The sequence below is a fragment of the Lentzea sp. NEAU-D7 genome (assembly GCF_026242055.1).
GTDB lineage: Bacteria > Actinomycetota > Actinomycetes > Mycobacteriales > Pseudonocardiaceae > Lentzea.
The window spans coordinates 301,116-530,399 of sequence record NZ_JAPJDL010000003.1 but is presented as its reverse complement, the minus strand read 5'-3'; the positions used below and the strand labels follow the sequence as shown (position 1 = coordinate 530,399).

The 229,284-nt window shown below is 68.7% G+C and carries 220 protein-coding genes, 3 tRNA genes and 2 pseudogenes (2 of these 225 running past the window's edge); 103 read left to right on the top strand and 122 right to left on the bottom strand.

Annotated elements, in window-relative coordinates:
• Window positions 1-1,380, bottom strand: partial view of a gamma-glutamyltransferase family protein gene (locus ORI60_RS09490; RefSeq protein WP_266036427.1) — the 5' portion only. 402 nt of this gene lie to the left of the window's left edge; the window shows 1,380 of its 1,782 coding nt (coding positions 1-1,380); it begins with the start codon at window positions 1,378-1,380; its stop codon lies beyond the left edge, outside the window.
• A gap of 335 nt (window positions 1,381-1,715) precedes the next feature.
• Between ORI60_RS09490 and ORI60_RS09485 the strand changes: the two genes are divergently transcribed.
• Window positions 1,716-2,474, top strand: coding sequence for an SDR family NAD(P)-dependent oxidoreductase (locus tag ORI60_RS09485; RefSeq protein ID WP_266036425.1), 759 nt, complete (start codon window positions 1,716-1,718; stop codon window positions 2,472-2,474).
• On the opposite strand, the gene ORI60_RS09480 is transcribed toward ORI60_RS09485, so the two are convergent.
• Entirely contained in the window at window positions 2,471-4,114 is a 1,644-nt protein-coding gene (locus tag ORI60_RS09480; RefSeq protein WP_266036423.1) for a TM0106 family RecB-like putative nuclease, read from the bottom strand. The genes ORI60_RS09485 and ORI60_RS09480 overlap by 4 nt on opposite strands.
• 83 nt (window positions 4,115-4,197) lie before the next feature.
• On the opposite strand from ORI60_RS09480, the gene ORI60_RS09475 reads away from it, so the two are divergent.
• Complete coding sequence (locus ORI60_RS09475; RefSeq protein ID WP_266036421.1) at window positions 4,198-4,632, top strand: DUF6474 family protein; 435 nt, start codon at window positions 4,198-4,200, stop codon at window positions 4,630-4,632.
• Here the strand turns inward: ORI60_RS09475 and ORI60_RS09470 are convergent.
• The gene (locus ORI60_RS09470) at window positions 4,610-6,259 is read right to left on the bottom strand and encodes a BCCT family transporter (protein WP_266036419.1); all 1,650 of its coding nucleotides are present in this window, start codon (window positions 6,257-6,259) and stop codon (window positions 4,610-4,612) included. The two genes, ORI60_RS09475 and ORI60_RS09470, sit on opposite strands and share 23 nt — an antisense overlap.
• A gap of 59 nt (window positions 6,260-6,318) precedes the next feature.
• Between ORI60_RS09470 and ORI60_RS09465 the strand changes: the two genes are divergently transcribed.
• From ORI60_RS09465 to ORI60_RS09450, 4 genes are all read left to right on the top strand, one after another.
• On the top strand, window positions 6,319-6,834 hold the full coding sequence (locus ORI60_RS09465) for a hypothetical protein (RefSeq protein WP_266036417.1): 516 nt from the start codon (window positions 6,319-6,321) through the stop codon (window positions 6,832-6,834).
• A 70-nt stretch (window positions 6,835-6,904) separates the two neighbouring features.
• A complete protein-coding gene (locus ORI60_RS09460; RefSeq protein ID WP_323055891.1) occupies window positions 6,905-7,627 on the top strand; it encodes a YcnI family protein in 723 nt (240 codons plus the stop codon).
• On the top strand, window positions 7,624-8,151 hold the full coding sequence (locus tag ORI60_RS09455) for a copper resistance CopC family protein (protein WP_266036413.1): 528 nt from the start codon (window positions 7,624-7,626) through the stop codon (window positions 8,149-8,151). The genes ORI60_RS09460 and ORI60_RS09455 overlap by 4 nt, the downstream gene beginning before the upstream one ends.
• Entirely contained in the window at window positions 8,148-9,167 is a 1,020-nt protein-coding gene (locus ORI60_RS09450; protein ID WP_266036411.1) for a copper resistance D family protein, read from the top strand. The genes ORI60_RS09455 and ORI60_RS09450 overlap by 4 nt, the downstream gene beginning before the upstream one ends.
• Here ORI60_RS09450 and ORI60_RS09445 read toward each other — a convergent pair.
• The gene (locus tag ORI60_RS09445; protein ID WP_266036410.1) at window positions 9,160-9,993 is read right to left on the bottom strand and encodes a LysR family transcriptional regulator; all 834 of its coding nucleotides are present in this window, start codon (window positions 9,991-9,993) and stop codon (window positions 9,160-9,162) included. The genes ORI60_RS09450 and ORI60_RS09445 overlap by 8 nt on opposite strands.
• Window positions 9,994-10,080: 87 nt before the next feature.
• Between ORI60_RS09445 and ORI60_RS09440 the strand changes: the two genes are divergently transcribed.
• Window positions 10,081-10,800 carry an SDR family oxidoreductase gene (locus ORI60_RS09440; RefSeq protein WP_266036408.1) on the top strand — a complete coding sequence of 240 codons (720 nt, stop codon included), beginning with the start codon at window positions 10,081-10,083 and terminating at the stop codon, window positions 10,798-10,800.
• 91 nt (window positions 10,801-10,891) lie between these two features.
• Here ORI60_RS09440 and ORI60_RS09435 read toward each other — a convergent pair whose 3' ends face one another.
• Window positions 10,892-11,173, bottom strand: coding sequence for a hypothetical protein (locus tag ORI60_RS09435; protein WP_086664898.1), 282 nt, complete (start codon window positions 11,171-11,173; stop codon window positions 10,892-10,894).
• Between the two features lie 153 nt (window positions 11,174-11,326).
• Window positions 11,327-12,709 (bottom strand): helix-turn-helix domain-containing protein, encoded by a 1,383-nt coding sequence (locus ORI60_RS09430; RefSeq protein ID WP_266036404.1) that lies wholly within the window; start codon window positions 12,707-12,709, stop codon window positions 11,327-11,329.
• A gap of 191 nt (window positions 12,710-12,900) precedes the next feature.
• Here ORI60_RS09430 and ORI60_RS09425 point away from each other — a divergent pair, with 191 nt between their 5' ends.
• Both ORI60_RS09425 and ORI60_RS09420 read left to right on the top strand, forming a co-directional pair.
• Entirely contained in the window at window positions 12,901-13,191 is a 291-nt protein-coding gene (locus ORI60_RS09425; protein WP_093595003.1) for a hypothetical protein, read from the top strand.
• 13 nt (window positions 13,192-13,204) lie between these two features.
• Window positions 13,205-13,564 (top strand): hypothetical protein, encoded by a 360-nt coding sequence (locus ORI60_RS09420; RefSeq protein ID WP_030480258.1) that lies wholly within the window; start codon window positions 13,205-13,207, stop codon window positions 13,562-13,564.
• 246 nt (window positions 13,565-13,810) lie between these two features.
• Here the strand turns inward: ORI60_RS09420 and ORI60_RS09415 are convergent, their stop codons facing one another.
• The 3 genes from ORI60_RS09415 to ORI60_RS09405 are packed head-to-tail and all read right to left on the bottom strand — an operon-like array spanning window position 13,811 to window position 17,038.
• Window positions 13,811-14,590, bottom strand: coding sequence for an SDR family NAD(P)-dependent oxidoreductase (locus ORI60_RS09415; protein WP_266036400.1), 780 nt, complete (start codon window positions 14,588-14,590; stop codon window positions 13,811-13,813).
• The gene (locus ORI60_RS09410) at window positions 14,590-15,750 is read right to left on the bottom strand and encodes an MFS transporter (protein WP_266036598.1); all 1,161 of its coding nucleotides are present in this window, start codon (window positions 15,748-15,750) and stop codon (window positions 14,590-14,592) included. The genes ORI60_RS09415 and ORI60_RS09410 overlap by 1 nt, the downstream gene beginning before the upstream one ends.
• A 40-nt stretch (window positions 15,751-15,790) precedes the next feature.
• Window positions 15,791-17,038 (bottom strand): GH1 family beta-glucosidase, encoded by a 1,248-nt coding sequence (locus ORI60_RS09405; RefSeq protein WP_266036398.1) that lies wholly within the window; start codon window positions 17,036-17,038, stop codon window positions 15,791-15,793.
• Between the two features lie 113 nt (window positions 17,039-17,151).
• On the opposite strand from ORI60_RS09405, the gene ORI60_RS09400 reads away from it, so the two are divergent.
• Window positions 17,152-17,766 carry a TetR/AcrR family transcriptional regulator gene (locus ORI60_RS09400; RefSeq protein WP_266036396.1) on the top strand — a complete coding sequence of 205 codons (615 nt, stop codon included), beginning with the start codon at window positions 17,152-17,154 and terminating at the stop codon, window positions 17,764-17,766.
• On the opposite strand, the gene ORI60_RS09395 is transcribed toward ORI60_RS09400, so the two are convergent.
• Window positions 17,763-18,944: an amino acid deaminase/aldolase gene (locus ORI60_RS09395; protein ID WP_266036395.1), complete on the bottom strand. Its 1,182-nt coding sequence runs from the start codon at window positions 18,942-18,944 to the stop codon at window positions 17,763-17,765. The two genes, ORI60_RS09400 and ORI60_RS09395, sit on opposite strands and share 4 nt — an antisense overlap.
• 86 nt (window positions 18,945-19,030) lie before the next feature.
• Between ORI60_RS09395 and ORI60_RS09390 the strand changes: the two genes are divergently transcribed.
• Window positions 19,031-20,311, top strand: coding sequence for a D-arabinono-1,4-lactone oxidase (locus tag ORI60_RS09390; RefSeq protein ID WP_266036393.1), 1,281 nt, complete (start codon window positions 19,031-19,033; stop codon window positions 20,309-20,311).
• Window positions 20,312-20,470: 159 nt separating this feature from the next.
• Here ORI60_RS09390 and ORI60_RS09385 read toward each other — a convergent pair whose 3' ends face one another.
• The 4 genes from ORI60_RS09385 to ORI60_RS09370 all read right to left on the bottom strand — a co-directional run bounded on the left by ORI60_RS09385 (window position 20,471) and on the right by ORI60_RS09370 (window position 23,058).
• Window positions 20,471-21,127, bottom strand: a complete 657-nt coding sequence (locus ORI60_RS09385; RefSeq protein ID WP_266036391.1) for an NAD(P)H-binding protein — start codon at window positions 21,125-21,127, stop codon at window positions 20,471-20,473.
• Window positions 21,128-21,141: 14 nt separating this feature from the next.
• Window positions 21,142-21,759, bottom strand: coding sequence for a hypothetical protein (locus tag ORI60_RS09380; RefSeq protein WP_266036389.1), 618 nt, complete (start codon window positions 21,757-21,759; stop codon window positions 21,142-21,144).
• Window positions 21,760-22,074: 315 nt separating this feature from the next.
• On the bottom strand, window positions 22,075-22,860 hold the full coding sequence (locus ORI60_RS09375; RefSeq protein WP_266036387.1) for an NADP-dependent oxidoreductase: 786 nt from the start codon (window positions 22,858-22,860) through the stop codon (window positions 22,075-22,077).
• A 115-nt stretch (window positions 22,861-22,975) separates the two neighbouring features.
• A tRNA-Leu gene (locus ORI60_RS09370) sits at window positions 22,976-23,058 on the bottom strand.
• A 127-nt stretch (window positions 23,059-23,185) separates the two neighbouring features.
• On the opposite strand from ORI60_RS09370, the gene ORI60_RS09365 reads away from it, so the two are divergent.
• The 7 genes from ORI60_RS09365 to pknB are packed head-to-tail and all read left to right on the top strand — an operon-like array spanning window position 23,186 to window position 32,861.
• Window positions 23,186-24,439 (top strand): DUF3662 and FHA domain-containing protein, encoded by a 1,254-nt coding sequence (locus ORI60_RS09365; RefSeq protein WP_266036385.1) that lies wholly within the window; start codon window positions 23,186-23,188, stop codon window positions 24,437-24,439.
• Between the two features lie 51 nt (window positions 24,440-24,490).
• A complete protein-coding gene (locus ORI60_RS09360) occupies window positions 24,491-24,952 on the top strand; it encodes an FHA domain-containing protein FhaB (protein ID WP_030480247.1) in 462 nt (153 codons plus the stop codon).
• Window positions 24,949-26,370 carry a PP2C family protein-serine/threonine phosphatase gene (locus ORI60_RS09355; protein ID WP_266036382.1) on the top strand — a complete coding sequence of 474 codons (1,422 nt, stop codon included), beginning with the start codon at window positions 24,949-24,951 and terminating at the stop codon, window positions 26,368-26,370. Before ORI60_RS09360 ends, ORI60_RS09355 begins: the two co-directional genes overlap by 4 nt.
• A gap of 3 nt (window positions 26,371-26,373) precedes the next feature.
• Window positions 26,374-27,846, top strand: a complete 1,473-nt coding sequence (locus ORI60_RS09350; RefSeq protein ID WP_266036380.1) for an FtsW/RodA/SpoVE family cell cycle protein — start codon at window positions 26,374-26,376, stop codon at window positions 27,844-27,846.
• Window positions 27,843-29,315, top strand: coding sequence for a peptidoglycan D,D-transpeptidase FtsI family protein (locus tag ORI60_RS09345; protein ID WP_266036378.1), 1,473 nt, complete (start codon window positions 27,843-27,845; stop codon window positions 29,313-29,315). The genes ORI60_RS09350 and ORI60_RS09345 overlap by 4 nt, the downstream gene beginning before the upstream one ends.
• Complete coding sequence (locus tag ORI60_RS09340) at window positions 29,315-30,805, top strand: serine/threonine-protein kinase (protein WP_266036377.1); 1,491 nt, start codon at window positions 29,315-29,317, stop codon at window positions 30,803-30,805. The genes ORI60_RS09345 and ORI60_RS09340 overlap by 1 nt, the downstream gene beginning before the upstream one ends.
• A gap of 55 nt (window positions 30,806-30,860) precedes the next feature.
• On the top strand, window positions 30,861-32,861 hold the full coding sequence (gene pknB, locus ORI60_RS09335; RefSeq protein ID WP_266036375.1) for a Stk1 family PASTA domain-containing Ser/Thr kinase: 2,001 nt from the start codon (window positions 30,861-30,863) through the stop codon (window positions 32,859-32,861).
• Between the two features lie 60 nt (window positions 32,862-32,921).
• Here pknB and ORI60_RS09330 read toward each other — a convergent pair whose 3' ends face one another.
• On the bottom strand, window positions 32,922-33,563 hold the full coding sequence (locus tag ORI60_RS09330; protein ID WP_266036373.1) for an aminodeoxychorismate/anthranilate synthase component II: 642 nt from the start codon (window positions 33,561-33,563) through the stop codon (window positions 32,922-32,924).
• Window positions 33,564-33,640: 77 nt separating this feature from the next.
• Between ORI60_RS09330 and ORI60_RS09325 the strand changes: the two genes are divergently transcribed.
• A complete protein-coding gene (locus ORI60_RS09325) occupies window positions 33,641-34,984 on the top strand; it encodes an FAD-dependent oxidoreductase (RefSeq protein WP_266036371.1) in 1,344 nt (447 codons plus the stop codon).
• 502 nt (window positions 34,985-35,486) lie between these two features.
• Here the strand turns inward: ORI60_RS09325 and ORI60_RS09320 are convergent.
• Together ORI60_RS09320 and ORI60_RS09315 are read right to left on the bottom strand one after the other, a co-directional pair.
• The gene (locus tag ORI60_RS09320) at window positions 35,487-35,642 is read right to left on the bottom strand and encodes a hypothetical protein (protein ID WP_167978244.1); all 156 of its coding nucleotides are present in this window, start codon (window positions 35,640-35,642) and stop codon (window positions 35,487-35,489) included.
• Window positions 35,642-36,811 (bottom strand): class E sortase, encoded by a 1,170-nt coding sequence (locus tag ORI60_RS09315; protein ID WP_266036368.1) that lies wholly within the window; start codon window positions 36,809-36,811, stop codon window positions 35,642-35,644. Before ORI60_RS09315 ends, ORI60_RS09320 begins: the two co-directional genes overlap by 1 nt.
• A 212-nt stretch (window positions 36,812-37,023) precedes the next feature.
• On the opposite strand from ORI60_RS09315, the gene crgA reads away from it, so the two are divergent.
• A complete protein-coding gene (gene crgA / locus ORI60_RS09310) occupies window positions 37,024-37,290 on the top strand; it encodes a cell division protein CrgA (RefSeq protein WP_030465604.1) in 267 nt (88 codons plus the stop codon).
• A gap of 234 nt (window positions 37,291-37,524) precedes the next feature.
• A complete protein-coding gene (locus ORI60_RS09305; RefSeq protein ID WP_266036362.1) occupies window positions 37,525-37,920 on the top strand; it encodes a PH domain-containing protein in 396 nt (131 codons plus the stop codon).
• 7 nt (window positions 37,921-37,927) lie between these two features.
• Here the strand turns inward: ORI60_RS09305 and ORI60_RS09300 are convergent, their stop codons facing one another.
• Together ORI60_RS09300 and ORI60_RS09295 are read right to left on the bottom strand one after the other, a co-directional pair.
• Window positions 37,928-38,845 (bottom strand): rhomboid family intramembrane serine protease, encoded by a 918-nt coding sequence (locus ORI60_RS09300; RefSeq protein WP_266036360.1) that lies wholly within the window; start codon window positions 38,843-38,845, stop codon window positions 37,928-37,930.
• The gene (locus tag ORI60_RS09295; protein ID WP_266036358.1) at window positions 38,842-39,390 is read right to left on the bottom strand and encodes a peptidylprolyl isomerase; all 549 of its coding nucleotides are present in this window, start codon (window positions 39,388-39,390) and stop codon (window positions 38,842-38,844) included. Before ORI60_RS09295 ends, ORI60_RS09300 begins: the two co-directional genes overlap by 4 nt.
• A 93-nt stretch (window positions 39,391-39,483) precedes the next feature.
• On the opposite strand from ORI60_RS09295, the gene ORI60_RS09290 reads away from it, so the two are divergent.
• Window positions 39,484-40,050 carry a hypothetical protein gene (locus ORI60_RS09290; protein WP_266036356.1) on the top strand — a complete coding sequence of 189 codons (567 nt, stop codon included), beginning with the start codon at window positions 39,484-39,486 and terminating at the stop codon, window positions 40,048-40,050.
• 95 nt (window positions 40,051-40,145) lie between these two features.
• Here ORI60_RS09290 and ORI60_RS09285 read toward each other — a convergent pair whose 3' ends face one another.
• The gene (locus ORI60_RS09285) at window positions 40,146-40,679 is read right to left on the bottom strand and encodes a DUF2020 domain-containing protein (RefSeq protein ID WP_266036354.1); all 534 of its coding nucleotides are present in this window, start codon (window positions 40,677-40,679) and stop codon (window positions 40,146-40,148) included.
• A 108-nt stretch (window positions 40,680-40,787) separates the two neighbouring features.
• Between ORI60_RS09285 and ORI60_RS09280 the strand changes: the two genes are divergently transcribed.
• Window positions 40,788-41,180, top strand: coding sequence for a DoxX family protein (locus tag ORI60_RS09280; RefSeq protein ID WP_266036353.1), 393 nt, complete (start codon window positions 40,788-40,790; stop codon window positions 41,178-41,180).
• 66 nt (window positions 41,181-41,246) lie between these two features.
• Here ORI60_RS09280 and ORI60_RS09275 read toward each other — a convergent pair.
• The 11 genes and pseudogenes from ORI60_RS09275 to dnaA all read right to left on the bottom strand — a co-directional run bounded on the left by ORI60_RS09275 (window position 41,247) and on the right by dnaA (window position 53,841).
• Window positions 41,247-41,319 (bottom strand) — tRNA-Ala (locus ORI60_RS09275).
• A gap of 40 nt (window positions 41,320-41,359) precedes the next feature.
• Window positions 41,360-41,479, bottom strand: a pseudogene (locus ORI60_RS09270) (DLW-39 family protein); the annotation flags it as partial.
• Between the two features lie 199 nt (window positions 41,480-41,678).
• A tRNA-Ile gene (locus ORI60_RS09265) sits at window positions 41,679-41,752 on the bottom strand.
• Window positions 41,753-41,821: 69 nt separating this feature from the next.
• Window positions 41,822-42,790 (bottom strand): DUF3566 domain-containing protein, encoded by a 969-nt coding sequence (locus tag ORI60_RS44730; protein ID WP_416234376.1) that lies wholly within the window; start codon window positions 42,788-42,790, stop codon window positions 41,822-41,824.
• A gap of 34 nt (window positions 42,791-42,824) precedes the next feature.
• Window positions 42,825-45,368 (bottom strand): DNA gyrase subunit A, encoded by a 2,544-nt coding sequence (gene gyrA / locus ORI60_RS09255; protein ID WP_266036351.1) that lies wholly within the window; start codon window positions 45,366-45,368, stop codon window positions 42,825-42,827.
• Window positions 45,369-45,423: 55 nt separating this feature from the next.
• Window positions 45,424-47,394 (bottom strand): DNA topoisomerase (ATP-hydrolyzing) subunit B, encoded by a 1,971-nt coding sequence (gene gyrB / locus ORI60_RS09250; RefSeq protein ID WP_266036349.1) that lies wholly within the window; start codon window positions 47,392-47,394, stop codon window positions 45,424-45,426.
• Between the two features lie 247 nt (window positions 47,395-47,641).
• Window positions 47,642-48,175 carry a DciA family protein gene (locus ORI60_RS09245; RefSeq protein WP_266036347.1) on the bottom strand — a complete coding sequence of 178 codons (534 nt, stop codon included), beginning with the start codon at window positions 48,173-48,175 and terminating at the stop codon, window positions 47,642-47,644.
• 118 nt (window positions 48,176-48,293) lie between these two features.
• Entirely contained in the window at window positions 48,294-49,400 is a 1,107-nt protein-coding gene (gene recF, locus ORI60_RS09240) for a DNA replication/repair protein RecF (protein ID WP_266036345.1), read from the bottom strand.
• A gap of 5 nt (window positions 49,401-49,405) precedes the next feature.
• Window positions 49,406-50,320: a phosphogluconate dehydrogenase (NAD(+)-dependent, decarboxylating) gene (gnd, locus tag ORI60_RS09235; protein WP_266036343.1), complete on the bottom strand. Its 915-nt coding sequence runs from the start codon at window positions 50,318-50,320 to the stop codon at window positions 49,406-49,408.
• Window positions 50,321-50,363: 43 nt separating this feature from the next.
• On the bottom strand, window positions 50,364-51,488 hold the full coding sequence (gene dnaN, locus ORI60_RS09230; protein ID WP_090006636.1) for a DNA polymerase III subunit beta: 1,125 nt from the start codon (window positions 51,486-51,488) through the stop codon (window positions 50,364-50,366).
• Between the two features lie 754 nt (window positions 51,489-52,242).
• Complete coding sequence (gene dnaA / locus ORI60_RS09225; RefSeq protein ID WP_266036340.1) at window positions 52,243-53,841, bottom strand: chromosomal replication initiator protein DnaA; 1,599 nt, start codon at window positions 53,839-53,841, stop codon at window positions 52,243-52,245.
• Between the two features lie 346 nt (window positions 53,842-54,187).
• Here dnaA and rpmH point away from each other — a divergent pair, with 346 nt between their 5' ends.
• Genes rpmH through ORI60_RS09200 form a run of 5 tightly spaced genes read left to right on the top strand, consistent with a single transcriptional unit; the run spans window position 54,188 to window position 56,581 of the window.
• Window positions 54,188-54,331, top strand: a complete 144-nt coding sequence (rpmH, locus tag ORI60_RS09220) for a 50S ribosomal protein L34 (protein WP_030465619.1) — start codon at window positions 54,188-54,190, stop codon at window positions 54,329-54,331.
• A gap of 26 nt (window positions 54,332-54,357) precedes the next feature.
• On the top strand, window positions 54,358-54,699 hold the full coding sequence (rnpA, locus tag ORI60_RS09215) for a ribonuclease P protein component (protein ID WP_090006634.1): 342 nt from the start codon (window positions 54,358-54,360) through the stop codon (window positions 54,697-54,699).
• Window positions 54,696-54,953 (top strand): membrane protein insertion efficiency factor YidD, encoded by a 258-nt coding sequence (gene yidD, locus ORI60_RS09210; RefSeq protein ID WP_030480223.1) that lies wholly within the window; start codon window positions 54,696-54,698, stop codon window positions 54,951-54,953. Before rnpA ends, yidD begins: the two co-directional genes overlap by 4 nt.
• 5 nt (window positions 54,954-54,958) lie before the next feature.
• A complete protein-coding gene (gene yidC, locus ORI60_RS09205; protein WP_266036332.1) occupies window positions 54,959-55,987 on the top strand; it encodes a membrane protein insertase YidC in 1,029 nt (342 codons plus the stop codon).
• Between the two features lie 30 nt (window positions 55,988-56,017).
• On the top strand, window positions 56,018-56,581 hold the full coding sequence (locus ORI60_RS09200) for a protein jag (RefSeq protein WP_266036330.1): 564 nt from the start codon (window positions 56,018-56,020) through the stop codon (window positions 56,579-56,581).
• Window positions 56,582-57,902: 1,321 nt separating this feature from the next.
• Here ORI60_RS09200 and ORI60_RS09195 read toward each other — a convergent pair.
• Complete coding sequence (locus ORI60_RS09195; RefSeq protein ID WP_266036329.1) at window positions 57,903-58,340, bottom strand: protein-tyrosine phosphatase family protein; 438 nt, start codon at window positions 58,338-58,340, stop codon at window positions 57,903-57,905.
• Between the two features lie 204 nt (window positions 58,341-58,544).
• Between ORI60_RS09195 and rsmG the strand changes: the two genes are divergently transcribed.
• The 3 genes from rsmG to ORI60_RS09180 all read left to right on the top strand — a co-directional run bounded on the left by rsmG (window position 58,545) and on the right by ORI60_RS09180 (window position 61,128).
• Window positions 58,545-59,192 (top strand): 16S rRNA (guanine(527)-N(7))-methyltransferase RsmG, encoded by a 648-nt coding sequence (gene rsmG / locus ORI60_RS09190; RefSeq protein ID WP_266036327.1) that lies wholly within the window; start codon window positions 58,545-58,547, stop codon window positions 59,190-59,192.
• A 95-nt stretch (window positions 59,193-59,287) separates the two neighbouring features.
• Window positions 59,288-60,163, top strand: coding sequence for a ParA family protein (locus ORI60_RS09185; RefSeq protein ID WP_245983842.1), 876 nt, complete (start codon window positions 59,288-59,290; stop codon window positions 60,161-60,163).
• Window positions 60,160-61,128: a ParB/RepB/Spo0J family partition protein gene (locus ORI60_RS09180; RefSeq protein ID WP_266036323.1), complete on the top strand. Its 969-nt coding sequence runs from the start codon at window positions 60,160-60,162 to the stop codon at window positions 61,126-61,128. The genes ORI60_RS09185 and ORI60_RS09180 overlap by 4 nt, the downstream gene beginning before the upstream one ends.
• 88 nt (window positions 61,129-61,216) lie before the next feature.
• Here ORI60_RS09180 and ORI60_RS09175 read toward each other — a convergent pair whose 3' ends face one another.
• Window positions 61,217-62,161 (bottom strand): D-alanine--D-alanine ligase family protein, encoded by a 945-nt coding sequence (locus tag ORI60_RS09175; RefSeq protein ID WP_266036321.1) that lies wholly within the window; start codon window positions 62,159-62,161, stop codon window positions 61,217-61,219.
• 16 nt (window positions 62,162-62,177) lie between these two features.
• Complete coding sequence (locus ORI60_RS09170; RefSeq protein WP_266036320.1) at window positions 62,178-63,494, bottom strand: PLP-dependent aminotransferase family protein; 1,317 nt, start codon at window positions 63,492-63,494, stop codon at window positions 62,178-62,180.
• A gap of 134 nt (window positions 63,495-63,628) precedes the next feature.
• On the opposite strand from ORI60_RS09170, the gene ORI60_RS09165 reads away from it, so the two are divergent.
• The gene (locus tag ORI60_RS09165; RefSeq protein WP_266036318.1) at window positions 63,629-64,261 is read left to right on the top strand and encodes a GNAT family N-acetyltransferase; all 633 of its coding nucleotides are present in this window, start codon (window positions 63,629-63,631) and stop codon (window positions 64,259-64,261) included.
• Window positions 64,262-64,314: 53 nt separating this feature from the next.
• On the opposite strand, the gene ORI60_RS09160 is transcribed toward ORI60_RS09165, so the two are convergent.
• From ORI60_RS09160 to ORI60_RS09120, 9 genes are all read right to left on the bottom strand, one after another.
• On the bottom strand, window positions 64,315-65,454 hold the full coding sequence (locus ORI60_RS09160) for an N-acetylmuramoyl-L-alanine amidase (RefSeq protein ID WP_266036316.1): 1,140 nt from the start codon (window positions 65,452-65,454) through the stop codon (window positions 64,315-64,317).
• Window positions 65,455-65,674: 220 nt separating this feature from the next.
• Window positions 65,675-66,004, bottom strand: a complete 330-nt coding sequence (gene trxA, locus ORI60_RS09155) for a thioredoxin (protein ID WP_266036315.1) — start codon at window positions 66,002-66,004, stop codon at window positions 65,675-65,677.
• 33 nt (window positions 66,005-66,037) lie between these two features.
• The gene (gene trxB / locus ORI60_RS09150; protein WP_266036314.1) at window positions 66,038-67,018 is read right to left on the bottom strand and encodes a thioredoxin-disulfide reductase; all 981 of its coding nucleotides are present in this window, start codon (window positions 67,016-67,018) and stop codon (window positions 66,038-66,040) included.
• 77 nt (window positions 67,019-67,095) lie between these two features.
• The gene (locus ORI60_RS09145; protein ID WP_266036312.1) at window positions 67,096-67,836 is read right to left on the bottom strand and encodes a hypothetical protein; all 741 of its coding nucleotides are present in this window, start codon (window positions 67,834-67,836) and stop codon (window positions 67,096-67,098) included.
• Window positions 67,833-68,450: an RNA polymerase sigma factor SigM gene (gene sigM, locus ORI60_RS09140; RefSeq protein WP_266036310.1), complete on the bottom strand. Its 618-nt coding sequence runs from the start codon at window positions 68,448-68,450 to the stop codon at window positions 67,833-67,835. The genes ORI60_RS09145 and sigM overlap by 4 nt, the downstream gene beginning before the upstream one ends.
• Before the next feature lie 79 nt (window positions 68,451-68,529).
• Window positions 68,530-70,047, bottom strand: coding sequence for a protein kinase family protein (locus ORI60_RS09135; protein WP_266036308.1), 1,518 nt, complete (start codon window positions 70,045-70,047; stop codon window positions 68,530-68,532).
• Between the two features lie 37 nt (window positions 70,048-70,084).
• The gene (gene murJ / locus ORI60_RS09130; protein WP_266036306.1) at window positions 70,085-71,734 is read right to left on the bottom strand and encodes a murein biosynthesis integral membrane protein MurJ; all 1,650 of its coding nucleotides are present in this window, start codon (window positions 71,732-71,734) and stop codon (window positions 70,085-70,087) included.
• Window positions 71,731-74,028, bottom strand: coding sequence for a DUF6049 family protein (locus ORI60_RS09125; RefSeq protein ID WP_266036304.1), 2,298 nt, complete (start codon window positions 74,026-74,028; stop codon window positions 71,731-71,733). Before ORI60_RS09125 ends, murJ begins: the two co-directional genes overlap by 4 nt.
• On the bottom strand, window positions 74,025-74,540 hold the full coding sequence (locus tag ORI60_RS09120; RefSeq protein ID WP_266036302.1) for an NUDIX hydrolase: 516 nt from the start codon (window positions 74,538-74,540) through the stop codon (window positions 74,025-74,027). Before ORI60_RS09120 ends, ORI60_RS09125 begins: the two co-directional genes overlap by 4 nt.
• A gap of 42 nt (window positions 74,541-74,582) precedes the next feature.
• Here ORI60_RS09120 and ORI60_RS09115 point away from each other — a divergent pair, with 42 nt between their 5' ends.
• Window positions 74,583-76,019 carry a CCA tRNA nucleotidyltransferase gene (locus tag ORI60_RS09115; RefSeq protein ID WP_266036300.1) on the top strand — a complete coding sequence of 479 codons (1,437 nt, stop codon included), beginning with the start codon at window positions 74,583-74,585 and terminating at the stop codon, window positions 76,017-76,019.
• Window positions 76,020-76,114: 95 nt separating this feature from the next.
• Window positions 76,115-76,369: a LuxR C-terminal-related transcriptional regulator gene (locus ORI60_RS09110; protein ID WP_266036298.1), complete on the top strand. Its 255-nt coding sequence runs from the start codon at window positions 76,115-76,117 to the stop codon at window positions 76,367-76,369.
• On the opposite strand, the gene ORI60_RS09105 is transcribed toward ORI60_RS09110, so the two are convergent.
• The gene (locus ORI60_RS09105) at window positions 76,298-77,638 is read right to left on the bottom strand and encodes an MFS transporter (protein WP_416234375.1); all 1,341 of its coding nucleotides are present in this window, start codon (window positions 77,636-77,638) and stop codon (window positions 76,298-76,300) included. The two genes, ORI60_RS09110 and ORI60_RS09105, sit on opposite strands and share 72 nt — an antisense overlap.
• 238 nt (window positions 77,639-77,876) lie before the next feature.
• Between ORI60_RS09105 and ORI60_RS09100 the strand changes: the two genes are divergently transcribed.
• On the top strand, window positions 77,877-78,455 hold the full coding sequence (locus ORI60_RS09100) for a YqgE/AlgH family protein (RefSeq protein WP_266036296.1): 579 nt from the start codon (window positions 77,877-77,879) through the stop codon (window positions 78,453-78,455).
• A gap of 18 nt (window positions 78,456-78,473) precedes the next feature.
• On the opposite strand, the gene ORI60_RS09095 is transcribed toward ORI60_RS09100, so the two are convergent.
• Complete coding sequence (locus tag ORI60_RS09095) at window positions 78,474-78,878, bottom strand: SdpI family protein (RefSeq protein WP_258946650.1); 405 nt, start codon at window positions 78,876-78,878, stop codon at window positions 78,474-78,476.
• A 65-nt stretch (window positions 78,879-78,943) separates the two neighbouring features.
• Between ORI60_RS09095 and ORI60_RS09090 the strand changes: the two genes are divergently transcribed.
• A complete protein-coding gene (locus tag ORI60_RS09090; RefSeq protein ID WP_266036290.1) occupies window positions 78,944-79,903 on the top strand; it encodes an esterase-like activity of phytase family protein in 960 nt (319 codons plus the stop codon).
• A gap of 152 nt (window positions 79,904-80,055) precedes the next feature.
• Complete coding sequence (gene leuS, locus ORI60_RS09085; protein WP_266036288.1) at window positions 80,056-82,833, top strand: leucine--tRNA ligase; 2,778 nt, start codon at window positions 80,056-80,058, stop codon at window positions 82,831-82,833.
• Window positions 82,834-82,854: 21 nt separating this feature from the next.
• Here the strand turns inward: leuS and ORI60_RS09080 are convergent, their stop codons facing one another.
• Together ORI60_RS09080 and ORI60_RS09075 are read right to left on the bottom strand one after the other, a co-directional pair.
• Window positions 82,855-83,595: a hypothetical protein gene (locus tag ORI60_RS09080; protein WP_266036286.1), complete on the bottom strand. Its 741-nt coding sequence runs from the start codon at window positions 83,593-83,595 to the stop codon at window positions 82,855-82,857.
• Between the two features lie 36 nt (window positions 83,596-83,631).
• Window positions 83,632-84,348 (bottom strand): TetR/AcrR family transcriptional regulator, encoded by a 717-nt coding sequence (locus ORI60_RS09075; protein WP_266036285.1) that lies wholly within the window; start codon window positions 84,346-84,348, stop codon window positions 83,632-83,634.
• A gap of 157 nt (window positions 84,349-84,505) precedes the next feature.
• Here ORI60_RS09075 and ORI60_RS09070 point away from each other — a divergent pair, with 157 nt between their 5' ends.
• Window positions 84,506-86,584 carry an MMPL family transporter gene (locus tag ORI60_RS09070; RefSeq protein ID WP_266036595.1) on the top strand — a complete coding sequence of 693 codons (2,079 nt, stop codon included), beginning with the start codon at window positions 84,506-84,508 and terminating at the stop codon, window positions 86,582-86,584.
• Here ORI60_RS09070 and ORI60_RS09065 read toward each other — a convergent pair.
• A complete protein-coding gene (locus ORI60_RS09065) occupies window positions 86,515-87,594 on the bottom strand; it encodes a hypothetical protein (protein ID WP_266036283.1) in 1,080 nt (359 codons plus the stop codon). The two genes, ORI60_RS09070 and ORI60_RS09065, sit on opposite strands and share 70 nt — an antisense overlap.
• Before the next feature lie 122 nt (window positions 87,595-87,716).
• A complete protein-coding gene (locus ORI60_RS09060) occupies window positions 87,717-89,753 on the bottom strand; it encodes a DUF2339 domain-containing protein (RefSeq protein WP_266036281.1) in 2,037 nt (678 codons plus the stop codon).
• Window positions 89,754-89,855: 102 nt separating this feature from the next.
• Here ORI60_RS09060 and ORI60_RS09055 point away from each other — a divergent pair, with 102 nt between their 5' ends.
• From ORI60_RS09055 to ORI60_RS09035, 5 genes are read left to right on the top strand one after another with little or no spacing between them, the layout of a single operon-like run.
• A complete protein-coding gene (locus ORI60_RS09055; RefSeq protein WP_266036594.1) occupies window positions 89,856-90,821 on the top strand; it encodes a LacI family DNA-binding transcriptional regulator in 966 nt (321 codons plus the stop codon).
• A complete protein-coding gene (locus tag ORI60_RS09050; protein ID WP_266036278.1) occupies window positions 90,818-92,227 on the top strand; it encodes a sugar ABC transporter ATP-binding protein in 1,410 nt (469 codons plus the stop codon). Before ORI60_RS09055 ends, ORI60_RS09050 begins: the two co-directional genes overlap by 4 nt.
• Entirely contained in the window at window positions 92,224-93,144 is a 921-nt protein-coding gene (locus ORI60_RS09045) for an ABC transporter permease (protein ID WP_266036276.1), read from the top strand. The genes ORI60_RS09050 and ORI60_RS09045 overlap by 4 nt, the downstream gene beginning before the upstream one ends.
• Before the next feature lie 30 nt (window positions 93,145-93,174).
• On the top strand, window positions 93,175-94,089 hold the full coding sequence (locus ORI60_RS09040; protein WP_266036274.1) for a substrate-binding domain-containing protein: 915 nt from the start codon (window positions 93,175-93,177) through the stop codon (window positions 94,087-94,089).
• Window positions 94,086-94,949 (top strand): ribokinase, encoded by an 864-nt coding sequence (locus tag ORI60_RS09035; RefSeq protein ID WP_266036272.1) that lies wholly within the window; start codon window positions 94,086-94,088, stop codon window positions 94,947-94,949. Before ORI60_RS09040 ends, ORI60_RS09035 begins: the two co-directional genes overlap by 4 nt.
• A gap of 1 nt (window position 94,950) precedes the next feature.
• Here the strand turns inward: ORI60_RS09035 and ORI60_RS09030 are convergent, their stop codons facing one another.
• Window positions 94,951-96,003: a right-handed parallel beta-helix repeat-containing protein gene (locus ORI60_RS09030; protein WP_266036270.1), complete on the bottom strand. Its 1,053-nt coding sequence runs from the start codon at window positions 96,001-96,003 to the stop codon at window positions 94,951-94,953.
• 157 nt (window positions 96,004-96,160) lie between these two features.
• On the opposite strand from ORI60_RS09030, the gene ptsP reads away from it, so the two are divergent.
• Window positions 96,161-97,792: a phosphoenolpyruvate--protein phosphotransferase gene (gene ptsP / locus ORI60_RS09025; RefSeq protein WP_266036268.1), complete on the top strand. Its 1,632-nt coding sequence runs from the start codon at window positions 96,161-96,163 to the stop codon at window positions 97,790-97,792.
• Here the strand turns inward: ptsP and ORI60_RS09020 are convergent.
• Window positions 97,789-98,193, bottom strand: coding sequence for a Rid family hydrolase (locus ORI60_RS09020; RefSeq protein ID WP_266036593.1), 405 nt, complete (start codon window positions 98,191-98,193; stop codon window positions 97,789-97,791). The genes ptsP and ORI60_RS09020 overlap by 4 nt on opposite strands.
• 121 nt (window positions 98,194-98,314) lie before the next feature.
• On the opposite strand from ORI60_RS09020, the gene ORI60_RS09015 reads away from it, so the two are divergent.
• Window positions 98,315-98,713 (top strand): MarR family winged helix-turn-helix transcriptional regulator, encoded by a 399-nt coding sequence (locus tag ORI60_RS09015; protein WP_266036592.1) that lies wholly within the window; start codon window positions 98,315-98,317, stop codon window positions 98,711-98,713.
• Here the strand turns inward: ORI60_RS09015 and ORI60_RS09010 are convergent.
• From ORI60_RS09010 to macS, 11 genes and pseudogenes are all read right to left on the bottom strand, one after another.
• Window positions 98,710-99,552: a LysR family transcriptional regulator gene (locus tag ORI60_RS09010; RefSeq protein ID WP_266036266.1), complete on the bottom strand. Its 843-nt coding sequence runs from the start codon at window positions 99,550-99,552 to the stop codon at window positions 98,710-98,712. The genes ORI60_RS09015 and ORI60_RS09010 overlap by 4 nt on opposite strands.
• Window positions 99,549-100,565, bottom strand: coding sequence for a hypothetical protein (locus tag ORI60_RS09005; RefSeq protein ID WP_266036264.1), 1,017 nt, complete (start codon window positions 100,563-100,565; stop codon window positions 99,549-99,551). The genes ORI60_RS09010 and ORI60_RS09005 overlap by 4 nt, the downstream gene beginning before the upstream one ends.
• A complete protein-coding gene (locus tag ORI60_RS09000) occupies window positions 100,550-101,023 on the bottom strand; it encodes an RNA polymerase sigma factor (RefSeq protein WP_266036262.1) in 474 nt (157 codons plus the stop codon). The genes ORI60_RS09005 and ORI60_RS09000 overlap by 16 nt, the downstream gene beginning before the upstream one ends.
• Before the next feature lie 29 nt (window positions 101,024-101,052).
• Window positions 101,053-101,220 carry a DUF397 domain-containing protein gene (locus tag ORI60_RS08995; protein WP_266036260.1) on the bottom strand — a complete coding sequence of 56 codons (168 nt, stop codon included), beginning with the start codon at window positions 101,218-101,220 and terminating at the stop codon, window positions 101,053-101,055.
• A gap of 86 nt (window positions 101,221-101,306) precedes the next feature.
• A pseudogene (locus ORI60_RS08990) lies at window positions 101,307-102,002 on the bottom strand (helix-turn-helix domain-containing protein); the annotation flags it as partial.
• Between the two features lie 84 nt (window positions 102,003-102,086).
• Window positions 102,087-103,265, bottom strand: a complete 1,179-nt coding sequence (locus ORI60_RS08985) for a glycine C-acetyltransferase (protein WP_266036258.1) — start codon at window positions 103,263-103,265, stop codon at window positions 102,087-102,089.
• Window positions 103,265-104,296 (bottom strand): L-threonine 3-dehydrogenase, encoded by a 1,032-nt coding sequence (tdh, locus tag ORI60_RS08980; RefSeq protein WP_266036256.1) that lies wholly within the window; start codon window positions 104,294-104,296, stop codon window positions 103,265-103,267. The genes ORI60_RS08985 and tdh overlap by 1 nt, the downstream gene beginning before the upstream one ends.
• Window positions 104,297-104,332: 36 nt before the next feature.
• The gene (locus tag ORI60_RS08975; RefSeq protein ID WP_266036254.1) at window positions 104,333-105,787 is read right to left on the bottom strand and encodes an SDR family oxidoreductase; all 1,455 of its coding nucleotides are present in this window, start codon (window positions 105,785-105,787) and stop codon (window positions 104,333-104,335) included.
• Window positions 105,788-105,900: 113 nt separating this feature from the next.
• Window positions 105,901-106,413, bottom strand: a complete 513-nt coding sequence (locus ORI60_RS08970; protein ID WP_266036252.1) for a DUF1707 SHOCT-like domain-containing protein — start codon at window positions 106,411-106,413, stop codon at window positions 105,901-105,903.
• Between the two features lie 20 nt (window positions 106,414-106,433).
• Window positions 106,434-107,096 (bottom strand): response regulator, encoded by a 663-nt coding sequence (locus ORI60_RS08965; protein ID WP_266036249.1) that lies wholly within the window; start codon window positions 107,094-107,096, stop codon window positions 106,434-106,436.
• The gene (macS, locus tag ORI60_RS08960) at window positions 107,093-108,253 is read right to left on the bottom strand and encodes a MacS family sensor histidine kinase (RefSeq protein ID WP_266036247.1); all 1,161 of its coding nucleotides are present in this window, start codon (window positions 108,251-108,253) and stop codon (window positions 107,093-107,095) included. Before macS ends, ORI60_RS08965 begins: the two co-directional genes overlap by 4 nt.
• A 116-nt stretch (window positions 108,254-108,369) precedes the next feature.
• Between macS and ORI60_RS08955 the strand changes: the two genes are divergently transcribed.
• A complete protein-coding gene (locus tag ORI60_RS08955; RefSeq protein WP_323055889.1) occupies window positions 108,370-109,572 on the top strand; it encodes a diguanylate cyclase in 1,203 nt (400 codons plus the stop codon).
• Here the strand turns inward: ORI60_RS08955 and ORI60_RS08950 are convergent.
• Window positions 109,569-110,720, bottom strand: a complete 1,152-nt coding sequence (locus ORI60_RS08950; RefSeq protein WP_266036245.1) for an AI-2E family transporter — start codon at window positions 110,718-110,720, stop codon at window positions 109,569-109,571. The two genes, ORI60_RS08955 and ORI60_RS08950, sit on opposite strands and share 4 nt — an antisense overlap.
• Window positions 110,721-110,801: 81 nt before the next feature.
• On the opposite strand from ORI60_RS08950, the gene ORI60_RS08945 reads away from it, so the two are divergent.
• From ORI60_RS08945 to ORI60_RS08935, 3 genes are all read left to right on the top strand, one after another.
• Complete coding sequence (locus ORI60_RS08945) at window positions 110,802-112,979, top strand: hypothetical protein (RefSeq protein WP_266036243.1); 2,178 nt, start codon at window positions 110,802-110,804, stop codon at window positions 112,977-112,979.
• A gap of 149 nt (window positions 112,980-113,128) precedes the next feature.
• The gene (locus ORI60_RS08940) at window positions 113,129-113,908 is read left to right on the top strand and encodes a hypothetical protein (RefSeq protein WP_266036240.1); all 780 of its coding nucleotides are present in this window, start codon (window positions 113,129-113,131) and stop codon (window positions 113,906-113,908) included.
• A gap of 192 nt (window positions 113,909-114,100) precedes the next feature.
• On the top strand, window positions 114,101-117,415 hold the full coding sequence (locus ORI60_RS08935; protein WP_266036238.1) for a beta strand repeat-containing protein: 3,315 nt from the start codon (window positions 114,101-114,103) through the stop codon (window positions 117,413-117,415).
• Window positions 117,416-117,487: 72 nt separating this feature from the next.
• Here the strand turns inward: ORI60_RS08935 and ORI60_RS08930 are convergent, their stop codons facing one another.
• Together ORI60_RS08930 and ORI60_RS08925 are read right to left on the bottom strand one after the other, a co-directional pair.
• On the bottom strand, window positions 117,488-117,856 hold the full coding sequence (locus tag ORI60_RS08930) for a hypothetical protein (RefSeq protein WP_266036237.1): 369 nt from the start codon (window positions 117,854-117,856) through the stop codon (window positions 117,488-117,490).
• 88 nt (window positions 117,857-117,944) lie between these two features.
• On the bottom strand, window positions 117,945-118,790 hold the full coding sequence (locus tag ORI60_RS08925; protein ID WP_266036236.1) for an SDR family oxidoreductase: 846 nt from the start codon (window positions 118,788-118,790) through the stop codon (window positions 117,945-117,947).
• A gap of 125 nt (window positions 118,791-118,915) precedes the next feature.
• Here ORI60_RS08925 and ORI60_RS08920 point away from each other — a divergent pair, with 125 nt between their 5' ends.
• Window positions 118,916-119,509: a TetR/AcrR family transcriptional regulator gene (locus tag ORI60_RS08920; protein ID WP_266036234.1), complete on the top strand. Its 594-nt coding sequence runs from the start codon at window positions 118,916-118,918 to the stop codon at window positions 119,507-119,509.
• Window positions 119,510-119,573: 64 nt separating this feature from the next.
• On the opposite strand, the gene dnaB is transcribed toward ORI60_RS08920, so the two are convergent.
• The 6 genes from dnaB to ORI60_RS08890 all read right to left on the bottom strand — a co-directional run bounded on the left by dnaB (window position 119,574) and on the right by ORI60_RS08890 (window position 124,855).
• Complete coding sequence (gene dnaB / locus ORI60_RS08915) at window positions 119,574-121,532, bottom strand: replicative DNA helicase (protein WP_416234384.1); 1,959 nt, start codon at window positions 121,530-121,532, stop codon at window positions 119,574-119,576.
• Between the two features lie 610 nt (window positions 121,533-122,142).
• Window positions 122,143-122,595: a 50S ribosomal protein L9 gene (rplI, locus tag ORI60_RS08910; protein WP_266036230.1), complete on the bottom strand. Its 453-nt coding sequence runs from the start codon at window positions 122,593-122,595 to the stop codon at window positions 122,143-122,145.
• A 17-nt stretch (window positions 122,596-122,612) separates the two neighbouring features.
• The gene (rpsR, locus tag ORI60_RS08905) at window positions 122,613-122,852 is read right to left on the bottom strand and encodes a 30S ribosomal protein S18 (RefSeq protein WP_030480165.1); all 240 of its coding nucleotides are present in this window, start codon (window positions 122,850-122,852) and stop codon (window positions 122,613-122,615) included.
• A 58-nt stretch (window positions 122,853-122,910) separates the two neighbouring features.
• Window positions 122,911-123,423, bottom strand: a complete 513-nt coding sequence (locus ORI60_RS08900; protein WP_266036224.1) for a single-stranded DNA-binding protein — start codon at window positions 123,421-123,423, stop codon at window positions 122,911-122,913.
• 29 nt (window positions 123,424-123,452) lie between these two features.
• Window positions 123,453-123,827, bottom strand: coding sequence for a 30S ribosomal protein S6 (gene rpsF / locus ORI60_RS08895; RefSeq protein ID WP_266036222.1), 375 nt, complete (start codon window positions 123,825-123,827; stop codon window positions 123,453-123,455).
• Between the two features lie 101 nt (window positions 123,828-123,928).
• Window positions 123,929-124,855, bottom strand: coding sequence for a hypothetical protein (locus ORI60_RS08890; RefSeq protein ID WP_266036220.1), 927 nt, complete (start codon window positions 124,853-124,855; stop codon window positions 123,929-123,931).
• Window positions 124,856-124,986: 131 nt separating this feature from the next.
• On the opposite strand from ORI60_RS08890, the gene ORI60_RS08885 reads away from it, so the two are divergent.
• The 3 genes from ORI60_RS08885 to ORI60_RS08875 are packed head-to-tail and all read left to right on the top strand — an operon-like array spanning window position 124,987 to window position 128,183.
• Window positions 124,987-125,757, top strand: coding sequence for a deoxyribonuclease IV (locus ORI60_RS08885; RefSeq protein WP_266036218.1), 771 nt, complete (start codon window positions 124,987-124,989; stop codon window positions 125,755-125,757).
• A gap of 23 nt (window positions 125,758-125,780) precedes the next feature.
• A complete protein-coding gene (locus ORI60_RS08880; RefSeq protein ID WP_266036216.1) occupies window positions 125,781-127,157 on the top strand; it encodes a glycosyltransferase family 87 protein in 1,377 nt (458 codons plus the stop codon).
• Window positions 127,158-127,175: 18 nt separating this feature from the next.
• On the top strand, window positions 127,176-128,183 hold the full coding sequence (locus tag ORI60_RS08875; protein ID WP_266036214.1) for a GDSL-type esterase/lipase family protein: 1,008 nt from the start codon (window positions 127,176-127,178) through the stop codon (window positions 128,181-128,183).
• Here ORI60_RS08875 and ORI60_RS08870 read toward each other — a convergent pair.
• The 5 genes from ORI60_RS08870 to ORI60_RS08850 form a co-directional block, all read right to left on the bottom strand.
• The gene (locus ORI60_RS08870) at window positions 128,095-129,708 is read right to left on the bottom strand and encodes a glycosyltransferase family 87 protein (protein WP_266036212.1); all 1,614 of its coding nucleotides are present in this window, start codon (window positions 129,706-129,708) and stop codon (window positions 128,095-128,097) included. The genes ORI60_RS08875 and ORI60_RS08870 overlap by 89 nt on opposite strands.
• Before the next feature lie 108 nt (window positions 129,709-129,816).
• A complete protein-coding gene (locus ORI60_RS08865; protein WP_266036210.1) occupies window positions 129,817-130,095 on the bottom strand; it encodes a hypothetical protein in 279 nt (92 codons plus the stop codon).
• A gap of 21 nt (window positions 130,096-130,116) precedes the next feature.
• Window positions 130,117-134,124: a hypothetical protein gene (locus ORI60_RS08860; protein ID WP_266036209.1), complete on the bottom strand. Its 4,008-nt coding sequence runs from the start codon at window positions 134,122-134,124 to the stop codon at window positions 130,117-130,119.
• 173 nt (window positions 134,125-134,297) lie between these two features.
• Window positions 134,298-134,492 carry a hypothetical protein gene (locus ORI60_RS08855; protein ID WP_266036207.1) on the bottom strand — a complete coding sequence of 65 codons (195 nt, stop codon included), beginning with the start codon at window positions 134,490-134,492 and terminating at the stop codon, window positions 134,298-134,300.
• Entirely contained in the window at window positions 134,489-134,881 is a 393-nt protein-coding gene (locus tag ORI60_RS08850) for a hypothetical protein (protein ID WP_266036205.1), read from the bottom strand. The genes ORI60_RS08855 and ORI60_RS08850 overlap by 4 nt, the downstream gene beginning before the upstream one ends.
• A 395-nt stretch (window positions 134,882-135,276) precedes the next feature.
• Between ORI60_RS08850 and ORI60_RS08845 the strand changes: the two genes are divergently transcribed.
• From ORI60_RS08845 to ORI60_RS08835, 3 genes are all read left to right on the top strand, one after another.
• Complete coding sequence (locus ORI60_RS08845; protein WP_266036203.1) at window positions 135,277-135,702, top strand: peptidase inhibitor family I36 protein; 426 nt, start codon at window positions 135,277-135,279, stop codon at window positions 135,700-135,702.
• A gap of 80 nt (window positions 135,703-135,782) precedes the next feature.
• Window positions 135,783-136,673, top strand: a complete 891-nt coding sequence (locus tag ORI60_RS08840; RefSeq protein ID WP_266036201.1) for a hypothetical protein — start codon at window positions 135,783-135,785, stop codon at window positions 136,671-136,673.
• 57 nt (window positions 136,674-136,730) lie between these two features.
• Window positions 136,731-137,153, top strand: coding sequence for a hypothetical protein (locus ORI60_RS08835; protein ID WP_266036199.1), 423 nt, complete (start codon window positions 136,731-136,733; stop codon window positions 137,151-137,153).
• A 102-nt stretch (window positions 137,154-137,255) separates the two neighbouring features.
• Here ORI60_RS08835 and ORI60_RS08830 read toward each other — a convergent pair whose 3' ends face one another.
• Entirely contained in the window at window positions 137,256-139,769 is a 2,514-nt protein-coding gene (locus ORI60_RS08830; protein WP_266036197.1) for a transglycosylase domain-containing protein, read from the bottom strand.
• A gap of 347 nt (window positions 139,770-140,116) precedes the next feature.
• Window positions 140,117-140,515, bottom strand: a complete 399-nt coding sequence (locus ORI60_RS08825) for a DUF5318 domain-containing protein (protein WP_030480154.1) — start codon at window positions 140,513-140,515, stop codon at window positions 140,117-140,119.
• Window positions 140,516-140,679: 164 nt separating this feature from the next.
• On the opposite strand from ORI60_RS08825, the gene ORI60_RS08820 reads away from it, so the two are divergent.
• A complete protein-coding gene (locus tag ORI60_RS08820) occupies window positions 140,680-141,216 on the top strand; it encodes a PadR family transcriptional regulator (RefSeq protein WP_030480153.1) in 537 nt (178 codons plus the stop codon).
• Window positions 141,217-141,247: 31 nt separating this feature from the next.
• Window positions 141,248-142,333, top strand: a complete 1,086-nt coding sequence (locus ORI60_RS08815; RefSeq protein WP_266036192.1) for an inositol-3-phosphate synthase — start codon at window positions 141,248-141,250, stop codon at window positions 142,331-142,333.
• Window positions 142,334-142,372: 39 nt separating this feature from the next.
• Here ORI60_RS08815 and ORI60_RS08810 read toward each other — a convergent pair whose 3' ends face one another.
• Genes ORI60_RS08810 through ORI60_RS08800 form a run of 3 tightly spaced genes read right to left on the bottom strand, consistent with a single transcriptional unit; the run spans window position 142,373 to window position 144,709 of the window.
• On the bottom strand, window positions 142,373-143,107 hold the full coding sequence (locus ORI60_RS08810; protein ID WP_266036190.1) for an SDR family NAD(P)-dependent oxidoreductase: 735 nt from the start codon (window positions 143,105-143,107) through the stop codon (window positions 142,373-142,375).
• Window positions 143,108-143,124: 17 nt separating this feature from the next.
• The gene (locus tag ORI60_RS08805) at window positions 143,125-143,814 is read right to left on the bottom strand and encodes a ComF family protein (protein ID WP_266036189.1); all 690 of its coding nucleotides are present in this window, start codon (window positions 143,812-143,814) and stop codon (window positions 143,125-143,127) included.
• A 1-nt stretch (window position 143,815) separates the two neighbouring features.
• Window positions 143,816-144,709, bottom strand: a complete 894-nt coding sequence (locus ORI60_RS08800) for a DNA-processing protein DprA (protein WP_266036188.1) — start codon at window positions 144,707-144,709, stop codon at window positions 143,816-143,818.
• A gap of 101 nt (window positions 144,710-144,810) precedes the next feature.
• On the opposite strand from ORI60_RS08800, the gene ORI60_RS08795 reads away from it, so the two are divergent.
• Window positions 144,811-145,392, top strand: a complete 582-nt coding sequence (locus tag ORI60_RS08795) for a hypothetical protein (protein WP_266036186.1) — start codon at window positions 144,811-144,813, stop codon at window positions 145,390-145,392.
• Here the strand turns inward: ORI60_RS08795 and ORI60_RS08790 are convergent.
• Window positions 145,341-145,970, bottom strand: coding sequence for an HAD family hydrolase (locus tag ORI60_RS08790; protein WP_266036184.1), 630 nt, complete (start codon window positions 145,968-145,970; stop codon window positions 145,341-145,343). The genes ORI60_RS08795 and ORI60_RS08790 overlap by 52 nt on opposite strands.
• 67 nt (window positions 145,971-146,037) lie before the next feature.
• Between ORI60_RS08790 and ORI60_RS08785 the strand changes: the two genes are divergently transcribed.
• The 5 genes from ORI60_RS08785 (at window position 146,038) to ORI60_RS08765 (ending at window position 152,763) form a co-directional block, all read left to right on the top strand.
• Entirely contained in the window at window positions 146,038-147,204 is a 1,167-nt protein-coding gene (locus tag ORI60_RS08785) for an MFS transporter (protein WP_266036183.1), read from the top strand.
• Between the two features lie 64 nt (window positions 147,205-147,268).
• Window positions 147,269-149,287, top strand: a complete 2,019-nt coding sequence (locus tag ORI60_RS08780) for a PhoX family protein (RefSeq protein ID WP_266036181.1) — start codon at window positions 147,269-147,271, stop codon at window positions 149,285-149,287.
• Between the two features lie 129 nt (window positions 149,288-149,416).
• The gene (locus tag ORI60_RS08775) at window positions 149,417-151,516 is read left to right on the top strand and encodes a PhoX family protein (protein ID WP_266036179.1); all 2,100 of its coding nucleotides are present in this window, start codon (window positions 149,417-149,419) and stop codon (window positions 151,514-151,516) included.
• A 121-nt stretch (window positions 151,517-151,637) separates the two neighbouring features.
• On the top strand, window positions 151,638-152,177 hold the full coding sequence (locus ORI60_RS08770) for a DUF3455 domain-containing protein (protein WP_266036177.1): 540 nt from the start codon (window positions 151,638-151,640) through the stop codon (window positions 152,175-152,177).
• Between the two features lie 139 nt (window positions 152,178-152,316).
• Complete coding sequence (locus ORI60_RS08765) at window positions 152,317-152,763, top strand: DUF3455 domain-containing protein (RefSeq protein ID WP_266036175.1); 447 nt, start codon at window positions 152,317-152,319, stop codon at window positions 152,761-152,763.
• On the opposite strand, the gene ORI60_RS08760 is transcribed toward ORI60_RS08765, so the two are convergent.
• A complete protein-coding gene (locus ORI60_RS08760; protein WP_266036173.1) occupies window positions 152,736-153,911 on the bottom strand; it encodes an MFS transporter in 1,176 nt (391 codons plus the stop codon). The genes ORI60_RS08765 and ORI60_RS08760 overlap by 28 nt on opposite strands.
• 12 nt (window positions 153,912-153,923) lie before the next feature.
• Here ORI60_RS08760 and ORI60_RS08755 point away from each other — a divergent pair, with 12 nt between their 5' ends.
• A complete protein-coding gene (locus ORI60_RS08755) occupies window positions 153,924-154,601 on the top strand; it encodes an SDR family oxidoreductase (protein WP_266036171.1) in 678 nt (225 codons plus the stop codon).
• Window positions 154,602-154,642: 41 nt separating this feature from the next.
• Here the strand turns inward: ORI60_RS08755 and ORI60_RS08750 are convergent, their stop codons facing one another.
• On the bottom strand, window positions 154,643-155,956 hold the full coding sequence (locus tag ORI60_RS08750; RefSeq protein ID WP_266036169.1) for an amidohydrolase: 1,314 nt from the start codon (window positions 155,954-155,956) through the stop codon (window positions 154,643-154,645).
• Window positions 155,957-156,178: 222 nt separating this feature from the next.
• On the opposite strand from ORI60_RS08750, the gene ORI60_RS08745 reads away from it, so the two are divergent.
• The gene (locus ORI60_RS08745; RefSeq protein WP_266036167.1) at window positions 156,179-156,385 is read left to right on the top strand and encodes a hypothetical protein; all 207 of its coding nucleotides are present in this window, start codon (window positions 156,179-156,181) and stop codon (window positions 156,383-156,385) included.
• A 1-nt stretch (window position 156,386) separates the two neighbouring features.
• On the opposite strand, the gene ORI60_RS08740 is transcribed toward ORI60_RS08745, so the two are convergent.
• The 4 genes from ORI60_RS08740 to ORI60_RS08725 form a co-directional block, all read right to left on the bottom strand.
• A complete protein-coding gene (locus ORI60_RS08740; RefSeq protein WP_266036165.1) occupies window positions 156,387-157,550 on the bottom strand; it encodes a sensor histidine kinase in 1,164 nt (387 codons plus the stop codon).
• 294 nt (window positions 157,551-157,844) lie between these two features.
• The gene (locus ORI60_RS08735) at window positions 157,845-158,951 is read right to left on the bottom strand and encodes a nitric oxide synthase oxygenase (RefSeq protein WP_266036163.1); all 1,107 of its coding nucleotides are present in this window, start codon (window positions 158,949-158,951) and stop codon (window positions 157,845-157,847) included.
• Between the two features lie 132 nt (window positions 158,952-159,083).
• Window positions 159,084-159,728, bottom strand: a complete 645-nt coding sequence (gene trmB / locus ORI60_RS08730) for a tRNA (guanosine(46)-N7)-methyltransferase TrmB (RefSeq protein WP_266036590.1) — start codon at window positions 159,726-159,728, stop codon at window positions 159,084-159,086.
• A gap of 68 nt (window positions 159,729-159,796) precedes the next feature.
• The gene (locus tag ORI60_RS08725; protein WP_266036161.1) at window positions 159,797-160,168 is read right to left on the bottom strand and encodes a hypothetical protein; all 372 of its coding nucleotides are present in this window, start codon (window positions 160,166-160,168) and stop codon (window positions 159,797-159,799) included.
• Between the two features lie 293 nt (window positions 160,169-160,461).
• On the opposite strand from ORI60_RS08725, the gene mycP reads away from it, so the two are divergent.
• Window positions 160,462-161,604 carry a type VII secretion-associated serine protease mycosin gene (gene mycP, locus ORI60_RS08720; RefSeq protein WP_266036159.1) on the top strand — a complete coding sequence of 381 codons (1,143 nt, stop codon included), beginning with the start codon at window positions 160,462-160,464 and terminating at the stop codon, window positions 161,602-161,604.
• Here the strand turns inward: mycP and ORI60_RS08715 are convergent.
• The 3 genes from ORI60_RS08715 to ORI60_RS08705 all read right to left on the bottom strand — a co-directional run bounded on the left by ORI60_RS08715 (window position 161,570) and on the right by ORI60_RS08705 (window position 164,237).
• Window positions 161,570-162,472: an ABC transporter ATP-binding protein gene (locus tag ORI60_RS08715; RefSeq protein ID WP_266036158.1), complete on the bottom strand. Its 903-nt coding sequence runs from the start codon at window positions 162,470-162,472 to the stop codon at window positions 161,570-161,572. The genes mycP and ORI60_RS08715 overlap by 35 nt on opposite strands.
• 92 nt (window positions 162,473-162,564) lie before the next feature.
• Window positions 162,565-163,320 carry a hypothetical protein gene (locus ORI60_RS08710; protein ID WP_266036154.1) on the bottom strand — a complete coding sequence of 252 codons (756 nt, stop codon included), beginning with the start codon at window positions 163,318-163,320 and terminating at the stop codon, window positions 162,565-162,567.
• Between the two features lie 5 nt (window positions 163,321-163,325).
• Window positions 163,326-164,237 carry an ABC transporter ATP-binding protein gene (locus ORI60_RS08705; RefSeq protein WP_266036150.1) on the bottom strand — a complete coding sequence of 304 codons (912 nt, stop codon included), beginning with the start codon at window positions 164,235-164,237 and terminating at the stop codon, window positions 163,326-163,328.
• Between the two features lie 130 nt (window positions 164,238-164,367).
• Between ORI60_RS08705 and ORI60_RS08700 the strand changes: the two genes are divergently transcribed.
• Complete coding sequence (locus ORI60_RS08700) at window positions 164,368-164,802, top strand: PPOX class F420-dependent oxidoreductase (protein ID WP_266036148.1); 435 nt, start codon at window positions 164,368-164,370, stop codon at window positions 164,800-164,802.
• Window positions 164,803-164,964: 162 nt separating this feature from the next.
• A complete protein-coding gene (locus tag ORI60_RS08695; RefSeq protein WP_266036145.1) occupies window positions 164,965-166,233 on the top strand; it encodes a hypothetical protein in 1,269 nt (422 codons plus the stop codon).
• 25 nt (window positions 166,234-166,258) lie between these two features.
• On the opposite strand, the gene ORI60_RS08690 is transcribed toward ORI60_RS08695, so the two are convergent.
• Entirely contained in the window at window positions 166,259-167,044 is a 786-nt protein-coding gene (locus ORI60_RS08690; RefSeq protein WP_266036143.1) for an HAD family hydrolase, read from the bottom strand.
• A 64-nt stretch (window positions 167,045-167,108) separates the two neighbouring features.
• Between ORI60_RS08690 and ORI60_RS08685 the strand changes: the two genes are divergently transcribed.
• From ORI60_RS08685 to ORI60_RS08670, 4 genes are all read left to right on the top strand, one after another.
• On the top strand, window positions 167,109-167,489 hold the full coding sequence (locus ORI60_RS08685; protein WP_266036141.1) for a hypothetical protein: 381 nt from the start codon (window positions 167,109-167,111) through the stop codon (window positions 167,487-167,489).
• 102 nt (window positions 167,490-167,591) lie between these two features.
• The gene (locus ORI60_RS08680) at window positions 167,592-168,119 is read left to right on the top strand and encodes a TetR/AcrR family transcriptional regulator (protein WP_266036139.1); all 528 of its coding nucleotides are present in this window, start codon (window positions 167,592-167,594) and stop codon (window positions 168,117-168,119) included.
• Window positions 168,119-168,598, top strand: coding sequence for a pyridoxamine 5'-phosphate oxidase family protein (locus ORI60_RS08675; protein ID WP_266036137.1), 480 nt, complete (start codon window positions 168,119-168,121; stop codon window positions 168,596-168,598). Before ORI60_RS08680 ends, ORI60_RS08675 begins: the two co-directional genes overlap by 1 nt.
• On the top strand, window positions 168,582-169,502 hold the full coding sequence (locus tag ORI60_RS08670) for an SDR family oxidoreductase (protein ID WP_266036135.1): 921 nt from the start codon (window positions 168,582-168,584) through the stop codon (window positions 169,500-169,502). The genes ORI60_RS08675 and ORI60_RS08670 overlap by 17 nt, the downstream gene beginning before the upstream one ends.
• Here ORI60_RS08670 and ORI60_RS08665 read toward each other — a convergent pair.
• Window positions 169,499-170,155, bottom strand: coding sequence for a response regulator (locus tag ORI60_RS08665; protein ID WP_266036133.1), 657 nt, complete (start codon window positions 170,153-170,155; stop codon window positions 169,499-169,501). The genes ORI60_RS08670 and ORI60_RS08665 overlap by 4 nt on opposite strands.
• Before the next feature lie 9 nt (window positions 170,156-170,164).
• Window positions 170,165-171,319, bottom strand: coding sequence for a sensor histidine kinase (locus tag ORI60_RS08660; RefSeq protein WP_266036131.1), 1,155 nt, complete (start codon window positions 171,317-171,319; stop codon window positions 170,165-170,167).
• A gap of 137 nt (window positions 171,320-171,456) precedes the next feature.
• On the opposite strand from ORI60_RS08660, the gene ORI60_RS08655 reads away from it, so the two are divergent.
• Window positions 171,457-172,125 carry a hypothetical protein gene (locus ORI60_RS08655; protein ID WP_266036129.1) on the top strand — a complete coding sequence of 223 codons (669 nt, stop codon included), beginning with the start codon at window positions 171,457-171,459 and terminating at the stop codon, window positions 172,123-172,125.
• Window positions 172,122-172,490, top strand: a complete 369-nt coding sequence (locus ORI60_RS08650; protein WP_266036127.1) for a GntR family transcriptional regulator — start codon at window positions 172,122-172,124, stop codon at window positions 172,488-172,490. Before ORI60_RS08655 ends, ORI60_RS08650 begins: the two co-directional genes overlap by 4 nt.
• On the opposite strand, the gene ORI60_RS08645 is transcribed toward ORI60_RS08650, so the two are convergent.
• Window positions 172,475-172,924 carry a hypothetical protein gene (locus ORI60_RS08645; protein WP_266036126.1) on the bottom strand — a complete coding sequence of 150 codons (450 nt, stop codon included), beginning with the start codon at window positions 172,922-172,924 and terminating at the stop codon, window positions 172,475-172,477. The two genes, ORI60_RS08650 and ORI60_RS08645, sit on opposite strands and share 16 nt — an antisense overlap.
• Before the next feature lie 54 nt (window positions 172,925-172,978).
• On the opposite strand from ORI60_RS08645, the gene ORI60_RS08640 reads away from it, so the two are divergent.
• The 3 genes from ORI60_RS08640 to ORI60_RS08630 are packed head-to-tail and all read left to right on the top strand — an operon-like array spanning window position 172,979 to window position 176,660.
• Complete coding sequence (locus ORI60_RS08640) at window positions 172,979-174,481, top strand: dynamin family protein (protein ID WP_266036124.1); 1,503 nt, start codon at window positions 172,979-172,981, stop codon at window positions 174,479-174,481.
• A complete protein-coding gene (gene grpE / locus ORI60_RS08635) occupies window positions 174,478-174,843 on the top strand; it encodes a nucleotide exchange factor GrpE (RefSeq protein WP_266036122.1) in 366 nt (121 codons plus the stop codon). The genes ORI60_RS08640 and grpE overlap by 4 nt, the downstream gene beginning before the upstream one ends.
• A complete protein-coding gene (locus ORI60_RS08630; protein WP_266036120.1) occupies window positions 174,840-176,660 on the top strand; it encodes a dynamin family protein in 1,821 nt (606 codons plus the stop codon). Before grpE ends, ORI60_RS08630 begins: the two co-directional genes overlap by 4 nt.
• Here the strand turns inward: ORI60_RS08630 and ORI60_RS08625 are convergent.
• Window positions 176,622-176,753 (bottom strand): DUF397 domain-containing protein, encoded by a 132-nt coding sequence (locus ORI60_RS08625; protein WP_323055894.1) that lies wholly within the window; start codon window positions 176,751-176,753, stop codon window positions 176,622-176,624. The genes ORI60_RS08630 and ORI60_RS08625 overlap by 39 nt on opposite strands.
• 57 nt (window positions 176,754-176,810) lie before the next feature.
• Window positions 176,811-177,647 (bottom strand): helix-turn-helix domain-containing protein, encoded by an 837-nt coding sequence (locus ORI60_RS08620; protein ID WP_266036117.1) that lies wholly within the window; start codon window positions 177,645-177,647, stop codon window positions 176,811-176,813.
• Between the two features lie 111 nt (window positions 177,648-177,758).
• Here ORI60_RS08620 and ORI60_RS08615 point away from each other — a divergent pair, with 111 nt between their 5' ends.
• The 4 genes from ORI60_RS08615 (at window position 177,759) to ORI60_RS08600 (ending at window position 181,136) form a co-directional block, all read left to right on the top strand.
• Complete coding sequence (locus ORI60_RS08615) at window positions 177,759-177,998, top strand: hypothetical protein (RefSeq protein WP_266036115.1); 240 nt, start codon at window positions 177,759-177,761, stop codon at window positions 177,996-177,998.
• Between the two features lie 43 nt (window positions 177,999-178,041).
• Entirely contained in the window at window positions 178,042-178,728 is a 687-nt protein-coding gene (locus tag ORI60_RS08610; RefSeq protein ID WP_266036113.1) for a DUF6802 family protein, read from the top strand.
• Window positions 178,729-179,039: 311 nt separating this feature from the next.
• Window positions 179,040-180,851, top strand: coding sequence for a phosphoenolpyruvate carboxykinase (GTP) (locus tag ORI60_RS08605; RefSeq protein WP_266036112.1), 1,812 nt, complete (start codon window positions 179,040-179,042; stop codon window positions 180,849-180,851).
• Window positions 180,852-180,926: 75 nt separating this feature from the next.
• Window positions 180,927-181,136 carry a hypothetical protein gene (locus tag ORI60_RS08600; protein WP_266036110.1) on the top strand — a complete coding sequence of 70 codons (210 nt, stop codon included), beginning with the start codon at window positions 180,927-180,929 and terminating at the stop codon, window positions 181,134-181,136.
• Window positions 181,137-181,421: 285 nt separating this feature from the next.
• Here the strand turns inward: ORI60_RS08600 and ORI60_RS08595 are convergent, their stop codons facing one another.
• From ORI60_RS08595 to ORI60_RS08575, 5 genes are all read right to left on the bottom strand, one after another.
• Window positions 181,422-182,264 (bottom strand): septum formation family protein, encoded by an 843-nt coding sequence (locus ORI60_RS08595; RefSeq protein WP_266036107.1) that lies wholly within the window; start codon window positions 182,262-182,264, stop codon window positions 181,422-181,424.
• Window positions 182,261-183,508, bottom strand: coding sequence for a hypothetical protein (locus ORI60_RS08590; protein WP_266036105.1), 1,248 nt, complete (start codon window positions 183,506-183,508; stop codon window positions 182,261-182,263). Before ORI60_RS08590 ends, ORI60_RS08595 begins: the two co-directional genes overlap by 4 nt.
• 71 nt (window positions 183,509-183,579) lie before the next feature.
• The gene (gene mctP / locus ORI60_RS08585) at window positions 183,580-185,214 is read right to left on the bottom strand and encodes a monocarboxylate uptake permease MctP (RefSeq protein ID WP_266036103.1); all 1,635 of its coding nucleotides are present in this window, start codon (window positions 185,212-185,214) and stop codon (window positions 183,580-183,582) included.
• Complete coding sequence (locus ORI60_RS08580) at window positions 185,214-185,480, bottom strand: DUF3311 domain-containing protein (RefSeq protein ID WP_266036101.1); 267 nt, start codon at window positions 185,478-185,480, stop codon at window positions 185,214-185,216. The genes mctP and ORI60_RS08580 overlap by 1 nt, the downstream gene beginning before the upstream one ends.
• A 106-nt stretch (window positions 185,481-185,586) precedes the next feature.
• Window positions 185,587-186,273, bottom strand: coding sequence for a GntR family transcriptional regulator (locus ORI60_RS08575; protein ID WP_266036099.1), 687 nt, complete (start codon window positions 186,271-186,273; stop codon window positions 185,587-185,589).
• A 98-nt stretch (window positions 186,274-186,371) separates the two neighbouring features.
• On the opposite strand from ORI60_RS08575, the gene ORI60_RS08570 reads away from it, so the two are divergent.
• A complete protein-coding gene (locus ORI60_RS08570) occupies window positions 186,372-187,151 on the top strand; it encodes a LamB/YcsF family protein (RefSeq protein ID WP_266036097.1) in 780 nt (259 codons plus the stop codon).
• Window positions 187,152-187,906: 755 nt separating this feature from the next.
• On the opposite strand, the gene ORI60_RS08565 is transcribed toward ORI60_RS08570, so the two are convergent.
• From ORI60_RS08565 to ORI60_RS08530, 8 genes are all read right to left on the bottom strand, one after another.
• Window positions 187,907-188,806 carry an ROK family protein gene (locus ORI60_RS08565; RefSeq protein WP_266036095.1) on the bottom strand — a complete coding sequence of 300 codons (900 nt, stop codon included), beginning with the start codon at window positions 188,804-188,806 and terminating at the stop codon, window positions 187,907-187,909.
• Between the two features lie 11 nt (window positions 188,807-188,817).
• Complete coding sequence (locus ORI60_RS08560; RefSeq protein ID WP_266036093.1) at window positions 188,818-190,986, bottom strand: NEW3 domain-containing protein; 2,169 nt, start codon at window positions 190,984-190,986, stop codon at window positions 188,818-188,820.
• A gap of 53 nt (window positions 190,987-191,039) precedes the next feature.
• Window positions 191,040-193,148, bottom strand: a complete 2,109-nt coding sequence (locus tag ORI60_RS08555) for a hypothetical protein (protein ID WP_266036091.1) — start codon at window positions 193,146-193,148, stop codon at window positions 191,040-191,042.
• Window positions 193,149-193,152: 4 nt separating this feature from the next.
• Window positions 193,153-193,920: an amino acid ABC transporter ATP-binding protein gene (locus ORI60_RS08550; RefSeq protein ID WP_266036089.1), complete on the bottom strand. Its 768-nt coding sequence runs from the start codon at window positions 193,918-193,920 to the stop codon at window positions 193,153-193,155.
• Entirely contained in the window at window positions 193,917-194,714 is a 798-nt protein-coding gene (locus tag ORI60_RS08545; RefSeq protein WP_266036087.1) for an amino acid ABC transporter permease, read from the bottom strand. Before ORI60_RS08545 ends, ORI60_RS08550 begins: the two co-directional genes overlap by 4 nt.
• 74 nt (window positions 194,715-194,788) lie before the next feature.
• Window positions 194,789-195,607: a basic amino acid ABC transporter substrate-binding protein gene (locus tag ORI60_RS08540; RefSeq protein WP_266036085.1), complete on the bottom strand. Its 819-nt coding sequence runs from the start codon at window positions 195,605-195,607 to the stop codon at window positions 194,789-194,791.
• Between the two features lie 241 nt (window positions 195,608-195,848).
• The gene (locus tag ORI60_RS08535) at window positions 195,849-198,503 is read right to left on the bottom strand and encodes an MGH1-like glycoside hydrolase domain-containing protein (RefSeq protein ID WP_266036083.1); all 2,655 of its coding nucleotides are present in this window, start codon (window positions 198,501-198,503) and stop codon (window positions 195,849-195,851) included.
• 78 nt (window positions 198,504-198,581) lie between these two features.
• Window positions 198,582-199,985 (bottom strand): M20/M25/M40 family metallo-hydrolase, encoded by a 1,404-nt coding sequence (locus ORI60_RS08530; protein WP_266036082.1) that lies wholly within the window; start codon window positions 199,983-199,985, stop codon window positions 198,582-198,584.
• Window positions 199,986-200,354: 369 nt separating this feature from the next.
• On the opposite strand from ORI60_RS08530, the gene pdhA reads away from it, so the two are divergent.
• Genes pdhA through ORI60_RS08515 form a run of 3 tightly spaced genes read left to right on the top strand, consistent with a single transcriptional unit; the run spans window position 200,355 to window position 203,979 of the window.
• Entirely contained in the window at window positions 200,355-201,551 is a 1,197-nt protein-coding gene (gene pdhA, locus ORI60_RS08525; protein ID WP_266036080.1) for a pyruvate dehydrogenase (acetyl-transferring) E1 component subunit alpha, read from the top strand.
• Entirely contained in the window at window positions 201,551-202,576 is a 1,026-nt protein-coding gene (locus ORI60_RS08520; RefSeq protein ID WP_266036078.1) for an alpha-ketoacid dehydrogenase subunit beta, read from the top strand. The genes pdhA and ORI60_RS08520 overlap by 1 nt, the downstream gene beginning before the upstream one ends.
• Before the next feature lie 14 nt (window positions 202,577-202,590).
• Entirely contained in the window at window positions 202,591-203,979 is a 1,389-nt protein-coding gene (locus ORI60_RS08515) for a dihydrolipoamide acetyltransferase family protein (RefSeq protein ID WP_266036076.1), read from the top strand.
• On the opposite strand, the gene ORI60_RS08510 is transcribed toward ORI60_RS08515, so the two are convergent.
• Window positions 203,973-205,397, bottom strand: coding sequence for a pentapeptide repeat-containing protein (locus tag ORI60_RS08510; protein WP_266036074.1), 1,425 nt, complete (start codon window positions 205,395-205,397; stop codon window positions 203,973-203,975). The genes ORI60_RS08515 and ORI60_RS08510 overlap by 7 nt on opposite strands.
• A gap of 63 nt (window positions 205,398-205,460) precedes the next feature.
• Between ORI60_RS08510 and ORI60_RS08505 the strand changes: the two genes are divergently transcribed.
• Both ORI60_RS08505 and ORI60_RS08500 read left to right on the top strand, forming a co-directional pair.
• The gene (locus ORI60_RS08505; protein WP_266036072.1) at window positions 205,461-206,381 is read left to right on the top strand and encodes a MerR family transcriptional regulator; all 921 of its coding nucleotides are present in this window, start codon (window positions 205,461-205,463) and stop codon (window positions 206,379-206,381) included.
• Between the two features lie 69 nt (window positions 206,382-206,450).
• Complete coding sequence (locus tag ORI60_RS08500; protein WP_266036071.1) at window positions 206,451-206,777, top strand: hypothetical protein; 327 nt, start codon at window positions 206,451-206,453, stop codon at window positions 206,775-206,777.
• Window positions 206,778-206,867: 90 nt separating this feature from the next.
• On the opposite strand, the gene ORI60_RS08495 is transcribed toward ORI60_RS08500, so the two are convergent.
• From ORI60_RS08495 to ORI60_RS08480, 4 genes are all read right to left on the bottom strand, one after another.
• Entirely contained in the window at window positions 206,868-208,025 is a 1,158-nt protein-coding gene (locus ORI60_RS08495) for an acyltransferase family protein (protein ID WP_266036069.1), read from the bottom strand.
• Window positions 208,026-208,187: 162 nt separating this feature from the next.
• The gene (locus ORI60_RS08490) at window positions 208,188-208,430 is read right to left on the bottom strand and encodes a hypothetical protein (protein ID WP_266036067.1); all 243 of its coding nucleotides are present in this window, start codon (window positions 208,428-208,430) and stop codon (window positions 208,188-208,190) included.
• Window positions 208,431-208,670: 240 nt separating this feature from the next.
• Window positions 208,671-209,885, bottom strand: a complete 1,215-nt coding sequence (locus tag ORI60_RS08485) for an acyl-CoA dehydrogenase family protein (RefSeq protein ID WP_266036065.1) — start codon at window positions 209,883-209,885, stop codon at window positions 208,671-208,673.
• Window positions 209,886-209,895: 10 nt separating this feature from the next.
• The gene (locus ORI60_RS08480; RefSeq protein WP_266036063.1) at window positions 209,896-210,525 is read right to left on the bottom strand and encodes an SCP2 sterol-binding domain-containing protein; all 630 of its coding nucleotides are present in this window, start codon (window positions 210,523-210,525) and stop codon (window positions 209,896-209,898) included.
• Between the two features lie 98 nt (window positions 210,526-210,623).
• On the opposite strand from ORI60_RS08480, the gene ORI60_RS08475 reads away from it, so the two are divergent.
• Complete coding sequence (locus ORI60_RS08475; protein ID WP_266036061.1) at window positions 210,624-211,262, top strand: TetR/AcrR family transcriptional regulator; 639 nt, start codon at window positions 210,624-210,626, stop codon at window positions 211,260-211,262.
• Here ORI60_RS08475 and ORI60_RS08470 read toward each other — a convergent pair.
• Both ORI60_RS08470 and ORI60_RS08465 read right to left on the bottom strand, forming a co-directional pair.
• Window positions 211,251-212,012, bottom strand: a complete 762-nt coding sequence (locus ORI60_RS08470; protein WP_266036059.1) for a MaoC family dehydratase — start codon at window positions 212,010-212,012, stop codon at window positions 211,251-211,253. The two genes, ORI60_RS08475 and ORI60_RS08470, sit on opposite strands and share 12 nt — an antisense overlap.
• Complete coding sequence (locus ORI60_RS08465) at window positions 212,012-213,247, bottom strand: 3-oxoacyl-ACP reductase (protein ID WP_266036057.1); 1,236 nt, start codon at window positions 213,245-213,247, stop codon at window positions 212,012-212,014. The genes ORI60_RS08470 and ORI60_RS08465 overlap by 1 nt, the downstream gene beginning before the upstream one ends.
• A 53-nt stretch (window positions 213,248-213,300) precedes the next feature.
• On the opposite strand from ORI60_RS08465, the gene ORI60_RS08460 reads away from it, so the two are divergent.
• Together ORI60_RS08460 and ORI60_RS08455 are read left to right on the top strand one after the other, a co-directional pair.
• The gene (locus tag ORI60_RS08460; RefSeq protein ID WP_266036055.1) at window positions 213,301-214,506 is read left to right on the top strand and encodes an acetyl-CoA C-acetyltransferase; all 1,206 of its coding nucleotides are present in this window, start codon (window positions 213,301-213,303) and stop codon (window positions 214,504-214,506) included.
• Window positions 214,507-214,582: 76 nt separating this feature from the next.
• Entirely contained in the window at window positions 214,583-214,843 is a 261-nt protein-coding gene (locus tag ORI60_RS08455) for a hypothetical protein (RefSeq protein WP_266036053.1), read from the top strand.
• 5 nt (window positions 214,844-214,848) lie between these two features.
• Here the strand turns inward: ORI60_RS08455 and ORI60_RS08450 are convergent, their stop codons facing one another.
• Together ORI60_RS08450 and ORI60_RS08445 are read right to left on the bottom strand one after the other, a co-directional pair.
• Window positions 214,849-215,034 (bottom strand): hypothetical protein, encoded by a 186-nt coding sequence (locus ORI60_RS08450; RefSeq protein ID WP_266036051.1) that lies wholly within the window; start codon window positions 215,032-215,034, stop codon window positions 214,849-214,851.
• A complete protein-coding gene (locus ORI60_RS08445; RefSeq protein WP_266036049.1) occupies window positions 215,034-215,648 on the bottom strand; it encodes an SIMPL domain-containing protein in 615 nt (204 codons plus the stop codon). The genes ORI60_RS08450 and ORI60_RS08445 overlap by 1 nt, the downstream gene beginning before the upstream one ends.
• 154 nt (window positions 215,649-215,802) lie before the next feature.
• Between ORI60_RS08445 and ORI60_RS08440 the strand changes: the two genes are divergently transcribed.
• The 5 genes from ORI60_RS08440 (at window position 215,803) to ORI60_RS08420 (ending at window position 220,164) form a co-directional block, all read left to right on the top strand.
• Window positions 215,803-216,996 (top strand): ATP-binding protein, encoded by a 1,194-nt coding sequence (locus tag ORI60_RS08440; protein WP_266036047.1) that lies wholly within the window; start codon window positions 215,803-215,805, stop codon window positions 216,994-216,996.
• A 159-nt stretch (window positions 216,997-217,155) separates the two neighbouring features.
• The gene (locus tag ORI60_RS08435; protein WP_169746017.1) at window positions 217,156-217,302 is read left to right on the top strand and encodes a hypothetical protein; all 147 of its coding nucleotides are present in this window, start codon (window positions 217,156-217,158) and stop codon (window positions 217,300-217,302) included.
• Between the two features lie 228 nt (window positions 217,303-217,530).
• On the top strand, window positions 217,531-218,382 hold the full coding sequence (locus ORI60_RS08430) for an NAD(P)-dependent oxidoreductase (RefSeq protein ID WP_266036038.1): 852 nt from the start codon (window positions 217,531-217,533) through the stop codon (window positions 218,380-218,382).
• Between the two features lie 52 nt (window positions 218,383-218,434).
• Window positions 218,435-219,805, top strand: coding sequence for a S28 family serine protease (locus ORI60_RS08425; protein ID WP_266036036.1), 1,371 nt, complete (start codon window positions 218,435-218,437; stop codon window positions 219,803-219,805).
• A gap of 14 nt (window positions 219,806-219,819) precedes the next feature.
• Window positions 219,820-220,164 (top strand): NTP pyrophosphohydrolase, encoded by a 345-nt coding sequence (locus tag ORI60_RS08420; RefSeq protein ID WP_323055888.1) that lies wholly within the window; start codon window positions 219,820-219,822, stop codon window positions 220,162-220,164.
• Here ORI60_RS08420 and ORI60_RS08415 read toward each other — a convergent pair.
• Both ORI60_RS08415 and ORI60_RS08410 read right to left on the bottom strand, forming a co-directional pair.
• On the bottom strand, window positions 220,161-220,934 hold the full coding sequence (locus ORI60_RS08415; protein ID WP_266036034.1) for an HAD family hydrolase: 774 nt from the start codon (window positions 220,932-220,934) through the stop codon (window positions 220,161-220,163). The genes ORI60_RS08420 and ORI60_RS08415 overlap by 4 nt on opposite strands.
• Window positions 220,935-220,955: 21 nt before the next feature.
• Window positions 220,956-221,615: a TetR/AcrR family transcriptional regulator gene (locus ORI60_RS08410; protein ID WP_266036033.1), complete on the bottom strand. Its 660-nt coding sequence runs from the start codon at window positions 221,613-221,615 to the stop codon at window positions 220,956-220,958.
• A 97-nt stretch (window positions 221,616-221,712) separates the two neighbouring features.
• Between ORI60_RS08410 and ORI60_RS08405 the strand changes: the two genes are divergently transcribed.
• Complete coding sequence (locus ORI60_RS08405) at window positions 221,713-222,630, top strand: SDR family oxidoreductase (RefSeq protein WP_266036032.1); 918 nt, start codon at window positions 221,713-221,715, stop codon at window positions 222,628-222,630.
• A gap of 27 nt (window positions 222,631-222,657) precedes the next feature.
• Window positions 222,658-223,326, top strand: coding sequence for a dienelactone hydrolase family protein (locus tag ORI60_RS08400; RefSeq protein ID WP_266036031.1), 669 nt, complete (start codon window positions 222,658-222,660; stop codon window positions 223,324-223,326).
• On the opposite strand, the gene ORI60_RS08395 is transcribed toward ORI60_RS08400, so the two are convergent.
• Entirely contained in the window at window positions 223,323-224,375 is a 1,053-nt protein-coding gene (locus ORI60_RS08395) for an NAD(P)-binding domain-containing protein (protein WP_266036029.1), read from the bottom strand. The two genes, ORI60_RS08400 and ORI60_RS08395, sit on opposite strands and share 4 nt — an antisense overlap.
• Before the next feature lie 78 nt (window positions 224,376-224,453).
• Between ORI60_RS08395 and ORI60_RS08390 the strand changes: the two genes are divergently transcribed.
• The 5 genes from ORI60_RS08390 to ORI60_RS08370 form a co-directional block, all read left to right on the top strand.
• Window positions 224,454-225,347, top strand: a complete 894-nt coding sequence (locus ORI60_RS08390; protein WP_266036027.1) for a pentapeptide repeat-containing protein — start codon at window positions 224,454-224,456, stop codon at window positions 225,345-225,347.
• A gap of 30 nt (window positions 225,348-225,377) precedes the next feature.
• The gene (locus ORI60_RS08385) at window positions 225,378-225,776 is read left to right on the top strand and encodes a DUF4259 domain-containing protein (protein WP_266036025.1); all 399 of its coding nucleotides are present in this window, start codon (window positions 225,378-225,380) and stop codon (window positions 225,774-225,776) included.
• On the top strand, window positions 225,776-227,635 hold the full coding sequence (locus ORI60_RS08380) for an NHL domain-containing thioredoxin family protein (RefSeq protein ID WP_266036023.1): 1,860 nt from the start codon (window positions 225,776-225,778) through the stop codon (window positions 227,633-227,635). Before ORI60_RS08385 ends, ORI60_RS08380 begins: the two co-directional genes overlap by 1 nt.
• 36 nt (window positions 227,636-227,671) lie before the next feature.
• Window positions 227,672-227,965, top strand: a complete 294-nt coding sequence (locus ORI60_RS08375; protein WP_084401587.1) for a GroES family chaperonin — start codon at window positions 227,672-227,674, stop codon at window positions 227,963-227,965.
• A 283-nt stretch (window positions 227,966-228,248) separates the two neighbouring features.
• A protein-coding gene (locus ORI60_RS08370; protein WP_416234383.1) for a VanW family protein crosses the window boundary here: on the top strand, window positions 228,249-229,284 show its 5' portion. The gene runs 749 nt beyond the window's last position; 1,036 of the gene's 1,785 nt are visible here — the first part of the coding sequence; the start codon lies at window positions 228,249-228,251; its stop codon lies beyond the right edge, outside the window.

Genomic DNA, 229,284 nt, shown 5'->3' with positions numbered 1-229,284 from the left:
ACGCTTGCCGGGTGCCAGCGAGTTCGGCAGCCCCTGGTCCAGCCAGAACATCTGGGCGCGGCTGCCCAGGCAGAAGCCGAGCGACGGGATCGTCGGCGACGACTGCAGCCAGCCGCCGGACGGCGTCGCGGAGACCATGTTGCCCCAGCGATCCACGACGTCCACGTGCACGGTGTCACCGCGCGTCACGCCGGAGCGTTCCACGGTCGGTTCGCCGATCGCGCCCGTCGGGTCGGAGAGCTGGGTCGACGGCCCGCTGATGATGTGGTTGGGCAGCAACGGTTCCCGGCCGTCGGGAGAGCCGGGCCGGAGCTCGAACGACGCCGTGGAAGAGATCAGCGCACGCCGTTCGGTGGCGTACTCGCGCGACAGCAGCGTCTCCAGCGGCACGTCCGGGACGTCGCCGTACCAGGCCTCGCGGTCGGCGAACGCCAGCTTCGCGGCCTCGACCGCGAGGTGCACGGTCTCCGCGGTCGGCTTGCCGTCCACATAGGACAGGTCGTGGCCCTCCAGCAACCGGAGCTGCTGCGCCAGCACGGGTCCCTGCGTCCACGCGCCGGCCTTCACCAGCGACCACTCGCCGAAGTCGGCGACGAGCGCGTCCTCGTAGGAGGCCTCCCAGGACGCCATGTCGGCACCGGTGAGCACGCCCGCGTGGTCACGTCCGGAGTCGTCGCGGAACTCCGAACGGCAGAACTCGTCGATCTGCGCGGCGACGAACCCCTGCGACCACGCCCGGCGCGCGGCCTCGATCTGCGCCTCGCGGTCGGCACCGGCGGCCTCGGCGGCGGCGAGCAGCCACTCCCAGGTGTCGGCGAGCTTGGGGTTGCGGAACCGGCCGCCGGGAGCCGGCAGGACGCCGTCGGGCATCCACTGCGCGGCGGAGGTCGGCCAGTGGTCGCGGAAGAGGTCCGAGACCATCCCGATCGTGTGGGCGGCGCGTTCGACGAGCGGGAAGCCGTCGCGGGCGTAGCCGATCGCGCGGTCGAGCACCTCACGCAGGGTCTTGGTGCCGTGGTCGCGCAGGAGGGTGAGCCATCCGTCCCACGCACCCGGCACCGTCGCGGCCAGCAGTCCGCTGCCGGGGATCAGCGACAGCCCCAGGTCGGTGTAGTGCTCGATCGACGCCCCGGCCGGCGCCACGCCCTGCCCGCAGAGCACCTGCGGGGCCGCACCGGCGGCGGAGAAGATGATCGGCACCTCGCCACCGGGGCCGTTGAGGTGCGGTTCCACGACCTGCAGGACGAATCCCGCGGTCACGGCGGCGTCGAAGGCGTTGCCGCCGTCCTCCAGCACCGCCATGGCCGACGCGGAGGCCAGCCAGTGGGTCGAAGCGACCATGCCGAAGGTGCCGACGAGTTCTGGGCGCGTGGTGAACACCCCATAAAGGTACGCGAGGCTAACTATATTGCGTGACTCCAAGTGACCTACACCCCAGGCCCGAACGGAGCAGACCCTGATCTCCGTGCGACTTTGGTCGTAGCGGACCGTGACAGATCTCCTACCAGAGGTCTACCGACGCGGACGATGTTTCGAACACCGTCGAACGGCACAGTTCTACACATGGGAATTCTGGGAATCGCGACGATCTTCATCGGCCTCGCGCTCGTGGCAGCGGTGCCGTTGGTGGCCCTGCTCCACTGGACCGACCGTTGAGTTCCAGGTAACGAGCGTTAACCTCCTCGCGAGCAGTTCGCTTCGAGGAGGATGAAGGCATGGAGATCTCGGGTACCGCGGCCATCGTCACCGGTGGCGCGTCCGGCCTCGGCGGCGCCACGGCACGTGCCCTGGCGGCGCGTGGAGCGCAGGTGTTCGCTCTCGACCTGCCCAGCGCCATCGCGAACGCCGAGGCGATCGAGAACGTCACCTACCTGGCCGCCGACGTGACCTCGGGCGAAGAGGTCCAGGCCGCCGTCGACACGGCGGCGGGCTCCGGCGCCCCGCTGCGCATCACGGTGAACTGCGCGGGCATCGGCCCGTCGTCCCGCACCGTCGGCAAGACCGGCCCGCACGACCTCGACCTCTACCGCAAGATCATCGAGGTCAACCTGATCGGCACGTTCAACGTCCTGCGCCTGGCCGCCGCGGCCATGGGCAAGACCGAGGAGCTCGAGCACGGCGCGCGCGGCGTCATCATCAACACCGCGTCGATCGCCGCTTTCGACGGCCAGATCGGCCAGGTCGCCTACGCCTCGTCCAAGGGCGGCGTCGTCGGCATGACCCTCCCGGCCGCCCGCGACCTGAGCAACGTCGGCATCCGCGTGCTGACCATCGCGCCCGGCATCGTCGACACCCCGATGCTCGCCACGGTCTCCGACGAGTTCCGCGCGGGCCTCGCCGCCGGCATCCCGTTCCCGAAGCGCCTGGCCCAGCCGTCGGAGTACGCGCAGCTCGCGCTCTCGATCATCGAGCACGACTACCTGAACGCGGAGGTCATCCGCATGGACGGCGCTCTGCGCATGGCTCCGCGCTAGAGGTCTCCGGCAAAGGGCAAGCGGGTCATCGCGTCCGAGGTCATCCACTCGCGCAGGCGGTGGGTGGCCCGGACGTCGTCCTCGTTGTACCACAGCAACCGCTGCCGCTGATCGACGTCGAGCTCGTCGCCGTTCATCCCCACCGCGGCCCGGTACCAGCGCATGGAGTTCTCGCCACCGGCCTCGGGATCACGCCACGAGAACCCCGCGGCCGGCGCGATGACCTTCAGGCCCTTGCCGTGCGCGCACAGGAACTGCTCGCGGACGATCCCGAACAGGTCGACCCACGAGTCGGACCCGATGAACTCCTTGATCTGCGCGACCGTCGGGATCCCCGGCTTGCCCGCGAACCGCTCCGCCGAGGACAGCAGCCAGCGGTTCTCCGCGAGCTCGTTGTAGCAGTAGGCGCGGAACGACAGACCGCGCGCCTTGGCGCGCAACCGGACACCGGTCAGCCAGGTCCAGAACTCGGCGAACGAACGCGCCTCGTCGTCGCACGGCAGCGCGTCCCACGTCACGAAGGCGCGGTAGCCGTGCTCCTCGTCGATGTCCTTTCCGGACAGCAGGCAGCCCCACATGTACGCGCCGAGGTCGCCGAAGCTCTCCATGTCGACGTCGACCTCGACGTCCGCGCGCGGCACGTTCATCTCGGGCACCCGGCGCACGAGCGTCAGGTCGCGCAGCCACGCCCGCGCCAGCACCACTGCGTCGCCGAACGGCATGCCGACGAGCTGGACCGGGCCTTCCGCCAGCGGGTCGAGCTCGGCCAGCTTGTCCACAGTGGACAGGCCGATCTTGCGCAACGCCACCGCGTCCTCGCCGCGCACGACGAGGCTGACGTCCCTGCCCTGCTTCAGGTCGCGGTCGCACGTCGGCCACCACGGGCACGTCTTGCAGTCGACGATCCGCGACGGGCGGGCCAGCGGGTCCTTCTCGTTCGCGGCCGCCAGCGCCACGGCCAGCCGGTCGCTGAACCGGGCGTCGTACTCGGCCAGCGCGTTGCGGCCGCCGGGCCACGTCGGCGCCTCGAGGTCGTGCCACAGCACGACGTCGGCGTCCATGCCGATCACACCACCGGTGGCGCGCCCGTTGCGGGCGTAGCCGGCGGCCTGCAGCTGCCGTTGCGCGTGGGCCAGCCGCAGCTGGTCCCGGGGCTGAGGACGGACCTTGCGGTGCGGGTCCGCCCGGCTGCCGTCGGGCAACGGCATCGTCAGCGGGCTCGTGCGAGCGCCCTGACCGGGATCGGTGATCTTGTGCCGGACCACCAGCACCGGCACGTAACCGGTGGAGTCCTTGACCAGCAGGTCGATTCCGCCTCGACGGCCACCGCGCGGGTCACGGGGCAGCGCGGCGCCCCAGATGTACGGCGCGCCCATCTCCATCGCGGCGAGGGTCACGCGTTCCCGGTCCGCGCTGCGCACGTCGGGTCCGCTCGGCACCTCGAAGAGGTTCGAGCCGACGATCCGGCCGAGCGCGTCCGCCACCGCGCGACGGTGGTTCGTCGCGTCCGCTTTCCGTTGTTCCGAAGCCGGATCCGGCGCCGCCTTGGGGGCGTCGCGCATTTCCGGATCGTTTTCGAGGTGCACCCGCCGCCGACAACGAGTGACCACGCCGGCGTCTAGCTGCACCTGGGAAGTCACAGGATGCAGGGTATGTCGCGCGTCGGGGAGATGTGTCGGCAACCTGGGCAGTAAGTTTCACGTGACGGAGGAGGTGTACCCGAATGGCGCGCAAAGCGAAGGCCGGCTTCACGCCCGGCCGAGCCAAGAACCTGGTCGGTGTCGCGAAGGTGGTGGCGCCCGCGCTCATTCCGGTGCTGGCTCCGGTGATCGCCCGCGGAGCTGGGGTTTTGAGCGAGCAGTACGACCGGTACCGGGCCCGCAGGCTCGGCATCGACGTCGCGGACATCGGCAGGTACTCCGGATACGGCGCCCGGCTGCACGCGCGAATTGTCGGCTTTTCGGAGTCGCTCGAGACATTGCGTGCGACAGATTCCGATTGGGTTTCGAAGACCGAGACCCGGCTGACGCAGTTGCTCGCCGCCGTGCGCGCATCCGAACGCATGCCGACGGCCCGGCGCAAAGCAGCGCACCGGGCCGTCGGGACTGATCTGGAGGTGCTGGAGCAGGAGTTGCTCAGGCGCCTGAACGTGCGCTGACCTCCGGCGTCTTGCCGGTCACCTCGGCCACGGCCTTGACCGCCGCCTCCTCGACCACCTGACCGGGGTCGAGGTGCGCGGTGACCTCCTCCATCACCTCGGCGACGCGCTCCTCACGCCTGATCATCGGGTCGGAGCGCAGGTCCTTGGCGAGCGAGACGCACAGCCCGACCATGACGACCATGAACGGCAGCGCGGCGATGATCGTCAGGTTCTGCAGCCCTGTCAGCGCGTTGGACCCGCCGACCAGCAGCATGACCGCGGCGACGGCACCGGTCAGCACGCCCCAGAAGATCACCACCGGCTTCTTGGGCCGAATGGTGCCCTCCTGCGAGAGCGTTCCCATCACGATCGACGCGGCGTCGGCCCCCGACACGAAGAAGATCGCCACCAGGACCATGACGATCACCCCGGCGACCGCCGCCAGCGGGAACTGGTCGAGCAGCGAGAAGAGCTGCGACTCGGGCGTCGACTGACCGGCGAGGTCCACGCCGTTGCGCTGCTCGTAGATCGCCGTGCCACCCAGGATCGCGAACCACACCAGCGACACCGCGGACGGCACCATGATCACGCCGGCCACGAACTGCTTGATCGTGCGGCCGCGCGAGATCCGCGCGATGAACATGCCGACGAACGGCGTCCACGAGATCCACCACGCCCAGTAGAAGATCGTCCACCCGGACATCCACGTCTCGGTCGCGTCGCCACCGGAGGCGGCGGTCCGGCCTGCCATGTTGGCGAGCTCGCGGAAGTAGTCGCCCAGCGCGGTCGGCACCAGGTTCAGGATGAAGACCGTCGGGCCGACGACGAACAGGAACAGCGCCAGCACGACGGCCAGCACCATGTTGATGTTCGACAGCCACTGGATGCCCTTCGCGACACCCGAGACGGCCGACGCGACGAAGGCCACGGTCAGGATCGCGATGATCGCGACCAGCACGCCCTTGCCGACGCTACCGGCCCAGCCGGCTGCCTCCAGGCCGCTCCCGATCTGCAGGGCACCGAGCCCCAGGGAGGCGGCCGAGCCGAACAGGGTCGCGAAGATGGCCATCACGTCGATGGCACGGCCCCAGCCCGACGAGGCACGGCGGCCCAGCAGCGGCGTGAACGCCGAGCTGATCAGCGAGGACCTGCCGCGGCGGAAGCTGCTGTACGCGATGGCGATGCCGACGATGGCGTAGATCGCCCACGGGTGCAGCGTCCAGTGGAACAGCGTGGTGGCCATCGCGGTCTCGAGGGGATCGCCCTCGGTGCCGGGCGGCGGCTTCACGAAGTGGGTCAGCGGCTCGTTGACGCCGTAGAACATGAGGCCGATGCCCATGCCGGCGCTGAACATCATCGCGACCCAGGAGACGGTCTTGAACTCGGGTTTCTCGTCGTCCTGGCCGAGCGGGATCTTCCCGTACCGGCTGAACGCGAGCCACAGGGCGAAGACCACGAACCCGGAGGCCGAGATCACGAAAGCCCATCCCAGATTCTGGATGATCCAGCCGAGCGCGGCCTTCGAGGCGGCTGCCAGCGAGTCTGTTCCTACGATTCCCCAGGTCACGAACGCAAGCGTGAGACCTGCGGCAACGCCGAACACAACCCGGTCGGTACGGCCCGGCCTGTCGCATTGAACGGTCATGCGGCCCTTGGTACCCGGTCATGGACCTGGCCAAACTCCTCCGATTACCCTCAAGCCTCGTGAGCACACGGACGAGTGAGTTGCGCACCATTCGTGGTGCCGCGCTCGCGTTGACGTCCGCCGGGCTCACGATCACCGCCCACGGGCTGGGCGGCGGCGAGCTCTCCGAGTTCATCCACGCGCTGCCACTGGTGGTGCTGATCGCGTTCGCGGCGGCGTCACTGGCGGACAAGCGCACCGGGAAGCTCTCGGTCATCGCCGGCCTCGGCACGGCCCAGCTCGCGCAGCACCTGCTGCTGACCTGGGTCAACCACGAGCACAACAACACGCTCACCGGTCAGATGTTCGTGGCGCACCTCGTCGCCGCGTCGCTGACCGGCATCCTGCTGTTCCACGCCGAGAACGCCCTGTTCAGGCTGATCGCCGCCGTCACCCGCCTGATCCCCCGCAGGCTCACGCCGCTGCCGGTCACGACACCGGTGCGGACGTTCACCAGCACGCCGTACGTCCAGAACGCGCACCACCTGGAGCTGTCGCGTGCGAACGGGCGGCGCGGCCCGCCCCGTGACTCCTGATCATCCGCATCCCTCTGCAGATCCCTTTGGCATCAGGAGCCACAACTTCATGTCGACAAATCGATTTGGCGTGCGCACGCTCGCCGTCCTCGCCGTTGCCGGAATCGCCGTCCTCGGCACCCCGGCCATCGCATCGGCGCACGTCAGCGCCCAGCCCGCGGAGTTCACCCAGGGCGGCCGCGCGACGTTCGCGTTCCGCGTCCCGAACGAGCGCGACAACGCCGGCACCACCAAGATCGAGGTGACGCTGCCGAAGGACACGCCGCTCACGTCGGTGCGCACCAGGCCGCTGACCGGCTGGAAGGCCGAGGTCGTCAAGGGCAAGCTCGACAAGCCCGTGACGGTCTCCGGCAAGGAGGTCACCGAGGCGTTCACCTCGATCACCTGGACCGCGGAGCCCGGCACGAAGATCGGGATCAACGAGTACCAGGAGTTCTACGTCGCCCTCGGCACCCTCCCGGAGAAGGACACCCTGCTCCTGCCGACCAAGCAGACCTACGAGAACGGCGAGGTCGTGGACTGGAGCCAGGCTCCCGGCGCCGACGGCAAGGAGCCGGAGCACCCGGCCCCCGCGCTGAAGCTCGCCCCGAAGAAGGCCGGCGACGACGGCCACGACGGCCACGGTGGCCACGGCACGACCCCGGCCGCCAACGGCACGGACACGCACGAGGCGTCCGCGTCCACGAATTCCGACCAGACCGCCCGCTACCTCGGTGGCGCCGGTCTGGCCGTCGGCGCGCTCGGCCTGGGCTTCGGTGTCGGCGCGATCCTGCGTTCGAGGCGCAAGGCATGAAGCGCGCTCTGATCGCGTTCCTGTTCGCTGGTGCGGCCGTGCTCGTCACGGCCGCCCCCGCGGCGGCCCACAACGCGCTGATCGGCAGCGACCCGAAGGACAAGACCTCGCTGGAGGTCGGTCCCTCGACGGTCACGCTGACGTTCGACCAGGACGTGCAGGGCGGCCAGGGCATCAACACGATCTCGGTGGTCGACTCGAACGGCGGCCACTACGAGGTCGCGGGCGACCCCACGATCAAGGACACCACGGTGTCCGCGAAGGTCAACGCCCTGGGCAAGGCCGGGGAGTACAAGATCGGCTACCGCATCCTGTCCGCGGACGGGCACCCCGTGTCCGGTGAGCTGTCGTTCACGCTCACCAAGGACGGCACGGGCACGCCCAGCGCGGCACCGAGCAACGCCGCGTCCGGTGACTCGGGTTCGAGCGACGGTCTGCCCATCTGGGTCTGGATCGCCGGCGCCGTGGTCCTGCTCGGCGGTGGCGTGTTCTTCGCCCTGCGCGGCGGAGGCGCGAAGGCATGAGCGACGTCCGGACCGCCGCCCCCACCCACTACCGCGTGCTCGCCGGACTCGTGTCCGGCGCACTCGGAGGCATCGCGCTCGGCCTCGTGCTGGCACCACCCGTCGTGGTCGCCGGGGTCGTCGACGCCGGGGCGGCGGTCCGGTACGGCCTTCCGGTCACACGGGTGCTGCTCGACGTCTCGGCGACGATCGTCGTCGGGCTGTCGATCCTGCCGAAGCTGCTCGGCTTCGACCGGCCCACGCACACCGAACCCGTCATGCGCATCGCCCGGCCGGCCGCGGTCGTCGCCGCCGCCGTCTGGGTGGTCACCGCTCTGGTCGCGATCGTCCTGCAGGCCGCCGAGCTGCGGCCGGGCAGCGACGTGAGCATCGGCAACGCGATCGACTACATCGCGAACGTCGGCGCCGGCAAGGGCCTGCTGTTCAGCGCGGCCTGCGCGTTCGTCTACCTGGTCGTCGGCGTGATGGCCGTGCGCAGCGGCGAGTCCGTGCCCGCTGAGCTGCGGATCCTCGTCTCGATGTTCGGGCTGCTGCCGATCCCGGTGACCGGCCACGCCTCCAACTGGAAGTACCACGACTACTCGATGGTCTCCATGGAGCTGCACGTGCTGGGCGCCGCGGCGTGGACGGGCGGGCTCGGCGCGTTGATGGCGCTGGTCGCCTACCGCAAGGGACTGCTGGCGATCGCGCTGCCGAAGTTCTCGAAGCTCGCGACCGTCAGCCTGGTCGTCGTCGCGGTCACGGGCCTGTTCAACGGGCTGCTGGAGCTGGTCCTCAACCCGGTCGTGCCGTTCCCGCAGTCGCTGTTCACCACCGGCTACGGGTTGCTGTTCCTGGGCAAGGTCGTCTGCGCCGGGCTGATCGCGGCGCTCGGCGCCCACGTCCGGTGGCGGCTGCTGCCGAAGATCTCCCAGCACAAGGTCACCGCGATCGTGCAGTGGGCGGTGCTGGAAGTGACGATCATGGGCATCGCCTTCGGGCTCGCCGTCGTCCTGAGCCGCGCTCCGGTCAGCTGAAGCCCGTCGCGACCCTGACCAGGTCGGCGACCGCGCGCGACCGGCTGTGCGGAGGCCACGCGATCACCGTCGTGACCTGGGGCGCGTCGACGACCGGAATCGCGACCAGCCCCTCGGCCAGCCCGTTGCGAACGACTTCCGGCAGGACGACGACGGCCCGGCCGAGCTCGATCAGCTGGAACAGCTGGGTCAGGTTGCGCACCTCGACCCCGGAGCCGTCCGGGTAGGTGCCGTCCCGGCGGGGCCAGCGCGCGAGGTCCGGCAGGGCGCTGACGTCGGCCATGCGCAGCTGGGACCTGCCGGCCAGCGGGTGTGCGGACGGCACGACCGCGACCTGGCCCTCGGCTCCCAGGACCTCCACGTCGAGGCCTGCCGTCGGGTCGTACGGCTCGTGCAGCAGCGCCACGTCCGCCCGTCCGTCGAGCAACGGCAGGTGGGGGTTCGACTCGCACAGCAGCAGGTCGACGGGCACGGCGCCGGGCTCGTTGGCGTACGCGTCGAGCAGCTTCGCCAGCACCTCACCGGAACTGCCGGCCTTGGCGGCCACGACGAGCGACGGCTGGTCCTCGGCAGCGGCACGGGTTCGCCGTTCGGCCGCCGCCACCGCACCGAGGATCGCCCTGCCCTCTGCGAGCAGCACCTCGCCGGCACCCGTGAGCGAGACCTTGCGACTGGTGCGGGTCAGCAGCGCGACGCCGAGCCGGTGTTCGAGCTGTGCGATCGCCCGCGACAGCGGCGGCTGGGCGATGCCGAGGCGGTCGGCGGCACGGCCGAAGTTCAGCTCCTCGGCCACCGCGACGAAGTACCGCAGCTCTCGCGTCTCCACTCCGCCACGGTATCCATACCGGCCGGGTATCGCTGCGGCACCGAAGTGATGTTGGTCCCGACGGCGTTGAGGACCACGATCAAATGCATGAGCGAACAGACGATCGCGCTGGTCACCGGCGCGAACAAGGGCATCGGGTACGAGATCGCGGCAGGCCTCGGCGCGCTGGGGATCACCGTCGGAGTCGGGTCGCGTGACCGCGAACGCGGTGAGGAAGCGGTGGCGAAACTGCGGGCGAACGGCGTCGACGCGTTCGCCGTACCGTTGGACGTGACCGACGACGGGAGCGTGGCTTCCGCCGTGTCACTGCTCGACGAGCGGTTCGGCCGCCTCGACGTGCTGGTGAACAACGCGGGGATCGCGGGGCCGTGGCCCACGGCGCCCTCGGCCGCGACGGCGGAGAGCCTGAGGGAGGTGCTGGAGACCAACGTGATCGGCGTCGTCAGGGTCACCAACGCGATGCTGCCGCTGCTGGGACGGTCGGAGCGGCCGCGCGTCGTCAACCAGTCGAGCCATCTCTCGTCACTGACCCTGCAGACCACACCGGGCGTGGAGCTGGGTGACGTCGACGGGATCTACACGCCGTCGAAGACGTTCCTGAACGCCGTCACGGTGCAGTACGCCAAGGAACTCACCGGCATCAAGGTCAACGGGGCCTGTCCCGGCTACGTCGCCACCGAGTTCAACGGTTTCCAGGGACACGAGACGCCGGAGAACGGCGCGAGGATCGCGGTCAGGCTGGCCACGCTGCCCGACGACGGTCCGACCGGCGGACTCTTCGACCACGCCGGGACCGTGCCCTGGTGAGAACGGGCCGAATGTTCAACGTGAAACATCCACGACTTCGACCGGACTCGACGAGTGGTCCGATCGGCGCGACGAACTGCGCACGAACGGACTAGTCGGTGATCAGTCGGGCCGAAGATTCTTCCCGCATGCGCGCCAGCCGGTTCATCGTCCGCTGACCGCGGCGGTCCAGCTCGCGGCTGTCGATCCAGCCGTTGGCGTAGTAGCGGTAGTCCTGGGCCAGCGCCACGAGTTCGGCGAGGTAATCGGCGGATCGTCGCCGGCGCTCCTCGTCGAAGCCCGCCAGCAGCGGCAGCTGGGTGTCCACCACCTCGTCGAGCAACTGCGCGGACCGCAGCGCTCTCTTGGAACGCCACCTCCGAGTAAGGCTCACGCGCCGCACCTCGTCCTTCGCCCCGACCTGCCGCACCTTAGGCGTGGATTTCTCGCCCGTCGATGCTGCATTCGTGTGCGAAGGTCCTGGCGTTACCGGTTCGTGTCCCACACCATTCAAAAGTGGTGCTATAGGACCCAAACGAGATGGGTTCTAGGCGGCCGACTCGGCTCCGGTGAACCGGGCGACGCGGTCCGCGAGCTCGCGTGCCTCGGGGTTGTTGCGGCGCTTGTCGGCTTCCTGGCGGAGCGGCTCCATGCGCTGCTTGGTGCGGACCGACTTGAGGCTCTCCGACAGGTCGACGGCCTGGCGGCCGATCTTGGCGCCGTGGTCGATGTCGCCCTCGAGCAGGTGGTTGATCGCCATCGAGGTCAGGTTGAACGAACGGCTGCGCGCGTACTCGTCGCCGAAGTTGTTGATCGCCTTGGACAGCGCGGGGATCGCGGTCCTCGTGTACTTGGGGTCCACCGTCTGCGCGAGCTCCGTGTGCACCGTGCCGATCATGGACGAGAGGTCGATCTCGTTGAAGAACCGGGCCCACGCGGGCGCTTCGGCGATGTTCGAACGGGAGAACTCGTCACGGGCGCGGCCGAGCAGCTTGAGCGCCTGCTCGTCGGAACCCATCTTCGCGTAGGCCCAGGCCTCGTTGGCGCACAGGATGCCGACGGCCAGCTCGGAACCGGAGTTCTGCGCGGCCAGCTGGCCCAGCTGGAACACCTTCAGCGCGTCGTCGGGGGCGTTCTGGTGCAAGTAGACGCGGCCCATGCGGTACAGGATGTTCGCCATCAGCGCCTCGTTCTCGCCCTGCTTGGCGAGATCGAGCGCCTGGCCGAAGTGGTTGCGGGCGGAGTCCATCAGGCCGGTGTCGAACGACGTCCAGCCGGCGAGGTTGTGCAGGTCCGCCAGTGCGACGAAGAGCCGCTGGCGAACGATGTCCGTGGAGCTGGCACCGAGCATCTGCTGTCCCCAGGACAGCTGGGCGACCACCGCGTCGCGGCAGGAACCGCCGCCGTACTGGTAGTCCAGGGCACGCAGAGCCCGCGTCGCCGCTTCGACCTGGCGCACATCGGTCATGCCGATGCGTCCCGGAGCCGGAGTCTGTGTGGGGTGTGAAACCCACGACCCGGAGTCCGCTCCGAACACGGCCGCGCCCACTGTCACGGCGGCGGCGTGCGCGAGGAACTTCCGACGCTTCACCGACTCGTCCTCCTCAGGATGGGGTGAGTCCGCGGTCGCGGCCACCCGTACTGCCGTTGTCTCGTCATAGGCGAGACCCATGTATCCACGTGGGACACCCAAGCCGACGGCGATCCTCGTCAGGACGTCGTACGCCATCACCTGGCGTCCCTTGAGGATCTCCGAGACCTCGGACTGCGATTGCCCGGTGAGCGCCGCGATCTGGCGCTGGGACACGCCGTGCCTTCGGAGCAGCCGGTAGACCGAGCTGATCTCTCGTCGGGCAAGTGCGTCCCGCATCTCCTGGTGGTCCCACACCTCGGTGGGGATCGGAGAGCCCTGGGAACTCATGGTGTTCATCGCGCACCCTCACAGTCCGTTGGGCGTCATCGGCAGACTAGGGGCAGGTCCCCGAGCCCGAGAAGTCCTCTTCGGCGGAGCTGATCGGCTCTACCGAACACCGCTTACCGCTCACCGTAAGACTTCCACCGGTGGGCGCTGTGACGTCCCGTTCCGGCATGAATCATCGCAATCTGGACTCCGGTAAGCGAGTGAGCACGGAGAGGAACGACCTGATAGTGGACAGCTCCTCCTCAGGCTCCACCTCCATTGTGGAGACGGGTGACACCGACTCCACATGGCGCGGCATGACCGGGCAACGTCGGACGTGGCAGATCAGCTGCGGCGACGTGGTCGACCGGGACCGCCAGCTCACCGTGAAGGTCGTTCAGGGCCAAGTGGTCCTGGTAGGCCCTCCCGGTGAGACGGCAGTCTTGTCCCACGACCAGCTCGTACAGCTCAGGGCTGCGCTACGCGAAGCCGCCGACCAGGCGGAAAGGTGACGGTGACGTTTCGATGGACGCGATCCTCGGACAGGTTCTTCGCAACGCTGTGTGGGAACGCCTCGACCTGCTCACAGAGCTGGCGAGCCGCGCTGACGCCCCGTCCCTCCTGTCGGTGGCTCGATCCGAGCTCCCTCGGCTGACCGAGGGATGGCGTGCTCTGCTGGCAGCGCACGAACCGGACGAGAAGGGCAACTGCCCCGAATGTTCCGGCCGTTGGCGCCAGCAGAAGTCACCTTGCTCGGTGTGGCGCGCCGCGTACGAACACCTGGTCGCGGGCGGACTCGCCCCGCGCCCGGCTCGCCACCTGCGCGAGGCCCCGGTGACTCCTCCTGTCACCCGGTCCCGCCGCGCGGTGGCTCGAGCCCACTAACGGGCGTTTGCGACTGACCTGGCGTCCCCCCGACACGACCAGGTCTGCAAACCGCCTACTGACCGGTGGCCCGCGATGTGCGAACCCCCGACCGCGACATCGCGGGCCCCGGTCAGCTTTTCCAACTCCACAGATTCCCGCGGGCCGGTGACGTGCACCTTCCCTCCCCGACCGTCACCGGTCCGCGGTCACCAACCACGGCCCTTGCCTGCACCTCCCGCGCAGGTGAGGGCCGTTTTCACGCTCCTAGCGGTGGGTTCCGGTCTTCCAGGTCAGGTACGACGTCAGTCCTGGGAACAGCCGGCCGGAGATCTCGAACGCCTTGAGCTGCCACGGGAACAGGTGCTCGGCGCGTTCCTTCTCCACGGCGTCCACGATCGCCTTCGCGCACTGCTGCGGCGTGACGGTCGGGATCATCCGGGCGATCGCCGGGATCCGCTCCTCGGCGCCGGGGTTGTTGTTGAAGTACTCGCTGGAGACCTTGCCGGGCACCACTTCGCTGACACCGACACCGGTTCCCCTCAGGTCGAGGCGCAACGACGCGGTCAGCCCGCGCAAGGCCCACCGCGCCGACTGGTAGCCCACGCAGCCGGGAATCGGCAACCGCGACACCGGCGAGTTCACGTTGACGATCCAGCCGGAACCGCGCGACCGCATGGCGCCGAGGTACTCCCTGGTCAGCAACAACGCCGCCATGTAAGGCACAGCGGTCATCGTGACCAGCTCGTCGGACGACGTGTCGTCGAGGAACAACCAGCGCCCGACACCCGCGTTGTTGACCAGCACGTCGGGGGCCGGCACGTCCTGTGCGAGTGCGCGGATCTGCTCGGCGTCCGCGAGGTCCGCCTGATGAGCGGTCGCCGAGCCGCCGAACTCCTTGATCCGTTTGACCTGCAGATCGAGCAGTTCGGCGCTCCGGGCCACAAGGTGGACGTGTGCGCCGTGGGCCGCGAACCGGAACGCCGCCTCGGCGCCGATCCCCTGGGACGCCCCCGTGACCAGAACCTTCTTGCCCTCGACCTGCATCAGACCACCGATCGCACTCGACTCATCAACACCGCCGCCAGCGTCGTCGCCAGCGCGGAGACCGCGAACAGACCGCGGTAACCACCAAGGTTGGCCAGGATCAACGCCGTCAGCAAGGGGGCGATGACCTGCGGCAACGCGTTGGCCACGTTGAGCACACCCAGGTCCTTGGCCCGGTCGGACGCGGCCGGCAGCACCTGCGTGAGCAGCGCGATCGCGACGGCCCAGTACGTGCCGAAGCCGACGCCGAGCAGCGGGGAGGCGATCAGGACGGCGGTCCAGGTCGGCCAGATCACCAGGATCAACGCCGCCAGCGCCATCACGGCCGCGGCGCCGTACACGTACGGCTTGCGACGCCCGGAACGATCACTCCGTGCGCCGAACAGCACCGCTCCTGCGGCGAGCGCCACCCCGTAGAGCGCCATGAGCACCAGCAGCCCGTCCTCGGGTGACTCGTGGCGGACCACGTCGCCGAGGAAGTAGAGGAGGTAGAGCGTCCCGAACGCGTTGCCGAGGTTGATCATCAGGTGACCACCCCACGCCCAAGCGAAGTCGGGGTTCTGCCTGGGCGAGATCCAGAACGTCGGCCTGACCGGCTTCACGACGAGCTGCGTGTCCGGCGTGCGCAGCACGAAGAAGACCGCGCCGACCAGCACGATGACCGCGCACGCCAGGTAACCCGCGGTCAGCCCGCTGACCAGCAGGGTCACCACGACCGCGCCCAGCACCGTGCCGAGCATCTGGCTGATCCCGATCAGCCCGCCGACCTGGGCGCGTTGCTCGACGGGCACCCGGTCCGGCACGGCCGAGGTCAGCGCGGCGAGCATGCCGCCGATACCGGCCTGCACGAGGCACCAGCCGATGGTCATCACGACGACCGACGGCGCGTTGGCCAGCACGGCGAGGCCGAACGCACCGATGACGGCGCCGGCCAGCGTCCACGGGTGGCGACGGCCGAACCGCGAGGTCGTGCGGTCGGACAGGAAGCCGATCAACGGCACGACGAGCAACGACACCAGGCCGCCGAACCCGGTGACGATGCCGAAGACCAGCTCCTTGTCGGCCTTGTCCAGCATCTCGGCCTGTTGCGGCAGCAGGACCTGGATCGGCGCGTAGACCGCCAGCCACAACCCGAGGTTCGCGCAGAACAGCCAGGCCATCCAGCCGCGGCGAACCCGCACCACCGGCTCGGCGAGGGCTTCACTCACCGCTGATCACCTTTCTGTACCAGTGGAACGAGTCGCGCGGCGTGCGGGTCTGCGTCTCGTAGTCGACCTGGACCAGGCCGAACCGCTGCGAGTACCCGGCCTCCCACTCGAAGTTGTCGAGCAGCGACCACACGAAGTACCCGGCGACGTCCGCTGCCTGCGCGGCCTTGAGGTGTCCGTCGAGGTAGGAGATCCGCTCGGCGTCGTTGATCCCTTCGGGGAAGCTGCAGCCGCTCTCGGTGACGTACACCGGCGGCAGGTTCGGATGCCGCTCGCGCAGCGCGCCGATCATCTCGGTGAGCCCGGCCGGCACGATCGGCCAGCCGAACGCCGTGCGCTCGTACTCGTCGATCTCCACCAGTTCGAACGGCAGCGGGTTGCCGTCCGACGGCGCCTTGAGCCGCGTCGGGTTGTAGTAGTTCACGCCGTAGAAGTCGAGCGGCTGGTGGATCGTGGCCAGGTCACCATCGGCGATAGGCAGAAGCTCGGCGACTGCGTCGGGATATCGGCCCGACAGCACGGGGTCCGCGTAGATCCAGTTGTGGATTTCGCTGTAGGCCTCGGCGGCTGCTACGTCGTTCGGTCCAACGGGCCACGCGGGAGTGTGGTTGTTCGCCGTGCCAACCGCTTGCGCGTCGTACGAACGGAGCACTTCGACCGCACGGCCGTGAGCGAGGTTCAGGTGGTGGGCGGTCGGCATCGCGTCGAAGAGCAACGTCTTGCCGGGAGCGTGCTCACCGATCGCGTAGCCCTGCAACATCACCATCGCGGGCTCGTTGATCGGGATCCACATCTGCACGCGGTCGGCGAGCCGGTCCGCGACCAGCGCGGTGTACTCGGCGAACCGGTCGGCGATGTCCCGGTTCAGCCAGCCGCCCTCGGCTTCCAGCGCCAGCGGTGTGTCCCAGTGGTACAACGTCACCACGGGGGCGATACCGACGTCGACGAGCGCGTCGACCAGACGGTCGTAGAAGTCGAGGCCCTCGGCGTTGACAGGTCCTTTGCCGGACGGCTGGATGCGCGGCCACGCGATCGAGAACCGATACGCGTTCACGCCGAGCTGCGTCATGAGCGCAACGTCCTCGCGCCACCGGTGGTAGTGGTCGCACGCAACGGAAGCGTTCTGGTTCTCGTGTACAGGGGAGAACTCGTCCCACACGGAGGGGCCGCGGCCGCCAGCGCCGAACGCGCCCTCGATCTGGAACGCGGACGTCGACACTCCCCAAAGGAAGTCGCTCATCGATCCTCCAAATGTGAAACTTGTTCGGATCGTAGGCGTGTTGACAGGTTCAGGGAAGTGAAAGAGCCGTACAACAGGCAAGATGTGAAGTACCCGAACTACTGGGAGTCGCCGTGACGAGCACCACCCCGCTTCGCCGCCAGCCCGTCCAGCAGCGCAGCGCCAAGAGAGTCGAGCGGATGCTCGAAGCCTGCGCCACCCTGATCGACGAGGTGGGCTACGACGGCGTCACCACGACGTTGATCGCGGAGAGAGCGGGCGTCGCGGTCGGCTCGCTCTACCAGTTCTTCCCCGACAAGAGAGCCGTCGTGCAGGCGCTGACGCTGCGCAACGTCGACAAGTTCTCCCAGGGCATCACCGAACGGCTCGAGCAGGCGACGCTCGAGCACTGGTGGGACGCCGTGGACACGGTGTTCGACGTCTACGTGATGATGCACCGCGAGATCCCCGCGTTCGGGAAGCTGCACTTCGGTGACGTCGTGGACATGCGCCTGCTCGACGACCGCCGCGACAACAACGCCGTCATCTCCGACAAGATCTCGGAGCTGATCTCCGGCAAGTTCGCCATCCCGATGGCCGAGGTCGGCCTGCCGATCGCGATCGCCGTCGAGGCCGCCGACGCCGTGCTGAAGATGGCGTTCCGCAACAACCCGACGGGCGATCAGGCGATCTTGATCGAGGCGAAGGCTCTGGTCAGGGGCTACCTGTCGTCGCGCCTGCCCGCCTAACCGAAGTTCCTGCGCTCACCGCGGTACGTGGGCACGGTGCGCTCGATGAGGTCACCGTGCACCAGGTGCACCTCGTCGAACCGCTCGAACAGCTCACCCGCCTTGGCGTGCCGCATCCAGACGCGGTCGCCGATCCGCAGCTGCTCCGCCGCCTTGCCGGTGACCGGCGTCTGCACCTCGCCCGCGCCTTCGAGCCCGAGCGTCTTCAGCCCGTCCGGCAGGTACGGCGACGGCTGGCGGTCGGGCGTGGGCGTGCCGGAGGCGATGTAGCCGCCGGCGAACAGCGTGGCCACCCGCTTGGTCGGCTTGCGCACCACGGACAACGCGAACAGCGCCGCCGGCTCCGGCTTGAACGCCTGGTAGCCGTCGAACAGCGTCGGCCCGAAGAGCCCGGACCCCGCCGCGAGCTCGGTGACCGACGGGTCGGACCCGGTGAGCTCCAGGCTCCCCGTGCCGCCACCGTTGACGAACTCCAGGTCGGCGACCTGCCGGACCGCGGCGACCACGGCCGTGCGGCGCTGGATCAGCTCAGGCCCGGACCTGCTCTGGATGAGCCGGATCCCGATCGCGCGAAGCGGCTGACCGGGCGGGTTGTCCCCCAGGCCGGCGATCTGACCCTCGTAGGCCATGACGCCGACCAGCGTGAAGCCCTGCCGCTGCACGATCTTCGCGGCGAGCGCCTTGGCCTGCTGCGGCGTGTGGATCGACGAACGGCGCGGTCCGATGTGCACACCGGGCAGCGGCCGCCACGAGACGTCGAGCTCCAGGCAGACCCGGATGTCGGCGTGCGGTCCGATCGCCGCGTCCACGAAGTCGAGGTGCTCGGTGGAGTCGACCATGATGGTGACGCGCTGGCGTGCGGTCTCGTTGGCCGCGAGCTTCTGCAACGAGGCGCGGTCGGCGGTCGGGTAGGCGACGAGCAGGTCCTCGCTGACGTTCTGCTCCGACAGCCACAACGCCTCGGCCAGCGAGTAGCACATGACGCCGGCGTAACCGGGCCGTTCGAGCGCCCGGCTCACCAGTTCGCGCACCCGGATCGACTTGCTCGCGACCCGGATCGGATGACCGGCAGCGCGACGGGCGAGGTCCGCCGCGTTGTGGTCGAAGGCGTCCAGGTCGACGATCGCGAACGGAGGATCCAGGTCCTTCGTCGCGGCATCGAGTCGAGTTCTGCGCATGTACTGACGGTACGTCCTGAACCCTTGAAACGTGAAGAGCTTTCACTTACGTTACTCGCAGGTCACACTCTCTCGTGGAGGTTCGCGTGTGGACGAACTGGGCTAAAACGGCTTCGTGCACGCCTGCGCGCGTCGTCCACCCGTCCAGCACGGACGAGATCGCCGCGGCCGTCCTCTCCGGTGGCCGAGTCCGGGCTCGAGGCAGCGGCCACTCGTTCAACGACATCGCCGTAGCCCCGGAAACCGCTCTCGACCTAGACCGATGGACCGGGATCGTACGCGCGGACGCGGAAACCGGTCTGGTCACCGTCCGTTCCGGCACTCCCCTGCGCGTCTTCAACGCGGACCTCCACCGCCTGGGCCTCGCGATGCCGAACCTGGGCGACATCGACGCCCAGACCGTCGCCGGCGCGGTCTCGACCTCGACCCACGGCACCGGTGCGAAGCTCGGCGTCCTGGCCACCGCCATCGAGGCGCTGGAACTGGTCCTCGCCGACGGCTCCGTGGTCACCTGCTCGCGGACCGAACGCCCGGACCTCTTCAACGCGGCACGCGTGGGCCTGGGCGCCCTCGGCGTCATCAGCACCCTGACCCTGCGCTGCGTGCCGTCCTTCGTGCTGCAGGCCCAGGAGTCCCCCGGCCGGCTCGACGCCGTGCTGGAGCAGTTCGACGACCTCTGCGCCGTCGAGGACCACGTCGAGTTCCACTGGTTCACCCACTCCGACCGCGTGATCCTCAAGCGCAACAACAGGATCACCGAGCCGGCGCGCCCGCTCTCCAAGCTCCGCCAGGCCTGGGAGTACGAGGTCATGGAGAACGCCGCGTTCGGCGCCGTCACCAAGGTCGCCAGGACCTTCCCCCGCTACACCAGGCGCCTCAACGAACTCTGCGGCTCGCTGATCTCCGAGCGGTCCTATTCGGACTACTCGCACAACGTCTTCGTGACGCCCAGGCGCGTGCGGTTCGTGGAGACCGAGTTCTCGATCCCCCGCGAGACCCTGATGGACGTGATCGGCGAGCTCCGGGCCGTGGCCGCCAGGCTGGGAGAGCGCGACCACCTCATCGTCCCGTGCGAGGTGCGCGTCGCCCAGGCCGACGACATCTGGCTGTCCACGGCGAACGGCCGCGACACCGCGTACATCTCGATGCACCAAGCACTCGGCATGCAGTACAAGGCCTTCTTCGACGCTTACGCGAGCATCGCCGCGTCGGTCGGCGGCCGCCCGCACTGGGGCAAGATGCACGACCTGACCGCGACGGAGCTCCGCCCGCTGTACCCGCACTTCGACGACTTCCTGCGGGTGCGCGACGAGGTCGATCCAGGCAGGACGTTCACCAACCCCTACCTGGACCGCGTCCTCGGTTAGTGGCGCGACTCGGAACGTTGGCGAGGTAATCCACGCTCAGCAGGGCGCCTCGCGGCACCGCCCCCACGCCCCCATACATCCAGTATGAGGACGTGGGGGCGGCACCACGATGCACCCGTCTGACCGCGAATTCCCCCGGCAACCTTCCGAGCCACACCACTAAAGAATCACGCGAACGGCGTCGGCGACCGGCGTCTCGCCGTTCACCACTTCCAGCGTCTTGCCGATCGTGTTGGGCGCGTTGAGCAGTTCGGCCAGCACGGCGGCGACGTCCGCGCGGGTGACGGACGCCCGCGGCAACCGGGGCTCGGCCAGCGTGACCAGCCCGGTCGGCGCGTCGTTCACCAGAGGCCCCGGCCGCAGGATCGTCCAGTCGAGATCACGCGGCTTCAGGTCGTCCTCGGCCAGCTTCTTGGCCTTCAGGTACACGGCGAACTCCGGATCCACCGACGGCGAGTCCGCGGACTCGATGCCGACGGTGGAGACCTGCAGGAACCGCCGCACCCCGGCCTCGACGCAGGCAGAGGCGAAGAGCGCAGCGGCCCCGTAGTCCACGGTGTCCTTGCGGGCGGCACCAGATCCGGCGCCGGCACCAGCGGCGAACACGGCCGCATCAGCACCGTTCAAATACGCGGCGACCGAGTCCAGATCAGCGGACTCCAGGTCGCACAACACCGGAACGGCTCCGGCTTCCTGCACATCGGTGAAGTGATCGGGGTTGCGGACCAGCGCTGTGGCGGCGTCTCCTCGGGTGGCCAGCAGCTGCTCGAGAAGCAGCGCGATCTGCCCGTGTCCGCCGGCTATGACTACTCGCATGGCCCGACCGTAGATCAGGAAGCGGTGGCCAGCACCTGCTCGTAGACCAGCTCGTTGACCCAGCGCGTGATGGCGGTGTCCTCGGAGGGCACGTTCTCCTGGCGGCCGGACACGTCGACCGAGAGGTCCTTCTCGTCGTCGGCCAGCAGCACCGAGACGCCGTAGCGGCGCACGCGCGGCAGGCAGTTCGCGAGGTAGTCGTGCGAGAAGGCGACCGACTCGGGCAGGACGACAGCGGCGTTGCCGTAGCGGGCGAAGGGAACCGAGGAAGCGAGAGCCGTCCTCCAGTGGCGGGCGACCGCCAGGACGCCGACGATCCGCACCGCGGCGGGGGGAACGCGGCCTTCCATCTCCGGCCACACCCACGTGGAGACGGTGGTCTTGTCGGCCTCGGGGCCCGCACCCACGCACACGCGCTCGGCGTGGGCGTCGGCCAGGAGCTCGGCCACGACGACGACCTTGCGGCCCATCAGGACCATTTCGGGGAGAACCACGCCGTGCCAGCCGAGGCGGATCGCCGCAGCGGCTGCCAACTCCTCGACGGACGCGGGCAGTTCCGGAACCGGGACCGGGGTGGTCGACAGACCGTTCGAGCTGTCGAGTGCCGCGATCCTTGCTGGGGTGCTGCTCACGCCAGTGCCTCCTCGTCACCCGCGGCGGGAGATCCGCCGCGTTTCGACTCGTGCTCTGGATAAGAATTAGCAGGAAGCGCGCGGCCCGCCCCCAGGTCACAGGACCCCCTGCGATCGACGGCGCCGACCGGTCGGTGACCGGTCGAGGAGTGGCGAGGGGAATTCGGTCCTGCTGTGCTGCCGTCTGGGTGACGTTAATCCGGATGGACGCACCAAAAGAGCTGCTCAGGGTGTGTGCGCCAGGCGTGGCGGCAAAAAGCCGGTCAGCGGCACCGGTCACCGCCCGCCGACCGTTCACCGCGCCAGAACGACCACCTACATGATGATCACGGTCTTGCCGGGGCCGTGACCTGCGAAAACACCGGTCGCCTCGCGCAACGGCACACGCCGCGCGATCGGCACTTCCAGATCACCCGACCGCACCATGGACACCAGTCGCTCCAGCAGTTCCCGTGACCCCTTCAAGCCGAAGTTCTGCGCGGGATCAGCGGAGACGTAGTTGGTGTTGAAGGCCAGCGGCGCGTAGCGCGCGTTCGCCTCGAACGACGAACGGTCGGTGCTCACGAGGTCGATGAGCGCGTCGGCCTCGACCGGGGAGTCGCCGCGCCCGATCGGGACGACCCGCTTGCCGGCCGCACGCGCGATCTGGACGGCGAACGACCCGACACCGCCCGAAGCACCGACGATCAGCACGGATTCCGCGGTGCCGAGCGACTCGACCAACTGCAAAGCCGTCATACCCGCGGTCGGCAATGCGGCGGCGACGGCGGGATCCACGTCTTCGGGCAACGGCGCCAACGCGTTCGTGGACGGAACTGTGACGTACTCGGCGTATGTTCCGCCGCCGACTGGACGGCGGAAGAAGGTGCCGAAAATCCTCTCTCCGGAACCTTCCACCACACCCGCACCATCAGTTCCGGGAACGAGCGGGAAGCGGTGGGGAGCGGAATCGCGAAGCATCCCGTCCACCACTTTGCGGTCGAACGGGTTGACACTCGCCGCGAGCAGCCGCACCAGGAGCTGACCTGGCTCTGGCGTGGGCGCGGGAAGCTCGACGAGTTCGAGTTCCGCGCCGAAGTCGGCAGCCGCTATCGCCCACATGGCGCCCCCCGAACGAGTGACAGACATCACCTGTTGGATCAAGGAATCCGATACAGCCGATCAACGAAAGAACCCCCCTCGCGATTCCGCGAGGGGGGTTCCATCTGTCTTTCGATGGGCAAGGGGGGAGTTGAACCCCCACGTCCTTTCGGACACACGGACCTGAACCGTGCGCGTCTGCCATTCCGCCACTTGCCCCTGGAGACGTTGGAAACACTAGCACGCGTCCAAACCAGGTTCCTAATCGCCCCCTGTAGGCCTGGTCGCACCCGGATACGATCGGTGCAGGAGCCCGGGCCGAGCGGACCGAACGGAAGGAGTCGACATGGGCCTGCAACGCTTCGAGCGCAAGCTCGAAGGTCTCGTCGGCAACACCTTCGCGCGCGTGTTCGGCGGCAGCGTCGTGCCCCAAGAGGTGGCACAGGCACTGCATCGGGAGGGTGACAGCAACATCCGCGAGCTCGCGGGTGGCAGACTGCTAGCCCCCAACCACTACAAGGTGCTGCTCGGGCCTCAGGACCACGAACGTCTTGCGGGCGACGAGCAGGATGAACTACGCATCACACAGCTTCTCGCAGAGGGCCTGCGAGAGCACCTGGCCGAGTCCGGATGGGATACCTATGGTGACGTCGTAGTCTCCCTGGAGCGCTCCGAGGCGCTGCACACCGGACAGTTCCGAACCAGCTCGTCCGTCGACCCCGACGTGAAAGCGGCCAGCCGACGGTCAGCACCACCTCGCACCGCAGGAGACCGATCCATGAGCCAGCCACCCGGCTACGGACAAGGACAGGGCCAGCCCGGCCAGGACCCTTATGGTCAGGGCGGCTACGGCCAGCAGGGCTACGACCAGCAGCAGGGCTATGACCAGCAGGGTTATGGCCAGCAGCAGGGTTACGGCCAGCAAGGACAGGACCCGGCGTACGGCCAGCAGGGCTACGGCCAGCCTGGCGGCTACGACCAGGGCTACGGCCAGCAGCCCGCAGGCGGCTACGACCAGGGTTACGGCCAGCCGCAGGGCTACGACCAGGGTTACGGCGGCGGCCAGCAGCAGGGCTACGGCCAGGACCAGGGTTACGGCCAGCAGCAGGGCTACGGCCAGCAGGGCTACGACCAGGGTTACGGCGGCGGCCAGCCGGCCGGCGGTTACGACCAGGGTTACGGCCAGCAGCCGGCAGGCGGCTATGACCAGGGTTACGGCCAGCCGCAGGGCTACGGCCAGCCCGGCGGGTACGACCAGGGCTACAACCAGGGCGGATACGCCCCGCCGGCCACCCAGGGCGCGAACCGTCAGCTCAACGCGACGCTGCACCTCGACGACGGATCCAACCGGACGTACAACCTGAAGCAGGGTGGAAACGTCGTAGGTCGTGGGCAGGAAGCCGACTTCCGCCTCCCGGACACCGGAGTCTCCAGGCGCCACCTGGAAATCTCCTGGGACGGGCAGAATGCGATGCTCGCTGATCTCGGTTCGACAAACGGCACCACGGTGAACGGCACGCCAGTGCAGACTTGGCAGCTCGCGGAGGGCGACGTCGTCCGCATCGGCCACTCGTCACTGGTCTTCCGCACCGCGGGCTGAGGTCGGCACGAGCGTCGGGTATGCAACTCAAGGCAGGAGCGGTTACAACCGGTGCAAGAGCTGGTGATGCAGCTGACCAGAGCGGGCTTTCTCGTCCTCCTCTGGCTCTTTGTGCTGGCCGCCCTACGTGTGGTCCGCTCTGATCTTTACGCAGCCTCAGGGCTCCGGGCATCAGGTCTGCCCGGATTCCGGAGGTCCGAGAAGTCGGCGAGGGGAAGCAAGGCGCCCCGGCAACTCGTGGTCACCCACGGGGCGCTCACGGGCACCCGCATCTCGCTCGACGGCAGGCCGATCCTGATCGGCCGCGCTGACGACTCCACCCTCGTCCTGGACGACGACTTCGCGTCGACCAGGCACGCGCGGCTGTCCATGCGCGGTACCGACTGGTACGTGGAGGACCTCGGCTCCACGAACGGCACCTACCTAGACCGAGCCAAGGTCACCGCACCCCTGCGCGTACCTCTCGGCACCCCGATCCGCATTGGCAAAACGGTGATCGAGCTGCGCTCATGACCTTGGTTCTTCGATACGCGGCCCGAAGCGACAGGGGCCTGGTTCGTGCCAACAACCAGGACTCCGTGTACGCGGGCCCCCGCCTGCTCGCAGTAGCCGACGGCATGGGTGGCCACGCCGCCGGTGAGGTCGCGAGCAAGGTGGTCATCGCCTCGCTGGCCCACGTCGACGACGACGAGCCGGGCGACGACCTCCTCGGCAAGCTGCGCGACGCGGTCGCGAGTGGCAACGGCGCCATCTCCGAGCTCGTGACGAGCGACCCGGACCTGGAGGGCATGGGCACCACGCTCACGGCCATCCTGTTCGCGGGCAACCGCCTCGGGCTCGTGCACATCGGCGACTCGCGCGCGTACCTCCTGCGGGAGGGCTCCTTCGCGCAGATCACGCACGACGACACGTTCGTCCAGTCGTTGATCGACGAGGGCCGGATCACCCCGGACGAGGCCGCCACGCACCCGCAACGCTCGTTGCTGCTGCGGGCCCTCACCGGGCACGACTTCGAGCCCAGCCTCACGGTGCGCGAAGCGCGCGTCGGCGACCGGTTCCTGCTCTGCTCGGACGGCCTGTCCGGCGTCGTGAGCCTGGAGACGCTCGACGAGGCGATCCGCATCCCCGACCCGCAGGCCTGCGCGGACCGGATGATCGAGCTCGCGCTCAAGGGCGGCGGCCCCGACAACGTCACGGTGATCGTGGCGGACGTCGAGGACGTCGACTTCGGCGACGACTACCCGATCCTCGGCGGCGCGGCCGGCGACGGCAGCGAGGACCACAACGCCCCGCCGGACTCCGCGGCCTCCCGGGCGAGCGCGCTCACGCAGCAGCGCCCGCCGATGCCGCAGCGGATGGACGCACCGCCACCACCTCCGCAGGACCCCAAGCGCAAGAAGCGCAACGCCATCAAGGCGTTCGCGATCATCTTCGTGCTGCTCCTGCTGACCGGTGTCGTGGCGGTCGGCGGCAAGCTGTGGCTCAACACCCAGTTCTACGTCGGGGCCACCGAGAACGGCCAGGTCGCGATCTTCCGCGGCCTGAACGGCACGGTGCTCGGCTTCAAGCTGTCGTCCAAGGTCGAGGACTCGTGCCCGCCCGGCTCCACGGGCTGCACCCCGATCACCTTGAACGACCTGCAGGAAGCCGGCCGGAAGACGATCACCGCGGGCATCCGCAGCGACAACGGCCTCGACGGCGCCCGCGCCGCGGTCCGGTTGCTGCGCACCGAGCACATGCTGCCGCTGTGCAAGGACACGTCGTCGACGTCGTCCAGCACGACGCCCTCGACGACGCCGAGCACTCCGTCGTCCAGCACGTCCAGCACGCCGCCCGCCAACGGTTCTCCGAACCCGGAGACCGGTGCCACCGAGCCTTCGCTCGCCCCCTCCCAGCAAAAGCCGGGTGTGGAATGCCGGGAGGGTCCGTAGTTGATGGGCTCGCCCGTCCCCGCCGGGGAAGGTTCACCAGGCGCGTCGGTGGCGACCAACACGTCGCCAGGGCTGAAGGCGCCGACGCGACGCGGCACCGAACTGGTGATGCTGTCGTTCGCCGCCGGTCTCGTGACGCTGGCTCTCATCCTGGTCGAACTCAACCAGGAGCGCTCGCTGAGCCTGAGGATCCTCTACCTCGGTCTCGCGTACCTCGGACTCTTCGCCTGTGCCCACCTCGCCGTGCGCAGGTGGGCGCCGTACGCCGACCCGGCGATCCTGCCGTGCGTCGCGCTGCTCAACGGGCTCGGCCTGGTGGTCATCCACCGGATCGACCTGGCCCTGGAGGGCACCGTCTTCCCGGACGGTTCCACGTGGGACCCGGTGGCGTTCAAGCAGGTCATCTGGACCGGCATCGGGTTGTTGCTGTTCGCGGCCACGCTGAAGTTCCTCCCGGACCACCGGATGCTCGCACGCTTCGGCTACACGTTCGGCCTCGTCGGACTGGTCGCGCTGCTGCTCCCCGGTGTGCTGCCCGGCTTCATCGCGCCGACGATCAACGGCGCGAAGATCTGGCTGCGCATCGGACCGCTGTCGCTGCAGCCGGGTGAGTTCGCCAAGATCCTCCTGATGGTCTTCTTCGCCGCGTTCCTCGTGTCGAAGCGAGACCTCTTCACGGTGGCGGGCCGCCGGTTCCTCGGCATGGACCTGCCCCGCGCCCGTGACCTGGGCCCGCTGTTCGCGGCCTGGGGCGTCACGGTCGCGGTCATGGTGCTGCAGAAGGACCTCGGTTCCTCGCTGCTGTTCTTCGGCATCGTGCTCGTGCTGCTCTACATCGCCACGGAACGAGCGGCGTGGGTCGTGCTCGGTCTCGGCCTGTTCGCCGGCGGCGCGATCATCGCGTGGAAGCTCTTCACGCACGTGCAGCAACGCGTCGCGAACTGGCAGGACCCGATCGCCCGCTACGACGTGATCGGCGGCGGGTACCAGATCTCGCAGTCGCTGTTCGGTCTCGCGACCGGCGGCATCGGCGGCGCCGGTCTCGGCGCGGGCCGGCCGGAGATGATCCCCGAGGCGAACACCGACTTCATCACCGCCGTGATCGGCGAGGAGCTCGGGTTCGTCGGTTTCGCGGCGCTGCTGCTGGTCTACATGGTCTTCGCGCTGCGCGGCCTGCGCGGCGCCATCTCGGTGCGCGACAGCTTCGGCAAGCTCCTGGGCGGCGGTCTCGCGTTCGCGGTCTGCTTCCAGGTGTTCATCGTCGTCGGCGGTGTCACCAAGCTGATCCCGATGACGGGTATCACCGCACCGTTCCTGTCCTACGGCGGTTCGTCACTTCTCGCGAACTACATCCTCGTCGCGTTGCTACTGCGAATTTCTGCGGCGGCACGGGCCCCGCAACGGATCGCGAAGCCGAAACCGCAACAACCGGCTATCGCCGACCAGCACACTGTGATGGTGGAGCGTCCCAAATGAACACACCGCTCCGCCGCGTCGGCATGGCCATGATGGTGATGATCGTGCTCCTGCTGGGCAACGCCACGTGGGTGCAGGTGATCAACGCCGACGAGTGGCGCAAGAACGCCTACAACCGCCGGGTGCTGCTCGACGAGTACGCCCGCAAGCGCGGTCTGATCACCGTCGCCGACGGCACCGTGATCGCGGACGTCAAGGAGACGAGCGACCGTCTCCGGTTCCTGCGCACCTACAACAGCGGTCCCGCCTACGCCCCCGTCACCGGCTACCTGTCGGTCACGTACGGCACCTCCGGCATGGAGCGCGCCGAGAACGACCTCCTCAACGGCTCGGACGACAGGCTGTTCACGCGCCGCGTCTCCGCGTTGATCACCGGCCGCGACCCGGTCGGTGGCAACGTGCAGCTCACCCTGAACTCCAAGGTGCAGCAGACCGCGTACGACCAGCTGACGGCGAAGGGCTTCACCGGCTCGGTCGTCGCGATCAAGCCGGACACCGGCGAGATCCTCGCGATGGCGAGCACGCCGTCCTACGACCCGAACCTGCTCGCGAGCCACGACGTGAACGAGCAGGCGGCGGCGTGGAAGCAGCTCACCGCCAAGGACGCGGGCGACCCGCTGGTCAACCGCGCGACGCAGGCCCTGTACCCGGCCGGCTCGACGTTGAAGGTCGTCGTGGCCGCCGCGGCGCTGGCCGACGGCAAGAACAAGGACACGCAGTACACCGCCAAGGGGTCGATCACCCTGCCCGGCAGCCAGACCCCGCTGCCGAACTTCAACGGCACCCCGTGCGGCCCCGGCGAGACGGTGTCGATGGAGACCGCGCTCGCCAAGTCGTGCAACACGGCGTTCGGTGAGATGGCGGGCCAGCTCGGCGCGAACAAGCTGCGCCGCCAGGCGGAGAAGTTCGGCTTCAACGACCCGGACCTCGCGGTGCCGCTGGCCGTCGAGACCTCGACGCTCGGCCCGATCCCGGACGACGCGGCGCTCTACCAGACCGGCATCGGCCAGCGCGACGTGCAGATCACCCCGCTCGAGAACGCGGTGATCGCGGCGACGATCGCGAACAACGGCAAGCGCATGCAGCCGTACCTGGTGTCGAAGATCCTCGGCCCGGACCTGAAGTCGATCGACGACACCGAGCCGGACCAGGTCGACACCGCGATGAGCACGGCCAACGCCAACGCCCTGCGCGACATGATGATCCAGTCGGAGACCAACACCGGTGGCGAGGGCCGCCTGCAGAACGTGCAGGTGGCGTCGAAGACCGGTACCGCCGAGCACGGTGCCGACGTGACGAAGAACAAGCCGCACGCCTGGTACATCGCGTTCGCGCCGGCCCAGAAGCCGGAGATCGCGATCGCGGTCATCGTGGAGGACGGCGGCGACCGCGGTCTGGGCGCCACCGGTGGCAAGGTCGCCGCGCCGATCGGGCGCGCCGTGATGAACGCGTACCTGGCGGGTCGCTGATGCTGACCACGGGCCAGCTCCTCGCCGACCGCTACCGCCTCACCAGGCGGATAGCGGTCGGTGGCATGGGCGAGGTCTGGGAGGCGGCGGACGACAGGCTCGACCGCCGCGTCGCGGTGAAGGTGCTCAAGGCGGAGCTCTCCGGAGATCCCGAGTTCCTGCACCGGTTCCGCGTCGAGGCGCGGATGACCGCGTCGCTCAACCACCCCGGCATCGCGTCGGTGCACGACTACGGCGAGACCGCGTCGATCGCGGACGGGCCGGAGGACACCGCCTACCTGGTGATGGAGCTCGTCGAGGGCGAACCGCTCGCGACGATCATCTCCCGGGGCAGGCTGACCGCCGACGTGACGCTCGACCTGCTGGAGCAGACCGGGAACGCGTTGCAGGCGGCCCACGAACGCGGGCTCGTGCACCGCGACGTGAAGCCCGGCAACATCATGGTCACCCCGTCGGGGAAGGTGAAGATCACCGACTTCGGCATCGCGAAGGCCGTGGACGCGGCTCCCGTGACGCGGTCCGGCATGGTGATGGGCACCGCGCACTACATCGCCCCCGAGCAGGCTCTCGGCGGTGAGGCCGAACCGGCGAGCGACGTCTACTCGTTGGCAGTGTGTGGCTACGAGTGCATGGCCGGGCACCGGCCGTTCCTCTCGGACAACGCGGTGACGGTCGCGATGATGCACATCCGCGACATCGCGCCGCCGTTGCCGCCGGACGTCCCTCCGGGTGCGCGGGCGTTGATCGAGGCCACGCTGGTGAAGGACCCGAGGCAGCGCTACCGGACCGGCGGGGAGTTCGCCGCGGCCGTCAGCGCGGTGCGGGTGGGCCAGCCGCTGCCGACGCCGTCCGGGTTCACGATGCCCCAGCCGGTTCCGCAGCAGCAGGTCGTGCAGGCGCCACCGCCTCCGCCCCAGGCGTCGCAGCCGCTGCCGATCCCACCGCAGATGCAGCACCACACCGGTGCACAGGGCCGTCCCGGCACCCATCCGGCGATGCAACCGGCGCACCACACCGGGATGCAGCCGGCGCACCAGACCGGAACGTTCACCCCCATGCCGACGCCGCCGGGGAGAAACCGGACCGCCGTCTGGGTTATGGTCGCTGTCCTGGTGGCTGTGCTGCTGGTGGTCGGCGTGGTAGTCCTGTGGAAGCTGACCGCCGGGGAGAACGGCGCCACCGGGCAAGGCGGCCGGCCGACGACGACGTCCAGCACGGCGAACCCGAACGCTCCGGCGAGCGGTCAGGCGAAGCCCGACTCCGCCGATCGCATACCGGGCAGCCAGCCGATGCGGATCAACGAGGACGACTACATCGGTCGTTCCGGCGACGCGGTCAGCATCGAGCTGATCGACCACGGCCTGGAGCCCAAGGTGCAGAGCGCGCAGGGCACAGCGCCGGGCGACTTGAAGAAGTGCCGGGTCACCGCCATCGCGCCGACAGGCGAGGTGCCGGTCGGCTCGCAGGTGAAGGTGACGTGCGCGCCATGAGCAAGACCAGAACCGAGTTCGGAACACCGTCGACGAGGAGCGGGACGAAGCACCGATGAGCACTCCGCGACTGCTCTCAAACCGCTACGAACTGGGTGAGACTCTCGGGTACGGCGGCATGTCCGAGGTCCACAAGGGGCGGGACGTCCGCCTCGGCAGAGACGTGGCGATCAAGGTGCTGCGGGCCGACCTCGCCCGTGACTCCCAGTTCCAGGAACGATTCCGACGTGAGGCGCAGAACTCCGCCGCCCTGAACCACCCGGCGATCGTCGCCGTCTACGACACAGGTGAGACGCAGACCGAGTACGGCCCGCTGCCGTACATCGTGATGGAGTTCGTCGACGGGCGAACGTTGCGCGACATCGTGAAGACGCAGGGCCCGCTGTCGGGCAAGCGCGCCATGGAGGTCATGGCCGACGTCTCGGCCGCGCTCGACTTCAGCCACCGGCACGGCATCGTCCACCGCGACGTGAAGCCGGCGAACGTGATGATCACGAAGTCCGGCGCCGTGAAGGTGATGGACTTCGGCATCGCCCGCGCGCTGCACGACGGCCAGGCCGCGGTCACCCAGACCGCCGCCGTCATCGGCACCGCCCAGTACCTGTCGCCGGAGCAGGCGCGCGGCGAGTCCGTCGACGCCCGTTCCGACGTCTACGCCGCCGGTTGCGTGCTGTTCGAACTGCTCACCGGCGAGCCCCCGTTCACCGGTGACTCGCCCGTCGCCGTCGCGTACCAGCACGTGCGGGAAGACCCGAAGGCCCCGTCGCAGCTGAACCCGAAGGTGTCGCCGCAGCTCGACGCGATCGTGCTGAAGGCGATGTCGAAGGGCCCGGCGAACCGCTACCAGTCGGCTGCGGAGATGCGCGGCGACCTGGTGCGCGTGCTGTCGGGTCAGCGCCCGTCCGCGCCCGCCGTGATGACGGCCGAGGACCGCACCGCCGTGATGAACGAGCAGGCGGCGGCACGTCCCGCGCGCACGCAGGTCGTGTCCGGCGGCAGGCACCGCCCGGCCGCGTTGAAGTCGGAGCCGGACGACGACTACGACCCGATCGCCGACGAGGAAGAAGAGCGTCGCGCGAAGCGCAAGAAGGCCATCATGGTCACGTTGGTGGTGATCCTGTGCATGGCCGTTCTCGGTCTTGCCGCGTGGATCACCAAGAACGCGATGGACCAGGGCAGCCAGGCGACGGAGAAGGTCTCGGTCCCGTCGATCGTGGGCCTGAGTCCGCTGGAGGCCAAGGAGAGGATCCAGAAGGTCGGCCTCGTGGCCCTCCAGGAGGACGTCGCCTGCGAGCCCGGCCCGAACGGCGCCGCCGCGAAGTGCAACGCCGACCAGATCAACAAGGTGATCAGCACCAACCCGCCGGAGGGCACCCAGCTGATCAAGGGCGGTCAGGTCACCATCTCCGTCGGCGCGCCTCCCGGTGAGGGAACGGTCCCCGACCTGAAGGGCAAGACGGCGCTGGAGGCCCAGGCGATCCTGGACAAGGACCCCAACGGCTTCAAGCTGCAGCAGGGCGAGTCCATCGAGGTCGACGACGCGACCAAGGCCGGCAAGGTCGCACAGCAGAACCCCGAGGTCGGGCTGAAGCTGAAAAAGGGCGGCACGATCAACATCCAGCTCGGCAGGGCGCCGGACAAGGTGAACGTGCCCGGCGTCGTGAACGACGACGAGGCCGACGCTCGCCAGACGCTGGAGGGCTCCGGCTTCAAGGTCGTCATCGAACCGGTCGACAGCGCCAAGCCCGAGGGCACCGTCATCTCGCAGAACCCGGTCGCCAACAGCAAGGCGGACAAGGGCACGACGGTCACGCTGAGGGTCTCGAAGGGCAACCAGTTCGAGATGCCGGACCTGGTGGGCATGACGCAGCGGGAAGCCGAGCAGAAGCTGAGGTCGCTGGGCTGGAACGCCGCCTTCAACGTGCAGAAGGAGACGGTCACCGACCCGTCGAAGCGCGACCAGGTGCTGACGCAGCAGCCGGCCAAGGGCACGTCGATCACCAAGGGCACCGCGGTGACCGTGACGGTCGGCCAGCTGGGGATCGGCGGAAGTTGATTCTCTGAACGTGCGAAAAGGGGCGGCTTCCTCGAGGAAGCCGCCCCTTTTCGTCGCCTGCTACAGACGCGCGGCCGCGGCGAGCGTGCGCATGCCGTTCTCGAGCGTCGCGACCGTGGCCTCGGGAACCTCGAAGCCGCAGACCTTGAGCCAGTTGGCGAGCATGCGGTGGCCGCCGTCGGTCAGCACCGACTCGGGGTGGAACTGCACACCCTCGACCGGGAGCTCCTTGTGGCGCATGCCCATCACGATGCCGCTCTCGGTCTTGCCGGTGACCTCGAACTCGGCGGGGATCGTCTCGGGCAGCACCGTCAGCGAGTGGTAGCGCGTCGCGATGAACGGCTGCGGCACGCCGGCGAGAACGCCCTTGCCCTCGTGGAAGACGATGCTCGTCTTGCCGTGCAACAGCTCGGGCGCGCGGTCGACCGTGCCGCCCCAGACGACACCGATGGCCTGGTGGCCGAGGCACACGCCGAAGACGGGCTTGCCGGTGTCGGCGCACTTCCTGATGACGTCGATGCTCGCGCCCGCGCGCTCCGGCGTGCCGGGGCCGGGGCTGACGAGGACGCCGTCGACCTTGCCGATCTCGTCGAGGTCCACCTCGTCGTTGCGCCGCACGACGCACTCCGCACCCAGCTGTGCCAGGTACTGGACCAGGTTGTAGACGAAGCTGTCGTAGTTGTCGACCACGAGCACGCGCATGGACAGAGCCTAGTCGGTCGAGTCGAGTGAGTTAGCTCTCGTCTCCGCTGAGGTAAGGCTACCCTAAAATAGGTGTCATGAGTCGTTCCTTGCGCGTCGCGGTCGTCGGCGCTGGACCGGCGGGCGTCTACGCCGCCGACATCCTGACCAAGTCCGACGTCGACGCGCAGATCGACCTCTTCGACAAGCTGCCGGCGCCCTACGGCCTCGTCCGCTACGGCGTCGCGCCCGACCACCCGCGCATCAAGGGCATCGTCACGGCCCTGCAGAAGGTGCTCGACCGGCCGTCGATCCGCTTCTTCGGCAACGTCGAGTACGGCGTCGACATCAAGCTCGACGACCTGCGCCAGTTCTACGACGCCGTCATCTTCTCCACCGGCGCCGCGGCCGACCGCGCTCTCGACATCCCCGGCATCGACCTGCCCGGCAGCTACGGCGCCGCGGACTTCGTGTCCTGGTACGACGGCCACCCCGACGTCCCGCGCACCTGGCCGCTGGAAGCGCGGTCCGTCGCGGTGCTGGGCGTCGGCAACGTCGCCCTGGACGTGGCCCGCATCCTGGCGAAGACCGCGGACGAGCTGCTGGTGACCGAGATCCCCCAGAACGTCTACGAGGGCCTGTCGTCCTCCCCGGTCACGGACGTGCACGTCTTCGGCCGCCGCGGTCCGGCGCAGGCCAAGTTCACGCCGCTGGAACTGCGCGAACTCGACCACTCGCCGAACGTCGAGGTGATCGTCCACGCCGAGGGCATCGAGTTCGACGAGGCCTCGATGCACGCGATCAGGACCAACAAGCAGGTCGAGATGATCGTGAAGACCCTCCAGGAGTGGGCGATCCGCGACGTCGGCAACCGCCCGCGCCGCCTGCACCTGCACTTCCTGGAGGCACCGGTCGAGGTGCTCGGCTCCGACCGCGTCACCGGCCTGCGCACCGAAACCCAGGAGCTGACCGGCGACGGCAACGTCCGCGGCACGGGCGTCTTCACCGACTGGGACGTCCAGGCCGTCTACCGCGCCGTCGGCTACCTCTCGACGCACCTGCCCGACATCCCGTTCGACCACGTCTCGGGCACGATCCCCCACCTCGCCGGCCGCGTGCTGGACCTGGACGAGGTTCCCATCCCCGGCGTCTACACGACCGGCTGGATCAAGCGCGGCCCGATCGGCCTCATCGGCCACACCAAGGGCGACGCCCTGGAGACCATCACGAGCCTCCTGGAAGACGCCGCCGCACTCCCCCAGGCCACGACGCCGGCGCACGAGGCGGTGGTCGAGTTCCTGGAGCAGCGCGGCGTTCCGTTCGTGACCAACGAGGGCTGGGGCCGTCTCGACGCGCACGAGATCGCACTGGGCGCGGCGCACGGCCGCGAGCGCGTGAAGGTCGTCTCGCGCGAGGAGATGACCACGATCTCGAACGGCTGACCTGCTCGAGCGTCTGATGGCCGTTCTCCGATGAAGCCGCCATCGCGTGTACTCGCGATGGCGGCTTCACTTATACCGGTAGCGCCGGTGCGGACACTTGATCCACGAACGCCGAGCCGCGCAACCGCTTGCATCGCCTAAACGCAGACCTCGCCGACAACACGGTCGCCCGGAACGGGAGGTGTGGCTTGTGTGCGACCTCTTGGTCGTCGGCCTCGACTCCCCGCCGTGCACGAACTCTTCGGTGAGCAGCCGACCGGTTCTGAAAGTGGCCGGACGGCGAGCCTGTGCCCGCTGCCCCCGCGCGCTTCCTCATGCGCAACGACAACGGCGGGATTTTGGTTCCTGCGACGCCCGGCATCCTGTGGACAACTTCTCCGCCGCACCAGACCACGCTACCCGATCAGCGAGCTGAGCTGGGCAAACAGCGGGTTCAGCGCCATGCTCGCAGCTGGACATCACCCGGTCAGGCGACGTTGACTGCGGCTCGCCGAGGAGCAGCTCACTCGGTGGTGACGTTGTTGAACGGCAGCTTCGGCTCCGCCCACGGGAACACCACGAACATCAGCAGCGCCACGATGCCGGCGACCAGCACGACGGCCTCGATGACCCGCAGGAACAGCGGGCCCGGCAGGTGCCGCCAGATCCAGCCGTACATCAGCCCTCCGTCATCTCGGGCGGCACGAAGCCGTCGGCCACCGGGTAGCTCTTGGTCTCGATGGCGTGCACGATCAGGCGCTGCTTGTCGGAGAAGCGCGGGTGGCAGGTCGTCAGCGTGAGCAGCTTGGCCTGCTTGTCGGCGGGCACGGCCGCGCCCACCTGGTGCGGCACGGGGGCGATGACCTCGCCCTGGGTCGGCACGACGATCTCCTGGCCGACGGTCTTCGAGTAGGCCTCGCCGAAGGTCGTCGACAGCGGGGCGACGCCGGCGCAGGCGGCTTCCTTCGACTTCGGGTTCGAGGCCCAGCCGGCCACCTCGTTGCTCATCGGCAGCACCCGGTAGACGAACCACTGGGTCTGGGTCTGCACGACGATCGAGTTGCAGGACTGGAGCAGGTCGAGGTCGTTGAACGGCGCGCCCTTGCCCACGCGGTGGCCCGCGATGGAGAAGTTGCCCGCCTCGCCCGGCTGGGCGGTGTCCTTGTAGTGGCCGGGGCCGATCTCGAGGTGCTTGTCCGTGGTGCCCTCGACGACGGAGAACTTCCAGTCGTTGCCGAACACCGGGATGTACATCTTCGCGAACGCCTTGCCCTCGATGAGGTTCAGCTGCGACTTGCGGTTCGGGTCGGCCGGGGGCGGCGTGACGACGTTCGAGCTCCATTCGGAGTCGAGGGCGGCGGTCGCGTCCTGCTGCTTCTCCGCGGAGAGCAGGTCGGTCACGTAGACCTCGTAGACGACGAACAGCAGCACGACCAGGCCCATCGTGATGAGGGCTTCGCCGACGCCGCGCACGGCCTTGCGCCCGAGGCTGTCCGGCGGCGGGGTGTCCTTCGCCGGAGGCTCGTCGTCGTAGTACTCGTCATCGTCGTAGTAATCGTCGTCGTCGTAGTCGTCCTCGACGCGCGGGATCACCTCGGTGGGCGGGTCGACCGGGCGGGGACGCGGGGGCGGCATCGGCGGCCTGCGGGGCATTCCGCCCGGCGGCGTTCCGGGAGGCGGACCGGGACGGCCCGGCTGGGGCATTCCGCGCGCGGGCGTGCCCGGCGGCGGGCCGGGGAAGGGCGGACGCTGCTGCTGGGCGCTCGGAGGCAGGCTTCCGGAGAAAGCACTGGTGAACTGGGTCGCCTCGGGCGGCGGCACGGGGCGGGGAGTCTGTGTGGCCCGCACGTGCTGCAGGTCATCACGACGAGGTACAGGACGCCGTGGAGGCGGCTGCTGGGGTCCCGAGTTCACCTGAGAACCTCCGCGCGGACTGTGAACTGAAAACAACTGCGTCTACAAGGATGGTTCGCTGACCACCGCCGCTACGTTAACGTGTCTACTGAGTAGTGCACGTAAACTCGCGTCACTCACGGATATCCACGTCAGGCGAGGACAGCATGCCCAAGTCGAAGGTCCGGAAGAAGGCGGTCTACACCGCACCCACTGACCGCCGCACGCCGGTCAAGGTCAAGGCAGCGGGGCCGTCTCACCCGGTCTACGTCGTTGTCATGCTCGGCTTCATGCTGCTGGGCCTCGCGTGGCTGGTCGTCAACTACATCGCGGCCGAGAAGATCCCGTTCATGCTCGAGCTGGGCGCGTGGAACTTCGCCATCGGCTTCGCGCTGATGATCATCGGCCTGCTGATGACGATGCGCTGGCGCTAGGCACTCGGCAAGTCACCGTTCGTACAGGTCGGCCCGGACGTCACACGTCCGGGCCGACCTTTGTTCGCCCCAGGTTCACCTGGTTCATCCGAGCGTCACCGAAGCACACGGCTGTAAGTCATCCCCATTGGGGACAAGTCCTGTGGACAACTTTGCACCAAAATGCACAAGCGACGGTTTTCCCTCATGCGGACCCGTTCAGTTGTCCACATTTCATGCGGGACACTCGACAGTGTGACTCGAACCTGGTCGACGCCCGTCCCGCTGGTCGCCATGGCGTGGGTGGCCGCTCTCGCACTCGCCCTCGCGACGTTCCTCGCCGACGACAACGCGGGCCGTCTCCTCATCGGACTGGCAACGCTGCTGGTCACCGGCTTGGCGGCGTTCGCGTCGATCGCACGCCCGAGGCTCACCGCGGACGCCGACGGCCTGGCCGTGCGCGGGTTCACGGGCACGACGCTGCTGCCGTGGCACGAGGTGAAGGTCAAGCTGCAGACCACCCGCCGGCTCGGCAGGGAACAGCAGACTTTGGAACTCGACGCCGACGACCGTCTCGTGGTGCTCACGAGGCTGGACCTCGGCGCCGATCCCGAAGAAGTCGCCGGAGTGCTGCACGCACTGCGGCCGTGAATCAGTTCTAGCGGCAAGTCCTGGCGTACTCGAGGATCACTTCGGCCGCCGTGTCGAGTTCGGAGGCACGCAACACGAACATGACTCCGAGCAACAACGCGGCCGCCGCCACAGCGCCGATCTGGTAGGCGTTGCGGTTCTTCGCGGGCGCCTTGACGAAGGCGAGCGTCAGCAGGCCGCCGATCACGAACCCGCCGAGGTGCCCGAGCAGCGAGGCGTTGGTGAAGAGGTTCGACACCAGGTTGATGCCGACGACCACGACGATCGTGGAGATGTCCCGCTTCTGCCGCTTGAACACGATCAGCAGCGCGCCCATCAGGCCGAACACCGCGCCGGACGCGCCGGCGAGCTGCTGGCAGACGGTGCCGAAGTAGAACGCCGCCGCACTGCCGCCGAGCAGCGACAGGAAGTAGACGGCGCTGTACCGCAGCTTGCCCAGTTCCTGCTCGACCACGGGGCCCACCACGAAGAGCGCGGCCATGTTGAGCGCGAGGTGGAGCAGGCCGAAGTGCATGAACCCGGACGTGAGGATCCGCCACCACTCACCGTTGGCGGTGAGCTCCGGGATCATCGACGTCGCGGTGAACAGGCCGGCCCGCGAGTTGTTCATCGGGCTGCCGGACTGGACGACCGTGACCACGTACGCGAGCACGTTGAGCGCGATCATCACCTGCGTGATGACCGGGCGGCCGTTCGAGACCACCGCGCCCGCGGACGTGCGGGCTTGGCGAACCGTGCGGGCGCCCTCGTTCACGCAGTCGACGCACTGCATGCCGACCGACGCGTCGCGCAGACAGTCCGGGCACGCCGGACGGTCGCACCTGCTGCAGCGCAGCCGGGTAGGCCGATCGGAATGACGTGCGCAGACCGGGATGTCCGGCTGCGCTCCGATCGGCCCGTCCGGTGGCACGGGGGCGTTGCTCACGCGCGTTCGATCGTGATCCGCTCGATCTTGATGTCGTTGACCGGACGGTCGGCCGCACCGGTCGTGGTGCCACCGATCGCGTCCACGACGTTGCGCGAGTCCTGGTCGGCGACCTCACCGAAGATCGTGTGCTTGAAGTTCAGCCACGTCGTCGGCGCCACGGTGATGAAGAACTGGGAGCCGTTGGTGTTGGGCCCCGCGTTCGCCATCGCGAGCAGGTAGGGCTTGTTGAACTGCAGTTCGGAGTGGAACTCGTCCGCGAAGCGGTAGCCGGGGCCACCGCGACCGGTGCCGGTCGGGTCACCGGTCTGGAGCATGAAGCCGGCGATCACGCGGTGGAACAGGGTGCCGTCGTAGAACGGACCCGTCTTCGTGCCACTCGCGTTCGCTTCGGTGTAGGTCTTCGTGCCCTCGGCGAGCCCGACGAAGTTCGCCACCGTCTTGGGGGCGTGGTCGGGGAACAGGTTGATGCGGATGTCGCCCTGCGTGGTGTGCAGGGTCGCCGTCACCTTGGTCCCGACGAAGGATTCGTTGCTGTCAGCCACCACCCCATCGTGCCATCCACGGGCGGCGATGTTCAGAAAGGGGCACGATGGGTACCTCTATGACATCACCGGACGACAACGTGTGGAGCAGAGATGGACGAGGTGGACGTCATGACCCGAGCCGGCGAGAACGTTGGCAAGGCTGTCGGCACCGGTCTGAAGGCCGCGCGTCAGGGTGTCGTTCGCGCTGGTCACGCCGCTGAGGTCAAGCTCGCCGAGCGTGGCATCACGGCGGATCAGGTTCGCGGCGCACTCGTCGAGCGGGCTGACACGCTCATGGGCAAGGCCGAGGACTGGGAGAAGCAGACTCGTCGCTCTCGCAAGCGCCTCGCCAAGAAGAGCGCGAAGACTCGCGCCGACCTCATGGGCAAGGCCGAGGTCGTGCGCAAGGAAGTGAAGAAGGCTGCGAAGAGCGCGCGCAAGGACGCGAAGGTGCGCGCCAAGGAGATCCGCAAGGCCGCGGCTCAGCTCGGTGCCGACGCACCGAAGCGCCGCCGCTGGCCGTGGGTGCTCGGTCTCCTGGTCGCGGCCGCGGCAGCCGGCTACGTCGCGATGACGCGGCGGCCGCAGGAGGTCCACCTGCAGGACGAGGAGCAGGTTCCGCACGCGGAGCCCGTCCTCAACGGGCAGGTGCCCTCCCAGAAGGAGCCGATCAAGTAGTAAGTACGGCGACCGCTGAAGTTCGCCGTGTCTTCCACCGCCCCCGCGCACACTCGTGCGGGGGCGGTGTCGTGCTCACCTACCGGGTCGCCCCACTAGATCTTGAGGCCCTTGATCGCCTCTTCCGCGATGCGGCGGGCCTTGATCGACTGCTTCTGGTTGCTGGTGACGACCACCGCGGCGGTGCTCTTCGCCACGGCGTAGACGACGCCGCTTTCGCTGCTGACGTACCCTCCGGTCCAGCCGGTGGGCGAGTTCGCGGGCTGTGAACCGTCCGGCGCCGCCTCGTTCACGATGCGCTTGGCAATGCCCTCATCCCCCACGTAGACCCGCACGGTCAACTGGACCTCAGTTGCGGTCGCGTAGAAGAAGCATGCCGGGTGGGGCTCGTCCGTTGACAGTTTCACTTTGGGTACGCGCTGTCCGTTGGCTTCCGCGACGAAACCGGTCGCCAGGTACGGGCACGGGCCGTCGTTCACGGCCTGGGGCGCGGGCGGCACTGTCGGAGCCGCGCTGGTAGTGGTCGTGACCTGCTGGGGCTGGGTCGTGGGAACCGGCACGTCCTGGGCGACGGGGGTGCCGCATGCGGCGAGGACGCCGAGCAGGGGCAGCAGCAGTGCTCGTTTCATAGGGGCAACAGTCAACCAGATACCAAAAGCGCCTCTAGCGGGACACTCTAGATTGGTCCATACCTTTTGTGCCCTGGCCCCCTGTATCCCGCCCTGGAGGACCCGACCATGGAGTTCCTGGAACAACGACGAGAGCACGCTCTGGCTCTCTTCCGCATCGTCATCGGTCTGTTGTTCGTGTTCCACGGCGTGCAGAAGCTGTCCAAGGGAGTCGATCTGCTCTCCTGGCCGTCCGGCCCGATGGCCCTCATCGAGTTGATCGGTGGCGGTCTCATCATCATCGGACTGTGGACGCGCTGGGCCGCGTTGCTCAGCTCCGGCGCCATGGCCTACGCCTACTTCGTGGTGCACCAGCCGAAGGCGCTTCTGCCGATCGAGAACGGCGGCGAGCTCGCGGCGATCTACTCGTGGGCGTTCCTGCTGCTGGCGTTCACGGGTGCCGGCGCGTGGAGCATCGACGCCCTTCGCAAGGCGCCGAAGAAGTCGCTCGCCTCGGCGTGACGTGATGTGCGGAATGCACTGAAGCCCTGTTCGCAACGGCGCGAACAGGGCTTCGGTGAAAGCGGATGGAGACGAGGGGAATCGAACCCCTAACCCCCGCCTTGCAAAGGCGGTGCTCTGCCAATTGAGCTACGTCCCCAAGCCTGGGGGCGGCGAACCGCCCGTCAGAGCAAAGATCAGTCGGTGGGAGCGGTGGCCTCGCGCCACAGGTCCGCGTCGGCCTTGGCCGAACGGCTGCGCTTGACGAAGAACAGAACCGCACCGGCGACCACGACGAGTGCGATGATCTTCTTAGCCACTTCGAATCCCTCCCAAAGACCGTAAACCCAACGACCCCACCACGTTACAGCACGGCGGCAGATGCCGAGTGATCAACGATGATGGGGGTTCCGGGGGCTTGCCCCCGGCCGGGGGTCTGGGGGCTTGGCCCCCAGATAAGGAACGATGATTCGGAAAGCGGTCGGCGCATTCTGCCGACACGGTAAACCCCGAATCGAGTGGGCCTAGGAGGACTTGAACCTCCGACCTCTTCATTATCAGTGAAGCGCTCTAACCGCCTGAGCTATAGGCCCTCGATCATCACCCCTTGGGGCAACGAGGAAGACCTTACAGGATCGTCCTCGTTGCTCCCAAATCGGGGGTCACTCACGCTCGGAGAGCGTCAACTCCAAACCACCGGCCAGATCCGCGGACACGTTGTAGACGAACGCGCCAACGGTTGCGAGGGCCGTGAACAGCACGATGTTGACCGCGCCGATGATCGCCGAGACGCCGAAGACGCGACCGGCGCTGATCAACGGTTCGCCCGGCTCGTTGGCTTGGAGCAGGTCGTTCGCGGTGCTGTTGATCTTGTCCCAGACGCCCATGCCGTGCAGGACGCCGTAGAGCACGCCGACCGCCACGAGCCAGACGAAGAACAGCGCGACGCCCAGCACCAGGGCGAGCTTGAGAACCGACCACGGGTCGACGCGCTTCACCTGGAGCGAGGCTCGGCGGGGGCCACGACCGGGGCGGCGGGCCGACGGGCTGGACGCGGCGGGGCGGGCCCCGCTGGTGCCCATGTTCACCGACGTGCGGCTGCTGCCCAGGCCGACCGGCACGGCCGAGCCCGTGACCACGGGCTTCTGCACCTTGACGGTGTCCGGGTCGGTCTGCGGGAAGGCCGGAGCCGGTTCCGCGGCGGACGGCACGGGCGGTGCGCCCGGAGCCGTGTAGGTCTCCGTCGCGTCGCCATGCGCGGCCTCGGTGTCGTTCGTCACCCGCTGCCAGGGCGGCGGTGCCGAGACGACGGCCGGTTCGTCGGCGGGTGCCGGAGTGGCGCCGCCGAGCGAGACGGTCTTCTCCTCGGCCGGAGCAGCCGGAGCAGGAGCCGGGGTCGCCCCCGCGGCGGGAGCGGCCGGCTTCTCCTCGGCGGGTGCGGCGGCCTCGGCCGCCTTCTCCGCCGACACGGGCTTGGTCTTGTCCTGCGCGGTTCCACCCGAGGAACCGGAGGCCGCAGCCGAATCCGCCTTCTTCTCCGCCGGCTTCTGCGCGGAGTTCTGCGGAGTCGGTTTGGTGATCACCGCGGTCTTGTCCGCGTCCCGACCTTCGCGGTTCTCGGGTGGAGTCACGAGCTTGTCCTTGACCTCTCGCTAGCGATTCCGACTACTCAGCCGAGTCGGTGGGGGTGGCTGCCTGGTCAGCGGCAGAGTCCTCCGCGGCAGACGCCTCACTGATGATGACGTCGCTGGGCTCGTCCGCGTTGCGTGCGACAGCGATCAAAGTGGTGCTCTCGCCGAGGTTCATCAGCCGCACGCCCTTCGTCTGCCGTCCAGCCTTGCGCACCTGCTCGGCCCGGGTCCTGATGACCCCGCCGCTCGAGGTGATGGCGTAGAGCTCGTCGTCGACGTCGACGATGAGCGCGCCCACCAGCCTGCCACGTCGGCGGTCGTGCTGAATGGTCAGCACACCCTTGCCGCCACGCCCCTGGACCGGGTAGTCCTCGATGGGCGTTCGCTTCGAGTACCCACCGTCCGTCGCGACCAAAACGAACAGACCTTCTTGGACGACACCGACGGAAAGCAGCTCGTCATCGGCGTTGAAGCGCATGCCCTGCACGCCTGACGTGGCACGGCCCATCGGGCGCAGCACGTCGTCGGTGGCGTGGAAGCGGATCGACTGGCCGTCCGCGGACACCATGAGCAGGTCGTCATCTGCCGAGCACAGCACGGCTCCGACCAGCTCGTCGTCCTCACGGAGGTTGATGCCGATAAGTCCACCCGATCGGTTGGAATCGAAGTCGGACAACTTCGACTTCTTGACCAGACCCTTGCGGGTGGCGAGCACGAGGTACGGCGACACGTCGTAGTTCTTGATCTGGATGACCTGCGCGATCTCCTCCTCCGGCTGGAACGCGAGGAGGTTCGCGACGTGCTGGCCGCGGGCGTTGCGGTTCGCCTCGGGCAGCTCGTAGGCCTTCGTGCGGTACACCCGGCCCTTGTTCGTGAAGAACAGGATCCAGTCGTGCGTCGAGCACACGAAGAAGTGCGCGACGATGTCGTCCTGCTTGAGCTGTGCGCCCTGCACGCCCTTGCCGCCGCGCTTCTGCGCCCGGTAGAGGTCGGTCTTGGTGCGCTTCGCGTAGCCGGTGCGCGTGATCGTGACGACCACGTCCTCGACCGCGATCAGGTCCTCCATGGACACGTCGCCGTCGAACGGGATGATCTTCGTGCGGCGGTCGTCGCCGAACTTGTCCACGATCGCCGTGAGCTCGTCGCGCACGATCTTGCGCTGGCGCTCCGGCCTCTCGAGGATGTCCTTCAGGTCGGCGATCTCGACCTCGATCTCGGCCAGCTGGTCGATGATCTTCTGGCGCTCCAGGGCCGCGAGGCGGCGGAGCTGCATCTCCAGGATCGCGTTGGCCTGGATCTCGTCGACCTCGAGGAGCTCCATCAGGCCCGAACGCGCGATGTCCGGCGTCTCGGACCGGCGGATCAACGCGATGACGGCGTCGAGCTGGTCGAGCGCCTTCACCAGTCCGCGCAGGATGTGTGCGCGTTCTTCGGCCTTGCGCAGGCGGAAACGCGTCCGCCGGACGATGACCTCGATCTGGTGCTTCACGTAGTGGCGGATCATCTGGTCGAGGCGCAGCGTGCGCGGCACGCCGTCGACCAGCGACAACATGTTCACACCGAACGAGTACTGCAGCTGGGTGTGCTTGTAGAGGTTGTTCAGCACGACCTTCGCCACCGCGTCGCGCTTGAGCGTGATGACGATGCGCATGCCGATGCGGCGGTTCGACTCGTCCGCGATGTTCGCGATGCCGGTGAGCTTGGCGTCGCGCACCAGCGAGGCGATGTTCTCGACCAGGTTGTCCGGGTTGACCTGGTACGGCAGCTCGGTGACGACCAGGATCGTGCGGCCCTTGGCGTCCTCGTCCACCTCGATGACGGCGCGCATCCGGACCGAGCCGCGGCCGGTGCGGTACGCGTCCTCGATGCCCGACGTGCCGAGGATCTGGCCGTACGTCGGGAAGTCCGGGCCCTTGATGCGGGCGATCATCGCCTCGAGGGTCTCCTCGTCGGAGGCCTCGTGGTTGTCGAGCGCCCACACCACGCCCTCCGCGACCTCGCGGAGGTTGTGCGGCGGGATGTTCGTCGCCATGCCGACGGCGATGCCCGAGCTGCCGTTGATCAGCAGGTTCGGGATGCGCGACGGCAGGACGGTCGGCTCCTGGATGCGACCGTCGTAGTTGTCGCGGAACTCGACGGTGTCTTCCTCGATGTCGGCCAGCATGTGCATGGCCAGCGGCGAGAGGCGGCATTCCGTGTACCGCATGGCGGCGGCGGGGTCGTTGCCGACGGAACCGAAGTTGCCCTGGCCGTCGATCAGCGGGTAGCGCAGGGCCCACGGCTGGGCGAGGCGCACCAGCGCGTCGTAGATCGCCGAGTCGCCGTGCGGGTGGTAGTTGCCCATCACGTCGCCGACGACGCGCGCGCACTTGTTGAAACCGCGGTCGGGACGGAAGCCGGAGTCGAACATCGAGTACAGCACCCGGACGTGCACGGGCTTGAGCCCGTCACGCACGTCGGGCAGCGCACGACCCACGATGACGGACATCGCGTAGTTGATGTACGAGTTCTGCATCTCCTGCTGGATCTCGACCGGCTCGATGCGGTCGTGCTGCGGGGGCAGAGTCGTATCGGTCACTGTTCTCTTTCCTTCTCGCCAGAAACGCCAGGATGCCTAGGGACCAAGACCGGACTCAGATGTCCAGGAACTTGATGCTCTTGGCGTTGCGGGTGATGAACGAACGGCGTGCCTCGACGTCCTCGCCCATGAGCACGCTGAACAGCTCGTCGGCGGTGGCCGCGTCGTCCATGGTGACCTGCCGCAGGATCCGGTTCGCCGGGTCCATCGTGGTCTCCCACAGCTCCTCGGCGTTCATCTCACCGAGACCCTTGTACCGCTGGATGTTGTCTTCCTTGCCCAGGCGCTTGCCGCCGGCGAGACCGTCCTTGATCACGGCGTCGCGCTCGCGGTCGGAGTAGGCGTACTCGGGCTCGGCGCGCTGCCACTTGATCTTGTAGAGCGGCGGCTGCGCGAGGTACACGTGGTTGTGCTCGATGAGCGGCTGCATGAAGCGGAACAGCAGCGTGAGCAGCAGCGTGCGGATGTGCTGGCCGTCGACGTCGGCGTCGGCCATCAGCACGATCTTGTGGTAGCGCAGCTTCGTCAGGTCGAACTCGTCGTGGATGCCGGTGCCCAGCGCCGTGATCAGCGACTGGACCTCGGTGTTCTTGAGGACGCGGTCGATGCGCGCCTTCTCGACGTTGATGATCTTGCCGCGGATCGGCAGGATCGCCTGGTACATCGAGTCGCGGCCCTCCTTGGCCGAGCCGCCTGCCGAGTCGCCCTCGACGATGTAGAGCTCGCAGCGCTCCGGCTCGGTCGAGCGGCAGTCCTTCAGCTTGCCGGGCAGGCCGCCGATGTCGAGCGCGCCCTTGCGGCGCACCAGCTCGCGGGCCTTGCGGGCGGCGATGCGGGCCTGCGCCGACGACACCGACTTGGTGACGATGGTCTTGGCCTCGTTGGGGTGGCGCTCGAACCAGTCGGCCAGGTGCTCGTTCGTCGACTTCTGCACGAACGACTTCGCCTCGCTGTTGCCCAGCTTGGTCTTCGTCTGGCCCTCGAACTGGGGCTCCTTGAGCTTCACCGAGATGATCGCCGCGAGACCCTCGCGGATGTCGTCACCGGTGAGGTTCGTGTCCTTCTCCTTGAGGAGCTTCTTCTCGCGCGCGTACTCGTTGACCACCCGGGTCAGCGCGGCGCGGAAGCCCTCCTCGTGGGTGCCGCCCTCGTGCGTGTTGATCGTGTTCGCGAAGGTGTAGACCGAGGCCGTGTAGCCGGTGTTCCACTGCATCGCGACCTCGACCTGGAGGTCCTCGCCCTGCGCCTCGAAGCCGATGACCTTCTGGTGCACGGCCTCGCGCGTGTGGTTGATGTGGCGGACGAAGTCCTCCAGACCACCGGGGTAGTGGAAGACGCGCTCCTTCACCGCGGCCTTGTGGCCCTCGGCGTCGGCCTCCTCGTCCTCCTCCGAGACCCGCTCGTCGCGCAGGACGATCGTGATCCCCTTGTTGAGGAACGCCATCTCCTGCAGGCGGCGTGCGATCGTCTCGACGTTGTACTCGGTCGTCTCGAAGATCTCGGGGTCGGCCCAGAACGTGACGGTGGTGCCGGTCTCCGTCGTCGGCTCGCCCTTGCGCAGCTCGTGCGCGGGCTTGGAACCCTCGTAGCGCTGGGTCCAGACGTGGCCGGCGTTCTTGATCTCCAGGTCGACGGCGGTCGACAGCGCGTTCACCACGGAGATGCCGACGCCGTGCAGACCGCCGGACACCGCGTAGGAGTCGCTGTCGAACTTGCCGCCCGCGTGCAGCTTGGTCATGACGACCTCGACGGTCGGCACGCCCTCCACCGGGTGGATGCCGGTCGGGATGCCACGACCGTCGTCGATGACCCTGATGCCGCCGTTGGCCAGCAGGGTGACGTCGACCGTGGTCGCGTAGCCGGCCATCGCCTCGTCGACCGAGTTGTCCACGACCTCTTGGACCAGGTGGTGCAGACCGCGCTCGCCGGTGGAGCCGATGTACATACCCGGCCTCTTGCGCACTGCCTCAAGGCCTTCGAGGACGGTGATCGAGGACGCGTCGTACTCATTCTTCTTAGCTGACACGGGCCTGGAGTCTCCTCGCTGATGCGGGCAGGGCCCGCACGGTGTTCCCCGACTTCTGGGATGGGTGACGCTCTACCCCGTGATTCTACCGGGGCACCCCGACAGAACGGGGTCAAGGACACCTTTGAATCGGTCACAGAGCGCCTCAAGCGGCGCAAGACGGGTCAGGACGGCTGAAAAGGGGGTTCAAATCCGCTGGTGAACACTCATTGAGCCACAGAATCGCCGCTGAGCCCTTGACAGGACCTCACCCGTAGGTGTCACGCGGACCGCGCCCAGGCGCGTGCCTGGGGCCGTGTCGCCAGCTGGGAGCGTCCGGTCCCTTGATCTTGAGCCTTTTGACGACGCCGTTGCCCACGCCCGCGGCGATCCGTTTGATCAGCTCGCGCTGCAGGAGGCGCAGCTGGGTGGCCCACGCCGTCGACGACGCCTGGACCGTCAGTTCCCCGTCACTGAGAGCGATCGGCACCGCGTGCTCGGCGACGTCCTCACCCACCAATTTTGCCCAGCGGCCGAAGACCTGGCCACCCTGCAGCTGCTCGACCCAGCCGCGGTCCGCCGCGATCCTGGACGCGATCCGCCCGAGCGGCTGGGGGTCGCGGTCGTCCGGGCCCGGACCCGACCAGCGCCGCCGCCTGCGGTTGACCGGACGGCCCGTCGACTTGCTCCCCGGCACCCGTCCGCGCGCCTTCGCGGCCGCTTTCGCCGCCTCGAGAGCTGCCCTGGCGAGGTCCGACCCCTTCAGCTGCTCACCCTCAGGTGTGAATGAACCTGTGGACAAGTCTGGATTTGTGACGGAGTTATCCACACCATCCACAGACTTGTCCCCAGATGTGTGGGCGGACACACCCGATCGAGCTACATGTGGGGGCTTCGAACCCCGAGAGTCAGCCTCCGAGTCAGACACGCCGTACCTCCCCGCCCTGTACCTCGAACCGGGCACCGACCAGCTCGTCCGGAACGTCCTCGGCCACTGCCGCGGTGATCAGCACCTGCTCGGCGGCGGCCGCCACCTTGGCCAGCTGCCTGCGCCGGCCGCGGTCGAGCTCCGCGAACACATCGTCCAGCACGAGCACCGGTTCGATGCCGTCGACACGCATCAGCTCGTACCCGCCGAGCCGCAGGGCGAGCGCGAAGGACCATGACTCTCCGTGACTGGCGTAGCCCTTCGCCGGCAGTTCGCCGAGCGTCAGGTCCAGGTCGTCCCGGTGGGGACCGACGAGGCACACGCCCCGTTCGATCTCCTGCCGCCGTACCCGGTCGAGCTCGGCCAGCAGCAGGTCCTCGATGCTCTCCCTGTCCTCCGGCAGGTCGCCGACGCTCGACCTGTACGAGATCAGCGCCGGACGCGACTCCGGAGCGACCTCCGCGTACGCCGAGGTCACGTGGTCCGCCATGTCGCGGACCAGCTTCAACCGCGCGGCCAGCAGCTCCGCGCCGTGCTTGGCGAGGTGCCCGTCCCAGACGTCGAGTGTCGAGAGGTCCGCCGACCGGGAGTGCTTCACCGTCTTCAACAACGCGCTGCGCTGCTTCAGGACGCGGTCGTAGTCGCTGCGAACACCGGCATAGCGCGGTGCGCGCAGCACGAGCATCTCGTCGAGGAACCGCCGCCGGTCGCTCGGATCGCCCCGCACCAGGGAGAGGTCCTCCGGTGCGAACAACACCGTGCGCAGGATCCCGAGCACGTCACGCGGACGCGGCACCGGACCCCGGTTGATCCGCGCCCGGTTCGACTTGCCGGCCGTGATCTCCAGTTCCACGAGCAGCTCGCGGTCGTCGTTGACCACGGCCGCCCGCACGACGGCGCGCTGGGCGCCGTGCCGGATCAGCGGTGCGTCGCTGGAGACGCGGTGCGAACCCAGCGTCGCCACGTACCCGATCGCCTCGACCAGGTTCGTCTTGCCCTGGCCGTTGCGCCCGACGAGCACCGACGCGCCGGGCTCGAGCTCCAGGTCGGCGAGCTTCCACGACCGGAAGTCGCTGACCTGGAGATGTCTGACGTGCACTCTCGCTAGCCCTGGGTGCTGCCGCCGCCGGACGACGGTCCGGCGAGGTGCACGGAGTGGCCACCGAACTGGTTGCGCAGCGCGGCGACCGCGCGCATCGCGGGCGAGTCCTCCTGCCGCGACTGGAACCGCGCGAAGAGCGCGGCGGAGATCACCGGGAGCGGCACCGCGTTGTTGATGCCCTCCTCGACGGTCCACCGGCCCTCGCCCGAGTCCTCGACGTACCCGCGCAGGTCGTCGAGCTCCGGGTCGGACTGCAGTGCGCGCACCAGCAGGTCGAGCAGCCACGACCGCACGACGGTTCCGCGCTGCCAGGCCGAGATCACCGCGGGCACGTTGTCCACGACGTCGGTCTTGTCGAGCAGCTCGAAGCCCTCGGCGTACGCCTGCATCAGGCCGTACTCGATGCCGTTGTGGACCATCTTCGAGTAGTGGCCGGCGCCGACCTTGCCCGCGTGCGCGAAGCCCTCCTCGCGAGGACCCTCCGGGCGCAGCGCGTCGAAGATCGGCATCGCCTGCTCGACGTGCGCGGCGTCGCCGCCGACCATCAGCGCGTAGCCGTTCTCGAGGCCCCACACACCGCCGGACACACCGCAGTCGAGGTAGCCGATCTCCTTCTCCGCCAACAGGTCCGCGTGGAGCCGGTCGTCGGTGAACTTGGAGTTGCCGCCGTCGACGACGAGGTCGCCCGGCGACAGGAGCTCGGACAGCTCCTTCACGGTGTTCCGGGTGATGTCACCGGCGGGCACCATCACCCACACCACGCGCGGCGCTTCGAGCTTCGAGACCATGTCCGCCAACGACTCCGAGTCGCTGACCTCGGGGTTGCGGTCGTAGCCGATCACCTCGTGACCGGCCCGGCGCACCCGCTCGCGCATGTTGAAACCCATCTTGCCGAGGCCGACGAGTCCGAGCTGCACGGTGTTCTCCCCTGTGTTCTTCTGGTACCCGGTAAGGGTTTTCTCAGCCGGGAAGGCGAACGGGCATGAGCAGGTACAGGTAGCCCGGCGCCACGTTCCCATCCTCGTCCACCGGCTTCAGCAATGCCGGTCGGCTGGGTGTGGTGAAGGACAAGTGCACCTTCTGCGTGCGGACCGCACCGAGCCCGTCGAGCAGGTAGCCCGGGTTGAACGCGATGGTGACCGCGTCGCCGGTGTACTCGACGGGGAGCTCTTCCTCGGCCGAACCCTCGTCGTCGCCACCGGCGGACAGGCGCAGGCCGCCGTCGACGAACTCGAGGCGCACCTGCGTGCCGCGCTCGGCGACGAGCGACACGCGCTTGATCGCCTGCTGCAGCGCGTCGATGTCGATGATCGCCGCGGCGCTGTGCTCGGAGGGCAGCAGCTGGCGGTACTTCGGGAAGTCCGCGTCGAGCAGGCGGGTGGTGGTCCGCTTGCCGGAGCCGGAGAGACCGAGCAGTCCGTCGTTGGCCGCGAGCGACATCTCGACCTTGCTGCCGGACGAGCCGAGCGTCTTGGCCGCGTCGCCGAGAGTGCGGGCCGGGACGAGGACGGCGACCTCGCCGAGGGTTGCGTCCGGCTCCCAGGGGAACTCCCGCATGGCGAGCCGGAACCGGTCGGTGGCGACGAGGGTCAGCTTGCCCTCGCCGATCTCGACGCGGACGCCGGTCAGCATCGGGAGCGTGTCGTCCTTGCCGGCCGCGACGGCGACCTGGCTCACCGCCTCGCCGAAGACCTCGCCGGGGAGCTCACCGATCAGCTGGGGCATCGACGGCAGGGCCGGGTAGTCCTCGACCGGCATCGTCGGGAGGCTGAACCGGGCACTGCCGCAGCTGATCATCATCCGGGCGCCGTCGACCGCGATCTCGACGGGGTGGTTCGGCAGCGCCTTGGTGATGTCGGCGAGAAGACGCCCGGAGACCAGAGCGCGGCCCCCGTCGGCGATCGTCGCCGGAACACCGACCTGGGCGGAGACCTCGTAGTCGAACCCGGACACCGTCAGCGAATCGTCAGACTCCGCGTCGAGCAGCACGCCGCCCAGCACGGGGACCGGCGGACGGGACGGAAGGCTGCGAGCGACCCAGGCGACAGCGTCGGCCAGGCCGTCGCGTTCGACGCGGATCTTCATGAGGCGTCCTTTCCTCGACAGTCGACAAGCCCAACCACGACAACGTGCCAGTGGGGGTTAGGGAGCCTCGACCTCGGCTGACCGAGGTGCGGAGCAACCACGTTAGAGCGTCCTGGCCCTTCGCGTCACTTCGGGGTTCGGGCACCGATCCCCGGGAGCTGTCCACCGCTGTTTTGCTTTTGAGTTCTTCCTAGAAGAGATCAAACAGCAGTAACAGTAAGGGTTGTGGATTGTGGGGACAGCCCTTGAACATGCAGGTCAAGGGACCACTCACCATGTGGACTAAGGGGGGACAGCACCCGGGGACAGATCGACGCACCCGGGGACAACCAGTTGTGCACAGCTCTCGATCCACAGATCGTCCACAGTTGTCCCCGGGTGCGTCCCCGGGTGCGGGCCAGTTGTACCCGGGTGTTCAACAGGCTTCTGTGGCCAGATCGTGGCCGGGGCCACAGACTTTTCCAGTTGTCCCCACCCCTTCGAGTGCCGGGGGCGAACAGAAAGCCTCGGCGCGCGGCGGATCGAGCCTCGTCTACCTGGGTACGTGTGCGACGCGTGGTGGTGGTTGGAGACGCACGGACTGATGCAGTCCCATCGTTGCGCCTAAGCCGTCCCCGGGTGTTGGCCGTCCACCCGCGGCCGCGTCCCCGGGTGCTCGCGGCGACGCCGCGTCCCGTCCTCGAAGCACGGAACTCCCCGGGTACGCGAAAGGGGCCCTCCGCGACGGAGGACCCCTCTTGCGTACCCGGGTGGATCAGGGAGTGTGGCGGGCGCGCTGCTTGATGCGCGACGTCAGCTCCTGCACCTGGTCGTAGATGCGCCGGCGTTCGGCCATCTCCTTGCGGATCTTCTTGTCCGCGTGCATGACCGTCGTGTGGTCGCGGCCGCCGAACGTCTGGCCGATCTTCGGCAGCGACAGGTCGGTCAGTTCGCGGCACAGGTACATGGAGATCTGCCGCGCCTGGGCGAGCGCCTTCGTCTTGCCGGGGCCGCACAGGTCGTCGATCGAGACCTGGAAGAACTCCGCGGTGACCGCCATGATCATCGGTGCGGTGATCTCCGGCGCGTGCGAGTCCGGGATGAGGTCGCGCAGCACGATCTCGGCGAGCTGGACGTCGACCGGCTGCCGGTTGAGCGACGCGAACGCCGTGACGCGGATGAGCGCGCCCTCGAGCTCGCGGATGTTGCGTTCTATCCGGGCGGCGATGAACTCCAGCACCTCGGCCGGGGCCGCGAGCCGGTCCTGGGCCGCCTTCTTGCGGAGGATCGCGATCCGGGTCTCCAGCTCGGGCGGCTGGATGTCCGTGATCAGGCCCCACTCGAACCGCGTGCGCAGGCGGTCTTCCAGCGTCTCCAGCCGCTTGGGCGGCCGGTCGCTCGACACCACGATCTGCTTGTTCGTGTTGTGGAGCGTGTTGAACGTGTGGAAGAACTCCTCCTGCGTACCTTCCTTGCCCTCCAGGAACTGGATGTCGTCGACGAGGAGCACGTCGATGTCCCGGTAGCGGCGCTGGAAGGCGACCTTGCGGTCGTCGCGGAGCGAGTTGATGAAGTCGTTGGTGAACTCCTCGGTCGACACGTACCGCACGCGCATGCCGGGGAACAAGCGCTGGGCGTAGTGCCCGACGGCGTGCAGCAGGTGCGTCTTGCCGAGACCGCTCTCGCCCCAGATGAAGAGCGGGTTGTACGCCCGGGCGGGAGCCTCGGCCACCGCGACGGCCGCGGCGTGCGCGAACCGGTTCGAGGCGCCGATGACGAACGTGTCGAAGTTGTACTTCTCGTTCAGCCGGGTCTGCGACGGCGACGGGTTCGCGGGCCTCGTGTACGGGAGGTTCGCGTTCGGCGCCGCGGCGACCGCCGCGTTGGCGGTGTTGAACGTCGGCCAGATCTCGGTGACGGCGGCCAGCGCGTCGCCGGCCTCGTCGACCTCTTCCTCCGCGCCGTCGGCGGCGACCGCCTCCTCCGTGATCACGGGGCCGGGCGTGTCGCCGTTGGCGATGCCGGGAACCGACGGGATCTGGACCGGCGCCACGGGCTGGATCGCCTGAACGGGGATCGGCGTGGTGGGCGGGCTCATGGGACTCACCGGCTCCGGCGAGTCGACCTTCACCGCGAGGGAGACCGTGCGGCCCAGCCTGCGGGAGAGCGCCGCGGTGATCGGGTCGCGCAGTGCGCGTTCGATCGCCTCTTTCGCGAAGTCACTGGGAGCAGCGAGCAGTGCCGTTCCATCCAGCAAACCGATCGGACGGGTGACCCTCATCCACGCGCGCTGCTGAGGGGACAGGTGGCTGGTCGCCAGTTCCTGCACCACCTCGGCCCACACGAGACCAAGATCGACCTGCTGGTTCGACACCTCCGCGCTCCCCTCCCCTCCACCGGAGCCCAAGACTCCACACGTGGACACGGAGAATAGAGGTATCCACAGAGTTATCCACAACTGTGCACTAAAAGGTGCGTTGTGTTGCCGGTCGGTGGCGGCTCCCACGCCAGCCCGGCACGCGCGAAGGACGAACGGTAACAAGGCCCGGCACGCCTCACAAGACGTGGTGTGGCCCACCCCGATTTGGTCGCCGCACCCGGGCATGCGTACCCTCGTACGAGTCTCCCGCTTGCGACGGGCGCCTTTCGCGCGCCTACGTCCACCGCCGTCGGGGACAACCACAAGGCTTTGTCAGCAGTGAAGCACCGGGAGACCGACCGTGAGCAAGGGTAAGCGCACCTTCCAGCCCAACAACCGCCGCCGCGCGAAGACGCACGGCTTCCGGCTGCGCATGCGGACCCGCGCCGGCCGCGCCATTCTGGCCGCGCGCCGCAGCAAGGGCCGTGCCACTCTGTCCGCCTGACCGCGGCTGGTAAGCGCAGCGTCGTCGTGCTACCACCGGCCGCCCGGCTCACCCGCAGCCAGGACTTCGGCCTGGTGGTCCGCCGAGGCCGCCGCGCCGGACGACCCCGGTTGGTCGTCCACGTCTTGAAGCCTGACGTGCCCACCTTGGATTCGTCCAAGGTGGGCTTCGTCGTGAGCAAGGCAGTGGGCAACTCGGTGGTCCGCCACCGTGTTTACAGGCGCCTGCGCCACGTGGTGCGTCCCGCGCTCGCAGAGATGCCGCCGGGAACTCTCGTCGTGGTCCGGGCGTTGGCTCCAGCAGCCGAGGCGTCGAGTTCCGAGCTCGCCGCCGATTTCTCTTCTGCCCTGCGCAAGGTGCTGCGATGACCACGTTGCCCGCGAAGGTCGCGCTGCTGCCGGTGCACTTCTACCGGAAGTTCATCTCGCCGCTGCTGCCGCCGACATGCCGCTTCTACCCGAGTTGCAGTGCGTACGCGGTGGAAGCCCTGACAGTCCACGGCGCACTTCGAGGAACCTGGCTGACCATCCGCCGGTTGCTGCGCTGCGGACCCTGGCACCCTGGAGGCCTGGACCCCGTTCCGCCGAGGCGGCAGGTCCCCGACGTATCCACCGAGGAGTAGCTCCCGTGCTCAACTTCATCTACTACCCGGTGTCCTTCATCTTGTGGTGTTGGCACTGGGTGTTCGGCAAGGTCTTCGGTGAGTCGAGCGGCTTCGCCTGGGCACTGGCCGTGATCTTCCTGGTCTTCACCCTCCGCGCCATCCTCTTCAAGCCGTTCGTCGGCCAGGTGCGCTCCATGCGAAAGATGCAGGAGTTCGCGCCGGAGATGCAGAAGATCAAGAAGAAGTACCCGAACGACCGCCAGCGCCAGGCGCAGGAGATGCAGAAGCTGCAGTCCGAGCACGGCGTCAACCCGCTCGGCGGCTGCCTGCCGATGCTGGTGCAGATCCCGGTGTTCATCGGTCTGTTCCACGTGCTGCGCTCGTTCAAGCCCGGCTGGGGCGAGGTCTACTTCTTCGACAAGCAGGGCGTCGACTCGTTCGTCAACGCCAAGCTCTTCGGCACGAACCTCTCGACGTTCATCACGATGCCGAGCGACCAGCTGGCCCAGTACGGCACCGAGCGCCTGAACGTCATCCTGCTGTCGGTGCCGCTGATGATCGTGGCGTCCATCGCGACCCACTTCACGGCCCGCCACTCGGTCGCCCGCCAGAACCAGGCCGCGCTGGACAACCCGCAGACGGCCATCATGAACAAGCTGACGCTCTGGATCTTCCCCCTGGGCGTCCTGGCCGGTGGCTTCTTCTTCCCCGTCGCGATCCTGCTGTACTGGCTGTCCAACAACGCGTGGACCCTCGGCCAGCAGCACTTCGTCTACAAGCGCATCGACTCCGAGGAAGAGGAGAAGAAGGCCACGGTCGTCGAGACCCGTCAGGCCCTCGCTCCGAAGCCGGGCGCGAAGCCGATCAACCCGAAGAAGCCCGCCCCCGGAGCCAAGCCGGCCAACGGCGCCAAGCGCATGCCGACCGCAGGCCCGGGCGGAGCACCGAAGGCTTCGACGGACGCCGCCAACGGCAACGCGAACACCGAGATCCCCGGCCTGACCCCAGGCCGATCCACCAGCAAGAAGCCGGGCAGCAAGAAGCGCCGCTGATTTCGGGCGTTGCCCCGGAGAGGAGACATCGTGTCGGAGACCTTGCAGGCGACCGACGACGTGGAGGCGTCGTCGGAGGCCGCGGCCGAGTCCGAGAACACGGCCGAGCCGCAGTCGCAGAGCAAGACCGAGGACCTGCTCGTCCAGGAAGGCGACATCGCAGGCGACTACCTCGAGCGCCTGCTCGACCTGCTCGACTACGACGGCGACATCGACCTGGACGTGGAAAGCGGCCGGGCCATCGTCAGCATCGACGGCGGCGAGGACCTCGCCAAGCTGGTGGGCCCCCGAGGCAACGTCCTCGAGTCGCTCCAGGAACTCACCCGCCTGGCAGTCCAGCAGGAAACGGGAGTCCGCTCCCGCCTCATGCTGGACATCGCCCAGTGGCGAGCCGGCCGCCGAGCAGAACTGGCGGAAATGGGCCGCACCACCGCAGAGAAGGTGGCCGCCTCAGGCGAACGCGCCCGCCTGCACCCCATGACCCCGTTCGAGCGCAAGGTCGTCCACGACGCCGTCGCCACGGTCGCGGGCGTGCACAGCGAAAGCGAAGGCGAGGAGCCGCAGCGCCGGGTCATCATCTTCGCGAAGCCCTGACAGCTTCCGCACTCCACGGCCCCTGGTTCCACCGGAACCAGGGGCCGTTCGCTGTCCAGGACCAGAACAAGCAAGGAGCCAAAACCGAGCACGGCTTCAACCCAGACCGAACAGCCCCGCCAACGCGAACGATCTAGGGGCCAGCAGACACGCAAGCCGCATCCGGTAGCGACATGTCGACACGACCCAACGCGCCGCCTCGGAGGGCTCGTCCCGCCGTCGCCCTCCGCACACCGAGGCAACGGCAAAGCCGAGCCCAGCACAACCGAAGCGCGCCCTCCGCAACCTGAGGACAAAGCAAGGACGAGGCAAGGGGCGCCCGCGGCGACGGCAGAGCAGAGCAGAGCAGTCTCTCCGCACCCGAAGGGAAACGGCGAGCCGAACCACTCGAGCCCGCACGGCAACGACTGAGCGGACGCCTCCGGCACGCGCGAACGGCAACGACGGAGCCGGGTAACCGTGGGACGCACAGGCAACGGCGGAGCCAAGCAACCGAGTCGCCGGCGGCGGAGCAGACGCGTCCTTCGCGCATAACGGGCGATGGCGGAGCCGGTCCCCCGTCCCGTGCACGGCAATGGCGAAGCCGAGTCACCCAGCCTCTCAACGCAATGGCGGAGCCAAGGCGTCCCTCCACACGCAAGGGACGGCGAAGCCGCCCTCCCGCTCAACACAACGACGGAGCCGAGCGACTGTGGGGGCCGCCACGGCGGCGGCGGTTCCGAACAGCCGAGTTGCCAACCGCGATGGCAGGACTGAGATGTCCCTCGACGAGAGAAGGGCGCCAGCGGAGCCGGGCCACCCCTGTCGCCGCGCCAATAACGGAGTCGAAGGATCCCTCCGCACCGAAGGGCGACGGCGGAGCCAACCACTCTCCCGCTCAACGCAACGGCGGAGCCGAGGCGTCCCTCCAGACGTGCAGGGCAACGGCGAAGCCGAGCCGCCCTGCCGCCAGAGGCAATGGCGAAGCCGAGGCGTGTGAACTAGGGCCTGCCGTGTGAGCGGTGGTGACGCAACCCCGACGGCGATTGGGGCTTGACCTTGAGGGGGCGGGATGCTCCCCTCATGGGCACGGCCGGGCGCTTTTCAGCCCGGCCTTTTCCGGCCGTTCAAGCATCCCGCCAGAGGCTCAAGGTCAAGCCCCAATCGCTATCGACGCGCAGCGGCGATGACCCGCACCGGCTCGGTACTGCCCGACCAGCCACCCTCGCAAGGCGACCGCTCGCACGGCAGGTGACCACCCCGCTGGAACCGGCGCCAGCCAACGCAAGCCAACCCGCGCGGCGCCCCCTGCAAAAGCGTCCGCGTGTTCCACGTGAAACACCTACCCCCGCCCCTCCCACCAAGCAGCCAACCACTCCCCCTGCTCAACCGTGTCCGGCACCACCCGCCCCCGAGCCGCCGAAATCAACCCCCAAGCCTCCCCAGGCGAAACCCCATCCATCCCCAACAACAACCCAGCCAACAACGAAGACCGCCCCACCCCAGCCCAACAGTGGAACACCACATGCGCCCCACCCAGATAAAGCGAGTGGAGCGGAGCAACCACCCCAACAGCCACCCGAACATCCGGCACAGCCCGATCCGGAATCGGCAGGCACACGTACTGAATCCCAGCCGCGACCACCACCCGCTCCTCATCCACCAGATCGCACTCGACCCGCTCCTCATCGGTCTGAGCCGACACGAGCACATCAACCCCAGCCGAACGCAGCCCGCGCACCTTGCCCTCCAGCAAGCGCCCGCCGGCCGGATGACCCATCGTCGAAACCTTCCCCGGACCAGGCCGGGCAACGGTGTAGAGCGTCGGATGCAACTTTCCCCCAAGTTTCACGTGAAACGGCGCTCAGGATTTGGCGCCGCACACGGTCGATCCGTCATGATGGTGCCCTGGCATTCGCCAGCTTTTCCACCGGCCGCTGGGACACCGCGCCGCGTGGTTTCACGTGAAACGCGGACGGAGAACATGGCCGGGGAGTTGCCCGACAGCGCGAAGCTCGTCTTCGGTGAGCACGTTGAGCGTGCCGCTGAGTTTGTCCGGCTCCTGGAGGAGCACGGCGTCGAGCGCGGACTCATCGGTCCTCGCGAAGTCGACAAGATTTGGGATCGGCACGTGCTCAACTCGGCGGTGATCGAGGAGCTGTTCCAGCCCAACGAGCGCGTCGTCGACGTGGGTTCGGGCGCCGGGTTGCCGGGGGTACCGCTCGCCATTGCGCGGCCTGACCTGAGGATCACGCTTCTCGAGCCGATGGCGCGCCGCATCGCGTGGCTCGAGGAAGTGAAGGAACGGCTCCAGCTCGACAACGTGACGGTCCTCCGGGGACGCGCGGAGGAAGGGCCGATCCGCAAGCAGTTGTTGAACTGCGACGCCGCGACGGCTCGGGCGGTGGCTCCGTTGGAGAAGCTGACGAAGTGGTGCCTTCCGCTTCTCCGGGGCGGCGGGCGGATGGTGGCGCTCAAGGGCGAGCGCGCGCAGGAGGAGCTTGAACGCGACGGCGAAGCGGTGCTCAAAGCAGGGGGCGCCAACGCACACGTCGTCGTCGTGGGAGCGGATGTACTTGAGGTGCCTACGACGGTGCTCATCGTGGAGCGCCAGACGCGGAGGGATCGGTGAGCGTGTACCCGGAGTTCCAAGCAGCCGATGTTCCACGTGAAACGAAACCCTCCCAACCCAAAGCGAAGCCGACCAACAACGGAGATGACAGCGCCGTGGTGTGGACCCCGATTGCAGAAGAGGCGGCTCGTGCGGCAAGCGTGCTGCACCCCGACGAGTCACTGCTCCCCCGCCCGACCCATCGCCGGGTGATGACCGTCGCCAACCAGAAGGGTGGCGTCGGCAAGACGACGAGCACGGTGAACCTCGCGGCCGCGCTCGCCATTCACGGACTCAAGACGCTCGTGATCGACCTCGACCCGCAGGGCAACGCCAGCACGGCGCTCTCCGTCGAGCACCGCAGCGGCACGCCGAGCGTCTACGAGGTGCTGCTCGGCGAGATCTCCATCGCCGAGGCGGCTCAGGTCAGCCCGACGTCACCGAACCTCTTCTGCGTGCCGGCGACGATCGACCTCGCGGGCGCCGAGATCGAGCTCGTCTCGATGGTGGCGCGCGAGTCGCGGCTCAAGGAGGCGCTCTCCTCCGAGGCGCTCGACCAGCTGCAGCCGGACTACGTCTTCATCGACTGCCCGCCGAGCCTCGGTCTGCTGACCGTCAACGCGATGGTCGCGGCGCAGGAGGTGCTGATCCCCATCCAGTGCGAGTACTACGCGCTGGAGGGACTGAGCCAGCTGATCCGCAACATCGAGCTCGTGCAGCAGCACCTCAACCCCGACCTCGCGATCTCCACGATCCTCCTCACGATGTACGACGGGCGCACGAAGCTCGCCGACCAGGTGACCAGTGAGGTGCGCGGCCACTTCGGCGACGTCGCCCTGCGGACGGTCATCCCGCGCAGCGTGAAGGTCTCCGAGGCGCCAGGATTCGGGCAGACGGTGCTGACGTACGACCCGGGCTCGCGCGGGTCGATGAGTTACCTCGACGCCGCCAAGGAGATCGCGATCCGCGGGGCCAAGAAGGAGGGCGCATGACGGAGCAGCGCAAGGGCGGGCTCGGGCGCGGTCTGGCCGCACTCATCCCGCAGGGTCCGCCGGCCGGTGCGCCGAGCACGATCCGGCCCGCGATGGGCGGAAACGGGTCCCCCAAGACCCAGGTCCAGCAGCCTGCCGGTGAGGTCGCGGGTGCCATCTACCGCGAGATCGCGGTCACGGCGATCAGGACCAACGCCAAGCAGCCGCGCCAGGTGTTCGACCAGGATGCGATCGACGAGCTCTCGTTCTCCATCAAGGAGTTCGGGCTCATGCAGCCGATCGTGGTCCGAGAGCTGACCGCGGACACCTTCGAGCTCGTCATGGGCGAGCGCCGGTGGCGGGCCACGCAGCAGGCCGGGCTCAAGACGATCCCGGCGATCGTGCGGCAGACCGCCGACGACGTCATGCTGCGCGACGCGCTGCTGGAGAACATCCACCGCGTCCAGCTCAACCCGCTCGAAGAGGCGGCGGCGTACCAGCAGCTGCTGGAGGAGTTCGGTGTCACGCACGAGGAGCTGGCGGACCGCATCGGTCGCAGTCGCCCCGTCGTCACGAACACCATCCGGCTGCTGAAGCTCCCCCTCCCCGTTCAGCGACGGGTGGCGGCGGGCGTGCTGAGCGCCGGCCACGCGCGCGCACTTCTCGGTCTGGACGACGCGGGAGCGCAGGAAGACCTCGCGGCACGGATCATCGCCGAGGGCATGTCGGTTCGCGCGACCGAGGAAGCGGTGACTCTCGCCAAGAACGAGAAGCCCAAGAAGGAGAAGGCCGCGCCGCGCAAGCAGCTGCACGCGCCCGGTCTGCAGGAGCTCGCCGAGCGCCTCTCGGACAACTTCGACACCCGCGTGAAGGTCGAACTCGGGCAGCGAAAAGGCCGAATTGTCGTCGAATTCGGCTCAGTTGATGATCTTCAAAGGATCATCGGCATGATGAGCCCAGAAACGACAATTCGGACATCGGAGTAGGCCCATAGGATCACCCACGGGCCTTATGTCACGGTGACGATGACGCCCCGCATCCAATCGGATACGGGGCGTCACCTATGAGAAGAGATCAACGAGCGACAGCGCGCTCGATCAAACCGGCGTAGATCTCGCCCAACGACTTCCCCGCGGCCTCGACGGCCATCGGCAGAAGCGACGTCTCGGTCAGTCCCGGCGACACGTTCACTTCGAGGAAGTACACGGTCCCGTCCTCCGCCACGATGGCGTCGGTCCGCGACACGTCCCGCAGCCCGAGCAGCCGGTGCGCCGCCACCGCGAGCTCCCCCACCGCCTTGGCCGATGCCGCGTCCAACCGAGCCGGCGCGTGGAAGTCCGTCAGCCCCGCGGTGTACCGAGCGGTGTAGTCGTAGACCCCGGTCTCCGGAACGATCTCGACGGCAGGCAGCGCGTAGGGACCCTCCGGGCCGTCGACCACCGCGACCGCCACCTCCACCCCGGAGATGAACTGCTCGGCCAGCACGGTGTCCCCGTAGGCCAGGCAGCCGACCATCGCCGGCGGCAGCTCCGCGGCGTCACGGACGACCTGGGCGCCCAGCGCCGAGCCACCCTGGTCGGGCTTCAGCATCAACGGCAGTCCCAGCGTCGAGACCATCGCGTCGAGCACCGGCTTGGCACCCAGCTCCCGGAACGTCGCGTGCGGCAGGACCACCCACTCCGGCGTCGCCAGCCCGGCACGGGCGAGCTCGGCCTTCGCGGTCGGCTTGTCCCAGGCCCGCCGGCACGCCCGCGAGTCCGTGCCCACGTACGGCACGCCGAACATCTCGAGGATCGCCTGAACCGACCCGTTCTCACCCTCGCCACCGTGCAGCGCGACGACGACGGCGTCCGGCCGGTCGTCCCGCAACCGCGTCAGCAACGACGAGTCGGCGTCCCACTCCTCCACCGTCACGCCCACGGACCGCAGGGCGGCCGACAGGCGTCGGCCGGAGCGGATCGAGACTTCACGTTCGTGGGACAGCCCACCGGACAGCACAGCGACCATGCGGTCAGCCACAGCAGAACTCCAAGGATCAGGCGGTGTCGGGCGACGGGGTCTGCGGACCGGACAGCTGACGGCCCGGCGTCGCCCCGAAGGTCGCGGCCAGCTGCACTTCTTCCTCGATGACGTTCGCCAGGCGGCGGACGCCCTCGCGGATGCGTTCCGGCGTCGGGTAGCAGTACGAGATCCGCAACTGGCGGGAGCCGAAGCCGTCCGCGTAGAAGCCGGTGCCGGACGCGTACGCCACGCGGGCAGTCACGGCGCGGGGCAGCATCGCCTTCGTGTCGATGCCCTCCGGCACCGTCACCCAGACGTAGAAGCCGCCATCCGGAATGTTCCACGTGGAACCTTGCGGCATGTGCTGTTCGAGAGCGGAGATCGCCGCGTCCCGGCGTTCTCGGTAGGCCTCGCGGTAGGTCTTGATCTGGCCCTTCCAGTCCTGCGTCGACAGGTACCGGGACACGACCATCTGGTTCAGCGTCGGCGGGCACAGCGTGGCCGACTCGGCCGCCAGGACCAGCTTCTCCCGGACGGCGTGCGGCGCCAGCACCCAGCCGACGCGCAGACCGGCCGCGAACGTCTTCGAGAACGACCCGAGGTACACGACGTTGTCCGGGTCCATCGACCGCAGCGCCGGGTAGGTCTGCCCGTCGAACCCGAGCAGCCCGTACGGGTTGTCCTCCACGACCAGCACGCCGTAGGTCCGGCAGATCTCCAGGATCTCGGCCCGTCGCGACACCGCCAGCGTCACGCCGGCCGGGTTGTGGAAGTTCGGGATCGTGTAGAGGAACTTGACCCGCTGACCGTTGCGCTTGCAGGCCTCGAGGGCCTCCCGCAGCAACGAGGGCACGAGCCCGTCGGCGTCCATCGCCACGTGCACGACCTGCGCCTGGTAGGCGGTGAACGACCCGAGAGCGCCCACGTAGGAGGGCCCTTCGGCGATGACGACGTCACCGGGGTCGCAGAAGATCCGGGTGACCATGTCGAGGCCCATCTGCGAGCCCACGGTCACCACCACGTCGTCCGGGTGGCCGTTGATGCCTTCCAGCGCCATCACGTCGCAGATCTGCTCGCGCAACGTCGGAACACCGTGCGCCGATCCGTACTGCAGGGCCACCAGGCCCTCGGTGGCCACGAGCTGACCGATCTCCGCGGACAGCGACTCCAGGGGCAGAGCGGCCAGGTGGGGCATGCCGCCGGCCAGCGATACGACCTCGGGACGGGACGCGACTGCGAAAAGTGCCCGGATCTCGGATGCCGTCATCCCTGCCGTGCGCGCTGCGTAGCGGCGGAGGTGGGGGTCAAGGCTTCTGGGGCCCTGCTTCGCGGGCTGTCCGGGCACAGTCATGTGGGACTCCTGTATAGGAAATGTCCCGAGCGAGTGTAACCGTCGTCCCGTTCAGGGCACGCGCCTTCCGGGTTCCGTCACATTCGCCTACCCTCGTATGGGTTCGCTGTGTGTGTTAACGGGTGGAGGTCGGGGTGTCCCGTCGCGTCGTGGGCGTCACGCTGGACAACCTGGAGCATCTCTCCAAGCACAGCAGGACGTGCGTTTTCTGGGAATTGGCCCCTCACCTGCGCGAACAGGCTGAGGAATACGGCGACACGGAATTCGAGAAGGAAGCCTGGGTCTCCAGCGTCCTGCTCGAGTGGGGTTCGTGCGGCCGCATCATCTACTGCGACGGCATCCCCGCTGGTTCGGTCTTCTACGCACCGCCGGCGGCCGTTCCGCGCAGCTCCGCCTTCCCGACGTCCCCGGTGAGCCCGGACGCGGTCCTCATGACGTCGCTGGACGTCCTCCCGGAGTTCCGAGGGGGCGGGCTCGCGCGAGTCCTCGTGCAGGCCGTGGCGAAGGACCTGACGCGTCGTGGCGTGAAGGCCATCGAGGCGTTCGGCGACATGCGCCCGGACGACGAAGGGGCCAGTTGCGTCACGCCGGCCGACTTCCTCACGAGCGTCGGCTTCAAGACCGTGCGGCCGCACCCGCGCTGGCCCCGGTTGCGGATGGAGCTCCGCAGCTCCATCACCTGGAAGGAAGACGTGGAGGCCGCTCTCGAACGGCTCCTCAACAGCGTCACCGTCTCCACCGCGGAACCCAGCTTCCGCCCGGTCTGAGACAGCGAAAAGGCCCCCTCGCCGAAGCGGAGGGGGCCTTTTTCGTCAGATCGTCAGCCCTTGGCCATCTCGTAGCGCAGCAGGTCGTTGAACGTGAACGTGCCCGTCGGCTGGTCGTCCTTGCCGAGCAGGTAGAGACGCTTCACGGCCACGAGGATCCCCTCGGCCACGATGTCGCGGAACCCCGGGGTCGCCAGGCGCGCGCGGTCCTCCGCGTTCGTCAGGTAGCCCACCTCGACGCGGACGGCTGTGCAGCGGGTGAGCCGCAGCAGGTCCCACGTCTTCGGGTGCGAACCGCAGTTCGACATCGTCGTGCGGGCGGTGACCTCGCGCTGGATGAACCCGGCCAACGCCTCACCGACCGTGGACGACGTGCCGTTGCCGGTGCCGTAGTGGAACGTCGCCACGCCCTGCGCGTTCGGCGACGAGTTGCCGTCGATGTGCAGCGACAGGATCAGGTCGGCGCCCGCCTCGTTCGCGAACCGGGCGCGCTCGCTCTCGTCCGGGCAGTTGTCCGGCCCGCGCGTGAGCAGCGCCTCCATGCCGGTGGCGGCCATCTTGCCTTCGAGGCGGCGGGCCAGGTCCAGCATCAGGTCGGCCTCGGACAGCCCGTCCACGACCACACCGCGGTCCTGGCCGCCGTGGCCGGGGTCGATGACGATCCGCTTGCCGGACAGGCGGGAACCGGCACCGCGGAGTTTTTCCTGTTCACGAAGCAGTTGCGGACGGCCGCCGCGGACCTTCGGCTGGAGCTGACGCAACGCGCGCACGGTGTCCGGACCGCACATGCCGTCCACGATCAGCCCGTAGTCGCGCTGGAAGTTCTTCAGCGCCTGTTCGGTCTGCTGGCCGAACACGCCGTTGGCGCGGCCGGCGTCGTAGCCGAGCTCCAACATGCGTTCCTGCAGGGCGAGCACGTCGTCGCCGGTCGTCGGTTGCGACATCAGGAACGCGAGCGGCCGGTCCCCCAACCGGAACGTCGCGTCACGCAGCGAACGGTAGGTCGCCGGGCCGACGATGCCATCGATGATCAGCCCCCGCTGCTGCTGGAACGCGCGCACTGCGTGCTCGACCTGCTGGTCGAACACCGGCGGCGCCTGTGGGTCGGCCGGCGGAAGCAGTCCGAGCCTGGTCAGGGTCGACCGGATCTCGGCAACATCACTTCCGACGTCCCCGCGGCGGAGCAGCTGCATGCACCCTCGCTCGACTAGGGCGCCGAACCTGGTCGGCGCGTCAGTTGGGAAGTCTTCATTGTGCCCTGCTGCGCTAAGTGATCGATGCAGGGCTGCTCACTGGTGAGCCGAGGTCACGTTCCCGGCCACCAAAACGAACGTGACCCGCTCGTCTTATCGATAGACGGGCGGGTCACGTTGCGCGTTGCAAAGAACTTCTCGTCCTCCGCGACTGCTCGGCTCAGGCCAGGACTTCCGACAGGTCGTTCAGCAGCGCGGCCTTGGGCTTCGCGCCGACGATCTGCTTCACCGGACGACCGCCCTGGAACAGGATCAGCGTCGGCACGGACATGATCTGGTAGTCGCGGGCGATCGACGGGTTGGCGTCGATGTCGACCTTGGCGATGGTGATCTTCTCGCCGTGCTCGGCCGCGATCTCCTCCAGCACCGGGGCAACCATCTTGCACGGGCCGCACCAGGTCGCCCAGAAGTCGACCAGAACGGGCTTCTCGCTGGTCAGCACGTCGTCCGCGAACGACTTGTCGGTCACCGTGACGGTGGCGCCTGCCATGTTGATCTCCCTAAAAGACTCGCAGAAGGAACTTCAGTTGCTCTTGCCGTAGCCGCCACCGACGGCCTCGGCAGCGATCTCGGCCTGCTCGGTGCCGTGCTCGGCGAGCCACCGCTCCGCGTCGATCGCAGCGCTGCAACCGGAGCCGGCGGCGGTGATCGCCTGACGGTATTCGTGGTCGACCAGGTCGCCGGCGGCGAACACGCCGTCCAGGTTCGTGTACGAGGACTTGCCCTTGGTCAGGACGTAGCCCTCCGCGTCGAGGTCGACCTGGCCCTTGACCAGAGCCGAGCGCGGGTCGTGGCCGATCGCGAGGAAGAAACCGGTGACGGGCAGCTCGGACTCGGCGCCGGTCTGAGTGTCCTTGATCTTGATCGACGACACGGTGCCGTCACCCAGCACGTCGGTGACCTGCGTGTTCAGCTGCCACTTGATCTTCTCGTTGGCGCGGGCGCGCTCCAGCATGACCTTCGAGGCGCGGAACTCCTCGCGGCGGTGGATGACCGTCACGGACTTGGCGAAGCGCGTGAGGAAGGTCGCCTCCTCCATGGCCGTGTCGCCGCCGCCGACCACCGCGATGTCGTGGTCGCGGAAGAAGAAACCGTCGCAGGTCGCACAGGCGGACACACCGCGGCCGAGCAGCTCCTGCTCGCCGGGGATGTTCAGGTACCGGGCCGCGGCACCCATCGCGAGGATGACGGCCTTGGCCTCGTACTCGACGCCGTTCGCGACGACCTTCTTGATCTCACCGGTCAGCTCGACCGACTCGACGTCCTCGGCGCGCAGCTCGGCGCCGAAGCGGATGGCCTGCTCGCGCATCTGCTCCATGAGCTCGGGGCCCATGATGCCGTCGCGGAAGCCCGGGTAGTTCTCGACCTCGGTCGTCGTCATGAGGGCGCCGCCGTACTGCGAACCCTCGAAGACCAGGGGCTCCAGCTGCGCGCGTGCCGCGTAGACCGCCGCGGTGTAGCCCGCCGGTCCCGATCCAATGATGATCACGTTGCGCACGCTCACGGCTCTGCAACTCCTCGATCTCGTCGTCTGACTGGCTCAACGGATCGTAGGTGCAGCTAATTCCGTGACTTGAACGACTACCTCTGGCCCACGGTCGTGTCCGCGAGAACGCCCTCCGGCTTGTCCGGTCCGCAGGTGGCGGGATCCAGCACGACCAGCCGGTACTTGCCGAGGCCGGCGGGCAGGATCGCCATGACGGCGGACTTGCCCTCCAGTTCGACCGGGCTGATGCCGAGCGGGTTGCCCGAGCTGGTGATGCCGCCGCCCTTCAGGCAGCCGGCCAACCGGTCGGGCGTCTCCAGCGGGCCGTAGTTCTGCGCTTTCAGCACTTCACCGACGGCGGAGCCCAGTTCGTCGCGCTTGAGGGCGAGCGGAGGCGCCGCGGACGGCTTGGTGGTCTGCGCGGGCGCGGCGTCGTTCGCGGGCGGCTGCTGCGTGCCCGGCGACACGGCCAGCACGATGCCGAACGCGGCCGCCGCGGCGACGAGCACTCCGGCACCGCCCATGCCGAGCCGGCGGTTGCGGCGCTTGCGGGCGTCGTTCAGCGACACGACCGGCGCGATGCCGGGACGGGCCTCCGCGGCCAGCGCGGCGTCGATGCGCGCGGCCACGTGGTCGGGCATCGGGACGGGCGGCAGCGAGTGGAGGTCCTCCAGCGTGGCGTCGAGCGCCCGGAGGATCTCACTGGCCTCGGCATCCGCCTCGACCCTCGGACGCAGCTGTGCGGCGACCTCAGGGGGCAGCACGCCCGCGTGCAGGTCCGCGATGAGGTCAACAGACCACGGCGGACCCATCGGCACGCGCTCCATGCCGGTCATCGGCCCTCCCACTGACGTTGCTCTTGCACATTCACACCGTCAGCTGGGACGTTCGCATCTGCGATTCGGTTCCTGAGGTGCCCGAGAACTTTGGCCAGCTTGGCGCGACCCCGCGCACACCGGCTCTTGACCGTGCCCTCCGCGATGCCCAGGAGCTGCGCCGTTTCGGCGACCGAATACCCCTCGACGTCGACCAGCACGATGGGCGCCCGCTGCTCTTCCGGCAGCTCCATCAACGCCTGCTGCACCATGAGGCTGGTCTCGCGGTCGCTCATCGCGTCGCGAGGCGCGACGGGTTCGCCGGGACCGGCCTCGGGCAACGGCACTGTCGGTCTTGTTTGTCGGCGTCTCATCCGGTCGAGACACGCGTTGACCACGATCCGGTGAAGCCAGGTGGTGACCTGTGACTCCGCGCGGAACGTCGACGCCGCCCGGAAGGCCGAGATGAACGCCTCCTGCAGCGCGTCCGCGGCCTCTTCGGGGTCACGCAGCGTGCGCAACGCCACCGCCCACATCCGGTCTCGGTGCCGTTTGACCAGCTCCGAAAACGCGTAGGGGTCACCTGCGGCGTGGGCCGAGATGAGATCGGCGTCCGAGCTGGCTGCGGCGGTCACGGGAGGAACTTTAGCGAGGGTGATCACAGATCACCCGGACAGGTCTACCCGGAGTGCGCACGTAGTTCTACTCGGTGTCCTACTGCGCTCGCGTGTAGACGATCTCGCGGACCTCGGACTGGTTCTTGCCGCCGCCGGAGCTCGTGAGCTGCGTGATCCAGATCAGGACGTGACCGGTCGGGTCGTGGTCGTTGAGCTGGATCTGCGTCTGCCCGTCGGACAGGTCGGCGACACCGATGACCTTGGTCTCCTCGAGCGGCGCGTCCAGCGCGGACGCGGACCTGATCTCGACGTGCGTGCCCTTGCTGGGCGAGGTGATGGTGATCGAGGCCAGCTTCACCGGCTCCGCGAACGAGGCCATCAGCCCTATGCCCGGCTTCAGCGTCGGGAACGGCTGGAAGTAGTTGTCGGTCCGCCAGAACGTGCCCGCGTTGTTGTCGGCGGCCCGGCTCGCCTGGTTCGGGTTGTCGGGCTGGTTCGTCACGTCGTAGACGCCGATGGCGGCCGGCTGCACCGGCCCGGCGGGCGCGGGCGGAGGCGCGCTCTGGCCGTTCGATCCCGGCTGGTTGATCACCACGGTCGGGCCGCCGCCCTTGGACGGCTCGTCGCTGAAGAACCCGACGATCTGCACGCTCAGCCAGACGATCACGGTCAGCGTGGCCACGGCGAGCACGCCGACGCTGATCCACAGCTTCTTCTTCTGCTGCTTGTCCTGCCTCGGGCGCTGGGTCGTCCACACGACCTGGTCGTCGTCGTCGCGGGTCGACGCCACGGCCGGGATCAGCGCGGTCTGGGCTTCCTCGGCCGCGATCTGGTCGAGGACCTGCAGGATCGCGGCGGACGTGCGGATGCCGCCCACCGAGGTGTCCTCCAGCGAGCGCACCGCGACGGACGACAGGTCGTGCGGCAGGTACGGGTGCAGCGCGTTCGGGGCGACCACGGACCCGTCCGGCCCGGTCGGTGCGACCGGCACGCCCTGGGGGCCGCCCGGCAGTGCCCACCGGCCGGTGAGCAGCAGGTACAGGATCGCGCCGAGGCCCTTGACGTCGTCGCGCGCGATCGCGTCCGGCCGCGGGCCGGGGAACGCGAGGCGCAGGCGGCCGTCGGAGGTGACCCGGATGCGCTGCGGGTGGTCGGCGCCCAGCACGAGGCCGGCGTGGTGCGCGCCCTCGATGGCGGCGCCCAGCGGTTCGAGCAGGCGGGTCGCGGCGCCCGCGGGCAGCGGGCCCTCCGCGATGAGGTCCATCAGGTCGGTGCCCTGGGTCCACTCGGCGATGACGATGCCGAGGATGCCCTCGTCGGGACGGATGCCGGTGCCGGGCGTGAGCACGTCGATCACCCTGGACACGCCGGGGTGCGTGAACGACGCCGCGTGCATCGCCCGTTCGACCGTTCGGCGGGCGCGGGCGGCCGCGTCGTTGTCCGCGAGATCGCCCAGCAGCACCGTCAGCGCCACGTCCCGGTTGAGCTGACCGTCCCGCGCGCGCCACAGCTCCGCGTTGGACCGCGCGTCCGCTCCGGATTTCGCGAGCAGCCGGTAGCGGCCGTTGCCGATGACGCCCCCGGGATTCAGGGCGGCGTGAACTCCGCTACTCACGGAAACGAGGGTACGGGACAGCGGTCACGGACTGGAGTCACCTTCGCCGCACCAAACGGTTGATCTTGGCGATCACCGGCTTCATCTCGGGCACCCGGAACGCCGCCAAAAGGCCGAACGCGAGCGGCAGGCCGATCGCCGTCACGAGCACCACCTCGATCCAGGCCGCCACGACCGGGGCGATGGTCCCGAGCATGCCCAGCACCAGCCAGTTCACGCCCTTGGCGACCGCGAAGGCCAGCGAGGAGGCGACGACGGTGAGGCAGACGGTCCAGATGGTGAAGCCGGTGCGCAGGCGGCCGAGGCGGACCCGCAGCCACACCTGGCCGACGATCGCGCCGAAGACGAAACTCAGCGACATCGCGAGCGACACGCCGACGGCGAGCTGTGAGGCATCTCCCGGCGTGGACACGGCGAGGAAGAGGTAGAGCAGCCCGATGCGCACCGCCACGATCAACGCCTGGATGAGCGTCGGCGTGCGGGCGTCCTTCATGGCGTAGAAGACCCGCAGCTGCAACAGCGTCACGGCGTAGGGCACGAGACCGAACGCGGACAGCGCGAGCGCGAGACCGATCCTCGTGCCGCCGTCGACGCCGGAGTTGCCCCAGGCGAAGGCCGCGAGGCCGATGGCCAGACCGGACACCGTCATCAACGCGCTGAACGGCATCAGCAGGATCGCCGACATGCGGTTGCCGAACAGCAGGTCGCGCACGATCGACTCGTTGTCGTTGTTCGCGGCCGCCCGGCTCATCTTCGGCATCAGCGCGGTCAGCAGCGAGACGCCGAGCACGCCGTACGGCACCTGGGCGATCAGCCACTGGTAGTTGAACGCCGTCAGCGTGCCCTCGGCGCTCGTCGCCACGTTCGTCAGCACCGTCATGCTGGCCAGGCCGAGCCCGACGTAGAGCAGCACCCAGAACGCGAGGCCGCCGAACTCCGAGAGGCGCGAGTCCCAGCCGAAGCGCCACTTGAACTTGAAGCCGGTCTTCTTCAGCGCCGGGAACAGCACGGACGCCTGCACGGCCACGCCGAGCGCGGTGCCGAGACCGAGCACCAGCAGGTGCTTGTCGGTCATGTTGACCGGGTTGAGCGTGAGCTCGCCGGGCAGCAGCGCGTAGACGACCAGCACGACGATCACGACGAGGTTGTTCAGCACCGGCGCCCACGTGGGGATGCCGAACACGTGCCGTGCGTTGAGCACCGCGCTGAGCAGCGCCGTCAGGCCGTAGAAGACGATGCCCGGCAGCACCAGGTAGGCGAACGCGGTGACCAGTTCCGGGTTCGCGTTCTCGGAGTCGGAGATGTAGAGGTCGGTGAGCAACGGCGCGCAGGCCATCGCGATGAGCGTGCCGACGCCGAGGATCAGCGTGCCCATGGTGATCAGCCACTGGGCGTACGACTCGCCGCCGTCCCCGTCCTCCTTCTCGGCCCTGACCAGCAGCGGGATCGCCACGCTGGTCAGGATGCCGCCGAGGAGCAGCTCGTTGATCATGGTCGGCAGCGTCGACGCCGCCTGGTACGAGTCGCCGAGGACCTCGGCGCCGATCACCGCGATGAGCAGCACCTTCGACAGCAGGCCGGTGCCTCGGCTGACGATCGTGGCGATCGCCATCGAGCCGCTCGCCCTGGCGACCGACGGTGCTTGGTTCTGCTGCTCTGGCTGGGTGGTCGTGGCTGTCTCGCTCACGCGCTCGACTTCTCCGGTGTGACGTTCTCGATGGACGGTGCGCCGCCGTTCTCGCCGTTGCGGGCGCGAACCCGCTTGTAGATGCGCCGCCCGGAAAGCAGGACGAGCGCGATGCCGGCGATCACGGTGATGATCACGGTGATGGTGCCGTAGGCGGACGACGACACCTCCAGCTTGACAGTGTCACCGAGCGGGACGCCCTCGGGAGTGGTCAGCCGGACGTTGACCGGGAACCGGCCGGACCGCAGCACCTCGACGGGGACCCGCACGACGCGCTCGCCGCGGGCGGGAAGCACCTGGTCGGCGAGGTCGAGCTTGCGGATGCCGGGGGTGTCGGCGAGGTTGATCCGGACCGTCACGCGGACGTCGAGCTTGTTCGTGATCGTGACCGGGATCGGGCTGTCACCGGAGCCCAGCAGGATCGGGCTGTTCGGCTGCGTCACGCCGACCATGCCGGTCAGCGAGTTCAGCTCGTTCTGGCTGACCTCGGCCGCGGACCGGGCGCCCTGCTCGTTGCCCCGCCACGCGCCGGACATCGCCCGCAGCAGCCCGAGCCACAGCGGGTCGGCCAGGTCGGAGGGTGCCGCGTGCGCGGTGTCCTCCTGCTGCATGGCCGCGACGAGGCCGTTGAGCTCGACGCTCTGGCTCGTCACGGAGTCGGAGATGATCGCCGAGATCTCCCGCGCACCGGCCTCCGGCGGGTAGGCGATCTTGGCGTTCGTCACCGCGGGGGTGGCCCCGGTCAGTTCCTCGAGCCCGGTCTGGCTCGCGTAACCGCCGGTCAGCAGCTTCTGGGCGGTGGCGAGGAACTCGGTCATCTCCGAGAGCGGCGCGTGCCAGCGGCGCGGCGGCGCGACCAGCACGTTGCGGCCGTCGCCCTGCCAGCCTGCGCGGAACACCAGCACCGCCAGCGCGTTCTGCACGGACACCGGCTGGCTCTCGACCGGCGTGGTCACGCCGGACAGCGTGCGCGGGCGCGACTCACTGCCCTGCAACGCGTCCGAGACCATCGAGTCGATCTTCACCGCCGTCACCGGGTTCTTGCCGGCGACGACGACGGGCGCGGTGCCCGGCGCGTCCGCGAGACCGGTCGGGTCGAGCAGCAGCGACTTCACGCCGGGGTAGCTCTTGTCCGGCTGCGGGGTGACCAGCTCGTCGAACGTCGACTGGTCGAGCACGCCGTCCTCCGGCCACACCAGGTCGGGCAGCGGCCGCACGGACAGGACGTCCTGGATGAGCTTGGGGCCGTCGGTCACGGCGAGCGTGCGCATCGTCGAGAGCTTCGCCCTGTTCAACGCCACCAGGTCGGCGTCGGCGTACGGCAGCGCGATGACGCAACGGCCCGTGACGGCGAGCTTGAGGCGGTCGAGCCACAGCTTCGCCTCGATCCGGCCCTTGCCCTCGGCACCGCCGCGCAGCCGGTAGCCGGTGCTCATGGCCTGCACGGTGCGCAGCAGGTCCGGGTCGATGGCGAGGCACATGGCCGTGCTCATCGACGGGACCGCCTGCTCGTAGGCCTGCAACAGGCCGTACAGGCGGCCGTTGACCGAGAGCGACGCCGCGAGCTCGTCGTCGATCAGCTCCGACTGGCCCTCGCCACCGAGCCGGATCAGTCGCGGGCGGTCCGCGATCGGCCACAGCACCGTCAGCTTCGAGCCCGCGCCCGGCTTGCCCTTGGTCTCGCCGCCGGGCACGCCCAGCACGGGCAGCAGCGTCGACAGCGCCGCGAGCCGTGCCTGGCCGCCGTAGTCCGGCCTGCCGTTGACGTTCGCGAGGATCGGGTAGATGCCCGGCTTCTCGACCTCCAGCGAGGTCGGCTCGGTGCCGCGCAGCGGCACCTCCAGCGTGAAGTCCTTCTGCTGGCCGGCCTCGAGCTCGCCGGCGACAGGGGTGAACTTGGGCTGCACGGCCTCGGCCGCCGCCGGCTCCCGCAACGCCTTGCGCAGGTCGTCCTCGGACTCGAGCGGCTCACCGCGCTCCAGGCGCAGCACGATGTCGGACACCTTGCGGTCGCCGACGTTGACGATCCTGCCGGTGATCTTGACGGTCGCCGGGGAGTCGCTCGTGACGAACCTGGGGGTGAGCTGGTCGATGTCGAGCCGCAGGAACTGCGGCTGCGCCTGCCCCGGCTGGGCGGAGAGCGATCTGGTCGCCCACACCTGCGTGGCGGGGGCGGGCATGAACGGCAACGCGTCGACCTCGTCCGGCTGCGCCTGCTGTGCGCCGGCGGCCGGCGCTGTGATCACCACGAACGCGGCGACAGCGGCTGTGCAGACGAGCTTCTTCAGGCTCACGCCGACTCCGCCCCGTTGCGGCAACGGCCGGCGAGCAGTTCGGCTGCTCGGCGGACCAGGCGGCGCTCGTCGGCATACGCGAGTCGCTCGTCCAGTTCGCCGAGTGGCACCCACGCCACCTCGGTGACCTCCACGTCTTCGTCGGAAAGCTCTCCCCCCGTCGCTTCGAGGAGGAAGTGGTGAACCGTCTTGTGCACCCGGCGGTCGTCAGCGACGAACCAGTAGTCGATCGACCCCAACGGGCGCAGCACCCTGCTATGAATACCGGTCTCCTCGGCGACCTCGCGCACCGCGGTCTGCTCCGCGGTCTCGCCGGCCTCGATGTGACCCTTGGGCAAAGACCACAGCAACCGGCCGCGCCGGTCAAGTCTGCCGATCACCGCGGCCCGCCGCTCTCCGTCGAGCACCAGGCCACCTGCCGACGTCTCGTCGACGGTCTCGAGCCTCCGGCCCCGGCGCCGCTTCCGGCGCCCCGGCTTGGGACTCCCGGAACGTGCGGCTGACGGGGGCATACGGCCGATCGTACTTACGAACCTTAAGTACGCTGGTTTCTCGTGTCTCGATCGCTCCAGCAGAATGCGGTGGTGGAACCACCCGCCATCACACCTGTCGTCGCCGAGCTCGCCGCCCGGTTCGCCACCGCCGGCAAGCGCCTCTACCTCGTCGGTGGAAGTGTGCGCGACGCCGTGCTGGGGCGCCCGACGAACGACTTCGACTTCACCACGGACGCGCGACCTGCGGAGATCCAGAAGCTGCTGAGCGGCTGGGCCGACGCGCAGTGGGACACCGGCATCGCCTTCGGGACGGTCGGCGCGTCCAAGAAGGGCGAGATCATCGAGATCACGACCTTCCGCGCGGACGTCTACGACGGCGTGACCCGCAACCCCGAGGTGACCTTCGGCGACTCCATCGACGGTGACCTGGTCCGGCGCGACTTCACGGTCAACGCGATGGCGTTCGACATCGCCGCCGGCGAGTTCGTGGACCCGACCGGCGGCATGCAGGCGGTGCGCGACGGCGTGCTGGACACCCCGGCGACCCCGCAGGAGTCGTTCGGCGACGACCCGCTGCGCATGCTGCGCGCCGCCCGGTTCGTCTCCCAGCTCGGCTTCAGGGCCGCGCCCAGGGTGGTCGAGGCGATGCGGTCGATGGCAGGCCAGCTCACCCGCATCACGCCGGAGCGCGTGCAGGTGGAGCTCTCGAAGCTCCTGTGCGGCGCGCACCCGCGCCGCGGCATCGAGCTCATGGTGGAGACCGGGCTGGCCGACATCGTGCTGCCCGAGCTCACGGCCATGAAGCTGGAGATCGACGAACATCATCAGCACAAGGACGTCTTCGACCACTCGCTGGTTGTGCTGGAGCAGGCAATTGATCTTGAAGAAGTTGATCAATCACCCGATCTGGTGCTGAGGATCGCCGCGCTGCTGCACGACATCGGCAAGCCGGCGACCCGGAAGTTCGAGCCCGGCGGCGGCGTCTCGTTCCACCACCACGAGGTCGTGGGCGCGAAGATGGTCCGCAAGCGCTTGCGGGCGTTGCGGTACTCGAAGGAGATCACCGAGGACGTCGCGAAGCTCGTCTACCTGCACCTCCGCTTCCACGGGTACGGCAACGGCGAGTGGACCGACTCGGCCGTGCGCCGGTACGTGACGGACGCCGGTGATCTGCTGACGCGGTTGCACAAGCTCGTCCGTGCCGACTGCACGACGCGGAACAAGCGCAAGGCGAACCTGCTGCGCAAGACCTACGACTCTCTTGAGGAACGCATCGCGCGCATCGCCGCTGAGGAAGACCTCGCGCGCGTGCGTCCGGACCTCGACGGCAACGAGATCATGAAGCTCCTCGGTCTTCAGCCGGGCCGCGAGGTCGGCGCCGCGTGGAAGTTCCTCAAGGAGCTCAGGCTCGACCGCGGGCCGCTGGAGCGCGACGAGGCCGAGGCGGCACTGCTCGACTGGGCTCGCGAGCACGGGATCACGCCACCCGCGCGGTAACGCATAGTGAGCGAATGGAATCCCCGCGTTAGCGAAGTGTCAGCGCGGGGATGCACCATGGTCAGTGCGCCAGGGGGCGCATGGGGGTGGTGCAGATGTTCGTTTGGGGACTCTCCGCGGTTCCCGCAGTGCGGGACCTGGACGTGCTGACCGACGACCAACGAGCCGTGCTGAGGTGTCTCGCTCGTGGCCACGCCGATCACGAGATCGCGCGCGTGCTCGGCATGGGGCAACAGCGGGTGGCCGACGAGGTGGCCGAGATCCTGGGGCGCCTGGAACTACCCGATCGAGTGGCGGCTGTCGTCTTCGCCCACGAGGCCGGGATGCTGCACCTGCCGTTTCCGCGCTGACAGGAGCAGGTAGGCGCCGAGCCCGACCAGGTAGAGGCTCGCGGCGACGAGGAGGAGGCCGGGCGAACGCCCGTCCAGGGGGACCACCGTCGCCGTGATCGACACCGCGGTGACCTGCGCGATGTTGAAGAGGGTGTCGTACAGGGCGAACACGCGCCCGCGCACCTCGTCGCCGACGTCGTGCTGCACCGCGGTGTCCACGCAGAGCTTGACGATCTGACCGGCGAAGATGATCACGAAGCTGGCCAGCAGGATGGACGGCAGCGTCATCGGCAGCCCCAGGCCCACCTGGGCCGCGGCCGTGAGCAGCAACGCGCCGCAGATCGTGCGCTTGACGCCGAACCTGTCGACGATGCGGTCCGTCAGGAACCCGGCGAGCAGCACACCGGCGCCGCCGGCGACCGCGACCTCGCCGAGCCCGCCGATGCCCGCCTTGAGGATGCCGAAGTCCTCCAGGCTGTAGCGCATCAGCAGCAGCGTGATCATCAGGCTCATGCCGAACGCGGCCCGGTGCGCGAGCAACGCGGCCAGCCCGGCCGTGACGCTCGGCGTGCGCCAGGTGGCCTTCGCGCCGTCCAGCAGACCGCGGGCGACGGCCGTCATGGCGTTGTTCGGCTCGTCGACCTCGTCCGGCCCGAGCACACCCGCCTTGAACCGGCTGGCGATGAACGCGCTGAGCAGCAGGCCCACGACGGCGATGCTGGTGGTCCACCCCGAACCGCCGTCCCCGGCGCCGAGCAGTGTGCGGAACCCGATCGCGCAGCCCGCGCCGATCACGGCCATGACCGCGCCGGCCGTCGTGGTCAGCGCGTTCGCCTCGACCAGGTGATCTTCGTCGACGACGTGCGGCAGTGACGCGCTCAGCCCGGACCCGACGAACCTGCCGATGCCCATGACGACGAGCGCGGAGACGTAGAGGGGCAGCCCGCTCAGCCCCGCGCCCACCGCCAGCGCGGTGAGCAGGACGAACGCGGCGCGCGTGACGTTCGCGACGACGATGACCTTCTTGCGGTCCCACCGGTCGAGAAGCGCGCCCGTGAACGGTCCGATCAGCGAGTACGGCAGCAGCAACACGGCGAACCCCGCCGCGATCGCCGCGGGATCGGCCTGGCGCTCGGGGTTGAACAGCACGGCACCGGCAAGCCCTGCCTGGAAGAGCCCGTCACCCCACTGGGAGGCGAGGCGAGTGGCGAGAAGTCTGCGGTAGGCGGGGATGCCGAGGAACCGGCGTGATCCCCAGTGGTGTTTCTCCACCGCAAGCGTTGTCACCGTTGCACTCTAAGCGCGCGGTGGTGAAAACCACGAAAGCCGGACCTCGCGGTCCGGCTCCCCTGGTGCCGGATGCCAGGTCGCCTCACGGCGCGGTGCACTACGCGGCTCCAGCCGAACGGTATTCCGCGAAGGCGGTTGTCTGTTGAGCCCGGGGGACACAAAGACATCCGACACCTCAGTCTAACGGGACGCGGGCCTGAGTTGTTCCGGCGATCACGGGTGATTTCATGGTGACGTGCGTCCCGATGACGAAGTCGAAGTCGAGCCAGGCTCCCTGTTGGTTGCCGCTCCGAGCCTGAACGACCCGAACTTCACGCGCACCGTGGTCTACATCATCGACCAACGTCCAGAGGGGACTCTCGGCGTCGTGCTGAACCGCCCCTCCGACGTGGCGGTGCACGACGTGCTGCCGCCGTGGGGTTCACAGGTCACGAAGCCGCAGTGCATCTACATAGGCGGCCCGGTCGAGCAGAAGACGGCGTTGTGCCTGGCGGCCCTGAAGGCGGGGACCGACCCCGCCGCTGTGGAGGGCCTGGTCAGCGTGCAGGGCCCGGTCGCCCTGGTCGACCTCGACGCCGAACCGGACGACCTGATGCCGCTGGTGCGCGGCCTGCGGGTGTTCGCGGGCTACGCGGGCTGGGGCGAGGGCCAGTTGCAGGGCGAGATCGACCGCGGCGACTGGATCGTCGTGACAGGACTGGCCGACGACGTGCTGACCGGCGCGAACGTCGACCTGTGGGGCAGGGTGCTGCGCCGGCAGGGCATGCCGCTGGCGCTGCTGTCGACCTACCCGAAGGACGTCCGCGACAACTGATTCACGTGAAACGTCGAGTCACAGACCGGCGAGCGGGGAGCAGCCGCCACCGCCGCACGCGCAACCGCCGCACCCCTTGGGCTTGACCGGCTCCGGCACCAGCGCCGCGGCCCGGCTGCCCATCACGCCACCGGCGAGGGCGATCGTCAGCGCACCGACCAGTCCGATGATCCCAGCGGTCACCGCCAGGTCCGCCATCACGAACGCCATCGCGCCGGACACGACGGCGACGACACCCGCGGCGACGTTCGGCACGCCCGCGACTCGGTTGGCCAGCGCGAACGTCTCCTCGTCACGCAGGGCGGCGGCCGTGCGAACGCCGACGAAGCGGTTGCGGCGCAGCTTGCCCTGCAGACCCAGCAGACCGACCGCGCCGAGAGCGACGCCGAGCACACCCAGGACGACCGACAGCACGATGTTCACCCCATGAGGGTAGGACGAATCCTCAGTTCACCGGGCAGTCACCCCGGTCATGTGTGCTGTGCGCCATGCTCAGACGACTCCTGCTCGTCGCCGTGCTGCTCGCCCTGTTCGCGGTCCCCGCACAGGCGCACGGCGCCGACGTCCGCTTCCTCACCGCGTTCGTCGTGCCGAAAGGCCTGGTCGTGGGCGGTACGACGGTCGGCGGCATCTCCGGCCTCGACTACGACCGGCGTACGAAGAAGTGGATCCTGATCAGCGACGACCGGGTCGCGCCCAGGTTCTTCGAGGGCAGGCTCGACCGCGAGGGCGTCGAGTTCACGGCGGTCCGCCCGCTGCTGGGCCCCGGCGGCCCGTACGCGCCCGGCACCGTCGACCCCGAGGACGTCCGCGTCGACAAGTGGACCGGCGACCTGCTGTGGAGCCAGGAGGGCGACCGCACGCCGACGACGCTCATCGACCCGTCCGTCCAGTTCAGCAGGAAGGACGGCAGCTTCAAGCAGGCGCTGCCGACGCCGGAGGCGCTGAGGATGAAGTCGGAGTCCGGCCCGCGGCAGAACCAGGCGTTCGAAGGCCTCACGTTCGCCCTGAACGGCACCCTGGTCGTCACCGCGCTCGAAGGCCCGCTCCTGCAGGACGGCCCGCCGGCGACCGAGGCGAAGGGCGCGACCAGCAGGGTGGTCGTCCAGACCCGCACCGGCGTACCGGTCGCCCAGTACCGCTACCAGCAGGAACCGCTGTTCGCGCCGGACGCGAGCACCGGCGTCACGGCGATCCTGGAGAAGTCCCCCGGCGTCTACCTGACCCTCGAACGGTCCTACAGCCCGACGCTCGGCAACAAGGTCCGCCTCTTCGAATACCGCCCGCTGCAGAACAGGAAGCGCCTGCTCGCCGACATCGGCAAGTTCACGAAGCCGGACAACCTCGAAGGCATGGCCTGGGGACCCGACGGCACGTTGTGGCTGGTCTCGGACGACAACTTCTCCCCCGCCCAGGTCACCCAGTTCATCGCGCTTGCGCTGCGCTGATACCGTTGACGACATGAGCACGGCCCGCCTGCTCCTTATCTAGCCGCGACGACCTGATCGGAAGACGGTCGGCGCGGCCACCCTCCATGCCCGTCTGGGCTGGGGGGTTTCGTCATGTCAGGGGCAGGAACAGATGTGAGAGGGACGTTGAGATGAGCACGGACGCGGCGGAGATTCCCGCCTTCCGCTACACCGCGGAGCTGGCGAACCAGATCGAGGAGCGGTGGCAGCGGTACTGGGAGGACCACGGCACCTACCACGCGCCCAACCCCGTCGGCCCGCTCAAGGGTGACGTGCCCGCCGACAAGCTGTTCGTGCAGGACATGTTCCCGTACCCGAGCGGTGCCGGCCTGCACGTCGGCCACCCGCTGGGCTTCATCGGCACGGACGTCTTCGCGCGGTACCACCGCATGAACGGCCGCAACGTGCTGCACACCATGGGGTTCGACGCGTTCGGCCTGCCCGCGGAGCAGTACGCGGTCCAGACGGGCCAGCACCCGCGCAAGACCACCGAGGACAACATCAACACCTACCTGCGCCAGATCCGCAGGCTGGGACTGGGTCACGACGAGCGCCGCCGCATCTCGACGATCGACCCCGAGTACTACAAGTGGACTCAGTGGATCTTCCTGCAGATCTTCAACTCCTGGTACGACCCGGACGCGCGCAAGGCTCGCCCGATCGCCGAGCTGATCTCGCAGTTCGAGTCCGGCGAGCGCGAAGTCGAGGGTGGCCGCACGTGGTCTGAGCTGTCTTTTGCCGACCAGCAAAGGATCTTGGGCGAATTCCGCCTGGCCTACATGTCGGAGGCGCCCGTCAACTGGTGTCCCGGCCTGGGTACTGTCTTGGCGAACGAAGAGGTCACCGCGGACGGTCGCAGTGAGCGTGGCAACTTCCCGGTGTTCAGGAAAAGCCTGCGCCAGTGGATGATGCGCATCACCGCGTACTCGGACCGGCTGATCGACGACTTGGACCGGCTGGACTGGCCGGACAAGGTCAAGGCCATGCAGCGCAACTGGATCGGGCGCTCGCATGGTGCCCGTGTCCGATTTGCGGTGGGAGACGAGAACATTGAGGTCTTCACGACCCGTCCGGACACGTTGTTCGGCGCGACCTACATGGTCCTGGCACCGGAACACGAGCTGGTGGACAAGATTGCGGCGCCCGATCGCGTGGCAGACGTCGCCGCGTACCGGCGCGCAGCGTCCCTGAAGTCCGAACTGGACCGTCAGGAGAACAAGGAGAAGACCGGCGTCTTCATCGGGGCGTACGCCACGAACCCGGTGAACGGCAAGGAAATCCCCGTCTACATCGCCGACTACGTGCTGATGGGCTACGGCACGGGCGCGATCATGGCCGTGCCCGGCCAGGACCAGCGCGACTGGGACTTCGCGAAGAAGTTCGACCTGCCGATCATCCGCACGGTCCAGCCGTCGGAGGGCTTCGAGGGCGAGGCCTACACCGGTGACGGTCCGGCCGTGAACAGCGGTTTCCTGGACGGCATGGCGATCGACGACGCCAAGAAGACGATGATCGGCTGGCTGGAGGAGAACGGCCACGGTCACGGCACCGTCCAGTTCAAGCTGCGCGACTGGCTGTTCAGCCGCCAGCGGTACTGGGGCGAGCCGTTCCCGGTCGTCTACGACGAGGCCGGCACCGCCATCGCACTGCCCGAGTCGATGCTGCCGATCGAGCTGCCCGAGGTCGACGACTACTCGCCGCGCACCTTCGACCCGGAGGACGCGGACACCGAGCCGTCGCCGCCGCTGTCGCGCGCGACCGAGTGGATGACGGTCGAGCTGGACCTGGGCGACGGCCTGAAGACGTACCGCCGCGACACGAACACCATGCCGAACTGGGCGGGTTCGTGCTGGTACCAGCTGCGCTACGTCGACCCGGTCGAGACCGAGCGGTTCGTCAACCCGGAGAACGAGCAGTACTGGCTGGGCCCGCGCACGGCCGAGCACGGCCCGACCGACCCCGGTGGCGTCGACCTGTACATCGGCGGCGTCGAGCACGCGGTGCTGCACCTGCTGTACTCGCGCTTCTGGCAGAAGGTCCTGTTCGACCTGGGCCACCTGTCCGGCGACGAGCCGTACCGCCGCCTGTTCAACCAGGGCTACATCCAGGCGTACGCCTACCGCGACCCGCGCGGCGTGCACGTGCCCGCGGACGAGGTCGTCGAGGCCGACGGCAAGTACCTGTACAACGGCGAGGAAGTCACTCGTGAGTACGGGAAGATGGGCAAGAGCCTGAAGAACGTCGTCACGCCGGACGAGATGTGCGAACGGTACGGCGCCGACACCTTCCGGTTCTACGAGATGTCCATGGGTCCGATGGACGTGTCACGGCCGTGGGCGACCAAGGACGTCGTCGGTGCGCAGCGGTTCATGCAGCGTCTGTGGCGCAACCTGGTCGAAGAGACCGACGGCTCGCTGCGCGTCACGGACGAGGAGCCGTCCGTCGAGGCGCTGCGGCTGCTGCACAAGACGATCGCCGGCGTCCACGACGACTACGCGAACCTGCGCTACAACACGGCGGGCGCGAAGCTGATCGAGCTGAACAACTACGTCACCAAGCACTACGCGTCCGGCACGCCCCGCGCGCTGGCCGAGGCCATGGTGCTGATGCTGGCTCCGCAGGCCCCGCACGTGGCCGAGGAGCTGTGGTCGAAGCTGGGCCACGAGGGCTCGCTGGCGCACGGCCCGTTCCCGAAGGCCGACGAGCAGTATCTGGTCGAGGACACCGTCGAGTACCCGATCCAGGTCAACGGCAAGGTCCGCTCGCGGGTCGTCGTGTCGGCGTCCGCGGCGCAGGACGAGATCAAGGCCGCCGCGCTGGCCGAGGAGAAGATCGCCGAGCTGGTCGCCGGTGGCGAACCGCGCAAGGTGATCGTCGTTCCCGGCCGCCTGGTGAACATCGTTCTGTAGCGACGAGCAGAGCCGGCGCGGCTACGGCTGCGCCGGCTCTGCCTCCGGCCACGAGTCGGGTGCCGGGCCGAACGCGCGCCTGGCGGCCTTGACGGCGAGGGCGGCCATGGCCGCGTTGGCCCCGCCGCCGATCAGCGCGCCGATGCCGAACGAGACGGCTCGGCCGAGCACGACGATCCCCTGCCTGGTGCCGTACTTGGTGATGAAGTTCTTGCCCAGGACCTTGTTGATCTGTCGCAACGTGGTGGTGGGCACCGCGCTCACCAGCTGGCGCGCCCAGTGCTGGCCCGTGCGTTCGGCGATCTTGCCGATCGTCTTGGAGCTGGACTCGCCGAGCAGGATCCCCAGCACCAGAGTGCGGCGGCGTTCGATCTCGTCGAGCGGGACCCCGTGCACCTCGGCGAGCGAGAGCACGTAGAGGGCGCTCAGCTCGAGCGAGGAGAGCGCTTCACCGGCCGACAGCGCCAAAGCGACGCCGGTACCGACGCCGGGCGCGGCCGCGGCTCCCCCGACTGCGGCTCCCGTGCTGGTCAGCGCGCTGACGTACATCTTCTCCAGCGTCCCGATGACCTCGGCCGGCGTCGCCTCCGGACTGCGCTGGCGGGCCCGCGCGATGTTCTTGCGCACCAGCGGTGTCTGCAGACCGATGGCCTTGTCGAGCAGGTCGAGGACCGCCTGACCGGGGCCACCCGACGACGAGGCCGGTTCTTCAACGACAGCAGGCAGTTCGGCGGGAACCGCGGAGTTCTGGGCGTCGACCACGGGTCGTATGTCGCCGAACGCCCGCCCGGCGCTACATCACCGGTCGACCTCCGTGAACCCGATCTCCTGCAGCATCTGGTCCAGCATCGAGTCGAACATCGGCTCCGGGTTGCTCACCGCGAACGGGAACCGCCCGAACACCTCCAGAGCCACGTGCCCGTACAACCGAACCCAGGACTGCACGACGTGGTAGATCTTCCCGAGGTTCAGCACGTCGTCGGCCAGAGTCACCCCGTGCTCCGCCACCGCGTCCCGCAGCACCTGCTGGAACCGCACCAGGTCCTCGTGCAGCACCTCGGGCACCTCCTCGTCCACGTGGTTCGCGTCCTCGTTGGACGCGATCAGCGGGCCCGCGAGCTGCAGGAACACCGCGCCGAACTGGTCGGCGCCGATCGGGTCCCGCGGCGACGCGAACACCAGCGCGAACTCCTGCGGGTGGGCCAGCGCCCAGCGGCGGAACGCGTGGCACACGGCCCTCACCTTGCAGCCCACCTGACCTGACGTCTCCGCGGCCAGATTCGTGTGCAGGGCCGTCGCCATGTCCGCGCAGATGTCGTCGCAGAGCTGCCGCAAGAGCGCGTCGTGCGAGTCGTAGTAGCGGTAGAGAGCCGGCGCGGTGATGCCGAGTTTGCGTGCAATGGCACGCAGGGTAACCGCGTCGCGGCCGCTTTCCACCAACAGGGCGCGGGCCGCCTGCCGAATCTCACGCTCGGTCTCGGCGCGGAGCCGTTCTCGGCGAGTGGCCTCGGTCATATGTCACTCCATCGGGTTGTAGACCCCGTCCACGGCCCCGTACGGTTTTAGTGAACGGTGTTTACAAGAGTTCACGGGATTAACAGCACGGTAACCCAGGAGGCCGTCGTCGATGTTCGCGAAGTGGGGCTCTATCGCATATCGCCGCCGGTGGGTGGTGTTGATCGCGACCGTACTGCTCGCGGTCGTCGGTGGCGTGTGGGGCATCGGCGTGTTCGACAAGCTCAGCCAGGGTGGGTACGAGGCTCCTTCCAGTGAGGCGGCGCGGGCCGACAAGGTAGCCGAGGAGGCGTTCGGGCGGCAGAACGGTGACGTGATCGTCATTTATCGCGGCGATTTCGCGAACCCGCTCGAACTGAAGAAGGTCGCCGACCACATCAGCGGCCTCCCCAAGGACGAAGTGCTCAAGGTCAACGGACCGGTTCCGTCGGACGACCAGCAGCAGGCTCTCGTCGCGATCACGCTGAGCAGCGGTGACTCGAACGAGCAGATCAAGCAGTTCCAGGACGTCCAGCCGCAGCTGAAGATCGACGGCTTCACCGAGCAGATCGGTGGGCTCGTGCCCACCCAGAAGGCCATCAACGACATGTCCCAGGAGGACCTGACGCGCGCGGAGATGTTCTCGCTGCCGCTGGTCCTGCTGCTGCTCGTGATCATCTTCGGTGGGCTCGTGGCCGCGTCCCTGCCGGTCGTCGTCGGCGGTCTCGCGATCATGGGCTCGCTCGGCGTGCTGCACGGCGTCGCCCTCTTCACCGAGGTCAACTCGTTCGCGGTCAACGTCGCCTCGCTGCTCGGCCTGGGCATGGCGATCGACTACGGCCTGTTCATGGTCGGCCGGTTCCGCGAGGAGCTCGCGCAGGGCCGCACGACCGAACAGGCGGTCGCCCGCACCGTCGCGTCCGCCGGCCGCACCGTCGTGTTCAGCGCGACGCTGCTGGTCATCGCGCTGGCCGGACTGCTGCTCTTCCCGCACGGCTTCCTGAAGTCCCTCGCGTACGGCGGCGTGTCCTCGGTCGCGATCGCGGCGCTGGTCTCGATCACGCTGCTGCCCGCGTTGCTCGGCGTGCTCGGCCACCGGGTCGACAAGCTCGCGATGCCGTGGCGCAAGAAGGAGCCGAGCGAACGCGGCTGGCGCAAGCTCAGCGGTGCGGTCATGAAGCGGCCCGTCCTGATCGCCCTGCCGATCATCGGTGTGCTCGTCGCGCTCGGTTCGCCGTTCCTCGGCGTCCAGTTCGGCCAGGTCACCGAGAAGGTCCTGCCCGAGGGCAACGCCGTCCGCGTGGCCACCGAGAACATCAACGAGAACTTCTCGGCGCTCTCCAACACCGGCTTCAAGATCGTCGTCAAGGGCGGTGACGAGGCCGCGGTCCAGGCCTACCTGGGCAAGGTCAAGGACGTCCCCGGTGTCGGCGAGGTCCAGCCGACGGGTGCGGACAAGGGCGTCACGGCCGCTATGGCCGGGCTGGAGAACGACGCGCTGAGCGAGGAGTCGAAGCAGGCGCTGAAGGACGTCCGCGCGCTGCAGGCCCCGGCCGGCGCCGAGGTGCTCGTCGGCGGCAACACCGCGGTGGTCAGCGACTCGCTCGACGCCATCGCCGACGGCCTGCCGCTGATGGTCACGCTGCTGGTCGGCGCGACGCTGATCCTGATGTTCCTCGCGTTCGGCTCGGTCGTGCTGCCGATCAAGGCCGTGATCATGAGCGCGCTGTCGCTGTCCGCGACGTTCGGCGTGCTGGTGTGGATCTTCCAGGACGGCCACGGCGCCGACCTGCTGGGCGTCACGCCGGGCCCGCTGGAGTCCGGCATCGTCGTGCTGATGGCGGCCATCGTGTTCGGTCTGTCGACGGACTACGAGGTCTTCCTGCTCTCCCGCATGGTCGAGGCCCGCGGCCAGGGCGCGACGACCGAGGAGGCGGTGACCACCGGCCTGGCCAAGACCGGCCGGGTGATCACGTCGGCCGCGCTGCTGCTGATCGTGGTGACCGGCGCGTTCGCGTTCTCGCAGGTCGCGATGATGCGGTTCGTCGGTGTCGGCATGATCCTCGCGCTGGCGCTCGACGCCACCGTGGTCCGGATGCTGCTCGTGCCGGCAGTGCTCAAGCTGCTCGGCAACGCCGCGTGGTGGTCACCCGGTCCGCTCAAGAAGATCCAGGAACGCCTCGCGCTTCACGACGAGCCGGTGGACGACCTGGACGACTTCGACGACGAGGTCCGCAAGCCGGTCCCCGTCGGCTGACCGGGCGGGAAGGCGATCATGGCCGCGTCGAAGTGGCGCGGCCTCGCCTCCAGCTCGCCCAGCTTCATCCGATACGTGGTGAGCACCGCGTTCGTGCTGTCCAGGACCGTCGTCGTCGCGCCGGTGGCGAGGAAGACCCTCGTGTCGCCCGGCGCGATGGCGACGCTCGGCGAGTCGATGCGCAAGCGTTCGCGCACCGTCATGGTGGCCGCGTCGACGACCACGACCGACCGTTCCTTGGGCAGCGTCAGGTAGACCGTGGCGCCGTCCGGGGTGACGGCGATGCTGCCCGCTCCCCTGCCGGCGTCGACCGCGCCGACCACCTGGTTCGTGGTCGTGTCGATCACCGACAAGGTGCCGGGCGTGGAGCTCCCGAGGCGCATGCTGCTCACGTAGAGGCGCTTGCCGTCCGGTGAGATCGCCAGGTGCTGCGGCAGTCCGCCGACCTGCACCGTCGAGGTCTGGAACGCCGTCGCCGTGTCGACCAGGCCGACCGTGCCGTCCTGGGAGTTGGCGACGTAGAGGATCTTGTTGTCCGGGTGGACGGCGAGGCCCTGCGGCTGCCCGCCGGCCTTGATCACCGCGACCATCTGGAAGTTGTCCGGGTTCACCACCGCGACGCCGCCGCTGGCCGAGACGTAGAGGCGCTGCCCGTCCGGGCGCATCACCGCGTGCGACAGCTGGACCTGGGTGAAGAGCCGGTCGAGGATCTCGCCGGTGCTCGGGTCGACCACGGTGATCGCACCGGTCCACCCGTTGACCACGTACAGCCGCCGCCCGTCGGGCGACACCGCGACGCCCGTCGCGCGGCCCCCGGTGTCGGCCTGCACGAGAACGGCACCGTTGCGGGTGTCCACGACCTGGACGAGACCGGACTTCCCCACCACGTACGCGAGCGGTGCCGCCGATGCGGAAGAAGTGGTCGTGTACTCGTGCCCTTGGTGAACACCCGTCGCCGCGAAGGCCGCTGAGAGCGCTAGAACCGCGGCCACGAGGCGTGGCTTTGCCATACGGCCGATGGGAACACTTCCGGGTGCTTTCGATCCACTTCAGTCACTCGGCCGAGTGAAATCTTTGCCTGGACGTAGTACGGCTGTCGTCCGCGACGGCGGTGCGGACGACAGCCGTCCCACTAGTAAGAGGGCGGAGGCACTGGTTTGGATTCATATGACTCGGGATTTTTCGCCGATGTCACCAGTTTGGCGTAACGGGTGCCCGCGGTGAGCAGGACCAGGCCCGCACCGAGGAACGCCAGCACGCGGGCGACACCGTCGAGCGCGGAGAGGTCGAACAGCACCAGCTTCACGACCGCGGCACCGACCAGGACCAGGCCGGAGATCCGCAGCGCCTTGTTGTTGATCCCCCTGACCAGCAGGAACAACGCGGCGACCGTCCACGACACCGTGACCATCGAGTGCCCGAAGAGGAACCCGGTCTCGTTCGGCGACACCAGCAGCGCCGCGCACAGCACCGCGCCCGCCGCGCCGTAGAGCAGCACGAGGCCGGAGACGATCCACGGGAACGGGTGCTTGGCCGGCTCGCGCAGCACCTGCATCTTGAGCGCGGCCCACGGGAGGATCGCGGCGAAGACGACCAGCACGACCGCCGTCACCAGACCGGCCGCGTAGTCACCGGGCTCGACGTCGTTGAAGAAGCGCGGCTCCTCCACGAGCCACGTGATCGGCACGGCCTGCCCGATCGTCATGAAGAACCCGAGCACGCCGAACGCCACCGAGCCGACCAGCGCGCTCTTCCTGTTCAGACGTGCCGCGAGGAACGCCAGCAGCACCGCCTCGGCCAGCACGATCGCCGTGCGGACGTTGCCGTCGAGTGCGATCACGGTGGTCTGGAACAGCGCGAGCATGCCTGCCGCACCGGCCGCCGTCGTGAACCCGCGCGGCAGGTCGGGCACCATCCAGATCGCCAGCAGCACGGCCGCGACCGCACCGGCGAGGATCGAGTTGGCGGGGTTCTCCAGCAGCGTCGTCGCGAACAGGGCGGGCAGCGCCGAACCCGCGATCAGCGCGACGGCGACGATGTCGTCGGGCCGCTTGCGGATCGTCAGGAACGCGACGGCGATGCCGACGACGGTCGTGGCCGCGGCGATGCCGACCACGGTCCACTCGTAGGAGCGCGGGATGGCGTTCGCGGTGGTGAGCAGCGAGGCGAGGATCGGCGGGAAGCCGCCGGCGATGGCGAGGCCCGGCCAGTCGCGCTTGATCTGGACCGGAGTGCTGGCCATCTTGAGCACCAGCAGGAAGCCGACGAGCAGGACCGTGAAGCCTTCGGTGATGATCGGCGAGCACAGCGCACACGCTGCGACGACGGTGACCGCGAGCGCTTGCGAGTCCCACTTCAGCGCGAGGGCGACACCGGCCGCGGCGACGGCCAGCCCGACGACGAGGCCCGCGCTCTCGGGCAGATATCCGTACAGGCTCGTGGCGGCGATGACGTCGAGGTAGAGCCCGGCGAAACCGGTGAAGGTCAGTGCCATCGCGCCGGTGCGCCCGGCGGGGTTGCGGTGCAGCCACATGCCGATGCCGACCAGCGCGCCGCTGAACACCGCGCCGCCGATGACGCGCGGCATCGGGCCGAGCCAGCCGCGCTGGACGGCGAGGACCAGCAGCAGCACGAAGCCGAGCACGGTGATCGCGCCACCGACCCAGGCCAGCAGCTTCGCGCCGGCGCCGTCCTTGCCGAGCTTCTCGAACAGGGTCTCGCGCGGCTGCGGCGCGGGCCACTGCTGCTGTTGCTGCTGGTGAGGCCACTGTCCCTGAGGAGGCGGCGGAAAGCGGTGGCCGGAAGGCGGCTGCTGACCGGGGAACTGCGGGCCGGGAGGCGGCGGCTGCTGCTGGGTCGAGGCCGCGGCCTGCTGCGACCACGGGTTCGCCTGCTGCTGCGGACCGACCGGTTGCTGCGGCACGCCGACCTGCGGCGACGGCACGCCGGTGGGCTGCTGCGGCACCCCGGCAGGCGGCGTCGGGACGGTCGTGGCCGGCGGCTGCGGCACCTCGCCGGGCCGCGCCACCTCGGGTGCCTCGATCACCGCGGTCGCGGTCGAGGCGGAGCGCTCGCGCAGCTCCGTGCTGATCGTCGTCAGCCGCTGCCCGATGGCCGCGAGCTCCAGCGCGAGGCGCTGCTCGTCTCCGAGGCGATCCTGTCCGTCCATGTGATCAGGGTGAGGCAGAGCACGCCCGGTTACATCCGTACACCTACTCATCCGCTTGACTAGATACATGTGTAATCGATTAACTACTGCTCCGTGACGACCATGAAGGACGTCGCGCAGCACGCCGGCGTCTCCACGGCCACCGTGTCGCGCGTGCTCAACGGCCATGCCGCGCCGACGCCCGAGACCCGTGAGCGCGTGCTCGCCGCGATCGAGGAACTCGGCTACCGGCCCAACGCCCTGGCGCGATCCCTCAGGACCACCAGCACCCAGACCCTCGGTCTGGTCATCAGCGATCTGCTGAACCCGTTCTTCGCCGAGATCGCGCGAGCGGTCGAGGACGAAGCCCGGTCACACGGCTACTGCGTCGTGATCGGGAACGCCGACGAGAGCGCCGAGCAGGAAGCGACCTACGTGCGCACCCTGCTCGACCGCCGGGTGGACGGCCTCCTGCTGTGCCCCGCGACCGACGACCCGAGTCTGGTTCGCGAAGTGAGCGCAGGCGGCGTACCGCTAGTTCTGCTCGACCGGACGGTCAGGGGCGCCACATGCCCCGTCGTCCGCGCTGACGGCAGCGAGGCATTGACCGCGCTCGCCCGGCGGCTCGTCGGCGCCGGCCACACCCGCATCGGAGTGATCGCGGGTCCGCCGAACACCTCCACTGGAAGAGAACGAACCGACGTGCTCACCGGGTCGCTCGGCGGCCTCGCGCAGGTCGTTCACGGTGACTTCCGCCAGGAGAGCGGCAGTCAGGCCGCCGCCAGGCTCGTCGACGACGGCGCCACCGCGCTCGTGGCGATGGACAACCTGATGGGCCTCGGTGCGCTGGGCGAGATCCGGGCGCGTGGCCTGCAGATCCCGCACGACATCGCGTTCGCGGTGTTCGACGACCAGCCGTGGTTCCCGCTGCTCGACCCGCCGATCACGGTCATCGCACAGCCGACCGTCGAGATGGGCCAGGCCGCCGCCCTCAGCCTGCTCGCCCTGATCGACGGCCGCCAGCCCGACGACGTCCGCCTCACCGCGAAGCTCGTGCTGCGCGGTTCGCTCGGGGAGGCCGAGCTGTGAAGACCCTCATCACCGCACGCGGCATCACCAAGCACTTCGGTGCCACCAAGGCGCTGGACGGCGTCGACCTCGAGATCTTCGCGGGCGAGGTCCACGTCCTGCTCGGCGAGAACGGTGCCGGCAAGTCCACGCTGGTCAAGGTCCTCGCGGGCATCCACGGCCACGACGCCGGCACGATCGAGGGCCACGCGAGCCTCGCCGTCATCCACCAGGAACTGGCGCTGGTGCCCGAGCTCAGCGTCGCCGAGAACCTCTTCCTCAACCGCCTCCCGCGCAGGTTCGGCTTCGTCGACCGGGCCGAGATGCGCCGCAGGGCACCGGAACTGCTCGACCGAGTCGGCCTGGACGTCGACCCCGATGCCAAGGTCAAGGACCTCGGCATCGCCCAGCAGCAGATGATCGAGATCGCCCGCGCGCTCGACAAGAACGCCGGCGTGCTGATCCTCGACGAGCCGACCGCGGTCCTCACCGAGACCGAGACCGACCGGTTGCTGCAGATCATGGCCCAGCTGCGCCAGAACGGCGTCGGGCTCGTGTTCATCACCCACCACCTCGACGAGATCCAGCGCATCGCCGACCGCATCACGGTCCTGCGCGACGGCCGGAGCGTCGGCGTCCTCGGACCCAAGGCGACGACCCGGCACATGATCGAGCTGATGGTCGGCCGCCCGATCGACGAGCAGTACCCGCGCGCACAACAACGCCCTGGTCAGCCGCTGCTCAGCATCGAGGGCCTGACCAAGCGCGGTGTCTTCGAGGACATCACCATCGAGGTCCACGCGGGCGAGGTCGTCGGCATCGCAGGCCTGGTCGGTGCGGGCCGGACGGAGGTCGCGCGGGCCGCGTTCGGCGTCGACGGCTACGACCGCGGCACGGTGAAGGTCGACGGGAAGCCGTTGCGCCGCAACGACGTGCAGGCCGCCATCAAGGCCGGTCTCGGCCTGGTGCCCGAGGACCGCAAGGGCCAGGGCCTCGTCCTCACCGCCACCGTCGGCCAGAACCTCGAACTCGTGACGCTGCACGACCGCGACCGGAAACGCCTGCACGACATCGCGGGGAAGCTCCGGATCAAGGGCCGCGTCGAGCAGCCGGTGAAGGAGCTCTCCGGCGGCAACCAGCAGAAGGTCGTCATCGGCAAGTGGCTGCTGGCCGACCCGAAGGTGCTGATCCTCGACGAACCGACCAGGGGCGTCGACGTCGGCGCCAAGGTCGAGATCTACGAGCTCATCAACCGCATGACCGCGCAGGGCCGGGCAGTGCTGCTCGTGTCCAGCGACCTGCCCGAGGTGATCGGGATGAGCGACCGCGTCGTCGTGATGGCACACGGCCGGGTGGCCGGTGAGCTGCCCAGGGGCGCGACCCAAGACCAGGTGATGGCACTCGCCGTGCAGGAGATCTCAGCGTGAGCACGATCAGCATTCGCAAGTACGCACCCAAGAAGTATTTGGCGGAGAACGGCGCCCTCGCGGGCCTTCTCCTCCTCGCCCTGGTCATCGCGATCATGCAGCCGGCGTTCCTCAACGCGCAGAACCTGCTCAACGTCGGTGTGCAGGCCGCGGTCATCGCGATCATGGCGTTCGGCATGACGTTCGTGGTGGTCGCGGGCGGCATCGACCTGTCGGTGGGCAGCATCGCCGCGCTGGCCGCGATGGTCGGCGCACTCACCGCCGGCCCGATCGGCCTGGTCGTCGGCGCGCTGTGCGGTCTCGTCAACGGCGCGCTGATCAGCTACGGCAAGCTGCCGCCGTTCATCGCGACGCTGGCCATGCTCAGCGTCGCCCGCGGTCTCACGCTGGTGCTCTCCGAGGGCCAGCCGCACGAGACCGACGCGCTGGTCACGTTCCTCGGCTCGAACCTCGCGCCGATGGTTCCGCTGCCGTTGCTGCTGATGCTGGCGTTCTTCGGCATCACCGGCCTCATCCTCACCCGCACCAACCTCGGCCGCCGCATGTACGCGATCGGCGGCAACGAGGAAGCGGCCAAGCTCAGCGGCATCGACGTCCGGAAGCAGAAGCTCTGGATCTACGCGCTGAGCGGCCTCTTCGCCGCCGCCGCGGGCCTCGTGCTCGCGGGACGGCTCGGGTCCGCCGGCCCGCAGGCAGCGGCCGGTTACGAGCTCGACGCCATCGCCGCGGTCGTCATCGGCGGTGCGTCGCTGTCCGGTGGCGTCGGCCGCGCCACCGGGACGTTGGTCGGCGCACTCGTGCTCGCCGTCCTGCGCAACGGCCTCAACCTGCTGCAGGTGCCGCCGTTCTGGCAGCAGGTCGTCATCGGCGTGGTGATCGCTCTCGCCGCGCTGCTCGACTCACTTCGCCGTCGCTGAGAAAACCCGCAACAGGTAAGGAAGACACCAATGAAGGTGACCCGACGGATCGCGCTGACGCTCGGTGCCGCTGCTCTGCTGGCGACCGGCTGCAGCGGAACAGGGGCGTCCGGGGGCCAGATCACCATCGGCCTTGCGGTGTCCACTTTGAACAACCCGTTCTTCGTGGAGCTGCAGCAGGGTGCGCAGGAGATGGCGGACCAGCTCGGCGCCAAGCTGACCGTGGTCGACGCGCAGAACGACGCGACGAACCAGGTCAACCAGGTGCAGACGCTGGTGACGCAGGGCGTGAAGGTGATCATCCTCAACCCGGTCGACTCCAAGCAGTCCGGGCCCGCCGCGAAGGCCGCCGAGACGGCGAACATCCCGCTGATCTCGGTCGACCGCGCGGTGGAGGGCAAGGTCGCCGCCGAGGTCGCGTCGAACAACGTCTCCGGCGGCAGCCTCGCGGCCATCGAGCTCGGCCGCGCCACCTCCGGCGAGGTCGCGCACCTCAAGGGCATCCCGGGCGCGTCGGCGTCGCGTGACCGCGGCCAGGGCTTCGAGCAGGGCCTGAACAGCGGCAACATCAAGGTCGTCGCCTCGGCCGTCGCCGACTTCGACCGCGCCAAGGCCCTCAACGAGACCACGAACCTGCTGCAGGGCCACCCCGGTCTCAAGGGCGTCTTCGCCGAGAACGACGAGATGGCGCTCGGCGCGATCAAGGCCCTCGGCGCCCGTGCCGGCAAGGACGTGCAGGTCGTCGGCTTCGACGGCACGCCGGACGGCCTGAAGGCGATCCAGGACGGCACGCTCGCCGCGACCGTGGCGCAGCAGCCGAAGCTCCTGGGCTCCAAGGCCGTCGAGCAGGCCGTGCACGCCGCGAAGGGCGAGCCGGTTCAGCAGGTCGTGGACGTCGAGGTCAAGGTCATCACCGCGAAGAACGTGGCAGAGTTCGTCAAGTGACGCAGACTTTGCTCGTTCTCGGGTCCGCCAACGCCGACCTCGTGGTCGAGGTCGGCAGGCGGCCCGCCGGCGGTGAGACCGTGCTCGGCGGTGACACCGTCGTGCTGCCCGGCGGCAAGGGCGCGAACACCGCCGTCGCCGCCGCGCGCGTCGGTGCCTCCGTCGCGCTGGTCGGTGCCGTCGGTGGCGACGGGTACGGCTCGCTGCTGCGCGAGTCGCTGGAGTCGTCCGGCGTCGACACGGCGCTGGTGAAGACCTCCTCCCGTCCCACCGGGATCGCGTACATCACCGTGACGCCGGACGGCGAGAACTCCATCGTGGTGTCGCCCGGCGCCAACGCCGACGTGTCACCGTCCGATGTGGACGCCCTGTCGTTCGGCGGCGTGGCCGTGCTGACGTGCTCGCTGGAAGTGCCGCTGGAGACCGTGGTCCACGCGATCGGCGCCGCCTCCCGTGCCGGAGTCCGGACCGTGCTCAACCTGTCCCCGGTCGCCGAACTGCCGGCGGAGACGTTGCGGCAGCTCACCGTGCTGATCGTGAACGAGCACGAGGCCGCGCAGCTCGCGCCGGACTGGCGTTCCCTGCTCGAACTCGGCCCGAGCTCGGCCATCGTGACGCTGGGCTCGCGCGGCGCCGCCGTGGTGGAGGAGTCCGGCGTCGTCGAGGTGCCGGCGATCGAGGTCGCCGAGGTGGTCGACACGACCGGCGCCGGTGACGCGTTCGCCGGTGCGCTGTCCGCGCGCCTGGCCGAGGGCGACGACCTCGTGCAGGCCGCCCGCTACGCCGCGAAGGTCGCCGCGCTGTCCGTCACGAAGGCGGGCGCGCAGCCGTCCTACCCGACCGCGGCCGAGGTCGGCTGACCTACGCCCTTACCGCCGCGCGGTCGTGGAAGAGATCCTCGCCCGGCAGCCCGTACTTCTCGACGTCCGGTGCCCTGTCCGGCAACGGGTCCGACGGCATCTCCGGTTGCAGCGGCGGGGCGGCGACCTGGTTGGACGGGATTCCGCGCGGCGCCCTGACCTTCTTCCGCGGCCCGGCGTCGTCGTACCGCACGTCCTGGCCGTTGCCGGTGATCACGTTGCCGTCCAGGTCCGTCCGCGCCGGGTCCTGGCCGCGGCTCAGCGCCAGCCCGGTGCCGGGGTTGCCGGTGATCAGGTTGCGGGACACCAGGTTCTTCGTGCTGGCCAGGAGGCTCATGCCGAGCCCGAACGCGCCGTCGGCCTGCGCGGGCGAGAAGGTCTCGTCGTTGTCGGAGACGAGGTTGCCGACGAGCACGACGTCCTCCTGCCGCTCGGCGGCCGAGGTCAGGCCGACCCGGTTGCCGCTGAACCTGTTGCCCAGCACGTACATCCGGCCGGACGCGTTCGTGCCCTGGTAGCCGACGGCGTTGCGTTCGGCGACGTTGCCGCGCACGACGACGTCGCACGGCTTGCACCGGCTGACGGAGAACCCGGCGTCCGCGCCGCTCGCGTAGCTCTGCTCGATCACGCCGTTCTGGGCGTTGAGTGCGTGGATGCCGTACCGCGCGTTGTTGCTGGCCGTCACGTAGGAGACGCGGAAGCCGCGTTGCTCGGAGATCAGCACACCGTCGGACGTGTGGTTGCGGACCGTCAGGTTCTGCACGGACACGTCCTCGGCGGCGACCACGACCCCGTTGGCGCGCTCGGCCTCGCCGTCGATGATCACACTGCCGCGCCGGGCTCCCCTGATCGTAAGGCCCTTGGTCCTGACCTGCACCGACTCCTCGTAGACGCCGGGCGACACGACGATGGTCGCGCCCTCCTGCGCCACGTCGACGGCGTCCTGGATGGTGCTCACCTGTGCCGGGACGTTGATCTCGGGACCGAGCTGCGGCTGCGCCGACGAGCATCCGGCGACCAGTAAGACTGCGGCGAAGACGTACGGAAGGCGCACGGCTGGCACGGTACTGCTCCGAACGGCCTAGGGTGACACCGCGGTCGGCTGCGCGTGTTAAGCCGTGATGACGAACTGAGCGCCGCTGCGCGTTCCGCCGCTCAATTGGTCACACTGGGCTGTCCCGGGTTTTCCGTCGGAGGGTATGGTCTAGACCATGTCGAGCGCGCGGCTGAGCGGTGTCGGTGTGAGCAGCGGTCGGGCAACCGGCCCCGTGGTGAGGATCGCCGAGGCCCTGCCGGAACCTCCCGCGGGCCAGCGAACAGCGGACACGAAGATGGAAGCCTCCCTCATCCGTCCCGCGACGGAGGTCGTGGCGCAGCGCCTGATGGAGCGCGCGAAGACGGTCGAGGGCGACGCCCGCGCCGTGCTGGAGACGACGGCGGCGATGGCCGGCGACCCGTCCCTCATCAAGGCCGCCGAGAAGCTCGTCGTCGACCAGTCGCTGACCGCCGCCCGTGCCGTGCACGAGGCCGCGCAGAAGTTCATCTCCGCACTGCAGGCCGCCGGTGGCTACATGGCCGAACGGGCCCGCGACGTCCAGGACGTCCGCGACCGCGTGGTGGCCGAACTCCTCGGCCAGCCCGCGCCGGGCGTCCCCGACCTGACCTCGCCGTCCGTGCTGGTGGCGCGCGACCTCGCGCCCGCCGACACCGCGGGCCTCGACCCGGCGAAGGTCCTCGCCCTGGTCACGGAGGAAGGTGGCCCCACCTCGCACACGGCGATCCTCGCTCGTTCGCTGGGCATCCCGGCCGTCGTCGCGTGCCGCGGCATCCTGGCGTTCGAGGGCACCTCTCTCGACGTCGACGGTGACACGGGCCAGGTCCGCGAGTCGGACGGCAAGGTCCGCGCGGCCGGCACCGGCAAGAAGGCCGAGTGGAACGGCGTCGGCGTGCTCAAGGACGGCCTCCGGGTGAAGGTCCTGGGCAACGTCGGCTCACCCGCCGACGCCCTGGCCGCTGCTCAGGCCGGTGCGGAGGGAGTGGGCCTCTTCCGCACGGAGTTCTGCTTCCTGGACGCAGCAGAGGAACCGACCGTTGCTGAGCAGACTGCTGCTTACGAGGCTGTGCTGGCGCCGTTTGCGGGCAAGCCCGTTGTGGTGCGCACCCTCGACGCGGGCGCGGACAAGCCGTTGGCGTTTTTGAACCTGGACCCCGAGCCCAACCCGGCCATGGGCGTCCGCGGCCTGCGCGTCGCCTTCGACCGCCCCGAGATCCTCGACCGCCAGCTCGAAGCCATCGCCCTGGCCGCGGCGTCGTCCGGTGCCGACGTCTCGGTGATGGCCCCGATGGTCGCCACCGCCGCCGAAGCCGCCTGGTTCGTGGAACGCGCCCGCAAGGCGGGCATCGCCCGCGCAGGCGTGATGGTCGAGGTCCCGTCCGCGGCCCTGTCCGCGAAGGAGATCCTGCAGGTCGTCGACTTCATCTCCATCGGCACCAACGACCTGGCCCAGTACGTCTTCGCCGCTGACCGCCAGCTCGGCGGCGTGGCCGCACTGAACGACCCGTGGCAGCCCGCGCTGCTCCGCCTGATCGCCCTGGTCGGCGAGGCGGCGACCGCCACCGGCAAGCCCGTCGGCGTCTGCGGCGAGGCGGCGGCCGACCCGCTGCTCGCGTGCGTGCTGATCGGCCTCGGCGTGACGTCGCTGTCGATGAACCACACCGCCCTCGCCGGTGTCGGCGCGAAGCTCGCGACGTCCAGCATGGACATCTGCCAGCTCGCGGCCCGTGGCGCGCTCGCCGCGGGCGACCCGGCCGCGGCCAAGCTGGCGGCCCGCGCCCCGCACTAACCGATCGCGGTCACGCGGATCTCGACGCGCATCTTCGGGTGACCGAGGGCGGTGACCCCGCTCTCGGTCCAGATCGGCGCACGATCGCCCATGCGTGAGCGGAACTGCTCGACCATCACGCGGTTGTGGTCGTCGAACGAGTCGTCGCCGAGCACGTGGTACGAGTTCACGTGCACGACGTCGGCCCACGTGGATCCCGCCGCGACCAGGGTGCGCTCGACGTTGTCGAACGCGCGCACGATCTCGTCCTCGAGCGACTCGGGGAACTCGAACCCGTCGTCCCAGCCGCCCTGCCCGGACGTCTCGACGCGGTCGCCGATGCGCACGGCCTGGCTGTACCGCATGTTCTCCAGCTGCGTCTCGCCGTATCCGGGGGTGGCGAAGAACTCCGGCTTGCCCATGATGCCCTCCAATGACTTCACGCTTGAAGTCAACGGTACACGACTTCAAGCGTGAAGTAAGCTGCGCGGCGTGGAGTGGCTGAACGCGGAGGAGAAGGAAGCCTGGACCGGGCTGATCTCGATGGTGCTGCTGCTGCCGGGCCGGCTCGAAGCGCCGCTGCAGCAGGAGTCGGGCCTCAGCCTCTTCGACTACCTGGTGCTCAGCCACGTCTCGGAGGCCCCGGACCGCAGGATCCGGATGAGCGAACTGGCACACCTGGCGAACGGTTCTCTGTCGAGGCTGTCCAACGTGGTCAAGCGCTTCGAGCAACGCGGCTGGGTGGTGCGCTTCCCCGACCCCGACGACGGCCGGTTCACCATCGCCTCGCTGACCGACGAGGGCTACGAGGTGGTCGCGGCCGCCGCTCCCACGCACCTGCGCACGGTCCGGCAGTTCGTGCTCGACCCGCTCACCGCCACCGACCGCCAGGCGCTGACGCGCATCGCGGCCAAGCTGAGCATGACGATCCCGGCGCCCTAGCCGGGCCGCAGCTCGTCGAGGACCGCCCTGATCAGCGGGTGGTCCTCCGAACCGGTGCGCACCGCCGCGACGACCCGCCGCAGCGGAGCCACGCCGGCGACAGGCACCCCGCGTACGGCGTTGCGCGGCGCCAGCGCCACCCCGGCACCCGCCGCGACCAGGGCCTGGATCGCGCGGAAGTCGTCAGAGGTGTGCCGGATCCGCGGCGTGAACCCGGCCTGCGCGCACGCCATCTCCACGACGTCGCGCAACGGGTTGCCGGGCAGCGTCACCACCCAGTCCTCGTCGGCGAGCGCCGCCAGGTCCACCGGCCCGGTGGCGGTGTGCCCCGGCGGCAGCACGACGTCGAAAGGCTCGGTGTACAGCGGAAACCGGGTGAAGCGGTCGGTCGTCCGGTGCTCCTCGGTGATCGCCACGTCGATCTCGCCGTCCAGCAGCAACCGCACGCTCTCGTGCCCCTCGGCGTCGCGCACCGACAGTTCGATCGACCGTTCCTTCAACGCCGCCAGCGCGGGCGCCACCACCTGCGTGATCGCCGACGCGAACGCCGCCACCCCCACCCGCCCGGCCGAGCCGGAGGCGAGAGCGTCCAAGGTGGCCTGTGCGCGCTCCAGTTCGGCGGCGACGACGTGCGCGTGCGTGACGAGCAGGTCGCCCGCGGGCGTCAGCGACACCCGCCGTCCCTTGCGCAGCAGCAACGGATGCCCTGCCTCGGACTCCAGTGCCGCGAGCTGCTGCGACACCGCCGACGGCGTGAGGTGCAGCGCGGCAGCCGCGGCCGTCACGGTGCCGTGGTCAGCGAGCGCGCGCAGCACGCGGAGCCGTCGTGGGTCGATCACCGCTCAATGATGGGGGATTCCACTTCGCCGTTCACGGGGACGTCCTGGGGCACGATCGGCTCGAAGCCCACCTGCTCCAGCAGGAGGTAGTCCACCTCCGAGATGGGCATCTGCGCGGGCAAGCCGAACTGGGACGTGGTGATCACGTCCTTCTTGACGATCGGCAGGCCGGTCTGCGGGTCGACCACCAGCTGCGTCTCGACGTCGGAGAACTGGAACGTCGCCGGCGCGGCGATCGCCACACCGATCCCCCGGCGCTCGTCGAGCACCGTCACGTCACCGAGGAACCGCGCCCCGTCGAGCGTCTTGATCAGCTCGAACGCCGCTCGCCGCTGGTCGTCGCGCACGTTCGCGCTGATCAGCTCCATCGCGAGCGACCCGATCCGGTAGGCGTCGTTCCCCACGATCGTCTCCAGCGCCTTCCTCAACTCCCGCGGCTCGGCGGGCAGCGAGTCGAGCGAGTCGAAACGCGCCTGGCTGTGCAGGGACATCTGGAAACCGGACACCGCGGTCTTCTGCACGGCCGGCTTCATCGGGCCGATGCGCACCAGGTGGTTCCCGCCGACCTGCGGCACCGTCGCCGGACTGCCCGCGTTCTCCCAGGTGTTGCCGTCGCGGGTCAACGGGAAGGCGCGCACCTCGCCGTCCTTCTGGATGACCGTGACCTGCTGGTTCGCGGCCAGCCACCGGTCGGTCTTCGAGTCGAAGTACACGCCGTACGGGGCAGCCGGATCGCCGACGATCATCAACGACCGCTGCCGCGTCAGCTCGTGCCACCACTTCTGAGGGGATGCCGGCTGCACGGGCTGAGGAGGTGCGGGCAGCAGCACGACCGCAAGCACGATCACCACACCGATGACCAGCAACGGAGCAAACCGCCGCACGAGCTGCTTGCGGACCGGCCTCTCCTGAGGCAGCGCGGTGATGCGCGCGAGATCGCGTTCCATCCGGTCGCGGTCGACCTCGGGCGAAGGCGGCTTGGCCTGCGCCAGGTCTTTCAGGAGGTCTTCCATGACTCCCTCGCACTGTCGAATTTCGGCGTCCAGAGAGCAGCCTGCAGACGACGCCGAGCCCGGTGCAGCCGCACGAAGAACGTCGCCGTCGTGCACCCGAGCACCTGCGCGGCCTCGGCAGCGGCCAGCCCGTGCCACGCGATCAGCGTGAGAACCTCCTGGTCGGCCTCGGACAGGCTCGACAGCGCCGCCCGCAGCTCGATCACCGCGAAGTCGTCGTCGGCAGGGAAGTCGGTGAGCTCGTAGGTGGTCGTCTGGCGATGGGCGGCGCGCACGAGGTTGCGGGCGATGCCGAGCAGCCACGGCAGCGCGTTCGACGGCATCTGGCCGGCCTTGCGCCAGGCGATCGTGAAGGTCTCGCTGGTGATGTCCTCAGCGAGCCGCGGCCCCGCGTGACTCGCTGCGTAGGCGAGCACCCGCGGGTAGCACTCGCGGTAGACGGTCGCGAAATCCTCCACGTCAGGTAGTGCGTCGGACGCGTCGGTTCTTACTCGTGAGTGACGCGGGTCACATCGCGGAGGAACGCGGACCAAGCCTCACCCGACACGGGCAGGTATGCCGTGGGCGCCTTGCTGTCGCGGATGCCGACGCCCCGGCCGACCTCGACGCAGTCGCTGGAGTCTTCGCTGTACGAGCTCTTGCGCCAGGACGACACGTGGACCGCCTCCTCAGATGAACATACTGGTGATCAACTCCTTGGATTCTTGCGGACCCAAGGCCTGAACAGCGAGCAGCTTCAGTATGGAGGAGTAAACGGCCAGGGACTTCGTAGTCGAGCTGGAGGAATGATCCTGAGCTGCCCGCGTGCGCGCCGATAGCAGTCGGCACGACGCGGACCGTGATGTAATCCCGCTCCGTCATCCCCAAAATGTGGATGTACTGATCTTTCATGACGTCCCGTCCACCCACGGGGAGTCGTAGCGCCGATTCGTGGATGTAGAACACGAACGTGCGGCTCCGGTGAAACAGTTTGTGACGTTCGAGCTTCGCCGCGACGACTTTCTCGTAGTCGACCGACTTCGTGCGAGCCGCTCCGGCGATGACTGCGCGCATGTAGTCAGCGGTCTGGAGATGTCCAGGCACGAGTGTCGCCGACCACACGGTGATCTTGTTGGCGAGACGCTCCTGGTTGAGCAACGTGGGCACCTGATCCGGTGGTCCCTCGTCGGAAATCTTGAGGTAACCGTTTTCGCGCGTCTCGTGGAACAGTGCGATCAGGTGCTTGGCCTCCAGTGGCGGGACGCGGCAGTAGCCGAGCAACCTCTCGAGGTCGGCCTGGGTCGCGCCGCCCCTGCCTCGGACGAGGTCGGAGAGTTTGGCCTCGTCCCAACCGAGTTCTTCGGCGATCTTGCGGTGGGTCAGGCCGGTCTGTTCGATGGCGTACCGGACGCCATCGCCGAACTCGCGTCCCACGATGCTGGACTTCCGTCTTGGCATGCCGCCAAGTTAGAGAATTGCTCGCACCGGCTCCAGTTTCTACTCGAAAGAAGTAGTTTTTTGGAGCCGGTACAAGTCCTACCTCTACATTTTTTCCCGTGCGGCGATAAACGCGTCGACAGCGCGGTTAACGTCCTCGGTGGTGTGTGAAGCCGACATCTGCGTGCGGATACGCGCCTTGCCGTGCGGCACCACCGGGTACGAGAACCCGATCACGTACACACCCTGCTCCAGCAACAGGTCCGCGAGCCGCGCCGCCTCCGCCGCGTCACCGATCATCACCGGGATGATCGGGTGCTCACCGGGCAGCAGGTCGAACCCGGCCTCGGTCATCCGCCGGCGGAACAGCTCGGTGTTCGACCGCAGCTGGGTGAGCAGCTCGGTCGAATTCGACAGCATGTCGAGCGTGGCGATCGCGGCGGCCGTGATGGACGGTGCCAGCGAGTTCGAGAACAGGTACGGGCGCGAGCGCTGGCGCAGCAGTTCGACGATCTCCTTGCGGCCCGACGTGTAGCCGCCGGACGCGCCGCCCAGCGCCTTGCCGAGGGTGCCCGTGACGATGTCGACGCGGTCCTGCACGCCGAACAGCTCCGGGGTGCCGCGGCCGGTCGGGCCGGTGAAGCCGACGGCGTGCGAGTCGTCGACCATGACCAGCGCGTTGTAGCGCTCGGCCAGGTCGCAGATCTCGTCCAGCGGCGCGAGGTAGCCGTCCATCGAGAACACGCCGTCGGTCGCGATCAGGCGGTAGCGGGCGTCGGACGCGTCCTTGAGCTGGCGCTCCAGGTCGTCCATGTCCCGGTTCTTGTAGCGGAACCGGCGGGCCTTCGACAGGCGGACGCCGTCGATGATCGACGCGTGGTTCAGCTCGTCGGAGATGATCGCGTCCTCGGCGCCGAGCAGCGTCTCGAACAGGCCGCCGTTCGCGTCGAAGCACGAGCTGTAGAGGATCGTGTCCTCGGTGCCGAGGAACTCGCTGAGCTTGCGCTCCAGTTCCTTGTGCGGTTCCTGGGTGCCGCAGATGAACCGCACCGAGGCCATGCCGAAGCCCCAGTCGTCCAGCGCCTTCTTCGCGGCCTCGATCAGCTGGGGGTGGTCGGCGAGACCGAGGTAGTTGTTGGCGCAGAAGTTCAGCACCTCGTCACCCGAACCGACCCGGACGGCGGCGTTCTGCGGGGTGGCGATCACGCGTTCGGACTTGTAGAGCCCGGCCTCCCTGATCTCCCCGATCGTCTTGAGGAGGTCGTTCTTCAGCTCGCCGTACATCAGGCTCCCGTCCAGTCGAGGATGACCTTGCCGCACTTGCCTTCGCGCGCGGTGGCGAAGGCCTCCGCGTGCTGCGTGTGGTCGTACCGGTGCGTGATCACCGGCGCGAGGTCGAGGCCGCGCTGCAGCAGCACGGTCATCGAGTACCAGGTCTCGAACATCTCGCGGCCGTAGATCCCCTTGATGTGCAGCATCTTCAGCACGACGCTGCTCCAGTCGACGGAGAACTCGTCCGCGGGCAGCCCCAGCATCGCGATGCGACCGCCGTGCGCCATGTTCGCGATCATGTCCCGCATCGCCACCGGCTTGCCGGACATCTCCATGCCGACGTCGAAGCCCTCGGCCATGCCCAGTTCCCGCTGTGCGTCCGCGATCGTCTTCTCCGCGACGTTCACGGCGAGGTCGACGCCGACCTTGCGGGCCAGGTCGAGGCGGTGCTCGGAGATGTCGGTGATCACGACGTTGCGCGCGCCCGCGTGCTTGGCGACGGCGGCGGCCATGATGCCGATCGGACCGGCGCCCGTGATGATCACGTCCTCGCCGATGACGGGGAAGCTCAGCGCGGTGTGCACGGCGTTGCCGAACGGGTCGAAGATCGCGGCCACGTCCAGGTCGACCTGCGTGCGGTGCACCCACGCGTTCTGCTCGGGCAGCACGACGTACTGCGCGAACGCGCCGTTGGAGTGCACGCCGAGACCGCGCGTGTTGGCGCAGAGGTGGCGGCGGCCGGCCTTGCAGTTGCGGCAGGTCCCGCACACGAGGTGGCCCTCGCCGCTGACCAGGTCGCCGACCTTGACGCCGGTGACGCTGCCGCCGATCTCGACGACCTCGCCGACGAACTCGTGGCCGAGGACGAGCGGCGCCTTGATGTTCTGCGCGGCCCAGTCGTCCCACGAGTCGATGTGCAGGTCGGTGCCGCAGATGCCGGTGCGCAACACCCTGACCAGCACGTCCGTCGGTCCGGGAGTGGGGTCCGGGACGTCGGTCAGTTCGAGGCCAGGCCCTGCGGCGACCTTGACGAGAGCCTTCATGCGGGAAGTTTCACCCTTTGCTGCTTGTGCAGTCCATCAGGACTTTCTGAAGTTCTTGTGCAGCTCAGCTTCATTGGCGATGTTGCGCACCATGCCGCCGAACACGATGCCGTGAAACGGCCAGACGGCCGCCCAGTAGAGGTGTCCGGCGAGCCCTTTGGGCACGAACACGGCGCGTTGGCGGTAAGTGGACCCGTGTCCCCCGTCGGCCGCCACTCGAAGCTCCAGCCACGCCTTCCCCGGCACCTTCATCTCGGCCCGCAGCCGCAGCAGCTTCCCCCGTTCGATCTCCTCGACGCGCCAGAAGTCGAGCGCCTCGCCCACGTACAGCCGCTGCGGATCGCGCCGTCCGCGCCGCAGACCGACGCCGCCGACCAGCCGGTCCATCCAGCCCCTGATCGCCCAGGCCAGCGGGAACGAGTACCAGCCGCGTTCGCCGCCGATGCCCTCGACGACCTCCCACAACCGTTCGGGTGTGGCGTTCGTGCGCCGCTCGCGGTCGTCGGTGTAGACCGAACCGCCGGACCAGCCGGGGTCGGTCGGCAGCGGCTCGCTCGGCGAACCCGGCAGCGTCGCCCCCGACCAGCGCGTCTCCACGTCGGCGTCGCGGATCTTGGTCAGCGCCAGCTCGACGGCCTTGTCGTAGCCGGTGTTCTCGCCGGGCAGCACCTCGCGGATGTCGTTCTCCCGGCACACCACCTCGTGCACCAGCGACTCGATCAACGGCTTCGCGATCGACCGCGGCACCGGCGTGACCACGTTGACCCAGTGCGAGGACAGGCCCGGCGTCAGCAGCGGCACGGGCAGCACGCGGCGCTTGGGCAGTCCGGCGACCTCGGCGTACCGGAGCATCATCTGCAGGTACGTCAGCACGTCCGGCCCGCCGATGTCGAACGTCCGGTTCTGGTTCTCGAGCGTCGTGGCCTCGACCAGGTAGCGCAGCACGTCCCGCACGGCGATCGGCTGGATCCGGTTGTGCACCCACCGCGGCGTGACCATGACTGGCAGCCGTTCGGTCAGGTAGCGCAGCATCTCGAAGCTCGCCGACCCGGACCCGATGATCACGGCTGCCTGCAGCACCACGGCCTGCACGGTCGAGCGCAGGAAGACCTCGCCGACCTCCTTGCGGGACGCGAGGTGCGGCGACAGCTCGACACCGGCCGGGTGCAGGCCGCCCAGGTAGACGATCCTCCGCACGCCGGCCCGTTCGGCGGCCCTCGCCGTGTTCTCCGCGGCCTTGCGGTCGGCGTCGGCGAAGTCCTTCGACTGCAGCGAGTGCACGAGGTAGTGGACGACCTCGACGTCCCGCATGGCCTTGTCGAGGTCGTCGAGCACGTCTCCGCGCACGATCTGGACGTCAGCGGCCCACGGGACGTCGCGCAACTTCTCCGGCGATCGCACGAGGCAGCGGACCTCGTGCCCTTCGGCCAGCAGCCTGGGCACGAGTCTTCCGCCGAGGTATCCGGTCGCACCGGTCACGAGACACCGCATGCCTCGATCCTGCGTGCTGCGGCGCGTTCGTGCAGATCAGGTCGCGCTCGCGCAGGGGTACCCCCGGCCGGGGATCCCCTCGCATCCCAACGTACTCAGCGGGTCCGACAAGATCAGCGCTTGCTCCGCTTGATCACCACGGTCCCGCCGCGCACCGAGCCCTTGAGCTGGAAGTGCGGGGTGCCCGCGGTGTTCTGCACCTTGTCCTTCAGCTCGCCCGCCGTGACCTCGACGGCGTCGGCGTTCACCGACGCCCCCGCCGGCAGCAGCAGCTTCACCGTGCCCAACGACACGTCCAGGTCGACGTTGACGACCGGCGGCACCTCGGCGGCGGTGAAGTCGAGGTTCGTGGTGCCGAGGGTGTTGCGGATGACGAGCTCGTTCGGCACGACCCAGTGGCCCTTGCGGGTCGTGGTGCTCATCGTGTTCTTCAGCTCGGTCCGCTCGCGGGCCAGCTCGTTGTTGACCATGCCGGGCAGGTCGAGCAGCACCACGTTGAGGTCGGCGCGCGTCTTCGCGCCGAGCGCGGTGTCCGTGCGGACGGTGAACTCGTCGAGCGTGATCATGCCGCGGCCCACCGCCTTGTTCAGCAGGCTGACGACGTGCTCGCGTTCCGCGTCGGACACGCGTAAGTCTCTGGGGTCTGTCATTTCTCTGCCTCCGGTTCGGCGTCGAGACCGTGCTCGATGGCATAACGCGCCAACTCCACCCGGTTGTGCAGTTGGAGTTTGCGCAATGTCGACTGGACGTGGTTTTCGACCGTGCGGTGGGAGATCACCAGGCGGTTCGCGATCTGCCGCGCGGTCAGGCCCTTGGCCACCAGCCGCAGCACCTCGGTCTCCCGGTCGGTGAGCTGGGGCTTGTCCTCCGAGTCGTCCGGAGCCGCGGCCATGCGCCGGTACTCGCCCAGCACCAGGCCCGCGAGACCCGCGGTGAAGACGGCGTCGCCGGCGGCGGTGCGCGAGACGGCCTCGACCAGTTCCTCCGAGGACGCGGACTTCACCAGGTAACCGGACGCGCCCGCCTTCACGGCCTGCAGCACGTCGTCGTGCTCGCCGGACGCGGACAGCACGAGCACGCGCGTCTCCGGCAGTTCGCTCGTGATCATCGCGGTCGCGTCGACCCCGGAGAGCTCGCCGAGGTTGAGGTCCATCAGGACCACATTGGGCCGCACGGCCTTCGCGATCCGCACCGCCGAGGGCGCGTCGCCCGCGGTCGCCACTATCTCGAAGCCGCGTTCCTGCAGATCGCGCGCCACGCCTTCGCGCCACATCGGGTGGTCGTCCACGACCATCACCGAGACCGTCATCTTGCCGCCCCCTTCCTGAACACCCGGACTTCCCATTCCGTGCCCTCCCCCGGCCCGGTCTGGAGCTCGAGCGTTCCGCCGAGCGACTCCACCCGGCCTTTGATCGACTTCTCGATCCCCATCCTGCCCTCCGCGGCGGCCGACGCGATCCGGCCTTCCGGGATGCCAGGCCCATCGTCCCTGACGCTCAACACGACTTCTTCCCCGAGATCCTCCAGCAGGACCCAGGCCCGCGCGTCCTCACCGCAGTGCTTGTCCACGTTGGACAGCGCCTCCCGCACCAGCGACGTGAGCTCGGTCGCGGCTCCCGCCTTCAGCATCACCTGCGTGGCGGGCGTGGACACCTGGATCTTCGGCGTGGCCAGCAGCTGCAGCCCCGGCCGCAGGTCGATCTCTCCATCCACAGTGGAGTCCACGGGGGCGGCGGCCACCAGGTTCCGCAGCGCCACCTCCTGCTCGCCCGCCATCTGGGCCAGTTCGGCCGCCTCGCCGCCGACCTCCAGGCCGCGTTTGCGCACGCGGGCGAGGACCTGCAGCACGCTGTCGTGGATCGACCGGGCGAGCCTCTCGCGTTCGGCCGTCGCGGCTTCGGCCCTCAATGCCTGGGCAAGCAGCACCGCGGACCGCCGTGCCGTGGCCGACGCCATGCCGACGACCATGCCCGCACCGGCCAGCAGCACCACGTCGCGCAGCAGGTCGAGGCTCGGCGAACGGTGCGACAGGTAGGTGAACAGGCCGACGGTCAGCCCGCCGCCGAAGCCCGCGGCCGCCCCGCCGAGCGCGCCCAGCGCGACCGCCGGCACGCACGCCCAGATCGTCGTGATCAGCGGCACGTGCAGGACCAGCAGCTGGTGGTCGGACATGATCAACGGTGACAGCGACATGAGACCGCAGGTCAGCGCCAGGTCGACGAGCACAATCGGCCACCGCCTGCCCCACGTCGTGCTGTAGGCGCGGCTCGTGAAGACGGACCACAGCGCCATCACCCCGAGCGTGGTCCACGCGAGCCAGGGCCGCACGTAACCGGATTGGTTCGCGATGACGTTGGCCGCCGCGAAGAGGAATGTGACTATGCGTAGCGCAATCGTCCCGCGCCACAGGGGCGTGGCCGGGTCGTCGATCACCTTCGTCACACGTTCGGCAGGCTCTTTGGGCACGCTGTGCTCCTTTCGGACACCATCCTGCCGCGTGAACGTGTGCTGGCTAACCCCCAGGTGGCCGTCTTCTGCCGAACGGAGGAATGTGCGACGCTCTCCGGGTTCGGGGGAGGGCGATGCAGGTGCGGGACTGGCCGGTGTGGACTTTGCGGCGGTCCGCGCTCGGCTACTGGTTGCTGATCGACGTGGCGGCGCTCGCCACCGTCACCTACGCCATCGTTTCCTCCGAAACGCCGTCACCCTCCGAAATCGCCAGGTTCGCCGCGATCGCGGGCACGGCGGGTGCGGTGATCATCGGCAGCACCATCTACAGCCACCGCCTGGGCGAGACCGAGCGCAACCCGTGGGCGGCCCACCTCTGCTACCTGACGGCCGGCATCCTCGCCCTCCCGCCGAACCTGCTGGTGCTGCTCCTCTTCGGCCCGGCCCTGCACTGCCTGCTGGCCCAGCGCCCGGAAACCCACCGCTGGCTCTTCACCCTGAGCGCCACCGCACTGGCCGTCTTCACCACCCGCTACGTCCTCGGCTGGGCCGACCCGCACGCCAACCTCCTGGTCCTCACCCTGGCCGCGGCACTGCTGCTGGTCCTGCGAGCGGGCCTGATCGCGCTGGGCCTGAAGCTGCGCAGCCCGTCCGCCACCTTCGAGGAGAACGTCGGCGAACCCATCGACGCCATCCTCGGCGTGGTCGCCGTGTCGATCGGCGGACTCATGGGCTGCGTCGCGGAGTCGAACGCCGTCCACGTCCTCATCGCCGGCCCGTCCCTTGCCCTGCTGGAACGAGCGGCCCAGCTCCCCCAGTGGCGCCGCTCGGCCCAGCGCGACGCCAAGACCGGCCTCGCCAACGCCGTGCACTGGGACAGCCGCGCCCGCTACGAACTGGCCAAGGGTGCGAGCCGCATCCGTCCGATGGCCGTGATGCTCCTCGACCTCGACCACTTCAAGAAGGTCAACGACGAGGTCGGCCACCTCGCGGGCGACGCCGCCCTGGCCGCGATCTCGTTGCTGCTGCGCGGCACCGTCCGCCGAGGAGACCTCGTCGGACGGTTCGGCGGCGAGGAGTTCGTGGTGCTCCTGCCCGAAGCGACTCCCGACGAGGCCGAGTACGTCGCCGAACGCGTGCGCAAGGCTGTGGCGGCTCTGCGGGTGCCCACGATGGCCACGGACGGCAAGCCGCACGAGCTGCACGGCCTGACCGTGTCCATAGGGGTGTCGACGACGACCCGGTTCGGGTACGAGCTGCCGGACCTGCTGGTGGCGGCCGACGCGGCGTTGCTGGCGGCCAAGGCGTACGGCCGGAACCTCGTGTCGATGGCCTAGAGCTCTTTGACCCGTTCGCTCTTGTCGTCCTTCGGCGCCGTGTCCTGAGGATTCAGCACGTCCACCTTCTCCGGGTTCTGCGCAGCGTCCGAATCGGACACCAGCGACCGGATCCCGGAGTTCAGCACCGCCAGCAACGGCACGGCAAGCAACGCCCCGGCGATGCCGCCGGTCACCAACCCGCCCGCGATCGCCAGCACCACGGCCAACGGGTGCAACTTCACCGCACGCCCCAGCAACAGCGGCTGCAGGACGTGCGACTCCAGCTGCATCACACCGATGAGCACGGCCAGCACGACCAAAGCGGCAATGGGCCCGTTGGTCACCAACGCGATCAACACCGCCACCGCACCGGTGAACACTGCACCGATGATGGGGATGAACGCACCGAGGAACACCAACGCGGACAGCGGCACCACGAGCGGCACACCGATGATCGCCAGACCGACGCCGACGCCCACGGCGTCCACGATCGCGACCACGGCCGTGGCGCGCACATAAGAAACGAGAGAGCTGAACCCGCGTCGCCCCGCCACGTCGACGCGCTGACGCACGTCCTGGGGCACGGCGCGAGTGACGAAGCGCCAGATGCCGTCACCGTCGTGCAGGAAGAAGATCAGCGTGAACAGCGCCAGCAGCAGGCCGGTGAGCAGCTCGCCCAGGGTCGCGGCGGTCGTGAGGGCACCGGACGTGATCTCCGCCTGGTTCTCCTTGATCGTCTTCACGATCTCGTTGACGTAGTTCTGCAGCTGCTGGTCGGACAGGTGCGCGGGCCCGTCCTTCAGCCACGTCTGGATCGTGTCGAGCGACGCCGCCACCTGTGACTGCAGCTCGGGGAGACCCCGGGAGAACTCGCTGATCACGAACGTCAGCACGCCGCCCAGGACGCCGAGGCCGATGATCATCATCACGGTCACCGCCACGCCGCGCGGCACGCGCCACTCGACGAGCTTCGAGACGCCCGGTGACAGCAGTGCGGCGAGCAGCAGCGCGATAGCGACGGGGATCACTATCGACGCGAGGAAGCCGAACACGTAGGCGACCACGTACAGCGCGGCCACCACGACGACGAACCGCCAGCTCAGCGCGGCACTCACCCGCAGCAGCTTCGGAACGCGGCCGCTGATCTCCGACTCCGGCGTGCTCATGGACCTCACGTTAACTGTTCAGGCCCTCGCCAAGGTGCAACCTCAGCAGGGATGATCCGATTCGTCAGGGGGAGGACGAACGTGATCAAGCCCGAAGACTTGACCGAGCTCGAACGCCAGGTCGCCGGGGCCTACGCGGGTGGCACCGAGATCGACCTGACCGGGCAGAGCGTGCGCGGCGAGGTGCTCACCGGTCTGCTGACCGGCATGTACCGGGTGCCGCGCAAGGGACTACCCGCTCTGCGCCTCCGCAACGCGCGGATCACCGGCAAGTTCGAACTGGAGGGCACCCGCGTCACGCGGGTCATCGACCTCACCCACTGCGCGTTCGAGGAGCCGCTCGACCTCCGCATGGCCCGCCTCATCGGCCTGCGGTTGCGCGGCACCCGCGTTCCGGGGCTCCAGGGTCGCAACCTCAGGGTCTTCAGCGACCTGGTCCTCGAGGCCGGCTTCACCTGCACCGGCACCGTCGACCTCACCGACGCCGCGGTGGACGGGACGCTCCGCCTCGCCGGCGCGGTGCTGCGCTCGAACACCGACCACGCGCTGCTCGGCGCCCGGCTGAGGGTCAGCGGTTCCATCCAGGCCATCGCGATGCGCGCGAACGGCGAGGTGCGCCTGCGGGGCGCGGCGATCGGCGGCAGCGTCCACCTCGGTGGCGCGCGGCTGCTCAACACCGGCAAGGACGCGCTCGACGCGTCCGGGATCGTCGTCGCGGGCAACGTCTTCTGCAACGCCGAGGGCGGCCGCTTCACCGCCGACGGCCGCGTGCTGTTCGACGGCGCGCGCGTCAACGGGAACGTCGAGTTCACCGGCGCCCGCCTCAACTCCGCCCACCGCGTCGACAACCAGGTGCTGGTCCTGCCGCACGGATCGGCCGACGAGGCCGCGACGCTCGTGGCCGACCGCCTCCGGGTCGAGGGCAACGTCGAGCTCGACGACGGCTTCATCAGCGAGGGCACGGTCCGGCTGCCGAACGCGAGCATCGGCGGCTACCTCCGGTTGTCCGGCGCGGTGATCGGGCCGCGGGAGATCGCCGAGGAGCTCGCCGGCGACGTCACGAACCGCATCCCGGTCGCCCTGCACGCCGACGGCATGCAGGTCCGCGGCGACGTCGAGGCCCGCAGCGCCGTCAACGGCGCGGGCGTCCGGTCCAAGGCACTGCACACCTACGGCCAGGTCCGGCTGTCCAACGCGACCATCAACGGCAGCGCCAGCATGTCCGGCGTCTCGCTGCACGGGCCCGGCATCGACGTCCTGTTCGCCGACCGCCTCCAGGTCGGCGGCACGCTCTTCCTGCGCGAGCTGAAGGCCAAGGGCTCGGTCCGCCTGCAGAACGCGAACATCGGCTCCACCCTCGACCTCTCCGGCGCCGAGCTCACCCTCCCGAGGCTCCGCGCGAACGGCACGCAGAAGCCGTCGCTGGACGCCCGCGCCATCACGATCGGCAAGGACCTCCTGTGCAGCCGCGGGTTCACCGCGGTCGGCGGCGTGCGGATCCGGCTGGGCGAGGTCGGCAAGATGGCGACGTTCAGCGACTCGCACCTCGGCTCGACCGCCGCGGACATCGCGCTCAACGCCTACGGCCTCACCGTCCACCAGTTCCGCCTGCACATCCCCGAGGGCCAGCAGCCCAAGGGGAAGATAGTGCTGAGCCGCCTCAAAGCGGTGTCGGTGACCGACGGACCGGGGCTGTGGGACGCCGAGGGCGGCGTCGCCGTGGACGACTTCGAGTTCGCCGGCATCACCGCCGACCCGGACGTGCCGGTGCAGACGCGGCTGAAGTGGTTGCTCAAGGTGCAGCCGGACTTCGCGCCAGGACCGTACGAACAGCTCGCCGCCGTCTACCAGCAGGGTGGCGAGGAGGAGCTCGCGCAGAAGGTCCAGCTGGAGAAGCAACGCCGCCGCTACTCCGAACTCGGCCGCGCCGGCCGGGTGTGGGGCGTCGTGCAGCGGTGGACCGTCGGCTACGGCTACCGGCCGTGGCTCGCGATCTGCTGGCTCGCCGTCTTCTGGCTGTTCGGCGCGTTGTGGTTCAACTGGCACCCGATGGTCAAGCTCAACAAAGACGAGGACCCGGTGTGGAACGCCGCGCTGCTCGCCCTCGACCTGCTGATCCCGATCATCGACTTCGGCCACGACGGCAAGTGGCAGTTCACCGGTGCGTCGCAATGGATATCTTCGCTGCTCGTGGCCGTGGGCTGGGTGCTCGCGTCGACCGCGGCGGCCGGTGCCGCGCGAGTGCTGAAGCGCGTGTGAGCCAAGGGAAGCCGTTCACACGATGTAGTTAACCGAGCGCTGAGAGCGTGCAATCGGGGTGGATGGACTGGCAGAGTCGCCGACGTCGACTTGATCAGTTGATCGTCGGCGATTCCCTTGAGCGCCACCGAGTAGCGAGGTTTCCTGCGTTGTTCTCCACTGAGCCGCGAGCGAAGACGGGAGCGATCGGCATCCGCCGGTTCGCCACCCGAGCGCTGCTCGCCGTCGGTGGAGCGATCGCGGGAACGGCCGTTGCCTGGGCGCTCACCACGACGTCGGCCATCGCGGCCGACACCGTGCCCGCTGCCGACGCGCAGCAGCTCGACGTCGTCAGCAAGATCGTCACCAAGACCGACGAGAAGCTGCCGGTCGTCGTCCCCGCCGCCAAGGCGGTGCACAAGATCGACGAGACCTTGCAGGCCGAGCAGGAGAAGGCTCGCGCCGCCCTGCCGGACGTGCAGGTCTCCCAGGCGGTCGAGCAGATCGCCGCCCGGATCATGCCGCAGGTCACCAGGATCGGTCAGTCCAGCAGCCCCGCCAGTGCGCGGTCGATGGACGTGACCTTCCCGGAGATCCCCGCGGCCCCCACCACCGATGCCGGACAGTCGCCGGCACCGGTGGTCTCGCAGTTCACCGGCCCGTCCGGTGGCAACTGGACGGATCTGCTGGAGCACAACGACTTCGTCGTGCCCTCCGAGCAGCGTCCGTCCCTGCCCAGCACCCCGTTCCCGAAGCTGCCCGTCCCGGCCCCCGCGCCGGTGCAGTGTGCTTCGTGCAACGACGGTTCTGGTTCTGCCAAGGGCAGCATGTTCGCTGCTCTCGCTGCACCCGGTGACGCTCACGGCATCTCGTCGACGCGCGCTCTCGCGCCGTCCACCGACGAGGTCACCGTGACGCCGGGCAAGCAGCCCGGTATCAACCCCGACTGATTCAAGCGCGCGGTCCGCGGCAGCCCTCTCCCCTGGCTGTCCGGAAGTCGACCGTCGCGCTTTTTTCTTGCGCTCAAACAGGTCGATCGCCGCGTGTGACTCCCCCGGTGATGGCGCGCCTTCCCCTGCGCGCTTCGGCCCCACCCCCTTGAGCCCCCGTCGCTTGGACGGGAAATCGATGAAGGAGATCTAATGCAGACCTGGGCAAAGCGCGGACTTCAGACCGCGTTTGTCACTGGTGGTTTGCTGATGCTCGGTACGGGCATCGCTTCTGCTCAGGAGAACGTCGACCCGGACGCTGCGCCTTCGGCTGTCGACGTCGCGGCGGCTATTCCGATCAAGGCTGACCAGAACAAGCTGGCCACCCCGGTCAAGGAAGTCACGGTCCCCAAGGTGGACCGGGCGATCAGCACGGACCGCGTCACCAACGCGGTGCCCACCCGCACGGCAGCGCCCGTCGCGAACCCGCTGGTTCGTCAGGCCGGTGAGCGCCTGCAGGGCACCGCCTTCCAGAACGTGGTGCGCGGCAACAGGATCCAGGGGCACCTCGATGTGCCGATCAACATCTGCGGCAACGCGATCGCGGTTCTCGCCGACACCGAGGCGACCGGCGACTGCACGCAGACCACGCACCGTGACGGCACCATCGTCACCGATGGCGCCAACCAGGCTCTCGCCGGCAACGTCGTCGCCGTCGACCACGTGCTCCCGGTCCAGCTCACCGGCAACGCGGTCGGAGCCGGCGGCAACGCCGAGACCAACACCACCGACGCCAAGCAGGTCTCGACGACCGGCGGCGACATCACGACCAGTGGTGAAAAGGGCAGCATCTCCGGCAACGTCGTGGCCGAGCGCGGTGCGACCCCGGTTCAGGTGACCGGCAACGGTGTGGGCGCGGCGGGCAACGCCGAGGGCAACTCCTCCGCTGACACGTTCGCCTCCTCCGAGGGCGACGTCATCACGAGCGGCAAGGACGGCTCGATCTCCGGCAACGCCGCGCCGATTCCGCTGGCACCGCTGTTCGAGGTGAACGGCAACTCGGCCGCCGCCGCGGGCAACTCCGCCACGGACTCGACGCAGTCCGGTGCCGCGTACGCCGGCGGCAAGACGATCACCAACGGCGACCCGGCCACCCTCGCCGGCAACATCGCCGAGCCCGCTCTCGCCGGCCCGATCACGGTCGACGACAACGCCGCCGCCGTCGGTGGCAACGCCGCCGCGATCAGCGACACGGTCAACGACTCGCGCGCCGGTGGCTCGCACCACACCACGGGCCACGGCTCCACGGCGTCCGGCAACATCGCCGGTGCACCCATCTCGCTGCCCGTCGCCGCGGGCGGCAACGGCGCGTCCCTGGTCGGCAACGCGCTGACCGACCACACCAACGAGGCGAACTCGACCGCTGGTGGCCAGTCCTTCACCGTGGGCGACAAGTCGGTCCTCTCCGGCAACATCGCCGACGTCCCGCCGGCCACCGCCGTGGACGTGTGCGGCAACGGCGCCACGCTCGCCGGCCAGGCTGCTGGTACCTGCGAGAACGACGTCCGCTCGGTCACCTCCGGCTACCAGGGCACGACCGGCAACGACTCGGTCGTCTCGGGCAACATCGCGTCGACCCCGGTCGCCACGCCCGCCGAGGTCTACGGTCTCGCCGCCGCTCTCGGTGGCCAGGCCTCCGGCTCGGCCGACGAGGTCAAGCTGGTCCAGTCCGGTGGCACGCCGAACACCCAGGACGACCGCGGCACGGTCTCCAGCAACATCGTGACCGCGCCGACCGCGGCCGCCCCGCAGGTCTTCGCCGTCACCGCCGGTCTCGTGGGCAACACCACGTCGGACGCGGCGAACGACACCACGGTCACCGCGGGCGACGCGCCCCACGCGACCGGCAAGAAGAGCTCGGCGTCCGGCAACATCGTCCAGGTCCCGACCTCGACGCCGGCCCAGGTCTTCGCCGACGGCGTCACCCTGGTGGGCAACAACGACACCACGGCCGTCAACGCCACCGACATGAAGGCCGGCGGCGACGCCATCACCACCGGCGAGGCGGGCTCCATCGCGGGCAACGCCATCTCGGCTCCGGTCGCGACCGGCACCCAGGTGCTCGGCTGGTCGGTCGGCGGCGGCAGCAACGTCAACTCGACGGCCACCAACGACCTCAGCTCGGTCGCCGGCGGCGACGTCAACAGCAACGGTGACAAGGGCGCCGTCTCCGGCAACCTGCTCGGCGCGCAGCCGGCGGTGCTCCCGGCGGTTCCGGGCAACACGATCGCCGCGGCCGGCATCACCAACTCCGACGTGGTGTCCGCCACCAACGTCGTGTCCGGTGACGACAGCTACACCTCGGCCGACGACGCTTCGGTCTCCGGCAACCTGGTCAACGTCCCCGCCAACGCCTTCGCCGGCGTGTACGCGGACGCGGTCGCGGTCGCCGGCAACGCGACGACGGTCACCGACAAGGCCTCGTACACCCAGGCCGGCGGCGAGACCCTCACCGAGGGCAGCGGCCCGCTGACCGCCCGCGACATGCACGTCCCGGTCGAGGCGGCCGCCAAGCTGGCGCGCATCCCCGTCGAGGTTCTCGGCCAGGCGACCACGCTGGGCACGAGCGACGACACGCAGCTCACCGGTGAGGAGACCGAGGGCCCCCTGCGCGCCACGCAGCTCAAGGGCCTGGAGCTCCCCAAGGGCGTCGACAGCCTGCTGAAGGCCAACCAGATTCCGACGTTCCACGGTCTCGACAGCAAGCTGCCGATCAACCAGTTCCCGAACCCGGCTGACCTGGCGGGCCTGGTCGGCCAGCTGCCCATCCAGGGTCTGCCCACGTCGGGTCTGCCCACGAAGGGTCTGCCCACGAAGGGCGCGACCAAGGGTCTGCCCACCCAGGGCGCGACCAAGGGTCTGCCCACCCAGGGCGCGACCAAGGGTCTGCCCACCCAGGGCGCGACCAAGGGTCTGCCCACCCAGGGCCTGACCCAGGGTCTGCCCACCCAGGCTCTCACCCAGGGTCTGCCCACGCAGGCTGTCACCGAGGGCATCACCAAGGGTCTGACCCAGGGTCTGACGCAGGGCCTGGCCAAGGGCATGGCCAAGGCGCCCACCAAGGGTCTGCCCATCAAGGGCCTGACCGGTGGGGCGAAGGAGCGCTCCTCCCTGCCGCTGAACGGCGGCACCGGCAGCATCACGCCGAACGTCCAGGGCCTGCCCCTGGGCCAGCTGCTCGACGCCGCGAAGGGTCTGGTTCCGGCCGGCGCCACCGGGCGTTCGCTGCCGTCCGTCCCGGTGACCGCCCCGGCCCTGCCGGTGCCGGTGCAGCTGCCCGCGCTGCCCACCGAGCGTTCGCTGCCCGCGCTGCCCGTCGACGGCCCGGCCTCCCTCTCGGGTCTCAGCCTGAACCCGACCAAGGGTCTGGCGCCGCAGGCCGGCGAGCGCGCGCTGCCGCTCGACGCCCCGGCGCTCGCCATGATCGACCCGGCCAACCTGTTCCAGAAGGTGACCGGCTCGCTGTAACACCCCGCACCACGTAACACCCTCCCTCCGGTAAGAAGCTGAGCCCCAGCGACACGACGGTGTCGCTGGGGCTCAGTGCCGTCCGGGGGGAATTCGTGCTGTGGCGAGCACTTCCTGCGGTGCGGCATCGCCGTCGCTCGTCACCCAGCGGACCAGCGGAACCTCCCCGACCAGTCCCCTGACCAGCTCGGCGATGGGCGACCCGTCCCCGAAGTCGTGCTCGGCCAGCACCGCCAGCACCGCGTCGCCGTACCGCGCGACCGTGAAGTCGGGCCGGAGGTTCCGCCGCAGGCTCCGCGCCGCGGCCAGCACGTCGTCCGGCCCGGTGATCAGCACCAACGTCACGAGCGTGCCGCGCGTGCGGGCACGGATGAGCGACTGCTCCAGGCGGTCGAGCAGCAGCGCGTGTCCGGGCAGCCCCGTCAGCGGGTCGTGCAGCACCCTCCGGTTCTAGCCGAGCCCAGGTCCGTTGACCAGCACCGCGACCCGCACGGGTGAGTCATCCCAACGCCCGTCGAACCGCACCCGGTCAGGGGGCGGGCACTGCCTTCTCCGCCGCGCGGCTGACCTGTTCCCACGCGGCCCACGTCTCCATCCGCCGCCGGGAGATGTCGAAGGCGACGTCGTAGACCATGCTGCCGAGCAAGAGCCTGAGCGGCGGCTCGTCGCTCGCGACCAGCTTCATCACCGCCTCGGCAGCCAGTGCCGGCTCGCTGTCGACCGACCCTTCGGCCCACTGCTTCTGCAGCTCGTCGCGCAGCTCGTCGTAGACGGGGTTCGGCTCGGTCGCCCGGCTGCTGGTGTACAGGTCGGTCCAGTACCCACCGGGCTGAACGATGGTGATCTTGACCCCGAACCGCGCGGCCTCGGCGGCCAACGCCTCACTCATGCCCTCCAGCGCGAACTTGCTCGCGCTGTACAGCCCGGTGCTGGGAAAACCGCCGAGCGCACCGATGCTGGAAATCTGCAGCAGGTGCCCACTCCCGTTGGCGCGCAGGTGCGGCATCACGGCCTGACTCACCCACAACGCGCCGAAGAAGTTGAGCTCCATCTGCGCGCGGGCGTCGGCCTCGGTGAACTCCTCGACCATCCCGGTGAACAGCGCCCCGGCGTTGTTCACCACGACGTCGAGGCTCCCGAAGTGCTCGACGGCCTGCCCGACGACGTCGAACACGGCCTCCCGGTCGGTGACGTCCAACCGCAGTCGCAGAAGCCGGCCGGGGTGCTTCGTCGCAAGCTCGTCGAGCGGCGACACGTCACGCGCCACGCCCACGACCCGGTCCCCCGAGGCGAGCGCCGCCTCGGTGAACGCGCGGCCGAGACCACGGCTGGCACCGGTGACGAACCAAACCCGAGATGCAGCTGAGGCAGTCATCTTCAGTTCCCCCTGGATTTGACGAGACGAGACGTATCGTCTCGTTGACGTGCTGAAGCATGCACCTGTCGGCATCGACGTGTCAAGACGAGACGTCTCGTCTCGCCATTTGCTAGATTTCCCCGGTGCCCACCCCAGACGTCAGCCGCCGCAGCGACACCGCGCGCCGGGCGATCCTCGCCGCAGCCCTCGACCTCGTGGCGGAGGTGGGCTACGCGAAACTCACCATCGAGCGAATCGCCCAGGCAGCAGGGGTGGGCAAACAGACGATCTACCGCTGGTGGCCCTCGAAGGGCGCGCTGTTCTTCGACGCTTTCCTGACTCTCGCGGGCGACGGTGAAGCAGCGTCCCTCCCCGACACCGGGGACCTCGCGACAGACATCAAGCTGGTCCTGAGCGCCACCGTCGACGAACTGAACGACCCGCGCTTCGACCAGGCGATGCGCGCGCTGCACACCGAGATCGTCCTGGACCCGGCCCTGGCCGCCGACTACGCGACGAGGCTCGACAACCCGATGCGCGAGATCAAGAAGGCCCGCCTCCGCACCGCCCAGCAAGCCGGGCAACTGGCCGCCGACGTGGACCTGGAGGTGGCGGTCGACCTCATCTGGGGACCGATCCTCAACCGGTGGCTCCACCGCACCGCACCGCTGACCAGCGACTACGCCCACCAGGTGGTGGACACGGCGCTACGCGGCCTCGAGCCCCGCAAGCCGTAGCTCGCTGGTCTACCTCTGGGCGATCACTCGCGGACCACCCGCTGGGGGTGAAGTCCGGCGCGGCCTACGTCTGGGCCAGGTCGGTGAAGCGGCTGTAGTGCAGCTGGTGCGCCACGACGATGGTGGCGGTCGGGCCCGCGCGGTGCTTGGCGATGATGAGGTCGGCCTCGCCGGCGCGCGGGTCGTCGCGTTCCCAGGCGTCCGGGCGGTTGACCAGGATGACCATGTCGGCGTCCTGCTCCAGGGAGCCCGACTCGCGGAGGTCGGAGAGCATCGGGCGCTTGTCGGTCCGCTGTTCCGGGCCTCGGTTGAGCTGGGAGATCGCGATGACCGGGACGTGGAGCTCCTTGGCGATCAGCTTGAGGTTTCGGGAGAACTCCGAGACCTCCTGCTGGCGCGACTCGGTCTTCTTGCCCGACGACATCAGCTGGAGGTAGTCGACGACCACGAGCTTGAGGTCGTGCCGCTGCTTGAGGCGGCGGGCCTTGGCCCTGATCTCCATCATCGTGAGGTTCGGGCTGTCGTCGACGAAGAGCGGGGCCTCGCTGATCTCGCTCATGCGGCGGGCCAGGCGGGTCCAGTCGTCGTCGCTCATCGTGCCGCCTCGCATGTCGCTCAGGCGGATGCGCGCCTCGGCGGAGAGCATGCGCATGACGATCTCGGTGCGGCTCATCTCCAGGCTGAAGATGGCGCTGGTCATGCCGTGCTTGACCGAGCACGACCTGGCGAAGTCGAGGCCCAGCGTCGAGTTGTGGGTCGGGATCATCGTCTCGCCCGCGAGGTACAGGTGGTCGTGGTTGTCGACCTGCACGCACCTGACCGGGACGGAGGCGACCGGGCGGACCGCGACGATCTCCACCTGGCCGTGCTTGCCCAGGCCGGCGATCAGCTCGTCGACGTCGCGGCGCAGGCGGGCGAAGCGGCCGTCGATCTGCAGGGCGGCCAGCAGTTCGGCGCGCTGCTTGTGGGACGCGCGCAGGTACGCGGCCGGGATGTGCGGGTCGTCGGCCAGGTCGAGTTCCTTGGCGACGCGCAGCTCGTCGTCGGTCAGCTCCATGTCGCCCAGGCCGGACAGGAACAGGCCCAGCGCGCGAGGCGACAGCGGCAACGACGCGGCCGGCAGGTCCCAGGCCTCGGACATGCGGACGAACATGCGGCACAGGCCGACCCGCTCGAACAGCTGCGCGGTGGTGCGGATCGCCCAGAAGCCGCCGGTCTCGCTGCACGACTCCGTCAGCCACTGGTGCTCGGCGTCGGCCACGATCACGGTGCCGTCGGAGAACTCGACCTCGAAGCACGGGCGGCCCGTCATCACCTCGGTCGCGGCGACCACTCGGGTCGGACGGCCGTCGGCGCCGATCAGGAACTCGCCCACCGACACGGAGCCCATCGTCGTCCAGCCGGTGGGCGTGGGCAGCGGGGTGTCCAGTGCGAGCGCCTTGCCGACACCGGGACGGGCGGCGACGATGATCATCTGGCCGCCGTGCAGGCCGTTGGTCAGGGCGTCGAGGTCGGCGAAGCCCGTCGGGATGCCCTGCGACATGCCGCCGCGGGACGCGATCGCGTCGATCTCGTCCATGGTCGGCTGGAGCAGGTCTTCGAGGGCGACGTAGTCCTCGGTGGTGCGGCGGTCGGTGACCTCGTAGATCGCGGCCTGCGCCCGGTCGACCACCTCGTCGACGTCCGCGCCCTCGGCACCGTTGTACCCCAGCTGCACGATGCGCGTGCCGGCCTCGACCAGGCGGCGCAGCACCGCCTTCTCGGCCACGATCTCGGCGTAGTAGCCGGCGTTCGCGGCCGTGGGGACCGTCGCGATCAGCGTGTGCAGGTACGGCGCGCCACCCACGCGCAGCAGTTCGCCGCGGCGTTCGAGCTCGGCCGAGATGGTGATCGGGTCGGCGGGCTCGCCGCGGCCGTACAGGTCGAGGATGCAGTCGTAGATCGCCTGGTGCGCCGGGCGGTAGAAGTCGTTCGGCGCGAGCGCCTCGATGACGTCCGCGATCGCGTCCTTGGACAGCAGCATGCCGCCGAGAACGGACTGCTCCGCCGCGAGGTCCTGGGGCGGCTGACGCTCGAATGCGGGCTCAGCCATGCCCCGGTCGTCCACGAGCGCCACTGCCGAATCACCCCTGCGAAGAGTCGAGAGCCGGTGCCTGAATCACCTAGTTGTACCGCGCGGCACCGACAATTTCGGGCGGCCACGCTGTGCGATGGCCTTGCCCTGACAGCGACGCTAGAGGGACCCGTCCGGAGCAAGCAAACCAGCGTGTGGATCGCCCTGTGGACAACTGGGGGACAACCTGTGGATGGTTGCCCACAGGGGTCGCGACGCTGGGGACAACCTGTTGACAACCAGTGGAGTGACAGAAGTAACTGCAGCTCAGTGGCTGTGTGCAAGTTGTGGAAAAAGTTGTGCGCCACACCCTCGGCGTGTCGCGAAAAACACCCTCTTCGGCGTGTCGCAGCCTCGCTGAACAAGCGGTTTATCCACAGGAAGTGGACAGAACGACACTGCTCCGAACGAGCGAAAGCGCCACCCGCCCGGAGCATTCCGGGCAGGCAGCGCTTCAGCAAGCCGAACCGTAGGGGAACCCCACCAAAGAGTGCGGCTCTCGCCTGACGAGATCGAGGAACTACTCGCCCGCGGTGACCTCGAGCGGCAGGGCGACGGTGACCTCGGGGTGGAGGCGAACCGTGACCGAGTGCTTGCCGGTGGTCTTGATGTGACCTGGCAGCTCGATGGCGCGCTTGTCCAGGACCGGACCACCGGCGGACTTGACGGCAGCCGCCACGTCCGACGCGGTGACCGAGCCGAACAGCTTGCTGCTGCCGGCGGCGGCCTTGGCCTTGAGCGTCACGGAGAGACCCTCGAGCGCGGTCTTGATCTCCTTGGCGTGGTCCAGGTCGCGCACGCGGCGGGTGTCCTGCGCGCGGGTGATGACCTGGATCTGCTTCTGCGCGCCACGGGTCGCGACGATCGCGAGACCACGCGGGAGCAGGTAGTTGCGGCCGTAGCCGTCCTTGACCTCGACGATGTCGCCGGGAGCGCCAAGGCCGGAAACGTCAGCGGTGAGGATGAGCTTCATCGCAGTGTCTCCTTCTCTTAGCGAGCGGTCGAGGTGTAGGGCAGCAGGGCCATCTCACGGGCGTTCTTCACGGCAACAGCGACGTCGCGCTGGTGCTGCGAGCAGTTGCCCGTGACGCGGCGGGCACGGATCTTGCCGCGGTCGGAGATGAACTTCCGAAGCAGCGTCGTGTCCTTGTAGTCGATCAGGGACGCGCTCTTGTCCTTGCAGAAGGCGCAGACCTTCTTCTTGGGCTTGCGCACAGGCGGCTTGGCCATGTGTCTCTAACTCCTGGTTACGCAGTGAATGAAGTACTGGATGACCGGTGCAGTCGGTCTAGAAGGGGGGCTCGTCGGCGAAGCCGCCGCTGGAACCGGCCTGCGGGGCAGAACCCCACGGGTCGTCCGCGGGCGCGCCGCCGCCACCGCCGCGAGACTGCTGACCGCCGCCGCCGCCGAAGCCGCCGCCACCGCCGCCGTCTCCACGGCTGACCTTGTTGACCTTCGCGGTCGCGTAGCGCAGCGAGGGGCCGATCTCGTCGACCTCCAGCTCCACGACAGTGCGCTTCTCGCCTTCCTTCGTGTCGAAGGAACGCTGGCGCAGCCGTCCGGAGACGAGCACTCGCGAACCGCGGGTGAGCGACTCGGCCACGTTCTCGGCGACCTGCCGCCACACGTTGCACCGCAGGAACAGCGCTTCGCCGTCCTTCCACTCGCCCGACTGCCTGTCGAACGTGCGGGGCGTGGAGGCGACCGTGAAGCTGGCCACCGCCGCACCGGACTGGGTAAAGCGGAGTTCGGGGTCGGCAGTCAGGTTCCCGACTACCGTGATCGTCGTCTCACCAGCCATGTCTTGGGAGCTCCCCTAATCGAGGTTCGTCAGGCCCTGGCAGCGGCGCGCGCCGCCGACTTGGCCGACTTGGCGTCCGACTTGGCCGCGGCCTTGGCAGCCAACTTGGCGGCCTTGGCGGGCTCGCGGCGCAGGACCTTCGTCCGGAGCACCGTCTCCTGCAGACCGAGCTGGCGGTCCAGTTCCTTCACCGCGTCAGGCGTCGAGGTCAGGTCGAGCACCGCGTAGATGCCCTCGCTGTTCTTGTTGATCTCGAAGCTCAACCGGCGCTTGCCCCACACCTCGACCTTCTCAACGTTTCCGCCCGTGGTGCGGATGACGTTGAGGAACGTGTCGAGCGACGGTGCGACAGTGCGCTCGTCGAGACTGGGGTCGAGGATGACCATCACTTCGTAATGACGCATGAGGACCACTCACCTCCTGTGGACTCGCGGCCACGGGCTTTCCGTGGCAGGAGGGTCGTCGCGTCAGCAACTGACAAAGGTTAACAGAGCGCGTCCGGCGACTACGCAGGGGTGCGACGCAGTGCCCAGGTCCGCACCAGCGCGCCCGTGACCAGGGCGAGCATCAGCACCGCGACCAGCACCGGAGCACCGACCCCGCCGGGTCCGCTCAGCCTGGGCAGCGCCGTGGCGCGGCCGGCGGCCTGCACCGAGTCGCCCGCGACGCCGGTGCCGTTGGACGCGCGGGGCACCTGCGAGCCGTACCGCACGCCGGGCGACGGCGAGTAGAGGCCGGGCATCGCGAACGGCAGCGAGCCGTAGCTGAACAGCGGCACGCGGCCGAAGTTCGAGCCGATCGGGTAGAGCGAGAAGTCGCGGTTGCTGGGAGCGCCCACGCCGGGAACGCCCGGCTGGGTGCCCGGCTGCGTGCCGGGGTTGGTCCCGGGCTGCGGCTGGGGCTGCTGACCAGGGGGCTTCGGAGCGCCGGGGATCGCACCGACGGCCTGCTGCGAGGCGTCCGCGACGGCCTTGGCGCCGTCCTGCACGGGCGCGACGGCCTGGTTCACGCCGACGACCGTGACCTGGCAGCCCTGCGTCAGCGTGGCGCGGACGGTCTTGTCGAGCGTGCCGAGGATCGGTCCGAGCAGCGGGATCTTGTTCACCTCGACCATCACGGCGTTGGCGATCGTGCCGCCGCTGATGGTCGTCGTGCCGACCTGCACCGCGCCGATCGGCATGGGCTTGGCCTGCGCGAACGCCTGCTTGAACGGTTCGGCGAGCGGCGGCCCGAGCAACGGGACGGCGCGCACGAGGTCGGTGATCGGCTGTGTCACCGCGGCCGGACTCAGAGAGACGGGGGTGCCGGGAGCGCCCTGCACGGTGGTGGCACAACTGCCGACCACGATGGGATCAGCGGCGTGCGCGACCCCGCCCACCGAAGCGGACGCCAGGGCCAGCAGCGCCGTGGCGGCGACGCTCAGCAGCTTCATGCGAACCCCTTTCCTACTCTCTGGTAACGACCGTAGGTCCTGGTGGTGACGTAGACCATCCCCAGTTTTTTCGATTACTCCTATCGGCGGCGGCTGCGATGGCGTTGTGGGCGCCGACTACCCTCCTGCGTATGCGCATCGGGGCCCATGTACGCGACGACGACCCGGTCGGCGCCGCGGCCGAACGCGGGGCCGAGGTCGTCCAGTTCTTCCTGTCGGATCCCCAGGGGTGGAAGAAGCCCAAACCCCACCCGCAGACGGAGGCCCTGCTCGCCTCCGGACTGGACGTGTTCGTCCACGCCCCGTACATGATCAACATCGCTTCGCTGAACAACAAGATCCGGATTCCGTCCAGGAAGAACGTGATCCAGCACGCGGAGGCCGCCGCGACGGTCGGCGCCAAGGGCCTGATCGTGCACGGCGGCCACGTCACCAAGGGCGAGGACCCGGCGGAGGGCTTCGCGAACTGGCGCAAGTTCTTCGAGCGCCAGGTCGCCGAGGGCGGCTTCGCGGTCCCGGTCCTGATCGAGAACACCGCGGGCGGCGACGGCGCCATGGCCCGCACGTTCGACTCCCTCAAGCTGCTCTGGGACGCGGTCGGCGAGTTCGGCGCGGGCTTCTGCCTCGACACCTGCCACGCGTACGCCGCCGGTGAGGACCTGGTCGGCATCGTCGACCGGGTGAAGGCGATCACCGGCCGGATCGACCTCGTGCACCTCAACAGCTCACGCGACGAGTTCGGTTCCTCGCGCGATCGGCACGACAACATCAAGACTGGCACCATCGACGCCGACCAGCTGGCGGCCGTGGTCGCCACGGCCGGATGCCCCGTCGTGGTGGAGACGCCCGACGAGGGCCAGGCCGACGACATCGCCTTCCTGCGCGACCGCGCCGGCCGGTGAACACCGTGCACGAGGTGGTGAGCGTGACGCCCGAGCGAGGCGACGCCGGGCGTTCCGTGAACCGCTTCGGCAGCGCTGCCGCCGCCGTGCTCGTGTTGCTGTGCGGGCTCACGCTGCTGCTGGGCTTCGTCAACAAGGACCGCTGCACCGGTCCCGCGTTCGACCAGTGGGGCCGCACGCAGCCCGACTACGACGAGCGCAACAAGGAAGACGTCTGCTACTCCGACATCCAGCACCTCTGGATCGGGCGCGACATCGACCGGCACGTCTTCCCGTACGTCGACGGCAACATCAACGACAAGGGCATCCTCATCGGGGGCTCGGTCGAGTACCCGGTGCTGTCCGGCCTGCTCATCTGGGCCGGTGCGATCTTCGCGCACAACGATGCGGAGTACCTGCTCTACTCGTCGCTGCTGATGGCGCCGTTCGGCCTGCTCACGGGCTGGATGCTGGGCAAGCTGGCCCGCTGGCGCGCGTTGCTGTGGGCGATCGGGCCACCGCTCGTCCTCTACGCCTTCCACAACTGGGACCTGCCCGTCGTCCTGTGCTCGGTCGCCGCGGTCTTCGTGGTGCACCGCTGGAACCGGCCGCTCGTCGAGAGAGCTGTGGTCGCGTCCGTGCTGCTCGGGCTCGGGTTCGCGTTCAAGGTCTACCCGGCCGCCTTCGTGCTGCCGCTGATGCTCTTCGTCGCCACGGGCGGCTGGCGCGGCCAGGAGATGCCGGACGGCAAGAAGGTCGACGTCGTCGGTGCGGTCAAGGTCGGCCTGGCCTCGATCGTCACGGTCGTGCTCGTCAACCTGCCGTTCGCGGTCGCCGGTTACGACGGCTGGGCGGCGTCGTTCGAGTTCCAGTCGCTGCGCAGGGTCGACATCACCACGAACTCGATCTGGTACTGGGGCCTGCGGCCGTTCATCGGCGACGACGCGATGCAGTCGCTGGTCGGCGTCATCTCGCCGATCACGATCCTCATCTCGTTCGCGATCGCCGCGGGCTACGGCTGGCTGCGGTTCCGCCGCGAGGGCAGCTACCCCTGGATCGCCGTCTCCGGCGCGATGCTGTGCGGCTTCATGCTGCTGCACAAGGTCCACTCGCCGCAGTACACGCTGTGGCTGGTGCCGTTCCTCGTGCTGCTGCGCGTGCGGCTGGTGTGGGCCTTCGCCTACTTCGTGGTCGACCTGGCCATGGGCATCGGCATCTTCCGCTGGTTCTGGGCGATCGAGTTCGGTCAGCCGGCCGGGATCTACGACAGCTTCTCCGCGCAGGCCGTGATGATCGGCGTGTGGGGCCGTGCCGCACTGCTCGTGGCGCTGTTCGTGGCCTTCCTCAAGGCCAGGGACGTCACCGAGGACGACCGGGAAGATCTGAAGTTCATCCGCGGGGCTGTAGCAGCGAAGGGCTGATCGCCGCAGACTTCATCCGTGAGGGTGATCATGGTGCTGGCGTTGCTGCTGGCCTGCGGTGCCTCCGGCGTGCCCGTGCGCTCGGAGGTGATCCGCTGGCTGCCCGTGTGGCAGGCCGTGCCGACGCTGTCGGGCTCGGTGCCGGACCAGGGCGTGCGCACGACCGTCGACCTCGCGGCGGGCGGTACATCGGTCCGGGTGCGCCTGTCGAACCTGATGGGCATCAAGCCGGTCCGCGTCGAGCAGGTGATGGTCACCGCGAACGGCGAGACGCGGCAGCTCACGTTCAACAGGTCCAAGGGCGTCACGATCAGAGCGCGCGCCGAGGTCTACAGCGACGCCGTGCAGCTTGCGGTCACCAAGACGCTGGAAATCAGCACGTACGCCCCTGCCGGCACGCCCTGCCAGGCCCGTGCCCATCGCACGATCACGTCCACGCGTGACCAGATCTGCCTGGTCTCGGCCGTCGAGGTCGCGGGGTTCACCGCGCCGGGCGCGGTCGTGATGTTCGGCGACTCGATCACCGAGGGGTTCTACGGAGACACTTGGCCGTCGTTGGTGCGCAGCGACTACGCGGTTCTGAACGCGGGCATCAACGGCAACGGCGTGGTGCTGGGCAACGCCCCGATGGTCACCCGCGTGCACCGGGACGTCCTGTTCAGCGACGAGGTCCGCAAGGTCGTGCTGCTGGGCGGCATCAACGACATCCAGAACGGCGTCAGCGCCGAGAACGTCATCGCGGGCATCCGCACGGTCCAGCTGCGATGCCGCAACGAGGGCGTGGAGTTCCATATCGGCACCCTCACGCCGTGGCGTGGCTGGTACACCTGGACCGAGGAGAAGGAACAGCAGCGCCAGAAGGTGAACGCGTGGATCCGCGCCACCTTCCGCGACGCCGTCGACTTCGACGAGGCCGTGCGCGACCCCGCCGATCCGCTCAGACTGCGTCCGGAGTTCGACTCCGGTGATCACCTGCATCCGAACGGGAACGCATTCGGTGCGATGGCTCGCCTCGTGCGGGTGTGATGAGCCGGCGGTCCGCCGCGTCGGCCAGCACGCCCGCCAGCGGGTCGTCCCCCGCCTGCCGCACGAGGTCGCGCTCCGGGTGGTAGATCTCCTTGAGGATCATCACGCACAACACGACGACGGCGGCGTCGCGCAGCAGCACGGCGCCGAGGAACCAGTCGATCGGCAGGCCCTTGTTGTCCGTGCCGAGGTAGAAGTACATGCGCGGCACCCACACCAGCGCGTCGACCGCCATCCACGCCAGCAGCAGCTTCCAGCGCGGCAACGCCAGCACGGCTAGCGGCACCAGCCACAGCGAGTACTGCGGGCTCCACACCTTGTTCGTCAGCAGGAACGCCGCCACGACCAGGAATCCGAGCTGCGCCAGCCGCGGCCTGGTCGGCGCCGAGAGGGCCACGTAGGCGATGCCGGCGCAGCAGACGAGGAACAGCACCATGCTGACCGTGTTGAGGACCGTCGGCGGTTGTCCCTGCGTCAGTCCCGGGTCGAAGCCCTGCCACCCCGTCCACTGCACGAGCACGTTGTAGAGCGTGTCCGGGTCCGCGTTGCGTTCGGTGTTGAGGCGGAAGAACTCACGCCACCCCGTCTGCGAGGCCGGGTTCAACGCGATCGGCGCGTTGACGAGCGCCCACGCGCCGATGGCCGCCGCGGTGGTGGTGATGCCGACCTTGAGCCTGTTGGACCGCCAGCACAACAACAGCAACGGCCCGAGCAGGAACAACGGGTAGAGCTTCGCCGCGCCACCGAGCCCCAGCAGCACTCCGGCGAGCACCGGTTTCTTCCGTGCCCAAGCCAGCAGACCGGCCGTCGCGAACGCCGTCGCGATCGTGTCGAAGTTGGTGAACGCGTGCACGATGACCAGCGGCGACACGGCGACGATCGCCGCGTCCCACGTCCTGCGCCGCGCGATCCGGGCGACCGAGAACACCGTCACCAGCCACGCCACCGCCAGCCAGAACGCCGTGACGTTGAAGAACACGATCACGGTCATCGGCAGCCCCGGCACGAGCGCCACGAGCCCCTGCGCCACGCGCGCGTTGAGCCACATGAACAGGCCGGTGACCACCGGGTACTCCATGTACCGGACGTGCTCGGTCGGCTTGCCCTCGTCGTCCTTCCACGACGTGATGTACGGGAAGGAACCGCGCTGGTCGAGCCGTTCCGCGGTGTAGAGCGGCACCGTGTCGGAGTAGCAGAGCGCGGTGAACTGCTTGCTGCCCCGCCAGTCGAGCTGCACGACGCCCTTGTCGTCGGTGTACTGCTGGATGCACGGCGACTTCTGCACCCACCCCAGCAGCAACGTGACCACGGCGAGCATCAGGACCACCCGCAGCGCCGTCCAGAAGTAGTTCCGGCCGACCTGCGCGTGCTCCCCGAGCGGACCGCCGAACGGTCTGCTCAGACCGCGCGCGAGGGACTCGGTCCACGTGGGTGCGACGCGTTCTTCGCGGGTGAGCGAGTCGGTTTCCTCGGCGAGGTCGGTCTCGGAGACCTCGGCGGGACGCTCGGCAGGGCTGCTGGGCACGGGGCGGATGTTACGGCCAAGACCGTTTCGCCGTGGTCAACATCCCCTGACCAGAGCGAAGGGGCCTCGCGCGTGTGCACCAGGCCCCTTCGCGTCAGCGCCGCTCGGTCATCTCTTCCTCTCGTCAGTCGTGCGAGTCGTCGCGGGTCGCTCGGTCAGCACGAAGAACATCCTGACCAGCGCGACCGCGACTCCAGGCAGGACCAGTGGGAGCAGGAACGACAATGCCCTGGGCTCGTACAGGTACATCAGCCCGAAAATCGATCCGGACACCACGACGTGGAGAACCAGGTAACCGATCTGCCGTCGGCGGTCACGCCACCGAACCAGCGCGAGCAGCGTCAGCACCACGGGGATCAGTGCGGTGAGCAGCAGTCCGAGGAACATCGGTTCTCCACGTCGAGTCGGTCACGGTGTGTATTCGGTTGCGGGCGACCCGTACGGCCGCCCGCAGTAGAACACCTTGGACGGGTTCACTCCCGCCGAATCCGTTGCCTGGATGTTCCACGGATTTCCGCGGCCGTCCAGCGGATCACCTGACGCGACGCACGAGCTGAACGGACTGTCCTCCCAAAGGCCCTTGCTGAAGTTGTAGAAGTTGCCCTTCTTGACCGGCCCCACCACGGTGCTCCGGCTGCCGTCGTTGTTGATCTGCCTGTTGTCGAAGTACAGGTAGTGGTCGGGCATGTGGCTGGACGCCAGGATCGGCATCGTCCACACCGGACCCATCTGGCGGATCGAGCCGTCGACGCACACCTTGAAGTTCAGCTCCTGCCACAGCGGCGGTGCTCCGTTGAACGGCGAGCCCTCGGCCCCCGTGACGAGGTCCTCCTGGTCGAGGAAGACGTCGAAGATCTCCTCTGCCTGGTTCTGCACCTCGTCGGGCACCCTCGGGTCGTTCTTGATCTGTTCCCACCACCTGTCGGACTCCGCCGCCGCGGCGTCGCTCTCGAGGAAGCTGCGGAAGCCCTTCGAACCACCGGAGATGTAGCGGCCGGTCGCACAGGTGCCACCAGGGCCGACAACGGGGTTGCCGTTGTAGTCGACGACCTCCGACGGAGTGCCACCCGCCGCGTACGCGCGGCCGTGCGTCCTGCCGGTCCTGTTGGGTTCCACCCGCGTGACCTGGTGGTTGTGCACGTTCAGGTCCCTGGCGGAGTAGGACATGTCGGGCGGCCGGATGCCGTAGTCGGTCTGCATCGCGCTGAAGAAGTCCGTCATGAACTTCGCGAGGTGGGTGTCACCTGTCTCGTGGTCGTAGCTGGCGTCCGCACTACCCTCGATGATCTTGCCCGCGTCGTCGACCACGTAGGAGACGGTGGCCTTCGAGCGGATCTTGTGAATGTCGCGGTCGGTGCCGTACCTGGTGGGCTTCGTCAACGACGTGGGCCGGTCCCGGTAGTCGTTGGCGAACGCCATCCAGGTGGTGATCGAGTTGCCGTCCGGGTGGTTCACCGGGTCAGTGCCCGCAGCGACCACCTGGTCCCGCCACGCCTGCGTCACGTTGCGGACGCTCTGCGTCGTGCAGCCGGAGTTGGGCGAAGAGGTGCACGCGGGCTTGCCGAGAATCGCAGCGGGTACCTGGGTTCCCCAGTCGTAGAGGCTCTGCCTGTTGGCCATGCGTCCTGCGACCCAACTCGCGGGAGGCGCCGTGTCGATGTTGGTGTCCTCGTCGAACACCGCGAACGCCTCGACCGTGTGCTCCTCGTACCTGCCCGGCGCCGGAACGAACGCCATGGCGTCCCACGACACCGTGCCGACGCCGCCGGCGGTGTCGCGCTCGGTGACGTTGTTCAGCACGACCTTGGCGTTCGCGCCGAGTTGGAAGACACCGAGCGTCTTCCAGTGGTTCGTGTGCTCGTGCTGGTTGATCGTCCTGGACTTGACCTCGCCGTTCTGGGTGGTGATGCGGTACGTCGCCGACTCGGCCGATGCGCCGGCCACCGGAATGTGCGCCCGGACGAGGTAGGCACCCGCCGGCAGGTTGTTCGGCGTCCAAGTGCCGGTGACGAGGTGCTGCGGGTCGTTCGCCAGTGCGTTGCCCGCGAAGTAGTTGTGTGCGCCGAACCCGGTCGCCACCTGGTGGAAGTCGATGGCACCGATCGGGTCACCGCCTGCGTTCGTGCCGACCGTGTAGTTGAACGTTCCCGCTGTGCTCCAGTTCCTGGTGCCGCAGAACGCGTTCTGCGCCGGGTTGTTCAGGTTGTCGACGATGATGGCCTTCGAACCGAGGTTCGAGTCGCAAGCCGGGACCCAAGGGTTCTCGCCGGCAGGTTCTCTGGAGTCAGCCGGGTGGGCGTAGGGCGACTTGGCGCAGTTGGTCTGACAGTTGTTCGGTGACGCCGACGAGTGCCACCAACAGCGGAAGTCCGCTCGCAGACAGCCTTGGCCCTCGGCATTCTGGTTGGGATCGCAGCTGTTGCTGGAGTTGCAGAACGACTTCCAGTCCGGGTACGTCACTGCGTGTCCGGTGCCGGCTACCGGTTCCAGTGGCCGGTAGGCGTCCTCGCCCTTGAAGTTCTTGATGGGCGTTTCGGCCCAGCCGAGGATCCGTTCCTGGTACGGCCAGTCCGCAGGGTGCTCGGCGTCCGCGTAGGTCTGTCGGAGGAACACGTCACGAGCCGGCGGGTAGTCGTTGTTGCGAGGATTGTTCGTCCATCCAAGACCCCAGTTCCCGAACTGGTCCGTGCAGGTGGGGCTCGGCGTGCAGCCGGTCGTGTTGCCGAACTGCGGTCCGGGCTGGATGCCGGAGTTGTACGCCCACAGGGCGAGGTACCAGTTCTCGGCGTACTGGGGGTTGCTGTCGTTGATCCTGATACCCGCGGTGTAGAGCTGGTTCCACTTGTCGATCAGGATCCCCATGCCGGCCACGATGTTCTCGGCGTAGTCGATCGCGATCTTCGCCTTGCCGTTGGGCGAGATGGAGGTGTCCGTCGCACGCATGCCGGTGGTGACCTGAGAGATGCCGTAGCCGCAGTCGGACTCCGCGTAGTTGATGGAGTCGATACCGCCGTGCGCACCGTAGTAGTCGCTGACCACGGAGTTGCCGCCGGAGCCGGGCAGGGTGCGGCGTGAAGCCTGCCGATAGGCGCTCTCCTGAGCGAGCACCCCGTTCATGATCGCAGAGGGAACACTGCCACCGGACGGCTTGATCGGCGCCAACTCGAAGTCGATGCTCGGGCTGTACGCGGGGAGGCCACTACCGCGGTAGTTCGCGGGGCGTGCGTTCGGGCCCTTCAACGCGCCACGCGTTGCCATTTCGACAGCCCAGCTGACCTGGTTGTTGGTCGGGCCGTAGGCCATCCGGCTCGGATCGTTGCGGGGTACGCCGCAGGTGGGTGTCTGCGCGTTCGCCACCATCTGACCGGAGGCGGGCATCTCGGTGAAGGTGGTTGCCGCCTGACCTTCCGGCGAGGAGCCGTGAACCATTTGCCCGGAGTCGGCCTTGAACAGACGCTTGGTCACGGCGGGCGCGGTCTCATCCGCGGCCGGTTTCCCGGTCTTCGCCTTCGTCGGAGCCAGCACGATCTTGCCCCTGGTGCTGACCGCCTGCGGCGGTGACTCGTGAGAAGGGCTTCCCTTGCCCTCCGCGTCCTTGGGCACCACTGGCTGAGGGAAGTTGCGCACATGGGAACTGGCGTTCGCGAGCCCGAAGGAGACATTGGTGCCGCCGACCGCCTGGAGCAGAGCCGACTTGCGCACGTCGCCGCGGCCGACCTCGGAGAGCTTGCCCCCGGCCAGCCGCTCGACCGCGACCTGGTTGTCCTTCAGCACCAGGAGATCAGCCTGGTCGTCGGCTGCTGCCAGCAGCTTGAACGCCTGGCCCTGCGCCTTGCCGACCACCTTCGGCGCCTGGTCCTTGCGGCTGACGGTGACGATCTCGCTGCCCCGCAACGCCATCACGCGGTCGGGCCCGTTGGGCACCGCCCAGGTCAGCTGTGTGTTCACGGTGGCGACGGACTCCACCTTCGCCGTGCTCGCGGAACCACGCAGCAGTTCGGTCTTCGCCTGGTCCACCTCGAGGTGGCGCAGCATCGCGACCTGGTCGCCGGTGCCGCAGCCCACCGCGTGCTGCTTGAACGCGACGCCGCTGGCGAGTGGCCTGACCGAGCCGTCCGCGATCTTGATCGCGTAGACGGACGCACCTCGGTCGCGCAGCGTTGGGCGGTTCACCGCACCGCGCGGTAGAACCGAAACCACGACATGGGACCGGTCGCCGGTGACACACGTGTAGCCGAGCCATTGGTCACCGTCGTAGCCACCCGGTTGGATGCTGGCGAGCGGTGTGAAGGCGTACTTCCGGTTCTCCAGACCGATCAGGACGTGATATCCGTGGGTGTCGCCACGGCCGGTGACGACGAAGTCGTCACCTTCCCACCACTTCGGCGAGACCTCTTCGACGTTGGCGATTGCCACTCCGGGCTCTGGCGCAGACAGCGCCGGCCTGACAGTCGCATCGGCGAGCAGTGAGGCTGTCACAGCAGCCGTCATTGCCACGCGCGCCCATCTGGGGCGACGTGTTGGCATGAACTTCCCCTTTTGTCCCGTTGAGGATGAGCAGAAACCGCCACTCCGTGTGGTGGCGGAGCTCATCGGCTGAATCCGAGGCCGCGCGGTAGTCGGGTCTTGTCCGGCAGAGCAGGTTGGCCGTTGAAGGCGGACGTACGTCTGACGAGCGTCCGCGCGGTGCCCTTGGCGTTCAGGGAGATGAGCCGGCCCGCTGCTGCGTCGATCTCGAACAGCCGGGACTCGCCCTTCGGCTCCGTCGTGAGCTGGGTGATCACCGCGCGTTCGCCGTCACTGCGACCAGGCCGTGCTGGAAGAACTCCGGCTTGTCGGTGAGCGCTCGCGGTGCGTGCGTGACCACGAGCTCGTTGCCCGGTGCAGTTGCACAGGCGTTTTCGCTCCACTGGTCCGTTTCGAAGCCCGGCTCGACCAGCGAGGTGATGGCGCGCCAGGTGCAGTCGTCGTTGGCTCGCGTCGCGAGCACGTGCAATCCGATGACGTCACCCGTCGTCCACGCGACGTCGGTGGACCTCTGCCGATCCTCGACGATCACCTCGATCCGCTTGTTCTGCGGAAAGAACGTCGGCTCGGTGATCACCGCGGTCGCCGTGGCCTTGGGTTTTTTGCGCAGGGTCCGGCCCTGCGCTCTTGCCTTCGGCAAGTGCATTTGGTCCCCCAGGACTTTTCGTGTTCAACTGTTTCCGGCCGTCTGCGCCGGATATCCGGTAACGCTGGCCGACTTTTCGGTCCCGCCCCCATAAATGCGCACGACCTCCCCAGCGGGTCGTGTCCGAGAATGGGTCTAACAGTTCGCCCGCTGTGGCGTCAAGACGGCCGTTGGTGGCGTGGTCAGGCACCTCTGGACAAGAGCGTGTGGTCTCCGTATGGTGCGAGACGCGGTCCTCACCTGGGGGGACCATCCTGCGCTGGGGGGCGTACATGAGCGTGTCGTTCACGCACACCTGATCAACTTTGATCCCTCACCAAGAAGTCGATCTTCAGCGATCGGCTTTTTCGTGCTGCCCATCGCGCGTTTTTGACGATGAGATCTGGGGGAAGTGGATGAAGAAGTTGATTCGCTTGTTCGCGGCGTTCAGCCTGGCTCTTCCGTTGGTGCTGGTCGGCATGGCGCAGCCTGCGTCGGCCGCATTTGGTGACAGGAGGGACTACTGCGGTCAGGGCAACTACTGCCTCTTCAACGACGCCGAGTTCCGTCTGTGCATCGCCGCGTTCGCGGGCAACGATGCCAACTACGCGGACGACAACTGCTGGCAGGGTGGTGCGATCGGCTACTACCTCGACAACAACGCCAGCTCCGTCTTCAACAACGGTTATGCGGGTGCGCCCGATGACATCCAGTCGTTCCGGCACCCGAACTACGTCGAGATGATCTGGTTCGTGCCGCAGGGCACCTACTACGCGTACGTGGACCACTGGTGCGGCGCTCTGCCGTGCAACGACCAGGCGTCCTCGCACCGCTGGGTGTGACGCGCTGACGACATGAACGCCGACCCAGGCCGAAGTGGACGGACACCGTCCACTTCGGTCTGGCTCTTCTGGGGGAAGACATGGCCAGCAACCACCTCAAGGCGCTGGTGATCGGGACAGGCCTGTTCGCGATCGCAGCGTGCTCCGCGCAGCTCGAACAACCGCGCCCGGAACCTCCTCTGGGAGCGCTTCCGGTCATCAACGTCGACGCGGACGTCACATTCCCGCTCGACGGCTACCTGATCTCACCGGAGAGCCGTGCCGCCGTCCGGAAGAGCCAGGACCTGCTGGTGCAGAAGTGCTTGCGCCGCTTCGGTTTCGAGATGGAACTGCCGGAGCGCGAGCCAGAACACGTGCGGAGTCGCGTCATCGGGGTGGTCGACGACGCGGAGGTCTCGAAGCACGGCTACTCCGATCCGGAGACGCTCGCGTCCGTCCGCAAGGCCGAGGAACTCAGGAAGCAGCAGAAGCCCTGGCCGCAGGACATGGTCGCCGTGCTGGACGGGAAGGGCGCGAAGAAAGAAGGCGTCCCCAGCGGTGGCTGCATGGGCGAGTCCCAACGGGTGCTCGGGATTTCGGTCAAGAGCCAGGAGAAGGCCGGCGACGAGAACTTCGTGATCGGCCTGTCACGCGACTCCACCACGTTCGCCGAGGCGGACAGCAGGCTGAAGGACGCTTGGGGCAAGTGGAGCGCCTGCATGAAGCAGGCCGGCTACGACTACGCCGACCCGTGGGGCCCCAACAGCGAGAAGAAGTTCGGTGGTGACGACGCCTCGCCAGAGGAAATCGCCACGGCACGCGCCGATGTCGCCTGCCGCAAGAAGCACGACGTCAACGCGATCTGGGTGGCGGTGCGCACCGCGTACCAGCACCGGCTGATCGTGGACAACGCCGAACTGCTGACGAAGCACCAGACCCGTGTCGACGAACAGGTGCGCAAGGCGAAGGAAATCCTGTCGGGCAAGAACTGAGGTCGCTCGTCGCTGAGCGACGAGTCGACGTGGTCGAACATGATGTGGGGGAAGTGGATGAAGAAGTTGATGCGCATGTTCGCGGCGTTCAGCCTGGCTCTTCCGCTGGTGCTGGTCGGCATGGCGCAGCCCGCGTCGGCCGGGTTCGGCGACATGAGGGACCAGTGCGGTGGCGGCTACTACTGCCTCATGGGGGATGCCAACTGGCGGATGTGCATCGCGGGATTCACTGGCAACGACTCCGACTACGCCGACAACGCCTGCTGGGACGGCGTGGTCGGGCACTACCTCGACAACCGCGCCACCTCTGTTTTCAACAACGGTTATGCGGGCGCGCCCGATGACATCCAGTCGTTCCGGCACCCGAACTACGTCGAGATGATCTGGTTCGTGCCGCAGGGCACCTATTACTCGAACGTGGACCACTGGTGCGGCGCTCTGCCGTGCAACGACCAGGCGTCCTCGCATCGCTGGGTGTGACGCGCTGACCGCGTGCGTGACAACGAGAGAGTGTGCCGCGCTGCCCCCGGGCGTGACACCGACCGCGGGCCCGGGGCGACGTGCACCGGGCCCTCTCTCGTGTCAGCCGTCTCCTGGACTACCGGCTCGGGGCCGGCCGCTGGTGGACGGATCGGGATCGTCGGACGGATCCGGGCAGTTGATGCCCGGGATGCAGCCGGGGTTCGGCGGCTTCGTCTGCGACGGCTTGGTCGGTTCCGAGCTCACCGGCGGCGGGTTGTTGGTCGACGGGTTGTTGCTGCTGGGCGGAGCCGACGGCGGTTCGGACTTGCGCGGCGGGTTGAAGTTGCCCAGCGGGACCGGCTTCGGGAACGCCTCCTTCTGCACGCCCGCGAGTGCCGCGTCCATGAACTTCTTCCACATCTGGCCAGGAAGGCCGGAGCCGAAGATGGCCTTGCCCTCCTTGTTCCTGATGGCCACGTTGCCCTGGTCCTTGCCGACCCACACGGAGGCGGACAGCTGCGGCGTGTAGCCGACCATCCAGGCCTTCGAGTTCTCGTTCAGGCTGTCGGCGAGCTCGTGGGTACCGGTCTTGCCGGCGCACTCGCGGTTGCCCGCGCACCCGATCTTCGAGAAGGCCGGGATCTCCTTCAGCGTCTCGGTGACGTTGTCCGCGATGTCCCGGCTCTTCGTCTCGACCGGGTCGAACGCCGGCACCGGCTGGTCGACGTGCTGGTAGAGGACGTCGCCCGTCGGGCCCACGATCTTCGAGACGAAGAACGGAGCGCGGTACACGCCGCGAGCCGCGAAGGTCGCGTACGCCGAGGCCATGTCGAACGGTCGCACCTGGGCGCTGTCAGCGCCGATGGCGATACCGGCCGTGGGGGCGTTGCCGCCCTCTCCGATCAGGGTCTGCTTCTCCTGGCCACCGACGCGGACGACCTTCGGGATGCCGGCCGCGTGTGCCGCGTCCGCCACGGCCCTTGTGCCAGTGCCCTGCGGACCCGCCACCATGTCGTAGAACACGGTGTTGAGGGATTCCTTCATGGCCTGCTTGATCGTGCATTCCTTGCCGCACTGGGTGTTGCTCGCGTTGCGGACCGGGATACCGGCGATCGTGCGCGGCGTGGCGTCGTAGGTGTCGCCGATGCCCTTGCCCATCTTCAGGGCGGCCACCAGGTCGAACGGCTTGAACGACGAGCCGGCCTCCTGGATCGTGCCCTTGGCGTAGTCGATGCCCTTGAGGCCGTCCTTGCCCGGGTAGTAGGCCCTGACGGCGCCGGACTGCGGCTCGATCGCGCTGAGCGAGGTGCGCAGCTCCGGGTCCTGGCCCGCCATCACCGAGTTCACGGCGTCGAGCGCGGCCTGCTGCATCTTCGGGTCGATCGTCGTGGTGACGGTGACGCCGACCTTCTGCGCCTTCTCCATCGTGAGGCCGACGAGCTCGCTGTCGATCTCGTTCTGGACCTGCTGGCTCACGCGGGCGAGCGGGCCCTCGAGGCTCGCGGGCTGCGTCTGCTCGAACGGCAGCGGCTTCGGGTACTGGCGGGCGTCGTAGTCGGCCTGGCTGATCCAGTTCTTCTGAAGCATCTGCTTCATCACGAACTCCCAGCGCTTCTTCGAGTACTCCTCGTCCTCCGACCACGAGGGGGTCTGGATCATGCCGGCGATGAGCGCGGCCTCGGAAGGAGTGAGGTCCTTCATCGGCTTGTTGTAGTAGACCTGCGCCGCGGCCTTCATGCCGTTCGCGCCACGACCGAAGTACACCGTGTTCATGTACGCGGTGAGGATCGTCGGGTGGTCCGACTCGTTGCTCATCTTGAAGGCTTTGACGAGCTCGGTGAACTTGCGGGTCAGCGTCGCGTCTTCCTGGCCGGTCGCCTTCTTGATGTACTGCTGCGTCAGACCGGAACCACCGGAGCTGCCGCCGGTCGCCTGGATCCAGACCGCGCGGGCGATGGCCTTGACGTCGAAGCCGGGGTTCTCGAAGAAGTCCGCGTCCTCCGCGGCCATGACGGCCTGCTTGACGGACTCCGGAAGCTCCTCGTACGTCAGCAGCGTGCGGTTCTCACCGGGCGAGGTGATCTTGCCCATCTCGGTGTTGTCGGAGTAGAGCAGCGTGATCGTCTTGTCCTGGCCGGCCGCGATGTCGTTCGGCCGGGGCCAGTCGACGAGCGGGTAAGCGACCGCGATGGCGATCACCGGGCCCAGGATCATCAGGCCGATCGAGACGAAGGCGGCGATCCGCACGCGCTTCCAGATCTTCTTCTTGCGCAGACGACGCTCCTCCTCTTCGGTGAGCTCCGGCTCGTCGTCGTACTCGTAGTCGTCGTCATCGTCACCGACACCGGCCATGAGGAACTCGTCGTCAGGCTCGCGGTGGGTGATGAGCTCGGGCTCGCGCTGCGTCGGCCGGTTGACCGGCGGCATCTGCGTGGTGCGCTCTTCACCGGGGTTGCGCGGGGGCATGGCGGGACGGCCGGGGCCGCCAGGACCGCCCTGCGGGCCACCGGGACCCGCCGGTCCACCGGGGCGACGGGCACCGGGAGGCGGGGCGATGGGCATGCCGCCGGGAGGCGTCGGCGGACGGTTGCCCGGGCCACCGGGACCGCCCTGAGGGCCGCCGGGGCCGCTCATGGGGCCAGGCGGACGCCCCGGCACACCTTGGGGTCCACCAGGGCCGCCCTGGGGACCGCCTGGTCCGTTCGGGCGGCGTGGGGGCTGCTGCTGTGGGAAACCACCAGGTGGCGTGCCACCCTGGGGAGGGCGCGCGAAACCACCGGGTGGGGTACCCGGTCGCGGCTGATTCGGGACATCGCGCCTCGTGCCGCCGCCGTCCGGGTCGTCCCCGGTCGGCCATTGCGGCTCGCCTCCGCGCTGTCGGTCATCATGCTGGTCGTTCACGTGAAAAGGCCTCCCAGACCGGCGTGCATGAGCACACGGTTCGGTGGTCGTACTTCATTCGGAGCAGTGTCACCTGTGGGTCATTCCGCCGCAGTCCTCCTGCGTGGCTTTTCCAGCCCACGCTTCCCCAGGACGTATGACTGCACCAGGTGGTTCCAACTGCACGTGCGACAAACTTCAACTAGGTACACGGAGAACTCGTCGAAGAGGTTCGCCATCTTCACCAGTTCTTCAGGTGTCCGCGCCGAGCCGGCCGCGTGCTTGAGCTCGTCACCGTAGACCCACGACACGTGCGTGAGCGGTTCCTTGCGGCACACGGGGCAAGGCACGTCGGTCGCCGTCCCGTGGAACTTCGCAGCTCGCAGCAGGTACGGGTTCGCGTCGCAGACCTCCATGGTGCCCGTGCGACCGGCATAGACCTCCGCCAGCAGCGCACGCCGCTGCAGCGAGTAGTCCACCACCTGCCGTTGGGTCAACACGTGACCAGAGTACGTGCCGGGCGCTTTTGGATGATGGGCCGTTCAGGGCAGCACGGCCCGGCGCGGTATCACGGTGTGCCACATCCCACAGTTGCGAGGAGCCATCGATGTATCGAGCCGATATAATCACCTCACCTATCGGTGCAGGTGCGAGGAGGTGACTCGTGTTCGAGTTCGCGCTGCTCGGCCTGCTGCACGAGGCGCCCATGCACGGCTACGAGCTGCGCAAGCGCTTGCATGACCTGCTCGGAGCGTTTCGCGCGTTCTCGTACGGATCGCTGTACCCAACATTGCGGCGACTCCAACGTGCGGGCCTGATCGTGGAGGAGGGGCCGGAGGAATCGGCTCTTTCTTGGGGACGTCGGGCTCGCAAGGTCTACAAGCTGACGCCGGAGGGCAAGGAGCGGTTCGCCGATCTCCTGGCCAACGCGGGTCCGCAGACCTGGGACGACGACTCGTTCGGAGTCCACCTGGCGTTCTTCTCGCGCACGCCGGCCGACGTCAGGATGCGCATCCTGGAGGGCCGCCGGCGGTGTGTCGAAGAACGCAGGGAAGGGCTCCGCGAGCGGCTCACGCGCACGGGTGAGCAGATCGACCGCTACACCCGCGAGCTGCACAGCCAAGGCCTGGAAAGCACGGAGCGTGAGGTGCGGTGGCTCAACGAGCTCATCGCGCACGAGAAGTCCGAGCAGGACGAGTAGCACTTCACTGTTGATCAAGGAGGACTCGGCAATGGGCGAAAACCGCCGCACCGTTCGAGTGGCCATCGTCGGGGTTGGCAACTGCGCGGCGTCGCTGGTGCAGGGCGTCCACTACTACCGTGACGCCGACCCGAGCACCCGCGTGCCCGGTCTCATGCACGTGCAGTTCGGTGACTACCACGTGCGCGATGTCGAGTTCGTCGCCGCGTTCGACGTGGACGCGAAGAAGGTCGGTGTCGACCTCGCCGAGGCCATCGGGGCCAGCGAGAACAACACCATCAAGATCGCGGACGTGCCGCCGCTGGGCGTCGTCGTGCAGCGCGGCCACACCTACGACGGCCTCGGGAAGTTCTACCGGGAGACGATCGAGGAGTCGGACGCCGAGCCTGTCGACGTCGTCGCGGCGTTGCGCGAGGCCGAGGTCGACGTGCTGGTCTCGTACCTGCCCGTGGGTTCCGAGGACGCGGACCGCTTCTACGCCCAGTGCGCCATCGACGCCGGTGTGGCGTTCGTCAACGCCCTGCCCGTCTTCATCGCGTCGGACCCGGAGTGGGCGGAGAAGTTCCGCGCGGCCGGCGTCCCGATCGTCGGTGACGACATCAAGTCCCAGGTCGGCGCCACCATCACGCACCGCGTGCTGGCGAAGCTGTTCGAGGACCGCGGCGTCCAGCTCGACCGCACCATGCAGCTGAACGTGGGCGGCAACATGGACTTCCTGAACATGAAGGAACTGGAGCGACTGGAGTCCAAGAAGGTCTCCAAGACCCAGGCCGTCACGTCCCAGGTGGACCGCGAGATGGGCAAGCGCAACGTCCACATCGGACCGTCGGACTACGTGGCGTGGCTCGACGACCGCAAGTGGGCCTACGTGCGCCTGGAAGGCCGCGCGTTCGGCGACGTGCCGCTGAACCTCGAGTACAAGCTGGAGGTCTGGGACTCCCCGAACTCCGCGGGCATCATCATCGACGCGGTGCGCGCGGCGAAGATCGCCCTCGACCGGGGCATCGGCGGCCCGATCCTCTCGGCGTCGTCGTACTTCATGAAGTCCCCGCCCGTGCAGTACTCGGACTCCGAGGCGCACGAAGCCGTCGAGAAGTTCATCCGCGGCGAGGTCTGACCCGAAGGGCCGCCCTCGTCGTGAGGGCGGCCCTTTGCCTCAGCGCTTGGAGAGCCGCAGCTTCTGCCAGCTGCCGTCCGCGGTCCACCCGCCGTCGACCGGCAGCGCGACACCGTTGACGTACCGCGCGTTGTCGCTCGCCAGGAACCGCACGGCCTGCGCGATGTCGTCCGGCGCCGCGAACCTGCCCGCCGGCACGTGGTCCGTGATGTCCTCGTCGACGTAGTACCCGCCGGCCTGCGACTCGACGTCCATCTCGGTCTTGACCCAGCCGGGGCACACGGCGTTGACCCTGATCCCCCGCCCGCCCCACTCGACGGCGAGCGTGCGGGTCAACCCGATCAGCCCGTGCTTCGTCGTGTTGTAGGCGGCCCGGTCCGCCACCCCCTGCAGCCCGGCGACGGACGCGATGTTGACGACGCTGCCGCTGCCCTGCTCCAGCATGATCCTGCCCAGCGCCTGCGTGAGCAGGAACGGCCCGGTCAGGTTGACCGCCATGATCCGTTCCCACTGCTCCAGCGTCGTGTCCTCGAACGGCACGATGCCGGCGATCCCGGCGTTGTTGACCAGCACGTCCACCCGGCCGTGGGTGCTCGTGACGTGGTCCGCCAGGCGCTGGACGTCCGCGGCGCTGGCGACGTTGCCGACGATGCCGTCCTTGCTCTCCCGCAGGTCGAAGCCGACGACGGCATATCCGTCCTCGCGCAGCACGTCCGCGATCCGCAGTCCCATGCCCTGCGCAGTGCCCGTGACCACAGCAACTCGTTGCGTCATGGGCGTCACGCTAGGCATCAGCTGTGCTGACAGACAACGCAGACGTCCCAGTCGAACGTGCCGGGCGATCCTGCATCGACTCGCCGGCCGATCACGAGTCCGGCGACTCGTGCCGCTCCTCCGCGTTTGAGGGCGACGGCTGATGACTGGAGGCTGGCTCCGGAGGTCCACTGGTCGTCGATCAACAGGATCCGCCTGCCTTCGACTGCTGAGTGGACGACGTACTCGTCCGGCCGCAGCAGCCGGTTGTTGCCGCCAGAAGTGCTGAGCACTTCGGCGAAGTGGGGGCGGGTGGTGCTGAGGCGTCGCCCGAGGATGTCGACGAGCGGATGGCCGTCTGCCCGTTGCCTCGTGCTCGGTACGACCGTCACGAGGTCGAACTCGCCGGGGCAGTGCCGGTGTTTGGCCAGGAAGGTCGCGAGAACGCCGGCCAGTTCGTTCGTGAACTGCTTCCGCACGCCTGGGACCTTGCTGTTCTTGTAGTTGCCCAGCACGTGGACCAGCTGACCGCCTTCCACCGCCATCGAGATCGGCAGGACTTCGTCGGCCAGTTCGGCGCCGTGGGACTGGAAGTGCTGGTTGCACTGCCAGCACCGGCGAAATCCCCCGGTGGTCCTGCGGCAGACGTCGCACACGTCCGGCCCACGTGCTGGTGGGGGAACGAGGATGTTGAGGTAGCTCTCGGAGATGCGGCTGAGCGGGCTCACGTCAGAGGTCGATCAGGTCCGGGACTCCGGCGCGCAGTTCGTCCAGCACGCGCAGCAGGTGGTCGGGACCTTCCAGGACGGTCGTGTTCGGTCGCTCGGCCATCTCGCGGCCCCATGTCGTGCCGGACACGACCTCGGGCAACAGGAAGACGTGCCGGCCGTGCTCCAGCGCCAGCCGCGCCTGGATGCGGGTGCCGCTGTGTTCGCCCGCTTCCACGACGACGGTCGCGACGCTGCAGCCGCTCATGACGGCGTTGCGCATCGGGAAGTGGTGCTTGGCGGGACCCGCGTCGGGCCAGAACTGGGACAGCACCGCGCCGGTCCGGGCGATCTCCTGCTGGAGATCCGCGTTCTCCGCCGGGTAGCAGCGACGCAGGCCTGTGCCGACCACGGAGACCGTTCGACCTCCGGCGTCCACGACAGCACGGTGCGCGGCCGTGTCGACGCCCGCAGCCAAGCCGCTGAAGACGGTGATGTCGTGCTTGGTCAGCGTTGTCGCGATCTCGCGCGTGATGTGCAGCCCTCGTGCGCTCGCGTGCCTGCTGCCGACGACGGCGACGCCGAACTGGTCGGCGGGGTCGAGGAAACCCTTGCAGGTCAGGAAAGGCGGGCGCTGGTGCACCATGAGCAGCTGGACCGGGTACTCCTCGTCGAGCACCGTGACGAGGTGAATGCCCTCGTCCGCCCAGGAGTCGATCTCCTTCTGCACCAGGTCCAGACGGCCGGCCAGGTCGGGAGCGATGTGGTCCAGCGTCGGCTGCTCGGGAACGATCAGCGACTCCAGCACGGACAGGGCGGAACCCGCGTCCTCCACGGCGCTCGTGACGTCGGCCCAGCTGCGCTCGCTGTCGCGAAGAGCGAGCAGGAACGCCGCCTGTTCACGCCGGTTCACCACTGTCACATCCTATCGAACACAGGTTCGACATGCTCGGTCGAATCGCCTGAAAGTGGGCGAGTCTAGCCGGGAGAGCAGGTGATCACCGCTAGCTTCGGCCGGTGCGCACACTCCTCGTCGCCCTCCCCGGCCTGGTCCTCGCCGGCATCGGCCTGACCCACCCCCACCACCTGGACGGGTCGACCGCGCTGTGGTGGCAGAACATGCACATCGTCCTGGCGGTGATCTTCCCGCTGCTCGGCGCCGCGCAGTGGGTCCTGCTCGACGCCACCCCGAAGTACGTCCGCTACCCGGCGCGCGCCGCGACCTTCGGCTACGTCGTCTTCTACGGCGCCCTGGACGCGCTGGCGGGGATCGGTGGCGGTGCGATGACGCTGGCGAACGGCGGCCGCACCAGCGCCGACGAGCCGTTGTTCAAGATCGGCAACCAGCTCGGGACCGTTGGCGCGTGGTGCTTCTTCGCCGCCAGCGCCGCGGTCGTGGTGTGCACGCTGGTCGAGCACCGCCTCAAGGCGATTCCCGGCGCCGTGTTCTTGATGCTGGGCAGCTACCTGTTCCTCAGCAGCCACATCTACTGGCCGAAGGGCGTGCTCGCCTGCGCCTGCATCGCGATCGGCATGGCCGCGACCAGTTACGCCAGCGCGTCCGGCAGGTCGGCGATCGAGGACAGCACCCGCACCTGAGCCAGGACCTCGGCCGCGGGCGGGAAGTGCGGGTTCGGCACGGCGAGCACGGTCATGCCCGCCGCCAGCGCCGCCTTGAGCCCGTTCGTCGAGTCCTCGACGGCGTAGCAGGACGAGGCCGGGACCCCGAGCTGTGCGGCGGCCGCGAGGTAGACGTCCGGCGACGGTTTTCCGGCGGCGCACGATTCCGAGGACACCGCGACGGGCACCGGTAGCCCGGTGACCTCGAGGAACACCTGGATCAGCACGGCGGGTGCCGAGGACGCGATCGCGACCGGGAAGCGCGACGCCACGGCGCGCACCGCGTCCACAGCGCCTGGGATCACCGGCAGGTGCTCGGCGTACGCCTTCTCCATCTCGGCGATCACGCCTGCCGAGGCCTCCGCCGCGGTCATCTGGACGCCGACGGCCGACACGAGGTACTCGCCCCACTCCGGCGTCGACATCCCCTGCATGGCGCGGGTCGCCTCGGCGGTCCACACCCCGCCGTGCGCGGCGGCGAAGGACCGGCGCACCTCGTCCCACACCTGCTCGGAGTCGATCAGCACGCCGTCGAGGTCGAAGATCACCGCATCCACGCCGTGAACGGTACCTTGTGGCGCGTGATACTTCGCGATGCTAATCAAAATCGGTTAGGATGGCGAAGTGAATTTCAAGGCTCAACCCAAGCAGGTGTGGATCACGGCGTTCGCCGCCGTGATCGCATTCATGGGGATCGGGCTCGTGGACCCGATCCTGCTGTCCATCGCAGAGGGTCTGCACGCGACACCGGCGCAGGTCACCCTCCTGTTCTCCTCCTACCTCGGCGTCCAAGTCGTGGCGATGCTCTTCACGGGCGCCGCGACCGCCCGGTTCGGGGCCAAGCGCACGCTCGTCGGCGGGCTCGCGCTGATCGTCGTCGCGACGCTGCTGTGCTCGGCGGCGGGGAGCATCGGCCAGCTCGTCGGGCTTCGTGCCGTGTGGGGGCTCGGCAACGCGTTCTTCATCGCCACGGCGCTCAGCGTCATCGTCGGTGCCGCCAGCGGCGGTCAGAAGGCCGCGATCCTGCTCTACGAGGCCGCGCTCGGTCTCGGTCTGAGCGTCGGGCCGTTGCTCGGGGCGCTGCTCGGCAGCTTCTCGTGGCGCGGGCCGTTCCTCGGCACCGCGATCCTCATGGCGGCCGCCCTGATCCTTTGTGCAACGTTCCTGGCGAAGGACTCGCACCTCGAACGTCCGAGGATCAGCCTCCTCGACCCGCTGAAGGCCCTGCGGAACCCCGTCCTGCTGCGCACGTCGATCGGAGCGGCGCTCTACACGGCCGCGTTCTTCACAGTTCTCGCCTGGTCGCCGTTCGTCCTGCGGTGGGGTGCCGTCGAGATCGGACTGATCTTCTTCGGCTGGGGTGTGTGCGTCGCCGTCTCGAGCGTTCTGCTCGCTCCGCGGCTCGCGGACCGCGTCGGCGAGAAGAGCGCGATCATCGGATCCGTGCTGGCTTTCGCCGTGCTCATGCTGCTGATGGCGGTGCCCAGCAAGCCGCTGCTGGTGGTCGCGGTGATCGTGAGCGGCCTGGTGAGCGGGCTGCTGAACACGCTGTTCACCGGTGCCGCGATGAGCGTCAGCGACGCGCCGCGGCCGGTCGCGAGTGCCGGCTACAACTTCCTGCGCTGGCTCGGCGGCGCTCTGGCCGCGACGTTCGTGAGCCACCTGGCCCAGCCGTTCGTCGTCGCCGCGGTCCTCTGCGTCGTCGCCGCCGTGCTGCTGACGTTCAACCGGACGGACACAAGGGACGTTCCGTCCGAAGCTGTCCTCGCGGGTGAACAACTTGTGGGTTAACAAAGCATGAACGGCGGCCTACGGTCGGTGCTGGTTCCCGCACCGACCGTAGGAGGCCACCACCATGATCCCTCTGCCACTCGTCAACCACCGCGTCGGCAGAGCGGCGGTGACGTGCGAGTACCGCTGCGGGGACGCGTGCTTCCACGAGGTTCCGAACACCTCGGACAACCCCTACTTCGGCGATCTGATCAGCCGCCGCACCGCGCTCAAGGCGGGTGCGGTCGTCGCTGCCGCCGCCACCATCGCCACGCCGGCGACAGCCGCCGCCGAACCTCAGCAGTCCCAGGGCCGCCCTCCCAGGGGACTCGACTTCAAGCCCGTCGCGGTCAACACCAAGGACGAGGTCGTCGTCCCCGAGGGGTACGAGCAGGGGATCGTGATCCGCTGGGGCGACCCGCTCTTCCCCGGCGTCCCCGAGTTCGACTTCGACAACCAGACCGCGGCCAAGCAGGAGAAGCAGTTCGGCTTCAACTGCGACTTCGCCGCGATCCTGCCGCTGGACCCGCTGGAACTGACCGGGATCATGGTCACGAACCACGAGTACACCAGCGAGACGTTCATGTTCCGCGGCTACGACCCGAACAACCCCACCGAGGAGCAGGTGAAGATCGGCTGGGCCGCGCACGGCCTGTCCGTCTTCATGATCAAGCGTTCGCTGTTCTCCGGCCACTACAAGGCGAAGTTCAGCAAGTACAACCGTCGCATCACCGTGCACACGCCGTTCGAGGTGCGCGGCCCCGCCGCGGGCAGCGACCTGCTGAAGACCTCCGCGGACCCGACGGGCAAGAGGGTCCTGGGCACGTTGAACAACTGCGCGGGCGGCGTCACGCCGTGGGGCACGATCCTGTCCGGCGAGGAGAACTTCAACCAGTACTTCGGCAACGCCGCCGGCCGCAACGACCCGAGGCTCACGAGGTACGGCGTCACCGGCACCGCGACCACCCGCAAGTGGGAGCGCTTCGACAAGCGCTGGGACCTGGCCCAGGAACCCAACGAGGTCAACAGGTTCGGCTGGGTCATCGAACTCGACCCGAACGACCCCGACTCCACGCCGGTCAAGCACACGCACCTCGGCCGGTTCAAGCACGAGACCGCGAACATCCGCGTCGCCGACGACGGCCGCGTGGTCGCGTACTCCGGTGACGACGAGCGGTTCGAGTACATCTACAAGTTCATCTCGAACGGCAAGATGAAGCGCGGCAACAGCAAGGCCGCGCGCCGCCACAACATGACGCTGCTCGACGACGGCACGCTCTACGTGGCCCGCTTCAAGGGCGACAGCCCCGCCTCCGAGATCGACGGCACCGGAAAGCTGCCCAGCGACGGCGAGTTCGACGGCACCGGCGAGTGGATCCCGCTGGCGGCGGGCAAGAAGTCGTTCGTACCAGGCATGACCGCCGAGGAGGTGTACGTCTTCACGCGCATTGCGGCGGACAAGGTCGGCGCGACGAAGATGGACCGACCCGAGGACATCGAGTGCCACCCGCGCACCGGCACGGTCTACTGCGCGCTCAGCAACAACGTCGAACGCGGCGTCACCGCGGGCAAGGAAGGCCCGACCGAGCCGAACCCGCGGATCAACAACCGGCACGGCCAGGTGCTGGAGCTGACCGAACGCAGGGGCGACGCGCTCGCGCTGACGTTCGACTGGGGCCTGTTCCTGGTCTGCGGCTTCCCTGACGACCCGAACACCTACTTCGGCGGCTACGACAAGTCGCAGGTCAGCCCGATCTCCAGCCCGGACAACGTGGCGTTCGACCGGCACGGCAACCTGTGGATCTCCACGGACGCGGACGGCAAGCTCGACGGGCTGAACGACGGCCTCTACGGCGTGCCCCTGGAAGGCCCGGAACGCGGCCACCTCAAGCTGTTCCTCACGGTGCCGCGCGGCGGTGAGACGTGCGGTCCGGTGATCGGCGAGCGCGTGATCACGGTGTGCGTCCAGCACCCCGGCGAGGTGGACGGCGCGAGTGCCGACAAGCCCGTCTCGAACTGGCCGGACCGGGGCACCTCGCGGCCGCGCCCGTCGGTCGTCGCGGTGTGGCGCAAGGGCCGCCGTCAGCTGGGTGAAATCGGTTGATCACCCTGCGTGCTGTGATCGTTGGGGAGTAGTACGAGTTCGCCCGCCGTTCACCTCCTGGACGGCTGGCGAACTCGTTCGGCTCTTAGGTTCGGCCAGTTCCCACACTGACCGATCTCGGAGGCCTGCGTGTCCTCACCCACCGATCGGGGCCGTCGCCTGCTGCCCCTGCTCCCGACCAACCACCCGCTCGGGCGTCAGGCCGTCACCTGCGAGTTCCGCTGCGGCAACGCCTGTGCCCACGAGGCGCCCAACACGACGCAGAACGCGTACTTCGGTGACGTCGTCAAGGAGGTCGTGAGTCGCCGCGGCATGCTCAAGGCCGGTGCGGTCGTCGCGGCCGCCGGCGCCGGTGCGCTCGCGTTCTCCGGTGCGGCCGCCGCCGCTCCGGCGCACGCCGACCTCGACGCCGACCTGAAGTTCGGCGGCGGCCACAACAACGACGGTCTGAACTTCGAGCCGGTGCAGCCCAACACCCTCGACGAGATCGCCGTGCCCAGGGGTTTCCAGCAGGACGTCGTCATCCGCTGGGGTGACGCGGTGCTGCCCGACGCGCCGAAGTTCGACTTCGACAACCAGACGCCCGAGGCGCAGGCCAAGCAGTTCGGTTTCAACAACGACTTCTGCGGCCTCGTCCCGGTGCCGGGCTCCTGGGACAGCTGGCTCATGGTGAGCAACCACGAGTACTCGTCCGAGTCCTTCATGTTCAAGGACTGGGCGGCGGACAAGGTCACCGAGCGCCACGCCAAGATCGCCTGGGCCGCGCACGGCATGTCGGTCGTGATGGTCGACCGCGAGCACCGCACCGGCAAACTCGTCGTCTGCAAGGACGACATGAAGAAGTACAACCGCCGGATCACGGCCACCACGCCGTTCGAGGTGCGCGGCCCCGCGGCGGAGTCGAGCTACCTCAAGACCTCCGCCGACCCGTCCGGCAAGAAGGTCCTCGGCACGCTGAACAACTGCGCCGGTGGCGTCACGCCGTGGGGCACGATCCTGTCCGGCGAGGAGAACTTCAACCAGTACTTCGCCAACGCGAGCCAGGTCACCGACCCCGCCACGAAGGCGAAGCTCGCCCGCTACGGCATGAGCGGTGGCGCGACAACGCGCCAGTGGGAGAAGTTCGACAAGCGCTTCGACCTGGCCCAGGAGCCCAACGAGGCCAACCGCTTCGGCTGGATCGTCGAGATCGACCCGCTGGACCCGAAGTCGACGCCGGTCAAGCACACCGCGCTCGGCCGCTTCAAGCACGAGGGCGCGAACGTCATCGTCGCCAAGGACGGCCGTGTGGTCGCGTACATGGGCGACGACGAGCGCTTCGACTACATGTACAAGTTCGTCACGGACGAGCGCATGCAGAAGGGCGACTCGAAGCGCGCCCGCGAGCACAACAAGAAGCTGCTGGACAAGGGCACGCTCTACGTCGCCAAGTTCACCGGTGACAGCCCGGCCGCCGAGATCGTCGGCGACGGCACCCTGCCCAAGGACGGCGAGTTCGACGGCTCGGGCGAGTGGATCGCGCTGGCGCACAACGACAAGTCGTTCGTGCCGGGCTTCACCGCCGAGGAGGTCTACATCTTCACGCGCCTGGCCGCGGACAAGATGGGCGCCACGAAGATGGACCGCCCGGAGGACGTCGAGCCCTCGACGCACAACCGCCGGATCTACGCCGCGCTGACCAACAACACCGACCGCGGCAAGGCGGGCAAGGAAGGCCCGACCGAGATCAACCCGCGCAACGGCAACAAGCACGGCCACGTGCTGGAGATCGAGGAGCGCCGCAGCGACAACACGGCGCTGACGTTCTCCTGGAAGCTGCTGCTGGTCTGCGGTGACCCCAAGGACCCTGGCACGTACTTCGGCGGCTTCGACAAGTCGCAGGTCAGCCCGATCTCCTGCCCGGACAACGTCGCGTTCGACACCCACGGCAACCTGTGGATCTCCACGGACGGCAACGCGCTGGCGTCCAACGACGGCCTCTTCGCGGTGCCCGTCTCCGGCAAGCGCCGCGGCCAGGTGAAGCAGTTCCTCACGGTGCCCCAGGGCGCGGAGACCTGCGGCCCGGTCATCACCGAGGACTTCGTGCTGGTGTCCGTGCAGCACCCCGGCGAGATCGACGGCGCCTCGGCCAACAACCCGCTGTCGCACTGGCCGGACGGTGGCACCTCGCAGCCGCGTCCGTCCGTCGCGGTGGTGTGGCGCAAGGACCGTCGCAAGATCTGCGACTGATCGTGTGCCTTGGCTCACTCTGATCTTGTGAACCGGTGCAGCCGCCCGTCCGTGTGATGGGTGGCTGCACCGCGGACAGCCAAGAGAAAGTCCACTTTGGTCGTCCACTTTGGAGTGAGTCGTGAATGCTCGTCTTCTCGTTGGTGCTGCTGCTCTTCTGGGTCTTGCTGCGTGTGGTACCCCCACCGCCGGCACCGCTTCGCCCACTCCCGTCGCTCAGGCGGAGAACGTCCCCGTCGCGGCAGCCGTCCAGGTTCCGGCAGGCCAGGAGCTGGTCGGCGAATACCGGGCCACGGGCGTCCAGACCTACTCGTGCACGGGCAACGCGTGGAAGGGTCTAGAGCCCACCGCGACGCTCGTCGACAAGAACGACGAGCCGATCATCATCCACTCCCGCGGCCCCGTCTGGATCTCCACCGTGGACGGCAGCGCGGTCGAGGCGGCTCCCGTCGACGGAGCCAAGAACGACGTCAAGGGCGCCGTGCCCGAGCTGCTGCTCAAGACCAAGACCGCTCGCGGCGACGGCCTGTTCGGCAAGGTCTCCTACGTCCAGCGCCTCGCGACCGAGGGCGGCGTCGCCCCGTCCGGCGGCTGCAAGCCCGGCGCGCAGACCTCCGTCCCGTACAAGGCCCTCTACACCTTCTACGCGCCTGCCAACTGAGACGGTACTGAACCGGCCCGGAAAGCAGGCCGTACGCCTCGAGGTGATGAAACGTGCTGGCATCGTCCTGGTCTCATCAACCCTTCTGGGCATCCTCGTGGGAGGTGCCGGCTCCACCGCCGCGCCGACCCCGGAAGCCATGAACGGATCTGACGCGAGGGTCGCACCCGCGGTTCAGGTCCCGTCCGGCAACAAGATCGTCGCCAAGCTCCACGCCAAGGGCGTGCAGACCTACACCTGCACGGCCGGGGTGTGGAAGGGCCTGGAACCCGCCGCGACGCTGGCGGACCGGCTCGGCAGGGCGGTCGGGCTGCACTCGCGCGGTCCGATCTGGGTCTCCACCGTCGACGGCAGCGCGGTCGAGGCCGCCCCGGTCGACGGCGCACGCAACGACGTTCCCGGAGCCGTTCCGGAGCTCCTGCTCAAGGCCAAGTCGACCAGGGGCGAAGGAACGTTCGCCGGCGTCAGCTACGTGCAGCGCCTCAACACCAAGGGCGGCGTCGCACCCGCCGGCAGCTGCACCGAAGGAGCACAGACCTCCGTCCGCTACGAAGCCCTCTACACCTTCTCCGTCCCCGCCCTCTGAACGAGCGCGACCACCGCTGCCGTGATCATCGTGATGCCGACGACCCAGAGGCCGGTCTTCTGGGTTTCGGTGACGTCACGCAGCCAGCCGGTCACGTAAGGGGCTGCGAAACCGCTCACGTTGCCCAACGAGTTGATCAGCGCGATGCCGCCCGCCGCGGCCGTGCCGCCGAGAAAGCTCGTGGGCAGCGCCCAGAAGGTGGGCAGGGCGGCGCAGACTCCGATGGCGCACACCGAGACGGCGACCATCGCCGCGACGGGGTTGTCGAGGTGCAGCGCCACCGGGATGGCCGCACCACCCAGCAGCATCGGCGCGGCGACGTGCCACTTCCGTTCTCCGGTTCGGTCGCCGTGCCTGGCCCACAGGATCATGGCGACCGCGCCGAGGACGTACGGGATCGCGTTGATCAGCCCCCGCTCGACGATCCCGGCTCCGGGCGCCAGCCCCTTGATGATGGTCGGCAGGAAGAACCCCAGCGTGTAGAGCCCGTAGACGATCCCGAAGTACACGAAGCTCAACGCCAGGATCCGGGGATGCGTGAGGGCCTTCTTCAAAGGCCAGTGCTCCTCGGTGGGCTCCTCCGGTGCGTCGTCGGGCTTGTCCGGCAGCCAGAACCACGTCACGAACGCCAGCGCGATCGCCGGCAGCCCCTCGACGAGGAACATCGTGCGCCAGTCCGTCCACTGGATCAGCAACCCGCTGAACGTGGCCCCGAGCGCCGTCGAGATCGGCACCGCCACCATGAACAGCGCGACGATCCGCGCCCGGTCCTTCTGCGGGTAGAAGTACGTCAGGTACAGGATGATCCCGGGGAAGAACCCGGCTTCGGCCACGCCGAGCAGGAACCGCAGCACGACGAGCACGGTCCCGTTGGGCACGAACGCCATGGCCGTGGCGACGATCCCCCAGCTGACCATGATCCGCGCGATCCACCTGCGCGCCCCGAACCTGTGCAGCGCCAGGTTGCTCGGCACCTCCAGCAGCAGGTAGCCGATGAAGAACACCCCGGACGCGAACCCGAACACCGTCGCCGAGAGCTGGAGCTCCTCCGACATGCCGTTCGGCCCGGCGAACCCGATGTTGACCCGGTCCAGGTAGTTGATGAAGTAGAGCAGGCACAGGTACGGCAGGATCAACTTCCTGGGCACTATGGTCCCCCCATGAGTGATCGTCCGGTAGCCCTCGTCACCGGGGCATCCAGCGGAATCGGCTCGGCCATCGCCAGAAGTCTGGCCCCGACCCACGACCTGCTTCTAGGCGGTCGCGACGAGACGTCGCTGTCCCTGCTGGCCGCCGAGCTTCCCGGCGCGCAGGCCTGGCCGTTCGACCTGGCGAACGTCGCGAGCGCCGACCTGGCCGCCGTCCCGCGCCTCGACGTGATCGTGCACAGCGCCGGCATCGCCCTGCTCGGCCCGCTGGCCGAGGCCTCCCAGGACGACTGGCGCCGCACGTTCGACGTGAACGTCTTCGCGGTGGCGGAACTGACCAACCTCGTCCTGCCGCAGCTGCGCGCCGCCTCCGGCCACGTGGTGCTCATCAACTCCGGCGCGGGCCTGAACGCCAACCCCGGCTGGGGCGTCTACGCGGCCTCGAAGTTCGCCCTGCGCGCCTACGCCGACGCCCTGCGCGGCGACGAGCCGTCGTTGCGGGTGACCACGGTCTACCCCGGCCGCACCGCCACGCCGATGCAGGAGGACGTGCGCCGCCAGGAGGGCGGCGAGTACGACCCGTCGAAGTACATCGACCCGGCCTCGGTGGGGCGGGCGGTGGCGTCGGCCGTGCTGGCGACGCCCGACGCCCACATCACCGAGATCAACGTGCGGTCGCGGCCGCATTAGGACACGGCCTAGTTGTCCACAGGCTTGTCAACAGCCTGTGGCTAGTGGTTGACGCTCCGCAGTCGCCGCGCCACCGCGGCGACTCCGGCCTGCGCCTCCTGCCGGTCCACCCGAGTGGACTCCCCACCCGCGACGACGTGGTCACCGGCGACCCACACGTCGGTGACCCGGCGCGACCCGGACCCCCACACGAGGTTCGCGAGCAGCTGGTCGTCCGGCGCGTCCAGGCCGGTGGCGAACGCGGGGTCGTCGGCGGCGACGTGCACGACATCGCCCCAGCGACCGGCCTCCAGCGCGCCGATGTCGTCGCGGCCCAGCGCGTCGGCTCCGCCCCGCGTGGCCATCAGCAACGCCTGGGCGGCCCCGAGCACGGTCGCGTCCATCTTGGAGACGCGGGCGAGCAGGCCGGCCAGCCGCGCCTCCTCCAGCAGGTCCAGGTCGTCGTTGGACGCGGGGCCGTCGGTGCCCAGTCCGACCGCCACGCCCGCGGCCAGCAGCTCGGGCACCCGAGCGATCCCCGAAGCGAGCTTCGTGTTGGAGCCGGGGCAGTGCGCGACACCGACGCCGTACGCCGCGTACAGGGCGATGTCGTCGTCGGACAGGTGGACGGAGTGCGCGGACAGCACGCGCCCGCCCAGCACGTCCGAAGCCTTCATCAGGGCCGGCACGGACCCGAACTCGGCGCGGGCGGCCTCGTCCTCGAACGGCGACTCGGCCACGTGCAGCATGAACAGCGCCCCGCGGGCCCTGGCCTCGACCGCGATCGCCGTCAGCTGCGCGGCCGACAGCGTGTAGGCGGAGTGCGGCCCGTAGGCCAGCTCGACCCGCTCACCGGGCCCGAACCGCAGCCCGTCGGCGTCGATCCACGCGGAGATCTCGTCGGTCTGCGACTTCCAGTCCATGCCCGGCACGTCGAGGATCGCCCCGCCGAACACCACCCTCGACCCGGCGGCCAGGACGGCGTCCGTGAGCTCGCGGCCGTGGAAGTACATCTCGGCGGAGGTGGTGACGCCGTGCCGCAGCATCTCGACGGCGCCGAGCAGCATGCCGGTGCGGATGTCGGCGGGGGTCATCTGGGCCTCGTTCGGCCACATCTGCTCCTGCAGCCACCGCAGCAGCGGCAGGTCGGAGCCGAGGCCGCGCAGCACCGTCATCGGGCTGTGCGCGTGGGTGTTCACGAGGCCGGGCATCAGGATCCCCGACAGCGAGCGGACCTCGCCGTCGAAGGCGGGGGCATCGGAGAGGGCACCCACGTAGGTGATCCGGCCGTCGACGACGTCCACGACCGCGTCGCGCAACACGGCGCAGGACGGGTCGCAGGGCAGAACCACCGGGGCGTGCAGACGCAATGACATGGGACGAATCCTGCCATTGTGATGCCGATCACACTCATGCATACATCTGGACGCGATGGGCATCCTCGCTGTGTCGGGCGCGGGCCGACCCCCAGGGTCCGCCCCGGCCTAAAACTTCTCCCCAACCAAGGGGCCCGTCACGCGTGATGCGACGGGCCCTTTGTGCATCCATGAGCAACCACGGGTAGGACAGGGGCGTCTCAAGATCATGTCGAAGAAGCCGTGCACGTCCAGTGGGCAGTTCCGCCGCGCACAGAAGCCCGCGACCCCCAAGCCGCCGACCCGGCGCTGAGTTGGCATGATCACACCCCACGACCGGGCGTGATCATGCGGAGGCATTCAGTGGCCGACATCGACCCTCAGACCGACGACCAGCAAAGCGATGTCGAGATGACTCAGGAGTTCGAAGTCATCCGCGACGACATGTGAGCTAGCTGATCGGCAGATCGGCGCGGACCGTCCATCCGGTCGGTTCGCGCCGGCCTGCGGAGAAGGTGCCGCCGAGCAGTTCCGCGCGCTCGCGCATGCCGACGAGCCCGTAGCCTCCCGATCCGCCCACGGGAACACCCGACGCCACGCCGTCGTCGGTCACGCTCAGGTGCAGCACGCCGTCGTTTGAGGACAGTGATAGGTCCACAGAGGACACAGCTGCCGCGTGCTTCTGGGTGTTCGTCAACGATTCCTGCACGAGCCGCAGCACCGACCGTGCCAGTTCCTGCGGCACGGCGTCCCGCAGGTCGAACGAAAGTCGCACCGGGAGACCGGACTCCGCCGCCAGCGACCGCACGTCGTCCACGAGGGACGAAGACGCGGCCGGTGTGGACGACTCGCCGTCCCGCAACGTCCCGACCAGCCGCCGCATCGCGGTCAGCGCCTCGTGGCCCGACGCCTCGATGGTCGGCAGCACCTGCTCGGCGGCGGCGCGGTTGATCTGGCCCGCCTGCGCGTGCACGACGATCGCGGTCACGTAGTGCGCCACCACGTCGTGCAGTTCGCGGGCGAGCGCGAGCCGTTCGGAGTTCTGGGCCGCCGCAACGGAAGCAGCCAGCTGAGACGCGCGTTCGTTGTCACGGGCCCGGAAGTACAGGCCGGTGCCCACCGCGATCACGAACATGAGGACCGCCCCGAACAGGTAGCTCCACGGGTCGGGTTCGTAGGTCCGGTACTCCTTCGGCGCCACGACCGGGTAGCCGATGACCTCCGCGCCCACCATCGCCGCGAGGACGACCGCGGTGCCCGACACCGCGTACCAGCGCGGTGCCTCGCGCACGACGATCGCGATGGTCGCCATCGCCGCGCCCGTCACGGAGATCGACGCACCGCTGATGAAGAAGTGCGGCTGCATGTACAGACCGAAGAACCGCAGGTAGAGGGCGGTGAAGACGATCGCAGCGGCGAGGGCGACGGTCGCGTCGAAGGGACGCCGGGGCGCCAGCACGGCGATCACGCAGATCACCGCGACGCCGGGGGCCTGCCACCACGGGTTCGTGTAGTCGGCGGTGAACAGCTCCAGGCCCGAGATGAAGGCCAGTGAGAGCGCCAGCGGCCACTGGCGTTTGGCGAGCAACCGCCAGTTCAGTTCCTTGCTCTCCACCCGACACACGGTAAAGCCGGAAGGCTGATCCCGCGTCCGACCGGGGTCTACCGCGGGGTCAGCCATAAGGCTGACTGGGCGACCTGCGGAAATACCCTCACGGCGGATGCCGGATCACGCCGCGGTCACGGACTCTGGAGGAGCGAAGACGAGAAGACGGAGGACGCCATGTTGTCAGTTGTGTTCACTTGGGCCGCCGCTGTGGTCGGCCTGTTGGTCCTTGCGCTCATGGCACTCTCGGGCGTGATGATCGACTCGAAGCACTAGGTCCCGGCCCAGCGTGTGATGGGGAAGTCAGACGCTGGTCAGGGAATGGTGCTGGCGGAGCAGTTCCGCCAGCCTGCTCGTCGGTTGAGGACGCGTCTCGTCCAACGCGGCCGTGAAGCGCGCCGGAGAACCGTTCCGTGCGCGCGCCGCGGCCGCTGTGTCGAGCCGGAACGCGGGCCGCGCGGCCGAAGGCCGCTGACGGGAACGCAGCCAGGCGAGGCGGTGCAACGCTTCCGCGTGGTGGTCGGTGATGGTGACAGCCGCCTTGTCGAACGAGTGCAGCACTGCAGCGTTCAGGTGAACGGTCGCGAAGTCCCGCCACAGCGTGCGTTCGGACGAAGTGTCCAAACCCAACGCATCGGCGACCTCACGCGCCACACCGTAAGCACCCTCCTCAGCCAGTGACCGCGTGCCGATCTCGGCGCCGACGAACCACGAGTTGAACGGCGCTGCGGGGTAGTGCACGCCACCGATCGACAGCCGCATGTTCGAGATGACCGGAACCGCGTGCCAGCGCAGGCCCATCTCGCCGAACCACGGCAGAGTCGGGTGCTCCAGCGGAACCTCGTGCACGATCTCGGGCGGCAGCGTGAACAGCCGCGGCCCCTCGTGCTGCGTCTCCACCACCAACGGCAGCAGGTCGAAGCGTGAACGCCGCACCGGCGGACGCCAGCCCATGCCCTGCATGGTCTCGGTGAACTGGGTGTACCGGCGGTCCCCCGTCCCGTCGGCGTACCCGGCGTACCGGATCAGCTGCTCGTTCCAGATCACCGGCCCGGGCGAGCCGGGCGCGTCCGGCGCGAAAACCGTTACCAGTGGCCGGATCTCGCCACCGTTGGTCGCGAGCCGCAGGTGTTCGACGCACTCGCCGGCGACGGCGGCGGCGTTGCGGTAGCCGCGCAGATCGCGGACTTTCAGGCGACGCCATGGCACACCTGAGGTGCACCAGCCGGAGTCCCGCAGCGCGATCCGCGCGCCGTACGCGAGTTCGTTGGTGGTGTGGCGGTAGGTTCCGGTCTCGGCGATCTCGGCGCGCACCTGGGCGATGCGGGCGGACAGCGAGCCTGCGTCGGAGTGCGCCGCGTGGAACATGCGGACGAACTCCTCCGCGACGGGGAGGACGTCGGGGGTCACGGAGCGAGACGCTAAGCCCGGAACAGCCTCACGCGTCACTGCCACTCGGGGCATTTCGGGTGATCAACACCGGCCACTCCAACGAGTGAAGATTAGACCCAGGGTGCTCACCCGATCGGCTTGAGACCTCGATCAGGTGAGGTCGTTCCGCCTGAACATCAGGTCGTGCGAAACACGATCTTCGTTCACCGCACGCTGCTCGAACTTCGTGACGGGCCGCCAGTCCGGTCGCGGCGCCCAGCCGTCGTGCACGTTGGTCAGCAGCCGCTCGCCGGAGCAGACCTCCAGCATCTGCTCGGCGTAGTGCTCCCAGTCCGTGGCGAGGTGCAGCACGCCACCGGGCTCCAGCCGGGACGCCAGCAGCGCCACGAACTCCGGCTGCACGAGCCGGCGCTTGTGGTGCTTCTTCTTCGGCCACGGGTCCGGGAAGAAGATCCGCACGCCGTGCAACGACGCGGGCGCGACGTGGTCGGTCAGCAGGTCGACGGCGTCACCGCGCAGCACGCGCAGGTTGTCGAGCCCGCCGAGGTGCTCGGCGCGCAGCAGCAGCTGGGCGAGCCCTGGCTTGTAGACCTCGACGGCGACGTAGTTGAGCTCGGGCGCGGCGGCCACGAGCTGGGAGGTGGTCTCGCCCATGCCGGAACCGATCTCCAGCAGCACGGGCGCGGAACGGCCGAACCACGAGTCGAAGTCGAGGGGCCCCTCGGGCAACGACTTGACGTCGTTGCCCATCTTCTCCCAGTACGTGTCCCAGGCACGTTCCTGTCCCACGGTCATGCGCTCGCCGCGCTGGACGAAGCTGACGATGGAACGGGGGAACTCAGGCCTGGTCACGACGGGACATTCTAGGCAATGAGTTCGATGTCCTCGATCTGAGCACGCAGGTCAGCAACGGTGAAGTCGATCGCCTGGGGCTGACCCGCCCCGCGATGCGCGGGAACGAGGTGCACGAACCCGCGGTGCGAGTCGGTGAACTGCACGGTTGTCGGAGTGGCAGGCCCGTACACACCGCTCTCGGAGGGCACGTACTCCCAGTACCCGACCTCGCCGAGGTCGACCCAGGGCACGAACACCCAGCCGGGACGTGCGGAGAGCAGTTCGCTCACCGAGTCCTCGACCGCATGACCTTCGGCACGGGAACGCAGCCGCCCCCGGTCCAGCGCGCGCAGCCACCACGGCGCGGGCGCGTCCTCGACGTCCCGCACGGAGCGGTACATCGTCAGCACTTCGCTTTCCGGGGCGCGATTCACCCACGAACGGCGGGCGTCTGCAGGGGTGAGGGCGATTTCGGCAGGGTTGGGGGCTTCGAGCGCACTGGACCACTCGAGGCCGAGCATTGCTTCCACACGGACCACTGGCCACCTCCGCAGCGGGGATAACCCCATTGAACGGGAACTCAAACGCCGGTGATGTCCAGAATGCGGCTTTTCACGGCTTGTTAACAGCACCCTTACGCAACGTGTGATGCCAGGCACGTTGCGGTGCGAGGTGGAAACACGATGTAGCTGACGTGCACCTGCTCTCCGCGCTCGCCGCCGCGCTGCCGTTGCTGCTCGCCGGGCAGACGATCGAGGAGCAGGAGTGGCACCTCGACGCGCTGGACGTCTACTCGGCGCAGGCCCAGGCGCGCGGGGACGGCGTCGTCGTCGCCGTGATCGACTCCGGTGTCGACGCCCGGCACCCCGATCTCGCGGGGCAGGTCCTGCCCGGAACGGGCTTCGGCCGCTCCAAGGGCACCGACGGCACGACCGACGCCGACGGCCACGGCACCGGGATGGCCGGGATCATCGCCGCGACCGGCAAGAACGGCGGCGCGCTCGGCATCGCGCCCGGCGCCAAGATCCTGCCGATCGCCAGCGCCGACGAGAAGGAGCAGTTCGGGCTCGACGTCGTCGCCGAGAGCATCAGGTGGGCCGCCGACCACGGCGCCAAGGTCGTCAACATGTCGCTGGGTTTCTCCAGTTCGATGACGCCGACGCTGGTCAAGGCCGTGAACTACGCGATCGAGAAGGACGTCGTCCTCGTCGCCGCCACCGGCAACGACGGCAAGGAGGTCTCGGCGCCCGCCAACATCAACGGCGTGATCGCGGTCGCGGGCACCAACGAGGAGGGCAAGCCCTGGGCGTCGTCCAACATCGGCGCCGACACGGTGCTCGCGGCACCGGCGGCGGGCATCGTCACGGTCGCGCCGCAGAGCGTCTACGCCAGCGGTTACGCGGAGATGGACGGCACGAGCGCGGCGTCGGCGATCGTGTCCGGTGTCGCCGCGCTGGTGCGCGCGAAGCACCCGGACATGGCGGCGAAGGACGTCGTCAACGCGCTGGTCAAGACCGCGACCGACCTGGCGGCCCCCGGCCGGGACGCGGCGACCGGGTACGGCCTGGTCAACCCGATGGGCGCGCTCACCGCGCAACTCCCGCCGGTGGAACGCAATCCGCTGCTGCCGCCGGTGCCCTCGACCGCGCAACCGACTCCGACGCTCGCGGCCCAGCGTCCCCAGCAGCCGGTCGACGTGGCGGACCGGCTGCCGTTCGTCGCCGCCGTCGCGGGCGGCACCGCCGTGATGACCGGGCTGCTGATCGCGCTGCCCGCCATCAGGTCACGGCGACCCGAGCCCGTCAGTGCGCGTGATACTCCACCGACTCCTTGGTGAGCTGCATGAAGGCCTCCTCCAGCGAACCGCGCTGAGGGCTGAGCTCGTGCAGCACGATCTGGTTCTCCGCCGCGAGCTCACCGATCTGCTGCGCGGCGATCCCGTGCACCACCAGGCTTCCGCTCGCCGAGTCGTCGGTCACCGTCGCGTGCGCCGCGAGGATCTCGCGCAGCTTCGCGGCGTGCGGTGACCGCACCCGCACGGTGTCCTGCGTGGCGTCGGCGATGAACTGCTCGGTCGAGGTCTGCGCGATCAGCTGGCCCTTGCCGATGACGATGAGGTCCTGGGCGGTCTGCGCCATCTCGGACAGCAGGTGGCTCGACACGAACACCGTGCGGCCCTCGTTCGCGAGCCGGTGCATGAACTGCCGGATCCAGAGGATGCCCTCCGGGTCGAGGCCGTTGACCGGCTCGTCGAAGAGCAGCACCTCGGGGTCGCCGAGCAACGCGCCCGCGATGCCGAGCCGCTGCGACATGCCGAGGGAGAACCCGCCGGCGTTCTTGTGCGCGACCTCGGTGAGGCCGACGATCTCCAGCACTTCCCGCACCCGGCTGACCGGGATCTTGTTCGAGACCGCGAGCCACTTGAGGTGCGCCCGCGCGGACCGGTTGGGGTGCACCCACTTCGCGTCGAGCAGCGCGCCGACCTTGCGCAGCGGCTGCTTGAGCTGGGCGTAGTGCTTCCCGTCGATCGTGACGTCGCCGCCGGTGGGGGTGTCGAGGCCGAGGATCATCCTCATGGTCGTGGACTTGCCGGCGCCGTTCGGGCCGAGGAAGCCCGTGACGCGGCCGGGCCGGACGGTGAACGACAGGTCGTCGACGGCCTTCGTCTTGCCGTAGTGCTTCTGCAACCGCACTGCTTCGATCATGGCCTCTCCCGGTTCGCTCGACAGAACTGGCAGGGACCTGGGTCACCCCCCGACGGATGACCCAGGTCCCTCTCCCCCTCATTCGGAACAGGTCACGCGTCCCGCCGCTTCGCGACGATCAGTGCGACCACCAGGAGCGCGATCGCGACTCCGGCGAAGTAGCCGAGCGAACCCCACTGGCTCAGCTTGAAGTCGATGCCGGCCCCCGCCTGTTCGGCCGTGTTGTCGCCGCCGAGCTGCAGGAAGTGGTTGGCGTTCATGAAGGGCAGCCACGCCTGGATCTTGACGCCGGCCTTCGGGATGATCCCGATCAGCTGCTCCAGCAGCATGTTCCAGACGAGCAGGATCGCCACGGCGCCGGCGGTCTGGCGGACCAGGATGCCGACCGCGATCGCGATGATCGCGCCGATGCCGTAGAGCAGGCCGACGCCCGCGACGTGCCGCCACTCGCCGCTCGTGTTGATCGCGAGGTCGGAGGCGGGCGACAGCAGCTTCGCCATGCCCACCGAGCCGAAGGCGATGATCTCGCCGAGGACGGCGGCGATGAACGCCACCACGACGGTCTTGGCGACCAGCGCGGACGTCCGGTTCGGCACCGCGAGGAACGTGGCGCGGATCGTGCTGAAGCGGTACTCCGTCGTGACCGCGAGGGCCGCCATCACCAGCACGACGGACAGCGCGAGCTGGCTGCTGCCGAACTGCGTGACGCCGATGGACAGCTGGCCGTTGTCGGTGGAGGCCGCGATGATCGCGGTGAGGCCGACACCCAGGACCAGGGCGAGCGCGCTGCACCAGTAGGGCGAGCGGGTCGAGAAGAGCTTGATTCTCTCAACTGCCAACAGGGTCATCAGACTCACTTCCCGATCTCTGCGTGGTACTCGACAGCATCGCCGGTCAGCTGCATGAACGCCTCTTCGAGCGAACCGCGCTGGGGGCTGAGCTCGTGCAGGACGACACCGTTGGCAGCAGCGATGTCACCGATCTGGTCACTGGTTGCACCCGATACGGACAACGCGCCGTCCGCGCCGTCACGAACCGTGAAGCCCTTGTCGACGAGCAGCGGGCCGAGCTTGGAGAGCTGAGGGCTGCGCACGAGGACGGTGTTACCCGTTGCGCTGTCGATGAACTCCTGCGTGCTGCTCTGCGTGATCAGCTTCCCCCGGCCGATCACCACGAGCTCGCTGGCCGTGAGCGCCATCTCCGACAGCAGGTGGCTCGACACGAGGACCGTGCGGCCCTCGGCGGCGAGGTTCTGCATGAACGTGCGGATCCAGAGGATGCCCTCCGGGTCGAGGCCGTTGACCGGCTCGTCGAACAGCAGCACCTTCGGGTCGCCGAGCAGTGCCGCGGCGATCCCCAGCCGCTGCGACATGCCGAGCGAGAACCCGCCGGCGTTCTTGCCGGCGACCTGCGTGAGACCGACGGCCTCCAGCACCGCGTCCACGCGGTCCTTCGGCAGGTTGTTGGACTTGGCGAGCCAGCGCAGGTGAGCGCGGGCGGAGCGGTTCGGGTGGACCCACTTGGCGTCGAGCAGCGCACCGACCGTCTGCAGTGGACGGTGCAGCTCGGTGTAGGGCTTGCCGTCGATCAGCACGCGGCCTGCCGTCGGACGGTCGAGCCCCAGGATCATGCGCATGGTGGTCGACTTGCCGGCGCCGTTCGGACCGAGGAATCCGGTCACCCGTCCAGGTTGGACGGTGAACGACAGGTCGTCGACCGCGACCGTCCTGCCGTATCTCTTGGTGAGGCCGATTGCCTCGATCATGTGCTGTCCCCTCTCGGTGATGGGATTACTCTGACGCTCCGAGGGGGCCTGCCACATCGGCCTGCGGTCTGCGCGTGCGTCAACTTCCGTCGTCCTGTGGCGCTACCTCCGTCGTAGTTGAATGAGCCACATGGGATACACGGAAGCCCCGGACGGCTGGTGGCGCGAGTTCGTCCTGGCCAAGCCCGCCCGCACCGCCAAGCTCGCGGTCACCCGCAAGGACGGCTCGCCGCACGTCGCCCCGGTCTGGGTGGACCTCGACGGCCCCGACGTCGTCTTCCTGACCGCCCGCGACACGGTCAAGGGCAAGTCGATCCTGCGCGACGGCCGCGTGGCGCTGTGCTTCGACGACGAGACGCCGCCGTTCAACTTCGTCACGATCACCGGTCAGGCCGTGATCGACGAGGACCCGGACCAGCTCAAGTACTGGGCGGGCCGCACCGCGGCGCGCTACATGGGCGACGACCGCGCCGACGAGTACGCCGACCGCAACGGCGTGCCGGGCGAGATGGTCGTGCGGGTGAAGGTGGACAAGGTCGTCGCCGTGCAGAACGTCTCCGACTAGGTGTACTGCTCGATCTAGGGCGGGCGCTCCGAGAACGGGGTTCCAGGCCGGGCGGGATTCCCTTTGGGGAAACCTTCGTGCCCGGCCTGGTGTCTGCCCGCACCCTGATCACCGGCCTCCCTCAACACACATTCAGCGTATGAGCTGAGGGAGGTCGGGACGATGACTTGGGCTGACTGGTTGTGCACCGAGACTTTGAAGTACGTCGAGAAGGTCACCGACGACGTCGGCAAGGATGGTGCGACACAGCCGGTCGCCCGGTACGTCCTGAGCTCCGACTGCCCGAGCGATCTGCGCGACGTCCTCAGCCACGTGGTCGCCGCCGCTCCGCCGGACTCGGTGGACGTCGTCCTCGCTCCGGGAACGGACGTGAACACGTCGAAGATGTTCCGCCGGTACCTCGATCACGAGAAACGACCGTGGGCCGTCGCTCTGTGTTCCTTGGTCGAGGCCTCCTTCCACAGTTCCGGACAGGCCACGGCCGCGTGGCGCTCACTGCGTGAACATCATCCGAAACAGGCGATCGACCTCCTGCCGATGTGCCCGAGTCGCGAGCGGGTGTCCGAGGGGATGCGCGATGCGGGTGTGGACAACGTTTTCAACCACGGTGATCAACATCCCCTGCAGGACATGTCAACCAGCAAGCCCGGGGTGTACGCGCTGGTCCGAGCCGAGGCCGCGGGCTGCGCCGGCCTCGACGCCGAAGTGATCGACTGGTGGTGTGTCGACAGCCCGGCTGACGTTCCCCCTCTGGTGGTGGAGGAGCTCGCCACTGCGGCGATGCACGTCCTGCAGCCCCATTACCTGGACTGGTACGACCAGTGCCATGCCATTCGCGAGTGGGCGAGGGAATGGTGGTCGGAGCAGCCGGACGACGATGTCGACCGCGAGTTCCGCCACCTCAAGGGTGACGCGTACGCCACCAAGCTCCGCAGGGCGGCGGAGAAGAGGAGCACCCAGCGCGAGCGTGTGGTGCAGGACGGCCAGGACGGAGTCAAGCGGTACTGGCAGATGGTGGTCACCGACGCGCGCGGCATCGACCACGTGGTGCACGAGAAGGCCTTCGAGCCTGGTGAGGACGGGCCGGTTCGTCGTTCGGTGCCCATCGATCCGGAGGCCGTGCGCGCCGTGTCGGTGGCCGCGTTGAGGGGGATGCCCTCCCATGCCACCACGGCCTTCTACCAGCTCCACGACCTGGTGCTCATCCCCGGCACGGTGGTGCTGGGCGAGCTCAAACTGCTGAACCTGATCTCGAAGTACGGTGCGCGCGGAGTGCTGCGCCGAACCAAGGGCACCGTGCTCAAGAAGGGTGTCCTCGAGTTCTGGGGCGGCCACGACGAGGTGAAGCTCGTCGCAGCTCTCAAGCAGATGACGACCAAGGACGTCCAGCCTGGTGGCGGTGGCGAACCCGAGGTGACCTACGGCTATTGACGTGTCTGGGTGCTGCTCGCGTCTCCTAGCCGGGGAAGAGCCGGTTCAACACCTGAGCGGCGCCGTCCTCCAGCACGGTCGGCGCCACCTCGTCCGCGATCGCCTGCACGTGCGCCGGCGCCTGACCCATCGCCACACCGCGGCCGGCCCACCGCAACATCTCGACGTCGTTGGACCCGTCGCCGATCGCGAGCGCGTCCGCGGGCGAGATGCCCAGCGAGCCGCAGAGCTCGTCCAGCGCCGTGCCCTTCGAGACGTTCGGCGGCACCGCGGTCAGCCACGCCTCGGTGTGGTCGACGGACCACTCGACCCCCGGCAGGTCCAGGTCCTTCACCGCGAACGACAACTCCGCGGGCGTGCGGTCGAGCCACCGCATGACCAGCCGCGAGGTCGGCACCGCCAGCTCCTCGAACGACACCTGCGTCGTCACGCCCCAGAGGTCGTTCGGCAGGAACGAGCCGAGCGACAGGTTGCCGACCCCGGTCTGCTCCACGGCGAACACCGCACCGGGCAGCAGAGCCCGCAGCGTCTCGACCGTCGGTCCGGGATCGAACGTCACCCGCCTGGTCACCTCGCCGAGAGCCGGATCCCACCACACGGCACCGTTCGAGCAGACGGCCAGCGACACGGGCAGCTGCGGCGCGATCTCGGTGATGCCGATCAGGCTGCGGCCGGTGCACAGCACCACGTGGGCGCCGTGTCCGGTGGCGCGGGTGATGGCCGCTTTCACGGCCGGTGAGATGTCGTTCGAGCCGACGGCGGTCAGGGTTCCGTCGATGTCCAAGGCCACCAGACGCGGTCTCCAGTTCACGTGGAGCCACCCTACGGTGGTCATCGACCGCCAGTGCCGCAAGTGATCTGGGGGAAGGTGCGGAATGACGAAGCCGGATGGGTGGGAGTGGCTGAACGGGCTGCCCGAGGAATGGAGGCCGCCGCAGGAGTTGGAGACGCCTACGAGTGATCCTGGCGCGAACCTGGCGATCAGGTTGCTGTCCGACGAGAGGCTCGGTCACGGCGTTCGAGTGTTGCTCGGGCAGTGGATCGCCGAACGTTCCTTGTTGACGTTGTGGTTCATGGGCGACAGCGGCGGAGAGTGGGTGAACCTGCGGCGGGAGGCGGAGTTGGCGATCCTCGACGCCGATCATCAGCACGCTGTGTACGACGCCTGGACCAGTCGTTCCGGCTTGGCGGAGGCACTACGAGAGGCAGTAAGGGCACTCGCCGCGGCCAGGGGCGAGGAACCCGGTACCTGGTAGGGCCTTCCCAGCGGTAGTTGGTCGTTGACCCACTAGACGCGGTCTCCAGTTCACGTGGAGCCACCCTATGCGAAGGTTAGTGAATTGTGGTTCACTAACCAGGTGGCACGACCTCGCACGATCACCGACGAACGGATCCTGAACGCCGTCGCGGCCGTCATCGACCGGCGCGGACCGGAGTTCACCGTCGCGGACGTGGCCGCGGAGGCGGGGGTGTCGGTCGGGGCGGTGGCGAAGCGGTTCGGGTCCAAGAGCGGGCTGTTGCAGGCGCTCACCAGGGCGGGCACCGAGGAGGTCACCCGGCGGATGCGCGAGGCCGGCACGGTCCGCGACGCGCTGCTGACCTGGTTCGACCGGCTCGCCGACCCGGTGGTCGCGACGAACAACCTGGCGCAGCTCGGGGTCGACCTGATCGACCCGGAACTGCGCGCGCTGCTGGCCCGGCACTACGAGGTGCTGGAACAAGAGCTGGAGATCCTCTGCGTCGCCGAGGAGCTGCCGCCCAACGCGGCCCGCGTCCTCGCCGCGCTGGTCTACGGGATCTCGATGGACTGGTCGGTGCGCCCGCGCGGCGACCTGCTGGCCCGTACGGCTGAGGACATCGATCTGGTGTTGGAAGGGATGCGCTGATGGCCACCTGGGGCGAGTTCGCCGCCGAACAGCCCGACATGGCCGCGTTCGTGCAGGCCAGGTTCGCGGCGGACCGGCACGCGCTGCTCGCGACGCTGCGCAAGGACGGCTCACCGCGGATCAGCGGAGTGGAACCGGACTTCGCCCACGGCGAGCTGTGGGCGGGCATGATGCCGGACTCGTTGAAGTCGAGGGACCTGCGGCGCGACCCGAGGTTCGCGCTGCACTGCACCACCACGGTGGCCTCGATGACGGAGGCGGGTGACGCGAAGATCAGCGGCACCGCCGAGTTCTGGACGGACAAGGACACCTATCTGAAAGACCTGTTCGACCGCACGGGGTGGCAGCCGGAACCGGAGGAGATCGACCTGTTCCGGTTCGACGTGACCGAGGTCGTGCAGCTCACCGTCGAGGGCGACGAGATGGTCGTCCTCTCCTGGCACGAGGGAAGGGGAACTCGCCGTGTCAGCAAGAAATGATCCTGATCTGAGCGGGAAGGTCGCGGTCGTCACCGGCGCCACGCGCGGTGCCGGACGGGCGATCGCCGTGGAGCTGGGGGCGGCGGGGGCGACGGTGTTCGTCGCCGGCCGGACCACGCGGACACAGCAGTCCGAGGTCGGGCGGTCGGAGACGATCGAGGAGACCGCCGAGCTCGTGGACGCGGCCGGTGGCAAGGGGATCGCGGTCCGCTGCGACCTCACGAACCCGTCCGATGTGGACGCTCTCGCCGCGAAGATCGACAAGCTCGACATCTTCATCGACAACGCTTGGGGCGGCGAGAACCTCGTCGAGTGGGGCAAGTTCTGGGAGCACGACCTCGACAAGCAGCTGCGCATGTGGCGCAACGGCGTCGAGACCCACCTCGTGGCGTTGCACAAGCTCATGCCGATCCTGATCAGGTCCGACGACGGGCTCGTCGTCGAGGTGACCGACGGCGAGGACGGCGAGGCGTACTTCGTGAACCTCCCGTACGACGCGGTGAAGAGCTCGGTGCGCCGGTTCGGCGAGGTGCTGGCGAAGGACCTGAAGGACCACCCGAACGTGACGGCGGTCGCGGCCACGCCGGGATTCCTGCGCTCCGAGCAGATGCTCGAGAGTTTCGGCGTCACCGAGGCGAACTGGCGTGACGCCATCGAGAAGGTGCCGGACTACGCGTTGTCCGAGACGCCCCACTACCTCGGCCGAGGTCTCGCGCACCTCGCCGCCGACGAGGACCGCAGGCGGTTCGCCGGGCAGTGCCTCTCGTCGTGGAAGCTGCAGCGCGAGTACGGGTTCACCGACCTCGACGGCTCGCAGCCCGACTGGGGCCGCTGGTACGACGAGGTCCTGAAGCCGCGGATGGCGGGGCAGACCGTGGACGCCGACCCCGAGAAGTTCCGCTAGGCGTCGCCGGGGCGGACGAGACCGGTCTCGTAGGCCAGCACCACGGCCTGCACCCGGTCTCGCAGCTCCAGCTTCGCGAGGATCCGGCCGACGTGCGTCTTCACCGTCGCCTCGGACAGGAAGAGCTTGCGGGCGAGCTCGGTGTTCGACAGGCCCTTCGCGATCAGCACGAGCACCTCGCGCTCGCGTTCGGTCAGCACGTCGAGCACCGAGGCGTCGCGAAGCTCACCGCCGCCGTCGCCGAGGAACCGGCCGAGCAGCCGCTTGGTCACCGACGGCGAGACCACGGCGTCACCGGAGGCCACCGCGCGCAGGGCCGACACCAGGTCGGTCGGCGGGGTGTCCTTCAGCAGGAACCCGCTGGCGCCGTTGCGCAACGCCGACAGCGCGTACTCGTCCATGTCGAAGGTGGTCATGACCAGCACCTTCGCGGAGTCGGCCGCGACGATGCGCGCGGTCGCCTCCACACCGTCCATCACGGGCATGCGGACGTCCATCAGGACGACGTCAGGCCGCAGCTTCTCCGCCATCTGCACGGCGTCGAGGCCGTCGGCCGCCTCGCCGATCACGTCGATGTCCTCTTGCGCGCCCAGGACCATGCGAAAACCCATCCGCATCAGTTCCTGGTCGTCGACCAGCAGCACCCGAATCACTCGATCACCCTATGCGGCTAGCGGGAACGTCGCGCGCACGCGCCAGCCCCCACCGGGGTTGGGACCCGCCTCGAACTCCCCGCCCAGCACCGCTGCCCTTTCCCTCATGCCGATCAGTCCGTTGCCGCCGGAGACCTTGACGACGTCGTGGGGCGTGCCGAACCCGTTGTCGGTCACTTCCAGACGCAGTTCCTCCGGCGAGCGCGCCAGGCGGACCAAGGCGGTGGTGCCTGCTCCGGCGTGCTTGATGGTGTTCGTCAGAGCTTCCTGCACGATCCGGTAGACGCTCAGGCCGACGCCCACGGGCAGGTCGTCCACGTCGCCGTTGATCTCCAGGCGCACCGGGACGCCGGCGGCCCTGGCGTTCTCGGCGAGCTCGACCACGCCGCGCGCGTCGGGCTGCGGGGCCCACTGGGTCTCGGCGTCCTCGCTGCGCAGAACGCCGAGCAGGCGGCGCATCTCGGTCAGCGCGAGGCGGCCGGTCTCGGCGATCGTGCGGACCGCGTTCTCGGCCACCTCCGGCTGGGACCTGATCGTGTACGCGGCGCCGTCGGCGTGGACGATCATCACGCTCACCGCGTGGGCGACGACGTCGTGCAGTTCGCGGGCTATCCGGGAACGCTCCTCGCCCACGGCGATCTTGGCCTGCTGGTCGCGTTCGGTCTCGAGCAGCACCAGGCGTTGTTCCATCTCGCGCTGGTAGGCACGGCGTGCGCCGATGAACTCGCCCATCGCCCAGCTGAACCCGAAGATCACGAAGATCAGGAACACCAGGAACACGGCCTGCAGCTCGCCGACCTGGAAGATCGCCCAGAGCAGCGTGCCCGCGACCAGCCAGCCCACGTAGATCAACGCCGTCTTGCGGTTCGTGTACGCGACGAGCGTGTACAGCGCTATGGCCAGCGCGAAGTCCGACATGCGGACCGGGATGCCGTTGATGCCGCCGTGCGAGAAGAGCTGGAGGAACCCGCCCCCGAGGATCAGGTAGCTGGTGCCGAGCGGGTGGTACCGGCGGAACGGCAGCGGTCCGAGCATCAGCAGCGTCACCGCGAGATAGGCGGAGAACGACACGCCCTGGTCGACGACTGTGGCCGCGATGCCCATGTCGAAGAGCAGCAGAACTCCGGCGATCAGGGAGTCCCCGAACGCCGGATGAGCCTTCATCCACAGACTGAACCGCCGCACTGGACAAGGTTAGGTGCGGGCCGAACTTCCGCGCGTCGCGCCACGGGCTGACGCCGCGTACGACTTCAGTGTGAGTTATTGTGTCGAGGGGTTGATACAAAGTTCGGGGGTTCGCCATGTACGACGTCCTGTGGGCCGCTGGCGTTGGGTTGTTCCTGCTGGTCGCTCTGTGGCCGACACGATCCACCGGCAGGCGCCTGCTCAAGAGCTGGAAGGTGTCCGACCCGACGCCGGCGCAGATCGACGACGCCATCCGCTACCTGAAGCGGCGGCGGTTGCTCTACCCGTGGCTCTTCGTCGGGATGTCGTTCGTGCCGTTCGCCAGCGGCCGCGGTGTCGGGTCGTTCGCGGCGGTCGTGCTCGGGGGCACGTTGCTCGCCGAGCTGATCGCGTTGTCGTTGCCCCGCGAAGGCCGGCAGCGGGTGGCGACGCTCGCGCCGCGCGGCCTGTTCGACATCGGCTCGCAGTACGTGCTGGGCGCCTACGCGGTGATCGTGCTGTTCGGTCTGGGCTGGCTCCTCGTGAAGCTCGAGATCGGCCGGCTGCCCGTGTTCGTCGTGTCCGTCGGCGCCGTCGCGGTGATCATCTGGGCGGCGGTCGCGCGTCCCGCCGACGGCGACGAGGAGGTCGACCGGGCGCTGCGCACCCGCAGCGTGCACGTGTCGGCCGGCATCGGGGCGGCGATGGTCGGCGCGCTCGTCGGCGGCGGGTTCCTCCTCGCCGGCATCGCCGCGTGGGTGCTGATGGCGAACACGAACGTCGTGTCGTCGAAGATCGTGCGGTGACTGCTCCCCGGATCGTCGTCGACGTCGAGAACGGTGTCGCGCCCTGGCGCCAGGTCCGGGACCAGCTCGTCAGGTTGATCAGCGGTGGTGTGCTGCCGGTCGGGTCGCGGTTGCCGACGATCCGGCAGCTCGCCGCCGATCTCGGGCTCGCCGCCGGCACCGTCGCGCGGGCCTACCGGGAGCTGGAGACCGAAGGCGTGCTCACGACAGGACGAAGGCAGGGCACCGTGGTGGCTGCCCTGCCTTCGCATGCACCGGACCCGCTCTCCGCCGCCGCGGCGGAGTTCGTCGCCATCGCTCGGTCACTCGGCGCCAGTGAGGGGGAGGCACTGAACGCCGTGCGAGCCCATTACTTGGGTGAGTAAGGCGACTCGATCTTGGGTGCGGGTCGCGGTTCGCTGATGTGCGCCTGACGTTCTTCTTGGCGCTCTTCGTAGATCCGGTGTTCCTCGGCCATCTGGTCAGCGAGTTGCTGCTGCATCTGGCGGTCCCTGATCCTGGCCAGGATCGCCATCGTCGCGCCGTGGGCCAGTGCCAGTAGCAACAGCACGATGCCCAGCTTCACGACCACGTTCTTCACCGTGTCACCGGTGTCGACATTGATGATCGACACCAGCGCCAACAGGCCGAGCACGACGAGGTGGAACAACACGGCCGTCAGCTTCATCATGCTGCCGGCCTGCTCTTCGTCGTACGCGGCGCGCTTGAGGTACCCCTTGCCACCGCGGTAGATCAGCTGGCCGTCGACCGCGACCAGGACGATCCCCAGCACTAGGAACGTCACGTAGCTGTCACCCATGCGCTGTGGCTACCCGCGCACGCACGTGCACAAACCGTGGCACGATCAGTGCCTGTGACGGCGTTGCAGGGACAACAACTGGCCGGACCGCTGTGCGCGGCGGTGGCCAACCTGTGCGTTGCCCTGCAACCGCAGGTCTCCCCGCAGACCGCCGCCGGATTCCAGGAGGTCCTGCGCCGCCTGCACGCGCCGTTGCAGGTCGCGGTCGCCGGCCGGATCAAGTCCGGCAAGTCGACGTTGGTGAACGCGTTGATCGGACGCAGGGTCGCGCCCACCGACATCGGCGAGTGCACCCGGCTCGTCACGCGCTACCAGTACGGCACGGTCGACCGCATCGAAGTCGTGTTGCGAGACGGCAGACGGCAGGTGCTGCCGTTCGACCCGAACGGGATGATCCCCACCTCCCTCGGCCTGGAAGGCGTCTCGCACATCGAGGCGTACCTGACGAACGCCGTGCTGCGCGACATCACCGTCATCGACACGCCAGGACTCGGTTCGCTGGACGCGGCGTCGGTCGCGCGCACCGAGGAACTGCTGGATCCCGTGTCGCGCAACGCGGTCGCCGGTGCCGAGGCCGTCCTCTACGTCGTGACGCAGGGCGTGCGCGCGGACGACCACTCGACGCTGGCCGCGTTCACCGCCGCGACGGCCTCCCGCGAGGCAGGCCCGGTCAACGCCATCGCCGCGCTGAACAAGGTCGACGCCATCGCACCCGAGACCGTCGAGGGCTCGGAAGGTGATGTCTGGAAGGCCGCGCAGATCCTCGCGGCGAAGCAGGCCGAACTGCTGAGGCCGCGCGTCGCCGACGTGCTGCCGGTGATCAGCCTGCTCGCCGAGTCCGCGGAGACCGGGGAGTTCACGTCGGCCGACGCGGAGGCGCTGAGGGCGTTGGCTGCTCTCGACGCGGACACCCGCACGATGATGCTGATGTCCGGAGACCTCTTCACTTCGTGGGAGTGCGACGTCGCGGCCGGTGTGCGTTCCCGGTTGCTGGAGAAGCTCGACCTCTACGGCATCGGCCGGGCGCTGCAGGCCTTGGACGCCGAGCCCGCGCTGCCCGCCGGGGCTTTGCGGCGGGTGCTGTTCGACGCGTCCGGGTTCGCCGCGGTCCGGGGCCGGCTGGACGCGGTCTTCCGGGCGCGGGCCGACGGCATCAAGGCCGCGGCAGCGCTGGCCTCCGTCACTTCGCTGGCATCGGGCGATCCCGGCGAACGGCAGCGCGTGCACGACGCGATCGAGGTCCTGCTGGCCCGTCCGGAGGCGCACCAGCTGCGGCTGCTGGAGGCGCTGACGCTGGTCTCGTCCGGCGCGGTCTCGCTGGCACCCGACCTGACCGAGGAGGTGCTGCGCGTCGGGAGCACCCCGGACGTGGCCGCTCAGCTGGGCATGCCGGGCAGACCGGGCGCGGAACTGGTCGCGTTCGCGCTGGAACGGGCCGGGTGGTGGCGTTCGTTCGCCTCCTTCGGCGCGACTCCGGCGCAGGCTCGGGTGGCGCACGTCGTCCACCGGGCGTATTTCCTCATTTGGCAGCAACTACGTGCTGGGGGGCACCGATGAGCGTGAACGGAACCGAACCCGCCGATCTGGCGTCGGATGACGGTGTGGAGACCATTGCCGACGAGCTGCTCGACCAGGCGCTGGCCGAGCGCCGCGCGCTGGTCCAGCTGTGCCTGTACGCGCTGGACCGCGCCAGTGCCGGCGTGGTCGCACGCATCGAGGAAGGCCTGTCGGCCATAGGCGTCGTCGCGCTGCGGGTGGACGGTGAGCGGTTCGACCCGTCGCAGCACGAGGCCGGTGGCGCCGTGCCGACCGACGACCTGTCGTTGCAGGGCCTGGTCGCCGAGACTGAGGTGCCCGGCTTCTGCGACCGAGGCCGTCTCCTGCGGGCGCCGATCGTGACGGTCTACACGTCCCGATGAGCAACCTCTCGCAGACAGTCCGGCAGACGCGCGAACGCCTCACCTCTCTCGTGCGCGAGCTCGACCCGTCGATGGCCGACTGGGTGGCTCGTCGCGCGGCACCGGAGGTGTCGTCGGTCGTGATCGTCGGTGAGACGAACCGCGGCAAGTCGTCTCTGGTCAACGCCCTGCTGTCGGCTCCGGGTCTCTCGCCGGTCGACGCGGACGTGGCCACCTCCACCTACCTCGTCTTCCAGCACGGCCCGTCCTGGGCGGCCCGTGCCTGCTACCCCGGTCTCCTCGCGCCCGTCAGCTTCCCGCTGCCCGCATTGATCAACTGGGTCTCCGCGGCCCACGACCTGCCCGAGGGAGAGCTGCCCCCGCGCTACGTCGAGGTCGACGCCCCGATCCCGCTGCTGGAACGCATGTCGGTGGTGGACACCCCCGGCGTCGGCGGCCTGGAGTCGGTGCACGGCGAGCTGGCGCTGGAGGCCGTCACGTCGGCCACCGCCCTGATCTTCGTCGTGGACGCGTCGTCGCCCTTCACCCGCGGCGAGCTGGACTTCCTCAAGCGAGTCGGCGACCGCGTCGAAACCGTCGTCTTCGCGTTGACCAAGACGGACCAGTACCGCGGCTGGCGCCAGGTCCTGGACGCGAACAAGGCCTTGCTGGCCCAGCACGCCCCGCGTTTCGCCGACGCCCCGTTCTACCCGGTGTCCTCACGCATGTTCGGCATGGCCGCCCAGGCCCCGAACCCGGACGCGGCGTCGATGCTCCGCGAACGCTCCGGCATCTCCGCCCTGCAGACCGCCCTGCAGGAACTCGTCGCCGGCCGCGCCGGAATGCTGGCCGAGGCCAACGCCCTGCGCGCCCTGTCGACCGTGCTGGCCGAGCTGGAGATCCGCCTCGAACACGAGAAGCGCGCCCTGTCCGTGGGCGAGGACGAGGCCGCGGTGCTGCGCGCCCGCCGCGAGGAACTGCAGACCGAACGCCGTTCCTCGACCCGGGGCTGGCAGGTGCGGTTGCGCGGCGAGATCCAGCGCGCCCGCATCGAGAACTCCCACGAGATCTCCCGCCAGATGCGCGACCTGCAGACCTGGTACCGCCAGGCCATCGACGCGGCCGACCGCACCGCCCTGACCACGTTGCCGCAGCAGGTGGACACCGCCCTGCAGGTCGTCTCCGGCCGCATCTCCACAGCCCTGTCCGTGCGCCTCTCGCAGGTCACCGACGCCGTGCTGGCCACGCTGTTCAGCGCCGAGGAACTGACCATGATCCGAGGCCAGTTCGCCCGCGGCGAGCAACCCCCGGTCGTGTTGCGCCCCAAGGAGAAGCGCCCGCCGACCGCCGAGGACAAGCTCCTCGTGTTCATGGGCGTCTCCGGCGGTCTGGGCGCGGGCAAGCTCGCCGTCATGCCGCTGGCGGGCCTCGGCATCGCCGCGCTGAACCCGATCGTCCTGCCCGTCACCATCGCCCTGGGCCTCGGCGCGGGCTGGTGGATGGCCCGCACCCGCACCCACACGGCCGAGAAGCAGCACGTCAAGCAGTGGCTCTCCGACGCCATCGCCGACGCGCGCTCCACAGTGGACCAGCTGGCCGCCGAGCAGCTGATCGAGGCCGAACAGGCCCTGTCGCTCGCGCTGGACGAGGCACTGGCCAAGCGCATCGAGGCCATCGAGGCCGAACTGCGCGAGGTCGACCGCGCCCTGCGGATGGAGGCAGGCGAACGCGGCCGCGAGCTGCAGGCCGTGACCCGGCAGCTCGCGGAGGTGGAGTCGGGACGCTCGAAGGCCGAGGAGCTACTGGGCCGGATCAGGTCCGTGCGGGACCGAGCCTAGAAACGCTCGCCATGCCTTCGACGACACCTCGAACCGCGGCCCGTCAGGATTCTTGGAATCCCGCACGCTGACAAAAGCGCTGGTGAGAAGCATCTCCACACACGCGTTGCTGTCGGCAGAGCTGCGGCTGCTCTTGACCCACCGGCTCAACTACGAGCTCCTCGCCAGAAAGTTGATCATGGCCGCCCGGCTGGCCGATTGATCAAGTGCGATCTCTCTCACCCGTGCGAAGAGTTTGATCATAGTCTTGGTGTCCGCGGGCTGGTCATAGTAGGTGGCGGGACCGTAGAGGGCCGATGCGAAGGTGATCGGATTCGCGCTCTTGAACTCCAGAGCCACCATGCCGCCGCCCAAAGCCGGGTTGTCGCCCGCGGTGAGCGGCACGATGCGGATGCTCAGGCGATCGTTCTGCTCGGCCAGCTGAAGCAGGTGCAACACCTGCTCGCGCATCACGGACGCGTCGCCGACGACCCTCAGGAGTGACTCCTCCGTGAACACGATCTCGATCTCTTCGGCGTTGCCGGATTCGAGCACGCGGCGCTGAAGATCCAGCCGGAAAGCTATCCGCTCATTCGTTTCAGCCTCCGGCCGGATCGACCCACCGGCACGCATCAGGGCATTTATGTAGGCGTGGCACTGCACCAACCCGGGCATGATTCCGCACTCGTACCACCCGATTCGTTGTGCGGCGGCCAAGAGGTCCATGAAGCGCGGATAGGAGTCGGGCAGGTTGTCGGTGTAGCCGAGTCTCGGCTGCCGGCGCCTGCTCGCCTTGCCCAGTGCGAGCACGGTGGAGCGCACTTCGCCCGTCACGTCGTAGAAGTCGAGCAATCGGGTGAGCTCGTCGACTCCCAGGGCACCCTTGCCGTTCTCCACCTGGCTGAGCCTGCCCGCGCTGCGGCCGATCAGATCGGCGGCCTCCTGCTGGGACTTCCCGGCGGCCAGACGCAGGCGCTGGAGGGTGAGCCCCAGCTGGAGGCGCTCCACGGTCTGCCGGGCTTGACCCACTTGGTTGCCGTCCAATCATTCGCTTAGGCGAGCGACTTTAGCCTCAAGTAGCTCTAAAGTTAAGTCTAATAGAGGCGGTCTGGGGCGAAGATGAGGTTGACCATGGGCGTCAAGCGCGAGTGGCTCCTTCGCTGCAGCGACAGCTACGCGGACCGGGCGGTGTGCGAGGTCAGCGTCAGCGCGGGTGCCGTGGAGATCGCCGGCCCCGACGGCCCCGCCTTCACGTTCGCCGGTCCGCAGATCCAGGAGTTCCGCGAAGCCCTCGACGCGGCGATCAGCCAGAGCGAGATCGACCGGCGCGAGGTTGGCGACGGAACCAAACCGGCATAACGTGGGTCATACCGGTACATGAGCAAGTAGGAGGTGTGTCCCGGTGTACATCGACGAGAACGGTGCGGCCGACGCCGAGCTGAAGGTCACCGTCGAGGATGAGGAGTACACCGCCGACGTCACCTTCGACATCGACCACGACGGTGTGAACGACTCCGCCGTCGTCGAGACGGATGACGGTGGACATCTCGCGTTCACGGACACGAACGGCGACGGCGACGCCGATCTGATGAGCACGTTCGACAAGGACGGCAATCTCTTGAGCCAGGCGCGGTTCGAGGAGAATTCCGGCGAGTGGGTTGCCGTCGATCCGAACGATCCCCGGCAGGAAAAGACGAATTCTTCGCCCACCCAGGCGATTGTCGTGGACACCGAGGACGGTGAACGAAACGTCGGTCAGGCCACCGAGGACACCGACGGGGACGGCAAGGCCGACACCGCGGTCGTGCGGGACGACGCCGGCGACACGTGGTTGTTCACGGACAAGAACGGCGACGGCAAGGCCGACGTGGCGACCGAGATCACACGATCGGGCGAGGTCACGATGTCGGAACACCGCGGTGACGACTGGGTCGAGGTCGAGCACGGGCACATCGAGTCCGACGGCCGGTACGTGACCGACTCGAAGAGCGGCATTTTGGACGACTCGGACGACTGGCTGGAGGAAGAACGGTTCGACGGCGTCGTCCGAATCGATTCCACAACCGGTCAGTGGATCAGTCCGAACTGACCTCCTAACTGAAGCGCAGGTCACAGGCCCCGGTGTGGTGAGAACCGCACCGGGGCCTCTTGTGTTTTTCCCACCTCAAGCCCGCCTTAACGCCGTCCGGGTGCTGAATCGATTACAGAATCGGTTTTGTGAGGGAAGCGACAGGCTGGGGGTGCTTTACCTGCCATTCACCGGGCTAACCTCGGTCCATCCCACTTCTCACACGCCCGGCCCCACCGGGCGTGTGGAGCTATTCCCGAGGACGACGAAGTCCTGCACCGGACCACCACGTGCTCGGGTTGCCGAGGCGTTCAGTCAGGAGACGAGACGAGATGACGGCAGTGACCATTCCCGGTCTCGAACAGGCACCTACCAACCACGCGCGTCTGCTCGCATGGGTTCAGGAAGTCGCTGAGCTGACCTGCCCCGACGAGGTTGTTTGGGCTGACGGGTCTCAGGGCGAATGGGACCGTCTCACGAAGAAGCTCGTCGACGCCGGCACGTTCGTGCCGCTCAAGAAGAAGCCGAACTCGTTCTGGGCGGCCTCGGACCCGACCGACGTCGCGCGCGTCGAAGAGCGGACCTACATCTGCTCCGTGCGCGAGGAGGACTCGGGCCCGACGAACAACTGGATGGACCCTTCAGAGATGAAGGCCATCATGACCGAGCTCTACCGGGGCTGCATGCGTGGCCGCACGATGTACGTCATCCCGTTCTGCATGGGCCCGCTGGACGCGGAGAAGCCGATGCTCGGTGTCGAGATCACCGACTCGGAGTACGTCGTCGTCTCCATGCACATCATGACCCGCATGGGCAGCAAGGCCCTCGCGCTGTTCGGTGAGGACGCTCCGTTCGTCCCCGCGCTGCACTCCCTCGGCGCTCCGCTGGAGCCCGGCCAGGAAGACGTGCAGTGGCCGTGCAACGACACGAAGTACATCTCGCACTTCCCGGAGACCCGCGAGATCTGGAGCTTCGGCTCCGGCTACGGCGGCAACGCCCTGCTCGGCAAGAAGTGCTACTCGCTGCGCATCGCCTCGGCCATGGCGCGCGACGAGGGCTGGCTCGCCGAGCACATGCTGATCCTCAAGCTGACCTCGCCGGAGAACAAGGCGTACTACATCGCCGCCGCGTTCCCGTCGGCCTGCGGCAAGACGAACCTCGCCATGCTGGAGCCGACCATCCCCGGCTGGAAGGTCGAGACGCTCGGCGACGACATCGCCTGGATGCGCTTCGGCAAGGACGGCCGCCTGTACGCGGTGAACCCGGAGAACGGCTTCTTCGGCGTCGCGCCCGGCACCGACTACCACACCAACCCGAACGCGATGCGCACCATCGCCAAGGGCAACTCGCTGTTCACGAACGTCGCGCTGACCGACGACGGCGACATCTGGTGGGAGGGCATGGGCGAGCCCCCGGCCCACCTCACCTCGTGGAAGCACCAGGACTGGACGCCCGACAGCGAAGAGCTGTCGTCGCACCCGAACTCGCGCTACTGCACGCCGATCGAGCAGTGCGACATCAAGGCGCCGGAGTGGGAGGACCCGAACGGCGTCCCGATCTCGGCGATCTTCTTCGGCGGCCGTCGCGCCACGACGATCCCGCTGGTCACCGAGTCGCGCGACTGGCAGCACGGCACCTACATGGGCGCCACGCTCTCGTCCGAGACCACGGCCGCCGCGGTCGGCAAGACCGGCGTCGTGCGCCGCGACCCGATGGCGATGCTGCCGTTCATCGGCTACAACGCGGGCGACTACTTCCAGCACTGGGTCGACCTCGGCAAGCGCGCCGACGCCGACAAGCTGCCGAAGATCTTCTACGTCAACTGGTTCCGCCGGGGCGAGGACAAGCGCTTCCTGTGGCCCGGGTTCGGCGAGAACTCGCGCGTGCTGAAGTGGGCCATCGAGCGCATCGAGGGCAAGGCCGCCGCGCAGGAGACGCCGATCGGCTACGTGCCGACCGCCGACGACCTCGACCTCGAGGGCCTGGACGCGTCGCGTGAGGACATCGAGGCCGCGCTGGAGTTCGACGCGGACGAGTGGCGTGCCGAGATCCCGCTGGTCGAGGAGTGGTTCGCGAAGATCGGCGAGAAGGTCCCGACCACGCTCCGCGACGAGCTGGCGAACCTGAAGCAGCGCCTGGGCTAGCAGGCCCGAGGTGTTTCGAAGCCCCAGCGGTCAACGGCGACCGCTGGGGCTTCTCTTTGGGGTACTACTGGTGGTGTGACGCAGGACGACTTCCTCGGCGGGCTGAACTTCGACGGTTCGAAGCGCGATGTGGAGGTCGGGCCGTCCACGGGCATCGTGCGCTACTACCCGGTACCGACCGCCCCGCCCGTTCGCCCGTCCCGGTGGCGTTACGTGCTCGTGTTCGGCCTCGGTTTAGCCCTCGGCGTGGTCGCCGGCGTGGTCCTGTGCAGCAATTTTCTCTGAATCGCCGCAGCTCATCGTCCACAAGAGACGAAGTTGTCCACAGGTGTGGACGGCTTTGTGCACATGTTGTGGACAACTGTGGACAGCCTGGGGACTTCTCCACGGGCTTGCAGGAATGGTCTTGCTCCAGGAATGAACCCGGCCCCTTCCGGGAACGTCTTAGGTACGTGATGGCGATCACAAAGATCGTCACTGAGGCGGAGAGGGAGGTGTGCCGTGGGGATCGCAGGAATCGCGATGCTGGTGCTGTCCCTGGCCGCCGTGCTGATGGTCGTGATCGCCGGATCAGTTCGGGAGCGGGTTGTCGCGGATGCCGAGGAGGGTGCCGTTGAAGGTCTTGGTGGCCTCCGCGTAGCAGACGGCGTTCGTCCAACCCTCTGACCAGGCCTGGGAGCCGGGGTTCCGCCACGCGGGGAACACGTCCGAGCGCTTGGTCGAACCCAGGTAGTCGTGCACGGCCTTGGTGCACTTCTCGTTCGCGATCGAGTTCATCTGCTCCTTGGACGGAGCGGGGTCGGTCGACTTGCCGAGCGACACGACACCGGCGGGCACTGCCTCGGCCATGTGCGCGGTGTTGCAGGCGACGACCTTGACCTCCTGGTCCTTCGACGGCGAACCCTGGGTGCAGGTCTGGAAGGTGCCGAAGCCGTTGCTCTTCAGCACGTCCTTCACGGAACCCTTGCGCGCCAGCGGCTTCTCGTCCGGGCTGATCTCCACGACGGTGCACAGCCGCCAGCGCTGACCGTCCTTCCAGCCCTGCTCGTTCGGCCAGAACGCCCAGACCCGCAGGCGCGTCGAGTCCGCGTCGCTGCCGCCCAGGTACTCGGTGAGCGTCTGGCGGCACGGCGGGAGCGCCGCCTTGCGCAGTGCCTGCGTGTCCGGGTAGGTCGCCGGCAGGCCGGTGAGCTCACCGACGCTCATGACCTCGGCCTCGTGCGATTCGGTGCACTGCAGCACCTTCAGCTCGTAGGCGTTCATGCACTGCCCTGCCTTGGGCAGCGCCGGTGCGGAGGCGGAGGCCGTCGAAGGCAGGGGTCCGGGGACCGCCTGCCCTCCCACCTGGATCGCGCACGCGGACAGGGTCAGCGTGCTCAGGACAATTGCCACCGCCAGCCGCACACGAGTCACACCACAGAGACTAGGGCCTTCACCTGATCGGCGATGTCCCGACGCTGCTTTTCGAAGGCCGGATCGGTCAGCGCGGCCGGGTCGACCGGCTGCCCGAGCACCGGCGTGTGCAGATGTCCACCGAGGACGCTCGTTGCGCCGTAACCGATTCGCAGCCGGTTCGCCCGGTACATGCTCTCGTTCGAGAGGTAGTCACCGCCGCCACCGGACGCCGCGACCCGGCCGGGAGTGGGGTTGTCCGTGCGGCACGACTGCTGGGAGCCGACGACGACCCACTCGCAGAAGCTCAGGTTGTAGTTCACCGTGAACGGACCGGTGCCCGCGTCGATCATCTTCTGGTGCGGCAGGCTCGTCTCGATGAACTCGTCCGCGGGCTGCGGCCAGCCCGCGGCGTTCGGGACGCTGCCGAACGAACCGACGTTGTTGTTGTCCGCGAACCCGCCGCGCCAGCGCGCCGCCCACCGTTCGACGTCGAACCGGCCGGGCCTGCCCTGGCTGATCGTCACGAACGCGTCCGGCTTCTGCCGCAACGCCGAACCGTAGAACTGCTCGACGATCCCCTCGTCGAAACCGCCCCACAGCACCGGGAGCACCGCCGCCTGCAGGACGACCTTGCCGTTCGGCGTCGAGATCTCCCTGCCGTCGAGCTGCAACGCCGCCGCGCCGGCCGGGTTGGCGCGCCGCACGTTCACGCCGGTGAGCTGGAACGGGTCGAAGCCGGTGACGGCGATCTTGCGCACGCCGGGCCGGCTGGGGAACGCCGAGTCGCTCAGACCGCGTGAGGCCCAGTCGAACCGCTGGATGAGCTTCGCGCGCTCGTTGGGCGGCATGGCGAACTTCGGCTTCCACTGGCGCAGCGCGGAACTGAGCTGCAACCGGGCCCAGTAGAGCGGGCGGTCGTCGTAGGCGTCGTGTGTCACGGGTGTTGTGCTTTGCGCGCGGGCGACGGCGGCCTTCCACAGCGCGTTGCCTTCGCGTTCCACGAACTGCTGTGCCTGCTTCGGCACGATCTGGCGGCACAGCTTGGTGGTGAAGTCCGTGACGCGGCCGTCGAATCCGGCCAGCTTCACCAGCGAAGGGCCGACGGCGGGGCCGCCGGGCACGAGTATGTCGTCGAGGCGCTGTTCCTCGACGGTGAGCGGGGCGGTGGTGTCGTAGCAGTCCGCGTCCTGCGCGTGGGCGACGGCGGGACTCAGGGTGAGGGCGATCGCGGTCAGTCCGACCAGTCCGGCGATGGTTTTCACGTACTCGATCCTCAACGCAAAGGGCCACCCGTCGTAACCGACGGGTGGCCCATAGTGTCGACGACTGCGTCTCAGTGGGCAGCCACGGGCTTGACCCTCGGGCTGTCCTCGTCGACGTGGTAGTCGGACGGATCGGTCTGGTCCGTGCCGTTGAACGCCTTGGCCTTCTTGGCGATCAACGTGACGATCACAGCGACCAGCAGGTTCACCGTCAGCGCGACGATGCCGACGTAGATCTGCACCTTGGAGCCGTCGAACGGGTGCCAGCCGAAGAGCGACAGCTTCTCGAGTGCCAGCGCCGAGCCACCGAAGTGCTTGCGCGACCCGTCCGCGCTCGGGATCAGGTACAGCAGGTACATGCCGTATGCCATGCCGCCGACCCAGCCCGCGACCAGGCCGTACAGGTGGAACCAGCGGGTGTAGAGCGCGATCGCGACCGCAGGCAGCGTCTGGAGGATGATCACGCCACCGATCAGCTGCAGGTCGATGGAGAACTGCGGGTCGATGAACACGATGAACGCGACCGCGCCGAACTTCACCACCAGCGAGGCGAGCTTGGCCTGCTTCGCCTCCTCTGCGGGAGACGCGTTCTTCTTCAGGTACTCCTTGTAGATGTTGCGCGTCCACAGGTTCGCCGCCGCGATCGACATGATCGCCGCGGGAACGAGCGCGCCGATGCCGATGGCCGCGAACGCGATGCCCGCGAACCACGACGGGAAGTTCGCGCCGAAGAGCTCAGGCACGATCGTGTTGGTGTCGGGACGGCCGGTCGCCTGGTTGACGATCGGCTTGGTACCGGCGCTGATCGCGACGAAGCCCAGCAGCGCCAGCAGACCCAGCAGCAGCGAGTAGGCGGGCAGCGCGACCATGTTCCGCTTGATCACGTTGCGGCCGCGGCTCGCGAGGATGCCGGTCAGCGAGTGCGGGTAGAGGAACAGCGCGAGCGCGCTGCCCAGTGCCAGCGTGGCGTACTGCAGCTGGTTGTTCGCGTTGAGCAGGATGCCGTCACCAGGCGCGGGCGTGGCCTTGAACTTCGCGTCCGCGTCGTTGAAGATCTCGCCCCAGCCGCCGAACTTGGCCGGCAGGTAGATGATCGCGACCAGGATGACCACGTAGATCAGGATGTCCTTGACGAACGCGATCAGTGCGGGCGCCCGCAGTCCCGACTGGTAGGTGTAGAGCGCCAGGATCACGAACGCGATGAACAGTGGCAGGTGGCCGAGGATGCCGCTGCCGTTGAGGCCCATGCTGCGCAGCACGGCTTCGAGGCCGACGAGCTGCAGCGCGATGTACGGCATGGTCGCGAAGATGCCCGTGATGGCGATGATCAGCGCCAGCCAGTGCGAGCCGTAGCGGCCCTTCACGAAGTCGGCGGGCGTGACGTACCCGTGCACGCGGCTCACCGACCACATCCGCACCAGCGGCAGGAAGACGAGCGGGTAGAGGATCACCGTGTACGGCAGCGCGAAGAAGCCGGTCGCGCCCGCGCCGAACATCAGCGCCGGCACCGCGACGAAGGTGTACGCGGTGTAGAGGTCACCACCGACCAGGAACCACGTGATCCAGCTGCCGAACTTGCGGCCGCCGAGACCCCACTCGTCGAGGTGTTCGAGGGTGTCGCCCTTCTGCCACCGCGCAGCCAGGAACCCCATCACGGTGACGAGCAGGAAGAGAGCGCTGAAGACGATCAGCTCGGTCCACTGCATCAGTTCGCTCCCTCGTCCAGGTCGTCAACGCCGAGCTTGTCGGGCTTGCCGGTGACCACGGGCTCGTCCTTGGTCTTGACGTAGACGAGCCCGACGCACAGGACGCCGAGCGGGACGAACAGGAACTGGTACCAGTAGAAGAACGGCAGCCCGAAGACCCTGGGCTCGTCCTGGTTGAACCACGGCGTGACGAGCATGAGCAGCGGCAGTATCAGCAGCAGGTTCCAGTTGCTCCAGCGCAAGCCGGTCTTGTGATCCGACGGCATGGTGGCCCCTCCGTGTACGCGGTGTTGCGCGGATGTTAGGCCTGATGAACCGAGCCGTCAGCCTCGTGATCGGAATCGTTGCCTTCGACTTAACGTTCTCTTTGGACTAATCCGCCAGCAGGCGGCTGGCGAGGTCCTGTTCGGCCGCGTCGAAGTACTCGTCGAGCTGCTGGACCGCCTGTTCGACCGTTCCGTCGTTCAACAGTTCCACGATCTTGCGGTTCCACGGCAGGTAGGTCTGGTGGAAGGCCTCGACCTCGTGCGCGACGCGGAAGGCGAGCATGAGCTCGGCGAGGAGCCGGTCGGACTCGTCGCTCAGGCGAGCACTGCCCGCGAGGCCGACGATGCCGCGGTGGAACTGGATGTTCGCGCTGCCGGTCTTGCTGAAGTCGTTCTTCTCGGCCCGTGCCACGGCCTGGCGGACCGGCGCCCGCACCGCCTCCCGCTGCGCGTCGCCCACGGCGTTCCAGAGCCTCAGCGCGCCGCACTCGATCACGCGGCGCGCGGCGTAGAGGTCGCGCACGTCGTCAGCGGTCGGGCGGCGGACGAAGACGCCGCGGCTGTGCTCGTGCACCAGGATCCGGTCGCGCGTGAGCAGCCGGAACGCTTCCCTGAGCGTGTTGCGGCTGACGCCGAGCGCCCCGCCGATCGCTTCTTCGCTCAGGCGCAGCCCCGGCTCCAGCTCACCGAGGAGGACGCGCTCGCGCAGCATGTCGGCGACCTTCTGCGCGGTGCTCGCGCGCTCCAGATCAGCCTTGTTCTGGGCCAGCGTCGACACCCACGTCTCGGTCACCTCGGCAGTCTATTTGCAGGATCGTTCTATTGCACTATCGTAGAATCGTTCAACAATCCAACAATCCACCGAACAAGCGCGCGCATGGGAGGACGGCCATGGACCTGAACGCGGACCTGGGTGAGGGCTTCGGCCACTGGACCCTGGGCGACGACAAGGCCCTGCTGGCCGTCGTGACCAGCGCGAACGTCGCCTGCGGCTACCACGCGGGCGACGCTGACACCATGCGCGAAACCTGCGCCCTCGCCGCAGCCGCGGGAACGGCGGTAGGCGCCCACGTCGGCTACCGGGACCTGGCGGGCTTCGGCCGCAGGTTCATCGACGTAGCCCCGGACACGCTCACCAACGAGGTCCTGGCCCAGCTAGGAGCCTTGTCCGCGTTCGCCCGCGCCGCCGGCACCCGCATCTCGTACGTGAAGCCACACGGAGCCCTCTACAACACCCTGGTCAGACACGAAGCACAGGCAGACGCCGTGGTGGACGCAGTCCGCCTCTTCGACCCGACCTTGGCCGTGCTCGGCCCACCCGGCGCAGTCTGGCTGAAGCGAGCCTCGGTAGCGGGCCTGCGCGTGTGGCACGAGGCCTTCGCAGACCGCGCGTACACCCAGTCCGGAACCCTGGTCCCCCGAGGAGAACCGGGAGCAGTGCTGCGCGACCCGGCCGAGATAGCGGCCCGCTGCGTACAACTGGCGACCGAGGGCTGGATCCGCAGCGTCTCGGGCCGCCCGGTGCGAATCCAGGCCGACTCCATCTGCGTGCACGGCGACACCCCGGGCGCGGTGGAGATCGCCCGAGCGGTCCGCTCGGCCCTGGAGGCGGCGGGGGTAGCGGTGGCCAGGGTCGAGTCACCACTAAGGCACACCCGCCAAGCGGTCTGAAGCCCGCGACGCCCCGGCCGACGCATCCGGCACACGAGCACGACCACACCGGGCAGCGGGCCCGGCTCTCAGCCCATCAAGTTCATCAGCGCGACGAGGTTCCCTCCCGCCGCCCAGTCCGGCTTTGCCGCCGGACCCTGGTCTCCGCCTCGCTCCGCCAACTGCGCAGTGAGGCCTGACCGCCTGCCCTGCTCACGTGCCAGCTGTGCCTGTCTGGCCCGCGTGCTGGGCAGCTCGGCCTGGCCCACTCGCGCCAGTTCGCCGGCCAGCGCTGCCGCCGCGCCAGCCCTGCCCGCGCTAGTCCGCCTGACAGCTCTGCGTCTCGTCAGCTGACGGTCCGGCGTGGCGGTCTGTTCTACTCCCGCGTCGGCTCTGCCGCGCCAACCCAGCCCGCCAGTCTGGCCGCCTGCCTCCTGGGCAACTCGGCCAGCCACCTGCTCTGCCCCTGCCCCAGCACTGCCAGCGCCAGTCCGCCTGACAGCTCTGCCTCTTGCCGGCTCTGCCTGTCCGGCCCGTCTGCTGGTGGCTCGGCTTGCTCCATCCCCGCGTCAGCTCTGCAGCGCCAACCCAGTTCGCCAACCCGGCCCGCTACCCGCCTGCTCTACTCGCCCGGCCCGCCAGTCCGGGTGCCCCCGTCAGCCCGACTTGCCCAGCCCGACTTGCCCAGCCCGCCTTGCCCAGCCCGCCTTGCCCAGCCCGCCTGCCAGCGTGTCCGTCAGCTCACCCACGCCGCCCTACCAGCGCCACCTCGCCGTTCACACGGACTGGCGGACCAGCGCAGCCGCCCCCACCAGCCCGGCCTCCCCACCCAGCTCGGCAGGCCGCACCTCCAGTCCGGCCAGGTAGGACAGCCCGGTGTGCGTCTTCAACGTCCGCCGCACCGGCTCGAACAGCAGCTCCCCGGCCTGCGCCACCCCGCCCCCGATGACGGCGAGCTCCAGGTCGCACACCGCGGCGGCCCCGGCGATCGCCATCCCGACGGCCTGGCCTGCGCGGTCGAACGCCTCCAGCGGGATCTCCTCGCCGGACAGCGCGGCGGCGGCCAGCAGGGCGGCGTCGGCGTGGTCCGGTGCCTGCCAGCCGCGGCGGCGCGCCCACGCCACCATGCGCGGGCCTCCGGCGACGGTCTCCACGCACCCGCGGCCGCCGCACGTGCAGGGTTCGCCGTCGGGTTCCACGACGATGTGGCCGATGTGGCCCGCGTTGCCGGTGCGGCCGCCGAACGGCCGTCCGTCCAGCACCAGGCCGCCGCCCACGCCTGTCGACACGACGAGGCCGATCATGAACGTGCTGCCCTGGCCGGCGCCTCGCCAGTGTTCGCCCAGCGCCATGCACACGCCGTCGCCCGCGAGTTCCACCGGGACGCCGGGGAACAGCGCCGCCACCGACGACCGCAGCGGGAACTCCTGCCACGACGGCACGTTGATCGGCGAGACGGTGCCGGCGGTGGTGTCCACCGGGCCCGCCGAACCGATGCCCACGCCCGCGACGGCCGCGTCCTGGACGACCTCGGAGATCACCGAGACCACTGCGTCCCAGGGGTTTTCGGACGGCGTCGGCACGCGCGAGGAGCGCACCACCGAGCCGAAGGGGTCCACCAGGGCGGCGGCGATCTTGGTGCCGCCGAAGTCCAGTGCCAGCACCAGATCAGTCACGGTGACGCAGCTTAACCAGCCACTTCGAGGCGGATGGGCGCAGTGGTGCGGACCAGGTCGCCCGCGGCCACGCGCACGACGGCCGGCCACGAGCCCGGCGTGGCCCATGCGGGCGCTGCGAGCGTGAAGTCGAGGGGCAGCCGGCCCTGTCCCGGCAACAAGCCGCCCACGCAGAACGGCCCGACGAACTCCCACGAGGAGCGCGGCGACAGCAGCCGGGCCTGAACCGGCAGGTCACCGTGTGCGCCGGAGGCGAGCACGATCCGCACCGGCGCCGATTCGCCCGGTCTGACCGACACCACGTCCGGCGACGACGCCACCCACAGCACTTCGACGGGCTCCTCGCCGTCCCACTCGGGCACGGTCAGCAGCACGACGTCGTACACCTCGAAGGGCAGTCCCTCCAGCGTGGCGCGCACCGGGTGGCAACCGGGGGTGCGCGGCGGCACCAGGCGCACCTCGGCCGACACGTGGCCGCCCGCCGGCAGCGACACCGGCAGCGAGTCCCACGACGCCGACCAGCCGTCGGGCAGCGAGAGCCGGACGACGCCGGAGAAATCCGGTCCGTCCGACACGGCCACCACGCGCAACCGGGTCGGGCCGAGCACCTCCAGGTGCACGTTCGCGGCCAGGCCGCCCAGCGGCGCGGGCTCGTGCAGCCAGTAGCGCGCGAACACCGGGGTCACGGCGGGGGAGACGGGCCCCAGCGGCGGCCCGGCCAACGCCAGCCGCGGCGGTACGGACGGCAAGGTGCCACTAGACGGGCTGCGGCTCCCGAGCACGGCGAACAAAGAAGAAGGCCCCAGGTGCCCGACTTCGTTCCACAACGTGAAGGTCGTCGAGCCGACCATCCTCTCGCCGACCTCGCTGTGCCACACGCTCACCGGCCCGACCAGCCGAGGCGGTTCCAGAGCAGGACCGTCGACGGCGACAAGCGACGCGATCGGGTCGTACGACAGGACGTGGTGAGTGGACGCGATCTCGGTGCCGAAGCCGCGCTGCCAGCCGTGATCGACGTCGTCCTCGACCAACGAGTAGGTGCGCCATCCGCGTGCGGGCACGTCACGCGCCAGGAACGTCACTGTCACGCCGTCCACCAACGTCGGCAGCACAACGCCGTCGAACTCCACGTGCACGTTGCGCTCGAACGGCAAGTGCACGGACACGATGTCGGTGCACGCCGAGGACAACGGGTTCCACACGACCACCGAAGAGTCCACAGTGGACGTCAAGGCCGCGAGCGATCGCGAGATGACGTCGGACTGCAGGTCGAAGGCCTCACGCGGATGCGCCAGCGCGGCGCGTGAAAGAGCGGCGGCGGGATACGTGGCTCCGGTCAGCCGAGCCGCGTGCGAAGCGAACACGGCGGCAGGCGAGTCGTCCACAGGTGCAGGAGGCACGGACACAGAGCCGCGCACGTAGTAGTCGCGCGGCAACGAGCAGATGATCCGCGGCCACGTGTAGCGCGCGCTCCAGTCGTGGTGGATCGCCGTCACCCACGGGTTCGGAGCCTCCCGATCGGAACCGACGGGCAGCATCACGTGCGGCGCGGCGGCTCCGGCCCGCGACTCCAGGAACGAGGAGTAGACCGACCGCTCGGCCTCCTCCAGCGACGAGGCCACCAGCGACGGACCCGGCGGCAGCGAGGACAACAGCGGCGGCACACCCACCACACCGGACTCGGACCCGACGACCTCGACCCGGCCCTCGGAGATCAGCCGCAGCAGCAGAGAGCGGTGCTGCGGGAACGTGTCCCAGTACGGCTGCAGCAACTCGACCGACGTCACCGCGAACCGGTAGGCGGGATCGGTCAGCGCCAGGTCCAGGTGGGCGCGCACAGCGGTGAACGGCGCGTCGCCCGCGACGTGCCCGACGAGGTGCACAGTCCATCCCGGCGAGCCCACGACCAGCGAGAACGTGCACGACTCCTCGCCGGCGGCCGACCGCACGACGGCCTGGGCGGGCACCACCGCGCCGGGCGGGTGCTCGGACACGTCGACAGCGAGCTCGTAGCCGAACGGCCCCAGCGCCAGCGCGCCACCGTGCCGCGGCGAGTGCAGGCCAGGGCCGGACACGTGCGCGTGCACCTGTCCTGCCAGTGTGGGCGAGGTCAGTCGCACCACCTGCAGCAGTGCGGTCCGAGGTCCGACGAACAGCTCGGTGGACTCGGCGGCGATCACCGGACGATCGCACCACTGTTCACCAGGCGGCGAAATACCCCGATGGTGGCGTTCTACCTCTTCAGCATCCGGGTCAGACCGGCGGCCACGGTGGTGGCGAGGAGCCAGCCCGTCACGATCAGCCCGGACGCGATCCACTGCGACGCTCCGGGCGTCTGCCAGCGGTTCTTGTTGCCGAAGTCGACGATCGGCACCACCAGGTCGATCGTGTAGAGCCAGGCGTTCCACGGCAGGTGGTCGTCGTCGTTGATCTCGACCAGCGGTCCCTTGACCTGGAACCAGATGCTGCCGACGACCCACGCCGCGATCAGCCACCCCAGCGCACGCGCCGGCCGGTAGCCGTAGCCGACCATCGACCGCTGCAGGAAGCTCCACACCAGCACCAGCGGGCCGAAGAACCGCATGCCCTCGGCGACCGCGCGGTACCGCAGGCGTTGCTTCTCGATCAGCACGGTCGAGGCGTGCTCCTCGTTGCCGGCCGCGGTCAGCATCTCGGCGAACTGGTCGTACGGGCGCGGGCGGTAGCTGCGCCGCATCGCCTGCCGCAACCACCGCAGCCGCTGCTGCACCTGCTCGTCGTCGCGCAGGTCGATCGGGTAGGCGAGCGAGTCGTAGCGGAAGTCGTCGAGATCGATGAAACCCGTGGTGTTCCAGAAGTTCTCGTTGTCGTCCAACGACGTGCAGCGCGCCTGCCTCAGCGTCACGAGGCCCTTGGGCGGTGACACGACGTTGAGCATCAGCTCCTGCACCTGCATGCCCATGGCGTTCAACGCGTGGCTGTCGAGCTTGTAGCCGAGCACCGCGCCGTTGAAGTTCGCCATCCGGCCGATCATCGCGCGGCGGCACCGCACGCCGCCGTGCGCGACGAACTCCTTGTCGCCGCGCGCACAGATGAGGTCGCGGCCGATCGTGGCGCCGCCGATGTCGAGCGACGGCTTCTCACGTGGCTGGTGCCGGTACGTGCCCGGCTTGATCAACCGGCTGCCGCGCAGGTCGAGGTTCGCGCCGACGGTGATCCCGCGCAGCTCCAGCCCGCCGGCGACGTCCGACTCGCGCACCACGAAGTTGCTGCCGATCTGGGAACGGTTGGCCAGCACGGCGTCCGCGGCCGGATTGTCCACAGTGGCCCGTTCGATGGTGATGCTGCCGCGCACGTGGGTGTCGACCATGCGCAGCTGGCCCTTGATCCGCACGCCGCGGCCGACGACGTCACCGCCGATCTCCGCGCCGTCGACGTGCAATGCGCGGCCCGAGCCCGTGGGGTCGGTGCCGACCGACGGTGGTGAGACGGCGTCCAGCACCGCTTCCGCCAGCGAGAACGTGCCGCCGATCTTCGCGTTCACGGCGCGAACCGTGCCCATGCTGGTGAAGCCGCGGTCGAGCGCCAGGTCGCCGGAGACGTCCACGCGGTCGAGGAAGAGCGTCGCGGACGGGTCGGCGTGCGGGTCGCTGGAGGCCGTGAAGTCCGACCCGCGTGAGAGCGTCGCACCGCTCAGCGACAGCGTCGAGCTGATCCGCGCGTTGGCCAGGAACACCACGCCGTGCGAGGTGAACGCGCCCAGGAAGTTGCCGCCGACCTGCATGCCGTTGCCGTTCAACGTGAAGCCGTCGGCGTTCTCCAGCACCGCGCTGCCGAGGTTGACGTTGCCGCCGATGCGCGCTCCCGCGAGCCGCACCTCGCCCTCGGTGACGATGCCGAACCCGAGCAGCGCGCCCGCGACCGTCAGCCGGTCACCGTGCACGCACAGCCCGTCCGGCACGCTGAACCTGGTGTCCCGCAACAGGACCGAGCCCGCGATCTCGGCGTCGGTGAGATCGGTCAGGCCCGAGACGCGGCAGTCGAGCAGCGACACGTCGTTGCTGCTGCTCAGGTTGCGCGCTTCGAGACCGGGCAGGTCGCAGTCGGTGAACGAGATGCCCGCCAGGTTCGCCTGCCGCAGGTCCGGCGCCGCCTCGAACTGGCAGCGCTCGAACTCCAGCACGTACGGCACCTCGACCGCGCGCAGGTCGAGCACGTCGGTGACCACCCGGTCCACCACGCGGATGACGGGTGGGGTGCTCGGCTTGCGCCGAGGCAACCTCCACCCGCCACCACCCGAACCGTCGTTCTCCCCCAACAGTCCCCGCAGCACGTCCGCTGCGGCGACCTTCCCCCTCGCCACGCAGCTAGGCCGGGTCGCTCGGGCCGTGGTGCGTCGGGTCGAGCACGCGCGCCAGGAACTCCTGGGTGCGCGGCTCCTGCGGGTTGCCGATCACCTCGGCCGCCGGGCCCTCCTCGACGATGTAGCCGCCGTCCATGAAGATCACCTTGTCGGCGACCTCGCGGGCGAACTGCATCTCGTGCGTCACGACCAGCATCGTCATGCCCTCGTCGGCGAGCTGGCGCATCACGCCCAGCACGTCACCGACGAGCTCGGGGTCGAGCGCCGAGGTGGGCTCGTCGAACAGCATCACGTCGGGGTCCATCGACAGCGCGCGGGCGATCGCCACGCGCTGCTGCTGGCCGCCGGAGAGCTGCGCGGGCATCGAGTTGGCCTTCTCCTTCAGGCCGACCCGGTCGAGGTTGCGCAGGGCGATCTCCTGCGCCTCCTTCTCGCCGCGCTTGAGCACCTTGCGCTGCGCGACGGTGAGGTTGGCCAGGACGTTCAGGTGCGAGAACAGGTTGAACGACTGGAAGACCATGCCGATCTTCGTGCGCGCCCGGTCGATGTCGACGTCGTGGTCGGTCAGCTCGACACCGTTGACGACGATCTTGCCGTCGTTCGGCTCTTCGAGCAGGTTCACGCAGCGCAGCAGCGTCGACTTGCCGGAACCGGACGGGCCGATGATGCAGACCACGTCACCGCGGTTGACGGTGACGTCGATGCCCTTGAGGACGTCCAACGAGCCGAACGACTTCTTCAGCCCGGTGATCTCAACGGAAATCTCGCTCACAGGACGGACACCTTCTTCCCGCCGGAGCGGCGCTCCAGGTACCTGGACAGGTACCCGAGAGGCAACGTGATGATCAGGTAGCACAGACCGACGACGAGGATCGGGGTGAGCGACGGGCTGCGGCTCAGCGTCTCCCGCCCGAACTTCGTCAGCTCGTACTGGTCGCGGGCCAGGCCGATGATGTAGATCAGCGAGGAGTCCTTGGTCAGCAGGATCAGCTCGTTGGTCAGCGGCGGCAGGATGATCCGGAAGGCCTGCGGGATCACGATGGTGATCATCGCCCGGCCCTGGGACATGCCCAGCGAACGCGCGGCCTCGACCTGCCCCTTCGGCACGGCCTGGATGCCGGCGCGGATGGTCTCGGCCATGTAGGCGGCGCCGACGATGCCGAGCGCCAGCATGACCGTGGAGTAGATGTCGAACTGGATCTGGAACGCCAGCGGCACGCCGAACGCCAGGCCGATGAACACCAGCAGCGCCGGGATGCCGCGGAAGAACTCGATGTAGATCGTCGCGATCCACCGGTACGGCGCGATCGACGAGAGCTTCATCAACGCGAGGACGAGGCCGAGCGCGAGGCCGAAGGCGAAGCCGAGTGCGGTGTAGATGAGCGTGTTCTTCAACGCGATGGTGATGACGTTGGGGAACATCTCCCCCATCGTCTTGAAGTTGAAGAACGCCGTGCGGATCTGCTCCCAGTCGGCGAGGAACGCGATCACCAGGGCGATGACGACGAGCAGCGTGTATTGCGAGTAACGGAAGTATTCGGCCCGCTTGCGCTTGGACAGCGCCATGGTACGACTCCTAGCGGATGTGGTTCGGACGCGAACGGGGCGGCGTGATCCGCCGCCCCGTCAGCTCGAGATCGCTACTTCTTCGCCGGCTTCTTGCCGAACCACTTCTCGTAGATCTCGTCGTACTTGCCGCTCTCCTTGGCCTTCTTCAGGACCTCGTTGACCTTGGCCAGCAGCGCGGTGTTGCCCTTCTTCACGCCGATGCCGTACTGCTCGTTCGTCTGGAACTCGGCGGAGACCGCGGTGTCCGGGAACTCCTTGACGTAGTCGAAGAGCACGCCGTTGTCGTTGATCGCGGCGTCGACGGCACCGGTGCGCACGGCCGTCTCCATCAGCGGGAGGTCCTCGAACTGGATGACCTCGTAGCCGTTGGCGGCCTTGTTGTCGTTGGCGTAGATCTCACCGGTGGTGTCCTGCTGGACACCGATCTTCTTGCCCTTGAGGTCCGCCAGCGACTTGATCGGCGAGTCCTTCTTGACCAGCAGCGCCTGGGTGGCCTCGAAGTAGGGGTCGGAGAAGTCGATCGACTGCTTCCGCTCCTCCTTGATGGTCATACCCGCGGCGGCCACGTCGCACTGGTTCGCGTTGAAGCTCGCGCCGGACGTGATCGTCTCGAACTGGGTGTCGAAGATCTCCTGCTTGACCTTCAGCTCCTCGGCGATCAGGTCGACCAGATCGACGTCGAAGCCGACGGTCTTGTCGCCGTCGGTGTACTGGAACGGCTTGTAGGACAGGTGGGTGCAGGTGACGAGCTTGCCTTCCTTGACAAGCTTGATCCCACCGTCGGTGGTGCCACCGCCGCTGTTGGTGCTCGTCGCGCATCCGGCGAGCGCGGTCAGCGCAAGGGCCGCTGCGGGCAGTAGGGCGAGCACGTGCCTGGGTCGACGAGCCACTGCGTCACTCCTCGTAACTGTCGCGGACGAGTGAACGGGATCCTGCCACTCGGGTGACGCGGTGGACAGCACGTGGGTGTTACAGGCCACTGCCTTGCAATGATTTTGCGTCAAATCGGGCGTTGGGGCACAGAATCTTGCGCGATTTGGCCCAGATCACACAACATCTTCACGTATTGCGCACGAATGATAACCATCTGTGAGCGTGTCCTTGATCAGGATTTGATCACGACAGCGCTGGTCAGCGTGTTCTTTCGGCCAGCAGACCCGCCACCAGAGCGGTCCAGCCGGTCTGGTGGGTGGCCCCGAGACCCTCGCCGGTGTCCCCGTCGAAGTACTCGCTGAAGGTGACGTGCCTGCGCCAAAGAGGTGACTCGGACGCCTCGATCCGCTTGCCGTCCGACGGCCGGCGGCCGTCGTGGTCGGGCAGGAAGAGCCCGACGAGCCTGTCGCTCAGCTCGTCGGCAGCCTGACCCGCGGTGACCCAGCGCCCGGAGTGCGTCGGCATCTCGACCTGGAACATGCCGTCGTGGAACGCGCAGACCGTGCGCAGAGCCTCCACCAGCAGCGCGTTGGTGGGCAGCCAGACCGGGCCGCGCCAGTTCGAGTTGCCGCCGAACATCGGCGTGTGCGACTCGCCCGGCTCGTAGCCCATGCGGTGGTCCTGGCCCGCGACCTTGACCTCCAGGCCCTCGCGGTGGGCCGCGGAGAGGCTGCGGATGCCGTGCGGCGACAGGAACTCCTGCTCGTCGAGCATCCGGTGCAGGACGCGCTTGAGCTTGTGCTCGTCGAGCAGCGACACGAACGCGCCGCGCTCGTAGTGGAACGTGATGAACTGCCGCAGCTCGGGCCGTCGCTTGAGCAGGTGCTCCAGCCGGCTCGTGAACCCCTGCAGCTCTTCGAGCACCCACGGTTCGAGGACGGCGCCGGCCAGCAGCGGGATCAGGCCGACCATCGACCGCACGCGCACCGGCTCGGACTCGACACCGCCGCCGGGGCCGCGCCGCGAGACGCGGTCGTAGCAGAAGCCGTCCTCGTCGTGCCAGATGCCGCCGCCGTGCGACCCGAAGTGCGTGAACGCCTCCGCGATCGACAGGAAGTGCTCGACGAACTTCGTCGCGACGTCCTCGTAGGACTCGTCGTCGCGCGCCAGCTCCAGCGCGATCTGCATCAGGTGCAGGCTGTACGCGGCCATCCACGACGTGGCGTCGGACTGCTCCAGCCGCCACTCGCCCAGCATCGGCTCGGACCGGTTGACCGGCCCGATGTTGTCCATGCCGAGGAACCCGCCCTCGAACAGGTAGCTGCCGTCGGCGTCCTTGCGGTTGACCCACCAGGAGAAGTTGAGCAGCAGCTTGTGGAAGATCTTGGCGAGGAACCCGCGGTCCCTGCTGCCGTCCGCGCGGTAGACCTGCAACGCCGCCCACGCGTGCACCGGCGGGTTGACGTCGCCGAACTCCCACTCGTAGGCGGGGATCTGGCCGTTCGGGTGCATCATCCACTCACGGCAGAACAGCAGCAGCTGCTCCTTCGCGAACGCCGGGTCGACCAGCGTGAACGGGATGGTGTGGAACGCGAGGTCCCACGCCGCGAACCACGGGTACTCCCACTCGTCCGGCATCGAGATCACGTCGGCGACGTCCAGATGCCGCCAGTGCACGTTGCGGGCTTCGGGCGTACGTCTTGAGCTGGGCGCTTCGGGCTTCGTCGGATCGCCGTCGAGCCAGTCGCGGGTGCGGAACCGGTAGTGCTGCTTGGTCCACATGAGACCCGCCAGCGCGCGCCGCAGCACGTGCTTCTCCTCGGGCCCGACCTGCGGCGCGATGGCGTCGTGGAACTCGTCGGCCTCGACCTGGCGCTGCCGCATCGTCTCTTCGAAGCTCGGCCCGAACGGGTCCAGGTGCCCGTCGCCGCCGAGGAGCCGCAGCCGGATCGTCACGGTCTCGCCCGGCTCCACGGGGTCGAACGAGTACCAGGCCGCGAACTTGGTGCCCGCCACGCCGGCGTCGTCCGGCCCCACGACCTGACAGCTGCTCGTGCTGCCACGCACCACGTAGTCGCAGATGCCGTCCTTGGTCCACGGCGACGGGTTGCGCTCGGCCCCGAAGAGCGACACCTCGTTGGTCTCGTTGTCCGTCATGAGCATCGACGGCGAGTCGTCCAGGTGCAGCGTGTACCGGCCGAGGTTGCCGTGGTCGGCCGTGACCTTGCGTCCGGCCGTGGTGCTCGCGACGAGCTGACACGGCCGTTGGTCGCGGCCCCACGCCCACGTGTTGCGGAACCACAGCTGCGGCAGGAGGTGCAGCGGCGCGTCCTCGGGCCCGTGGTTCGTCGCGCTGATCTCGATGCAGATGTCGTCCGTCTCGGCCTTCGCGTAGGTGACCTGGACGTCGAAGAACCGGTTCTCGTCGAGCACCCCGGTGTCGCTCAGCTCGGGCTCGCGGTTCTCCCGGCCCGCGTGGCGCGCCATCTCGCGCAGCCGGTCGTACGGGAACTCGCGCTGCGGGTACCGGTAGACGACCTGCATCCAGGAGTGGGTGGGTGTCCCGTCGGTCACCCACCAGTGCTCCTTGACGTCCTCACCGTGGTTGCCCTCGTCGTTGGTGAGGCCGAAGTACCGCTCCTTGAGGATCGGGTCCTTGCCGTTCCACAGGGCGACGGCGAAGTTCATGAACCCGTGCACGTCGCAGATGCCGGCGATGCCGTCCTCGCCCCAGCGGTAGGCGCGCGAGCGGGCGTGGTCGAACGGGAACGACGCCCACGCGTCACCCTCGGGCGAGTAGTCCTCGCGGACCGTGCCCCACTGGCGACCCGACAGGTACGGCCCCCACAGCCGCCACGGCGAAGTCGGTGTGTCCGACTCCGCGAGACGCGCCCGTTCCGCATGTTCGCCCATCACCCCAGTGTGGGACACCAGGTCGGACGGCCGGTCGGGCCCGGGTGTGGTCTGAGTCCTACCTCACTAAAAGCGGGGTCAGCTCTGCTTCGAGTGCGAGTCGAGGACGAGCGCCACGGCCTCGGTGATCCGGGCAGCGTGCGCCAGGTGCAGCCACTCGTCGGGCACGTGGCAGTTGGAGTCGGGCCCGACCGCCCCGGTCACCACGAACTGCGCGTCCGGGTAGGCCTCGTGCAGCAGCCCCATGAACGGGATCGAGCCGCCCAGCGACACGGTCCGCCAGGGCGCGCCGAACACGTCCTTGCCGGCGTCGTCCAGCACCTGCGAGAGCCACGGCGCGAGCTCAGGCGCGTTCCAGCCGTCCGCGAACTCGACCCGCGTGAGCTCCACGGTCGCGCCGTAGGGCACGTCGGTGGTGAGCTTCTGCTTGACGGCCTCCAGGGCCGCGGCGGCGTCGGCCGTCGGCGGCAGGCGGAACGACAGCACGAGCGTCGTGAACGGGCGCAGCACGTTGCCCGCGTCGTCCGGCAGGGGCAGGCCCTCGGCGCCGGTCACGGACAGGGTCGGCCGCCAGCCCGAGTTCAGCGCCAGCTCGACCTCGTCGTCGGACATCGGCCGCAGGTCACCGACGCGCGGCACCGCACCCCACAGGGCGCCCGGCGCGGCCTCGACGGCCTCGCGGACCTCGGCCAGCCGGCCGGCCGGGATCTCGACGTGCATCTCCGGCACGAGGACCTCGCCGGTCTCCGAGTTCTCCAGCCGGTCGAGCAGCACCCGCGCGATCCGGAACGACGACGGCACGATGCCGGACGCCATGCCGGAGTGCAGGCCGCCGTCCAGCACCCGCACGGTGGCCGTGACCTGCACCAGGCCGCGCAGCGACGTCGTCAGCCACATGCGGTCGTAGTCGGAGCCGCCCGAGTCGAGGCACACGACGAGCGACACGCGGCCGAGGCGATCGGACAGGTGCTCCAGGTAGGCGGGCAGGTCGGGCGAACCCGACTCCTCGCCGGTCTCCAGCAGCACGACGCAACGGGCGTGGGAACCACCGGCGGCACGCACGGCCTCAATAGCGGCGATTGCGGCATATCCGGAGTAACCGTCGTCGGCCGAGCCGCGGCCGTAGAGACGTCCGTCACGCAGAACCGGGGTCCACGGACCGAGGCCTTCACCCCAGCCGCCGACCGGCGGTTGCTTGTCGAGGTGTCCGTAGAGCAACACCGTGTCGTCGGACGAGTTACCGGATGAGGGCACGTCGACCAGCAGGAGCGGCGTACGTCCCGCCAGTTGGACGACTTCCAGCGTCGCTCCGGGGAGTGCGCGTGACTCGATCCAGAGGCGCACGTGCTCGATCGCGGCGGCCAGTTCGCCGTGCTCTTCCCAGGCGGGATCGAACGCGGGCGAGATCGCCGGCACAGCGACGAGCTGAGACAGGCTCGGGACGATGTCGTCGTCCCAGAGCGCCCTGACAGTGCTGGTCACAACTGAGCGGTCCACCTCTCGATCCTGTCACGACTCCGCCTCCGCTCGCGTCCGTAGCCTCTACTCCGAGGCCCGCAGCTAAGTTAACGATCGGTAACCGGGACATCGGCGTCCGGTAATCGGACGGCCTAGTCGGAGGACAAAAGGTCGAACCTCCGACTGTTGTCGCTGATCAGAACGTTGACTCGTGTGTTACGAAGTGGGACGGGTCTCACCAACTCGGGTGAGGCCGTGTCAGGATGTGGTCGTAAGCCACCGTCACCGTCGACGGCTGCCTCCGGCCCCACAGGGTTGGCGGCGACCGCCGACGTCGCCGCACGAGGTCGTCACGAGCGATCAGGCGGTCGGAGAAGACAGAGGAGAAGGCGCATGTCGTCCCCTGAGCAATGGACGCACCCTGAGCCGGACGCAGCGCCGGCCGCCACTGCCGCAAAACCGACAGCGGAACAGGTGATCGCAGGCTTGCGAGCGACAGACGAGGGCGGCGCCGACCTGGTGCAGCTCCTCACTCCGGAGGGTGAGCGGGTCCAGCACCCCGACTTCGACATCGACATCACGGCGGAGGAGCTGCGCGGTCTGTACCGCGACATGGTCCTGATCCGCCGGGTCGACCGCGAGGCGAACGCCCTGCAGCGCAAGGGCCAGCTCGGCATCTGGGTGCCGCTGCTCGGTCAGGAGGCCGCGCAGATCGGTGCCGGCCGCGCGATGCGCCAGACGGACATGGCGTTCCCGAGCTACCGCGAGCACGGCATCGCGTGGACGCGCGGGATCAACCCGACGGAGCTGCTCGGCATCTTCCGCGGCACCGACCAGGGCACCTGGGACCCGGTCGAGAAGCGCTTCCACCCGTACACGATCGTCATCGGCAACCAGGTCCTCAACGCGGCCGGCTACGCGATGGGCCAGAAGTTCGACGGCAAGGTCGGCGACGACGAGGGAGAAGCCACCATGTGCTTCTTCGGCGACGGCGCGACCAGCCAGGGTGACGTGCACGAGGGCTTCGTGTGGGCCGCGGTCTACGACGCGCCTCTCGTCTTCTTCTGCCAGAACAACCAGTGGGCCATCTCCGAGCCCACCGAGCGCCAGTCGCGCCTGCCGCTGTACCAGCGCGCCCGCGGCTACGGCTTCCCCGGCATCCGCGTCGACGGCAACGACGTCCTCGCGACGCTCGCCGTGACGAAGTGGGCGCTGGACGAGTGCCGCCACGGCAACGGCCCGATCCTGATCGAGGCGTTCACCTACCGGATGGACGCCCACACCACCTCCGACGACCCGACGCGCTACCGGCTGTCGGACGAGCTGGAGATGTGGAAGCTCAAGGACCCGATCGAGCGCGTGAAGGTCTACCTGGTCCGCCAGCAGTGGGCCGACAGCGAGTTCTTCGAGAGCGTCGAGGCGGACGCCGACAAGCTGGGCGAGGAGCTGCGGGAGTTCTGCACGAACATGCCCGACCCGCCCGCTGAACGGATCTTCAGCAACGTGTACGCGGAGGCCAGCCCGGTCCTCGACGCGCAGCGCGACGAATTCCTCGACTACGTCTCGGGTTTTGCTGGAGGTGAGCACTGATGGCTGCTCCGACCATGGACCGTTCCTCGGCTGCTGCTCCGGCGTCCCCGGTGCAGACGCTCACGATCTCCAAGGCGCTCAACATGGGCTTGCGGGCGGCCATGGAGGCCAACCCCAAGGTCATCATGATGGGCGAGGACATCGGCAAGCTCGGTGGCGTCTTCCGCATCACCGACGGCCTGCAGAAGGACTTCGGTGAGCAGCGCGTGCTCGACACGCCGCTCGCGGAGTCCGGCATCATCGGCACCGCCGTGGGCCTCGCGATCCGCGGCTACCGCCCGGTGTGCGAGATCCAGTTCGACGGATTCATCTTCCCGGGCTTCGACCAGATCGTGTCGCAGGTCGCGAAGCTGCACTACCGCACGCAGGGCAAGATCAAGCTGCCCATCGTGATCCGCGTGCCGTTCGGTGGCGGCATCGGTGCGGTCGAGCACCACTCGGAGTCCCCGGAGTCGTACTTCGCGCACACCGCCGGCCTCAAGGTCGTCTCGTGCTCGAACCCGGCCGACGCGTACTGGATGATCCAGCAGGCGATCGACAGCGACGACCCGGTGCTGTTCTTCGAGCCCAAGCGCCGTTACTACGAGAAGGGCGAGGTCGACACCACGACCCAGCCCGGCAAGCTGTTCGAGTCGCGCGTTCTGCGGTCCGGCACGGACGCGACGCTGGTGGCGTACGGCCCGATGGTCCGCACCTCTCTCGACGCCGCGAACGCGGCCGCTGAGGACGGCACGTCGCTGGAGGTCATCGACCTGCGCACGCTGTCGCCGCTCGACCTCGCACCGGTCTACGACTCGGTGCGCCGCACCGGCCGCCTGATCGTCGTGTCCGAGGCGCCGTCCGAGTCCTCCATCGCCAGCGAGATTGCAGCCAAGGTCCAGCAGGAGTGCTTCTACTCCCTGCAGGCACCGGTGCTGCGGGTGACCGGTTTCGACACCCCGTACCCGCCGTCGAAGCTCGAGGAGGAGTTCCTCCCCGACCTCGACCGGGTGCTGCACGCCGTCGACCGCTCTCTCGCCTGGTAAGGGGACAACCGGAAATGCCGCAGTACAAGCAATTCCCCCTGCCCGACACGGCAGAGGGGCTGACCGAGGCCGAGATCCTCACCTGGCACGTGAAGCCGGGTGACACCGTCAAGGTCAACCAGATCATCGTCGAGATCGAGACGGCCAAGGCCGCCGTCGAGCTGCCGTGCCCGTGGGCCGGCGTCGTGACCGAGCTCCTCGCGGAGCCCGGTCAGACCGTCGAGGTCGGCGTCCCGATCATCACGATCGACACCGACCCCGGTGGCGCGGCCGCCCCTGCCCCCGCTCCCGCCGCGGCGGAGGCGAACGGCACCTCGTCCGGCAAGATCGGCGAGGAGATGCCGGGCGGTCGCATCGCGACGCTCGTCGGCTACGGCCCGAAGTCCGGCACGGCGAAGCGCCGTGCCCGCAAGGACTCCCCGGCTCCGGCCGCGGCTGTCGTGGCTCCGCCCGCTCCCGTCGCCGCACCGGCACCCGCGCCTGCGCCCGCGCCCGCTCCGGTCGTGGCCGCGGCTCCGGTCCAGACGCCGGGCGGGTACGTGCCGCTGGCCAAGCCGCCGGTGCGCAAGCTGGCCAAGGACCTCGGCGTCGACCTGCACGCGCTCACGGGCTCCGGTCCCGGTGGCGTGATCACGCGTGAGGACGTCGAAACCGCTGTCTCCGCACCGGCTGCCGCTCCTGTGCAGTCCGTTGTGGACAACGGCTCGCGCGAACGCCGGGTGCCCATCAAGGGCGTCCGCAAGGCGACCGCGCAGGCGATGGTGGACAGCGCGTTCACCGCACCGCACGTCACCGAGTTCCTGACGGTCGACGTGACGCCGATGATGGAACTGCGCGCACGCCTGAAGAACGCGCCGGAGTTCCGCGGCGTGAAGCTGACGCCCCTCGCGTTCTGCGCGAAGGCCGTCATCCTCGCGGCTCGCCGCACGCCGGACGTCAACGCGACGTGGGACGCGGCCGCGAACGAGATCGTCTACAAGGACTACGTCCACCTGGGCATCGCGGCCGCCACGCCGCGGGGCCTGGTGGTGCCGAAGGTCCGCGACGCCGACCGCATGTCGCTCAAGGAACTCGCGGTGGCACTGGACGAGCTCGCCACGGTCGCCCGCGACGGCAAGACGTCGCCGGCCGACATGATGAACGGCACCATCACGATCACCAACGTCGGCGTCTTCGGCGTCGACACCGGCACGCCGATCCTCAACCCCGGTGAGTCCGCGATCCTCGCGCTGGGCGCGATCCGCGACATGCCGTGGGTGGTCGACGGCGAGATCAAGATCCGCAAGATCTGCCAGCTCGCGCTGTCGTTCGACCACCGCGTGGTCGACGGCCAGCAGGGCTCGCAGTTCCTGGCCGACGTCGGCGCGCTGCTGGCCGAGCCGGGCATCGCGATGACCTACTGAGGTTCGTCTCGGTGAGGGCCCTCGTGCTCCGGCGCGGGGGCCTTTCGCACGATTCTGCTGAGCTCGCGCAACGCCTCGGCGGCTTCAGCTGGGCGCACGTCCCGTACCAGGACGTCCGTGTTGTTCAGGACGAGGCGGTCGCCGTTGATCGTGCAGTCGCGGAGTTCCGCCCGGTTGAACTCCAGGACGGCGTCGTTGATCTTGCTGTCTTGGAAGGTGATGGTCGTCCCCACCGCAGCGATCTGTCGCAGGTTGATCCGCGACTGGAACTTGCGCTCGTCCGGCGGCATGAAGAGCACCGTGGAGAAGTTCAGCTCCGCCTTCCGCATCACGGCGTTCTCGAAGGAGATCGACGTTGCCTGTGCTCGGGTGCCTCTGAACGACACCGTTGCGCCGTCCACGACCCTCGCTTCCTCGAAGCTGAGACCACTCGACACGATGTTGGTCTCGGTGAAGTCGACCGTTTTCCCGATGAACTGAGCCCGCTGGAAGTTGGCGATGGCGCCGCGGAAGTCCGAGCCGGCGAAGGAAGTCACCTCCGACGCGAAGGTCGCACCGTAGAAGTTCACCACGCCGGTGAAGTCGCATTCGGTGAAGTTGGTCAGCTTCCCGTGAAAGACGGCCTCCTCGAAGTCCATCTCGGCGCTGAACTTGCGGCGGGACAGGTCGAGGTCCTCGAACTGGACCTTCCTGAAGTCCATCCGGATGGGCCGTCCCTGCGGGCTGTGACCCCAGACGTGGTCCAGCAGGGTCTTGATGATCTCTTGCCGCACTTCCCGGTCGGTCGAGTCGTTCTGCGGGTAAGGGGTGCGGAGGTAGCCGCACAGCACGTTGACGCACATCTGTCGTCCAGCAGGCCAGTCGTCGGCGAGCCCGGTCATGGCGTAGACGCCGGCCAGCCGCACGGCGAAGCGCTCGTGCCCCAGCTGTTCCGCAGCGCTTCCGTATCGTTCGTTGAAGAACTTGTCGTGCTCGCGAAGCTCCTGATCGTTGGCGATGACGTGCGCGGCTTCCGAAACCTGCTGCTTCCGGTAGGCGACGGAGAGGGCGACGACGGCGCCGAGACCACCCACCACGGCGAGTCCGATTTTCAGCAGATCGAGCAGTTCGGTGGTGGTGAACGCGTTCCGGGCCGGGAGTGACGGCCTGCCCAGCAGCAGGAAAAGTCCGTAGCCGGTGGCACACGCGAGCACGACTGCGAGTACGAGCCACTTGATGACCGCCCAAGCCATGGACCCGCTGGCCCCGGACTTGGCCGTCCGCGCCGGCTTCGGATCTTTGAACGCGACTTCGTGTCCAGCCCAAATGGCCAGCGCGCGCGTGATCACGCTGTACGCCCAGAACAGCACCAGCGCCGCGAGCACGGGCGGCCAGTAAGCGGCGAAAACGCGGTCCATCCACGCCAGGGTCGTCGACACGATCGTGATCGTCCCGCTTTTCGGTTTGACTCTCCAGTAACTGGAGACTGCACAGTTGTCCCCGTGACGCGCTACCAGATCGGCGAGCTCGCCAGGATGACCGGACTCACCGTCCGCACCATCAGGTTCTACTCCGACTCGGGCCTCATCCCGCCCACGGACAGAACCGCCGGCGGCTACCGCACCTACGACACCGAGGCGCTGGCGAGGCTGAAACTCGTCCGCACGCTCAGGGATCTGGGCGTCGACCTGCCGACAGCCGGCCGCGTGCTGGCCCGCGAGGTGTCGGTGACCGACGTGGCGCGTGCACACGCAGACGCGATCGACGCGCAGATGAAGACGTTGCGGCTGCGCCGTGCCGTCCTGCGTGCCGTCGCCAAGGGAGGGGAGATGGAACTGATGAACGAGTTGGCACGCATGTCGGACGAGGAGCGCCAGCGGATCCTCGACGACTTCTTCGAGGAGGTGTTCGGGCCCTACGAGCTGGATCCGCAGTTCGAGCAGCACATGCGATCCGTGCGGATCGAGCTGCCGGACGACCCGTCGACCGAGCAGCTGGAGGCGTGGGTCGAGCTCGCGAAGCTCGTGCAGGACCCGGACTTCCGTGCCGCGGTCAAGCGCATGTCCCAGCAGCACCAGGAGAAGCGTCGCGAAGGCGCCGACCTGAGCCCGCCCCAGGGTGACCAGATGGCGGCGTTCAACTTCGCGATCGCCCAGGCGCGGGAGGCTCTCGACGCGGGCATCGCGCCGCGGTCCGCCGAGGCGCGCGAGGTCGTGGACCGCGTGAACGCCAACTGGGCGCAGGCGCTGGGCCTGCCGAACGACGAGAGCCTCGTCGAACGGCTCCGCGAGCTCTCCGACTTCGCGGACCCTCGTGCCGAGCGGTACTGGGTCCTGATCGCGAAGGTCAACGGCTGGCCCGCCATGCCGGACCACTCGCGCGAGCGCGCCTGGCTGCGCGAAGCCGGTCAGCCGTTCGGCTAGATCTCCGAGATCCCGCGGGAACCAGCTGGGCGCCCAGCTCGTTCCTGTGGCAACGAAGGGGGAATCGTCATGTCTGCTCTGTTCGAGATTCTCGGGGGCGTGCTCGGCGAAGCGTTCGGCCCGTCCGGCGACGACAACGCGCGCGGCGACGGCGACGTCTTCCTGGACGGCGAGTGGCAGGAGGGCGAGCTGTTCTTCGGCCCCACCAAGATCATCTGGTCCGAGCGGATCGTCTTCAGCGACGCGGAGGGCCGCGTCGAGCAGGTCGTCGACCAGGACCCGCCGCACCCGAACTTCGTGGTGCTGCACTTCCGCCGCCCGCACGACACGGTGCTGCTGGCCGTGCACCGCCGCGAGCTCAAGCGCGTGGGCGCGGTCCTGACGCTGCCCCTCTGAGCACAGACCTGGATCTTTACCGCGCCATAACCGCGCGGCGAGAAGGTGTCGGTGGCCCGCCGGCTCAGGGGAACGGCGGGCCGCTCAGCCTCAGGCGTTGACCGGGACCGGGGGAACTTCCCTGGTCGGCGGGTTGACCGGCGCCGACTTCTGCGCACGGCGCGCGATGATGCGGCGGCCCAGCTCGATCGCCGGGTGCTCGACCCAGCGGTAGACGACGTCCGCGAGCAGCAACGACACCAGCGTCACCACGACGGCGGTGAGCGTGCCGTAGACCGCGAAGCGCGGCAGCACCCCCGCCACCATGAAGGCCGCGATGCCCTGGAACAGGTACAGCGAGTACGAGCGGTCGCCGACGAAACGAGCCGGCGCGGTCGACAACACCCAAGTCACCGGATTGCGGCTCATCAGCGACACGATCAGCATCGCCGTCAGCACCGCGTAAGCGAGCAGCAGCACCACGGCGTTGCTCGTGGCGTGCCAAAGGGTCTCCATGTTCACGTGCAGCACCGCGAACCCGATGATCGCCAGCGGCGCGATCAGCGGGTGCGTCAACGGCTGCACCAACGCGTAGAGGCGTTTGCTGTTCATGACGATCGCCAGCAGCGCACCGACCAGCAGCACCACGTAGTGCACCGACGACGTGTAGAGCGCGGTCATCGAGTAGCTGGTGTACCAGCCGCCGGTCAACGGGATGAGGGCGACGAGCACGGCCATGGCGCCCACCGCGATGTAGACGCGGCGGCGAGCCGCGGCAACCCCGGCGACGACCATCAGCGCGGGCCACACCAGGTAGAACTTCTGCTCGATGCCGAGCGTCCACGAGCCCGAGAAGTAGTCGTTCGGCGCGCCCGCCATGCCCGCGGGCAGGAACTCGTTCATGAACGGCAGGTAGTACTTCAGCGTCTCCGGGTACCGGATCGTGAAGAAGTCGCCGCGCAGGTAGAAGAACGCCATGATGAACGCGAAGATCACGAAGTACGGCGGCATGATCCGGAAGACACGCCGGATGTAGAAGTTCTTGAGCGAGATCCGGCCCTTGAGGTCCTGTTCGCGCAACAGCAGCGTGGTGATCAGGAACCCGGACAACACGAAGAACAGGTAGACGCCGACCCAGCCGGAGAGCCACTTCCACTCGGCACCGCCGAAGTGGAAGACCACCACGATGACGGCCGCGAACGCCCGGAGCCCGTCGAGCGCGGGAAAGCGCCGCATCTCCATGAACTCGGCATGGGTCAACGTGCGCACGACGTTCCTCCAAGATGGGGGTTCGCCCAGACGACCGGGGCGCCCAGAAGGTACCAAATGCCCCTGATGGCGGGCCGGGGCGCACAACCCGGCCCGCCCCGGGGCATCACTTGATCTGCATGCCGGAGTTCACACGAAGCTGAGCTCGCGGGCAGTGGCTGATCATGGCGTGTCGGGGTGGTGGTCTTCGACGGTGCTTTGCCTGCGGTAAGGGGCGAGGAGTGGGCCCGAGCGAAGTTCATCCGTGCTGACTGGTTTGGACAGGTCATCAATCCGGACGACCAGATCCAGGCACTCGTAGGGCAGGCTCGTCTTGGAGCCGTTGGGTAGGCGCACCAATGCTCGTCCACCTCGATCCTCGAGGAACTGGACGAGTACAGACGCGATGTCCCCGCGCTCGATCATGGGGAAACCATAGAGACGCTGTCGACCGGGACAGCGCGTCGATCGCCGTGCCCGGCTCGATCAGGGTGACCATGCGCGCGATCGGCCTGACCGGTGCTGGCTGGGAGCCTGGCGTGCCGGGATGGATGTGGGCGCGGTGCCAAGGTGACGGGCACAGCGCGCCGCCATCGGCGGCGCGCCTCGAGCCTCGCAAGACCCCCGTCCCCTCAGACGGCCTGAGGACGGCCTGGAGTGATCAACTCACTTGATCTGCATGCCGGAGATCATCCGCGACACCACGAGCCGCTGGATCTCCGAAGTCCCCTCGAAGATGGTGAAGATCTTGGCGTCGCGATGCATCCGCTCGACGGGGTGCTCACGGGTGTACCCGGCCCCACCCAGGATGTGGATCGCCCGCTCCGTCGCCCACACCGACACCTCGGACGCCTTGAGCTTCGACATCGACCCCTCGCCCGCGGTGAACGGGACGTTGTTGCGCCCCATCCAGGCCGCCCGCCACACCAGCAGCCGCGACGCGTCGATCTCCATCCGCATGTTCGCGAGGTCGAAGGCGATCGACTGGTTCTCGATGATCTTGCGGCCGAACGCCTCGCGGTCCTTCGCGTACTCCAGCGCGTAGTCGTAGGCGGCGCGGGCGACGCCCACGGCCATCGCGCCCACGGTCGGGCGCGTGGTCTCGAACGTGGCCATCGCCGCCTGGCCGCCGGCCTTCAGGCCTTCGCGCGCACGGGCGAGCCGAGCTTCCAGCCGCTCCTTGCCGCCCAGGACGCACCGGCCTGGCACCCGCACGTCGTCCAGGAAGACGTCGGCCGTGTGCGAGGCGCGCATGCCGTGCTTCTTGATCTTGCCCGGTGACGACAGGCCGGGGGTTCCCGGCGGGACGATGAAACCGGCCTGGCCGCGGGAGCCCAGGGCGGGGTCGACCACGGCCGTGACCACGTGCACGTTCGCGATGCCGCCGTTGGTGGCCCAGGCCTTCTGGCCGTTCAGCACCCACTCGTCGGTGGCCTCGTTGTAACGGGCGCGGGTGCGGTAGCCGGCCACGTCGGAGCCCGCCTGGGGTTCTGAGGCGCAGAAGGCGGCCAGTTTCGGGTCCGACTCGTCGCCGAAGCACTCCGGCACCCATTCGGCGAGCTGTTCCGGTTCGCCGCCCGCGAAGATGCCCGCGACGGCGAGGCCGGTGCCCATCAGCGACAGCGCGATGCCCGCGTCACCCCAGAAGAGCTCCTCGGTGGCGATGGGCAGCGAGAGGCCGATGGGGTCGGCGAACCAGGTCGCGAGGGCTTCGAAGCCGTAGAGGCCGATCTTCGCCGCCTCCTGGATCACCGGCCACGGCGTCTCCTCGCGCTCGTCCCACTCGGAGGCCGCCGGCCTGATCACGTCACGAGCGAAGCCGTGCACCCAGTCGCGCAGGTCGGTCTGGTCTTCGTTCAGTTCGAGCGAGAAGCCACCCACAGGAAGTCTCCTAAGCCTTCGGGATGTTGAACAGGCTCATGAACCCGGCCGCGAACCCCAGGTCGCCCTTCACCTTCAGCTTGCCCGTCATGAACAGCACGGGCGCGGAGGCGTTGCCGGTCGCGAGCTTCAGGAAGTCGGCGGGCGTCAGCGTCACGATGGCGCGGGCCTCGCGCGTCACGCCCTTGTTGATGGTGCACTCGGCGTTCTCGATGATGGCCTCGTAGACGTCTTCCAGCACGTGGAAGTGCACGACGGCCTTGGTCGCGCCGGCCCGGTCCGCGCGGAAGTGGACCTCCATGCGGCGGAACACCTCGTCCAGCACGCGCGTGCGCAGGGCGGGATCGGCGACGACGGCCTCGATCTGGTCCTTCGAGGCGCGCGAGATGATGCGGGCGAAGTTGGACGGGTCCATCTTCGACAGGTCGAGGTCGGCGCCGCCGTCGGCCAGCGCGCCCAGGGCGTTCAGCAACGCCGCGAAGTCGTCCTTGCCGAGCTTCTTCGGATCGATGCCGCGGGCGATGACGTCGATGTTCACCCCGGCCAGCGCCGGGTCGTCCGGCGAGATCTGCTGCAACGTGCTGATCAGCTCGGCCGGGCTGAGCTTCGCGATCGCCTCGGTGGTGAGGTCGAGCGTCATGGACACACCTCCTGGTACCTACTGGCGAGTAAGACTACTGGTGAGTAGATAGGGCGGCAAGCCGATCGGATAATCTTGCCGCTCCGAACCGAGGGGTAATGATGCGCACAGAAGGTCGAGCCAAGCGCTTGCCACGCGCCGTGCGTGAGCGGCAGATCATGGACGCCGCCATCGACGTGTTCTCGCGGCTCGGCTTCCACTCGGCCTCCATGGACGAGATCTCCGAGGTCGCGGGCATTTCGAAGCCGATGCTCTACGCCTACCTCGGCTCGAAGGAGGAGCTGTTCGCGACGTGCATCCGGCGCGAGGCCACCCGCATGATGGAGGCCATCGCGACGGGCGTCGAGCCCGACCAGGAGCCGGACGTCCAGCTGTGGAGCGGCCTGCGGGCGTTCTTCGGGTTCGTCGGCGAGAACCGGGCGAGCTGGATGGTGCTGCACCGGCAGGCGTCCACGCAGGGCGGGCCGTTCGCGATCGAGCTCACGGACATGCGCGGCCGGGCCGTGTCACTGGTCGCGGCGCTGCTCACCCAGTCCACCAAGGCGCCGGCGACCAAGCTGGAGGCCGAGTCGCTGGCCGCCGCGCTGGTCGGGGCCGGCGAGTCGCTCGCGGACTGGTGGCTAGACCACCCGGAGGAACCCGCCGGCGTCGTCGCGGCCCGCCTCATGAACCTCGTCTGGATGGGCTTCGGCGACCTGGTCGACGGCAACGTCTGGCATCCGCCGTCACGTCGTTGAGCCGACCAGGTGGGGCCCCTTGCCCCACACGGCGAACTCCCAGCCCGTAGCGCTCTCGGCCGCCGAGAACTCGACGCGGCCGGGGATGAGCAGCGGCTTCTTGAACCGGACGGCGACCGTCACGGCCTCGGGGAGCCGCCCCTCCAGGGCCGCGAGGCAGCGCGCCTTCGTCCACATCCCGTGGGCGATCGCGCGCTTGAAGCCGAACAACCTGGCGCTCAGCGGGTGCAGGTGGATCGGGTTGCGGTCGCCCGACGCCGCGCCGTAGCGCCGCCCGATGTCCGCGGGCACCCGCCACACGGCCGACCCGACCGGCCGCTGCAGTTCCTCACCCGTGCCGGAAGCACCGCCGGTGCGCCGCAGGTAGGTCGAGACGCCTTCCCAGACACCGGAAACCGACGTGACGACGTCGACCTGGGTGCCCTGCGGATGGGGCCGCAGGTCGCGCGCGGACACCGTGATCTCCAGCGGCTCGTCCAGCGTCAGCGGACGAGACTGCGTGATCCGGTTCGCGACGTGCACGAGGCCTGGCAGCGGGAACGGGAAACCGGCGCCGGACATCAGCTTCATCTGCAGCGGAAAGCCCAGCACGTGCGGGTAGGTGAGCGGCAGCGCGTCGCGCAACCCGAACCCGCACACCGCGTTGTAGGCCGCCAGGTGCTTCAGCGACACGTCGACCGCGGCCGAAACCGGTTGCGCGGCAAGCGTTTCCCCTCGCCGGAACGACGTCAGGGCGGCACGCAGCAACATCAGGCCCCCAGGAGCATCTGGCCGCACACCCGCACGACGTTCCCGTTCACACCACCGGATCCCGGCGACGCGAACCACGCCACGGTCTCCGCGACGTCGGAGGGCAACCCGCCCTGCGACAGGCTGTTCATCCGCCGCCCGACCTCGCGCGTCGCGAACGGCACCGCCGCGGTCATCTTGGTCTCGATGAAACCGGGTGCGACGGCGTTGATCGTGGCCCCGCGAGCGGCCAGCACGGGCGCGAGCGTCTGCACCATGCCGATCACGCCGGCCTTCGAGGTGGCGTAGTTGGTCTGGCCGACGTTGCCCGCGATGCCGGCGATCGACGACACCCCGATGATCCGCCCGCCGGTGCGCAGCACGCCGCCGTCCAGCAGCGCGTCGTTCACCCGCTCCTGGCACGCGAGGTTGACCTCCAGCACCGAATCCCACTGCGAGGAGTCCATGCGCGCCAGCGTCTTGTCGCGCGTGATGCCCGCGTTGTGCACGACGACGTCCACGCCGCCGTGCCGCTCCATCAGGTACGAGGTCAGCTTCGCGGGATCGCCGGTGATGTCGAGCTGCAACGCCGATCCTCCGGCGGAGTTCGCGACCTTCGACAGCTCGTCGCCGGCGGCGGGGACGTCGAGGCACACCACGTGCGCGCCGTCGCGGGCGAGAGTGGCCGCGATCGCCGCGCCGATGCCCCGCGACGCGCCCGTGACCAGCGCGACCTTGCCGTCGAGCGTTCCTGCCGCCGAGTTCCCGGACACGTGGACGACCTGCCCGGACACGTACGCGGACCGCCCGGACAGCAGGAACCTCAGCGTCGACTCGACGCCCTCTTCGGCGCCGTCGGCCACGTAGACGAGGTTGGCCGTGCCGCCGCGGCGCAGCTCCTTGCCGACCGAACGCACGAACCCTTCGAGAGCCCGCTGCGCCACGGAGTCCGGTGACCGCCCGAGGACGATCACCCGCCCGCACGGCCCGAGCTGCGTGATCGCCGGGTGGAAGAAGTCGTGCAGCTGCCGCAGGTCCGCGACTGTCGCGATCTCGGACGCGTCGAACACCAGCGCGCCGTACGGGGCGGTGCCTGTTTCCAGCTGCTTCAGAAAGGGCAGCCGGGAGGCGCCGCCGATCAGCACCGGCGTGGCCATTGCGGCGTCGCGGCGCAGTGGATGCGGGTTCGGCAGGCCGAGCCTGCGCACGAGCTGGCGCCCCAGCCCCGACGTTGCGAACTTCTGGTACCTGTCCACGTCACACAACCTACTCGCTAGTAAGTCTACCCGCTAGTAGGTAGTATGTCGGCATGCGAGTAGCGATCATCGGCGGCAACCGCATCCCGTTCGCCCGCTCGAACGGCCCGTACGCCACCGCGTCGAACCAGGACATGTTCACGGCGGTGCTGGACGGCCTGGTCAGCCGCTTCGGCCTGCAGGGCGAGCGGCTCGGCGAGGTGGTCGCGGGAGCGGTGCTCAAGCACTCGCGCGACTTCAACCTCGTCCGCGAGTCGGTGCTGGGCAGCAGGCTCAGCCCGGAAACCCCCGCGTACGACCTCCAGCAGGCGTGCGGCACCGGTCTGCAGGCGATCATCGCCGTGGCCAACAAGATCGCGCTCGGCCAGATCGAGGCGGGCATCGCGGGCGGCGTCGACACCACCAGCGACGCCCCGATCGGCGTGAACGAGAACTTCCGCAAGCTCCTGCTGGAGTTCAACCGCACCCGCAAGATCAGCCTGCTCACGCGGTTGCGTCCCAGCCACGTCGTCCCGCACCTGCCGCGCAACGGCGAACCGCGCACGGGCATGTCCATGGGCGAGCACGCGGCCATCACCGCCGCGCAGTACGAGATCACGCGCGAGGACCAGGACGAGCTGACCGCGCGCAGCCACCAGAACCTCGCCCGCGCCTACGACGAGGGCTTCTTCGACGACCTCGTCACGCCTTACCTCGGCCTGACCCGCGACCAGAACCTCCGCCCGGACAGCAGCGCCGAGAAGCTCGCCAAGCTCAAGCCGGTCTTCGGCGACACGATGACCGCGGGCAACTCGACCCCGCTCTCCGACGGCGCCTCCGCGGTCCTGCTGGCCACCGAGGAATGGGCCGCGGCGCGGAAACTGCCCGTGCTCGCGTACCTGACCTTCGCCGAGACCGCCGCCGTCGACTACGTGCACGGTGACGAGGGCCTGCTCATGGCGCCCGTGCACGCCGCACCGCGCATGCTCGACAAGGCGGGTCTCACGCTGCAGGACTTCGACTTCTACGAGGTGCACGAGGCGTTCGCGTCACAGGTCCTCGCCACGCTGAAGGCCTGGGAGAAGGAGCTCGGCGAGATCGACAGGTCCAAGCTGAACGTCAACGGCTCGTCGCTCGCGGCAGGCCACCCGTTCGCCGCCACCGGAGCCCGGATCGTGGCGACCCTGGCGAAGTTGTTGCACCAGCGGGGAAGTGGACGCGGGTTCGTGTCCATTTGTGCAGCCGGAGGTCAAGGGATCACGGCGATTCTGGAACGGTGACGCAGTTAGGCTTGCCGAACTCGACAGTCCCTCATGCACACTCACGGTGTCGCGTCGCAGCGACACTGGGGGTGGGATGCAGGACCTGCAGGTTGATCCCGAGAAAGATCCGGTGCTGGCACGCGCGCTCGTCGGCGCCCTCCGCGACGAGTGGCGGCCGGCCGCCGACGCGATGCGGTCGGCGCACGAGTGGGAGCGCCGCGCCTACATCACGCTGACGCTGGCCGCGGCGGCCAGGCGCCGCGTCGAGTGGCTCAGGAAGTGGCTGAAGGCCCGCCCGGGCGACGCCGACGCCACCGCCGTGCACCACGCGATGGAGTCGCTGGACGGGCAGTAGTGGTGTCACCCGCCACCGGCAGCCGCGCACGAGGACGAGTTGTCGGAGGTGCCGTTCGGGTTGGCCCGGTACGGGTAGCGGCCGAGCTTGCGCCCGCGCCGCACCCGGCGGGCGAACAGGGCGATGACGGCGACGATGCCCAGGAAGAGCACGGACACCCCGCAGACGAGCAGGACCAGTGCTGTCTGCATCAGTCGAGCAGAGACCAGGCGGCCGTGCACGAGGCCGACACGGTGATCTGCTGCGCCTTCAGGTTCAGCTGGTCGACCATCCCGGCCGGCCCCGCCATCTCGAATGACGCGGCACCGCTCATCATCCGCGGCTGGTAGTGCGAGCCACCCTCGGTGTCGCCGATGCGCAGCAACGGCCCGAGTCGCCGCCCCAGCGCCGTGGCGTACCCCTCGGCGCGTCGCAGTGCGTCTGCCACGGCTTCCTTCTGCGCCTCGCGGATCGCTTCGGTGTCGTCGACGAGCGTCCACGACGGGCCGTTGATCCAGGACGGCTCCGCCTGCACGAGCTCGGCCAGCAGCGCGTCGAGGCGGTCCAGGTTCTTCACACAGATCACGTACTGCTGGGACGCGCGGCTGCCGACGCGCTGGTTGTTGTCCCAGTTGTCGTGGACGGACAGCTGGCGCGACCGCACCTCGAACTCCTCGAGCAACGGCTCGACGGCGGAAATGCGCTGGTTGAGCATGCTCACCGCCTCGGAGCGCTCAGCGCCGAGAGCCTCGAACGTCACGTCCACCTGGGCGCGGTCGGCAGTGCGCTCGACCTCGCCCGTTCCCTTCGTCACGACTTCAGCCACGTCGGCCAGCCAACCGGCACGAAGGTCCATCCGCAACTATTGGGCTCTATTGCTCTATCACTAGATAAACGAATACAGCGGCATCCGGCCGCACTTCGAGGTTGGTCTGCGCGTCTCTACGGCGGGCACTAGAAACGCGGATACGGTGCGAGCCATGGACCCGGTGCGCAACCCGTTCGCTCCCGGTGCAGGCCAGCGGCCTCCTGAGCTCGCCGGCCGGGACAAAGAGGTCGGCGCGTTCGAGGTGGTGCTCGAACGCGTGGCCCGCGGCCGTCCCGAACGCAGCCTCGTGCTGACGGGGCTGCGCGGCGTCGGCAAGACCGTGCTGCTCGGTGAGCTGCGGTCGATGGCGGTCAAGCGCGGCTGGGGAGCGGGCAAGGTCGAGGCCAGGCCCGACGCCGATCTCCGAAGGCCCCTGTCGGCCGCGCTGCACCGGGCGATCCGGGATCTCGCGGTCCGGCACCGCGCGCCGGACCGGGTCGAGGCGATCCTCGGCATCCTCAAGGCGTTCGCGTTGAGAGCGGCCCCGGACGGCGCCAAGCTGCGCGACCGCTGGCAGCCCGGCATCGACGTGCCCGCGGCGTCCGGACGGGCGGACTCCGGCGACATCGAGATCGACCTGGTCGAGCTGTTCACCGACGTCGCGGAGCTCGCGCAGGACGTCGGCACGGGTGTCGCGCTGCTCATCGACGAGATGCAGGACCTCAAGCCGGACGACATCAGCGCGTTGTGCGCGGCGTGCCACGAGCTGTCGCAGATCGGCGCGCCGCTGGTGGTCGTCGGCGCGGGCCTGCCGCACCTGCCGGCGGTGCTGAGCGCGAGCAAGTCGTACTCGGAACGCCTCTTCCGCTACGTGCGCATCGACCGGCTCAGCCGCGAGGACGCCGACCGGGCCGTGCTCGCTCCCGTCGAACGCGAGGACGCGGGGATCACCGACGAGGCGCTCGACGCCCTGTTCGACGCGTCCGGGGGCTACCCGTACTTCATCCAGGCCTACGGCAAGGCCGCCTGGGACGCCGCGCCGGCCGACCCGATCACCGCGACGGACGTGTCCGTGGCCGCTCCCGAGGCCGACGCGGAGCTCGCGGTGGGCTTCTTCGGCTCCCGATACGAGCGTGCAACGCCCGCTGAACGCGAGTATCTCCGGTCGATGGCCGAGTTGACCGACGGAAAGGACGCGGGCGTCAACACCGCCCAGGTGGCCGACCACCTGGGCCGCAAGCCCTCGTCGCTGTCGCCCGCGCGGGACTCGCTCATCAAGAAAGGCCTGGTCTACAGCGCGGAACGGGGTCAGATCGCCTTCACCGTGCCGCACTTCGGCCGGTTCCTGCTCGGCCGTGAGGAGTGACCTGACGCACCCTGTCGTTGTCCGGTTGTTCACGTTGTCTGCCGATGATTCATCGGCATGTGCGCCACCTCACCGGATAATCGCGTGCTTTCACGCGCGTGTAGGTGCATACTTGGGTTACCAACCAAACAGACCTCACAGAGGGAAGTGCAGACCGAGATGAACTTCGCAGCGAAGCTCCGCGCCCGTCGTGCCGAGGCGCGCAACCGGAAGGCCGTGGCTCGCGCGATCGACATGGCGACCACCCCGTCCATGCGTCACGAGCTCATGGCCATCGCCCAGGCTCAGGTCACCACCCTCCGCTGAGCACCACCCGGCACTCGCGCGGCGCCCCGTCGCGAGTGCCTCCCCACGGGAACCCCTGGAGCACCTCCCGCGCTCCAGGGGTTTCATTCATTCTGTTAAACGTGATCCACGCCACACTATGATGGCGTTGTAACAGCGCACGTCGGTCCGCCGATGTCACTGTTGACCTCGCGGTGCTGTCGGACCCCCGACCTGGCAGCACCGCGAGGTTTCTTGTTTGCTGGGGACATGAAGATCGCCGTGCTCGGCACCGGCCTCATGGGTGCCCCCATCGCAGCCAACCTCGCCGCAGCCGGACACGCCGTCCGCGTCTGGAACCGCACGCGAGCCAAGGCCGAACCTCTCGCCGAGAAGGGCGCGACCGTCACCGGCAGCCCCGCTGAGGCGGTCGAGGGCGCCGAGGTCGTGCTGACGGTCCTGAACGACGGCGACGCGGTCACGGCCGCCATGCAGGACGCCGCGCCTTCCCTGTCGCACGACGCCGTGTGGATCCAGTCGTCCACGGTCGGCGTCGCGTACACCGAGGACCACATCGCCCTGGCGCGGTCGCTCGGCCTGGAGTTCGTCGACGCGCCCGTGCTCGGGAGCACCAAACCCGCCGCCGAGGGCAAGCTCGTCGTGCTCGCGTCCGGAGCCGATGAACTGCGCGAGCGCGTGCAGCCCGTGTTCGACGTGATCGGCGCCCGCACGATGTGGGTCGGCGAGGCCGGGGCGTCGTCGAAGCTGAAGCTGGTCGCGAACAGCTGGGTGCTCGCGCTGACCGCCGCCGTCGGTGAGGCCGTGTCGCTGGCCGAGGCGTCCGGGCTCGACCCGAAGCTGTTCCTCGAAGCCGTGTCCGGCGGCGCCATGGACTGCGCGTACCTGCAGATGAAGGGCAACGCGATCATCGAGCGGTCCTTCCCGCCCGCGTTCACCGTGCAGAACGCGCTGAAGGACGCGCTGCTCGTGAACGAGGCCGCAGTGCGCGCCAACGTGCGGCTGGACGTGGCGCAGGCGTCGAGCGCGCGGCTGAACCGCGCTGTCACCAAGGGCCACGGCGGCGAGGACATGGCCGCGTCCTACTACGCGAGCTACGAATAAGCCCGACGATCGGCCGGTCCTGCGGGGCGTGCGGGCTCAATAGCTTGGCCTGGTGAACAGACTCGTACGCTCCCTGCTGGCGTTCGGCCTGGCATCGGCGCAGGTCGTGGCCGCCGCCGCAGTCGTGTCCGCCGCTCCCGACATCTTGGACCGCATCGCCGCCATCCCCGGCGTGCGGATCATCAGCGAGGGGACGTCCGGCGCCGCGCGGACGTTCGTCCTCGGCATCCAGCAGCCCGCGGACCACCGCAGACCGCGCGGCCTGACGTTCGAGCAGCGCTTCTCGTTGCTGCACAAGGCGGAGTCCAAGCCGATGGTGCTGCACACCAGCGGCTACAACCTGTCCGGCACGATCAGCCCGTCCGAGCCCGCCCGGCTCGTCGACGGCAACCAGATCAGCGTGGAACAGCGGTTCTTCACGCCGTCGCGGCCCGCCCCGGCCGACTGGGACGACCTGAACATCTGGCAGGCGGCGAGCGACCACCACCGGATCGTCGGCGCGTTCAAGAAGATCTACGGCGCGAAGTGGCTGTCGACGGGTGCCAGCAAGGGCGGCATGACGTCGATCTACCACCGCCGGTTCTTCCCGCGCGACGTAGACGCGACCATCGCGTACGTGGCGCCGAACGACGTGGTGAACGACCGCGACGTCTACGGCGAGTTCATCCGCGAGGTCGGCGACGACCCGACGTGCAACCGCCGCCTGGAAGGCGTGCAGCGGCAGATCCTGCAGCAGCGCGACGAGTTCGTCTCGCGGCTGGAGGCCAGGGGCTACACCTACAAGCAGTTCGGCAGCGCGCACAAGGCGCTGGAGATCCTCGTGCTCGACACGCCGTTCACGTTCTGGCAGTACGGCACGCAGGCGCAGTGCGCGCTCGTCCCCGGTGCGGGTGCCTCGGTGGACGACCTCTGGAAGTTCATCGACGCGACCGTGGGCTGGGACTTCTACACCGACGCCGGCGTCGCGCCCTACACGGCGTACTACTACCAGGCGGGCACGCAGCTCGGCTGGCCGGAAGCGGACGAGTCGGCCGTGCGCGACCTGCTGCGCCACCCCGGTTCCTCGGTGCCGCGCTCGATGGTCTCGCCGGACATCAGGTTCCCGCAGTTCGACCGCTCGGCGATGCGCGACGTGGACTCGTGGGTGCGCCATCAGGGCTCGCGGCTGCTGTTCGTGAACGGGGAGAACGACCCGTGGAGCGCGGAACCGTTCCGCCTCGGCCGGGGCACGCGCGACTCGCTGTCGTTCACCGTGCCCGGCGGCAACCACGGCGCGAACATCGCGAAGCTGCCCGAGGAGGAACGCGCTGCCGCCACGGCCGCCGTCCTGCGGTGGGCCGGTGTCGCGACCGCTCCTGTTGCGGCACTTGCCGTGGACGAGGGCCCGGACTCCCTGGACGCGCTGCGGGCACGCCGGGGCTGAGGCACGCTGGAGGCGTGAAGCCGTTGCTCGTGGTCGACGCAGCCAACGTCGTGGGGTCGGTCCCCGACGGGTGGTGGCGCGACCGTGCGGGCGCGGCCGAACGCCTCCGCGACGCCCTGCGCGGCCGTGACGAGGAGGTCGTCCTGGTCGTGGAAGGCAAGGCGCGCAACGTCTCCTCCGTCGACGACGTCCGCGTGGTCTCCGCTCCCGGCGATGGCGACGACACGATCGTCGAGGTCGTGCGCGCCGAAGGCACAGGACGTCCGGTGACGGTGGTGACCGCCGACCGCGAGTTGCGGCAGCGGGTGATGGCGCTGGGAGCCGAGGTGGCAGGCCCCACCTCGGTGCCGCGCGGTTAGAGCTCGAAGAGGCTTTCGAGGACCTGCGCCACGCCGTCCTCGGTGTTCGGCGGAGCGTGGTTGCTGCAGGCCTGCTTCACGAGCGGGTGCGCGTTGCCCATCGCATACGCCGTGCCGGCCCAGCCGAGCACCGACAGGTCGTTCGGCATGTCACCGAACGCGATGACCTCGTGCTTGCCGATTCCCCTGGTGTTGCAGAGGGATTCGAGCGTGGCGGCCTTCGAGACGCCCGGCGGGCTGATCTCCAGCAGGCCGAGCCCGCCCGAGTGCGTGACCGAGACGTGCTGCCCGACGGCCTCCCTGGCGATCTCCATCATGTGGTCGGCCTCGGCGTCCGGTGCCCACGCGAGCATCTGCACGACCTGGTGCGCCTCGTCGAAGACGTGGTCGAGCAGCTCCAGCGTCCTGTGTGGATTCTTCGGCCCGAAGCCCTGGAAACCGGGCTCCGACAGCACTTCCAGTCCGGTCTCGACCGCGATGCCGACGTTCGGGATCACCTCGGCCAACGCCTCGGACACCTTCCGCACGACGTCGAGCGGCACCGTCTGCGCGTGCGTCACCTCGCGGTTCGTCAGGTCGTAGATCATCGCGCCGTTGGAGCAGATCGCGGTGCCGGTCAGCTCCAGGTCCTGCACGAACCGCGGCGGACGCGCCGTGACGACCACGACGTCCGCGTCGACGGCGTGGAGCGTGGCGCGGGTCCGATCGCTCAGCACCCCGCCCGGTTGCAGCAGCGTGCCGTCGAGGTCCGTCGCGATCAACCTGATCATCGGCTGATTATCGGTCAGGGACTACCGGCCGCGGGCGAGAAGACCGGAAGCCGTGACCTCGACGGTGCGGCGCACGACGTCCTCGAAGTCGATCTGCAGGGCAGCCAGCGACGGGTCCGCGGCGTACACGGCGAGCAGCGCCTCCGGGGGACGGCTGCTCGGCCAGGCGGAGCCCACCACGATCAACACCGTCCGGACGAGGGCGGAGGCCCCCTCGTCGCCCAGTTCCGGCAGGTGCCGGGCGGTGAGCCGGACCAGTGCCTCCAGTTGCTCGCGGACGGCGTGCTTGTGCCGGATCGCGGTGTCGACCGAGATGTTGTGCTCCAGCACGGTGGCCTGCGCGCTGACCAGGTCGCACAGCACCGGCCGGCGTGCCAGCGAGGACGCGAGGAGCTCGGCCAGCCGGTCCTCGCGCTCCCGGACTCCGCCGCCGGGCACCGCCTCGCGTTCCAGCTCCGCTATCCAGCTCGCCCCCTCGGCTTCCAGCAGCTCCAGCAGCACGGCTTCGCGGGACTCGAAGTAGCGCAGCACGTTGGCCTTGGCCAGGCAGACCCTGCGGCTCAGGCCGTTGAGCGTCAGCTCCGACACCGGCATCTCGGTGAGCATCGAGGCCGCGGCGCCGAGGATCTGCCGCCGGCGCTCGTTGCGCTGCTCTTCGGTGCGCGCTCGCTGGAAACCCATGCCGCGCATGTTACAGACCGGCGGTACTTTACTAAGAGACCGTTGGTCCGTTATGGTGGCGATATAAGAGACCGCCAGTATCTAATGAGGTGTGGCCGTGTACCAGGTTCCTGACCAGCGGGGTAAGCGCGTCGTCGTCACCGGCGCGAACAGCGGGACCGGCAAGGAGACGGCCAAGCGACTGGCCGGTGCCGGGGCCGACGTCGTGCTCGCGGTGCGCACCGAGGCCAAGGGCGAGCAGGCGAAGGCGGAGATCCTCGCGGCACACCCCGGCGCCCGGTTGGAGGTCCGTCGGCTCGACCTGGCGGACCAGGCGTCGGTGCGCGCGTTCGCCGACGGCCTGTTCGCCGACGGCCGCCCGCTGGACGTGCTGGTGAACAACGCCGGCGTGATGAACGTGCCGGCGCGGACCGAGACCGTCGACGGCTTCGAGCTCCAGCTGGCCAGCAACTTCCTGGGCCCGTTCGCGTTGACCGTCCGGCTGCTGCCGTTGCTGCTGGCCGCTCCCGCGCCCAGGGTCGCCACGATGAGCAGCGGGGCCGCGTTCCGGGGCAAGATCGACTTCGACGACCTGCAGTCGCGTCGCCGGTACAGCCCGACGCTGGCCTACTCCCACTCCAAGCTCGCCGACCTGCTGCTGACGGTGCGCCTGGCGGACCTCGCGGAGGAGCGGGGGTGGCCGCTGCTGTCGGTGGGCGCGCACCCCGGCTACACCCGCACCAACCTGATGACCTCCGGTCCGCGCCTGAACGGCGGACGGCCCGGCCTCGTCGAGGCGTTGATGTACAGGATCGTGCCGTCCCAGGGCGTCGAGCAGGGCTCCGAACCCCTGCTGTACGCGGCCGCCGACCCCGCGGCGGTCCCCGGCGGCTACTACGGACCGCGCTGGGCGCTCGTCGGCCCGACCAGGCCCGCCTCGATGCCGCGGGCCGCCAGGGACAAGGCGCTGGCCGCTCGTCTTTGGACCGAGGCCGAACGCCTCACCGGCACTCCGGTGGAGGTGGTGGGGCGCTGATCGCCGGTGCTCGGGCAAGATCGGTCCATGACCCATCGTGTTGACGACATGCCGTTGCCGGTCTGGCTCCCGGAGTCCGGCTCCGGCCCCGGCATCGTGCTGATCCAGGAGATCTTCGGGCTGGACGGGTACCTGCGCGGCATCGCGGAGAAGCTCGCCGCGCTCGGCTACGTCGTGGCCGTGCCCGAGCTCTTCCACCGCTTCCAGCCGGGCTGGGTCGGTGAGCACGACGAGGCGGGCATCGCGAAGTCGATGGAGGTCGTCGGCAACCTCGACTTCCCGCTCGCCGTGCAGGACGTCGTCAGGTCCGTGCAGTACCTGCGAGGCCTGCCCGAGGTCACCGGCGGCGTCGGCGTGCTCGGCTTCTGCCTCGGCGGCACCCTGGCCTACGCCGCGGCCACCGCCTCCGACCCGGACACCGCCGTCTCGTTCTACGGCTCGGGCGTGCCGGACCAGATCGGCGCGCTCGACCAGGTGTCGTGCCCGATCCAGTTCATCTTCGGCACCGAGGACTCGTTCATCACCGGCTACCAGAAGGTCGCGGACGCGGTGGCGGCGCACGAGGGCGCCGAGATCCACCTGGAGGCCGCGGGTCACGCGTTCCTCAACCACCTCGGCCCCTGGTACGACGAGGCCGCCGCCGACCGCGCGTGGGGCGTCGCCACGCAGTTCCTCGCGCGCACCCTGCCCGTCTAGGAGATGCACGGCACCGCGAGCTGCTGCGAGAAGAACCTCTCCAGCGGCTTGCGGTGCAACCGGCGCTCGACCGCGATCAGCTCGTTGCGCCGGTAGTGCCTCACCTGCGTGCTCGTGACGACGAACCCGTTCCGTTCGGTGGTGGGCATCTCGTCGTAGAGCAGCGCGTGCTGTCCTTGTGTCACAACGACGTCCGCCAGTCCGTCCGGGATCTCGCTCGCACGCGTCGCGATCGTGGCCGCCAGCGCGTCCGGCCGGCTGCGCAACCGGCGGTGCGGCCACGGCACCCCGTGGTGCTCGGCCTCCAGCGACCGGTGCAACGCCCTGGCCGCGTGCCGGATCGCCTTGATCGAGTCGCCGCCGAGCACGTGCACACCGGGCCCGTCCAGCGCGGTGTCCCTGCGGAAACCGGTGCACACCACGACCTTGTCGTAGCGCAGCTCGCCGGTGCCGTCGATCGTCGCGACGAACTCGTTGCCGTCCTTGACGATCCGCTGCACGGACCGCCCGACGGTGTGCGTGAGCCGCGCCGTGGAAGCGATGTTGTCGGCCGTCTCGAACGCGCTGGGTCCACGCCCGACGATCAGCACGCGCTTGCCCGCGTACTCGGTCGGATCGGTGCTCGCGCTCGCGTACGTCTCGGCGTGCTCGAAGCCGGGAACGCCTGGCACGTGGGGCTTCTTGCCGGTCGCGACGATGACATGCCGCGCCTGGTACGAGCCCAGGTCGCTGACCGGCGTGCGGTAGCGGATGTTCAACGGCCGCGCGAAGTCCTCCAGATAACGCACGAGATCGTCCGCACTGGGAAAGGACCGCTTGCTGTAGCGCGCGAACGGCGCGCCCTCGAACAGCGAGTTGTCGTCCGTCGAGAGCACGCGGTGCCGCGGGAACGTCCGGAAGAAGCTCGCCGGCCCGGGTTCCTTCTCGACGATCAGGTAGTCGCGGCCCGCGCGGTGCAGGAAGCGCCCCATCTGCAAGCCCGCCGGACCCGCGCCGATCACCAGGTACTCCACCATCACGCACCTCCCGGCGTCCTCTACGCCGAACACGGCGAAAAGGTTCAGACGGGCGGTCTGAGTTCCATGATGAGGGCTACCGGTGGGTTCGGGTCAACTAACGTCCACCACGTGGATTCCGGCCTGCTCTGGTCAGTCAAGAGGCACATCGGCCTGGTCGTGCTGATCGGCCTAGTGGTCTTTGGGGCGTCCGCAGTACTTCTGTGGTCCGCCTTGGGTTTTCCGGCGACCGCGGCGTCCAGGCTGGACATCGTCAAGGTCTCCCTGACCGTCGTGGCGGGCGTCGGCGGCGTCGTGGCACTCGTCGTCGCCTACCGCAAGCAGCGCATCAGCGAGGCCGCCGAGACCCGCGAACTGACGAAGCTGCGCACCGAACGCTTCGGCGCCGCCTGCAACCAGATCGGCAACGAGTCGCCGACGGTCCGCCTTGCCGGCGTCTACGCCCTCGCCGCCCTGGCCGACGAGTGGACCGCGCAACGCCAGGTGTGCATCGACGTGCTCTGCGCCTACCTGCGCATCCCGTACGAGCCGGCGCTGGAGTCGGAGTGGTACCTCGACGCCGAGTCCGAGGTGCGCCTGGCGATCACCAGTGTGATCTCCCGCCACCTGCGCGACGGCGCACCGGTCAGCTGGCAGGGCCACGACTTCGACCTCGTGCGCGCGGTCCTGCGCTCAGCCGACTTCTCCGGCGTCCAGGTGCCGTCCGGCAAGTTCCTCCTGAGCCTGGCGCAGTTCCCCGCCGGCTGGATCTCGTTCGACGGGATGGTGGTGAGCGGCGGCGAGGTGTGGTTCGGCGGCGCCTCGTTCACCGGCGCACGGGTGACGTTCGACGGCGCCGAGTTTCGCGCCGGACGTGTGAAGTTCGAGGGGGCGGAGTTCACCGGCGGCGAGGTGTCGTTCCGCAGTGCGCGGTTCGCCGGCGGCGAGGTGGACCTGTCCGAAGCGGTCATCTCCGTGGCGCCGGTGTTCGACGAGGGAGAGAAGCCCGGCCTGAAGCTGCCGTGATTGTCGGTGGTCGCTGCCATGATCACCGCCATGGGAACCTGGGACATCGGACACTTCGACAACGACACCGCCGCGGACTTCTCCGGCACGCTTGACAAAGCGCTCGAGAGCGAGCGCGAGGACATCGTCCGCACCGCGCTGACCCGCACGATCGAGACCGAGGAGTACCTCGACAGCGACGACGCGTGCACGGCCGTGGCCTCGGCCGCCCTGATCGCCGCGCAGTGCCCGGGCGGCAAGCCGATCTCGGCCTACGGCCCGCACGAGCCGCTGCCGGTGTTCTCGACTGATCTCCGGCCCCTCGCCGTCCAGGCGCTGGACCGCGTGCTGGCACCGGAGTCGGAGCTCACCGAGCTGTGGGACGACGCCGGGCACGGCCCGCTGTTCCGGCAGGGCATCACCGACCTCAAGGCCGTCCTTCTCACGTGATGGACGCCGGAACAGGACGACCGTCCACAGTGTTGGATACGGCCGTGACGACTGTGAAGCGCCGTGCCCGTGTCCGTGCCCCTGAGCTGGTCGGACGCGGCTGGCTGAACACCGGTGACGCCACGGTCAGCCTCAAGGACCTGCGCGGCAAGATCGTGCTGCTCGACTTCTGGACGTTCTGCTGCATCAACTGCCTGCACGTCCTCGACGAGCTGCGCCCGCTGGAGAAGGAGTTCGAGGACGTCCTCGTCACGATCGGCGTGCACTCGCCGAAGTTCGTGCACGAGGCCGACCCCGAGGCGCTCAAGGCCGCCGTCGAGCGGTACGGGGTGCACCACCCGGTCCTGGACGACCCGGAGCTCACCACCTGGCAGAACTACGCCGTGAAGGCGTGGCCGACGCTGACCCTGGTCGACCCCGAGGGCTACGTCGTGCACGTCGCCGCTGGTGAGGGGCACGTCGAGGCGCTCAGGACCATCATCAGGGAGCTGGTCGAGGAGCACGACGAGAAGGGCACGCTGCACCGCGGTCACGGTCCGTACCAGGCGCCGGAGCCGGAGAACACCACGCTCCGCTTCCCCGCCAAGGCCGTCGTCACGCCGAGCGGCACGATCCTCGTCAGCGACTCGGCCCACCACAGCATCGTGGAGCTCGAACCGGACGGTGAGACCGTCATCCGCCGCATCGGCACCGGCGAGCGCGGCCGGCGGGACGGGCTGAACCCCACCTTCTCCGAGCCCGCGGGTCTCGCGCTGGTTCCCGGCACCAACGACGTCGTCGTCGCCGACACGGTCAACCACCTCCTCCGCAACCTGAACCTCGACACCGGCGAGGTCACGACGCTCGCGGGCACCGGCGAGCAGTGGCGTGACGGGGAGACCGACGGGCCGGCCGACAAGATCGACCTGACGAGCCCGTGGGACGTGGCGTGGTGGAACGGCGGTGTCGCGATCGCGATGGCCGGCAACCACACGCTGGGCTTCTTCGACCCCGGGAACAACACCGTCAAGAGGCTGGCCGGCACCACCGTCGAGGGCATCAACGACGGGCCGGCCGAAGGGGCCTTCTTCGCGCAGACGTCCGGGCTCGCGGCGGACGGCGACCGGCTGTGGATGGTCGACTCCGAGACGAGCGCGCTGCGCTACCTCGAGGACGGCGAGGTCCACACCGTCGTCGGCAAGGGGCTGTTCGCGTTCGGGCACAAGGACGGTGACGCGGACGAGGCACTGCTGCAGCACCCGCTGGGTGTCACGGTCCTCGACGACCACTCGGTCGTCATCAGCGACACGTACAACAACGCGATCAGGCGTTTCGACCCCGAGACGAACACGCTGACCACGATCGCCACGGACGTCGCCGAGCCGTCCGACGCGCTCGTCGTCGACGGGGAGCTCGTCGTCGTCGCGAGCGCGGCCCACCGGCTCGAACGGTTCGCGGCGGCCGCCACGAAGATCGACGGCGCTGCCCACGAGGTGAAGCGGCCCTCCACCGACATCGCGCCGGGCGAGTTCGAGCTCGCGGTCGTCTTCACGCCGCCGACCGGGACGAAACTGGACGAGAGGTACGGACCCTCCACCCGTCTGGAGATCACCAGCTCTCCTCCGGAGCTGATCGTCGAGGGTGCGGGCGTCGGAACCGAACTGGTACGGGCGTTGCGGATCAACGATCAGGTCACGAACGGCGTTCTGCACGTAGTAGCGCAGGCGGCCAGTTGCAGTGACGATCCTGCCGACGAACACCCGGTGTGCCGTCTGACCAGGCAGGACTGGGGGGTTCCGGTTCGAGTTGTTGCCGATGCACCTACCCGTCTCCCGCTGCTGATGGGCGGCATGGACGAGGAAGGTCGGCAGGGCACGTAGACTCTGCTGGTGCCTGATGTCAAGCTCGAGATCCAGATGCTGTACGACCGTGTGATGGTCCGCATCTCGCCCGAGGACGGCGAGCGGCGTTCCAGCGGAGGCATCGTGATCCCCGCTACGGCCCAGATGGCGAAGCGGTTGGCGTGGGGTGATGTGTTCGGAGTCGGTACCAGCGTGCGCCACGTGAAGGTCGGTGACCGGGTGATGTTCAACCCGGAAGATCAGCTTGAGGTCGAGGTGCACGGCACCACGTATCTCGTGATGAGGGAACGCGATCTGCACGCGGTCGCCACCGAGCTCACCGAGCACGGGACTGGTCTGTACCTATGAGCCGCCGGTTCGTGATCGACGCCTGATAGCTGCACACATATGCCACCTCAGGAGAGACAGGGCAACGGGGAGAGCTGTGCCGTACGACGCTGACAAGACGAGAGCGATGCCTCCGGTGGGTCCCGGAGGCACGTCCTCGGAGCAGACGACCAAGATCGCTCCGGTCCAGGTGGACGCCTCGACCGAGGCGTGGCCGTCTGAGGAGCCGGACTCGAACGAGCCGACGGTCACCGCGGCTGTGCCCGGTGTCGGCTTCCCGGCCGGCGAGGACGCCACGGAGTACATGAGGCCGGTGGCGCCGCCCGAGCCGCAGCCAGAGGACTCCGGCGTCTACGGGCCCGTGATGATCGAGCCGGGCGAGGACGAGGCCAAGCCGAAGAACACGAAGAAGAAGGCGTTGATCGTGGCCGCGGCCGTGGTCGGCGCCTTCGGTCTGCTCTACGGCCTCGACATCCTCGTCTCCAGCGGCAACGTGCCGCGCGGTGTGACGGTGGCGGGCGTCGACGTCGGCGGCATGAGCCACGACGAGGCCGAGAAGAAGCTGCGCGACGAGATCGGCCCGCGGCTGAACAAGCCCGTCGCGCTCAAGGCGGGCGACGTCACGTCCGAGCTCGACCCGAAGTCCGCCGGCCTGGAGCTCGACTGGAACGGCACGATCGAACGTGCCGGCAGCCAGCCGCTGAGCCCCTTCACGCGCGTCACCTCGTTCTTCACCAGCCGTGAGGTCGGTGTCGCGACGAAGGCCGACGACGCGAAGGTCTCCGGCGCGCTCGAGGCCCTGCGCCCCAAGCTCGACCACGAGCCGATCGAGGGCACCATCAAGTTCGAGGGCGCGAACCCCGTCGCCGTCGAGCCGCACGACGGCCAGAAGCTCAAGGCGGAAGAGGCCGTGAGCGCGGTCGTCGCGAACTGGGCCTCCGGCAACCCGGTCGAGGTCCCGATGGACTTCACCCCGGTCAAGACGACCAAGGAGGGCGTCGAGAAGGCGCTCAACGAGATCGTGAAGACCGCGGTGTCCGGTCCCGTCGTCATCAAGGGCGAGGGCAAGGACGCGACGCTCACGCCCGAGCAGATCGGCACCACGCTGGCCTTCGCCCCCGGTGAGGGTGGCGCGCTGAACGTCACGCCGAACAAGGACAAGCTCGCCGAGGTGACCGGGCCGCAGCTCAAGGACACGGTCAAGCAGGGCAAGGACGCCGCGATCGTCTTCGAGGGCGGCAGGCCGACCGTCAAGCCGTCGGTGGACGGCCTCGACCTCGACTGGGACAAGAACCTCCAGCCGTACTTCGACACGCTGAAGAAGACCGACGCGCGCGAGG

Coding starts and splice junctions, on each gene's coding strand:
- ORI60_RS09485 (WP_266036425.1), top strand. CDS start 1,716: ATGGAGATCTCGGGTACCGCGGCCATCGTCACCGGTGGCGCGTCCGGC.
- ORI60_RS09475 (WP_266036421.1), top strand. CDS start 4,198: ATGGCGCGCAAAGCGAAGGCCGGCTTCACGCCCGGCCGAGCCAAGAAC.
- ORI60_RS09470 (WP_266036419.1), bottom strand. CDS start 6,259: ATGACCGTTCAATGCGACAGGCCGGGCCGTACCGACCGGGTTGTGTTC.
- ORI60_RS09455 (WP_266036413.1), top strand. CDS start 7,624: ATGAAGCGCGCTCTGATCGCGTTCCTGTTCGCTGGTGCGGCCGTGCTC.
- ORI60_RS09450 (WP_266036411.1), top strand. CDS start 8,148: ATGAGCGACGTCCGGACCGCCGCCCCCACCCACTACCGCGTGCTCGCC.
- ORI60_RS09440 (WP_266036408.1), top strand. CDS start 10,081: ATGAGCGAACAGACGATCGCGCTGGTCACCGGCGCGAACAAGGGCATC.
- ORI60_RS09430 (WP_266036404.1), bottom strand. CDS start 12,709: ATGAACACCATGAGTTCCCAGGGCTCTCCGATCCCCACCGAGGTGTGG.
- ORI60_RS09420 (WP_030480258.1), top strand. CDS start 13,205: ATGGACGCGATCCTCGGACAGGTTCTTCGCAACGCTGTGTGGGAACGC.
- ORI60_RS09415 (WP_266036400.1), bottom strand. CDS start 14,590: ATGCAGGTCGAGGGCAAGAAGGTTCTGGTCACGGGGGCGTCCCAGGGG.
- ORI60_RS09410 (WP_266036598.1), bottom strand. CDS start 15,750: ATGGCCTGGCTGTTCTGCGCGAACCTCGGGTTGTGGCTGGCGGTCTAC.
- ORI60_RS09405 (WP_266036398.1), bottom strand. CDS start 17,038: ATGAGCGACTTCCTTTGGGGAGTGTCGACGTCCGCGTTCCAGATCGAG.
- ORI60_RS09395 (WP_266036395.1), bottom strand. CDS start 18,944: ATGCGCAGAACTCGACTCGATGCCGCGACGAAGGACCTGGATCCTCCG.
- ORI60_RS09385 (WP_266036391.1), bottom strand. CDS start 21,127: ATGCGAGTAGTCATAGCCGGCGGACACGGGCAGATCGCGCTGCTTCTC.
- ORI60_RS09375 (WP_266036387.1), bottom strand. CDS start 22,860: ATGTGGGCGATAGCGGCTGCCGACTTCGGCGCGGAACTCGAACTCGTC.
- ORI60_RS09365 (WP_266036385.1), top strand. CDS start 23,186: ATGGGCCTGCAACGCTTCGAGCGCAAGCTCGAAGGTCTCGTCGGCAAC.
- ORI60_RS09355 (WP_266036382.1), top strand. CDS start 24,949: ATGACCTTGGTTCTTCGATACGCGGCCCGAAGCGACAGGGGCCTGGTT.
- ORI60_RS09350 (WP_266036380.1), top strand. CDS start 26,374: ATGGGCTCGCCCGTCCCCGCCGGGGAAGGTTCACCAGGCGCGTCGGTG.
- ORI60_RS09345 (WP_266036378.1), top strand. CDS start 27,843: ATGAACACACCGCTCCGCCGCGTCGGCATGGCCATGATGGTGATGATC.
- ORI60_RS09340 (WP_266036377.1), top strand. CDS start 29,315: ATGCTGACCACGGGCCAGCTCCTCGCCGACCGCTACCGCCTCACCAGG.
- pknB (WP_266036375.1), top strand. CDS start 30,861: ATGAGCACTCCGCGACTGCTCTCAAACCGCTACGAACTGGGTGAGACT.
- ORI60_RS09330 (WP_266036373.1), bottom strand. CDS start 33,563: ATGCGCGTGCTCGTGGTCGACAACTACGACAGCTTCGTCTACAACCTG.
- ORI60_RS09325 (WP_266036371.1), top strand. CDS start 33,641: ATGAGTCGTTCCTTGCGCGTCGCGGTCGTCGGCGCTGGACCGGCGGGC.
- ORI60_RS09320 (WP_167978244.1), bottom strand. CDS start 35,642: ATGTACGGCTGGATCTGGCGGCACCTGCCGGGCCCGCTGTTCCTGCGG.
- crgA (WP_030465604.1), top strand. CDS start 37,024: ATGCCCAAGTCGAAGGTCCGGAAGAAGGCGGTCTACACCGCACCCACT.
- ORI60_RS09290 (WP_266036356.1), top strand. CDS start 39,484: ATGGACGAGGTGGACGTCATGACCCGAGCCGGCGAGAACGTTGGCAAG.
- ORI60_RS09285 (WP_266036354.1), bottom strand. CDS start 40,679: ATGAAACGAGCACTGCTGCTGCCCCTGCTCGGCGTCCTCGCCGCATGC.
- ORI60_RS09280 (WP_266036353.1), top strand. CDS start 40,788: ATGGAGTTCCTGGAACAACGACGAGAGCACGCTCTGGCTCTCTTCCGC.
- dnaN (WP_090006636.1), bottom strand. CDS start 51,488: ATGAAGATCCGCGTCGAACGCGACGGCCTGGCCGACGCTGTCGCCTGG.
- yidD (WP_030480223.1), top strand. CDS start 54,696: ATGACCACGTTGCCCGCGAAGGTCGCGCTGCTGCCGGTGCACTTCTAC.
- ORI60_RS09195 (WP_266036329.1), bottom strand. CDS start 58,340: ATGGGTCATCCGGCCGGCGGGCGCTTGCTGGAGGGCAAGGTGCGCGGG.
- rsmG (WP_266036327.1), top strand. CDS start 58,545: ATGGCCGGGGAGTTGCCCGACAGCGCGAAGCTCGTCTTCGGTGAGCAC.
- ORI60_RS09180 (WP_266036323.1), top strand. CDS start 60,160: ATGACGGAGCAGCGCAAGGGCGGGCTCGGGCGCGGTCTGGCCGCACTC.
- ORI60_RS09170 (WP_266036320.1), bottom strand. CDS start 63,494: ATGACTGTGCCCGGACAGCCCGCGAAGCAGGGCCCCAGAAGCCTTGAC.
- ORI60_RS09160 (WP_266036316.1), bottom strand. CDS start 65,454: ATGCAGCTGCTCCGCCGCGGGGACGTCGGAAGTGATGTTGCCGAGATC.
- trxA (WP_266036315.1), bottom strand. CDS start 66,004: ATGGCAGGCGCCACCGTCACGGTGACCGACAAGTCGTTCGCGGACGAC.
- ORI60_RS09145 (WP_266036312.1), bottom strand. CDS start 67,836: ATGACCGGCATGGAGCGCGTGCCGATGGGTCCGCCGTGGTCTGTTGAC.
- ORI60_RS09120 (WP_266036302.1), bottom strand. CDS start 74,540: ATGCCCCCGTCAGCCGCACGTTCCGGGAGTCCCAAGCCGGGGCGCCGG.
- ORI60_RS09110 (WP_266036298.1), top strand. CDS start 76,115: ATGTTCGTTTGGGGACTCTCCGCGGTTCCCGCAGTGCGGGACCTGGAC.
- ORI60_RS09090 (WP_266036290.1), top strand. CDS start 78,944: ATGCTCAGACGACTCCTGCTCGTCGCCGTGCTGCTCGCCCTGTTCGCG.
- leuS (WP_266036288.1), top strand. CDS start 80,056: ATGAGCACGGACGCGGCGGAGATTCCCGCCTTCCGCTACACCGCGGAG.
- ORI60_RS09075 (WP_266036285.1), bottom strand. CDS start 84,348: ATGACCGAGGCCACTCGCCGAGAACGGCTCCGCGCCGAGACCGAGCGT.
- ORI60_RS09065 (WP_266036283.1), bottom strand. CDS start 87,594: ATGGCAAAGCCACGCCTCGTGGCCGCGGTTCTAGCGCTCTCAGCGGCC.
- ORI60_RS09060 (WP_266036281.1), bottom strand. CDS start 89,753: ATGGACGGACAGGATCGCCTCGGAGACGAGCAGCGCCTCGCGCTGGAG.
- ORI60_RS09055 (WP_266036594.1), top strand. CDS start 89,856: ATGAAGGACGTCGCGCAGCACGCCGGCGTCTCCACGGCCACCGTGTCG.
- ORI60_RS09040 (WP_266036274.1), top strand. CDS start 93,175: ATGAAGGTGACCCGACGGATCGCGCTGACGCTCGGTGCCGCTGCTCTG.
- ptsP (WP_266036268.1), top strand. CDS start 96,161: ATGTCGAGCGCGCGGCTGAGCGGTGTCGGTGTGAGCAGCGGTCGGGCA.
- ORI60_RS09020 (WP_266036593.1), bottom strand. CDS start 98,193: ATGGGCAAGCCGGAGTTCTTCGCCACCCCCGGATACGGCGAGACGCAG.
- ORI60_RS09015 (WP_266036592.1), top strand. CDS start 98,315: ATGGTGCTGCTGCTGCCGGGCCGGCTCGAAGCGCCGCTGCAGCAGGAG.
- ORI60_RS09005 (WP_266036264.1), bottom strand. CDS start 100,565: ATGGAAGACCTCCTGAAAGACCTGGCGCAGGCCAAGCCGCCTTCGCCC.
- ORI60_RS08985 (WP_266036258.1), bottom strand. CDS start 103,265: ATGTACGGCGAGCTGAAGAACGACCTCCTCAAGACGATCGGGGAGATC.
- tdh (WP_266036256.1), bottom strand. CDS start 104,296: ATGAAGGCTCTCGTCAAGGTCGCCGCAGGGCCTGGCCTCGAACTGACC.
- ORI60_RS08975 (WP_266036254.1), bottom strand. CDS start 105,787: ATGCGGTGTCTCGTGACCGGTGCGACCGGATACCTCGGCGGAAGACTC.
- ORI60_RS08965 (WP_266036249.1), bottom strand. CDS start 107,096: ATGACGGTCTCGGTGATGGTCGTGGACGACCACCCGATGTGGCGCGAA.
- ORI60_RS08955 (WP_323055889.1), top strand. CDS start 108,370: ATGCAGGTGCGGGACTGGCCGGTGTGGACTTTGCGGCGGTCCGCGCTC.
- ORI60_RS08950 (WP_266036245.1), bottom strand. CDS start 110,720: ATGAGCACGCCGGAGTCGGAGATCAGCGGCCGCGTTCCGAAGCTGCTG.
- ORI60_RS08935 (WP_266036238.1), top strand. CDS start 114,101: ATGCAGACCTGGGCAAAGCGCGGACTTCAGACCGCGTTTGTCACTGGT.
- ORI60_RS08925 (WP_266036236.1), bottom strand. CDS start 118,790: ATGACTGCCTCAGCTGCATCTCGGGTTTGGTTCGTCACCGGTGCCAGC.
- dnaB (WP_416234384.1), bottom strand. CDS start 121,532: ATGCTGCTGTCCAAGGACGCGATCGCGGACGTCATCGAGGCGCTCGCG.
- rplI (WP_266036230.1), bottom strand. CDS start 122,595: ATGAAGCTCATCCTCACCGCTGACGTTTCCGGCCTTGGCGCTCCCGGC.
- rpsR (WP_030480165.1), bottom strand. CDS start 122,852: ATGGCCAAGCCGCCTGTGCGCAAGCCCAAGAAGAAGGTCTGCGCCTTC.
- ORI60_RS08900 (WP_266036224.1), bottom strand. CDS start 123,423: ATGGCTGGTGAGACGACGATCACGGTAGTCGGGAACCTGACTGCCGAC.
- rpsF (WP_266036222.1), bottom strand. CDS start 123,827: ATGCGTCATTACGAAGTGATGGTCATCCTCGACCCCAGTCTCGACGAG.
- ORI60_RS08890 (WP_266036220.1), bottom strand. CDS start 124,855: ATGAAGCTGCTGAGCGTCGCCGCCACGGCGCTGCTGGCCCTGGCGTCC.
- ORI60_RS08885 (WP_266036218.1), top strand. CDS start 124,987: ATGCGCATCGGGGCCCATGTACGCGACGACGACCCGGTCGGCGCCGCG.
- ORI60_RS08865 (WP_266036210.1), bottom strand. CDS start 130,095: ATGTTCCTCGGACTGCTGCTCACCGCACTGATCCCCGTGGTGCTGACG.
- ORI60_RS08850 (WP_266036205.1), bottom strand. CDS start 134,881: ATGCACTTGCCGAAGGCAAGAGCGCAGGGCCGGACCCTGCGCAAAAAA.
- ORI60_RS08845 (WP_266036203.1), top strand. CDS start 135,277: ATGAAGAAGTTGATTCGCTTGTTCGCGGCGTTCAGCCTGGCTCTTCCG.
- ORI60_RS08840 (WP_266036201.1), top strand. CDS start 135,783: ATGGCCAGCAACCACCTCAAGGCGCTGGTGATCGGGACAGGCCTGTTC.
- ORI60_RS08835 (WP_266036199.1), top strand. CDS start 136,731: ATGAAGAAGTTGATGCGCATGTTCGCGGCGTTCAGCCTGGCTCTTCCG.
- ORI60_RS08830 (WP_266036197.1), bottom strand. CDS start 139,769: ATGAGCGGCCCCGGCGGCCCTCAGGGCGGTCCCGGTGGCCCGGGCAAC.
- ORI60_RS08815 (WP_266036192.1), top strand. CDS start 141,248: ATGGGCGAAAACCGCCGCACCGTTCGAGTGGCCATCGTCGGGGTTGGC.
- ORI60_RS08810 (WP_266036190.1), bottom strand. CDS start 143,107: ATGACGCAACGAGTTGCTGTGGTCACGGGCACTGCGCAGGGCATGGGA.
- ORI60_RS08780 (WP_266036181.1), top strand. CDS start 147,269: ATGATCCCTCTGCCACTCGTCAACCACCGCGTCGGCAGAGCGGCGGTG.
- ORI60_RS08765 (WP_266036175.1), top strand. CDS start 152,317: ATGAACGGATCTGACGCGAGGGTCGCACCCGCGGTTCAGGTCCCGTCC.
- ORI60_RS08755 (WP_266036171.1), top strand. CDS start 153,924: ATGAGTGATCGTCCGGTAGCCCTCGTCACCGGGGCATCCAGCGGAATC.
- ORI60_RS08750 (WP_266036169.1), bottom strand. CDS start 155,956: ATGTCATTGCGTCTGCACGCCCCGGTGGTTCTGCCCTGCGACCCGTCC.
- trmB (WP_266036590.1), bottom strand. CDS start 159,728: ATGACCGTGGGACAGGAACGTGCCTGGGACACGTACTGGGAGAAGATG.
- ORI60_RS08725 (WP_266036161.1), bottom strand. CDS start 160,168: ATGTACCGCTCCGTGCGGGACGTCGAGGACGCGCCCGCGCCGTGGTGG.
- ORI60_RS08715 (WP_266036158.1), bottom strand. CDS start 162,472: ATGATCGAAGCAGTGCGGTTGCAGAAGCACTACGGCAAGACGAAGGCC.
- ORI60_RS08710 (WP_266036154.1), bottom strand. CDS start 163,320: ATGACCCTGTTGGCAGTTGAGAGAATCAAGCTCTTCTCGACCCGCTCG.
- ORI60_RS08705 (WP_266036150.1), bottom strand. CDS start 164,237: ATGATCGAGGCAATCGGCCTCACCAAGAGATACGGCAGGACGGTCGCG.
- ORI60_RS08700 (WP_266036148.1), top strand. CDS start 164,368: ATGGGATACACGGAAGCCCCGGACGGCTGGTGGCGCGAGTTCGTCCTG.
- ORI60_RS08695 (WP_266036145.1), top strand. CDS start 164,965: ATGACTTGGGCTGACTGGTTGTGCACCGAGACTTTGAAGTACGTCGAG.
- ORI60_RS08685 (WP_266036141.1), top strand. CDS start 167,109: ATGACGAAGCCGGATGGGTGGGAGTGGCTGAACGGGCTGCCCGAGGAA.
- ORI60_RS08675 (WP_266036137.1), top strand. CDS start 168,119: ATGGCCACCTGGGGCGAGTTCGCCGCCGAACAGCCCGACATGGCCGCG.
- ORI60_RS08660 (WP_266036131.1), bottom strand. CDS start 171,319: ATGAAGGCTCATCCGGCGTTCGGGGACTCCCTGATCGCCGGAGTTCTG.
- ORI60_RS08655 (WP_266036129.1), top strand. CDS start 171,457: ATGTACGACGTCCTGTGGGCCGCTGGCGTTGGGTTGTTCCTGCTGGTC.
- ORI60_RS08645 (WP_266036126.1), bottom strand. CDS start 172,924: ATGGGTGACAGCTACGTGACGTTCCTAGTGCTGGGGATCGTCCTGGTC.
- grpE (WP_266036122.1), top strand. CDS start 174,478: ATGAGCGTGAACGGAACCGAACCCGCCGATCTGGCGTCGGATGACGGT.
- ORI60_RS08630 (WP_266036120.1), top strand. CDS start 174,840: ATGAGCAACCTCTCGCAGACAGTCCGGCAGACGCGCGAACGCCTCACC.
- ORI60_RS08625 (WP_323055894.1), bottom strand. CDS start 176,753: ATGCTTCTCACCAGCGCTTTTGTCAGCGTGCGGGATTCCAAGAATCCT.
- ORI60_RS08615 (WP_266036115.1), top strand. CDS start 177,759: ATGAGGTTGACCATGGGCGTCAAGCGCGAGTGGCTCCTTCGCTGCAGC.
- ORI60_RS08605 (WP_266036112.1), top strand. CDS start 179,040: ATGACGGCAGTGACCATTCCCGGTCTCGAACAGGCACCTACCAACCAC.
- mctP (WP_266036103.1), bottom strand. CDS start 185,214: ATGCAGTGGACCGAGCTGATCGTCTTCAGCGCTCTCTTCCTGCTCGTC.
- ORI60_RS08580 (WP_266036101.1), bottom strand. CDS start 185,480: ATGCCGTCGGATCACAAGACCGGCTTGCGCTGGAGCAACTGGAACCTG.
- ORI60_RS08570 (WP_266036097.1), top strand. CDS start 186,372: ATGGACCTGAACGCGGACCTGGGTGAGGGCTTCGGCCACTGGACCCTG.
- ORI60_RS08545 (WP_266036087.1), bottom strand. CDS start 194,714: ATGGCGCTGTCCAAGCGCAAGCGGGCCGAATACTTCCGTTACTCGCAA.
- ORI60_RS08535 (WP_266036083.1), bottom strand. CDS start 198,503: ATGGGCGAACATGCGGAACGGGCGCGTCTCGCGGAGTCGGACACACCG.
- pdhA (WP_266036080.1), top strand. CDS start 200,355: ATGTCGTCCCCTGAGCAATGGACGCACCCTGAGCCGGACGCAGCGCCG.
- ORI60_RS08520 (WP_266036078.1), top strand. CDS start 201,551: ATGGCTGCTCCGACCATGGACCGTTCCTCGGCTGCTGCTCCGGCGTCC.
- ORI60_RS08515 (WP_266036076.1), top strand. CDS start 202,591: ATGCCGCAGTACAAGCAATTCCCCCTGCCCGACACGGCAGAGGGGCTG.
- ORI60_RS08500 (WP_266036071.1), top strand. CDS start 206,451: ATGTCTGCTCTGTTCGAGATTCTCGGGGGCGTGCTCGGCGAAGCGTTC.
- ORI60_RS08490 (WP_266036067.1), bottom strand. CDS start 208,430: ATGATCGAGCGCGGGGACATCGCGTCTGTACTCGTCCAGTTCCTCGAG.
- ORI60_RS08480 (WP_266036063.1), bottom strand. CDS start 210,525: ATGACGCTCGACCTCACCACCGAGGCGATCGCGAAGCTCAGCCCGGCC.
- ORI60_RS08475 (WP_266036061.1), top strand. CDS start 210,624: ATGATGCGCACAGAAGGTCGAGCCAAGCGCTTGCCACGCGCCGTGCGT.
- ORI60_RS08470 (WP_266036059.1), bottom strand. CDS start 212,012: ATGTTGCTGCGTGCCGCCCTGACGTCGTTCCGGCGAGGGGAAACGCTT.
- ORI60_RS08460 (WP_266036055.1), top strand. CDS start 213,301: ATGCGAGTAGCGATCATCGGCGGCAACCGCATCCCGTTCGCCCGCTCG.
- ORI60_RS08455 (WP_266036053.1), top strand. CDS start 214,583: ATGCAGGACCTGCAGGTTGATCCCGAGAAAGATCCGGTGCTGGCACGC.
- ORI60_RS08450 (WP_266036051.1), bottom strand. CDS start 215,034: ATGCAGACAGCACTGGTCCTGCTCGTCTGCGGGGTGTCCGTGCTCTTC.
- ORI60_RS08440 (WP_266036047.1), top strand. CDS start 215,803: ATGGACCCGGTGCGCAACCCGTTCGCTCCCGGTGCAGGCCAGCGGCCT.
- ORI60_RS08435 (WP_169746017.1), top strand. CDS start 217,156: ATGAACTTCGCAGCGAAGCTCCGCGCCCGTCGTGCCGAGGCGCGCAAC.
- ORI60_RS08430 (WP_266036038.1), top strand. CDS start 217,531: ATGAAGATCGCCGTGCTCGGCACCGGCCTCATGGGTGCCCCCATCGCA.
- ORI60_RS08415 (WP_266036034.1), bottom strand. CDS start 220,934: ATGATCAGGTTGATCGCGACGGACCTCGACGGCACGCTGCTGCAACCG.
- ORI60_RS08410 (WP_266036033.1), bottom strand. CDS start 221,615: ATGGGTTTCCAGCGAGCGCGCACCGAAGAGCAGCGCAACGAGCGCCGG.
- ORI60_RS08400 (WP_266036031.1), top strand. CDS start 222,658: ATGACCCATCGTGTTGACGACATGCCGTTGCCGGTCTGGCTCCCGGAG.
- ORI60_RS08385 (WP_266036025.1), top strand. CDS start 225,378: ATGGGAACCTGGGACATCGGACACTTCGACAACGACACCGCCGCGGAC.
- ORI60_RS08380 (WP_266036023.1), top strand. CDS start 225,776: ATGGACGCCGGAACAGGACGACCGTCCACAGTGTTGGATACGGCCGTG.
- ORI60_RS08375 (WP_084401587.1), top strand. CDS start 227,672: ATGCTGTACGACCGTGTGATGGTCCGCATCTCGCCCGAGGACGGCGAG.